The organism is Lysinibacillus sp. NPDC097214 (genome assembly GCF_050277945.1).
GTDB lineage: Bacteria > Bacillota > Bacilli > Bacillales_A > Planococcaceae > Lysinibacillus > Lysinibacillus xylanilyticus_B.
In genome coordinates this window covers 173,015-403,700 of the sequence record NZ_JBNNSS010000005.1, presented here as the reverse complement: position 1 = coordinate 403,700, position 230,686 = coordinate 173,015, and the positions used below count along the sequence as shown (strand labels likewise).

The following is a 230,686-nucleotide window of genomic DNA, read 5'->3' as shown; positions in this document are numbered from 1 at the left end:
CCTTACTGCACATTTTCTTTCAAATCTTCACTTACCTGCGTAAATGATTAATTCGTTCAAGTTCTTTTCGATTCTAACTACTATATGTTTGATCCCCTTTGCCCAAAGCTTTTTAATTAAAGAAAGATCTATACAAAACATTACAAGGTAAATAAAAAAAATGACCAGTATCTCTATTATGAAGAGAGTCCTGGTCATTTTGTATAGGGTCAATCCATTTTTCTATAATTCAATTACGTCTAAATAGTAGAGCGACATCACGTTTTAAAACTTCGAAGTAAAGTCTTAGATTACTTTCTTTTATTTTTTCCAAGTTTCTCGTTTCCACGTTTAAAATTCCCTGTAATTTTAGCTAACAATAACTGTACTGCTGTTTGATTGTCTTCAACTTCTTTGATTCTTGCGATAAGACGCTCTGCCTCCCTATCCTTTACAATTTTAATCTGTTTACCTTCATTATCTATTACTACCGTTCCTTTTTTCGTTATTTGATAAGCAAATGGTTCTTCGCTTAATCTGTTGCGTTTATCTATTTCGCTCACTACCCATCACCCTTATTTTTTAGTTTCAAATATTATATTCAAAAAAATCTGGTGGTTCACTTGTTTACTTTTTTTCTCAATATGTATATGGTGTATGAAATAATGTTTTAATTGCAAACCATTAAACTGATTTGTAGTGTAGATAAACAACGCGGTTTTTCGGCGGGTGTTTGGACACCCGCTGAAAAGCAACTTATACTCCATACTCCCATTCATCTCATTACCTATAAAGGTGGTAGCTGACGCTTTGCTTTCGCTACTAAAAGACAAAAATGAGAAGTTGTGCCGATGAATGCTGTATCTATCCCTGCTTTACTAAAAGCTTTTTCAATTCTTTCGGCAGTGGCATATTCAATAAATTTAAATTTTAAAAAAGTTAGTAGAACAAATTAAAAACGTAAATATACTAGAATTTAGAGCGATTATTAAATCGCTCTTTTTATAGATTAATCCTCGACATTTCCATTTCCCAAAATTTTGCACCAAAACACTTACCACTTATTTTAAAAAAGCTTTTATTTTTCCTTCAATTACTTTAATATCGATAAGGGCACCCCAAAAAAAGAGATAGAGGTGCTAAAATGTACGGTATTATTAATTATGAAATGTTTTTATTAACAGGGATATTATTAAATCTAATCCCTGGTGCGGACACCATGTATATTGTTGGTAGAAGTATTTCACAAGGTAGAAGAGCTGGTACTTATTCTGTGTTTGGTATTATAACTGGCTCCTTAGTTCATACGTTATTAGTTTCTTTTGGCTTATCGATCATACTTACAAAATCTATTGTATTATTTAATACTATTAAAATTATTGGGGTTATTTATCTCGTTTATCTCGGGATTAAAATGATACTTGATAAGTCAAATATAGGTTTCGAAGCGTCATCAAAAAAATTAAACTTAAGAAAAATTTATATACAGGGACTTTTAACAAGTCTTACGAATCCAAAAGTTTCTTTATTTTTCATTGCGTTTCTCCCGCAGTTTATAGATGTTAGGGCATCAGGTCCTATTCCTTTTTTAATTTTAGGACTTACTTTTACAGTAACTGGCTTACTGTGGTGTTTATTTGTTGCTTATTTCTCTTCGTACGTTACTAAAAAACTAAGAGGAAACCAAAAGGTAGGATTAGTCCTGAATAAGATAACAGGAACGATATTTATATTTATGGGGTTAAAGCTGCTTCAAACGAGAGCTCCCCATTAAACTTGTAAAATAGAACACTGCCCCCCTAATGAACAGTCCTTTCAAATGTGAAGGGACTGTTCATTTATTAATATCAGTTCTTTTCTTTTACTGTACATTTTCTTTCATAGGAGCACAAAGCCCCCACATCACGCGATCATCTGATTTACAATATTATGCTTAATACGTCCAATATTCATTCATTGCTAATAAAGCCATCAAAGGGCATAAACCAATTCTTAGCTGTAGCGTGTGACGCCGCTGCGGCTTTTTCTATTTGGTTCAGAAAATGTTTATATCTAAATGTTAGCCTACTATTAGAAAGGTAGGTGGTATCAATGTTAGAACCAATGGAATTTCTTATTAATCAAATACTAGAAAAACATAATGTAAAAAATGAAAATTTAGCCAAAGCACTTATAGAAATTTTTGATGCTAATCACAAACTTTCTCAACAAAAATCTGTTATAGACTTTGTGTTAAAAGATGGATTACATTAAAATGCGAACATTAATCATTTCTGCAAGAGTCACATCTAGAATGCTGATTTTTGCAGACCTTCTTTCTAAAAAATCACTACTCATTTTGTGCAAAATCCTCAAAGTGTCAGTAATTAAATTTATCCACCGTTCTAAAAATTTCCTAATTATGTTATTCTTTGATATACGATAATTCACATTTTAGGAGGAATCTATATATGAAAAAACATACTACAATTGGAAAATTCATTTATTGGATAGGCTTCTTTATGTGTATGAGTGGACTTGGAACGTCACTCGGTCCACTTAATTACAATTCATTTATTCCGAACAAATCTGCAGCACTAATATACATTTTTATAGGAACTGCTTTTTTGTTAACTTCAAACTTTTTTAAAAACAGAACTAATCGATAACCAAATCTTTTTTCTTTACTACACAATTTTTTTCGATCGAATCATCACTAAATAATCTCGTATTCATCAGGACTCAATCCACCACTTACATCGTAGTAAGGGCTGTATCCAGAAACATTGTATTCAACATTTTACGAACATACAACGTATCCCCCAATCCTCCCAATAAATATCTTTTAACGCTCGAAAACGAATCGGTTTATCAGTACGTTCATTATCAATTAGCGCTACATCTACACGATGTTATGCTGTGCTATTTCGATGGCTCATGAATTTTATTCTCTGAACATTTTCTTTCTGACGTATATACATTATGGAAATCTTAAAATGGTCTATTAACCATTTTCTTTTTTTGTAAAACAAAATCATTACTTAATAGACAAATTGCCATTCAAATTTCTTTGTTAAATCATATATTAATAAAGTAAGGTTATTGTTACCTTAATAAAATTGAAATGGCGGTATTGATAATGGGTGATATTATAAATATTAGAACTAGTTCTGATTCCTGTGGTAAACATGAAAAAGGATCCAGCCATCGCTGTAAAGGTTGTGTTTGTGATCAATTAAGACGTTTACAAACTCAAACTGAAGTTGATCTCTTTTTATTAGGAGGTCAGGTTATAGAAGACGTTGTTTTTATTACCTTTGATCCAAATAATTGTTGTGCTTTCTTCAATGATCCAACGACAGAACCTGGTTCAACAATTATTGTTGACTGTCAAGATATTCAAGCTATCCGAATTGAAGCAGACTAAGCTATAAGAGGTCACTCCTTTCCAGGGTCATTTTTTTCCGAATGACCTTATTTATAATTCCGATTCTCATATATTTGTAATCATTTTCTATAAATTAAGCAGCTCTTATTCATTATCAACTGCTCTAGACATTTTTATTGGAGACCTAGGCAAATTACTTGAGCTCTTTCCTCTTTACATTAGCTCCCCTTCCTGAACATTTTCCTTCGACTATTCATTTTTCCATTCCCTTAAACTAAGTTGTCCTTTAGCAGCAACTGGATTTAATACTTGTAAGCCGCCCACTTCCCATGAATACGACTTTATGTATTATCATCAAATGCCAAATGCTACCACTAAATCATCGACCGTTTTTCCTTTAGATAAAAATGTAGCTTCAACTTTGAAGCACAGAAATCATCACAAACATCTTTATCAATCAACTTATCTACATGTATGGGGTATTAGCCCATACCTAAAACTTCCGCACTACCGCTTATTCTTCACTTCCCCCTCTAAAAGCTCTCCGAAACCCCTCACTAGTAACAGCTCTACAAAGAATACAATAAAACGTAATACTGTATTCTTCAATCAAAATAGTGGAAATAGATATTGCTAAACGTATAAATGCTGATATTACTTAAAATACTAATCATCCATAGGAAACTATTACTAAAAATGATATATTATACTAGAAATATATTAATAGGAGCTGAGTTTTTGGAATTAAATGCCTCAAGAGATGATATAGCGCTGAGAGGAAAGCGAGGTTTACATTTTATCCTTGCTTCAATTTTTATTTGGAGTACAATTTTTATAATATGGTTACTTCCAATAAAGGATATATCAACTAGAAATTTTTTAACATTTTGTTTTACCGCAATACTTTTACCATTAGCTTTTTTAATTTCTAAATTAATTAAAGCAGAATTCTCAACTAAAGATAATCCGTTAAATAATTTGGGGATCATATTTTCCTGTAATCAAATTTTATATATTTTGATTGCAATATGGATTTTTCAAGCTGTTCCTGAAAAATTAATAATGATATTAGCTATAATATTTGGAGCTCATTTATTGCCTTTTGGATGGTTATTTAAATCTAATGCATATTTTGTAATGGCTATAATTGTTTCCTTAACTGCTTTCGTTATAGGAATTAATTTTGATCCAATAATATTGTCAGTTGTTATGATCTTTTTAGAAATAGTATTTTCTATATGGTTATCATTTGAAATAAAAATGTTAAACCGTAAATCAAGGTAGCCAAAGTGCCACAAAGATACCAAAAAAATATAAAATTTCATATAAAAAGAGATCTAAATTTGCTAAAGACGAATCCAATTTGAACAATCTTGTTTCAAATTGGATTCGTCTTATTTAGATTAGAGTATTTTTTAATCAAACTTTACTTCAAAGTTACACCTGGTACATTGCATTTTCTTTCTGATACGATCCTCAAATTGTTTATTAAGTTTCAGACTTTCGAGGAAAGAAAATACCTTCAATTATAAACCCTTGAAAGCTTCAGTTTGTTCCTTAATTCCTTTTTCTGCAGCAAATCTTTCAATACTAGAAGCACCAAAAAATCCAACAATTCCATCTACTTTTTCAATAATATAAGCAGCATCTTCTGGTTCTGCAATTGGACCTCCATGGCAAATTGCTAATATATCAGGATTTACAGATTTACCAGCATTAATAATTTTTTGGATTCGATCGACACAGTCATCTAAAGTTAATGCAGTTTGTGCACCAATCGTTCCTTTTGTTGTTAATCCCATATGGGCCACTAAAATATCTGCACCCGCTTCAGCCATTTTCTTTGCTTGCTCTTCATCGAAGACATATGGTGTTGTTAATAAATCTAGTTCATGTGCCTTTCTAATCATATCTACTTCTAAATCATAGCCCATTCCTGTCTCCTCTAGATTTTGACGGAAAACACCATCAATTAAACCAACTGTAGGAAAGTTTTGAACGCCACTAAACCCTTGATCTTTCAGCTGCTTTAAGAAAACTTCCATCACTTTAAAAGGATCTGTTCCATTAACACCCGCTAGTACTGGAGTATCCTTCACAACGGGTAATACCTCATTACCCATTTCAACAACAATTTGGTTAGCATCACCATATGATAGTAAACCAGCTAGGGAACCACGACCAGCCATTCTATAACGGCCTGAATTGTAGACAATCAACATGTCCGCTCCACCAGCTTCACTACTTTTAGCTGTAATACCTGTACCAGCACCAACACCTAGAAGAATATTTCCTTTATTGATTTCTTCTTTAAAACGTTTCAATATTTCTTTTTTCTGTAACATGGTTGTTTTCCCTCTCTTTATTTTCTATTAATTCAATTAATTTTCTCGCTGCAGCTAGTGCAAACTCTTCACTATTTATGTCCGTATTGATTTCAATCATTTCCACTTTACTTTGATCAACATTCTCTCTTAAAGTATCAAATAGCATTCGATCTTCCTCTAAACCGTAGAAAGGTTGCCCTTCAACATCAAGACCTGAGAGCCCTTTTAGCGGTATAAATAATGCTGTATATCCATTAGCTAAAGCTAATTTTTCTGCAATTATTTCACCTATTTGCTTGTTCTCTTCAACCGATGTCCGCATTAAAGTAACTGTTGGATTATGCTTATAAAATTTCCGTCCTTTAAATTTATCAGGGACCGAATCAAATGGACCAAAGTTAACCATATCTATTGCACCCACTGATACAACTTGTGGAATTTGTTTTTTGGAAGCTGCCTCTAAACGATGCGGTCCCGCTTTCAAGACACCTCCAATTAACTCATCAGCCCATTCAGTAGTCGTTATGTCAAGGACACCATCTATAAATCCATTAGCTATTAAATTCTCCATTGTACGACCACCAACACCTGTTGCATGGAAAATTAATACCTCATATCCCCTAGCTTCTAAGAAATCTTTAGCCTGATTAATACAAGGTGTTGTCAGACCAAACATAGTTGCAGCAATAAGTGGTTTCTTTTTCACGATCGTTTTATTGTCAAAGTTAAGCATACCTGCTATCGCAAATACTGCATTTGTAAATATTTTAGTCGAAATTACATTTAATCCAGCAACATCTACTACGGATGGAATCATAATAATGTCACTAGTTCCTACATATGGCTCCGTATTACCAGAAGCAACTGTTGAAACCATCACTTTAGGAACACCTATTGGTAATGCTCTCATACCAGTTGTTACGATAGATGATCCTCCAGTACCTCCAAAGGAAAGTACACCGTCAAATTTACCTTCTTCATATAGTTTTGGCAAAAGCAATTCCATCCCTTTTGCAAGAACTGCTGTTGCATTTGCTCGATCTCTTTTTGCAGCAATTTCATGTATATCCTCTTCAGCTGCAGCCGCTACTTCAGCATTTGATACGTCAGGCTCAAATGCTGGATTAAAAACACCTGTATGAATCGTAAAAGTATTGAAACCTAACGATTCAATCAACTCTTTTACATATAAATATTCTTTTCCTTTTGAATCAAATGTTCCAGCCAAAGCAATTGTTTTCATATCATCTCTCTCCCTTCTAGATCTTTAAAACGTCAAAATAATCATATAAGAAAGCGATTACATTTATTACTCCATTCCATAATAACGTTTTCTTTCGGGAGAGTTAATGTGTTTTTGTTCTATAAACTTGTCTCTTTGTTATTTTTTAAATAGTTTTTAGGTGACACCCCTTTATATTTTTTAAATATTTTACTAAATTGAGTATAATCGGGATATCCTACCATTTCGGCAATATTGTTCAGCGGTATTTTTTCCGATCTTAGTATTTCGATTGCGCGATTAAGCCGAAAGTTAATAAGATATTCAGTAAATGAAATACCCATCTCTTTTTTAAATAATGTGCTTAAATAAGAGCGAGACAAATTTAATATTTCCGCTACTTCATTCAATGAAATTTCGTCCATATAATGTAAGCTGATAAACTTCTTTGTAAAATTAATATAGTCATCTTGGTTTCCTAGACCATCAGTAATTTTACTAATTAATTCATCCAATTGAAAATCGTCCGTTTGTTTAAATGATTTCGTAATATGTATGAGCGTTTGTTCATTTGGAATCCTTTCAAAAACAGAACCTCCGATGTAACCCATAATAGAAGTATCATCGTACATATACTGAACATCGATTGGTTTATTAACCGGACCTCCATAAATCATGTTAATAATCTTTGGATTCAGTTCATTACATCTATTAAAAATAGTTACCGCCATCCTTTTGGCAGCCTGTAAAGATAAAATCTTTTTAGCGCCTAGTGACCCACCATTCGTTAAACCTAAGTGAACACAAATAATATCTGCGCCCGCTTCTACCATGCGTATCGCTTGCTCCTCGTTAAATACAAAAGCCACAGTAAACAACCCTTTTTCACTAGCGATACGAATAGCTTCTATCTCTTTTTCATATGTAATCCCTTGTTCCTCTAATGCTTCTCTAAAAAGCCCATCTACTAGACCAATACTTGGATAATTATTAATGCCTGCAAATCCCTTGTTCTGAATTAAATCGATATAGCTATCTAATTCAATTGTTGGATCTGTTGCACATAAACCAAAACAAACAGGAATTTTTTTCATCATAGGAATGATCTCTTTACATGCAAAATCCATAACAACTTCATTACTATTCGCATACGGTAAGAAACCAACTAATGAACTAACCCCCATTAATCTGTATCGTCCTGAATTTAGAGCTAAAATAAAATCAGCGCCACCTTGTTCTGCGTATTTAGCTGTCATTCCAGAACCTGCAGCAACGCCTAAAATATATCTATTTTTATTAATTTGTTTATGAATATTATTTATAATTTCATACTTCTTATTTAGTTTGTCCTCCATATCATTTACACCTCTACTATTCCATTGTTTAGTTTTCAGCTATTTAATCTTTCTACTCTTTTAGTGTAATGTACATTATCTCTTATACCAAAGCTATAAATGTCTACTAGACCCTTAGATTTCCAAACGTTAAAAGATGAATAACATCTTCAAAAACCACTCTTCCTAAATCCCCCATATTCTTTTTACATCGACCAATTCTTGCCCATTGAATTCCATTCGATATATGTCGGGCTTTGTTGTATGTAATAAAAAATCCAAATCGTATCTACTATCATAAAACCCCATCATTAACGTCATCACAGCCCCATGTGTGCCAATTACAACTTTCTGTCCTTGATATGTGTTTATTATCTCTTTTAAGACTTTTATAGCACGTTTCTGGCAGTCAGCATTTGACTCTCCTCTCTCTAGAGCATAGGTAGGGTCAGAAAATGACTTTTGTAATAAAGGGAATAATTCCTTGTCAGTGATTCGCTTATCTCCTGCAATAAATATTTGCTCTTTTAGATCTTCAAATATAATTACCTCTTTTTCTATTTGATTAGCTACTTCCTGAACTGTTAGGACTGCGCGACTATACGGACTAGAGATAACAGTATCAATCCCTTCTTTTTGTAGAATATCTGTTATTCGTTGAGCGTCTAATCTACCTTTTTCAGTCAATTCTCTCGTTCTCTCATTTCCGTCTTTTGGTGAATCTCCATGACGTACCATATATACGAATGTTTTCATACTACCTCCTAAAATTAGTTTTTGACCTAAACCATTTTTGTGACGAAGATAAAAATCGATATTGCTCTGAAGGACTTCTACTGTTTATCTTCTGATATCGGTAAGATTGTAGAATATTTAATTTCTCTTAAAGATAAGTTAGTTTGAATACGGGATATGCCCATCCTATTCAATTTTCTTATAAAGCTATCTAATTCTTTTCGATCTCTAATAATAACCTTTAAAAGATAATCATACTCTCCTGTTAAACAGTGGCATTCTAATATTTCGGTCATTGTTTTCAAGGTATTTTCCAAAGCTTCTAATTCTTTCGCTTGATGAATATTGGTACTCATGAAAACATAGCACAGTAAATCGAATCCCAGTTTCTCAGGATTTAAAATCGCAACTTGTTTGTCAATAAATCCTTCACTTTCTAAACGTTTTATCCTTGTGTGGGTTGCAGGCGGAGACAAATTTACACGTCTCGCTATTTCTGCATTACTTATTTGAACCTCTCTCTGTAAAATATCTAGTATATGAGTATCCACACTATCTAATAATTTTCTTTCCACATCTTTCATATAATTTTCTCCCCTTTTTTTATTCGAAATTTTAGCCACATTCGACAGCTATTATTAATTTTATTCTGCAAAACTTTATTTTTCTTTCCATTGTTTTGATTTTCATTAACTATACAAAATATTATACTGCCAAAATAGCAAAAGTGTTATGATTCTTTTATTAAATGTAACTTGTTGTACGTAAGACAATCAAAGGAGAGATAGTGATTTGATAATGAATGTTTATGTTTTATTAATGCTTTTAACTAGTTTACTTTGGGGGGGCAATTTTGTAGTGGCCAAATCTCTTGTGGATCATGCCTCGCCATTAACATTGACGAGCTTAAGGTGGCTCATTGCCATTGCGGCCCTTTTTCCAATGGTATGGTGGAAAGAAAAAAAACTGCTTCCCACTGGATCTGCCCTTCTTCCTTTATTTTTAATGGGCATTACAGGTGTAGTATTGTTCAATATCTTTCAATTTTTAGCATTGGAAAGAACTACATCGACGAATGTTGGTCTCATTTCAACATTAAATACAATTTCGATTGCGTTTTTTTCATTTGTTTTTCTAAAAGAAAAAATGAATAAACTTCAAGCACTTACAATGCTATTTTCGTTGTTTGGTGTTCTTCTCGTACTATCAAAGGGGAATATCACTTTCTTATTGTCTTTTCATCTTAATTTGGGTGATTTATGGATGATTGCAGCTGTATGTGTATGGGGAATTTATTCCGTTTGTAGTAAATGGGCATTAAAAACTACTTCGCCTCTAATGTCTACTTTATATTCAGGAATATTCGGACTTCTTGTACTATTGCCGTTTAACCTTAAGGATTTTACCATTTCCAATGTTAATCATTCATTTATTCTATCGCTTTTATATACTGGGCTTATCTCCACTGTTGTTTGTATGGTACTTTGGAGCATTGGTATTCAAAAATTAGGGGCAACAACATCCGGTGTTTTCCTTAATTTTAATCCGATTTTCACGGCACTTTTAGCGTTTTTATTTTTAGGAGAAAGCATCTCCTGGACTCAAGGGATTGGAGGAGTGATTGTTATTATTGGCTGTTATTTATTTTCACATTTTAAGACAAAAACAACATATATCAATTATGCCTCGGCAGAAAGTAGCTACAAAAAAATGTCAACAAAATTTGTTGACACTCGTAACTTACAGTGAATTATATTTTTTCACTTCTAAAGGAATAGATAGTACATATAAATCTACAGCATATGTAGTAATCGTAATCCCTTTACCTTCTTCAGTAAATTTTGCTTGAAGAAAACGTTCCGATACTTTTCTTTTCCCCCATCTTTTAGGGAACCATTCAAACCCTAACATAAAATTTATCACCTTTTAGTATTTTCTTTTATTAGACCAAAACGACAATTTGAACTGCATCCCGAACTAACAATTGGGATGTAGTTTTTATAAGCACCTAAAGAAGTTCTCGTTTTTTTGGAATTAATTTCATTTTAATATAATGTTTTATAATTTTCAAAAAGGCTTTTGGCCCTTATCATTTATGAAAGTTCACTGTCATGTTGATAATGTAGCAATTCCTTTCCCCTTTTGCCTTAGTACATAGTTTATACTTTATAGAAGATGTACTATGAGTCCAAACCAATGTTCTACTACTGAAACTTTGACGTTAGAAAATAAATGTACGAGGTGAATTAAAGATGGGAAATTGTTGTAGTAGCCCTAAAAAGAATAGCAATGCAAACGCTATTATTTGTCCGTCTTGCAACAATAAAGCTAAAAACATACAACTAATAACAATAAAGTCAATGGTTAAACCATCTGTATTAGAATCAATAAATGCTATGGAAAATCACTATTTTTGTTCTACTAAAGATTGTCATGTTGTTTATTTTGATACGAATAATAAGGAGTACTCATTATCTGATATAAAGGTAACTGTACATCAAAAGGATGACACATTAAGTACACCGGTTTGTTATTGTTTTGATTGGACTAAAGACAAAATTAAACACTATGTTGAAAATGAACTGACTCCTAAACCATTAGAACATATTCGTGCAAATATAAAAGAAAACCGTTGTGGCTGTGAAGTAAACAATCCTCAAGGTAGTTGTTGCTTAGGGAATGTTACGAAATATATGAAAAGTCTAGCCTAGATAGGAATAAAAAGAGGTCCTGAAATCCTGGTAAAACAGGGTTTCAGGACCTTTTTCTTGCGCGTAAAAATTGTTTACCGAAGTATTTTATTCTCCCTTATATATTGGCTAATCAATTAATTGATTAAACTTTTCTGTAGGGAAATCAACTCCTAGTTCTTCCATTTGTAATTTTGCTTTCTTAATTAATTTTGTAGCCTCTTTTTTTGTTTCATCATCTAAATTCTCGAATCTTCCGTCTTTTCCATTACGGGTTGGAAGGGGTACTCCTAAGTCTTTCAGTTGTTTATCCGCTTCCTCCTGAGTTAAGGCACCCTCTTTAACTTGTTTCATAATTTCTTGTACTTTTGTTTTTGTTTCGTCATCTAATTTCGCGAATTGTTCGCCTTTTCCTTTATGAGTTGGAAGGGTTACTCCTAGATCTTTTAGTTGTTTATTCGCTTCCTCTTGAGTTAAGGCGCCCTCTGTAACTTGTTTCATAATTTCTTGTACCTTTGTTTTTGTTTCATCATCTAAATTCGCGAATTGTTCGTCTTTTCCAATATGGGTTGGAAGGGTTACTCCAAGGTTTTTCAATTGTTTGTCCGCTTCCTCCTGAGTTAAAGAACCCTCTTTAACTTGTTTCATAATTTCTTGTACCTTTGTTTTGGTTTCATCATCTAAGTTCGCGAATTGTTCGCCTTTTCCAATATGAGTTGGCAGGGTTACTCCAAGATCTTTCAGTTTTGTATTCGCTTCCTCCTGAGTTAAGGCACCCTCTTTAACTTGTTTCATAATTTCTTGTACTTTTGTTTTTGTTTTATCATCTAAATTCGCGAATTGTTCGCCTTTTCCTTTATGTTTTGAAGATAATGACACCCCTAAGTTAGCTAGTTCAGTCCTTAGGTTGTTTAAAATTTCATCAACTTTTTGTTGTGTTTCAGCATCCAAATTTTTGTGTTTATCTACATTTTCTGTTTCCTTTTGATTTGTAGCTGCGAGAGTAGGAATCGTTGTACCGCCAAATATCCCTAATGTTAAGGCTCCTGTCATAGCATAAATCGAAAACTTACTTCTTATTTTCATTCTTATTCACTCCTTGAATTAGTGTAACGAGGTATCTACCCCTAAGCTTAGATTTAACTAAGCTATATCTACACTATATCGACGAAGTGTGTCAGCAGTATGTCAAAAGGACAGAATTTTTTAAAAAAATGATGAGTCAATTCCATAAAAGCCCTCTAAGCAAAAATACTATAAATTATTTTTCGTAAAAACCATTTTTATTGAAATCGCCAATTAGTATAGTTTGTAATTCATCAATAGAGAAAAACTTTTTATCAAGTTTGTAGTTGGCTAAAATTCCCAAACCTCCGCCTTGTCCAGGATAACTTACTATAGGAATTCCCGCTAAATTTAGTGCCTCAATATCCCGAAAAATAGTTCGTTTCGACACTTCAAGTTTTTCTGCCAGTTCTTGTGCTGTGAGTTTCTGATGATGAACTAATAAATTTAAAATACTAAACATTCGGGTCGATTTCATTTCCTCTTCCTCTTTCATATGTTTCTATAACGGTATTATTCTTTACCCTATTTGTTCAGTCTGCGTTTTTTTCCAATAAGTGTTTGGTCCATTACATGTTAAAGTTGCATGTTTCGGTACCTGTTTCATTATAAGAAGAAGATTTAGTAAATCAACTGACGATCCCATTGCGTTTAGTATGACCAAGAACTTTAATGTCGTCGTTAATAGTCCAAATACACTTAAAATTAGTGGCAAAATTATTGAAAGTATTATAAAAGGAGCAACCGTAATGAATATATATCTTGATTTTGAAATCTCTTCCTCCGTAATTACAAATGCACCGAACAGAGTAATCCCTACAGAAGTTTTTTCTGATTTCATAAAATTAGGAATGAATATCAAATGTAGTAATTCATGAATGATCATTAGTAAGACTAGCCACAAAATAATACTAAAGTTAATGGTTATAGTTATTGCACCATATGAAAATCCAAAATCACTCAAAAAAATACTGGAGAAAATATTTATTATCCCAATAGAAATCATTGAAGCGATCATCATTAAAGGGATCGATAACAATATAGCACTTATTAAATTCTTAGGTTCTTTCATCGGAATCCAGCCATTTTTAATTAATTCCACATGTAAATTTGGGTTACTTTTCGGCAATTTGTTTAGTAATTTCATTTAACCCCTCCATTACAATCTATTGATTTTTAATTATTTCACTTAATTGGAATATGCCTTCTTTAATTTCTTCGAGTGAAGCATACCCGTAGGAGATTCTTATAAATAATCCTGATTTTTCGGCATAAATACTACCAGGATTCAGAAGAATATTGTTGGATAATGCTTTCTCAAATAGTCTTTTCACTTTAAATTCAGGCTTTATTTTAACCCATATGAACAATCCACCTTTTGGGATGTCCCATGTAGCGTAAGGACTCAAATATTTATTCAGTGCATCTAAAGCAACTTCTCTACGAATGCTAAGTTGTTCTCTTACTTTATCAAGGTGATCATCATATAGATTACTTGATAGCCACTCTGCTGCCACGAGCTGGGAAAGAGTACTTGATCCATAATCGGATTGCATTTTTAAATCTGCTAATCGATTAATGACTGACTCCGAACCAACTATCCAGCCAATTCGTAATCCTGGACTAAGGGTTTTGGATAAACTCCCAACATATAATACATTTCCGAAATGGTCCATTGCTTTCAGTGGTTTAGGTGGTGGATTGTCAATCCATAAATCACGGTACACATCATCTTCTATAACTGGCAGTTGCTCTCTTTCACAGTATGCCATTAATTTCTGTCGTCTCTCTTCTTGCATTAAGGCGCCTGTTGGATTGTGGAAGGTTGGAATCGTATATAAAATATTCTTTCCTTTTTCATTTATCGGATAAATTGAATCTATGATAATCCCCTCATTGTCCATCGCTAATCCTTGCAACTCCATCCCCGCAGACTCAAAAACTGTCAATGAGTAAAGGTAGGACGGTATTTCTAACAATACCGTTGAGCCTCTTTTCAGGAGTCCAATTGAAATAAGATGTAAAGCTTGGAGCGCACCAGACACGACAAGAATGGATGACGGAGATGCTTCGATTCCCCTTACCTTTATATAATCACTAATGGCTTGGCGTAATTTTATATTTCCTTTTGGCTCTTCATAGCCAAAAGTGGTCAGTTGATTCGAAACCTTTTGAACAACGGATTTCATCTCTTCTAAAGGGAACATCTCTGGTGATAACTCCCCTTTACTCAATTGAATAAGATTCGCATTTGATTCCGCTTCGTTAATCTCCTGCACCATAGAAACGCTTGGTTTATGTGTTCCTAAAGTGACATTTTCATTCCAGTTCGTCGATGATTTTGCCCCCATCAAAGTCCAAGTATTATTGGTGACTAATGTTTCCTTCCCTGCTTTACCTTCAATGAGTCCTTCTGCCATTAGTTCCTCTAGAGCTGTTATAACTGTACTTCGATTAACCTCAAACTGGTTGGCAAGATTACGTTGACTTGGTATGGGACTGCCGATCGTCCACTCCCCTTTCGCAATTTTCTCTTTTATAAAATCAATAATTAATTGGTATTTTGGCTTTTTCATATGTACTCCCTTTAATGAACTGGTTGGTTTTTTTCATTTTAACCTGTTGGAGAAATTTTACCAAAATCCTATTAATATTGAAAACAAGAATTTGATTGGTTGGATTGAGAAAGTAAAACGAGGTGTATTCATGTTAAAAACATTAGATTTAAAGATTTTTTCTGCTCATTTCATAACTATCCTTTTATGGGCATCCGCTTTTCCAGGAATACGTGTGGCATTGACGGCATATTCACCTGAACATATATCACTTTTACGATTATTAGTCGGCTCATTCGTATTAATCATCATAGCAGTTATCACTAAAACGCCTTTACCTGCGCTAAAAGATATCCCTATTATTTTATTGCTTGGCTTTTTAGGATTCACTGTGTATCAAGTAGCACTAAATTATGGGGAGCAAACGATTAGTGCTGGCGTTGCAAGTTTACTTGTTTCAACAACCCCTATATTCACTGCCTTGTTGGCTGTATTCTTTTATCGTGAGAAACTTGGATTATGGGGATGGCTTGGTTCACTTGTTGGTTTTTGTGGTGTAGCATTCATTTCTGTAGGAGGTTCAACTAAAAGTTTTGTTTTTAATCCTGGGATTATCATCGTATTAGTAGCATCCCTTTCAGAAAGTATATACTTTGTTTTTCAACGTCGTTATCTAGAAAAATACGGAGCTCTTTCCTTCACGATGTACGCAATTTGGTCAGGTACTATTTTTATGTTGCTATTCTCGCCAGGTCTAGGTGAAGCCATTATGAATGCACCGTTAAATGCAACGTTCGTCACTTTGTATCTTGGCATTTTCCCAACAATCATCCCCTATTTTATGCTAGCCTATGTTACATCACGAACAGGGGCAGCTGAAGCAACGAGTACACTTTATTTAACTTCTGTTTTTGCATTTCTTATCGCATGGATCTGGCTTAGAGAGGTACCACATTTTTCTGCCATCACAGGTGGTTTGATTACTTTAGTAGGTGTATTTATTGCAAACATAAAGAAAGAAGATATTATGAAAGGAAATAACAATGCTCAGAGTTTAAACTAACAATATACTTTTACTTTATCTTCCTATCGCTTTGGCATAATAAAAAGTCAACTCTTAATAAAATGAGTTGACTTTTTTATAGATAAGTAGATTATTCAGTTTTTACTAAATTTCAAAACGACTAAATCATACATTCTAAATAAAAACTTTATTGACACAAATCCCACTGAAACTAAAATAATAAAATAAGTTGAAACATAAATTATGCTTTTAAAATCACTTATTACTGGCGGGTTGACAAACGCTATAGCAATAACAAAAGCCAAAATAAAAATAAAAAAATTACTATCTAATAATTTCATGAGGTGCACACCCCCCATAGTTTTTTTATTTTTTATTAAAGCCATCCATTTGTTTCACAAAAATCTGTAAAGAACCAGTATTCACCTTTTAAATTTTTGCATGCTTTAATAATACCATAAGTAATCACATGGTAAATAATAACTGCACCTGCCGTTCCTAATAAATATTTTGCGATAGGGATCAATATTCCAGGAATTACTGGCAAGAAATATGGTGCGGCCTCAATATTTTGATTTTCTAGACTTTCATCAAAACCAATTTCATTATTCATATTCTCAACTTCAGTCACTGATAAACTTTCAAAGAAGACTTTTGCATTACTTACTTCGTTTTTGTCAAGCCATTACTTAAGGCTGATTCACTATCAAATTCATATTTTTTTGTTATTGTATTGTAATAAACAGATTCTGCAATAATTTTCCCCTTTCGTTCAAAATCTTCATTAGCCAATGCTATTGAGCTAAACGGAAGAATAAATAAACTTATTATCATTGTTACTACAATTGTTAACTTAATATTTACTTTATTTACTAGTTGCAAGATAGTCGCCTCCATTTTATTCATACTATTTGCTATAGCAAGTAAGTATTTAACTCGAGTTATATATATCCTACCATTACCAATATTTCCGAAACAATGGTACTTTCACGCCAAAAAAAGTGGCGGAGCAACCATCATTTTTGGCGGTATTTAATTAATTGCCAGAAATACTGCCAAAACACGCCATTTATACCGCACTTATTTGACGGTATTACTTTTTTTGTAAAATGTCACACTAAAATATTTGAAATCCTATTTATTTTATTATTCATTTTCATATATCCACAACGTTTGCTTTTTGCACCAGCTTCACGGATTGAAAAAGCAAAATTTAAAGAGAGTAAGAATAAAAGGAAATAGAAACTTAGAAAATAAAATAACGCTGTCAGAAGCTTCGACAATCAGTAACATGTACAGTTGTCTAACTCGATTACTCTCAAAGCGCAAAATTAAAAATGAGTCCGGTACAATACCGAACTCATTTTACTCAAGCTGCCTAATGAAATAACCGTGTCTAATTTTTAGGGGTCACTTCAAATTAATGTGAAAGGCAATTAATTATTTTAATTATTTCATTAGAATGCATGTAAACAGTACTTCTACTCAAAAACTCACTTAAAATAAAAATTCATCGCGTTTTGACAAAGAATTTTTTCCACCGAACTCGGATCAAACAATTCTTGAATTAGTTCAATATCTGCATAAGCAAATGGTCTTTTTGCTCGTGTGGACGGCAAGTCTGTACCGAACATTAACGCTTCGGGATTGACAGCGTAAATAGATTTCAACGCATGTTCTACATCGAGCTCTACACGGCCAAAACCTGTCGCCTTTACTCGTACACCTTTTTCTACGAGTCGCAACAGATGCGGTAAGCCTTCCTCGGATAACCCTAAATGATCAATTGAAATCGCCGGTAAATTTCCAATCGTTGGTGCAATTTCAGGCAAATTTTTTGCGTCGATATATAATTCACTATGCCAGCCAGCTAAATCATAAACACGTCGCGCAAAGTAATCGAGTTTCGATAAATCTTCGGAGCCGCCACGCTTCACATTGAATCGTAGTGCACGTACACCTTTTTTATGTAAATCCATAATCTCATCATCTGTCACCGAAAATGGTAGCTGCGTCACACCACAAAATGCAGATCCCATTTTCTCTAAAGCATTCACTAAATATGCTTGATCAAAACCTTGAAAAGAACCGGATACAATTGCTCCACCTACAATATGATAAGTCGCAGTTTCTTTTTGGTAATCTTCTACAACATAACTAGGTGGTACATATCCTTGATTTTCAGTAATCGGAAAATCAAAATCAATAATGTGAAAGTGTGCATCAAAAATTCTCATCACTCCGCCTCCTTTCTTTTACATTAACAAATACACGACATAAAAGAAAGTTATGGTTTTTTATACAAAAACATAACTTTATCTTATCAACAAAATCTTGCAAAAATCCTTTCTAACAAATATCGCGATCCACAATGTCATTTAGTTATAAGAAATACTTTAAAGCATTTCCTCCAGATGTAATTAACGCTAGAAAACCTGCAACCATCATCCATATTGCATAGCGATTCTCTTCTTGTTTTCTCTTGCTTATCCAAATTAATATCAGGCTACAGAATAATAAAATTACACCTAAAACGGCACCTGCAATAATGCCTATAAACATTCCCATTTCTTATTTCTCTCTCTCATTTTTATTGTAAGCATAATTCATTGCATATTTCTGTAGTTACATCGCATCCTCATTCTCAATATTACGAATACCTAAATACGCAATTATTACTCCAACGGCCGCAAGCCCTAGTTGAAGTGGAATGAAGGTCACCAATGAGACTGCAGGATTATAAGCACAAGCAATAGCCACCACGAGTAGAGATGAACCAATCGTGGCCGGAACAGAATGATTACGCATCCCAAAATACAATGGAATTAAGCTTATTCCTGTTGAGGCAATAGCAAAAGGAACTATGTTTATGACTTCACCTATGTACTGATTTGCAGTTATTGTGAATGGAACGATAGGAAAATAAACATTAATGATAGAGAATAGACCAGCTACTACGATATTAGACAACATCATCGTTAATAATGTAATAAAAGCTATCAAGGTCAATTTACTAGCGATCAGTTTCTTGCGACTAACAGGATAAGTGAACATGATCAAAATAGTTCTGTTTTTATATTCTTCAATAACTAGTTTCGCAATTAATACAGAGGCGAACACAATAAATGTTGCCCTCACACTTGCACCAATCATTACATAAACATCTTGATACGTTGAAATGGGTATATCCCCTTCTCTCTGTGAAATAAAAATTACGCAACACACTATTGCTGTTATAACGATGTTTGCGATAATTGCACCTTTTAAATACCAACCTAAATTAAATTTCTTGAGTTCCAGTTTTAGTAGCTGTAGCATAACATCATCACTCCTCTTCAATTTGTTATTGCATGATAATATAAACAACACTAAGTATATTAGATATTGGTATACCATACCCATTCCTGTATTTATAAATTAATAAACGTAATAAAATAATAACTAAAATAATAGTCAATGTTGTTTTCATAAGAATATCCAATAATGGCATTAGTCCAGTTCCAATTTTCAATCCCCAAGACACGAGATCAACAGGAAAGGAAGTCGCCATAATACAAATGATAATTCTTATAAAATATTTAGATAATTGATATTTTTCCCATCCTAGTTCCATCAGTTTAAGCATGGATTCTCTCTCCGTTCTTCTATTTAAGACATATATTTCGTGAAGAGTAACTGTTGCCCGTTAGTGCGGAACAAATTCGAATTTCTCGTTCGTAAATGATACCCTTACTACACTCATAATCCAAAAAATGCAATAGAATTTCACCATTCTTCACATACGTGTTTACACCCGTAACCCCCTCACATGTACTTAATTTTACGAATCGATCATCTCTTTTTTCTTACTCATTCCTTACAAATTTATTAATTGTAAAAAATAAGCTAACAATTAGTATGCATTTCTGTTCTTGATTTGCTGGTTTAATTGTTATGAATACTTTGGAAAACAGCAGAAAAACAATATGGTTCGTTTTAAGCGAGATAAAATATCTAAATAAAAAATACCAGGCTCAAATTAATGAGTACCTGGTATTCTTTAAATCTTACCTTATGTCATTGAAAAATTTACATTAATTGAATACCTTATCTGGAGTCTAGTTTTTTGTTAATACAGAAGTTTTAAGTTTCTTTACTCCGTTCAAAATGAAATTATGTATTCTATGCTTTTACCTGACTTCGTACTGAATTACTCTAGTTTGGTTTGTAAGTTGCAATATAAACGCCTACCAGCACCATTACCATCCCAACGATTTGTATCAATGTAATTGTGCTGCCATATGCAATAACTGCAAGTAAAGTTGCGACAATAGGCGTCAAGTTTAAATACAAGCTCGCTTTACTACCTCCTAAGCTCTCTACCCCCTTGTTAAAAATAACATAGCCAATCAACGTCCCACATACAACCATATAAAACATTTCAATCCAACTTTGAACCGACATATTGACTACTTGACCCCAACCGCCTTCAAATACTGTACTGATTGCTAGGAAAACAGCACCAGATAACATCATAATCGTATTTGAAAACATCACTGGTATACCTTTAAGCATGGATTCACCCATTAATGCATAAATAACTCCGCATAAAAGAGCCCCGACAAAAAGCAAATCTCCTAAGTTAAAAGAAAGAGAAAACAAAGCAGAAAGTGACCCTTTTACAATAACTATAATTACCCCAATCATCGATAAAGTTAAACCTGCTCCAGCTTTATTGTTCCATTTTTCTTTACCTAACATGACGGCCCCTAGCATAGTGAATACAGGCATTGCAGCTATAATTAACGCACCGTTTGTCGCAGAAGTATACTTCAATGCCGTAAAAAAGAAAGCATTGTAACCGAAAATCCCGATAAACCCAATAAATAACAAACCTTTCCATCGATTTCTGATTACTTGCCAATGCCATTCTTTCTGAATTGTTATAATTGTAACGAGTATAATTCCTGTTATGCCAAAACGAAGCGTAGCTGCAACAAGTGATGGAACTTCTGTAATGACATGTTTCGCTGTCGCAAATGCTCCACCCCAAAACAAAGGAACGAGCAGCATTAATAAATAAATGTTTTTTGTTTGATTTTTGTTCTTACCCTTCATTATTTAATCCTCCTAATATTTTCAATAGGTTCATATGTTTAAAAGTTTAAACATATGAACTTTAATTGTAAAAAAGAACAAATCAATAGCTTTGTTCAATAGATTGAATTAACTCTTTGATTTGTTTTAGAAACTCATTAGAACTCAATGAATAATATTTTTCATTCCCATTTCGGTTAAAAGTAATTAAACCTGCTTGTCTTAAAATTTTCAAATGATGGGAAACAGCTGGTCTAGAAAGCTCTATTCTTTCTGTTAATTGATTTACATTTAAGCTATCATGTGTGAGTAAAAGCATGATGATTTGTTGACGATTAACATCACCAAGTGCTTGAAAAATCGGGGTTGATAATTTAAACTTCTCTAAAACTTGTTCTTTGTTATCGCAATTAAAATTTTCCATAATTACCATCCCTATGTTTAAATTTTTAAACATACTTATTTTTAATTAAAAATCATAATTTGTCAAGATAATCTTTATTTTCACTAAAACCCTTATAGAAAACTACTTCTAAATGGATATAGCGATAAAACTTTTATAAAGCTCCATTTATCTAAACAAAAAAACTAGGCTCATAAATAATTTGTGAATACCTAGCCTTCTTTATGCGTGTTCATTTGTAAACCATGACATGACTAGTTTACCCTATAATTCTTAAAAGATTCTGAAGTTCTCGATTTATGCTATGTAGCCAAAGTAATTCCAAATGACGACTTCTTAAACATCGCCACTTTCTTTCAGGTTGTTTGGTTTCGTACTTTTCGAGTCAATTCAAAAAATAATTGAATACCTAGTCTTTTTTGTTTTTATGCATTTTTGTAAATCCTAATATACGAATGCTTAATAAAGAGCTTTTATAAATTTTATTTACTCTTCATACGTTTAGCTTCTTCGATCATACTTGAAAGTTTCATGAGCGTTTTCCAATTGCGGACAGTTGCTGGAATCTCAAGCTTTTTTAGATTATTGCCTAGTTTGGAATTTCGAATGCTATCATAAAATAAAAGATACACATCTCTTCCATTTATGACACTGAGTTCTTTTTCATTTACAAAAGATAAAAACTTGTCACTATTAGCCTTTGAAGGAGCAGTCGGCAACAAGGCAACATGTAAACATTCCCCTTTACACGAGCTTTCCGCTTCTGAAATCTCCTGATCTGAAAAAGGAGATTGACTAACAATCTGCTGTATTTTCTCTGCTGTCCTAATGATAACAACGCTAGATACTCCAAAATCCTCTTTAATTTTTTCGTGTATTTTCGTTTGCAAAAGCTCCTCGGTTTCGTCTGATTCAAAAAGGATGTTTCCACTTTGGATATACGTCTTCACATTCTGTAATCCTAATTGCTCCAGTGAATTTCTTAATTCTGCCATGATGATTTTATTATGCCCGCCTACATTAATTCCTCTAAGTAATGCAATATATATGGTCATACTATCCCGCCTTTCTATTTACTCTTATTTACTAAAAATAGCTACATCCTTGTATTGCTGTAAAGTCTTATCCTCTAGAAAATCTATAATCAGTTCATTAAAAATATCTCGGCGCATCGTACTTAATGGATCGAATGCATTTTCGAATAATGCTAGTTTTGCATTTTGAATATGTTTAAAAATAGTTCGGGATCCTTTCCCTTCATCAACGCCTGTTATAACTTTCCCTTCGCCGCCCATTACAAGCGTAGGTGACTTTATTCGATACAATTGATCGGTATGAGTTGGAAATGGTGCTTTTTTCATTGCCAGCAACATCTTTTTATCAATCGAAAAAGACTTTCTTAAGATCCTTTGCGTATAAGGGTCCTCTTTATAAAATTTCATCATGATATTTATAATTGTGTGGTAAGGAAGTAGACTAAATATAAAATTTGATATCGACAGTACCCAGCTAGCCGCGATTGTGGGCATCTCACTATAACTATTAGAGACTACAAGCTTATCTATATAAGTTGGGTATTTTATTGCAAGTAGAGTAGCCAATTGACCACCTTGCGAGACACCGACGACATGAATTTTGCTAATTTCTAATACATCCAAAAAACATTTGATATCCTCCACAATGATATGATGATCATATTTATTATTCGGGAATTCCTTTGTTGTATCACCATGCCCTCTATAATCTGGCATAATCATTTGATAGTGTGTAGAAAATGCTTCAAATTGAGGCTCCCACATTTTCCACGATGCTCCGCTCCCATGCAAAAACAATATAGGCGTTCCTTGACCTCTAATTTCGTAATGGATAGTGATATTGTTCGCATTAACATTTGGCATAAAATATCCCTCTACTTTGTATTACTAGCATTTCGCTCTTTTCACTGTACTAAAATTTGCTCAGTCTGTTTGATAAACTTGATACTATCATCGATTGTTGATAGATCTTGTAACTTCTTTGCACGTTGGGGAATGCTCGTATGCAAAGTCCATGCCCATTCATCTGAATTTAGTTGATTGAAATTACGCTGCTTCAGGAAACCCAAAGCAAAATTTAAATACTTTGTAGAACGGACAATGATGCCGTACCTTTTTTGCACCTATTAATTAAATAAGGAATTTATTTCGTTAATTGATTGAACTATTATGTCGGGTCTATCTAAATGTATTGAATGACTTGCTTCTTGCGCGATATGAAATTTACTTTTTAAAGTCAGATTAACTTGGTTCATCATAAGTTCTTGCCATTTTTCTTCAAATAACCTTAACTCCCACTCTGGTAAACCTTCCATTGTGCCTAACCTAATGGTATATTCTTCATCTCGACTTATAACAATTAAAGGTATATCGGGGTATACTTTCAAATTCTTAATAATCTCTCCGTCCCTCTTCCAATTGCTAATTTCAGAATACATTGCTTTGTACAAAGAAGGATTTATCTGAAAATTTATTAAGCGTTTTTGAATATCATTTGGAAGTAACTTTTGTTTTTCTGTTAGAGTAGGGTTAATAATTCCACGTAATTCTTCCCTTTTCATTTGAGAGTAAGCACGACATTTTTCCATCCAAATTTCATCTGTCGATCCTTCATTTAAAACAGGTAAATTCAAGTCATCTAAAACCTTTAAATCAACAGAAGTTGAATCTACTAATACTATTCCAGCAACCTTTTCAGGATACTCTTTCACAAAATGTTGTACACATAACCCACCATAAGAATGACCAACTAATACTACAGGTTCAGATAATTTAAGCAAACGTATCATTTCACTTACTTCGTTTACGACTGTCTGTGTATTACGGACCTCATGACTAATTTCACTTGCGCCTAGCCCTGGTCTATGAAACATTATCACTCTATTTGATTTACTTAATGACTCTGTCACTTCATACCATTCATCGAATGAACAACCCATTCCTGTAAGGATTATTATTGGTGTCCCATTTTGCCCTTTTTGTAGTATCTCAATCTTATTTTGATTTATTGTTAAAAATTCACTAATTTTACCCACCTCTTTATTTAAAAATCACTTAAGTTTTCTCGTTCAAATAATCTGGTCCTTTATCTTCACAATCTTTATAGAGATATTAACATAAATTCCCAACAATAAAAATCACCTCACCTCTTAGAAATCTATAGAGGTAAGATGATTTTTATCAATCTTTATTATAAATGGTCAAACTTTTTTGCAAAGCCACATTATCGGAAATTGAAGCATACTAGGAAAATAATAAGTTGTAATTACTCAAAAAGGAACCCAACAATTATGAGTGCCCTAAATAAATTTCTTATCTATAAGAATCATGTGTAGGTTGAAACAAGTCTTCTTCTGAATCTCTAACAACAGAAAAGTGATCGACATTGTAATGACCATGAAGTGTATGATTATGATGCTTTATTATATGTTCGGCACTCAAAACATCACTGTCAACAGTTGAATGCCCATCACCAACTAACGTGACATCCAAACCACTAATAGTCGCAGTTCTTACTGCACTATCGATACAGTGCTGCGTCGAACAGCCCATCATAACAACATGTTTAATTTCTTGAGATCGTAAATGATTTAGCAGTTCAGTCCCATGGAAACAATTCGTTGCTTTTTTATCGAAAATCTTTACTTCCTGAGGAATACTAATGCCATGATGAATTTCGAACCCTTCCCCTTTACCTTCAGCAACATCAAGATCCCTTACAAAAACAATTGGTACATTGGATTTCCTTGCTTTGTTAATGACTAAATTGATATTTCTAATAAGCTGCTCCTTCTTAAAAACAGCTTTTTCTTTCTCATTGCCATCCATTAATTCTTGCTGAGCATCAATAATAAGTAATGCTTGATTCAAATAATTTTCCCCCTTCAATTTGAGGAAACTAGTAGTTAGATGGTTTCCCCTTTTTGTTTAAAACGCTAACATTATTTTTGTTCATAGTATCTACCCCCTAAATGAAATTGTCATTTAAGACTAATTAATTTTACCATTTATTCCAAAAAGGGAACAGCTGATACAATGGAACATTTCAGGCTCATCACCAAAACGTGTGGTTGTTCCATCTGTGCGCGTGCTTTCCTGAGGGCGTCAGTCTCCCCTCCAATCAACTTATATATATGACATATGTTTTAACAAATGTCATCCACCAACTTTGATCATGAGCTACATTTCACTAATTTTTGATACTGTTACAATGATGAAGTATATATTCCATACACTGAACAGTATCATCAATGCGTTGTCTTTTTGAATTACAATAGCGTATATTGGAACCTTCTCGAATACTGATAGCTTCGTTAATAATATCGTGGAATTCTTCCGGTAAATGATGTATTGCATATTGACAAGCATCTACTTTTGAAACAATATCTTTTTCTTTTAATGTGTAAAATTGCCTTAACATCCCAGTAATAGACCATTCTACTTCTACATCAACTAATTTATTCGGTATCAAAAATGCTTTATTTTTATATTTATTAAATGTTTTCAATCTATTCGCCCAATAACTGTTCATGTTTTGTAAAACATAATCAACAAGCACTCTTTCATCTACACTGAAGTTATATGTAGCTACATCCGGTCCTAAAACGGTAATCCCTCTATTTTTTAAAATCCACCAAGTGATTGGGTTAATATCATCAATACCCCAGTATGTTTTGCCTTCATTTACCTTTAGACATCCTTTTACCTCACTCTGTTTCTTGCCAACATCCTCAACTAGTATATAACTGCCATCCATCCCTATTTCCTTATATTTTCGATTTAATTCTTTGTGAAGATCGGCTATAACTTTCACATCTTCTTCTGTTAAGGTTCTGTTTACAACTGTAATAAAATCGATATCACTAGAACCGTTTATGTATGCGTTAAGAGCAGTTGAACCATGTAAATAGAACCCTTCAAATATATTAGGTATTTTATTTTGAAATAGAGTTAAATATTCATTTAAAACTGTTTGAGCCTGAATAGGAATTCTAGAATCCATAAACACTCTCCTTCTAATCTAATTAATATTTATAATACCAAAACGTCCACTATATTTTCCATTATTAACAAAAATGTGGTTATCATCATTATGTAAAGTTGATTTCCGTTTCGCTAACGCTGCAGGTCTCATCTGTCCCACGGAGTCGCTCATTCTCCGTTACATACAGGGCAAACGTATTAAACAAATGTCATCCGAGGAATAAAACCTAATAAGACCTTTTCTCATTCTCAATTTGAATCCAAATCTGTTGAATTAGTGGAGTATCTTTTAAAAATTCATTGGGTATTCTAGGAATTAGATAGGGAGTGGGGGAATTTGTACACAGGTTATATACAAGTAGTTGTTCAAACGGTTATTACTTTTTTTGTTCTTCTGACACTTACGAGGTTTTTAGGTAAAAAACAACTAAGTCACTTAACCTTCTTTAACTACGTAACTGGTATTACAATTGGTTCTATTGCAGCCAATATGGTGATATTAAAAACAATTGTATTCACAAAATTTTTAGTAAGCTTAATTGTTTGGTGTGCGCTTACAACTTTAATTAGTTATATCGCTCTAAAATCCGGAAAAGCAAGAACGTTACTTGATGGACAACCGACAATTGTTATTAAAAAAGGGAAAATAGATAGAGAAGCTTTATCCACCACTAAAATTAATATTGATGACCTTACGATGATGATTAGACAGTATCAAGTTTTTTCAATTACTGAAATTGACTATGCTATTCTAGAACCAAATGGCATGCTTAGTATTCTGAAAAAGCCTGAATTTCAAAGCCCACAAAAGCTGGATTTAAAAATCGCTACTTCCTCCCCGGCTTTTATCCCCATTGAAATCATTACAGATGGGAAGCTATTGCCAAGGAATTTACTAGAAGTTGGAAAAAGTAGAGAATGGCTAGATAACGAATTAAAAAAGGCAAATGTAAAAGCAATCGAAGAAGTTTTTTATGCAGAAATTCAACCAAACGGCAACATATTTATCCAAAAATTTGATTAAGAAGATTTTCTTATTCAGTTGCTTCCTAGCACCTAAAACTTGACAAAAAAAAATATTTATGCAATAATTTACTTTTATGATATTTATTTGTAAAATAGGATTCTCCTGGCCAGGGGAATCCTATTTTTTTTTGAAGGAGTGTATTTGCATGAATAAAGGTGAATCCAGTTTAACTTCATTAATCTCAGCATTTGGTAGAGCTTATCATAGTCAATTTGATACCCCTAAAATTTTCAATGACTATCTAGTAAAAGAGTTAATCACACAAAAAGAGTTCCATGACATTCAAACAAATATGGTTCAGGGCATCCAGTTTTTTAACAAAGAAATCGCCGAAAAATTAAAAGGACAAACTGAAGAGCAATTAAAATGGATTGTGCAAACTCAACTTTCCCCTACGCCCTTGGCACGTGCAGCATATTGCGAAAAGGTTTTACTCAATGAAATAATGCTAGGTTTACAGCAATATGTCATCCTTGGGGCAGGCTTAGATACATTTAGCTTAAGACACTCTGAACTTGAAAACACGTTGGAAATCTTTGAAATTGATCACCCTGCAACACAGGAATTTAAAAAGAAAAGATTGACTGAAGTTGATATAAAGCTTCCGAGTAATGTACATTACGTTTCAATGGATTTCACAAAAAAGTTTGCCTATCAAAATTTAATAGATAACGGCTTTGACAATAAAAAAACTTTCTTCAGTCTACTAGGTGTATCCTATTATTTAACGAAAGAGGAAACGTCAAGCTTACTTGATCATTTGTTTGCCACTGTACCATCAGGAAGTTCTATAGTGTTGGACTATGCAGATGAAAAACTATTTGAAGAAAAAGGTATTTCGAATCGAGTAGACAATATGGTGAAAATGGCTGCAGCTAGTGGTGAACCGATGAAATCATGCTTTACTTATGAAGAAATAGAAAAAATGTTAGAAAACTCTGGCCTGCTTATTTATGAACATCTAACGCCAGATACATTAAATGAGCTTTATTTTGACAATCGAAAAGATTATTTAACAGCCTTCGAAACAATTCACTACATTCATGCTGTGAAAAAATAATTGAAGTTTGGAGGAGTCTAATGGAAATTTATCAATTGTCTAAAGAAAACGGCAAAAATATAACACAATTTAAGTCAAATTTTATTATGTCTCGAATTATCAACACTGAAGCATCAGCTAGTATCGGGTGTATGTATGTAGAAGAAAACGGTGTTATTGGCTATCATCAAGCTGTAGTTCCCCAGCTTCTCTTAATTATTGAAGGAGAAGGATTTGTAAGAAATGAACAGGAGCAATATTTTCAAGTCCAGCCTGGTGACGCAATTTTTTGGGAGAAGGACGAATGGCATGAAACAAAATCAGATAAAGGATTAACAGCTATCGTGATAGAATCTGAACAATTAAATCCCGCAGCATTTCTGCCTTTAAAATAATGTACTAATATTTTTAAACTATTTCTCAGGCAATTAACTATGCAAGAATAACATCGTATCATATTTTAGTAATGTAAGATGGTTTAGTCTTACACCTCCGATGCTTTGTTACTAAGGGTCACTTATAATAATAAGTGGCCCTTTATAAATTTACTGTTCAGGAAATAGTGTTTCTAAATAGTTTATTGACAAACTCCTAGTGGATTTCCGTCTGGATCATAAAAGGTAAGAAATTTCGTCTCACCTTCTCTATCTATTTCATTCACTTTTACATTCTTTTCGATTAATGATCGATATGTTTCTTCAATGTCATGCGTTATAAAATTAAAGAACTTCCCGACGCCAAAATAATTCTCTGGGAAATTTAGTGGAATATGATTTTTTGCTTTTACTAAACAAACAACAGTTTGAGATTCTGCATCAATTTTCATTACTGCAGCGCCCTCTTCTAAGTATAGAAGTGAAAATCCTAGTTTCTCCTCATACCATTTAGCAGATAATTCGGGGTTCTTAATTGGAATAAATATTGCTTCTACTCCCTTTAATATAGGTTTACTCATATTTTCCCGCCTTGTATTCTTCTTTAAATATAGGGCTCAGCTCACTCCACACATCAAATTTATTTCCGTCTACATCAAAGAAAACAAAATTTCTTCCCGCATGACCCCTATTTTCAACTTCTCCAACTTTAATCCCTTTATCGATAAAAACTTTACGAATAGTCTCTAAAGCACTTAATCCATCCACCTCAAAGGTTATCGAAAAATGTTCTTCCCCATTGCAATCAATGAAATTTGAACTTTGATTGTTCATGGATCTAACAAGAAAAAAACTTTGATTGGCAAAATTAAGAATCGCCTTATCACTATCCTGGTAACAGCGTTCTGCGCCCAATTTATTTACATACCATTCACATGACAGTTCTACATTGCTAACTGGAATATAAGTCGTTCCAATTCTCATTAACGTTTCACTCATCCACTCACCCTCTCCAATGTCTCTAGTGAATTATTCTATTCTCAGCCTTTATATCCCTTTATTCCTATGCACAAGATGTAATTAGTGGCGATAAAATAAATAGTGCAACCAAACCACTAGTTGTAACATTACTCATAACTAAAATTGATTTAATTTAGACCTCTCCTTTCTCTTTGTAATTTATTCTATATATTATAGAGAGAGAGAATTGTAAAAGGCACTTTAATATCAAGTGTATTTGATTCATAAAATTTTTTGGAGAGCATGTGCTGTCGGAGAAAAAATAAATTCTTTAGTATGGAGGAATTTTAAAATATGGAACAAAAGCAATTAACCTCATGGTGCCCAAAAGGCTTTTTTCAGTGGCTATTAACAGGTCTTTCTGTAGTTCTAACACTTCTTACTGCCCTGATAACATATGCCATTTTTCATACAACTAATATTCTCAGTGTAGTTGGTTTCCTAGGATCGCTCGCATTGTACACTCCATGGTTTTTATTATTTCTAACATTTTTTATCATAATGCTATTAATACTTACTTTATGGAAGAAAGCTAAAATCGCTCAATTCATGTTGATTCCACTTTTGTTAATAAATGTATTTTTAAATGTGGAGCCAATTATAGAAATGAAGAACTATGCTAAAAAAGAAAATGTTCAAGTTTCACTTTACTCTCACTTTTTTAACAAAACAGAAATATCATCAAAGTTTACAAAAGATATCGTATACGGAAAAACTACAGATGGCGTTGAGTTAAAACTTGATATGTGGCTCGCCAATGAAAAATTGAAAAACACACTTACCCCTGCGGTGATAAAGGTACATGGAGGCGGATGGGTTGAGGGTAGTAAAGGGGGTGCCCCTTATTTGAATCAATGGTTCAGTGAATTAGGATTTACTGTTTTTGATATAGAATATCGCATGCCTCCCCAAGCAGGATGGAAAGATGAGGTAGCTGATGTGAAATCAGTAATAGGATGGGTAGTAGAACATGCGGATACTTACAAAATTGATCCTGAAAAAATAAATGTAATGGGTGATTCAGCAGGTGGAAATTTATCTATGCTTGCTGCTTATAGTATGGGAGACAAAACTTTACCACCGTCCACCAATGTACCATCAGTACCTATTAATACTGTGATTAACTTTTATGGACCGTCAGATATGACAAAATTTTATCAGAATAACCCGAGTCCAGGCTATGTGCAAAATGTGATGAATAAGTATGTAGGGGGCCCACCTTCACAATTTCCTGATCGTTATCAAAAGCTTTCTCCGATCAATTATATTGGAGAACACACACCACCTACTATTATGTTTTTAGGAACAAGCGATAGTCTTGTCCCAACAGAACAAGCGAAAATATTAGGCAAGGAACTCTCAAAGAATAATGTTCCTCATGAGATCTATTATCTGCCGAAAGCTGAACATGTTTATGATGGAGTACCAGGTAGTTTAAATACCCAAATTACTTTCGAGAAGCTCAAGGTATTCCTTCAGAAATATAACAAATAAATTGATACAGAAAGATAAAGTTGATTTTAAAAAGAGCCCTGAATAATTAAAGTGGCCCCTGTCAAGCAAAAAACGAAATGAAGTAACCTGAGCTTTAAAGCATGTAGTGGACTTTAACCACCGAGTTGTTGTGCATGATGGCACACATTACAAAATGACCAGACTCCATTTCGAGTTCTGGTCATTATTTTTCTTTTGCTTTGGCTCTTTTCGTATAGATCGTTGCTTTTGGTTTGGTTATCTTCTTCAGCTCAGCCCCCGTTAGTTTAAGAAGACAATTTTATGAAATCAATTATTTTTAATGATCAAGTTGTTTCCTATCTTAATTTGTTTAGTAGATTTTTCTTCATTCTCACAGTCCAATATTACTTCAACTGAATGTTTTTTAGATTCTACAAAAGAAATGATTTGTCTTCCTAGAGAAACAGTGATTGTACTATCGTTCATTTTATAATCTTGAAAAAGTGTTTTTATTATAATTTTGTCTTGTTCAGCCAATGTGCCATAAATCTTTACTTCTAATATTCCATTAATGTTCTTTTCCTTACTATTCGGTACCATATATTTTTGCATAAATGCTTTACTTTTTTCATCATTAAGTTGTTGTAAGAAAAATTGAAAAGGCATTCCTTCAAATTTAGGTAAATATGAATTTTTCCAAGGCATTTCCTTACTTAGTAGTTTAAAGAACCATTTGAATTTTAAAGGTTTCGGCGTTGATGCTAGAATGTTCTGACTAATAAGTTTCTGATATGTTCCTTCAATATCATCTACTTCTAATGCAAAACCAATAAGTCCCCTATGCCCACTATGATAGTCCTCAGTCCAACCTTCTATCCAGCCCCCACCATCTTTTGATTTGATTTTAATCAACTCAAAATATTCATTCCCAATCCATATGTTCGATACCTTAAACCCTTTCGTACCCTTTCCCCATTTCGGTTCATATGGAAGACCAATAGTGTGAACTTTCCTAATAAAATTTTCATCTTCTTGTACAAAACTATCAACATTTACAACTAAATGGTCAATCTTCAAATAATTCTCCCCCAATAAGTGATTTTCTTTCACTAATCTCCCTTTACTTTGATATGCTTCCCCTTATCAACTAGACATTCCTGTTAAGTTAGTTAAATTCTTCATTCTTCTTTGATAAACGATTTTCAATACTACTTCAACATTTCTTATAAATATCCCTTAATCCCTTCTCATTCGACTAGCCTGCACCGTTAGTTGAATAGCAACAATCTTTTCGAAAATAGCCTTTGCTTTACTTTGAACAATTATTTGTCACTATACTTGAATGTTTTTAAGGAAATAATAAGTGTCAATGCTAAGCATCCTATTAAAAGGAGTAAAGATTGTCCCCATGTACTAAAGTTATTTATAAATGCAGCTTTAATCCCATTTAAAAACCATTCAAATGGATTTACCAGACTAATATATCGTATAAAGTTTGGCGCCTTTTCCATTGTAAAAAATGCATTGCTACAAAGTAACATTGGGATCATCAGTACATTGGCAGACATACTTAAATGTCCCTCGTTTTTCACGAGGCTTGATATAAAAAAGCTTAAAAAAACAAAACTTAATGAGGCTATTAGAATAATCGGTGTCATATATAAGAAGGTATTAAAAGGAAAATCTAGATGATTGATAACGATAGAAAATAAAAGCACGATATAAGATAAGATAATGGCAACAATTGCCCACGAACTCGAAATACTAATGATATATTTCCATAAAGGCATAGGTGTAGCGTGAAGTAAATTATAAACACCTCTTTTTCTTTGCGATAACGCTATAAAAGCAGTGGTCATAAACGAATAAAAAAATACACTCATGGCAATGATTCCTTCTACATAATTTTCTGCATAGCTCGGTAAAAATAACCTTAGCGCAATAATCGCAGCAAATGGCATTAATATTGACCAAAATAGTAAATACATATCTTTTATACTGGATTTCAAATTTAATACGAAAACTGCCTTCATTTTCTCACTCCTCACTTCGTTAATTCAAAAAATAATTCTTCTAAATTTTGAGTTTGGTAGTGCTCCATTAAACTATCAGGTGAGCCATTGGCAACTATATTCCCATGATGCATGATCAAAACTCTGTCAGCTACATTCATTACCTCCAACATATCGTGGGAAGAAAATAAGACAGCAACCCCGCTATCTTTTAAACGCTTAATGATTTGTTGAATTTCTCTTTGTCCTCTAGGATCCAATCCTGCAGATGGTTCATCTAAAATTACTAGTTTAGGGTTATGCAAAGTTGTCACGATAATGGCCAGGCGCTTTTGCTGTCCTAATGACAGTTTAATAGCAGGCATTTTTTTCACCTGCAATAAATCAAAAGCTGCAAGTTTTTCATCTATCAGCATTTTTGTTAACGAAACTCCATAAAATGCAGCAAATAATTTCACATTATCCTCTACAGAATAGCCCTCGAAAAAAGGTGTTGTTTGAAGCTGCGTACCTATTTCCTTTTGGTAATCAGATGTCCAGTATTTAATTGTTCCACTGTCTTGAGGAATAATGCCAAGAAGCATGCCAATAGTTGTTGTTTTACCAGCACCATTTGTGCCCACTAAAGCTACTACCTCCCCCTCTTTAATATCAACATCTATATGATCAACGACACACCTAGTTTTATAACTCTTCATTAATTGACTAGCACTAATTAACTTTTTCATATTTCCCCCTCATATCACTTATGCCTCGGCATAAGTGTAGATATCCAAACGCCTGCCGAAAGAAGTTAACATTGTATATTCAACGTTGAATATACAGCTATTTTTTAACTCCCTCATTCGAGAGAGTTATTGTTTTTCATAATTTCAATAGCTTGATATACAAATTTTGATTGTACTTTTATAATTTCTAACATATTATCAAATGTTAGTTTTGTTAATGCTGGCAGTTCTCCTTGCAAAGCAATCAATTTGGCCTCATAGCCAGCATGAATAGCCTTTTCTTCTTGTTCCAAAATTTTCTTCTGCTTTTCTAATGCTTCCACAGCTTTAGCATTTGGCAGTTTAAATGCAAAGGATACACCAGAATACAAAGTTGTAGGATAAACTACAGAGGATTTTTCAAGAGCCTCGATAATTAATTCTTGCTCATGCTCCCTGCCCTTTTCAGTAATTTGGTAAATTGCTTTTTGTCTATGACCCGTGGATTCAATACTAGCCACCTCTATATAGCCATCTTTTTCAAGCTTTTTTAGAGCATTATAGATAGAGCCGATTAGCACACCACCCCATCGTTCAGCGTCACTTAATTCAAGCATTACTTTAATATCATAGCCAGTCATTGGTTTTAGCCCCAACATAGCAAGAACTAATAGCCTTGTCATAATAATCACCTTTTTATATTCAACGTTGAATAAGTTGAATATACCGTTTTTGAAATTTTTTGTCAATTGGTTTTATAATTATTTTTAAAATGTTGTAAAAATCTAAATTCACTATAATAAAGTATTTTATGATAAAATATATCATATTGCGCCATCAAAGGGGCATGTACCAATTCAGGCTGTAGCAAATTTATTTGCTACAGTTTTTTTCTTTTCAATTTTATTTCCTATTTTCTAATACTCGCTTTTTTGCAATTTAACCAAATGATTCACTAAGATTATTGCTCACTGGCCAAGCGTTTTGTAAAAATTCATGAAACGTTAGTATATTCGGTTCATTTGAGCGAACTTTTAAATTAATGGCTGATGTAATTATAGATTCTGAAACATGCTGGAGGATCGTAATCGAACCGTCCTGTATTTCTTTCTCAATAGCATTTTGACCTAAAATCGCATAGCCTGTTCCGTTCAACACCGCACGCTTTATCATCTCATCACTTCCACCAACCATAATAGTGGACTGAGGTTGAAATTCGGCTTTTTTGAAGTATTGTTCTATGATATTGCTGAAACTACAATGATAGTCATAGGAGATAAAGGTAGCTTCTCTTATAATTTCATGAAAACTTCTTTCTTTGCAAATTTCAGAAGAAGCAACTAAAAAAGCCTTTTCCTCTTCTAAAAAAGTTTTTCTGATATCGATATCATTACACTCATTCGCAATTATGGCGATATCCGCCACATGGTCTCGTACACTTTTGATAGCATGTACACTGTTTAATGGTAAAAGGCTTATTTTCACAGTCGGGTATATTTCCAAATAAGCATTTACAATCGGCGAAAGATGTTGAGTACAATAATATTCTGAGGCAGCAATCGTCAGAATGCCAGAAGGTCCATGTAATTCTTCCATGTCTTTTTCTAACTTATCTATAAAGATAAATAAGCTATCGACATGGTCTTTTAGCTTTTTACCAGCAGCTGTTAGTAGCGTCTTTTTACCAACTCTTGTTAATAGAGTGTGATTCAATTCTTTTTCTAAAGACTGTATTTGTAGCGTAATAGTTGGCTGTGTATACCCTAATCTTTTGGCAGCCCTTGTGATATTTAATTCTTCTGCAACTACTTGAAAGGTTTTTAAATTCCTTAGTTCCATCTAATCACCATCTACTTTCCCCTTATTCCCACAAAAATAAATTTTCCCCAAAGATGTATTTCCATTATAAAGTAATAATTACCCTACTTCCATTTAAGAAATTGAGATGTATTTAACTTCTATTAATTTTCATTGTAGCTGTTAACAATTATGGAATCCCATCTCAAATACCATTTATCAACAATTTTTTAACTATTAATTTTTCTTATAGTAGGCATTTGACGTATTATCTGAATTAAAGGAAAATTCTTTCAACACCAACGAAATGGGGATGAGTTTATGATCGATTGGAAAAACATTAATGAAGAAGGCTTATTAGCGCCTACAATGGCGAAGGATTTTCCAAACTTACAGGTAGTTAAATCGGAGGGATTATTTTATATAGGATTCGACGGTAGAAAGTATCTAGACTTTACTTCCGGTATTGCTACAGAAAATACAGGGCACAGACATCCCAAAGTCATTACTGCGATTAAAAATCAAGTTGATTATTTAGTTCATGGTCCTATCGGTATTATTAATTACGATTCCATTATTCTATTAGCTAAGAAATTGAGAAAGATTCTACCACAGTCATTAGATTGTTTTTTCTTTGGAAATAGCGGAGCAGAAGCAATTGAAGGTGCAGTAAAATTAGCAAGACATGTAACTAGGAGGCCTTACGTTGTTTCTTTCCTTGGAGGATTTCATGGAAGAACGATGGGAGCCTTAAGCCTCACTACATCAAAAAGTAAATACAGAAAGAATTTACCGGTTGGAGCAAACATGACATATCAATTACCATATGCTCAATTATCGGAAACACCAGCAGGTTTAAACCATGATGAATATTGGTCAGAACACGTTGAAAAAGATTTTGAACGTTTATTTAATCATCAAGTGTCTCCAGATGAAGTGGCAGCTGTTATTTTAGAACCTGTTCTAGGAGAAGGCGGTTATGTTATCCCTCCAAAAGCATGGTTACAAAAAATAAAAGAAATCTGTGATCGCTACGGAATTTTATTAATCTTCGATGAAGTTCAGACTGGTTTTGGTCGAACTGGTGACTGGTTTGCGGCAAATCGATTTGGTGTGATCCCTGATATTATGGCGATTGCAAAGGGAATCGCAAGTGGTCTGCCCCTTAGCGCAACAGTAGCTTCACGGGAATTAATGGAACAATGGACAATTGGCAGTCATAGCACTACATTTGGTGGAAATCCTATTGCATGTGCGGCAGCATGCGCTACAATAGACGTTCTAGAAGGTGAAGGTTTAGTAGAAAATGCTAGAATATTAGGTGACTATGCATTAAATAAATTAATACACTTAAAAGAAAAACATCACACGATTGGAGAAGTTCGTGGAATTGGTTTGATGCTAGGAATTGAAATTATTCATCCCGAAACTCGAGAACCAAATGGTAAGGGGTTAATGAATATTCTGGAGAAGTGTCTGCATAAAGGAGTTATTTACTATTTAAGCGGTAATAAGGGAGAAGTAATTCGAATGATGCCTCCATTAAATATAGATAAAGAACATTTAGACTTAGGAATTTCCTTGCTTGACGAAGCGATTACTGAATACGAATTAGAATTAAGTTCGGGGGGTGTATAAATGAATATACTGGATACTTTTATTCTTCTTCTCTATTTTGGTGCTTTAATAATTGTCGGAATAATCGGAATTAAAAAAGCGAAATCTGAAAAAGATTTTGTCCTCGCAGGAAGTCGTCTAGGGTATTACAGCCACGTAGGTTGTTTAGCAGCTGTTATTATCGGTGGTGCGGCTACTATGGGGTCAACGACATTAGGTTATAATTACGGGGTTTCTGGTCTTTGGTTTGTTTCGATGATGGGCTTTGGTATAGCTGCCTTGGGGCTTTTCGTCGTTAATAAAATTGGTGGATATGAGGTTTTTACTATTAGTCAGTTACTAGGAAAGCGCTTTGGTGAAGGAACTCAGCTTATTAGTGCGATTGTTACTGCCATCTATACCCTGATGGTCGTGGTAACACAAGTAATTGGTATGGGAAATGTTATTCACGTATTACTGGGCTGGTCCCTTATTCCTTCTATGATTATTGGCGGAGGAATCGTGCTCTTTTATACAATATTAGGGGGCATGTGGAGTATTACTTTAACAGATATTATACAATTTATTGTCATGACTATCGGTGTGTTTTTCATTATGTTCCCGTTTAGCGTAAACAGTGTCGGAGGATTAACAGCTCTATTTAGTAGTGTGCCAGAAGCGCATCTTAGCTTTACAAATATCGGTTGGGATCGTATCTTCCAATACTTTTTATTGTACTTCTTTGGTTTAATGGTTTCTCAAGACATCTGGCAGCGTGTATTTACAGCGAGAAATCAAAAAGTAGCGAAAAGCAGCGCTATTTCGGCCGGTGTATACAGTGTTTTCTATGGTTTAGTACTAAGTATTGTGGGGATGTGCGCACTTGTGCTACTTCCAAATCTAGGCGACTCTCAATCAGCGTTTACTAGTCTTGCATTAGAAATTCTTCCACCAGGCTTATTGGGGCTTGTTCTTGCTAGTGTTTGTTCTGCACTTATGTCAAATGCTTCAGGAGCTATCTTTGCTTCTGCGACCCTAATCACTAACGATATTATTAAGGTATACGTAAAAAAGGATATGACTGATAGAGATATCATCAATACATCGCGAATGGTCATACTTGGCTTAGGTGTATTAGCTATCATTTTCTCAGTATGGATTCAAAACATATTAGTGGCATTAGACATGGCCTACGCAATTTTATCAGGTGCTATCTTCGTACCTCTCATCATCGGTCTTTACTGGAAGCGTGTAACAAGTAAAGCTGCTTTCTATTCAATTATTGCTAGTTCACTAGTTATCTTTATTTCATTTATAATTTTTGGCATCACTTCTACACTACCGATTATTTATGGTTTAATTACTGGACTCGTCGTTATTGTTGGTTTCACGCTTATTATTCCCGAAAACAACATTGAGGTGGGTAAAAAAGATACGACAATTTACAAGTAAATATTTTCAAAGAGATCACAAACTCAATGTAAACTGCACTCCTAAAGTTAGAAACCTCTAACAAATGGAGATGCAGTTTTTTATGAGAAAATTTAATTCAGGATTAAAAAAAAAGCATTTTCATAGAATATTCTTCGGCATCATGACATCCTTAAGGTTTTCTTCCACCATTAAAAGTGACCTTTTGCTATATTAATTCAAATATTTGCTATGATTAGGTAAAGCAATCTGCTCGAATTCAGTTGCTAATTTATGCAAATTTCTAGAAAGCTCTTCCCCCTTCATTGGTAATCCATGTCCTGTAATAGCAACTGAAGGTTTTAGGGCCTCTAATTTTTTTACAGAATCCCAAGCAGCCTGCCAATCCGTCGTGAAATATCGTGGCGGCCCGCTAATTTCCTTTTTTTGTAGCAATACTTTGTAAAGCGACTCTTGTTTAACCGTAACAAATGCATCACCAACAATTAACGCTCGATCCTCTTCGCGAAATAATGATATATGCCCTGGCGTATGACCCGGTGTATGAATCCAACGAAAACCATTCATAAATGGAATACTGCCATCAGATGGGAGAGCCTCAACGTTGTTTCCTAAGTTAATAGCTTCATTCGGAAAAATGGATGACACTTTTGCTAGTAGACCACCATTTACACTAGGATCAGGTTCAGGATAATTTTTTATATCCATTAAATAAGGTAATTCTAAAGAATGTGCATAAACCGGCATACCCCAGTGTTCAATTAAATCGATTATCGCCCCAACATGATCAAAGTGACCGTGCGTCAAAATTAATGCTTTAGGTCGACTCTTGGATCCAAATCTCTCCTCGGTTATCGAAATAATTTCCTTTGCGCTTTTTGGCATGCCTGCATCAATTAATACAAACTCTCCCTTTTGAGGTTCACCATAGAGTACAATATTAACAATTTGAATCGTATGTTGGTATAAATCAGGCAATACTTCTACACCATCTCCACTCCAAATTGATGTTGCTGGAATATATTTAAAGTCGTTACCATAATGAATATCCTTATGCATGGAAAACCCTTCTTCCTTCATTGAATTGTAGATAATCCTATTTTTCCTTTATACAGTAAAAATATAGCAAGAAAAAAATGGGTTTTAATTAAATCCAATAAACTTAACAATCCAGTCGGTGTAGCCTTAGAATAATGATTGATTAAAAAATTTCCTTCAATCTTTTTTATCCGCAAATGCAAAAAACTCCATTTTGAAAAAAGATTGATCAAAATGGAGTTAATCTTTCTAACTAAGTATGAGATTTTTATAAATAAGTTTGATCAATAATACGAGCCTTCTACAACTAAAGTATAGTTAGTTGTAGAACAATCTTTTATTCCAAATAACCAAAAGCCTTTAGCTGCTTATATCTATTAACGGCAAGTATCCCTTTCCAAAATACCCTTGCTTTTTCGAAGCTTTCTGGATAACTTCCCCAACTCCAAGAAATATCCCAAAGTCCCTCATTAGTAATTTGTTCTAAGTAAAAATGTAAGTTTTTTTGAACTAATGTACCAAACCTTGAACAAAGCTGATGATCAGGTTTATCAATAAAATCCAAAGGAATAGCTTTATAGCCATGTATCCAAGTAGATGTATCCCTATCCACGCATTTTTCAGCAAGATCCATAATTTTTTCAGAAACTACTTCAAGAGAATATTTTGTTCTATCCTCAAAGTTAGATTCATGAGGTTTAATTATTTTAATAAGTTGCTGAAAGTTGTTTATTTCATGTCTATCCATTTCGCTCTTATTCATTAAATAATTTACTGCTTTCAAATCGAGCTCCAACCTATTTCTGAAGATTCACTTTTCTCGGTGGACCAATGCACAAGAAATGCAGCTAATTCCACCCCCGGATTAAACATCCAATTTTCTTGTATACCTTCGTGCCAATGCCACCAAGGCGCATGAGGATTCTCATTGTTCTCTGGTAACACAGTATCCCACATTCCCGTTTCCATATGATTAGTATTTATTAGATAGGAAATCACAGATTTTACCATTAGTTCCTCTTTATCAGCCCCAATGTCCATTAATATTTGCCCTGCTTTCCAGGTAGCCATAGGAGATGAATGCGGTAACCAAAAATCCGGCTCTATTCCATTCCCAAAGCCACCATCCTTGTTTTGGTATATTTTTAGCTGTCTGAGAACACTTTCCTTACTACCACTTTCAAACTCATATTCAAACAGAGAACGCTCTAATCCTCTAGCATTTGTTTTTATAACACTTTCGCTCTATCAAAATCACTATTAATAACTGTATTTTCCAATTAGAATCTCTCCTCATTTTCCAATCATGTGGTGATTTTTTAGTATTTTTAAAACTTCCATAGTCACTATACTTTTCCACTCGTTTTCTCCCAATCCAGCATCCCGTAACAGCAACCCGAATAAATGGACAAGGTTAATAAAAATATTTAGAAAAAAACCTGCTAGATGTTAGCTACTTTCTTAGCTAACATCTAGCAGGTTTACTTATTTGCGAACAGCTTCAAATGTAATTAATGAATGCTCTTTTGAAGGCTGTTTGTCATAAATATATTCAGCAGAACAAGTAATATCAGAAAAACCTAAGCTTGTTAATATGTGCTGGAATTCTTCTATTCCGTACCATCGCAACGGAAATCTTTGCAATTCTGAATCTATTAATTTACCATTTCTCCATTTTTCATATTTCAAAACGGTTAGCGTATATTGATCGATCCAGTTCATTTCAACGGCTCTTCTTTCTAATGCAATTCCTTCCTCTTTCGAAATTTCATAGTAAGATGAAGAAGTTTCCCCTGTTTGCCAGTCTGTAGGTAAAAGCAAGTCTACAATTAAACGTCCTCCAGGTATCAAATGATTATACATACATTTTAATGCACCCATTGCATCTTTTGAATTCTCTATTAAGCATAAAGAACCTGTAGGCATAACAATCGCTTCAAATTTTGAGTCTATTGAAAAATTGCTCAAGTTACCTTCATATAGATTTGCCATGAATCCTCTTTCTTCACAACGTTTTCTACATAAATCTAACATTTCAGGTGAGTAGTCAATTCCCTCAACATTATATCCCTTTTCAAGTAAAGGAATTAAGAAGCGCCCCGAACCTACTCCCGCTTCAAGCACTTTTCCCTTAGTTCCCTTTAATCGTTCAAGATAATATTCAATATCCCCACCAATAGAATATCCTACTGGTTTTGTCAAATCATAAAGTTCTGTACATAATGGACCGTAATAACTATACAATGTAATTCCTCCAATTTTTGCAGAAGAATCTATTATTCTTAGTTCTTCCACACCTTATTTATGTTTGATGGAAAAATAGAGCTGACTTTCATAATAAATCACTCACTTTCGTTATAATATAGTAAAATTATACATAATTACTCTAAATTTTACAAATAGTTTTTTAATTCCCAATAATCAAAAGAGCTGAAGAATGGTAAGAAGAACCTTACTGCTGGTCTTGTGCTCATTAAAAAATAAGGAGAGAATGCTATGAATAAAATAAAAGTGTTTGCAGAGTTCCCATTATTAAACTCCGAAAAGCTAGTACTAAAAAAAATTGAATATGCACACTTACAGGAACTATTTGCGATTTATGATAATGAAAAAGTTTTTGAATACTGCGGGATAATCCCTAAACATAATATCCAAACAGTGAGTAAAATGATTGGTCATTTTGATAGAGATTACAAAAAGGAAAGCATAGTTAAATGGGGCATTTTTCAAAAATCCCATAGCGATCAATTAGTAGGTATTATAGAAGCAATGGAATTTAATCAAAAAGTAAATATGGTGACGATTGGTTACTATTTAGCAGAGGACTATTGGGGTAAAGGCCTTGCATCTGATGCGGTAAACATACTTGTCAAATTTTTATTTGGGGAAGTTAATATCAATCGAATACAGGCCGAAGTAATGCCGTTAAATGAAGCATCTAAAAAGGTTCTCCAGAAAAATGGTTTTCTAAAAGAAGGACTTTTGAGACAAGCTAAAGTATGGTCTGGTAAAGGTGTTGTAGATTTAGAAATATACGGTTTGCTTAAAGAAGAATACATGGTGAACTAAATAATTAGGTACTCTTTCGTCAAAGGTGCATATACAGATAATTCTTCCGGACATCATTTATGAGATAATGGATTAATATTAACAACCGAAAGAGTGATTCTATTGACTAATGGGCATAAACCTATCAACTTGCAATACGGTAAAATGCGAGTAACTTATTTGATAGCTATTGCTATCACCATTTCACTCGGCTTAGCTTCAAGAAATTGGAGTACCCTACTCCCGTCATTTGTAGCGCAGAACGCAGGGGACATACTATGGGCTATGATGGTCTATTTCGGATTTCGATTATTGTTAGTGCGTAAGAGCAACCTCTCGGCTATTTGGCTCAGTTTTTTGTTTAGCTTCGGCATTGAATTTAGTCAGTTGTATCAGGAAGACTGGATTAATCAGATTCGCGGGACAACGCTCGGGGCTTTGATACTTGGCAAAGGTTTTCTTGTAGAGGATTTGGTTCGCTATACAGTAGGGATCATAATCGCTGCTGTTTTAGATACGGCGGCACTTAAGTTCACTTTTCGGAGTTAAATCAACAATTTAATTTTAGAAAAAAAGCTACTTGCAATTGTTTAATCTTAAACAATCGCCCCGCTAGTTAAAATTATAGTTGATTACCGAGAAATACTTTTAATATTAAGTCACGTTCTGGTACCTGTAATTTATGATACGATTCAAATAAAGAAGTTTTATCATAAGTTTATTCTTCCAGTTTAATTTCAACTATTTCTTTCAAGAATGCTATATTTGCATAAGGTGCAGTTGTTTTATTGTTACAACCAAGAGTACCAGGATTCAAGTATATCGTTTTAATCCTTATAACATAATACGAGGGGGATGATGGTGACCAAAACAAATCCATTCTTCGTTGTTACCTTCAAATAATTTTCTTGGTTTTCAATACTTGGGGTAACAATTGAACTAAATGGATCCTTACTAATATGTTCATTTATGTAACTATTTTTAATTTGGTAATGAGTAAATAAAAATGAATGTCCTTTTAACCAAAAAAGCCAACATACTTGGTGATATCAACAGCATGTTGGCTCTTACCTATTTCATAGCAACTTAAATAACTTCAAGGTAGTAATCTTTTAGTCGAGCCATTTCCACTTCATCGATGCCGAACTCCTCTTTGAAATATGCTTCATACGAAGAGTAGTTTTCTTTAATTCGATCAAATACGGTCTGCATATAAACTGCCTCTACACCAGCCATTTTCCCAAAAACGTCTTCATATTCAGTCATTTGTTCTTTCATTTTAGTAAACCATAGTGGTGGTTTTTTAGCCGTTGCCTCATTTGTTAAAAGATATTCTTCAATAATTGCTTCTTCTGATACGCCAAGCAATAAATAGATTAAAGCTGCACCGACACCTGTACGATCTTTCCCTGCTGCACAGTGGTGTACTAATGGAACTTGTTGCTCACGAATACACGCTAATAGTGCTTTATATGATTCATTTTCAAATAACATGTCCGCATAGAAATGACCAAGAGCATTTTCTCGTGTCCACATTGGATTTTTCAGCATATTTTCCAGCGATGTTGAGCTGTGGTCTAAATTTGTATTTGCAGGTACGCGAATGTTAGTAACACCTTCAATTGTTGGAGTTACGACTGTGCTTGCTTCGTGGTCATCACGATAATCAAAAATCACTTGAATGTTCATGTCTTTTAAACGGATAAGATCGGCATTTGTTGCATGACCTAGTTCACCACAACGAAATAGCAAACCCTTTTTTACACTGCGCCCATCTTTCGTTACTTGCCCACCCATATCACGAAAATTATAAATTTTTTCAAATGTCTCTAATAGTTGCATCATTTTTTTCCTCCTCCTCAGCTTGCTAGTAGCTCGTCTTCTTTTCCTTCATATAAACGCACGATTAACTCATCTGTTAAATCTTCTGGTTTGCCATCAAATAGTATTTGCCCTTTTTGAATAGCAATAATGCGCGTCGCATATTTTTTCGCCACGTCAACTTGGTGTAAGTTGACTAAACATGCAATGCCTTGTTCAAGACAATTTTCATAAATGCTCTCCATCACGATTGCAGACGATTTTGGGTCAAGTGACGCAATTGGTTCATCTGCTAAAATAAGTGCAGGGTTTTGTGCTAATGCACGACAAACGCCGACACGTTGGCGTTGACCACCACTTAGCTCATCAACGCGCTTGCGAATTTCATTTTCTAATCCGACTTTCTTCAATAAATGAATAGCCATTTCTTTTTGTGCTTCTGAATAGCGATTGAAAAGCCCTGACATAATACTCATACGCCCTAAATTTCCGTGTAGTACATTTTCTAGTACACTTAAGCGGTCGACGACATTATAATGTTGAAAAATCATGCCAATATTTGAGCGAAGTTTGCGTAAGCCCGTACCTTTCGCTGTCATTAGCGATTCACCTTCATAGACGATATCACCTGATGTTGGCGTGACAAGGCGATTAATAGAGCGAAGCAATGTTGATTTCCCCGCACCACTAGGGCCGATTACGGCGATAAATTCACCTTTATGCACATTAAATGAAATGCCTCGAAGTGCCTTTGTTCCATCTGCATATTCCATTTCTAATTGTTGAACTTGTAATAAAGGTTTCATCTAAATACTCCTAACGTAGTTTTTTTCGTAATAAGCCCGTGCATGTTTCAATCGTAAACATTGTCACAAAAACGATTAAAATACCCAGCGTCATGTCGCCAAAGTTGTAGTATGCAATGGAGTCTTGAATTAACATACCGACACCGCCTGCACCAACCACACCTAATACAACTGATTCAGATACATTCATCTCAAACTTAAAGGCAATTGTGGCGATAAAAATTGTTTTTAGCTTTGGTAGTAACCCTTTGAAAATAATTAAAATCCAACATGCACCAACCGAGCGAAGCGCTTCAATAGTATCATCACCAACTTCTTCAATTTGTGCCGCAAACGTTCTAATTAAATACGCAGCCGTCGGTAAAATAAGCCCTAAAATTCCCGCTGTATAACCGAAGCCAATACTTGCGACCGCAATTAATACCCAAACCGTCGTTGGCACTGCGCGAATGATCATGATGGAGAAGCGAATTATACGACTTAACATCATAGAAGGTGTAATGTTTCTTGCAACTAAAAAGGCGGTCATAATCGAAAGTACTAAACCGAAAATTAAGGCAAGTAACGCGACGGCTAGTGATGCTAGCATTTCACGTAAATAATCTGGCAACATCGCCGTTGAAATTTGCATCATATTTGACAGTGTTGCAGGCAGCTTTTCGACACCCACTACAAACTGTTTCCAATCAATATCCACAACGAGTAAACTAATGACGAACAAAAGCCCACTCACACCAAAAAATAGTTGTTGCTGCTGTTTCGTTTTAGCATGGGAAATCGGAATTTTCTTCTTCCTGCGAGTTGGCAACTGAATCGATTCTTGTTTCGCTGTCATTAAATAATTCGCTCCCTTAATTTTTGTGAAGTCGTTTCGACAATCATAATTAACACAATCATAATGACAATTGCCATCGCTGTTTTGTCATATTGGAATAGATCCATTGTTTGTTTAATCAGTGTACCGAGTCCTCCAGCGCCTACTAACCCTAGAATCGCACTCGCACGAATGCCAATCTCGACCATGAATAGCGACCAGTTTAAAAAGCTCGGCATAAATTGAGGTATCACCGCATGTTTTAATACATGGAAGTAGTTCCCCCCAACTGCCACAATCGCTTCTTCTGCATGCCCATCAAGTTCTTCAATCGCTTCTGAATACACACGTGCTAAAAAACTTGTACCGAAGACAACTAAGGCAAGCAATCCCGGTAAATTACCAATCCCAAAAATTACGACTAAAATCGCCGCCCAAACAAGCGCTGGGATATTTCGACAAAATGTTAAAGCTGCTTTTAATACCAATGCGATCGCTTTTGAAGGCGCTGTGTTTTGCGCCATTAAAATCGCTAAAACTAATCCTAAAACACAAGCGATTCCTGTCGCAATGAATGCTAAGAGAATCGTATCAATGACAGGCTCAATAAAGGTCTGCATCTCACTCATATCAGGTGGTAGGAAGTCCGTCAGTATAAACTGAACAAACGTCGGAATGGCATAGAAAAATCCCATTAAATCGAATTCAACATACCAAACCGAAAATAGAATGACTGAGATGAATAAGAATATATTAAGCGACTTTTTAATCTTCCTTGTTTTTGTATGTAAACTTGAATTCATCATAATCTCCTTAGTGCGCTAATAATTCTTCAGGGCTTAAGTTCAAGGATTCCGCAACTTTTCTAAACTCATCAAAATCGCTATCTTGTACTTCGACTAATTTTGTATCTTTACTGCCTGTTAATGCCTCTAAATATGTTGGGTCATCGTATGTTAATAAGAATTCTTTTACATCGTTTTTCGTTTCTTCTGAGTGATTGTCACGAATTGCATACGCACCGCCAGAACCTACTTCAATCGTTGGGACTTCTTCAATAATTTTGTAATCCTCTTTTTTGATGACACCGTTTTTTTCCATCATTTTAAGTACACCTGGTGATACAGTTGCCACATCATATTGTTTGTTCGTAACACCAATTACCGCTTTATCATGTCCACCAGCAAAGTTAATGCTCTTAAAGAATTTACCTTCTTTTTCAACTTCTTCAAGCGTTAAACCAAGGCTTTCAATTAAATATGATTTTGGCATTAAGTGACCTGACGTTGAAACAGGGTCCGCAAATCCAATCGTTTTACCTTTTAAGTCTTCTAATGACTCGATATCTGAATCACTTGCTGTAATGAATACGCTCATAGGCAGCGATGTATCTGTTTTAATACCTGCTAATGCCTCTGCGCCAGCACGCTCACTTGCGACAATATATGAAAATGCACCGAATAATGCTAAATCTGCTTTATCATTTTTCATTGCTTCGATTGCAGCATTGTAACTATTTGCTTGATAAGAAGTTACTTCCATTCCTAAGATTTTTTCTAAATCTTCTTCAAATGCTTTATCTACTTTTGCTTTTTGTTCTGAGTTTTCTTGTGGTAAATAGGCAATAATGAACTCATCTTGCTTATCTTCTTTAGCACCAGCTTCTTTCTCTCCACTACAACCAGCTAAAGCGAGCGCACCAACTAACATCGAACTTAATAAAAGTGACTTTTTGTACGTTTTCATGTTGACCTCCAAAAAATAATTTATTTATAAAACTTGTATACAAGATGAATATAACAGCTGAATGTTAATGATTTGTGAATTTGATGTAAGATAATTACTATAATGTTGTAAATGTGAATGACATCTTTTTCTAAATATACTACGCTAAGAATAGAAAGAGAGGCGCTAATATGACATCTTTAGCTGATCAGGCATATGAAATTTTATTAGAACGCTGCATTAAAGCAGACTATATGCCTGGAGAAAAACTATCCGAAAATAAATTAAGCGATGACTTAAACATGAGCCGCACGCCAATTCGTACTGCACTTATCCGGCTCATTCGTAAAAATTACATTCAGTCAATTGATAAAAAAGGCATCATCGTTAAAGGTTTTTCTCAAAAGACATTTTTGGATACATGCTTTTTTCTGGCAGATTTACAACAAATTGTCCTCACTGGTCTCATTCAAAAAAATAATGTGGAACTGCTGAAGATGCTTGATGGCATCATTGCAGAACAAATTAAAGCGCACGAGCAAAATGATTATTACCGTTATTTAATTTGCACATACGACTATATGGAAAAAACATTTGAAAGCTATAATAACGAAGTACTATTACAAGCGTTTAAAAATGTGCGTCAAAACACAACACGCATGTCGATGATTATTTATAACTTAACGAAGCAAGAACCGCACTATTCAACAATTAGCATGTTCCAAGCACTTAATGAAGGTTTAAAACAACAAAATCCGAAGAGTATTCATCATTATTTATTGCATAACAAAAAGCGAATGAACGAAATCCAACAACTTTTCAACGTGCACGGTGAACATTTGAAAATTGACTCCTAACAAAAATGGGTGATCTAAAATGGTGGGATAGTGGTGGAACTGCTACCATTATATTAGGAGGAGATTACCAAATGGCAAAAATAAAGAACGAACAAAATATAATGAAATAGCACCCCTCAAAGCTGATGACGTAGTCGATAGAAAGTCTTGGTAAGGAGCTACAAAGTATTTTACGAAACAGAGCTCTTAGACAAGAGTTACGATGGGGTTTGGGGGTGCTTGCTAAACGACGATGATATTTTTTAGGTTTAGGTGCATACCTTCAAGGAAGTTTGGTCGGATTTACCCACTTCCTAATTCTTCGCACAATATGGATGGAAGAAGCATGTTACTTACAAGACCTCTTCGTAGATGAAACTGCTCGAAGGCACGTTGTTGCTCGTGAACTCATTAAGCAGTTAGCTGATTATGCTTGCGAACATCAAGCTTCTAAGTTCTATTGGCAAACACGCGTGTAGCTTTTGAATAAAGTTCGATTAAAATTAAGTTGCAAACGCTAATTTTATACAGAAAGAAACCAACTGTTTTGAAACAAAGTTTGATCAAAACAGTTGGTTCTTTATTTATCTCGTTTGGTTTTTATAATAAAGACTGATTATTTCTGGATGCTCAATTAAAGCACCCGTTAGCTTAATAAGCCTTTTATAAATTAGATAGATTTTCACTTTCCAATTCAACTTCCTGATTGCAATACTCATCATAAAGTAATTTCATTGCATCAATAATTATTTCATCTGCTAATTTCTCTTTATATCGATTTGGTAACTCTTTTGCACCCAAAACAAATAATAACGGATTTTTAGAAAACTCACCTATTATCCCAATATCAACTACTACATTATCTAATCCACCAGCCATATGATTTAAGAAATGGCTTGGTATCCCTTCTATATCACCTCGTTGCCTAACTAAACCATTAATAACTGGAATCCATAAATTAGGATTAATTTTGTATCCTTGATGTATTAATCGTAAAAGTTCTAACATCTCACTCAATTCTCCATTGTTATCCAAGTCTCTTGGATTTTGAGTAATATTTATGCTTTTAAAATATGATTTTATTGTATTGTTAATCAATTCCCATCCACCACAAAATTGAACAATTCTCTCTGCGACAAAGCTATCGTGACAGGCTATCATAACTTCCACCGCATCCTGGAGTGTCAGGTTTTCTCTACTTTGAAAGTGAGGATACACTTCATCGCTATCCTCTTCTGGATTAAAAATTACATCTTCAACAATGTCAGTCCATTTATAGTGTCTTTCTTCAATCAATTTTGCGATACAAAAGGCAATCGCAACTTTTGCGGCTGAAGCAAGAGGTACTAATAGCCCCTTATTTAACGATAAAACTATATCCTGTTTTACCGGAGAATAAATAATAATCCCCACTTCACCTGACTCTAGTTCCTGTAATTTATCAAGAATTTTCTCCATATCCGAACCCCTCTTCACAGTATTTTCTATTCACTTGTTCTCTATGTAAACTTGTCCTACATTAACAATTAACCCCCCCTCAACAAGGTTACCACATATTACTAATTATTGTTAAACTATCCTGCGCCGTTAGTTCAATAAGAAAAAAAGAGCTGCCTATGCAACTCAATGATCTTCAAGTAAAGCACCCCGTTAGTTGAATAACATAACTTCCAATTTGAATCAATAATCAATTGAATTGGCTATATGCTCATTTTGTGTATTCTAATGTTTTTAAGGTATGATAAAGTAATATTAAATAAAGTATTATTGGTGTAAATTATAAATTTAGGGAATTTAAGGAGTGTGATTCAAATTTTAATCTCTTTATTCATAGTGTTTACAATTTTGTTTATAATGGCTTTCTTTCTAACTTATAAACGCTCTTGGAGCTTAAATTTAATTATTTGGGGAGTTTTCTCTGTACTAATTTTTTCACCTATAATCAGCTTTTTTCTTATAAAAATACCTCAGTATGTGACAGGAAACTCTTGGGCAGGGTTAATTGGTGTGTATGTTTTTCCACTTCTAGAAGTAATTTCACTTCTTATGTTTATAATTGGATGTATAGGTTATATAATAAAGAAAAAAGCAATTGAGAAATCGGAAGACAGCGTCGGTTAAAAAAAGATAGTAAAGCAGAAATGTTGTTTAAACTAACATTCCTGCTTTTTTTTGTATTAAAATATCGCAGAATTTAATTGATTTCGCTTGATACAATTTATCTTTATACATAAACGTAATTTGAATATCCCCTATACTCCAACTTTCTCACTTTTGTTTAGCTATTTACAAAATCCTTAACCATAAATATCCCTGTTAGCATTTTCCTTACGCAGTTTTAAATCAATACTGAAGGAAAACCAAAGTTCTTATTCAACTAATCTGCCCCGTTAGTTGGATAAAAGTTATTTCTTCTTTCTTGTTTGAATGTATTTTTCCGTCAATAATCCCGCATTAAACACCGATAAAATCATAATGAAAAAAAATATTACCCGAACGGTCGGATCCCTCTTGTCAGCAATAAACTCAATACTAGAAAAATTAACATAAACAAAGCCAAAAGCAACAAATATAGATAAGAAAAATTGCCCTTTTAAAGACTTAATCATAAAGTGCCCCCTATAAATAATTGAACTATCCTGCGTTAGTTTAAGAAAAAAGTGCTACCCCTAGACTTGAAGTAAAGCACCCCTTTTCGTTCAATATTTTACATATATTAACTTATTCAACGCATTCGCAAAAAAACCTCTTCTTCAACTAACCTGCCTCGTTAGTTGAATAAGAAAAAGATGGGGTCTCTGTGGAATCCCATCTTGAAGTAAAGCACCCTTAGTTCATTAAGACGAAATTAAAAATGTCCGTTTCTATGGTCCATTTTAAACGTCTTATCCATTCCTCCTGTACTTCTTGTGGTGCTTTTTTGACCTTATGTAATACTTTCCATACCTTATATACACAGTAAGACCTTAATACTTCAGGAGATAAGTGTATTGGATTATTAATTTTATATTCTTTAATAAATAAGAGATTTAATGAGTCCGCATATTCAGGGTAATGAAGTTTTGTAAACCAGCAGACCCATCCTATATCGGTTAAAGGATTTGCCCATTCAGACCATTCCCAATCTAAGACTGTAAGAGTATTAGTATCTGTGTATAAAACATTGTGAATCCCATAGTCACCGTGCGTTAAAACCCATTCCTCCTTAGTATCGTTTATGTTTTGTAATATCTCCATAGAATTTGCAATAAGAAATTCAGGTACAAAATCTAAACTTAAGTTAAATTCATTAAAAGTACATTCTTTAATTCCACTTGAAGTATAGTTATATTTTATTGAATGAATTCTTTTAGCAAGAGATGCTCCTAAGTTTTTATATAATTCCTTTGTTCTTTCTAATTCATTGTTATCTAAAATGGATTGTCCATTTATTCCTTTTCTGTACTCCATTACAATTATTTGAAGGGCATCTGTTTCTATTAACTCATAAATTTTTGGTGTTACTCCTGTTTCTTGAATTAAATTTAAACAATTTATTTCATTTTCAATGTCTTCGTTAAATTTATTTGCAACTTTAACAACTAACGGAGGAAGTGTACCATTTAACAAAAAAGTGTCATTTGTGTACCCTCCAGTTAATCGAACAAGTGAAAAATCACCGTATTTTTCTTTCAAATGTTTTTTTAATACTTTTTCAGTCAAAGTTATCCATCCAATCATTCTTTTGTATCTATTAATTTTACTATAAAGCAATAACAGATCCCCTTTAAACCATTCAATATATATTATTTCTTATTCAACTAACCTGCCCGTTAGTTTAAGTACATTTCTTCACAATCTCCAATCAAACTTTATTACAAATTATCAATCTTTATTATAAATGATCAAACTTTTTTATAAAGCTACAATGCGCGGATAATTCCACTGCTCGTTCTCTCTCTGGCAATTTCACATCACAAAGGTTTCATATGTTACGATTACCCGCTAAATTAGAACAAGAGTATTATCCGGCGCCAACATCAGTTGAAGAGCTATCACAAATCGTAGAAAAATTAAATAAAAAAGTGCAAGCGGTTGACCATAAAATCGAAGAGTCAAAAAATAGAAATATATGCAAAAAAGCTGTAGCAAATGGAATTATAAATACGTGAATTTGTTTGCGTTTGCTTCCTTCTTTGTTCCAGATATAAAATCGCTTCATTCTCAATAGGCTTTTCTTGTACAAGCTGACAACGAAATTGAAAATATTTATATGTTTAAATACAAAGCCCAGAAAATTCTACTGTCCGTAAAATTATCTGGGCTGCTTGTTATTTATTTAGGTTTTGTCCTAACCTCATTCGAAACCTCAAGTATATTGTTAGAAGTTTTCATTGTTGTGGCTAATTTCACTAAATGGTGAGTTGGTAAAAGGAAGCACTGGAATTATGAGAGATAGGAAAGTGTGCTCACCCTTTCCTATCTCCTTAAAGGTATTATTTCAATCGATTTGGAGAGAAAGTTAGTTAAAAACTACTTTTCAATATTTTGGTTTAATTGGTCCAGTAATTTCAACTTTATATTAGGATATATTTTATAATACATTTTCTTTTCTATTAATTTATGTGCAATTACGATAGAAGCAAATATAAAAGCGTACAGAATAAACGCCCATGGATAAGCTAAAAACCAATCAAGTACATTTTTAAAGATATCCTCTCGATCTATTACTTTTAACTTTCCTAATATCATATAAACAATAAAGACAACGATTGGTAATGCAATAACACCCGACATAATGTTTAAAGATCGTTTTTTATTCCGAGCTTCGATAAAAGTAGGTTCATTTAAATATTCGCTAACCCCCACCGCTTGTTTTTCAAAGGTATCTTCACTTTTAATAGGTAAGTTGTAATCACTAATTATTTTGTGAAGCTGTTTAAGTTCTTCCGCGCTAGAAAAAAATTCAACCATCGTTTTTCCGTAATTCAGTTTCCTCACTTCTTTCTCATTTTAAAATATTTAGTATATAGTACATAAATGTAAGGTTGTTTCTATTTGCATGTTGACTGAATTTTACCAAATGTTACCATTATCGTTTTTAATCAGTGTTTCATTCAGCCATAAATAAAGTTAAAAATGAAGAGGTCCGGCTGCAACCCGGAGGCTAACGCTTTTCCATGTTTATGTACCGAACGTCTGCCGGATTTCCTGCTCCGTGACCGGCAGCACGATCGTCAGCTTCGCAGGGTCCTGCGGGGAATAGATGACATTGATGATTTGACCTTGCTGCACCTGGGCAAGATTCACGACAAGCAGTTCTTTTTGTACCGTCACCTTGAATGTTTCCCCGTTTGGTTTGGTAACGGCGAGAGTAAGCTGCAGTTGAACTTTTCCGGATGCGGCCATACCCAGTGGTACCACATCCATTACTTTAGCTATACCTTTCTCCCCGGTTTGCTCAATATCCGCTAGTTCCGGACTCAAGCCTTGTTTAACAAGCTGTTCATTAAAAAGCGATTGAAGATCATTTTGATTCATATGACCTTTGGCATCAAAACCGATCTTGTTGGGATTTTTCACCGAGACCAGTAAGGGAATTACAGATCCAAGCTGAAATTGTGGTAAATTCGCGACAGAAACAATCATCCGCAGCTTGGCTGGGTATTTGTCGTGGCCCTGTCTTATTACCATCAGTTCCAGCTTGACTTCCGGTTTGTTGTTAATCATCGTTCCGGTTTGCCGGATATTCGTGATTAGTCCCACTGCTGACTGCCCCTTCTTGACGGTACCGACACCAAAGACGTTACCCAATATGGGTGGAAGAATCAACAGGACAATACCGGCAAAGATGGCTGGTACAAACCAAGAAGAACCTATAATGATAAAGGGATCGTCCCATATCCAATTAGCCAGCAGCGGGGAAAAGCTAACGCCAAGCACGATAAGCATGCCAAGTGATGTTAAGATTTTTTGCATCATCATCCCTCCCAGGTCAGATTCAAGTTATGGTGCCAACATAGATGAGTTCCGCCGGATTGGCCGGATGCTGTCCGAGTCCGATGTGGTCCCCGGCCCGTGGCATCTGTAATTTGGATACAAGCGTTTCGAGCGTTTTCGTATAACGGCTGCCACCGGTTTCCGTCACCTCCAGCTCCAAAATAACAACCGGGTCAAAATTAATCAGTTTTCCGGTATCGCGTACCGAAAGCACGATAGCGGTAGCAGTGATAGGAACGGAACCTCCCGCGACCACCTGCGCTTGCCTCGCCTGCTCAATGCTATGATTCATTGCTTCGCGATGCTGTTTGGGGATGAATCCCTTCATCATCATGCCGCTCAAGCCTTTATTTAATAATTGATCCGCTTTTTCCAAATTGTCCTGTGCATGTTTCTTTTTACCGAACCAGCCCATATGTTAAGCACCTCGCTACAATCGTATTTTTGAGTTCATCGATGACTCTATCACAATTGTAAACAGCGGACGGAAAGGTGACAACGGGTTTGAAAGGATACAATATAGTGGCGGTGATCAGCGGTTTTACTTCCGGTTTAAGGAGTGAATTTTGCGAAGATCCACCCTTTTACTGCAAAAAAAGCGGGAAATCCGCCTTTTAACGTTTGGAACAGCCCATTCGTATTGCGGTCTTCCGACTGAAATCCGGTTTATTATTTGCTCCGCAGAAGGTAAACTAGCTTCTTGTAATATGCAGCAGATTCCTTGTATTTTCTGGCATCCTCAGAGACGACGGCAAGCGACTCATATAGAGTCTCCAAGCGGTTGGTTTGCTGAATGGACTCAAAATAAGGCAAACAGGCCATGGCCTGCTCCATTGAACGTTCGAACTGCCCCTGCGCAAACGAGAGTTGGCTTTGGTAGAACTGCAGCGACATTTGTTGATCGGTTGTTTCGGCGCTGCTTTCAAGCTCCTTGATCATCTGCGGGAGCAATGCCCATTGCTTTTGGTTTAGTGCCAACTCGCAGCGGTAAATATCGAGCAGCGGTTGGAACTTCTGTCTAATTTCTTCTGGTTCGCGCAGAATCATTTCTTTAAAGCGGTCAATCTCCAATGCGGCTTTGTCATATTCGCCCAGCAGCGTTTGCATGATAATTCGGTTGTTCATTATGGATGTCATCATTTCGCCCTGACTGGAGGTGTAAACCAAATATGCTTCCGCCATGGATAAGGCTAGCAGCGCCTCCTGAACAAGTCCGACCGTAAACTGATAACCGCTGTAGGTGAGATAGAACCCGCTCAAACGGTGAAAGAGCCTTTGTTCATAGACATGCTTCATTATTTGCTCAAACGTCTGTTTCGCCTGATCATACTGTTTCAAATAGATAAAGGCCTCAAGCATGAAATTATGCGCCGTCAGCCATGGCTCGCTGCCCGGAGCGAGCAGTTCCGCAAGTTTCCGTGCTTGAAGCAGTGCCTCGTGGTAATGGTGTTTGGATCTGAAAAGTTGGATTTTATAATAAAACATCGCTTTTTTGGCTGGCAGGGGCAGATCATTGTCGTCAGGACGACCGTATTTATCCAAGTAATAATTCAAATAGTTCCGGTGCAAATAATCATGAGCTGCCGCGTCATTAAGCTGCTGGTAATATACGGCTTTCATTAGGGCTGTGGTCAACTCAACGGTTAAAGCATCGTCGCGGTCCGGCAGATCGTTAACCTGCTGTTCATCGATGGTTGCAGTGGATTGGGATAACATTTCGAAAATGCTCTCTGCCTTTGCCAACGTATCCGGCGATTGAGATGAAGCCTGCAGCAAATAAGCCGGAGAGACGCTGAGTCGGGAGGCTATATGTTCAGCCAAATCAACGGCAAGAGGGTAACGCTCTGCGAGGATATTGGCAAAATGGGTTTGCGTCACTAAACCTTCAACCAGCTCTTTGCGGGTGATGTTTTTCTTTTTGCACAAAAAATCGATTCGTTCTTTTAACATAGGGCGTGGAAATCTCCTTTCTGCAAAAGCTCCGTAAAAGTATACCATGAATTCACCATAGAAAATGAAAGATTATTACGTCCTTTCATGGGAGTTGAATAGTCGTAAGTCACATGTTTCTGCTGTTATATTTTTTACGACGGTTGCTAAAATTGCAACAATAAAAACGATGACACTATTTATTGAGCACAAGATACGATCGCTCTATTGAACAATCGCTCTCGTTTGTTTAAGTACATTTTTATTGACAATTTTACTATGTGTAATGTATGCTCATTCAATTTTTTCATTAAAATTGGAATCGAAGTATGAAGATAAAAATTGTAAAAATGATTTGTTCCCTTTTTCACTTCAGTTTAGCTTTAATTTGTTCCAGTTCATTCTTACTAAATATTTCTATGTTGTAGTTGTAATCAAGATTTATAAGAATATTGTTCGCTTGATGTAATTTTGTAATATCTTTATCCGCTAATCCTTGCTCAGTCAGTTAAAAGATTTTACTATGTATTTCATAATTTCTATCTATATTCAAAATAAAAATGAACTAAAATAATTTTTAGTTCATTTTTTATTTTATTCATTATCATGTTGCACATTCTATAGAAATATTGTTATCTATAGATTTTCACTTTGACTCTTAATAAAACAATAAGAGAGACTTTTTTTAAGTGACTATCTTATAGGGTACATTTTATTTAATACTGGATTTTGAGCAAACTTTATTACAAGCTATCAATCTTTTAAGCCACATAAGCAACTAGTCATCAGTCTCTTCTATTCATTAACCCAATTGATTAATTCTCTATCAAAAGTATTTGGTTCTTCAAACATTGGGTTATGGCCACTTTTTTCAAAAATGATCTTCTTCACATTTTTATAAGATTGCTCAATTGATTCCCAAAGCGAAACAGGAGCGACTAAATAATCATATCTACCTAACCCTACAAAAATAGGTTTATCTACGCGAGCCATTGATTGGATTAGATTTCGTTCAGCAAATGCTACTCCCCAAAGGTAATCAATAACTTCCATATTTGTATAGACGCCATCCCACATATAAGCAGCATCGAACGTATAATCATAAAAGCTATGCGCTCCCATGCGAATACACATATGCACAAATCTTCTTTCTGGGTCAATGTGAATATCATTCTCTAACAATGCAATATCATGCTCAAATTGCTTTGTTCGCTCAGCACTAGCCGTCTCATTAAAAAATGAAAAACTTTGCTGCTGTCTCTCTTGACTGTTTGTCGGTGCTGAATTTAATAAAATGACCTTCTGAACATATTGAGGATACTTTTCGGCATATGCCAAAGCCATAAATGCATGTCCAGAATGTCCTAAAATGATAAAATCCTCAAGCTTTAATAATTGTCTTGCTGCTTCAATATCCTCGACAATTTTATCTAGAGTATAATCTTCTTTCTTTAAAACACGTGGTGGCTTCACAAACCCTCTATGATCTAAAAAGATAAATTGAAAATGTTTATATAAATTTTCTGAGAACAAGCGTGGATAATACACACTGCTACCCACTACCAATATCGGCTGACCTTGTCCCTTCACACAATATTTTAAATCAAATCCTTCACTACAAATGCTTTGATAATTATTCATTATAATCGTCCTCTTTTCTTTTTTTAGAAGAGCTATCATATAATGCCCCTCTTTCTATCACTCCCTTTCTTTTTTACATTCCCGTGTTCTCTCCATAGAACGCTCCAGCATTCTCACTCACCTCTCATTATTATTTTATATGTTATTTAAAAAGCCTTTTATCGAATAGTAATAATTCTATATTTCCCCTACCAATATGCCTGATAATATTGAAAAGTAAAATTTTTAAATTGTGAACCAAGTATACAATAATAATTCAGTAGTTTAAAATTATTAAATATTAGAAAAATATAGAAAGTTAGAGGATACAAGAAAATGGATAAGCGATTACAACATATCATAGCCTTAAGAGAGAATGGTCAATTGGAAGAAGCAAATCAATTAATGGTAGCACTAGTTCAAGAAGAGCCTGAAAATGGATACTACCAATTTCAATGTGCATGGGCATATGATTCATTAGGAAGAGAAAAAGAGGCTGTCCCCCACTATGAAAAAGCAATTCAATTAGGGCTTAAACCCGAATTTTTAGTTGATGCTTATGTAGGATTAGGCAGCACTTATCGTACATTAGGGCAATATGAACAGTCCAAACATATTTTTGAACAAGCTATATGTGAGTTTCCAGAAGCCGAACATGTAAAGGTTTTCTATGCTATGACTCTCTATAATCTAAGTGAACATTCAAAGGCTATGGAAACTTTATTACATACAGTAATTCACACTACTAATCATGAAGGCATAAAAGATTATCGCAAAGCCATAACGTTTTACAGTGATAAGCTAGATCAAACTTGGGAATAGCATAAAAGATCAGGCTCCTATTTATGAACCTGATCTTTTCATATTACTTCACTATATTTGTCTTTTTAACGGTAGAAAAAATTGCAACAAATAATATTAAAATTATACCGCTAAAGAAAAATAAATAACTTAAAGGAATTAAAAAGAAGTTTCTTTCTACGAGTGTTCCATCTGGCAGTAATTCGTCCCCGATAATTCCCTTCATAAATAAACATAAAACTCCTATTAAAACCGGTAAAGTTGCAAGGATATATTTTTTCATCATTTCTCCCCCATTATTCATTATCTTCATTTTTTCTGTATTCCAAAATGTCACCTGGTTGGCAATCTAAAACTTCGCATATTTTTTCTAATGTAGAAAATTTAACGGCTTTTGCCTTTCCGTTTTTCAAGATAGAAACATTCGCCATTGTAATGCCTAGTTTTTCCGATAATTCTGTAACACTCATTTTTCTTTTAGCAAGCATGACATCCAGATTTATAATGATAACCATCTTTTACACACCTCAAATCGTTAGATCATTATCTTGCTTTATCACACTTGCTTTTCTAACTAAATAAGAAAGCATTGAAGTAAAGACAGAGATGACGATTGCAAAGAATAAAATAAGCAACATAATTACTAGGACATTCGTGTGATAGCCACCAGCCGAAAAAATATAAATTAACGCAGCTACATATAAAACACCTTCGATCATAGCTAACACGCTTATTATTTTTAATCTATCTGCGTTCACAACAGTAAAATCTTGATTAGAGCTAATATCCGTACATATTTTCCATCCTAAAGCTAATGCTAAAAAAAATGGAATTCCTGTTATCCAAATGAATGCAATAAATGGTTTATACACCGATAGTAATTCTTCTGAATCTAGTAAAACTTCCTTCCCTGTTTGTGGCCCTAGATAAATACAAAATAGTAAACCAAATAAAGCACAAAATACAATTATCAATTTTAACCATCTTGATAATTCTTTTTGTTTCATAAAGCACCTCTTTCATTAACTTGCTAATGACATATTATCTTGTCATGCATTTCAAGTCAATATTTTTTTATCGTAAAACAATAAATAATTATTGTATTGTTTATGAATATATATTATTCTCTTATTGGCTAAAATGCTTGATAAATAAGAGCAATATGATAAAATAAGAACATGCATTCGCTCTCTCTTAATTTTCTTCACGGGAATATTTTGTTATGAAAATAAATTGGGTGCGAGAACATATCCACAACTATAATATCTAATGTCGGATAATCTGTGGTTGTAACAATAAAAATAACGGTCGCTTTAACTAGCAAGCCGTTTCTCAATCTGTAGACAATTCCATTTCTAATTCCATAAATCTGTATGTTAATTGTAGAACCACGGTATTCTCATTTCGTGAGGAGAGTCGAAATTGTCACTTTTCCTCTATCGTGGGTTTCCATGATAATTTAGTTTTTCAAAAAGATGGTTGTGGTATTATATTAAAAATAACATTGTTTTCACTAAAGAAATTTTGATCTAGAAAATGGAGAATTTTAATGATGTAGCACTTTATATAACTTTATTCAATATTAATTAGGTCCTCCTACAAAAATACAAATACATATATTTTACATTTCAGGAGGAATGAAGAATGCGTTTAGAAAAAGAAATGATGCAATTAATATTAAAAGTGGCTAATGAAGATGATAGAGTAAGAGCTGTTGGAATGAATGGTTCTAGAGCAAACTCTAATGTGCCAAAAGATAATCTAAGAGATTACGATATTGTTTATCTTGTATCAGATTTACAGTCGTTTTTAAATAATCCTGATTGGGTAGACGTTTTTGGGAAAAGGATAATAATGCAAACACCAGAGGATATGGAGTTAATTCCACCTGAATTAGATGGAAGATTCACATACCTAATGTTGTTTGAAGATGGGAATAGAATTGATTTAATGCTTATTCCTATTGAGGAAAAAGGTGAATATTGTTCTGAAGATGGACTGACAATTATTCTGTTAGATAAAGATGGAAATATGCCTAAACTGGCTGAACCAACAGATAAAGAATATTGGGTTAAAAAACCATCCTCTGTCTTTTTTGCTGATTGTTGTAATGAATTTTGGTGGATTTCTACTAATGTAGCCAAAGGGTTATGGAGAGAAGAAATACTTTACGCATATGAACATTTAAATAATGCGAGAGAAATGTTACTTACAATGTTTGAATGGAAAGTTGGTATAGAAACCAAATTTTCATTGAGTGTAGGAAAAAACAGTAAGTATCTTGAGCGATATGTTACGAAGGACATATGGGAAAGGTTAATGAAGACGTACCCTAATGGAGATTATGAACACGTATGGAATTCTCTTTTTGAAATGATTTGTTTATTTGAACAAGTAGCTATTGAAGTAGCTGATATTTTGGAGTATCAATACCCTTATGAAGAAGCGAATAAGGTAAAGGATTACCTGAATAAAAAATAAACTCAATATTTTTAAAGAATTACACTTTCAAATGAATATCCTTAAAGAACTTTAATAGGAGATACTACTTAAAATGTAGCATCTCCTTCCTCGACAAGCTGAAATAGCAACCATCATTTTTTTATATTTATAGCACCTTGGAAGCTTGATGAATTAATGCAGCTACCATTTTATCCATTTGTGCAAAACGATCGTCTTTTGTTTGACCATTGACGTATCGATAATAGATTTGCTGACAAATTACAGCTAATTTAAAATAGGCAAATGTAATATAATAATCGATGGCCGAAACATCACGTCCGCTTTTCTCTGCATATCGTTTAATGAATTCCTGACGTGTATAAAACCCTGATAAAGTCGTGATTGGTGGTTCTCCAAATGCGTATAGCAGCATTTTTGGATCATCTGCATGCATCCAGTAGCTCATGGCCACACCTAAATCTGCTAATGGATCCCCTACAGTTGTCATCTCCAAATCAAAAAGACCAATCATTTCAGAGTAATCGCTGGAAAACATGGCGTTATTAAGCTTGTAATCATAATGGATGATCGTTGCTTCGCTATTAGAAGGCACATGGTCTTTTAACCACGTTGTCAACATCGCTACTTCAGCATGCTCTGCCGTTTTCGCTTTGTCATAGCGCTCTATCCATCCAAGTACTTGCCGTTCCATAAATCCTTCTGGCTTCACCATATCCTTTAGTTGCGTTTCCTTATATGGGATTGCATGAAGGGCTACAAGTGAATCAACCATCTTTTCCGAAATGAGACGTCCTAATTCCTCCGTATTTTCAGTGCCAGATGGGAAATGAGTATCAAGTACAATACCCTTTTTACGTTCCATTAGGAAGAAATCACTGCCGATAATATCTCGATCTTCAACGTACACATACGGTTTAGGTATTGCAGATAAAAATGGATGTAATGCAGATATAATCGTAAACTCACGTTTCATGTCATGCGCTTTTTTGGCGACTGGTCCGTGTGGCGGTCGACGCAGAACCACTTCAAATTCGCCTACTTTTAGGCAATAAGTCAAATTTGAATGTCCAGCACTAAACTGTGAAATTTCTAGCTTCCCCTCTGGTAATTCTGGAAATTGGCTCTTTAAAAATGAGTGTAATTTCACTTCATCTATACGTTCACTTGCCCTTACTTGTATCGTATCCATTTTACCCCTCCCTTAAATGATAGAGCTCATACCGCCATCTACAACTATGACATCGCCCGTAATATAATCTGAGGCAGCCGCGGCTAAAAATAATGCAACGCCTTTTAGGTCATTTTCTGTTCCTAAACGTTTTAACGGCGTCGCGCCCATTAAATAATCTTGTCCGCGCTCAATTAAGACTTTTGACATTTTTGTTGGGAAAAATCCTGGGGCAATCGCATTCACATTGACGCCATATGGCCCCCATTTTACGGCCAAATCTTTTGTTAGCGTAATGACCGCTCCTTTACTTGCGTTATAGCCAATTGTATCCATGAATTCAGGTAATGTACCACCAAGCCCTGCAACCGAAGCGATATTGATAATTTTTCCGCTCTTTTGTTCTAGCATTATTTTACCAACAGCTTGTGTCATTAAAAATGTACCATTGACGTTAACATCGAAGACTTTTTGCCAAGCCTCATATGGCATTTCAACAGCAGGAGTACCCCAAGACGCTCCACTGTTATTGACTAAAATATCAATTTGGCCGAATGTTTCAAGCGTTTTTGACACTACATTCGCGATATCCTCTGGCTTTGTCACATCACAAGCAAGAGCTAATGTTAGTACCCCTAATTCAGCTAATTCTGCCGCAACCTCTTCGCATGCCTCAACCTTTCTTGAACAAAGTACAACGTTGGCACCTGCTTCGGCAAAGCCTTGTGCGATTTGAGCGCCAAGACCACGTCCTCCCCCTGTTACGATAGCCGTTTTCCCCTTTAAGCTAAATAAATCTAGTACCGTCATTTCACCAGCTCCTCATGTTTATTGGCATGCTTCTTAAGCTCCAGCTTGGCAACTGTGTTACGATGCACTTCATCCGGTCCATCTGCTAATCGTAATGTGCGGGAATTTGCCCATTGTGCAGCAAGCGTCGTATCAGGTCCTACCCCAGCAGCACCGAATGCTTGAATCGCTCGGTCAATCACTCTTAATGCCATATTCGGCGCCACTACTTTAATCATGGCAATTTCTGCTTTCGCCTCTTTATTCCCTACTGTGTCCATCATATACGCTGCCTTTAACGTTAAGAGCCTTGCCTGCTCAATATCAATACGGGACTCCGCAATACGCTCGCGTATCACACCTTGGTCCGCGAGTGCTCGATGGAAAGCGCGTCGCTCACTTACACGCACACACATTTCCTCTAATGCACGTTCAGCGGCTCCAATCAGACGCATACAGTGATGGATACGCCCCGGGCCTAAACGACCTTGTGCAATCGCAAAGCCTTTGCCTTCTCCCCACAATATATTTTCAACAGGTACTCGAACGTTCGTAAACGTCACCTCGCCATGTCCTTCTGGTGCGTGATCATAGCCAAATGCAGTAAGCATACGCTCAATTTTTACTCCAGGAGTATCCATCGGCACTAAAATCATCGACTGTTGCTCATGAATAGGTGCTGTAGTATCTTTATGTTTCCCCATAAAAATAGCGATTTTACAGCGAGGATCTCCAGCTCCTGTTGTCCACCACTTATGTCCATTTAAAATATAATAATCACCATCACGTTCAATACTTGCCTCAATATTTGTTGCATCACTAGACGCGACTGCAGGCTCAGTCATCGCAAAGCAAGAACGTATTTCTCCACGTAATAACGGCTCTAGCCATTGTTTTTTCTGCTGTTCTGAGCCGTATCGCACAAGCACTTCCATATTTCCTGTATCTGGCGCATTGCAATTAAACACTTCAGGAGCAAGTAAAGAGCGTCCCATTATTTCACATAAAGGTGCATATTCTAAATTCGTCAAACCTGCACCATATTCACTATCTGGTAAAAATAAATTCCATAAGCCCGCTTCTTTTGCCTTGTGCTTTAATTCCTCCATAATTGGTGGAATCGCTCCCCAACGATCCTCCATTGCCTCTACCTGTGCAGCATATACTTTCTCGTTAGGATAAATGTATTCCTCCATAAAATTTGTCAGCTTCTCTTGCAGTTCTACTACTTTTTCGCTATAAGAAAAGTTCATAAAAAAGCCCCCTTTGTTTGAACATCAAAATGCTAAATGAATGAATATTCATTTTTATTCTTACATTAAATGTTACCGCTATATTTCCTGTAAATCAATGTCTATTAAACGAAAATTTGAATTATAGGGAAAATTCATACTTAAGACAGTGTGTCGAGCAGATAAAAAATATCATTACGATAATAAAACTTCAGTCAAAAAACTATTTTGCCATAATATGTAACTTCGGATCAGAATAGCTTCTTTTGATTAAAAATTTTATGACTTGATATATTCATAGTTACCTGTTTTTCTTCTTTAGCTCATCATCCATAGCGTGGGGTTGATTTCCGTTCTGACTGGGCTTTCCCTAGGGGCATTAGATGAGCCACTTCTTACGAAAAGTAGGATAAAAAAAGAGTAACTTCTCATTCAAGGAAGTTACTCTTCTCAATTAATCAATTTTTAACATTCTAAAGCGTTTTGCCTATATTTATAATATCAGTAAGCAAATGACGAATAGCCAAAGGTAAATGACGATTTTTTAAAGACACTACATACACATTTCGTCGTAAATTGGGACAATCTATTTCTTTTTGTACAATCGTTTTAGCCGTTGGACCTTTTAAATAATTTTCAGGTAAAATGGTAATCCCTAAATTTTCACGAACAAGAGACACCGCAGTCTCAAAACGTTCAATTTCAAATTGAATATTAATGTTTTTGTCAGCCCTTTCGAATGCATCTAAAATGTCTTGTCTCGTTTGAAAGCCCTCTGTACTAATAATAAATGGCTCTTCACTTAAATCGGCGATCGTCAGCTTCTCCTTCTCAGCTAATGGATGATTTAATGGTAAAACGGCTACAAGTCTCTCTTCATATAAGCAGGTAACTTCGAGATCCTCATCATCCATGATTTGATTTGTAATAATTAAATGTGTTTTATAGCTTTTGAGCGATTTTTCGACACGCTTACTCCCTAAAATATCTACTAGATGAATCATCATTTGTGGATACTCTTTTTTATACTCTGTAATGACTTTTGGGAGCCAATGCTTAATCGATTCCATAATGCCGATCGTTATTTCGCTTGTGCCACGTACAATGACCTCATCCATTTCTATTTTTAAAACTTCCATGTTTTTCAATATAATTTTTGCTCGTTCATATAAAAGCTCGCCTGCTTCTGTTAATTGCAGATTTCTCGTATTCCTTTCAAGTAACGGTGAACCAACTTCTTGCTCTAATTTTTTAATAGCATTACTTAGAGAAGGCTGAGAAATATGCATTTTTTCAGCAGCCTTCGAGAAATTCATCTGCCCCACAACTGCTATAAAATATTGTAATTGTTTAAAATCCACAACAACTTCCTCCTCATTTATAGTTTTAAGCTATAGATTAATAATAATTATATATTAGAAATTATAATTATGCGAATATATAATCTATTCATAAACAATATTTTCACCGCAATAATATTGGAAACGGAGTTGACACTGATATGTATACAATGACAGATCAAAAACAATGGAAAGGCCGTATAGATTCAACTACTAATTCAAGTAGTTTTCGTTTACATCAAAAAGTGAAAAGAATTCCTATTAATGATGTAAGCGTTTCAGATAATCAGCATGCCGGAATTGTTGGCTTTATTTGTGATGAAGGTGTACGTCGTAATCAGGGACGTGTAGGCGCAGCAAGTGCTCCTAATGCTCTGCGTGAAGCATTATCTAGCCTACCTTGGACATTTAATGATGAACAGCAAATTATAGATGTTGGTAACGTTCTTTGTCTAAACCATGCTTTAGAAGAAGCACAGCGTGAGCTCGGTGAAATTGTCAAAACATTGCTAAATAAAAAATTACAATGTGTCGTGCTGGGCGGTGGACACGAAACACTATACGGACATTACTTAGGCGTTCGCACAGCGTTATCTAAAGATGCGAAAATCGGGATCGTCAATATCGATGCTCACTTCGACTTACGATCATATGATGAGCAACCATCGTCTGGTACAATGTTCCGTCAGATTTTAGAGCAGGATTCACATGCCGACTACTTTGTTTTAGGCATACAACGTTATGGCAATACAAAAGAGCTATTTGATAAAGCTAATGAGTTGAATGTAAATTATGTGTTAGAAGATAATCTGACGCCAGAAAATATGGCGCAAATCTTGCATGATCTTCAGCGATTTATGGATAATCATGATTATATTCTTTTAACGCTATGTATGGATGTGCTAAACGCTGCATTTGCACCGGGAGTTAGTGCTCCATCACCGTTTGGACTAGATCCAAAAACTGTACGCACAATACTTCAAAAAGTAACTTCGCACCCAAATACACATTCTTTTGATATTTGTGAGGTAAATCCTTCACTGGATGAGAACGGACACACAGTTAAATTAGGTGCTTATTTTGTTTATGAAGCACTTAATAACTTACTTAGGGGGCAAGGTTAATGATTGAATTCAATCAAATTACAACAGTATTTCTAGCGGTTGCGCTATTCGCATTGGGCAGCTGGCTCATCAATAAAATCGGTTTTTTAAAAAGGTTTTGTATTCCGGCGCCTGTTGTTGGTGGCTTACTATTCGCCGCATTAGCAACTATCCTAAAGACAACTGACGTCTTAGAAATTTCGCTTGATACGTCATTACAAAGCTTATTTATGATTACTTTCTTCACAACAATTGGTCTAGGGGCAAGTTTTAAACTTGTGAAGCTTGGTGGAAAATTATTAGTTATTTATTGGTTGGCTTGTGGTTTCCTAGCTTTAATGCAAAATGTTATTGGAGTGTCACTTGCATCACTAATGGGGATTCATCCGTTAATCGGTATGATGGCTGGTGCTGTTTCTATGGAAGGCGGTCATGGTGCCGCTGCAGCATTTGGACAAACATTAGAAGACTTAGGTATTTCATCAGCCATGACAATTGGTGCGGCGGCAGCTACATGTGGGTTAGTTGCTGGTGGCTTAATCGGTGGTCCTATTGTAAAATACTTAGTTGGTAAATACAATTTAACGCCAGATGAACAAGAAACTGAAGAAGTTGATTTTGAAAATAAAAATGAACAAATTACATCCGATTCATTCTTTACACAAGTATTATTCATCACGTTCTGTATGGCAGTAGGTACATATGTTGGAACATTATTCTCAGAAGCTACTGGCTTCGTACTACCTAGCTATGTTGGTGCAATGTTTGTAGCTGTACTAGTGCGCAATATTATGGATAAAGTAAAACCTGAAGCGATAAACATGAAAAGTATTTCTTTAATCGGCGATGTAACATTAGGGATCTTCCTTTCTATGGCGCTAATGAGTGTTAAATTATGGGAAATCGCTGATTTAGCACTTCCACTATTCATCATTGTTTTCGCACAAGTATTCTTCATTGTCGTATTTAGTATTTTTGTATTGTTTAAGTTACTTGGAAAAAATTACGATGCTGCGGTTATGGTTGCCGGTTTTGCCGGACACGGTTTAGGGGCAACGCCAAATGCAATGGCTAATATGTCAGCAGTTGTCCAACGCTTCGGTCCATCGCAGAAAGCATTTCTTGTCGTACCAATTGTAGGAGCATTTTTAATCGACGTATTTGGTATTCCAATTATTATTACGACTATTAATTTATTTAAATAAAGCAAGAAAATATGGGGGAACCTTTAAACTAAGGTTTCCCCGTTATAAATTTAGTTTGTATTGTATTAGTTGGCTGTTCATCCCTAAGAATTCACCACTACCTAATCTACTAATTTCTTTAAATCCTATCTTTTCAAGCATTTTTCGAGAGCGAACATTAGCTTCGTGTGTTTCTGCATTAAAAGTTGTCATTCCTAATTTCTTCGAGGCAAACTCCATCATACATATGGCAGAAGTAAATCCAATCCCTTTTCCCCACAGCCCACTTTCACCAATTGCAATACCTAACTCAGCAGTTTTATTTTTAATACAGGCTAAATCTGCATATCCAACTAATTTATCGTTAAACGATATACCCATTCGGATAAAATCTTCAGCTACATTGTTAACACAATTGAGCCACCATCTATATAGTTCTTCGGGACTTCTATTTAATTCCCATCCATTGGCCGAACAAAAAGAGTCATCCTTACTCCATTTTAAGACAGTTTCATAATCATTTATCGTTAATGGTCTTATCTTTATGCACTGTGAAAGGTTCTGATTTGCATTCATTCCTATTCCTCCAAATCTTTATAAATTAAAAATATAATGATAACGAGAATAAAGCCATTTTCATAGTTTAGAGCCAATCCTATTATCGACCTTAGTTTTCACAACTCGCCGCATACAAACGATTTTGGAGACGGTTGCTTTTGTTCAGTCTCCCTGCTTCCCTTTTCAGGTATAGGAAATAGATCACATCAACTTTATAAAATAAGAGGCCGTGCAATTGTCTTTATTAGACAGTTGCACGGCCTACTTTTATGGCTCTTGACTATTGTAATATTTCACTAACAGTTACAAATTCATAGCCTTGCTTTTGCAAGTATAGAATTACATTTTCCAAACCATTTGCTGTCGTTTGATGAATATCATGCATTAAAATAATGCTACCATCTTTCACTGACGCTTTCACTGACGCTAATATTTTTTCAGCATTGTGATGCTTCCAATCTAATGTATCGATTGACCATAGAATAGAAGGCATTGTAATGACAGAACGAACTTTATCATTCGTTGCACCATATGGTGGACGGAAAACCGTTGGATATTGACCGATTGTTGCATAAATACCATTGCTAGTTCGATCAACCTCTTGTTTAACATTGGCTGTCGATAAGCCTGTTAACTTTGAATGGTTCCATGTATGATTGCCTATTTCATGTCCAGCCTCATAAACTTTCTTTACGATTGCTGAATTTTTAGAGGCATTTGGTCCAACCATAAAAAATGTTGCCTTTGCATCATATTTCTTTAAAGTCGCTAAAATTTGTGGGGTAACTTTTGCATCTGGCCCATCATCGAATGTTAAAGCCACACGCTTCTTTTCCCCTTTCGCTACTGGTACACCTTTATTGTATATTCCATTACCAGGTATTTGAAAATTCGCCAACTCTGAAGCTTTCACATAGCCCTTTTGTTCACCTGCTTCTACATAGGCCCAGCCAACTAGCGTTGTATATTGCTGAACGACTGTTTTATTGGCAATCGTACCAAGAACCTCGCCAGTTGGGCTAGCAGTTAAACGAAGCACAGCGCCATTAGCAGCATTTACTCGTTTTTTTGTTGCCACAGGTGTCTTTAAAGAATTTGTTGCAACATAGCCTGTTTGATGACCGTATTGGACAAATGACCAACCTCCAGGTGCTGATCCATATACAAAGATAATACTGTTTTCATTAAGCAGTCCCGCTTTTTGTGCATTTGGACTAGGATATGTAAATAAAGTTGTGCCACCTTTTTGCGTCACTAAATATTTTTCAGATGTAGTGCTTGCTAATGCTGCCGTTTCTACATATCCCTCTAGCTGTTGTACTTTAATTTGAGTCCATTTCTTATTTACAGGTGTAGCTGTTACATAACTACCTTTCGTTATTTGACCGATTTCGGTGCTTTCTACGGAAGGTTCTGCATAAACTGCTGTGTCTTTAGCTACTGATTGAATAACGGATGTACCTTCAGCATTTGCAGATTTATTATCTACAAACACAAAACTAATTAAAAATGTCAAAATAATTGCAAAGGATAACAGTTTTTTCATTGTTCTACACCGACCTTTTCATCACACATGTCTTTTCTCATGTGCTTGTTCTATTAAAGTATAGAATTCGACTCTAATTATAGATTAATAGATTGTGCCTGGAAATAGTAGGAATCAACTAGTTTTTGTGAATAAAAATGGAACACGCCATAACGTAGGATTGATTTCCGTTTCGGCTGGGCTATTTCCTAGAGTCGCCCAACCGAAACGGAAATCAGGTAATAAATACAGCATATTGTTGAATTGTTTGCTTATTCTTTTCTAAAAAACTTTCAATGATCACATAACACCTCCCCTCTTAAATCAAACGGATCGATTGTATTCCCAAGCTTAATACCGTGATAGCTATCCCATATGTTTCGAAAAAAGGCTCCCAAGACGCTTTTTTTCAAGTGTTTATGCGTGTTCCCTATAAGAAGACGGTTGAAACGATTAAAAAGTTGTTATTTTTTCATATTTTTCCCTACAGCGAATCATACGCCGTTAGAGCATCTTCAATATGGAATGGTGGTGTCCAGGCCTGCCCATCTGCTTTCGTCGTCACGAATATATATCGTTTTCCATCTTTTTCGATTATTGACGCTAAGCAAAGACCCGCTTCAGGTGTATAGCCCGTTTTCCCTCCCAATATTGCACCTTCTCCCCCTGGTATTTTCGTCAAAAGTGAGCTTGTTATCGTTAATTCATTAGGCACATGAGTACTATAGCTTTTTGAAGTCAAAATTTGATAAAAGATAGGATTTTCAATAGCATAACGAAACAGCTTGCTAATATCTCGTACACTGGAGACATGAGCAGGATCATGTAATCCGCTGGCATTCACAAAATGAGTATCATTCAACCCTAATTCATGTGCTTTATTATTCATTAATGTCACAAATGATTCTTCACTACCTGCAATCGCATCCGCAAGTGTTCCTGTAGCATCCGCCCCAGAAGCAAGCAATGTACCATATAATAAATCCTCTATCGTCACAAAATCTCCTGCCTTAAAGCCAGCCATGGAAGCATTTTGAGCAGTAAATTTAGAAATCGTTTGTGGTTCAACAATTGTTTGCTTCTGCAGATCATTAGTCATTTCAATGGCAACAATCGCTGTCATAATTTTCGTTAATGATGCAGGATAAATAATGTCATCTGCATTTTTTTCGAATAATACCTCTCCTTTTTCATTCAGCAACAACGCATTTTTACTATGCAACGAAGGTAGCTCTATTTCCGTTTGTTCCGTTGAGTTATTTGTATAATAAAAATAGAATGCTGCCGCACATACAATACAAAATACGACAAATTTCTTCATAAAAAAACGCCCCCCACACATTATAATAGGAGGCATTTATGAATATTCCTGTAGGAAATTTATGAAGAATTTCTTAAGTTTTTTTAATTAATTTCGCCTTGGCGTAATTGGGTCAGGAGACTTTATCTTCATTCATCTCCACTTTCAAAGGTAGGAGTCTTCTGTACCTGTCGCTACACTTTCGTGAAAAAACATTATAAATGAAGATAAACATCATCAAAATCCGAACATATTCTTGTGATTGTTTTATCCGTTAATTTAAAAAATATATCTTGAGACACTTCTAGCTTCAGTGCATCTTCCTTTTTTAAATCCGCATAAATTCCTCGTATAATACGACCTGTTAGACCATGGGAAATAGCAATCACATTTGGTACATGTTGAATGTCTTTTAACCAAGCACTTAGTCTGCTCACTACCGTGTCATAAGCTTCTCCATTAGGCGCATTAAAATACCAGTTATACACATCTGAATTTTGAAAAAGATTTGGCCAAGAACTTTCAATTTCTTTCGTTGTTAACCCAGCCCATTGTCCCACAGCAACCTCAGTTAATCGTTCATCTTTTTCAACCTTTTTCACATCATATCCTATTGTTTCGCAAATGATTTCAGTACTTTGCATCGCTCTTCCTAATGGACTCGACACAATTTTCCATTCATTAGGATTTCCAATTAAACTTTTCAGCATTTGTGCGTTTTGTTGTACTTGTTGTACTCCCACTTCTGTTAATGGAGAATCGAGCTCTCCTTGGTATCGTCCTTGTGTATTAAATTCCGTTTCCCCATGACGGAGTAAGTAAATCGTTTGATTCATTATTGTTTCCCCCTATAAATTCTCCCTAGTTATTACTAATGTTTTTATATATTTTCATTTCTAATTTTCAATCCCTATTTCCGTTGTTAAAAGCTTCAATCGTACAGGTGTTCCTGGTGAATTATATTTTAATGCATTTGAGAGAATGTTAGATACATCTCGGTATAACCATGTATAGTTGAATGGAAAGATGATTTCACCTTTAGGAATCTCAAATTGAAACATAAATTTTATCGTTAAAGCTCCTTTCGTTCGTTTTATAGGAATACTTTGAAGATTTATCGAAACAAAATCGCTCTTTATCGAAACTATTTGAGCTTTTATCGAAACAAAACCTCATTTTACCGAAACTTTTTGAGCTTTCATCGAAATTTGTTAAAACAACAAAATAATATAGACAATTCCCAAAAATAAACATAATGGACTGTAAAACCAAGTATCGTATCTAGCAAACTGTGAGTGCTTTATTTTTTTAAAAAATCCAACATACTTAAATTCACCAATTGCCCTAATAATGAAAACGAAAGCACAAACAATACTTCCGATTATAGATAAACCATTTGCTTGGAACCCGTGCAAATAACCTCCTTGAACAACAATAATGACACTAGCCAGTAGAATAAGAATAGCTACGAATAATGTTCCCCATTTTTTAGGAGTAAAAGCAGGTTTTTGCTCTCCTTCTTTTACAGGGATAGCAGCTGCAGAACCCCAACGACCTCCAAAAGCCCAATAAATATGTAACAAACTGATAAACCACAGAAGCCCTACAGCTACTAATAATAAAATTAATTTCATTTACTCGCCCCCTATGTATTAATTCAACCAAAACATACACAAGCGTATGTTTATAGTAAAAATTTTGTCCCTTCAGGTTTTATAACCTTATGGGAAATTTATTATCGAATAATCAATTATACCTCTGCATGATGTTTTTTGTGAAAAGGCGAAGCGACAGTCGTGTGTTGTTGCTATCGCTTCGCTTTCGTACAGATAAATTGCCAAAGGACGTGGTGTTCTTAAACTGAATTCCTCTATTTCAGCTGATATTTGGCTAACCGCTGAAAGAAGTTAAAAGATCAACCATTTTATCAATATCAAAATTAGGATTTTCTTCAAACCTTGTCATCCATCCTACATACGTTAAATAAGCAAGTCTCGCTCTATCAATCGATTCAGCATTGTCTATGCCCTTTTTTTGATACAATTTCGCAACACAAGAAATTCTTTGTTCTTCAATATCCACTAAGCGTTCTGCAACAACAGGATCATATTTTGCCCAAGTATAAATACCAATCTCCATTTTTTTATCTCGATTAAAACTAATTTGTAATAGCTGCTCTAAAGAGGCATCCTGTTGCTCCATACTTTGAACAATGAGCTTTGTTGCATGTACTTCCCAATAGTTGAGCATAGAATCTAACAGCTCTTGATGGTCACGAAAATAGTGATAAAAGCTCCCTTTACTTATTTTTAACAATCGAGCAAGTGCTTCGATGCGAACTTTATGTATTCCTTCATCAGCTAATTGTTGTAATCCTGCTTTTATCCAATCTTCCCTCGTTAATTGCATGTTATCTCTCCAATAAGATACGGTTGCGTATGTTTTTTTGTTAGATTACTACTACTTTCATTTTTTGTCAATTATTCATTCTGTTTATTTACTCTAATGTTATTGTTGATCGTAATATTTATGTTCATAACCCTTGGTAAAATACAAGCGCATATTAATATACAAGCTAAAAGTTTTTTCATCTTTCTCTCCTTTTTTCATTTTATATGGAAAAAGCCAAGTTCAATCCCCTTTCGTTCATAACGCTGTTAGGTAATTTTATTGCCAAACCCCCGCATTTATACTATTTTGGTTTCAGCTTGGCAACGCTTCCTTAACGAAGAACCGTTGATATTCACGGAGAGTGATGACTAAGAGTGAATATTACCTTGTTTTATTAATCATATTTATTCTTTCGTCCACAGCTGAGGCCAAGTTTTATAATCCCTCGCTTGACCTCAAGGACATCTTATCAATTATACCTCGGCATAATTGCGTCCGGAATCGGTTTTGTGTTTAGGCCTGCAGTGCCACCGAACGTGGCGTTCTTAGACTGAGTTCCTCTATTTCAGCGGCGTTTGGACACCCGCTGAAAGAAGTTAAAATGTATTATCAAATAGACTTTCTGCTATACCAAGTAAAATATCTTCCTCTGTAAACTCCATTAATTCTTCTCTCGTAATATCTTCCTGTTGAATTAGACGGTTTGACTGGATAGTCACGAGCTTTTCAAATAAGTTTCGTATATAACGACCGTTCGAAAAGTTTGGAATGGATTCGACTGGAATTTGATGCAATTGCTCCTTCATATGATATCCAAATACGTCCCCATACAAGTAATCATTATTTTTACATAGCATGGCAAAAATATCATAAAGCTCATCCGTGCTAAAATTATCAATCTGCACAAAATGATTGAAGCGCGATTTAAAACCTGGATTGGCAAGCAAAAATTCTTCCATAAGCTCTGTATAACCAGCAACGATCACAACTAGATCATCGCGTAAATCCTCCATCACTTTTAATAGGCTATCAATCGCTTCTTTACCAAACGCGTCCTGTTTATCATTGATTAGTGAGTAGGCTTCATCTATAAAAAGCACGCCACCCTTTGCTTTATTCACAACTTCCTGAACCTTCAAAGCCGTCTGACCAACATAGCCTGCTACTAAACCAGCACGATCTGTTTCCACAAAATGCCCGCTTGAGAGGACACCAAGATGCTTGTATATTTGGCCTATGATACGCGCCACTGTTGTTTTTCCTGTACCTGGATTTCCGGAGAACACAAGATGATATGTGATTGGGAAGCTTGTTAAGCCATGGTCGACACGCAAGCTTTGAATTTTTATGAAATTGATTAGATTATGTAACTCCTTCTTGGCATTTGGAAGTCCTACAAGTCCATCAAGCTGCTTCTGTAACTTTTCGATCTCCCGTTCTATTTCTGGTGTAATTCGTAAACGTTCCCCGTTAATAAATTCACCACTATAAATAATTTTTCCTTCTTCATTAAAATAATCTCCTCGACCGTGCTTTTCTCCATTTACAAGTTCCCCAATATAGGAAGCCTGTCCATTGGCATAATAAAGAGTACCCTGTCCTGTCATCGCATCCTCTTTAAATTGCCCCTCCGATTCAAGTACACCTTGTCTGGAATAATTCTTACCTTTTCCATGCTTCATATCCTCAAAGAAATAGCCATCGTACTGAAGGGATGTTACACCATTTGCTAGCTCCACAGCATTGGGCGATTCTGGTGCATAATACAGCTTTCCTGCCCCTTGCATATGATTCCATATGAAATCACCTTCATATTGTGGCTGATTTAAATGCGGATACTGTGCACGAAGCTCTTTAAATGGGGCAATAGCATCTTCCTCATAATACAAAACCCCGTAACCTTCCATTAAATCATTACGAAAATGCCCCTCGTAATATACCTGACCGTCCTTATATAAAATACCATTACCTTGTTTTTTATTTTGAATAAATTCGCCCTGATATATTATTTGGCCCTTTAAATACATGATGCCGTTACCTTGCTTCATATGATTGACGAATTCTCCCTCGAATAAAATCTCGCCTTCTTGGTCAAATAGCGTCCCCTTTCCATCATAAATGTCATGACCAAAGTCATTTTTCTTCACACCGCCACAATACATTAATGTACCATCTGGATACAACATCTCTTTTTCTTCATAATTAAGTGTCATTTGATTGCCATCCTTTATCCATTCAGTATATGCTCAATTATAGCGTGGAAAAGAATACCTATGTGCGAATTTTTAGAATTTAAGGAGATTAACATGAAAAAACGATATAAACTATTAATCGGCATCCTATTACCTCTTCTCATTTTATTTGCTTCAACTATATTTTTAACTCGCGATTCAACTTTTAATAAGGAGGTAATTGAACGATTTGATATTGAACAAATTAATGAAATTGAATTGATTCGTTCTTCTGATAACAAAACAATCACTATTACAGATGGAGCTACAATCAATCAAATAATGCAGAAATTTGAAGATCAACCGCTTCGAAAAGTCTATTTTTCCAATTCAGATTATGACGAGGCTTATTGGTTAACAGTACGTAATCATGATAAACGAGAAATTGGCATACGATTAGATGACTCAAAGCATTTATTCGTTTATTTGTATGAGGAAAACTATATGAAAGATTACAAGCTTTTAGATCATTTTAATATGGCGTTTTTTGAGGATCTTTTTTAGAAAATAGTCATTCTTAAACGGTAAAAATCCGCTTCGATTAAATTCTAAGCGGATTTTTTACCTTTTATTTGTGGATAGCTTTTGTCTTTTATATATAGCTATAGTTTTGCTGCATTAATTGAATCGTTTCAATGATCTCTTCTCTAAGCTCAATTGGCTCTAGCACTTCAATGTTTGCCCCTTGGCTTAGCAGCCACATTTTAATACCATGTCCAAAAACTTCTGCTTCAAATAAATATTGCTCATCATTTTTGGATACTATGTTCGCTGTTGGTAAGCGATCTAATACCGCTTGCGGGGAAGTTCCTTTAAAGATAAATTTCATACGCAACAGCTCGCCAGCATGCATAAACTGAATACGCTTACGAAACTCTCCTTCTTGAAAACGTTCAGTATAGGGTATTTGAAATTTTTGTTCGAGCTCTTGAAAATGTTGTATACGGTCGACTCTATAGACAATGGGCAAATCCTTTTCGACCTTATTATCATAAGCAATTAAATAAAAATAGTATTCTGAGAAAATGACGGCAAGTGGTTTTAAAATCTTTTCTGTCGGAATTGCTTCACCTTCACGTAAATAATCAATTTTAATGATTTTCTTTTTTTGTATCGCCTCTGACAGAGCCCAAATTAAACGCAATAAAGACTTTTTATGATGTAAATCTACATATAAATGCTTTTCATTTAAAATAATATTGCGAATAAACTCCTGCTTATCGGCTGCAACAATCGAAATAAGCTTATCTATAATATCGCTCATTTCTGATTTTAGCAGTGCTCTTGATTCGATTAGAATTTTAACAATTGCTAAAACTTGCTCCTTCGATAAAATACTTTCCCCTGTTTTTGTCAGCCTGTACACATTTTCTGCCCGAACATATTCTAAATGGCAATCCAATTTAGCTTTTTCCAGATACGCCCGAATTTCATTCAAATCCCGTTGTACGGTTTTTTCACCAACATTATGTGTAAATGCTTCTTGTTTTTTGTTAATTCCCTGACCATCTATCAGTCTGTCGAACATCGAAATGACACGATAGCCTTTATTTTGTTGTGAATCCACCATATATCCCACTTTCTCTTCATAGTTACTTCTCTATTATACAAAATAAGATGGACACTATTAGTCCTTTTAACTATAAATTTTCTACAATATTGGTATAATTGGTATATACTAATTAACAACAAAAACCATTAAACAGACTAAACATACTATACTTTTGTTATAATTAACTTTATTTTTACCAATGAATTACGGTTTGACGTAATTTAACAGAGAAAAAGCTCTCATTTAGATTTTCAAAATGAGAGCTTTTTAGAAACATTGGGTATTTTATTGTATTAAAGTTGATTTTTTCGGAGGTCGAACTGCCCACTTATATTCATACTAATTTGCTGAAGTAATGGTTTTCAGGGATTCTCAAATCTAATTCTCACTTAGTTTTATACGACTTTCAAGTTCTCGAATGAAACCTTCTAGGTAAACTGGTAAAGTTTTCACTTCTCCTAACATAACTTTATCAGATAGAATCGCAATTCCCTTTGCAGGTGACAATAAATTAAAACTTGAAAGTATATCCATCAAACCATCTAGTTGTGTATGTCTCAGGAGATGCGAGGAGCGGAAAGAGAAGAGTTGGTTGTATATGGTGGTATACACAACAAACCCATCCGAAGAATAGGACCTCTCTGTTTAGAACAATGCACTTATTCATTTGTTTGCACCCAACGATACGTTGTCTCAATTGGACCGATATTGTTGTATCTGAAGTGGTTCGATGGGGAATTCCAACCATTTCAGAGAACAGCATCTCTCCCACCGCGCAAAGCGGTACAGACTTCTCAATTGGACAAGTATAGGTGTATATAAAGAATGCGCTCGATGGAGAATCCCTCGCAACAAACCAGTTCTTTATTCGCGGAAGCGGCACCGCACTCTTCAAGGGAACAAGTTTAGGTATATACAATGATAAGGTTCAATGGGGCATCCCGCTTTCACCAAAGAAAAACCATCAAGAAAACAGAACACTCGCCAATGAGACCGCTACTCTCCTTCAAAGTGGACTTGGTCTCACAGATATGAAAACTAATATAAATATGCCCGCAACCACTGCGAATATGGAAATTTTCTGCAATAATGAAAAGTCTCGAAACTTTTTATTCTGAAAAGCAAGATCAGAAACTATGGTAAATAAAAAAGCTACTAAAAGAACCTGCAAGGCTCTATTGAGAAGTGAAGCATTGTATATAGCAATCGCTATAATTGCTATGAACGAAAAGAAAAGCTGCCTAAGATATTTATTTTTTAATAACATTTCATCACCATTTATCTCCCTCCGTATTACGAAATTTGCATTCAAAGGATGGATAATCATATACATTTAATATATATGTAAACAGAACTTTAAAATGCAACCATCACTCACTACGAAAGACCACTACTCTCCTTCAAAGTGGACTTGTTCTCACGAAGACTGAATGGGGCGCAAACAACACCAGCCAAGAAAAACCGCTACTCTCCCCCGCTGCTCTCACAACAAAACCAGCTGCAGCGAAATAAATGTGAGGCACCGAAACGGCCGGAACTGAAAAAGTCTGTTCTCTCGCTCGGAAACCGCAACAAAAAAGACACCACACAAAATGATGTCTCGAAAATACGCTTTATTTTATTGCTGCCTTCCTAGTTCCCAGAATTATATTTATCTTCTACATCTATAATTACACCGTCCGCCAAGGTAACAATGAGGCTTCCTTCACACAATGCACGATCGAATTTGTACGTTGTTACGATAACGGCTTCAGTTTTCGTTTTCAATAGGTTATGTAATTCTGCATTAACTTCTGACTATTCGACCGCCATTGGAGCATTCATACCTTCTGGGATTTTAATTAAGTGTCTGTTACGATTAACAATTTTTATTGCTTTGACTTCTCCGACTACTTCTACTCGTTTGTAGTCTTCGATTAATTGGCTAACAGTTTCAATGTTATCTGCCCCTGTTACGATAATGAATAGTTTTTGATCTTCTTTCTTTAATGCCTTTACGTCATCGATAGTGAAATGTCCCATCTTGTACTCCCTCTACTTTCTTTTAATTAGCATTCTCTTGTATAAAAAAACGCAAAACGATATGTTCTGCGTTCATAAATTATTTTTTCTAACTAATTTAATTATTTTTTTCTAATTAGCCTTTTAATTTTGAAGTTCTTTCTGATCACCTTGATATTCTTAACGTTTTTGCTTCTCTTTGGTTTAAAGAAGTAAGCATCAACTAACGCTATCAAACAAAGCGCAATGATTACATAAAGCATATTCGGCTTGTTATGGATATAACTCATCACACCTAAGTATAGTATGTATCCCATAAATGGCACCATAAATATCGTTCGCTTCTTTGGCATTGCAACCTTTTTAAAACTCGGTATCTTAACTTTGCTTACCATTAGATATGCTAATCCCCAGTAGATGATATTAAACACGACAATATTTAATGAATCCGAAAAGAACACCATTAGTGCAACAATACCGCCAGCAAGTGTAATTGGAACACCTGTAAAGTGTTTTAGGGTTTCAGAAGTTGGCGTGACATTAAATCTTGCTAATCTATAACACCCAAACAGCGGGAATATACCACTTAACATCAAGCCATAGATACCTAAGCCCTCATAAAAAGTAAATGCCACTAGAATAGCTGGCGCGACACCGAATGATACAATGTCTGCTAACGAATCTAATTCTTTACCGATATTGTTTGTGACACCCAAAACCCTAGCTGCCCTGCCGTCCAATGCATCAAAAAGCAAAGCAATGAATATGAATGTTACGGCATTTTTTGTGTCTCCGTTTACAACCAATCCTATTGCTAAAAATCCACTGAATAAATTACCGAATGTAAGTGCATTAGGTATAAATTTCTTCAATTACTTCCACCACTTTCATCCAATTTATAATAAATGTTTAAGCTCCGACCAATATAATATCGCATTCATCGCAATAATAATAGTTACCCTAACGGCCGTTATGTGACACTTCGCTTATATCGAATTTTTCGCCACAACCCTCGCGCGTTTTCAGAAAATTAGTTTTATCATATCCCCACCGTTCCATACCCACCTACCGCTTCTAAGAAAAGATAACTGCTCCATTGTATTTCTAATCTTTTTTTCCAATCCCTCAAAATAATTTTGTAGAATGATTTATATCTAATTTAAGGTGTTTTTTATTATGAAATTCAATGAACAAATTTTAAAAGCAATCGAAGGTACGGAGAAAATTTTAATCCTTCGCCACGTAAGACCAGATCCAGACGCTTTAGGCTCTCAGCGTGGTTTACTTTGGATACGGCTAACGTAGCACGTATTAGTGGTTCTATTCCGGAAGGTGGTTATCAAGATAATCGCTATACGCTTTTTTCCGCTCCTCATTAGTCATTAAAGGAGATTAAATTCGTCAGCATAAATGGGTAGGTATTTTTTTGATTCTTTTTCTTTGACGTTTCTTCATTTTAATACTCCGTTTTATTGCAATTACCTCGGATTGTTCAGCAACTTTAACGAATACTTAGGTAATTCCAAACTCTCGCCAAGCATCCTTATTGATGGATGGCAATTCCATTTTCATCATTGAGTCTCCTTGCACTTCATAGCAACTGTCGCATTTTAAACACTTATAGCGCTCAATTCCTTTGCTAACATAATGAAAAAAGCGGTGCATTTCTGTTGAACCACATTCACATTTCATTCACTTTACCTTACCTTCCTTCGCAAAATCTTTCTTCTACCGAACAATATCTTTCGTTATTCTTGATACTCAACTTCTACTTCCGCGAATTCAAGGTGTTTCATCATATGTGTGTATCCAACGTTGCAAATTAGGGGAAAAGGTGTTCTTCAAGATAGCAGCTTGTTTTAGTTTAAATTCTATTTTATGTTAACCCGGAATGATTTATTTAGCATCAACATTTGAGGCAACAGCCAAAATTATGAAAAAGGAGAACAAAGATGAATTTGCAAACACAACGGCTCAAAATTATCCCTTGTACAGAACAATCATTATCAAATTTTCCAAGGGAAGAATACGAAATTGGGCCTCATATCATTCAGTATTTAGAGGAATTAAAAGAAGATTCTCCCCTTTCTGGTTGGGGTGTAAGGCTGGTTATTAATAAAGAAACAAACACAATTATTGGTGATATTGGATTTAAAGGTAAACCTAATTCAGAAAACACAGTTGAAGTAGGATATGGAGTTATACCTTCAGCACAAAATAAAGGATATGCAACAGAGGCAGTAAAAGAAATTATAGAATGGGCTTTTTCATTTAAGAATGTTAATAAAGTAATTGCTGAATGCTTGGTTGACAATTTCTCATCAACTAGACTGTTAGAAAAATTAAATATGAATAACATTGGAGTAGTAGATGATATGTTAAAATGGCAATTAGAAAGGGACATTATTGTGTAAGTGACCAAAGACGTACTAATTATAGCGCGTCTTTTCAATTTATTAGCTTACGTTTGCTTTAAACTAACCTGCAAAAGTTCTACAAATAGGCGTTCCATCCTTTTTTGGTCAAGATAGCAATAATCTTTGAGAAAAGAGCCTTGATTTAAAAACCAATCTCTATCACCATCACTTATCATGTTGTTCAATTTTATGTATATGGTAGGAAATATCGAAAAAAGGACTCCAACTTTATTGAAGCCCTTACCCATTATTCCTTTACTTTAACTGCTGTTCCGTATGCTAATACCTCTGATGTGCCATCCATAACAGATGATGTGGAAAATCTTACCCCAACAACGGCATTTGCCCCTAGTCGTCTTGCCTCTTCCACCATATCTTGCGTAGCAACTTCTCGGGAACGAACGAGCATTTCTGCATACTCCTTCATCTCTCCTCCAACAATATTACGAAGTCCAGCCATCATATCGCGACCAATATTTCTTGATTGTACAGAGTTACCTTTTACTAAGCCGAGTGTTTCTACAATTTCTTTTCCAGCCACAATATCTGTTGTTGATAGTAACATACAAAACGCCTCCTATTTTTTATATTTTTGAACGGCTTGGACAGCTTCAGCGATGGAAGTCGTAATCACTCCCGTGCGCTTAATCAAACCAATAACAAATAAATTACGATAAACAAACTGATTTTCAATTCCGTCCCGCACAAGTGCTTCTATTTTCATCATATTGTCTCGACCTTGTTGACGAACATCTGTAAAGACGCCTACGATTGGTCGATTCAGCATCGCAAATGCACCTATTTCTGCTGCTACACCTGAATCAATCTCAACACCATCTAAAACAGCTACTAATACATCGCTATTTTGCAACATTTCTAAATCTGCTTGTGCAATCGCCAAACTATCTGCATAGGCCGTTTTATCATTAATCGCATCATTCTCCTGTGGGACATATAATTCAATACCAGGTACTGCCTCTCTAATTGCCGCAGCGAGCTGCTCGTTGACTAAACGATCTCCTAAAGAAAATAATCCATTTGCTAAGTATGCCTTCATGTTAAAACTCCTATTCCAATATTTTTTCAAACACTATTTTATGTTGATCTTTGTTATCCACAAAAGTTGAGACAATATCAAATCCGTGTTTAAGATTTGTGATGAGCATTGCTTTTCGCTCATTCCTACCGTATGTACGAACTTTTTTAAAACCAAGTGCCTGCAGATGTTCATGCTGCCGCTTCATTAAATGACTGGCAATTCCTTGACCACGTTTCTTCTCATGCACACCACCTAACCAGCTATAAAAAACTCCATCCGGATGTGTGTAGCCTAGTTTAAATCCTATGATATTCTCATTTTCTACTGCTAATAAACAAATGAGTCCTTCTTTACTTTCAAGTTTTTCTAGTGGTAAATTTGCTCCATTAAAAACATGTGCATGAATTTCCTGTAATCGCTTCAACCAATCATATGGAACGCCTTCAATTGTAACGATCTGCATCTTCATCACCCCTATCTCAACTGTCATTAATTATAGCAGAAAAGGTTTAACGATAAGATTGAACATTGCAGTATAGTTAGTTTTCTAGAAAAAGTTTTAATTAAAGTTGAAGAAAACTCATGGCGGACCTTCATACAAGGCTAATGGTCTATGCTTACCTTCTTTCCCCATGCGATCAGCGCAAGCAGGCACTTGCGGAATTTGGCTTACCAGAAGATATTACATAAGATGAATTCCACCGTCAAACAGGTGGACTCACTAGGTTAGAGTATTTGGATTACTTATCTTCCCATAAATAAAGAAATGTTTGAGATAACAGGACAGTTATCTCAAACTTCAACCTTGAAGCTCTTTCGCCTTTTTCAAATAACCATATGCTTCTTTCAATGGCAGCTTTAACTTGCCAGCAATTTCTTTAATAGTCATTCCACACTTGCTTATTTCCGACACTTGTTTGATTAAATCAGTCTCCATGCCTAGAGCCGCTTGAAAGGCAGGGTCCAATTGAGACTCCCATAAATCTTTATCGGCGTATTCATCTGCTGATACTATCCCCGCAATAAATTGTTCAAGCTCCATACAAGTTATTTTCCAAGTCGATTGATTATCATTTTTCTGATCAATAAGCTCTATAAATTGCTGTATAGCTATTTGAAAATGTAAAACTGAACCAGCCAGATAACGTCCTACATTCCAGTCCCCCATGTCATGCATGAGAACAGCTACTGGTTGCCCAGGCTCGGCTGTCTCTATAATAATCGGATCGCCTGTCAGTTTTATATGCCCAATAACAAGCCAATCAGCTTGCCATGAACCCTCTTCATCATTAAGAAGAGAGTTACCCTCAAGATCCATGCTAAATCCTAACTGCTCACGCTCCAAAAGTTCTGGATTAGACATTTCTATATCCATCCATTCTTCAATCTGCTCACTTACAATCTTCAATTGCTTTAACTGCTCACAAAGCTCAGCGTCTACTCTCATACTCACAAATCTCCTACATTTATAAATTCTCTTTTTCTAATCCATTCAAACCTATCTTTTTGAGCATTAGATTCACTATTAACAAAAAAATCTCCCACTACGAACCCAAAGCACACCATTTGGATTACTGTTCGTTTTAGCGGGAGACTATATTTTATCATCCGATTGTTTCCACAACGTTTCCTTGCTGATCTTTAATATACGTTTTTGCAATTTGAATGGAAAGCCCAGGTATAGAGGATACTTCAAACTCTTGTTCTTGCGGCTTCAAGCTATGATGGAGTTCCATAACTGCCTTGTCATTTAAAGTGATGGTAACGTCCGCTTCCTCCACACTATACCCACATGTTTCACCTGGCTCAAATACAACTCGGATTTCTTGACTAACTAAGGTCAAGCTTTTCCCTTTTAAAATCCGTCCGCGTAATAGCTTGCCGATTATTCCTGCTTGCTTTGCCCCTAGCGTAAATTTATTAGATTGTTTGCTGAACAATCCTTTTTTGCCCTGCTCCCAAGCCAGTTGGTCTACGAATAAAAAGCCAGTACTAGAGCCCTCTTCATCCATTCCTTTTTCTACTGCTCCTGCGATCGATGGAATCTGTAAAAGAGATGCCCGAGACAAATCAGTAACATAGCTCGGGATATACTCAAGACCTGCATTTAGTACCCCCATTGTATTCCACGTTTGCATCGCCTCAAGCTCATCGCCTGTAATACCTACCATTTGAATAAACTCCACCTGTCCATTTGGTGTATCAATAGCAGGCAACTCGGAATCTAACGTAAATGCAAGTGCCGTTAAAAGCGTGTCCGCGTCTTGGCAAATTGGACCATTTGCATCCAAGTAGTCACCTGATCTGAAAACATTGCCACTGTTAAACACATATCTTCCCATGTTTTGTAGCAAGTTTAATGCCCACGCTGGTGGCTCCTCCTCATCTTCATTTCGGGCAAGACGAAATGTTAACTCAAACCCATATCCGCTGTATTCAGCATTTTCTGATTCTTTTTCATATAACTCGGAAAATCCATAAGTGACAAAATGCCAGTGTGGAACTGGTGTCTCACTCTTATACGCACTAATTCCTTCAAGCGGATCTTCGCCTCCTAATAAGTAGGGAATTACGGTTCCATAATGCTTCGGCTCTTGCTCTCCATAAACTTTTAATAATTCCTGATCAATCGCATCCCAGCCAGATGTATTTAATTCTTCACCCATCAATTACGCCCCCTTATGTATTTTTCAACTTCCTTTTAGCAGATGTTTGGACACCTGCTGAAAAGTAACTTAAACCCGCATTCATTTCACCAACTATAGAAGTGGAAGACTTCTATAACTGACGTTTCACTTTCGTTTCAAAATATTCACTGAAGGGAGTTAATTTATATTCACTTCAGATTCTACTTTAAAGTATATAATATACTCCAAAGAGAATAATACCCAACTTGACTACCTTAAATTTTATAACAAAATAGTTTTATGTTCATTGATTGGTGATGGACATCGAGTAAATTCTCGAGACTTAAGGACCATATCCATTGTTAATCTTTATCGACATCTGCCTAGAACGACCTTAAAGTATAAAGCCTCATCTAGATACGCCGAGGCTTCATGATAGAAAGGGTAAAAAATAATTAGAATAATTCGAGGTTTCTCCTTAACCGTATAACATTGCTGGTGAACGTACACTTTGTAAATAGTCTGCAAGCTTCCCTGCATATACTTTTTCCAAATAAGGTAATTGTGCGATACAATGAGGTGTCATTAATGCTGGGTTTTGATAAACTTTCAGCCCTCCAACCTTTAAAAGCATCGCCACAAATTGCGAGCAAAAATAGGCACGCTCTCTTCGTACCTCCTTTTGCATCATCACGCCAAAGAGCCCAATAAAATTATATTTATAGCGATCACGATTCCAATGCATATATTCTACGATTTTCATCATCTCTAAGTATTGATAATGAGATATTTTACAACGATAAATGACACAATCGGCTGTTTCAAATAGCCCTCTTTCTGCGTCTTCTCGCAAAAAACCCCCACTTAAGGGATTGTTTAGTTGTCTACGCCCAAAGCTATACATATCAAAGAGCTCCTCATCAAAAGCAATGGACGCATGATTCATCTCTTTCCCCGTATACATACCTATAGCTTTTGATAATAATGTACCTGTTTTTGTTAATACTATGTAAATGGTGTATGCCATTTCCTCACCTACTTCAATATTCTTTCCTACTACCAATACGTTTTAAATATTCAAACGGTTTCATTTATTTCCTTTTTTATAAGTATATATAACGAAGGTAATTTTTCTCTTAGCAAAAAGTGAAGATTTTCTTAATTTTTTTACAAATGCTTTTAGAGTTTATTAAACCACCTTTATTTATATGTCTTAAATCGTATTCTTATGTATGTCACTGAGTACTTGGGTATATGTATGTATGAGAGGATATGATGTTAAATGCGATTGTAGAAGGGTATGATGAAAGTTTGAGAGCTAAATTTTTACTAGATAACAGAAGGAAGAGTAAAGTAGATAACTAATAATGGTCTGCACCCCAATTGATAGTCACAATTGAGGTGCAATTCCCATACTATCCATTTTTTAACCTAAGTTTTCCTGCTTGTTATACTTTAATTCTTCACCATTTTCTGACAATTGTTTTGATATATACTTATTGCTTCTTTTAAAAATATTTGCTCCTGTTCTGTAAAAGGATTTGGAAATTTGAATGTTTCTGTAGATGGTAGCTTTTTTTCAACTAAATCTAAATTTCCTTTCAAGGTTTCATTCATAAGTTGTAGTAATGTTCTAACAGTTTCTTGAGCTTCTTTTGAAGAAGGTATAGCGTTTGTAAACGTTAAATGTTTAATTTCCGATAAAACTTTAGTCCATTTTCTATCTAAATCGATTTCATCAGATTTATTTATACTAAATAATTCATCAGTTATATCTTTTGAAAAGTGTTCTTTAAACCATGTTTCGGTGTTTTCAGCAAACATTAATTTTTGTAGCATAGCACAAAATATCTCGATATTAATGATTTCCTCATCTTTCACTGTTTCAATAAGATGGTTTAAATCAGATAATATATTTATGATTTCAAGTTTTTTTGCTTCAAATAACTGTTTTTGATCGTTTAAAGATTTTAAGATAATTTCACCTTTAATCTTGTTTTTTTGCAGCATGTCTTTAATTTCCTTTAGCGACAAGCCTAGAAACTGTAATGACTTAATGTTTTGCAAAGTAGATAGGTCCTCTGTAGAATATAGTCTATGTCCACCCTCTGTATAATCACTTGGTTTCAGTAGGTCTATACTGTCATAATAGCGTAGTGTTCTAATACTAACACCAGACTTTTGCACAAGCTCACCTATCGTAAATATACCTTTCCCCACAAATTATTCTCTCCTTAATGATTGACTTTAAAGTAACGTATTACGGGATAAGAAAACTTTTTTCCATATAAAGTATAAATTGCAGCAATTAAAATTAGTATTGTTTCAAGAATAATAAGTGCAAAAGAAATCATTGAAACTACGCTCCATTTTTTAGAAATAAAAGTTAATAACAAAAAAACCGGGAAGAAAGTAAAGTGAAGGTTCATCCCTTCTTTTGCCTGGTCAGTAAAATATTTATTCTTATTCCTCGATACTAAGTATACCAATATTGGTAAAATAAAGGTTAATAATAGTGAGAACAGATGCATTAAACTTGCCAATCCTCTATTTAATAAACACTCTTTTTTCATTGTGCTGTTCCTCCAATATCTTATTTAATTGTTACCTTTTGAATTGAGTAACTAAATTCATCATAAAAGGTGACGCTACTAGAGATTCAAGGACAAATTTATTAAATAATTTCATATATAATTACCGTTGCACTTTTGTTACAAAAATCATTAGTGGAATGAAGTTCGAGTGATCTCTTCCTCCTAAGCCTATTAAGATATACTCAATAAAAAAGAGCAGCTTTCGCCACTCTCTTCCTTGTATATAAAAAACCTACAATTAAAACAACTACCTCTACTACAAGTTCAGCAGCATTCTTTAAACCTAATCACATTATTATTTATCCCTTATTATTTTACATCTTTAAAATAATGGTTTTTGAAATCCATTAAGATGAGCTATAAGTGCAATTTGTCCGATATGATAAGTTTCATGCATATATACATGATTAAATACCCAGTTCAGCGTTGGTTCTGAAGGAGGTTTCCAGCCATCATTAAAGTTTGGTACCTCAATTAACGTATTTAGCTCAGATAAGTTTACCGAGTGTAAAATTTCATCAGTATAATGCCTTATCTGAATATAACCATCCAATATTTCCTTCGCTGAACTTTTTTCGTTTAGGTTTAAAATACATGCATTTTTCATGGCAATTTCATTAATCCAGTAATCCTCACTACTTGCAATATGAGCAATAATCCAAGCAAGCGTATTTGGATAATTATCGGATTGTAAAAACCACAAATTTTCGTCTAGCGACTCTAAATAAGGAATTAGCGTTTTTCTAGCGTCATTTCTATATGGATAAATCATTGTAAACTCCCCTTCTTCCATCCTTGTCCAAATTTTGATATATGACATCCCCACAGTCATTTTTGAATATCTTTAAGCTTTTTTGGTTCTATTGTAGCAATATAGCTGCTGTTATTTTTAGTTTTCTCTACACTATGATATAATCTTGTTACTGACTAACCTATTGAGCTGTAGCGATGCCGTACGCTACAGCTTTTTTTAATAAATAAGGACTAACTAACACTATTTATATGCCTTTTTCCAAATGTGGAAGGCGAAAATGAGACTTGATATTTCCCTGCAAGTTCTCGTCTTACTTTTCCTGTTAATTTCAGCCCTTGTTTATTATACTCCTCTTCAAGTTCAACCCCATTTGGAACTATTCCAACTTGATCCCAATCAATCCATTTCTCGTAACTCTGTACCCAATTAATTAATCAATTATTGTTAATTTTAAACCTGTTGAAATTGGAATAACTCCTAGTTGCAACTACATTTTTCACACCATAAAGGATCGGCTCCTATATCTCCTTCATCTTTTAACTCATATGTTTCTTTTTGCATACATAAACAATTCATATATTTTTAACTCCTTAAAATAAGTTCCCAAATTAAAAAAACGTTGTTCTAATGATTATTACTTTCCAAGTACTCCTCGGCTAGTTGAGGATTTTTGTACATAGCCATACCAGTTTTCAACTTTTTAAAGCCAATCTTTTCGTAAAAACGTTCATTTCCTGTTGTTGAAATTAACTGAATACAAGAAACATCCCCTAATTGGCAAATGATGTCCTCTAAAAGAGTTCTGGCAATCCCTCTTCCTTGATAAACTTTATGTACTACAACATCATAAATAGCAGCAGCTAATCAATTATGCCCCGGCATAATTGTAACTGTCGCTTTGCTTTCGCTACAGAAAACAAGATATTGGTCACTCAGTTGTTGCCACAGGACGTGGCGTTCTTAGACTGAGTTCCTCCATTTCAGCGGTGTTTGGACACCGCTGAAAGAAGTTAAATATATACATGTCGATTCATATATTTCACCATCAAATTAAACGTGATTACATATCATTTACAAACCAAGTCGCTTGACGAACGTTTGTTCCGGTATTAGAATAATAAAAAAAGGAGGCAATTTTATGCAAAAAACGAACACCATCGAATTAGTACATTTCTCTGAAGAGTATGTGGATAGTTTGAATGACTTTGACCTTCCAGAAGAACAAAGTCAATTTACTTCCCTTCCAAAAGAGATTTCTATAGAAATGGTTGGACAATATCCGATTGTTATTTTGAGTGACCATGTTCCTGTAGGATTTTTTGTCCTGCACGCAACTGATAGAGTAAACGAGTACTCTAATAATCCAAAAGCTATGCTGCTTACTGCATTATCTATTGATCATAAACAACAAGGACATGGGTATGCCAAAAAAGGGATGCTTGCACTGCCTGAATTTATTAAAAGAAAATTTAAAGATTGTAATGAAGTCGTTTTAGTCGTTAATCATAAAAATATTCCTGCTCAAAATTTGTATTTAAAAGTTGGCTTTGTCGATAACGGGGAAAGAAGAATGGGACGTATTGGCGAGCAAATTGTTATGAATCTAAACCTTTAATAGATTTCGAAAATCACTCTTCATGACATGGGTGATTTTTTTGTTCTCCCCTTACTGACGGGCATTAGGTTATAAGGAATTTGAACCTACACATATGATTGTCATTGCGGAAATGCTGTTTTGAAGAAGAAAATGTCAATGACAAGTGTAAGGATTACATACTCTTTTGGATGTTCCGATTGAATTATTCCACTTCATATAAAATCTTCAAATTCCTTCTAATAGTTTCATAATATTTTTATTCAATAAAGTGTTCCTCTATTTGGTAAGTTCTCGTTCTCATGGTGCTCTCTGCTACCATACGTAAGAAGTTTAAACTGATTGGGCATCATTGCTGTCCCCCACCGTTTCCAGCAACGTCACCGCTTCACAGTGTGCGGAGTGTATGTGGCAACATATGGGTGCTGGTGGGTTAAATTAAATTAAAAAATGACTCTGCTCTACTTTAGCGAAATACCAACTTACTGTATTTTCTACTTTCACTTACAAAAATAGCATCAATCCCTTTTTGATCAGCGACTCTATTAAGTTGAAGAATTATTTTTCATTATGTATCTAAGTTTGATTACCTCAAGGCTTTCTTTTTTCTTCTTTTCTTCTTTTTGATTCTTTTACATAATTAATATAGTTCCCTGTTCCTTCTATTGCTGAAACTGCAATGATGGCCCATTCTAGTAGATTAACATCTCTTAGCGATTCTTTTCCATAGAATAATGTAACGCTAGCAATAAACCCATAGAGAATTGCTTTAGAAAAATACTCCCAAATAGGAGAATAATTTTCTATATTAATTTTTCCGTATATTTTGTCTATTAAGATTACTATTCCTAAAATTATAACTACGGTTATAATCATTTCCGTCTTCATAGTCCGCCTCCATAAAAAATTTTAACAAATGCTTCATTATATAATTTCTTCGAAAATATCTTTAATCCTTTATGTAACATAACCCTTTTCTTTTTGTCTCATGTATTTTTTTATTAACCCCATGTCTTAGTCTTAAGAAGTTCACTGTTTAATATTTCAAGCCAAATAAAATGCTTTTGAATCTTTATGGCACTTTTTTGACCAATTAATATAATCTTCATCTGATTATAAATCTTTCACAGGATTCTTTTGCATTTTTAAATATGCAAGAGTATGCAAAAGCTTTACCGCTTTCAGTCATTGAATCCCTTCCTTTCGTAATCTTTACTTCACTCCTAATTAATTATTTTCACACGATCAACTTTACATTATAAATACTAGTTCTGTAAATATTTTCTACAAAAACTAAATCCCTTTTATTAGGATTTGGCCTTTCAACTTTTTATTATACTAACTCCATTCAAGCAACAGCCTCGCAATGTACGGAGTGTATGAACAACACATGAGATGTTTATGTTTATTGCTATATCTACTTCTCAAATGCCTATGTATGCATAATATTAGACAACCCGAAAATTCTCGTAGAATTTTCGGGTTAACTATCCACTTGTTACAATTATATAATCTAACCACAGAACACCTTCATTGTTATGATGGATAGTGGTTTTAACTTTTAATTATGTTATGAATTAATCTACTACCAAAGCCGCGGCACAATAAATATCTACTGGTATCCATAAGATTATAGTTTACATAATATTTTTATCCAATCATCCCTCTATTTGACAAGTTCTCGTGGTAGCTCTCTTGCTTCCATTCCGTATGAAGTTTAAATTGATCCGCTCAATTTAAACTCGTGGTTAGTGTTGTGGAGGTGAAAATGTTACTTTATCCATACCTTTTGTTTCATTACATATATTTCATTAATTAATTGTAAGTTATGCGGATAAAAAATCATCTTTCTCTCACACTAATGGTGGAGGTGAGATGATCATGGGTAATAATAAACATAAAAATAATAAAACTCAAGACAACAAAAAACAGCAGAATCAAAATCAAAATGCTAACAGAGAACGTAAAAATGAAAACAGAGAAGAGTTCGCTGAAGAAGTAGATTTCAGTAATATTCAAAATGAAAATAAACGTTAATAGTGATAAACTAACTCCCAATATTCACCTTAGAAAAAGGTGTGTATTGGGGCTTTTCTTATTGTGTAAACATCACCTAGTTCCATCTCTTTCGATTTCTTAAAGTACAAAAAAACCGGAAATAATTCCGGGCTGATTATTACTTACTTTTTTCCTTCATGACACACTGTCTCGCTTTCGCATTCGATCTTAAGAATAACCTACGACAACGGTGTTTTAGCTTACAGTTGTTGGTTATTCAGAGTAAACGATCTATCGTACTCATCGGGTTAACCCTTATAATGGTGGTTTTAACTTTTTATTTTGATAAGAATTCAGATACCACCAAAGCCGTAATACAATAAATATCTATTGGTATCAATAAGAGCAATCCAATTATCCCGTTTAATTTTATATATACATTAGGTGGTATTATTTTCGATGCTATTTTTGTATTTCCTACGAGTTCATTATTTTCCCGTACCCCTTCAGAAATATTCTCAACCTTCAGTTCTGCTAGAGTTAAATTAGGATTATGAAAATCAACCTCTAAAAATGCGTATTGAGGATTTGAAATCGACAATTTTACACTCCTTCGTTTCATCCTAATTCCTTAATAAATTAATTAAAAGCTTAAATTGCATGTGGCTATTATATTCACAAGGTAGTAACAATATGCGCTATTAATTTACAAAGTTTTGCAATGAGTACATCAACATGTCGATTATTGACGTAAAATTTTAAAGAGTGTTTTTTCTTCTTTTATAATTCAATATTCAACCTTTATAATCAAAATACTTTTAAGCTTTCAACAAAAAAATTAATATCCCTTCTTTAGAAGAAACCCCAGAATAGTTACTTCAATGATCCTCAAAATATTCTGTTTACCGTATTTAATGCCCCGTTAGTACAAAAAGCGAGTGTACTAATAAAGGGTGAATTCCCATATTCAAGCATGTGTTAATAATGCAATGGAAGAGGATATCATTCCCCACGACTTCACTAAAATACGGTGTTAAATTTCACAGTAAAAATTCTCTTTTTTTTCGTCTTCACGGCAATTCAGGAGCGAGCGGTATAGGATACTTCACCTCTGAAAAATTTTTGATTAGCAATTCCTCTTTTAGCATTTGTCCCGTTACTTTATCGATCGTCTTTCGCCAAATTTCATTTTGACGATAGTTTTTCCCGTCTCTTTTTAAAATCCAATACAGTAGATTAGCGAGCTGACAAATTCCACCGCCAATGCCCGTCCTTACTTCTCCCATTGCTAGCTGCATGCCTTCAATATAGCCTTTTGCCCCAGTCGTTTTCCCTACTAGTTGCCAAAAAGAAAAAGTTTCACCAGGCTTAATGATTACGTCATCGATTTCACTCGTAGCAATTTTTAAATTGATTATTTTATTTTCTTGTAATTTAGGATCACTGTTTCCTAATTTTCTTTTCAGCAATGATTGATGTTTTTTACAAGTATAAGGAAATGTCGTTGATAACTCATTATGCGTGGCAAACCGTTTTCTTTCTTTTAAATCTGCTAAAAACCGAAAAAGTCTTTTTTGTTCGATTCGTGTGTGATAGAAGAGTGGATGAAGTTCAGATAGTCTCAATACTATTTTTCTCCCTGTTTTTAAACTAGAAAATAATAATCTTTCTATCTTATTAATATGCTTTTTTAGTTGAATTCGTTCCAAATGGATTTTTAATACATTCCATCGTACTCCTTCTTTCTGGTTGAACTTTTTTTATTTAGATTTAATCTATCAGTAGCCAGGGTAGAACGTACGGGGGCGTGGGACATTGATCCCGTCAAGTAAACTGTTCATCCCCTACTTGTAGAAATAGTTTGAGGCTGATTGGGACTTAGATCTCGTATAACAAGCGAAGCTATAATACTACTTGGAGGTAATAGGGGTTACTGGTGAATACGTTCTAGGAGGAGAAAGAATGAACCCAGTAGTGGGTATTGATGTAGCTAAAGATGAAAGTGAAGTACAAGCTTTTTTAGATAAAGGAAAGCCATATGGGGAAATTTTTTCAATTAAGCATAATCGTGAAGAGTTAGACAAGTTTATAGGATTTTTAGGAGAGATTAGATTGATAACAAGGAGTAAGCCTGCTGTTATTTTGGAATCAACAGGTCATTATCATACACCGATTATTCAATGCTTAGAAGAAAATGAAATACTTTATATTTTGTTAAATCCAATCATCTCTTATCAAGCAAAGAAGTCAAGTTTAAGAAAGGTAAAAACAGATGCCTTCGATGACAATAATTCCATCCTGCTGATAAGTAGCCGGTCCCAGTTCGGCGACTTATATGTATTGGCAAAAGCGATTTGCTAGAGATAATCTTTGTGGAAAAACTGACATGCGAAATAATGAGAAGAGTTCTGTTATGGGAAGTATATTTATTACATAATAAAAGCAATAAATACACTTCCCATAATTTGAATTATTTGGTTTCTTGCATAAATCCTCAAGCCAATCCAATAACTTAGCATCTGCCTTCCGAGACTAGACAAAGTGAAAAATGCAGACTACGTGTTAATGGATTCTTGGTTTATACATGCCCCATTAAATGAAATGAAGAAACGGTACCATCTCAACGAAAAACTCTTAAAAATTGTACAATAGTTGAGTTCATTAAATTAAGGACCTTATTAAATTAAAGCGCAGCAAAATTCACTTCCACACCTAAACCTGGTTTATCCACAATTGTTATAAGACCACCATCTTGAACAAAACCTCCCTTGATATGAGGAGATTCTGCAATTAGATAATGACTATCCAAATCAGATGCCGGTATATTAGATTTGGCACCGACAAGTGCAGCACCAGCGGCAATACCTAATCGGGATTCGCTCATGCAACCAACCATGCATGGTATTCCTGCAGCTTCGGAAATAGCATTAATTTTTATTCCTTGATAAATACCACCACATTTCATGAGTTTAATATTTATCATATCCGCTGCTTCAGTCTGTATTGCCCGTAAAGCATCTTGAGGTGAGTGGACAGATTCATCTAACATAAGATGCTGGGAAATACTCTCTCTAATTTGACTGCAAGCTGCTAGATTCCAATAGGGCACCGGTTGTTCTACTTCTAATACATTATACTTTTCCAAAGCTTTCATAGTTCTGATAGTCTCTTTTGCATCCCAACCTTGATTGGCATCCAATCTCAACTCTATATCTGGTCCCACAGCTTCACGAATCAACTTAATGGCATGAATATCTTCGATAGAATTAATTCCGGTTTTTACCTTTAGAATACGAAAACCCATCTCCGTATATTCTACTGCTTTTTTAGCCATATTCTCGGGAGTGTCAATACTCAGTGTCATATCAGTTTCTATTTGGTTACTGTTCCCCCCCAATAATTTGTAAAGGGGTTGACCTGAGCTTTTTCCGATAATATCATACAATGCCATATCAATGCCCGCTTTGGCAGCATTTTGACCTACCACTACCTGATTCATTAGATTATGGATATTTTCTAAATAGAATGGGTCTTTTCCTATGAGAAAAGTAGCGATTTTCTGAATAAAGTGTTGCGTTTCTTGTGCGTCACTTCCCGTCACAGGCAGAAATGGAGCTGCTTCGCCGTACCCAATAATACCTTCATCTGTAGTTATCTTAATAATTACATTCTGAGGGATTACTCTTTCTATGAGAGCTACTTTAAAATTCACAATACTTTCAGGTTCATAAATCTTACTTTGAATATTGGTTATTTGCATACTTACTCTCCTTTACTTTAAATACTATAAAGATTCCTTGACCCTCTTCAAACCTAGGGATTCATACCTCTCTGTAAGATCATTTTGAATTTGATCCCGAATATGGTCTATACGATATAAACTTATAGCTATAAGAGCGAGCGCTTCACATACAAGAGGGACAAAAATATAAGACAATGAAATAGCATTGATGGCTGAATCTGGTTGAACTGCGAGTGTTGCGTCATAACCGAATTTAGATAAAATGGCAAGCTGGACTGAAACAGCTAGCCCCATCCCCATCTTTGAGCCCAAACTAATTGCTGAGTAAAGTATCCCAGGCGTTGATGCATGGTGTTTCCATTCCCCATAATCTACTATATCCGGCATTAATGCAGTCAATAAGGGAATGGCTATTCCCAAGCCAAAGCCAGTCATGCCTAAACCAATAAATATAAAGATTGAACTCCCCAACAACATGATAAGCTTTCCACAAATACTTATTCCGACCCCTATCATAATTGCCCGCTTCTTTCCCATTTTACCCCCAATTATAGGTGAAATAGCACTACCTGGAACCATGAAAGCAAAGATAACAACGAGAGCAAGCCCTGCGAAAGTTTGATTTGGAATAACATGAGTAAAATAGTAAATAGCCATAGCAGAACTAAATGTATATGAAAACATAATTGACAATGTAATGATTAGCCCTAAAAGCCAAGGGAAATTTTTTAGATATCTCAATTGTCCAAAAAGTGGAATCTTTTCTTTTTTTGGTAATATAGCAATATATCTATCCCTTGTTCCAAAATAAGCCCAAATTGCGCTGGCTGCACCCAATACCCCTACTATTATTCCAACAGGAAAGAATCCTTTATTAATATCTCCACCTCCAAACCCTTCTAGGAGTGGAATGACAGCCAATCCTGCTATCACAGAAACAATAGAAGCGGTAATAAAACGCATACTACTAAGTTTTGAGATTACTTTACTATCTTTTGTGATTAAGCTAATTTGCGTTGCATAAGGTAGCTGCAAAAATGAAAGCATAAATAACGCTCCTATATACGTAACAGCTGCATATATGACTTTGCCTGTTTCGCCAAAGGGAGGATTTAAAAAAAGCAATGCACTAAAAATAAAAAATGGGATGGCAAACCACTTAAAAAACGGTCTAGCTTGCCCATCTGGTCTTCTTATCCGATCTAATGTGGCTCCTATACCTATATCTTGAATTCCATCAAGTATCCTCGCAACAAGCATGATTCCCACAAGTGATGATGCAGGAATCAGCATGACATCTGTAAAGAAATAGGACATATATCCATTCATTAAAAATGGTAGGAGACCTGTACCCATTCCTATCGCACAACTTGCCCACATCTCCGAAGTACTCAGTTCTCCCATGTACTTTTTTGTTTTCGCCATAATACCGTCCCCTTTCGAATAAATCTAACAGTCTGCTACGGGAATCAATCACCTACATACGTATTTATATACTCTTCTCTATTCTTATCTGGTACCAAACTTCCTCCAGTTGCCCACACAATATGAGTTGCGTTTCCTATTTTGTCCACCAATTTACAATTCACTAAATATTCCGACATCTCTTCGTAAAAAGATAATCTCATTACCCCTTCAAAAGCTGCACAGGCACTGGGCTCCAAAAAAATTTGTTCTTTATTTAAGAGGTGTCTCATATATTCAAAAAGCTTACAATCTTCAACTGTGAAAATCCCACTAAGAATTGGTTCCATAACTTTCCCAATAAATCCAGATGCTCTTCCTACTGCCAGCCCATCCGCAAGGGTTTGACCATCTAAACCAATATCATTAACGGAAATTTCATCGTGTTTTCCACTTGCCATTCCGAGTAACATACAAGGTGCTTTTGTCGGTTCCACAAAAAAACAATGTACATTTTCTCCAAATATATCCTTAAGTCCAAAGGTAATGCCTCCAGGTGCACCACCAACTCCACATGGGATATAGACAAATAATGGGTGTTCCTCATTCACAATAAGACCCTGTTCTTTAAGCTGTAACTCCAATCGTTTTGCAGCTACTGCGTATCCCAAAAATAAGTCTATGGAATTTTCATCATCAATAAAATAACTCTTAGGATCTTTGTCTGACTGGACACGCCCATTTTTCACAGCCACACTGTAATCCGACTGATACTCCACAACGACAACACCATGTTCTCGTAACAAATCCTTTTTCCACTGTTTGGCATCTGAAGACATATGGATGATCACCTTATAGCCAATTGCTACACTAACCATACCTATGCTAAGTCCAAGATTTCCTGTAGAACCAACTTGAATTGTATATTGCTGAAAAAAGTGGCGACATTCCTTTGAAGCAAGTTTTGCATAATTATCTTCTTTTCTAAGAAGACCATGAAAGAGCGCCAAATCTTCTGTATGTTTCAATACCTCATAAATACCACCCCTAGCCTTAACGGAACCTGCAATCGCCAATTCATTATCTTGTTTTAACAATAATGTCCCCGTGAGATTACAATGATCGCTTTCATTTATAAATTTTTGCATCATTGGAATAGCTGTTAAAGGGGATTCAATAATTCCTTGTGTTGCTTTTGTTTCTGGGAAGCAACATTCAATAAAAGGTGCAAATCGTTCCAGCCTTATCCTTGCATCATCAATTTCTTTTGTAGATATTCCCATTTCCTCTAATGGTTTATTAGGGCTTTCCTTTTTAGGATTTATCCAAACCAATTCTTCCATATTTTCTAATCTTTTTATAATCGGTGATTTCCAATTATCTGTCTGCAAAATATCCCCCCTCTTAATTTGTCATGATATTTAACATGATTCTATATGCCATCTGCGTCTCTTCTATATCCACATACTCTGAAGTTGTGTGAACGTTGTGGATTCCAATTCCTAACCCACTACATATAAAGCCCCGCTCTCCAAAAATATTAGCGTCACTACTGCCTCCAGTCTTTATCTCTACTGGATCTAGCCCTTCGTCTTTAATTGCCTCCTTTGTTCTCTTATAAAGGTACTCATCTGTTTGAGCATGATAGGGTGGACAGAGAATAGTTATTTCCTTCGACACTCGTCCTTCAAACAGTTCCGCTGCTTCCTTTGCCGCTTTATGCATAACTGCTGCCTGATCATCTATTTTATCCTGATAATAGGACCTGATTTCTGCAGTTACGACTGCATAATCTGGCACTGTCGGAGCTTCTTTTCCTCCATGAATTGAAGATATATTCACAGTCGTATCTTCATCTACTAAGCCCGTTGGCATTGATGTAATAGCATGTGCGGCCATGCAAACTGCATTACGTCCAGCAGTAATATCTACACCAGAGTGAGCAGTCGTTCCCCAAAACTCATACTTGAGTAAGGTCTTTCCTTTACTGGCACTACATAGATATTTAGGGTGCCCAGCTCCATCTAACACAAACATATACTTCACTTTTATATCTGAGGTGTCATAGTGAGCAGCACCTTGCATGATTTCTTCACTTAAAGTAAACAAAAAATACATTTCTCTATGAGGGATATTATTCTCGCGTAGGTATTCATAGCCCTCCAATAACATAGCTATTCCTGCCTTATCATCCCCACCGAGGATAGTACTTCCGTCACTTATTATTCTTCCATTCTTTTTAATTGGTTTAATATTGCGTCCAGGTTCTACTGTATCCATATGAACATTAAAGCAAATTGGCTCTAAGTTCAGGCTTCCTGGAATATGAACCAATACATTTCTACCATTACTCCCAAACTTTTTGCCTGTATCATCGGCAATGACTTTTTCTCCACGCTCCTTAAAAAAGGCGATTAGGTAATCAGACATTTCTTTTTCTTCCAATGAAGGGCTATCTATTTGTATAATTTCAATTAGCCGATTTAAAAAGCGTTGCTCATTCATTTGTTTATCCATTATAAAACCTTCCTTCTAAATGTCGTTTCTTAATCTTCGGCATAAAACGGAATGGCTTCCTTCAGTGATTCTTCCAGTGGGATTAATAGTTTTGTAACTTTTCCAGTTTCATCACGTTTAAAGGTCACTGGAAAACAAATGCCATAGCTCTCTACTGCTAGATGAAATTTATCTTTACCAGTTGGAATAATAGGAAGGGTCAAGCCAATCATCTGCAAATAGATTTGTCCATCATTTTCCAAAACGATTGCCTTACCATAGGCTCTATTTGAGTATGTACCTATATATGAATCTCTATTTTCACATTTACTTTTCATATTATTGGCATTCTTCAAAGCATCCCGTGTTTCTTCTATTTTTTCAGCACTAAGTTTTGCCGATGCGTCTATATATCTATTTATCCAATCTAAAGGTTCAAAGCCCATAAGTTCATCTAGTATTGCATATCCAATGGAAGTTACCGCTGTTGTCTGATTCAGGTTACAGAGTATAGATATAGCTATGTCCTTTTCAGGAACAAAAATTTGTTGTGATTTGAAGCCATCCAATGTACCCCCATGATGAACGATTTTTTGCCCACGATAACTTTCAATAAACCATGCCAAGCCATAACTAGTAAATTGAATCTCAGGAAACATAATATTGAATATGTCACCATCACGAATAATTATCTGTGGAGAATGCATTTCTTGTAGCATTTCTTTTCCTAACACTTGCCCATTACCATTCAACTGAAATTTCAGCCACTTAAGCATGTCCACGGTAGAAGAATACATAGTTCCAGCGCCACCAGATGTTTTTGCATAGTTGTAAGGAATCCTATATATTTGTCCTCCACTATTTATATATGGCCTAGCCTTTCTGCTATTGTCATCTCTAATCAAATCTCCATAGATATAAGTGCTATTCATACCTAATGGCAATAAAATATTTTCCTTAACGAAATCTCCCCATGGTATACCACCTACCTTTTCCACTAACAAGGTAGCAACCATAAACATATGATTTTGATAATGAAATCTGTACCTTAATGGCCAAGCAGGCGGAAGAAAAGCAAGAGTTTCAACCTGCTCCTTTGTGGTTCTTTCTGGTGTATTTAGCCAACTAGTATCATGTCGTGGCAACCCGCTTCTATGTGAAAGAGCATCTCTTATCGTCAAATGTTCTGTACTGTACTCATCGTACATCTCAAAATTAGGCAAATAAGTTTTGACTGGCATATCCAAGTCTATTTTTCCTTTCTCCGACAGGATACGCAAAGACAATGCTATAAATGCTTTCGTAGATGAACCAATGCAATACACTGTATTAACGGTAGCTTTATTTTCCCCTTCCAAATCAGCATCACCTATGGAATAGTGAAATTCGTCACTACCTTTAGATACTGAAACCGAAAGGGACGGTAGTCCATACTGCTCTTTGGTATCGTGAACTAATTTTTCTAAACGCTTTTGCAGCACTTTATCCATATAATATTCATTCCTTCCTAGCATTTTTTCTCTCTAAACTTAAGTATTGCTACAGATTCATCTGGCATTTCCAAGTATAGATCTTCTTTCAATAAATACTTTCTAAAGAAATCTGCATGGTATTGGGCCAAAATAGCAGCAAGCTTATTCCCTTTCATTGACCCCAGGGGGATTCCCATCATTTCAGCAATGTCTGGAAAAAATACTAGATCTGTAAAGCCCATATGTTCTACGTCTTTTATCACCAATTGATAGGTATTCTCTGTATTACTAAGATAAATTCCTGAAAGCAGCTTACTTGTAATTTCAGTTCCAATACATAGAAATGGCTTTCTAATATCCTGACCATAATCTTCTTCTAGGTTTGCCCCATCCACATCAATTCCGCATACGAAACGACTGTCCTCCCTGCATACAGAAATGGCTGCACCGCCACCAAAGGAATGCCCAGTAATGCCGAAACCAGGAATTAAGTCTAAATGTCCTGCCAGTAAATAGTTGCTCTTATTTACTTCTTCCATGTAATCCGCAGCAGCTCGAATCCTTTTAGTCCAAAGTTCCATTCTCTTATTCTTCGCATGACTATCACAAAACTGACGACCTGCCTCAATAAAAGTCCCATAATTCTCTTCTTTAAAATCTTTTGCAGCTACTTCCATCATAATTTTTTGTAATATTTCCTCTTTTTCCGGAACATTCATTTCGTCACTATGTGTTTCATCCATTGGAATAATCGTTCCATCTTTTAAACGGACTGCTGTAGCTTCTCCTGTATGTCCAATAGCTATCACCACAAATCCCATACTAGCTAAATCTCCACATAGGACACTGTTGGACATTTCATAACTCCCATATCCATGACTATAAAATATAACCGGATACTTTTCTTTGTGTTGGGAAATTGGGGCTTCGCTAAAAAAATTGGTTTTCGCCTCGCTTATTGGATGACCAAAAAGTGCTTCTGCGAAAGAGTATTTAGCATTCTTTCCATCGCTTTCATCTGCCGGATAAAAAAATGTTAAAGGAATCGTTTCTCCCTCACAATTAAACTGACTACGCAAAATACCTACAGTTAACTCCCCACAAGGATTTGGAAAATAAAACATCTATATCAAACCTTTCTATTATTTTTTCAGTATTCCATCCATTAATCCGACTAATTTCAATACTGTAGCCTCTTGATCTTTCTTATCTGAAATCTCGTACTTATCAAAATAATGTAAAACGAAAGTTGATAACATCGCCAACATATAAGAGGACAACTGAAAGTCGATATCTTCTCTATAAACACCTTCCTCAATTTTTTTCTTGATACCTACATTAATATGGGGAATCATCATCTCTAAAAGATACTCATCAAACAGCCTGGCAAAGAAACCAACCCCACAGTTAAGTATTTTTTCATAGGAAATATCATTAATTGAGCCGCCATCTTCAGAAGGGATAGAAAATCCTTCTTTCTCATATGTAAAGAGAACAATATTGTCCGCACCTAGCGAATCAAATTTTCTCTGAAAAGCAATGCTAGCTAAATATACACACAGGTCCTCCTTGCTTTCAAAATACTCATAAAAAGTACCTGTAGGCAAACCCATCCCCTCACTTAAATCGGATACCTTAAGTGAATGGTAGTCTTTACTATTAAAAACCTTTGTTGCCTGTTCGATTAGTGCTTTACTATAATGTTTATTCAATCTAAAAAAACTAGGTTTTGGCATATACAGTCTCCTTTTATAATGAACTTAAATTTTTGATTGTTAAATTTCCGATTAATATCGGAATCCGAGTTTCCTCAGTAGAATTGTATATTCTATTCAATTAAGAGTCAACAAAAAATTCCAAATTATTCGATATTACAGAAAACTATAAATGGCTATGGGGTCTCCCCCATGTCACAACGTCTAAGAGATACTTTTTATCAAAAAAAATCACCACTTAACATTTGGTATACCGGAAGAACTAACGGGGCAGGCCTCTGCCTTATGAATAGACCGAACGAAGGAATGTAAGCGCACTGACGCTAAGAGGCATGGGAGGGTACGTCGTCATAAGCATCGCAGAGATCCATTGTGCATCAAATAGTGGACTAAAAAAGCTAATGATTTTCATTAGCTTTAGCGAAGCGTATGCTCAATTTGGTAATAAAAACTATAAATTCAATTATTCGTTTAAAAAGTGATGGAAAAATATTTTCACTACATCACAAAGTGATGAAAACCGTTGATACTTCAATGTTTATAGAGGGAGGTATGTTAAAGGTAGCTGCCGTTAAAAAGTTTCCTCCAATAAAATTTACAACATCTATTTTTCCATATGACAATAAAGTTTTAATAAATTAGTATATTTTAAAAGACCAAATCCCTTCAATTCAGGATTTGGTCTTACAAGCTTTATAAATTAACTCCAAGCAACCGCTTCACAATGTCAAGCCTAAACCTTTACCTCTTTTAACCATACTTTCATTATTGCCTAACCAAATTAGTCCTGATTTTGGTGTATTCGTATCATCTACAATTACATGTCCAGGATTAAGCTCCTTATAAAACAAGTCCTCCCCCTGTATTAGTAGTTTGTTCGATAAAATTAAGCTTTAACGTTGATTCAGATTAGAATTCTACACAAATTTCATCCTTTAATAAATTGCATTATATAGTACTCTTACTATATAATAAACTCGAAAATTCCGAATTTTCTAGTATGTATGGGATATTAAAAGTTAGAAAGGAGTTTATAAGATGAGAGATATTAGAGTTTATCATGTAGATGCGTTTACAACGGAAAGATTTGGCGGTAATACTGCTGGCGTCGTGCTAGATGGTGATAAATTATCCGAAGTTGAGATGCAAAGTATCGCAAAAGAATTAAATTTACCGGAAACCGTATTTTTACTACCTTCCAATAACGAAGATATAGATTATAAAGTAAAATATTTCACTCCCACTGAAGAAGTCAATTTTTGCGGACATGCAACTGTTGGATTAACGTGGCTTTTGGCTACTGAGCTTAGTCTTGCTGAGAAAAAGGAAGGTATAACGCTAGAAACGAATATCGGTAGAGTACCGGTTGTATGGCATAAGGAAAACGGAAAAGTTATTGATGTGGAAATGACGCAAGTAACGCCGAAAACACAAGATATCAATATTGACATGGAAGAGCTTAGTCGACTGATCGGCGTTAATTCCAAAAGCATTGATTTAACTTATCCAATCAAACTGGCGAATACTGGTGTATGGCATTTACTCGTTCCAATAAAAAATCAAATCGATATCGACAATGCAGTACCTGACTTAACGGCGTTAGGGAAGCATAATAAAGAACATAATATTAGCACTACACATCTTTATACTTTTACTAACTTGCAAGAATATAAATTATATACAAGAGATTTTGCACCAGGGATTGGCATACCAGAGGATCCTGTAACTGGTGCAGCAAATGGTGCATTAGCAGGCTTCCTCTATTTAGAAGATGTTATTCCTCAAAGTGAAATAACATATCTTACAATCGCTCAAGGAAATGCGATAGGAAGACCTGGAACTCTTTATGTGACTGTTATTCCAAAAGAATCAGAACCAGTCATCAAAGTTGCAGGAGCCGCTATCATCACCATTCGAGGTATCTTAACTATCTAAACATATCAACTTGAATTTGAGACTTATTTATAGATATGATTGTCAAAAATCACTCGTCATTTTATGAGTGATTTTTTCTGTTCGCCCCTTATATAAATCTAAGATTAGGCGCTTTATATAAATTTTATTTAATCTTAATTTCTATTCCTGAGTGATCGGTAAAACCGTTTTCATCCAATATCATATTCAACTCAGGTAAATGGTTGACCGCTAATATTTCTATATCGTTTGTTACAAAAGCATAATCTAATCTTCTTCCATCATTTTTATCCATCGAATTAAACCATGTATATTCATTTATATCTTTCCCATTAACTTCCCTCCAAGAATCAACAAAATTATTATTTAATATATTGTTTAATAGATTTGTATTTTCATTTAACCTACTTTTATCTAACAGTTCTATGGCTCTATCATCATTTGTAGCAGCGTTGAAATCTCCAATCAAAACAGTAGGTAGATCAAATTTTTCTTGAACTTTCTTCTGGAATTGAATTCTCTTTTCAGACTCTAATGGAACATGAACTCCTATCACATTAAACTTTTTGAACTGATTCAATTCAATATTTATCTCTATCCACTTAGCATATGCTTTTAAATTGCTTTTTTGAGAAATAAACTTCACTTTTAGTTCTATTTTATGTATAACAACTACAATTGATCCCCTTATATTTTCTTTTACAATTGCATAGCCTTTCTCATTAATAAAATTTAGAAATTCTATTTGTTTTGTTGAACTATCAAATTCTAATAATACGATTATTTCCGGATTTTTATTGGATAAATAATTAATTAATTTGATAATCCTGTTCTTCCTATTTTCCTTTTCAACTTCACTGTTCCAATCAATCAGATTAGACTTTTTGGGATATAAACCTCCAAAATCATTCACATTTATAGCTAATATTTCTAAAGTATCCTTATTCATCAAACTCTCTTCCTTCCATGTAAATAAATTCCAAAACATAACCTTACTTGTATATTAATACTATAAAAAAAGATCAAATCCCTTTCGTAAGATTTGGTCTTTTACTCTCTATTAAACTAACTCCACCCAAGTAATCCCTTAACATTGCCTCGTATGTTGGACAAAATTGATGTATTAAACTACAAACGTTGGTATATCAACGTTTGTAGGCCTTTGGAAATTTCTTAACTTAACTAAAAACCAAATATCTCCGTGAGCAAAGAACATCCCATACCATCCGGATTGTTGTCGTCTTTCCAATAAATCATCACATTTTTAGGAGGGTTAGAAAGGTCTAACTTTCTAATTACTTTTTTATTGTTTTCATCTGGATAATAAAATAAATTTTTATATTCTTTATGTGCACTATTCACACCGTAGTGCTTTCTATTTCGATCGTTTATAATGTACGAACGGTCAAAGTTTGCATTTTTTAATGTTTTGCCTGATGCTACTTTCACTATATTACTTACCCATTTTTTTAAATCTTCATGATTTATGTCTTTTTCAAACGGTGAGCTTTCATAAAAGTCTTTTATGTATTGAATGACTGGTTTTCCATAGTCTGATTTCTCGAATAAAAGATTTTTTTCTTCTTTATATGATTTAAAACCTGAGTAAATGAAAGAGATAAATGACTTAATTGTATGCTTCGTGTAATCAAAAATCGGTTCAATCTTTCCTATGGCTTCTTCTTTAAGAATCTTACTGAGCAAATCAACTATAGTAATCTCCAAGTCATCTAGTTCTTCTCCACCCCAAGACAGATGATAACAAGGTACTGATAACCTTTCTACTTCTATAGTAGATAATAATTCATTAAACTCATTTAAAGCTCTCTTACTTCCAGTATGTGTTAAGAATATAAAGGAAACTAAAGGTTGTTCTTTCTCTAATGATGAAATTTTATAAAAATTAACTAATCCGATAATTTCCTCAAAAAGTTGATTATCACCTTTTTGAATAGCTCCATCGTTAATTTTATTTTCCACACAAAACGAAAATTTTGGAAGACTATCAGAAAATGTTTGGTAAAAAAGTTCAATTACAATATCTATATCCCTTGTTTTTTTAGCAATTTCACTCGCTGAGCATATGACCTTTACTTCAGCTTGAACTCTTACTTCATACTTCGAATTTCGAGATAAATCTCGAATCCGATTATTGTATATAAGCTCGTTATACTGCTCTTTATTTGCTAATACAATTGGTGTTAAAAAACTCTCAACAAACCTTGATCCTAAACCATGATTTTCATTAGGGTCTAACAAATAAGCAAGAAACGAAGTTACATTAGGCTCATTGATAGAACCATCATTAGAAGATAAAACCTTAAAAATATTCATCCTTAAACCCCTCTAATTATAAAATTATTTACTTTTTCAATTCGAAATTATATTTCTTGTTTATTTTAGTAGCTATTTTGTCTAAAAACTCACTTACTGTCATCTTCTCAACTTCACTTGTATACCATGCCAACTTAGCCCCTTTAGAAACACCATTATGATAAACCTCTAAAGGCATATATCTCTTCGTAGCATACGTATAATCAAATCTAATGAGTAGTACACTACCATCTTCACATTCTAATTTCACTTTATAATTTGGATTCTTGTATTCCGTTAGAAGCTTAACTCCTTTTATCTTCGCTAACATGTCAAAGCCCTCCAATATTTTCTAATATATTAATAGTTATGTATAAATTTAATGACATCAGCGTTCAAGAAAATATCAACCTATCCATAGCAAGGTCTTCAAGTAATTTCGAAGAACGTTCTGCTTCAACGATGAATTCTGTTGAAACTTTTTTTAATATTTCACCAAGCACTATAATCCTCCGTTCAGAAATTACGCTTTCTCTAAAGAAACACAAATCCGAACAAATCCTCACTTTAATAGAACTATGTTCAAACTAATTAAAGGTGTGATCAGAGTACCCGTATAATTCTTTGAGTTCTTATAAAATTGAATTACCAATACTTTGCGCATTACTTTTTAATTTTTGTAAATAATAATCTAATTGATTCTCTTTAAAATTCGTTTCTGCCATAAATACACTTAATACCGCTACTGTAGCATCATTGGACGCATTAATTATCGGAACCGATATACCAACAGCTCCTTGCACATGCTCACTATTCGTATAGCAGTAGCCTTTTTCACAAATTTCTTCTAACGACTTTTCAAGTGCTTCTATCGTTGTAATGCTATTTTTTGTATGTGCATCCAGCTCTAGTTCTGCTAAAACTTTTGCTCGCTCTTGTAGATTAATCTGTTTTATAAAATACGCAAGATGGGTTTTACCAGCTGTTCCTGTAGGTAGTTTATATACATAGCCTAACTTTTCAGCCCACTTCAAAGTAATCGGGCTTTCTTCCTTCTCAACAAATGAATAAGTCATTTGGTCACTATACATCACACTTAAATACACTGATTCTTGAAATTCCTTAGCTAAGTTTTGCATATAGGGCTTTGCAATTTTACGAAGATCTTGCTCTACCATATTATACAATTTAAGAATATTCGGTGGATTCAATATATATTTTTTCGATTCTTCTCGTTTAATAAAACCTGTATTATTTAGCGCTTCAACTAATCTATACGCCGAAGTCAAGCTAATATCTAACCCTTTTGCCACATCCGACACAGCTAAAGATCTTTCACTCGCAAATAGCATCAGAGCATTCAACGTACGTTCAGCCACTAACGAGCTTTTACTTGTATTATTCATCCAAACACCTTCTTTTAATATTCCATTAACCTCTATGTAAATTACCTTTAAAGCCTACTTGAAGATTATAGCATGGCTTATTATAGTAAGATTATGTGTAGAAACATCCACATTTTGCTAATCCTTATATGTTACCATAAAAATAAAGAATCAAGCCACCGTTGAAATTGGCGAACTTGATCCTTTATTATAAACACTCCTATTTATTCAATTATAACCAAACTGATTGATTAAATTCCAATAAACCAATTTTGAACATTTTCATGCATCATCGTATGAATTTGTTGATCTGTTACCCCTTCTTTTTGCAACTGTGGAAGGATCTCATCTATTAGGAAACGAATAGACCAACCTGGAATTATTTCATCGATTGATTCTTGCGTATACCAATCAATATTACAGCAATAGTCTTGTGATAAGAATATGCGCTTCTCTAAGCCTTCTTTCAATAATTGCAATAACACTTCATTTCTTTTTGCAGCTGGAAGAGGTCCTTGTCCAAAACGGTCCATTCCTATATAAGCACCTTTATCTAAAATCTTATTAATATAATTCAAGTCTGTGCTATCACCTGTGTGACCAATCATAACAGATTTTAAATTCACACCCTCTTCTTCAAATATTGCTAGTTGATTCAAGCCATTTTTCGTTTCAGGATGAGAATGTGTCATAATAGGCACACCAGTGCTTCTATGAGCACGTGCAACAGCACGAAATACTTTTTCAAGATCTTGTGTAAGACCAGGTGCATCTGCAGAACATTTAAGGAACCCCGCTTTAATATTTGTATTTTGAATGCCCTTTTCAATATCATGAATGAATGCTTCTGCCATATGATCTACTTCTCTATTTTGGAAATAGTAAGGAATATCTGTAAATGAATAAATACCCGTGGCTGTTACTATTTGCATATCTGTTTCATTTGCGACACGCTCTAAAAATCGCACATCTCTTCCCATCCCTACAACAGTTGGATCACAAATTGTTTTTACTCCTTGTGATTTTACAGCATTTGCACCTTCTACAGCTTTTTTATAAATTACATCTTCATCATATAAATGTGGAAATTGAAACGTCACTACTTCAGATCGTAATAATAAATGTTCATGTACAAGTGTACAACCCAAATCTTTAATATTTAGCTTTCCTGTAACTGTATTTATAGATACCATATACCATTACCCCTTTTCATGATACGTAATCTACTTTATTTTTTACATCTCTATCATAGATTTAAGCACTCTTTGTTTTCTAGCATCATCAAATGCTAGAGCACCATTCAATAAAGGATACACAGCGACGATTGCTGCAAATTGATCCTTGTAAGAAGCTAATAAATTAAATGCTTTTTCAAAGTCATTACTATAATAGCCATAGCTTGGTAATAGGTTGATTTCACCTCGCACCATCACATTTAACGGCAATGTAACGTCCTGTTCATATAAAGCAACTACAACAAATGAGCCACCTTTTTTAAGTCTTGAAATACCTTGTTGCGTAGCCAAAGAAGAACCTGAACATTCGAAAACAATATCCGCATCATTTCTTTTTTCCAAAGAATCCTCTACGCTTTCAACTGCAATATCAAACTTTTCAATGGCACTTAAACGAACAGAACGATCTCTTCTTAAGCCTAAAACCGTAACAAAAGCTCCTGCATTTTTAGCAGCTATCGCTACAAAGAAACCAATGATGCCACAACCCTGGACTAACACTTTTTTTCCTGTAATATCATTTGATACTTTTTCAACAGCGTGTAACGCAACGGAAAGAGGCTCAGCAAGTGCAGCAATTTTAAAGGGCAAATTTTCAGGTATGAGATGGACTGAAGCAGCGTTTACCTTCACATATTCAGCCATTCCGCCATCAAAATGTAAACCAAGGCATTGAATATTTGAACAAATATTTTGCCTCCCTTGTCTGCACTGTTCACATTGAGAGCAAGTCACACCTGGTTCAACAACAACCTGTGCATTTAGCAAGTGTTCATTACTTGATGCAGGGTGAACCTCTACTACAGTTCCAGATAATTCATGGCCTAATATAATTTCCTTCGGTACAAATTCATAGCCTTTAGCATGGTGAGCTGCATGCAAGTCACTTCCACACACACCACAATGACTGACTTTTATGAGTATTTCATTTTCTTCAAGTATAGGTCTTTGTCTATCTTGGACGTTTAATTGCCCTTTGCCAACTTTCACTAATGCTTTCAAAATGATTTCCCCTTTTGTCAGCTATTCTCAGCTGCTATTTTATTATACCGCCTGTAACATCAATAACACTTCCTGTTACATAGTCGGATAAATCCGTTGTTAAAAATTCAATGACATTAGCGCAATCTTCAGGTGTCCCGAAACGTTTTAAGGCGGTTTGGTTTGTATATGTTTCAGCGCCTGCTCTTTCAAATTGCTCAATTAAGCGACCAGTAGCAATATAACCTGGTGCAATTGCATTAACCGTAATATTATATGGTCCTAAATCTTGTGCCAGATATTTTGTATAAGAAACGATTGCGGCCTTTGTAGAACCGTAGTGTGAGTATGTGCCTCCTTCTGTTGCTTGTAATCCAGTAACAGAGCTTACTGTAACGATTTTCCCGTAGTTCTTTTTCTTCATACCTCCTGCAACTGCTTTGACACAATTCACTGTTCCGACAAAGTTGCGCTCGTACACTATTTTCAACTGCTCCAAGTCAATTTCGGACGCTTTATTTTCAAGTATAGCCCCTGTCCCTCCACCAGCATTGGCAACTAAAATATCTACTTCACCTAGGTGAGCAACAATTTTATTAAAAGCCGCTTGAACAGCATCTTCATTCGATACATCTGCCTCTACACCTATTGCTTTTACATCATACTCTAACAATTCATTGACAACTGTTTCATACTGCTCACCGATATGCTCTTTTTCAAAATACTGATACGACTTCAAGTCCACATCTATTATTCCTACATGTGCTCCTAATTGCGCTAACCTTAATGCGTAGGAACGTCCTATTCCTCGTGCTGCACCTGTGACAACTGCTACTTTGCCTTCTAATTTTTTCATTTCCAATGCTCCTTTTCTTTATTCATTTGTTTGTAATGAATCCATAACTCCAACAGGAGGAATGTTATGTTCATCCGAAATCAAATCAATGATAACGCTTTCATTTGAGCTAAAAGCTTTTTCAATAGCTGGTGCAATTTCTTCAATCTTCTCTACTCGAATACCAGGAATACCGCAAGCCTCCGCTACTTTAGTATGATCAACAAATGAAAAATCACATATATTTGTGTATCTACCAAACATCGCGTTTTCCGCATATTTTTGATAACCTAAAATACCGTTATTAATTACGGCTACTACTATTTGAATACCAAGACGTTTACATGTTTCAAGCTCACTCCAAACGTGTCCAAAACCTCCATCACCAACAAGACAAAATACTTTCTTATGTTGATTTGCTAGTTTTGCCCCCATTGCCATTGGCAAGCCCCAGCCTAAACCAGCTAAGCCACGCGGGAAAATAAATTTACGCATTTTTGTTGCCGTTAAGTAGTTGGCATTCCAAACAGAAGAAATACTTGCATCTGCTACAACAATATGGTCATCTGTTAAACTCTTTTCTACTTCATATAAAAATCTTTCTACTTTTATTTTGCCTGTCGTTTGTGTAACAATTGATTGCATATCTTGCTGATGCTTTTTGCGAGACTGTTGTATCTGTTGTTCAATCGCAGCTCGTTTACTCGCTCTTTTCTCTACAGATCTGTTTTGTAATCGTATTTTCAAGCTTTGTAAAGTTAATTTAGCATCCCCAGCTAGTCTTAATGACTCATAGTTTCTACCTATTTCTATTGGATCAATATCAATATGAATGTATTTTGCATTTTCAGGGAGCAATGTCCAACTATCTGTACCATTTTGATTTGTGCGGTTGCCGACTAGTAAAATGACATCTGCTTGCTGTACCATTGGCTTTAAATGTGTGCTAACTCCTCGTTTACCCATATAATAACCAATGGGTCCAATCGATAATGGATGCCTTTCATCAACTGCACCTTTTCCCATTGTTGTAGTTGCAACTGGAATCGAAAACTCCTCTTGAATAGCACGTAATTCATCCATGGCGTTGGAAGAAATGACGCCACCACCCGCATAAATAAATGGATTTTCTGCTCTGCTTAACCATTCAGCAGCTAGCTCGACTTTAGATGTTTCTGCAATTGTACGATCTAATGGGAACGTACCATAACTTAGCGTTCTTCTTTCATTAATTGGATACTCATTCGGATCTGTAATAATATCCTTTGGTAATAATAATACCGTTGGCCCAGGGCGCCCAGATCCTGCTGTTTTAAATGCCATGTCAATATAATCTTCTATTCTAGCCTCAGTTGGAATACGCTTAATCCATTTTGATACTCCTTTAAAAAGCTCTAAGTGATCTATTTCTTGGAAAGCATTTTTCTCTTCATCGTTTCTTGAAACTTCCTCTACTAAAGCAACGATTGGATAAGATGCTTTTAGTGCTTCTGCTAAGCCTGCCACTAATAATGTTGCAGCTGGTCCATGCTGTGCAGTAACGACTGGGATCGAATTTGTACACATTGCATATGCTTGCGCCATATATGTTCCTGCATTTTCTTGACGGTAGCCGATTTGCTCAATGCCAATATCTTCGCATGCCAAAGTTACAGTAGGTGGGTTACTTTGACCGAAAAGATATTTGACCCCGTGTCTTTCTAATGCCAATGCAATACGCATAGCATTTGTTGTTTTGCTATTGTTGTTTCTCTCATATTTAAGTACCATCATAATTCCTCCATTAATTTTGATTCCATACGATTAATTTTGTTTCGGTCATTTCTTGCATTGCGTATTTAATACCTTCTTTAGTGTTACCGCTTTCTTTTACACCACCATACGGCATTTGGTCTACACGGTATGTTGGAATATCGTTAATCATCACCCCACCAACTTGTAGCTTTTTAGAAGCTTCAAATGCAGTATGAATGTTTTGTGTGAAAATACCTGCTTGTAATCCATATTTAGAATTATTTACTTGAGCAATTCCTTCTTGAATAGACTCGATCGGTGTTATAGTTATAATCGGTGCAAATACTTCCTGACAACTTACTTTTGACGTTGTGGCAACATTTGTTAAAATAGTTGGAACTAATACATTATTTTCAATTTCTCCCCCTGCTAACACGATAGCCCCTTGCTGCTTAGCTTCTTCAATCCAACTCACGCTTCTTGTTAAATCTTTAGCTGAAATAAGCGAAGAAATATCAGTATTTTCCTTTAGCGGATCACCACAAACAAGTTTGGCTGCTTCACTACGGAAATGTTCCAAAAATTCATCATATAAGTGCTCCATCACATAAATTCGCTGCAAGGAGATACAAACTTGTCCCTGATTTGAATAAGCCCCTATTACACACTTTTGGGCAACCTCCTGTAAATTTGATGCATCTTCTATAATGACTCCTGCATTGGATCCTAATTCTAAGCTCACTTTTTTTAGACCTGCTTTAACAATAATTTCTTTCCCTACTTCTGGGCTACCCGTAAATGTAATCATATTTACGTTGTCACTCATTACAATGCGGTCTCCTACAAGGGAACCTCTGCCCGTAACAACATTGAGAACTCCTTTTGGTAAGCCTGCCTCTTCTAAAAGTCTTGCTATAAAGAAAGCAGATAACGGTATTTGAGTAGCTGGCTTTAAAATAACGCTATTACCTACTGCAATCGCGGGGCCTAGTTTATGTGCAACTAAATTCATTGGGAAGTTAAATGGCGTAATAGCCCCAACAACTCCTATAGGCTCTTTTTGTGTATAACCAAATCTGCCCACGCCCGTTTTCGCAGCATCCATCGGAATGATTTCCCCAACATTTCTTTTTGCTTCCTCTGCCGAAAACTTATATGTTTCGATCGTACGATCAACCTCACCGTATGCTGTTTTCAAAGGCTTAGCTGATTCAAGAGCTATTAATGTAGCTGCCTCATCCCTTTTTTCAGTAAGCAATAATGTTAATCTCTCTAAAATTCTCGCTCGTTCATAGGTTGTCATCTCAGCAATCTCATGGTGATTTTTCACTGCACTTCGGATAGCATCATCAACCTGCTCTAAAGAAGCCTGTGGAATCTCTGCAATTTTCTCGTTTGAAAAAGGTGAATACAAATCTGCATAAACTTCAGCCTCTACCCAACATCCATCAATGTAAAGCCTTTCTTTCAAAATCCACACCCCTTTTATTCCGATTATCGTAATCTATTCCTATTATCGGAATTACACCAAATTCTAAATGACATTCATTTTTAAGTCAATACTTTTTATTGAATATTCTGAATAAGTCGAAAAATAGAATTCTCTCGACTTTCATAGAAAAACTACAGAAGTCGTAGCAGCTAATTTGATTAAGTAATTATATATAAAAAAGGTAGGGACAAATTTGGTCAAAACTTTAAAAAGCGCGAGAAATCAATTTTAGAAACATTGATTTCTCGCGCTTTGCTATTTGTAAATATTTATCATTAAACTGAAATTTCTAGTTTTCAGTAAATTTCAAAGTTATACTTCTTTTTTCTTTAAAGTGACATGCCTCAAGCATAAGTTTTTTCGCTAATTACATCATGCCCCCGTAAGGTGAAAGTGTGTTATTTCTTTAACGGTATATGGAGAGAGTGCGGTATATCAAGATTTTTTGAAATTTTTTCTGTAATCTTTAACAAAAATTTATCGTTTTTCATTGGATTGCGTTAGCATAGACCGAACGAAGGAATGTAAGCACAAATGACGCTAAGAGACATGGGAGGGTACGTCGTCATAAGTATCGCAGAGATCCATTGTGCATCACATAGTGGATTAAAAAGCTAATGATTTCCATTAGTTTTAGCGAAGCGTACACTCAGATTGTAAATTATAACTATAAATTCAAAAATACTGTTTATAAATCAAGTGGAAAAATAATTTTTCTTCATCACGAAATGGTGGAAACCGTTGATACATCAATGTTTATAGAGGGAGATTAGTTCTATAAGGTGAGAATATTATATATATGAAATAGAATTTTTTTCGCTTATGCTGAAAATAAAAAAGAAGGTTAAGGCGTATGAATATCACAGATTTACCTGTTTTGACTGTGGTTTTAAGCTTAATTAATGGTTTTAAGGATAAGAAATTTAAAACGAAAAGTTTTTTTTACAACACTTTTCGTCTTAAATTCCTCCTGATTCTTTTTAATTTTTATCCTACAATCAACAGTGAGAAAGTTCCTTTAACAATTGCGATACAAGTTTTGTACATATACCTGATTATCGAGCAGATTATTTTGATTACATTTATTGTTTAACTACCAAACCTATTAACTTTGAAAATCCAATTGCTTGTTGAGCAGAAACTACACAACCGTCCAAACTTTCCAAAGCAACATTGAGTCGATCATATTTACATGTACTAATATCTATTCCTTTAAGGGATGTTTCAGAAAAATCAACTTCGTTAATATCACATTGATCAAACTTTACCTTGTTAAATTTACAATCGTAATAGTTAGCACCTTGCAAAGACGAATGATTAAATATCACCTGTTTTAAACGAGCATCTACAAAATCACTCAAATTTACCATGCAATTTTCAAACGAAACATTACCAAGAGTGGCTTCAGAAAAATCTATACCCATTAATTTGCAACCTTTAAAAGTAACTCTGTGTATGATACCATCGCTAAAACAAGAGTTAGACAGGTCACAGTTTTCAAAAATAATATCTGTCATATCAATTCTTTTAAAATGAGCATGTACGAATGTAACATTTCTAAAAATGACTTTGGACAGAACTACTTTATCAATTTCCTCATTATCAATTATTACGTTAGTAATAATACAGTTCGATAAATATGGTTCTTCTTCATAATAAATATCTTGAAAATTTGCTTTTTCTAAATCTGATGGGATTCTTGGAATTTCAACTTTAAAGCTTTTTGTCATAATATCACCTTTTCATATTTTAATTGCATAATTAGTAAAATCAATTGTATATTAGTTAAGTGGTTTTAACAATTAATATCTTTTAACAATAATTTCTTAATGATTATTTATAAGGAGTGAAGAACAATGTACCATGATGAAGATTTAAATTTTAAAAAACTTGAGGAATTATCCTTGCTAGTGCTGCGAAAATTCACAATGGCTTATACTACACCACCAGAAGCCAAAGAAGCTAGGGTATCTAATTCCCAATATTTAATTCTAGAGATTCTGAGAAATGAAGGCAAAAAGAGTAGTACTGAGTTGGCTCAATTCTTTAAAATTACATTGCCCGCTGTTACAAATTTATCAAAAAAGCTAGTGGACGGTGGCTATATAGAGCGTATTCACTCTGAATCAGACCGACGCCTCATATTATTACAAATTACTCAAAAGGGACTACATTTCTTAAATGTGATAGATAAGACGGGGGAAGACATCATCAAAAAACTTTGGGGAAATTTATCTTCGGAAGAAGTAAAGCAGTTAAATTCCATATTTCAAAAAGCATTAGAAGAGAAATAAAAATGACAAACAAAAAAGTACACCGATTCATTTATGATTATACTAGCCATAGATAAAATGTACCCATTAGCCATCCATGTAGCGCAAAACCCGCGCTACACCACAGAAAATGAAAGATGATCACGTTCTTTCATGGGCGTACAATAAAAAATGAAATCACTCCTGCATTAAGTTGGCTTTTTATGGTGATTGTTTGGATATGTCTTATTGAACTAACGGGTGCTTTAGGTGAATAAGGCTCATTTAATTAATCAAATAAAAATCTCATACTGAGTTAGAAAGATTAACTCCATTTTGATCAATCTTTTTTCAAAATGGAGTGTTTTTGCATTTGCTAATAAATAAAGGTTGAAGGAAATTTTTTAATCAATCTTTATTCTAAAGCTACACTTATATGATTAATCAACAACTTTTCCACCTGTGATTTAAGAGCTTGATTTGCATAACGCAGTACTACATCATTACCTGCAGTGGCAACTTGCACGTCACTAAAGTATTCATCTACTGGTTGCCAACCTACTACTCGTATACGTTTTTGTGCAAGTTCTCGTTTGAGGTTAAAATATTCTTGTCTTAGATTCTTTAGCAATGAATCCATCATTGGAAGAAATACCGTTTTCATTTTAAATTGCTCTAATTTACAATAGTCAACTTGCAATGATTTAACTGCTAGCTCTAACAAAAGATACTTATGAAGTAACTGTCTTTCGTCGGCTTTAATCATAATAATCAGTATCCAGTTGGGCCGATTGAATACTTTGGATTGGAATACTTTTCGTGTTAAGTAGTGTTTCAAGTATGAGTTCATTAGTATTAATCGATTTAATTATTCCAGTCCACTGTGTGATTTTGTAGTCCTTCCACACTTCTAATTTTATGTCCAATTGCTGATTATAAGCTTGATCAATTGTTTTTTGTAGTTCTTCTAGTTCCCACTCAGTCAATTCTCTTGCCTGTTCTGTACGCTCTTGTTTATACTCTCTAAGAAGCTCTAAATGCTCCGGCAACATCATCGATGCCCATTTAATATTACCTCTGTCTTGTATCATTAATAAATCACTCCTATGCCAAATGACCACCAACTAGGCGATCTCGATTAATAGCTGTACCAGCTCTTGTGAAAGAAACTGCTCTTAATATTGATGTTGCTCCAAACCGATTGCGTATGGCATCCATAGTAGGTCCTATAATTTGACGCTGTGGTTTGCGTTCGTCAAATAAATCTAATTGGATACTATGCTCTCTTTCGAGGTTCGTTATTCGGACAGATAATTGACGAGCTGGCTCCCCTACAAAATGTTCATCCAGTAATTCAAGACAAGTTTTATACATCACAAGAGTTTCACTTGTAGGCACTGCAATTGTTTTAGACCGATGGAACCCTTTGGTCATAGCACTTCGACTATAAGAAAGACCCATACTAATTGTACGGCCAACGTAACCTGCATCCCGCGTGCGCTTCATTACGTCCTCACACATTTCAAGGAGTACTACAGAGATTTCTTTTCGTGTATGGTAATCCCTCATCAGCATTTGTCCCTTCCCAAAACTTAAAGCTCCGTTTGTTATTAACGGCTCCCCTAATTTGGATAGATCGATTCCCCATGCATGGTAATAGAGTTGATTGCCCATTACACCAAAGCGCTTTTCTAATTCTTTTAGATCTGTATTAGCCAAACCACCGACTGTTTGTATCCCCATAGCATTTAGATTTGCTTCCATCTGTTTACCGATTCCCCACATTTCAGAAAGGGGTCGAACTGGCCATAATTTCTTTGGAATATCTTCATACGTCCATTTAGCAAAGCCCGTTTTCTTTGCTTCAAGGTCTAAAGCTAATTTGGCTATTAACATATTTGGTCCCATACCTACTGCACTAGGTATATTAAATTGATCAAGAATAGCCTTTTGTATTTCCTTAGCCGCTTCTTCAGGTGAACCCCAAAGCTTTTCAGTGCCGGTTAAATCAACAAAACTTTCGTCTACACTATACACATGTATAGCATCAACTGGGACGTAATTAGAGATCAATTTTGTAATCGTCATCGACATTTGAATAAAGAAACTCATTTTAGGCTCAAACAATCTAATGTCAGGATGTTTAGGTATTTCATAACGACGACTACCTGTTTTGATACTAAATTTTTCTTTCATTAAGGGGGATGCAGCAAGCACTACGCTACCTGGTTGGTCAAAATTTGCTACTACTGCAACTGGCGTTTTTAAAACATCTAGCCCATGTAGCATCGCTACGATACTGGCGTAAAAGCATTTCATATCGATACACATAATAGGTCTATTGGGCATACTCTCATAATTCATACAACTTCACGTCCCTTACTAACAAAAGGAATAACGGCTAGAACGTTACTGATCAAAAAAGTACGCTTTGCATGTCTTGTAAAACAAAATGCTTGAAACGAATCACCAACAATTTTAATAACTTTTACACGCCTTTTTGTTATGGAACCATCTTTTGCTACATACATCATGTTCACTAATTGTTTGCGCTGCATAGCTTTAATCAGTTGTTCTCTCATCGAAGTTTCCTCCCAATACCTCTCGCAATTTTTAAAATCGGCTATTCACTATATCTAGACTTTCAATTTCTACCTATGTCCCTACTGATAAAGGATTAACTTCCACAAATTGAATCGCATCTACCTTTTTTATTAAGCAAATTATTCTCTTCTAATGCACTAATTCAGCTCTGTATCACCCCTCGTTCTTTGTAGACATGGAACAATAACAAGAACATTATCGAGAATAAAAGTACGCTATTGATTATCTTAATTATTTTGATACACGTGATAATTTCAGACTTTGTACTGTACGTCATATTTACTAACTGATTGTGTTGCACCCCTTTTATTAACTGGTCTTTCATTGTTTTTAATCTCCCTACACAAAAAAGGAACGTTCGTTCGTATATATTATACGCACAAACGTTCTATTTTAGAAGTGGTAATTTTTAGATCAGTCTTTTTTATTGATCTAAAATTGATTTATAGTCCTGTAATTCCCCAATATCTCAGGAGTTTCTCAATGGATTCCTACAGCTCTAATTGTTTCTAATACAAACGGTATTGTAAATTTTTCAGGACTTAAGAGGGCGCGAAGTTTGAATGATTAAATGATCCATATTCTCTGAATCAAAATGAAAAAACGCCTGTCACATCATTTCATCACTCATTGATTTCGAACCATAGAAAAGAGATACGATTATTGTCACACTGAACAGAATACATAATACGACAATTAGAACAAACTTACGGCTTAATAACGATTTCATTCCTCATTGATTTGATCCATTCCATTACTTGTTCAGATGCTTTTGCACACTTTCTAAAAACTTGATTCGACTATAAACAGGACCTCCTTCCATAAGCGGATCAACCACGTTGACATATACTTGATCGTGTTTAAAGGCATTAATATTTTGGATAATTGGATTCTTCTTCAAGTCTTCGAATGCATTTTCCGCATCTTTGTTATCATTCGTAGCGAATTGCACAAACAAATAGTCTGGGTTCATTTCTGCTAATTGCTCGGCAGAGATTGCATCTTGCAATTTAGCCATGCCTATCTGATCTGGCATTTCTAAACCAATGTCATTGTATAAAAAGGGGTTAAAGTCTACATTTTTCGCAAAAATGTAAGTTTGCCCCCCGCGAATACGAACAGAGGCTACTTTTTTACCTTGAAGCTTTTCTTTTAACGATGCTTTTACTGCTTGTGTATCTGTTTTATATTGGGATAGAATTTTTTCTGCATCTGCTTGCTTTCCAGTTAATTCAGCCATTAATTTCAAGTTGTCTTCCCAGTTTGTAGAAACGTGCGACACCAAAATAGTGGGAGCAATTTTTTGCAATTTCTCCACCACTCCTTTTGGGAACTTGGTTGAACCTAAAATAACGTCTGGCTCCAATTGCAATATCTTCTCCAAGTTAGGTTGTCTTTTTTCACCAATTGATTCCGCCTTGCCCGTTACTGAAGCAAACATTTCTGGAAACTTTCCGCCTGCCGATATTGCCCCTACTGGATGAACGTCAAGCATTACCGCATCTTCCATTGCTTCCATAGCCCCAATCACAATTTTTTCTGCTTTTTGTGGAACGGTATACTTTTCACCGAGATACTCAATCGTTCTTGTTTCGTCTGTTCCTGCATTGTCCACTTGAGATTGCGCTGATTCTCCGTTGCTGCCGGAGGTTGAGTTTGATTTGCTCTGTTTGTCTCCTCCTCCACATGCAGCCAAAACAATCATGAATGATGCTATCAAACCAACTAGTATAAACTTTTTATTCATTCTTCACCTGAACCCCTTCCAAAACCGTATCCCTATCATAATAATCAGTAATATTAATCCCTAAATGCTCACGCAAGGTGACACCCGTATATTCACTTCTGAACAAACCTCTTTCAACCAACTGCGGCATCAGCTTTTCAAAAAATATTGTCAAAGATTTTTCTGAACCACCCGGAATAGCTATAAATCCGTCAATAGCTCCAGCTTCAAATCGCTCAATTATATCGTTCAATACGTCTTCAACCGTTCCAACGGAAACCCAGTGAGCAGACCCGACAACCTCCGGCCTTGCTAATACCTCTTCCACTGTAGGCTGATGATTTGTAATATACCGGCGCAACAGCTCAGCATGTGTTCGGCTGCGGACTGGCTGATTCAGATCAGGTAGCATATCCGAAGTTACGTGACAATCCAAAGCAAAGCTACTCAAATCAAGACCCAGTACTGATTTAAGCGATGCATGTCTGCGCTCAATAGTCAAATGTGCGTGTGCGGCCTTATGTAATTCATGGGCTTCCTCGCGAGTTTCGGCCAAGAAAAAATATAAACCGGGCAAAACTTTTATGGTGTCGGGATCGCGCCCATGCTCGATAGCTCTTCTTCTCAGATCATTTCGCAATTCCACTCCCGATTCAAGGTCTGGCATCGCTGCAAAAATAGCATCTGCTATTGAAGAGGCAAAATTTCGTCCTGTATCCGACGCACCTGCTTGAAATAAAGGAATTGGTCCCGATTTATGGGCAGGCAAAGTAAGCGGTCCCTTCACACTAAAAAACTCACCTGAATGATTAATTGGGGAAATCTTATCCAAATCAGAAAACATACCTGACTCACGATCAATAACGATGGCTTCATTCGGAAAACTTCCCCATAGTTTGCGTACGACCTCAGTGAATTCAATTGCTTTTGCATATCTTTCTTGTGATGAAGGCATAGGTGACTCACCGAAATTTTCAGCACCTTCAATAGAAGTGACAATATTCCAGCCAGCACGTCCATTGCTTAGCCAATGCAAAGACTGAAGCTGTCTAGCAACAACATACGGTGGATTAAAAGTCGTAGAAATAGTCGTAACTAACCCGATCCGCTCAGTTTCACGAGCAATCGCTGCAAATATCATAGTAGGATCAGGACTACCGAAATTAGCGGAATCGCCAAGCATCTGTGGACTAACAAAAAGATAATCCGCCCTGAAAAGAAAATCGAGCTTTGACCTCTCCGCCATCTTTGCCAAATCAATGTAAGGGTCAATTGAACCCATTTTTTCCACACCGCTGTCTGGGCGCCGCCAGTCGCCTCCTTTCAACCAAGCAGATAAGACTAATCCAATACATAATTGTCTATTTACAGTCAATATTACCAATCCTTCCTATATAGAAAAAATAGTTTTGCGCCCATGAAATACTCTGATCAGATGTTACCTCTAAAAGGCTATTAATTAATAATGATTCTCATTATCAATTATAGTGTAGCAAGGTCTGCAACAAATGCAAATACACAAATCACAAATACTATATGCATTATTATCTAATCCAGGGTTGCTGAATGATGATTTAGCCGACATGTAGGATAGGGCTGGCAGGAAAGAATGAGAACAAAAGGGAAAAAGCCTGCACTCTAGGTTCATCACCAGTTGCAGGCGTAATATATAAATCAGTAACTCAATTTATATGATTATCTAATTTATGTATGTATGCGGAGGGAGACACACCAAATTTCTTTTTAAACACTCTACTGAAATATAACGGATTGGCATAACCGACACTAAAAGCAATATCGTGAATGGGAAAATTACTTACTTTAAGTAAGTCACTCGCTCTTTCCATACGATAATTGATAAGATAGTCGATGGGACGAAATCCAGTATGTTTGTGAAAGAAGTAGGAAAAACGCTTGGGACTCATTGCATGTAGCTCCGCCAATTCGTCGAGTGTCAGCGGATTCATATAATACCGATGTATGTATGCAATAGCCTCCTCTATCACCCTTTCACTTGGTGAACTGCCACTCTCTCGATGCTTACACCCCACCAAAACTTGATGCATGACACTTAAAAATAACTCCTTGACACGAAGCTTTCCAATGCCTCTATGTGTATTGGCATTTTGATGAAGCATGATAAGTAATTCTAGCACTCTCGGATTTGCTCCCGCTTCCAATTTGAAATGAGCGTCGCATTCATGACCTCCGTATACTTCGTCTAACTTGTCAAATCTATAAAACAGTAAATAGTACTCGTACTCTGATTGACTTAAAACTTGCGCGTCCAGTTGCATACCTGGGGCCACGTGAATTACTGAGCCTGGTTGTAATTCATAGACAGTTCCATTCACACTCATTCTAGCCTCTCCACGAATTACAAAAAGAAATCCATGCCGGACAGCCTTAAATTCACTTAGTATACTTTTCGGCTGGATGACTAAACGGTGAACACCTTCTATATCATAGCAACCTCTAGCAAATATCTCGGCTAATTTATCCAAATCTATCATGATAATGCACCTGCTCCCTATCCAAACATTGTACATGAAGACTATAGTTAATAATGATTCTCATTATTAACTATAGTCTAGCAAGGTTTGCAACAAATGCAAATACACAAATCACAAATGCTATATGCATTATTATCTAAATCTGGTTTACTGAATGATGATTTAGCCGATATTGTAAGAGCCTTGTTCATTTCCACATACAATTTCATTTCTTCATCACATTGTATCTCGATTTAGTCAAAATCGTTAGTCCTTATATAACACCTATTCATTTTGTTCTTTACTTAAAATTAATTCATTACATATCATCTCTATTTCTTGTGAAAAGGATTTTACTTGGAAGGCTTCTGAATATACTTTATTCTCAAGTAAAGCTTCTACTTGTTGCAATTTATCTTCATAGGTTTGTACAAAATAATCCAGTGTTGGACTTTTCAATTTCAGGGCATTAGCAATCCCTTGAATGATTTTCACACGATAGTAATCCTCTTTTGGCATTCTAGGAATATCCCATTCCCCGTCATGATTTTTAAAAATCCTTCTAAGAGGAACTGCTGAAAAATCAAAGTATCGTCCTTCTTGATTTGGTATAGAAAATGGATCAATTAATAAGGAAGCATAGCGAATATAGAGCAGATATTCTTGATGTATGGACTTAAGTTTGTTAAAATTCTCTATTTCTTGTCTAGCTATACTTTCTGGCTGTAATGGATAATTATCATCTACCATAAATTCCAATAGATTTAGAGGTTGAATATTGAAGTGTTTTACAATCGCCATCATTTCTTTCCAATAATTTAATAAATGACGAATCATTGTATAAGTAATGGGACCCTCAGGATAAAGCTTATACACATACTTTGTTATTTTCTTTTCGTCAAATATTACTTTTAATGAGAAATCATTCATAAATAAGGGAGGGTGCACGTATAAAGAAATATTTCTTGTTTCTGCCTCAAGGGGAGATGCTACTTTTTTTAAATGAATCCCTAAATAACGAAACAATTCAGATAATTCATCCAATCTATCCGATTTTGAGTAAGTTGAACCAATATAAACTGTTTTCTTTACTCCTGTCGTCAATACTTCATTTGATGGAATCTCCCCTAACAACCATCTAGTATCTCCATAATATGTTGAAAAACTAATTACCTCAGCCTGGGGAGATACATTCTTTAGGAAATTAGTTATTAAATGACTAGAGCCAAATGTAGGTGAAATTAATATAAAGCAGCTAGCCTCCTTCAATACTTTAGTATCGATTTGTGCTAATACTGATATATAAGAATCTGTAGTGACACTAAGTACAATGGTATCCCAGTTGCCAGATATTGTATGATAACCTTTAAAAAAAGCATCAATAGTACATGTTCCTGCAACAGACTGGTGTTGTGTATTTTGTATATATACCTTAAGCGCAAGTTGATGCTGAACGAGAGTTTCAAAGAACATGTTGGAACGTAAAGATTCTCGACCAGCAATAGCGACTTTACCATTATAATAATTCTTGAAATTCATAGCTAATTGAATGGCTGTGGGCCCTGTTCCTAACAGTAAAACCTTATTAAAATAGGTCATAATCTTCTCCTCATCTATTTATCATTGTACTTTGCGATATAAAATAACATCAAATACACTTTGAGGGTGAATAATTTTCTCTATTATATGCCATTTGGTTTCGTCTACTTTCTGCATTGGATAATTAAAAAGCGACTTTAAACCATTTCCATAACGCATAGCAATAAGCACATCTTTATTTGTTAAATCATATAATCGGTCTAGTATGTCATATTTATTGCTAACAGTTGAACTAAATATAATATGACTAATCTGTTTAATAACTGCGAGTTCCTGTACTGACTTATTGTCAATTTGAATGGATAAATGACTTCCTATTTTATTTACTACATGTTTTCCCAACTGAATCGCTTCATCATCAATATCAATTCCAAAAACTTCTGCGCCTGTTCGTTCCGCAATCATTAATAATGTTATAGGAAAAGGCCCGGATCCTACCAAGAGTACCTTTGACTGGCTGGTGATTTGAAAACCTCCATATTCTTTTTCAATGCAGTTTTCTATGTTAAGAAAATAATTAGTAAGCTCCTCTTTTTCATGGCTTAATAATAAAGCTCTATATTTTTCCATGATTTGGACACAAATAGAAGCGTTATTTCTTAAATTCTCGACTAATGATATTATTTCGCTTGATTGCTCTAAATGATTCCATTGTTTTTGATTGTCATGATTAATAATAAAGGAAGAATATTCATCAATTATTCCACACAACTCTGAATACTCAACTATTAAATGATTGTTGTTTTGATTGATAAATAACTTAATTTTTTTATCAAAGTAATGTAATTTCTTTAAAAACACATCTATATCCATGACTTGCCTCACTCCTATGTTTGAGGATTAAAGTTCAATATATGCGGTACCCTTTAATACTATTTCAACGCTTCCCTCTATATGAAGTTAACTATTTAAACAAAAACAGCCTCCAATTTGGAGGCTATTTTTGTTTAAACGCATATAGTATTAGATTTTTTATCATTTTTGTAAATCATAGGAGTGGACTGGAAAATCAATTTTCTAGAGATACATTAAGATAAGTATTGATAGTAAAGGCCTGTTTGATTTAAAATTTTCCCTTCAATTATCGGCGAGGCTGTCGGTAATACTACCAGGTTGCTCAAAGTTGCCAATAACTGCAATGGGATCTTTCAAGACATCTAAACCTTATAACATTGCAATACAAAAAATGTCCTTGTGCGGCAGATTGTCGTAATTCATATCACCTCACGCTTCCGATGCGTAACGGGCATTATTGCTAGAACATTGTTAATAATAAACGTACGCTTTGCCTGCCTCGTAAAGCAAAATGCTGTAAACGAATCACCAATAATCTTTATGATTTTTACACGCCTTTTCGTAATGGCACCAGACTTGGCTACATACATCATGCTAACTACTTGTTGACGCTGCATTGCTTTTATTAACTGTTCTTTCATCTTAGTTGCTCCTTTTCACTCTGTTATATGCACTGAGCACAGCAGGGCTGTTCTTTAAAGCAGAACAAAAGTTTGTATACTTATCATACGCACATACGTTCCTGATTAGAAGAAGGAATTTTAGTTAATTTTTAAGAAGTCTTTAGAGGATAAATAAATCAATTTCACCTTGGCCGTAATTGTTGCTGTCGCTTCGCTTTCGCACAGAAAACATGTTGAATGAAGGCAATGGGCGTTCGCGTAAGCCTAAAATAGCTTTGTACATATTCTGTGCTTAAGACATGGATTGAAAATTAATTAGAGAAAGGATGTAAGTATTAGCTCAAATATTGACTATACTTCACCGTCAACACAGTTCACCTCTGATGTAAATGACAACACTCTTTTTAAAAAAGATGATCGGAATTTTATTAATGTTCTAGGTGTAGAACAATTGAATACGTTAGAAAATATATCTTTGCTTGATATTTTTCTAAGTAGGAATAAGGTGATAGAGCCTCACTATCATCAAAATGCAGCAGAACTTGTTTATTGCATTTCGGGTGCTGCTATTGTTTCTATATTTAATCCCTTTACAAAAGAAATTAAAAACTATCCTATCGAGCCTGGCCAAGTCGCTAATGTACCGCAAGGATGGTGGCATTATGAAATAGCTACTGAGAATGACACGCATTTACTAGCTATTTTTGATGCGCCAACTCCCGAAGTTATTTTAGGCTCGGATATATTGAAATTTACACCTTCCAATATTATGGCTCACACGTATTGTTTAGATGAAGATCAGTGGAAGAAAACAATTGCGCCTATTGTACCAACAACGTATATCGGTCCACCGAAAGACTGTAACCGTGTAAAATCAACTTCGGAAAATCAAAAAGATCAAAAGGAGAAAAAAGATCCTCATCATAAACATAAAAATAAATATAGACCTTCACAATTTATGAACCCATATCCGCAATATCACAATCCGTATATGAATCCATATATGAATCCTTATGGCTCATATTATTAAGCAATAGTCAAAAAACGAAAAATACGATCGCTCATACGCGTGTATGACTCGGCATCATAAGCTCTACGCCTTTCATCGCATAAAAATAAATAAAAAGGAAAATATATATATTAAAATCATAGCTTCGTTATTACTAAAAGAGGTGTAGAACATGGAATTATTTCCAGTAATCCATACAAATTTTTGGGATGCTGTAATAGCCGTTCCAGCTGTGTTACTTATTACACAGCTAATTAAGGTATTTATGCATGTTCAGCCTAAATATGTTCCCGCAATCGCCCTTGCTATTGGCTTGGTTATTTCTATCTTCATTAGCCATAGACATAATCTTATTGCTGGAATATTTATGGGCTTTTTTTATGGTTATGCAGCTATCGGAAACTTTGCTGCATTAAAGACAACTATTAATAGCTATAAAAGCAAGAAATTAAAAGAATAACACTTTCAGCTTGACTACAAATAATGTGTAACAATAAACAAAGGTTGATTTTCACTCCGAGTTGGCGCTTTCCGCGGGCTTGGCTGTAACTTCTATCCGCAGGTGTTTGGACACCTACGGATAGAAGTTACAGCCTCCGGCGGATGTCACGGAATCGGAAATGAGTTCTTTGTGCAAGCACAAAGCCCATTCCGGACGCAATTATGCCAAGGCATAATTGATTCTCCTCGTCACTGCGTTCTTGCGGGGCTTTCAGCGCAAGCTCATCCCGCAGGAGTCGCCATTCTCCGTGAATAATCAACAGCTCCTCATCTTTATTATGAATAGATAAGCTAGAGCCAAAACAGTATTATAATTTTGATTAAAACACCAAAAATCCCATATCATCAAATTACTATACAGCTTTATGCAATCAGGAGTAGCGTTTGTCTACAATCTAATAGGAATAAACTTATTAATTTAGGATGACATTTGTTTAAACACATGCCGTATATAAGTTGATCTTCGTTACGACTGGGCGACTCCTTGGGGATTAGCAATAGAGGAACGAAGGCTAAGAGCATCACATCCTGTGATAACGCCTTCGTGACCAACATCGGTGCTGTTGCTGTCGCTGCGCTTTCGCACAAACAAAACCCTCTGCTGCCGCTACGTTTGCACTACGCTTTCGCGCAGAAAACATCTGTTGGCCCGAGACCCTGCAGCGAAGCGAAGCGGGAGAGGAACGGGAGAGGAACGAAGGCTAAAAGCATCACGTCCTGTGATAACGCCTTCGTGACCAACATCCTGTCGCTGCCGCTACGTTGCACTGCGCTTTCGCACAAAAAACACCTGTTGCCCCGACGCCCCCAGGAAGCTCTGCTCTGCGCGAAAGCGAAGCGGCAGCAATTGTTTTATCTGTGCGAAAGCGTAGCGACAGCAACAACAAAGCGCCCAGTCGGAACGGAAATCAACCTCACGTTATGATCGCTAACCCCTTTTATTGTAAAAAATTGATTAGAATTTCATTTATTAACACATCCTAATCTCAAACAAATGCACGAGAACATGAGTTAGGATGTGTAATTATGGAATTGGCAAATGAAAATCTAACATCATTACGCTATAAGGAGATTTTTAAGATTTGGAAACAGATTGGCGTTAATAATGGCTATATAGCTTCAAATCATGCATTTTTTAAGCACGCTGTTGATAAAAAGTTGAAGGCTATTATTGTGGATTTTGCTCAATGTTTAAAAGAAGAAAATAAACAACTAACAGCGTTATTAAAGGAGAATGGGGTACTTGCCCCTACTACATCAATTGACTACGGAAATTTGACAATGAAAAATAGACGAGGAACAAAAGCTATTAATGATACAGAGATCAGCACCATTTTATCGATGAATATAGCTTCTTCAGTTATTTCAGTCAGTCAGGCTTTAGAAATGTCTGTGAAGAAGAAGCATACTGCGAAATATGGAGAACTTCATATGAGATATGCCATACTGGGAGCAAAGCTAATACGGCTCAGTAATAACAAAGGCTGGCTACTGACTCCTACAACCATCTAATGTTAAAAAGCTCTTGTGTCAATGAAATTAAGATATCAAAATATGTTCTTCGGCAAAACGAGGGTTAATTTCCGTTCCGACTGGGCGTTATCACAAGATGTGATGGTTTTAGCCTTCTTTCCTCTATTGCTAATCCCCAGGAGTCGCACAGTCGTAACGAAGATCAACCACTTTGTATAGTACGTATCTTCTAAAATGTCGCTCTAATTTATAGTGATCGAAACCTCGTTTTTGTGTGAAAATGAAGCATTAGCAACTTCAGATGTACAATAACGTCACTGTTATGAATTTCTTCTGTACAATTATGGTCTTTGAAATACATAGATTAATAAAAGGGCTATGCTATCGTTGATTTTCGTTCCAGGCTACTCGACTCCCGTGGGAAAGCGAGACAGGCGAGACCCTGAGGCCAACAGGATGTTGGTCACGAAGGCATTGTCACAGGACGTGACGCATTTAGCCTTCGTTCCTTTAGCGGAGGAAGCGGCTCGACGCTCGCCCACAGGAAAGCGAGTAGCCTGGAACGGAAATCACACTTATTTAAAGACTACAACATTCGCAAAAATTTTCTTAATCATTTTATTTTCAACACTAAAAAGCTCTCGTTTCAACAAAACGAGAGCTTCCATATGTTTTCCTCATTATCGACTCCTCACGAACAACAGCTTGTACCACTGATTCACGATGAACGGTAGCACAGACAAGCTATAAATAAAGCCTAATTGTGCGGTACTTAATGTGGCAACTTCAAACACACCTGTAAGCATTGGAATAAACAATACTGCGTGTAAACTTAAAAAACCGATTAAGAATGCAAGCCAAGTGTATTTATTCGAAAATAGTCCAATGGCGAAGATGGATTCTTTAGCTCTGGAGTTGAAACCATGCACTAATCGAGACAAACATAATGTTGTAAATGCCATAGTGCTCGCCGTTAAAGTATCTCCTGTTGACAATCCGATTTCAAAGGCAACCGTTGTAGAAATGGCAATTAGTAACCCTTCGAGCACCACTTGAGTAGTAAATGCTTTATTTAATAATGGTGAATGAATATTTCGGGGCTTGTCTTTCATTGTTTTTTTATTATTCGGCTCTAGACCAATCGCGATCGCCGGTAAACTATCCGTTAGTAAGTTAATAAATAATAAATGCACAGGTGCAAAAGGAACTGGCAAACCTAATATTGTTGCATATAAAACAACAAAAATGGCACCCGCATTCCCAGATAATAAGAACAAAATAGCATTTTTTATATTCGTATAAATACTTCTACCATTTGCAATAGCCTTCACAATCGTTGAAAAATTATCATCCGTTAGTATCATAGAGGAGGCATCCTTCGCGACTTCTGTGCCGGTAACTCCCATTGCCACACCAATGTCGGACTGTTTTAGCGCAGGGCCATCATTAACACCATCTCCTGTCATGGCGACGACATGCCCTTTTTCTTGCCACGCTTTCACGATACGAATTTTTTGAACTGGTGTTACTCGGGCATAAACAGAAAAATCGTTAACCTTTTCTTGAAGCTGCTGATCTGTTAAGCTTTCTATTTCATGCCCTTCAATCGCTTCAGAGGGATCATTTAAAATCCCGATTTGATTGGCAATAGCCGTTGCCGTAATTTTATGATCTCCTGTAATCATCACCGGCTTGATACCAGCTTTTATACATTTTTCAACCGCACCTTTAGATTCTCTCCTTGGAGGATCCATCATCGCGACTAAACCAACAAAGATTAAATCTTTTTCAGCTCTTACATCGATTGCTTGATGTCCCTTTACCTCTTTGTAGGCAACTGCTAATACCCTTAACCCATTCATAGAAAAATCACGATTTACTGCTTCGATTTTTTGGCGTTGTTGTTTTGTAATATTAAATATGCCTTTTGAAGTTTCAATCTTTACAATTTTAGGAAGAAGGACATCTAGCGCTCCCTTTGTAATCATGATAGATTGCTGATTGATAGTATTCACAGTACTCATGAGCTTTCTATCTGAATCAAAAGGGATTTCGGCTACTCTTGGGTAATAATCTCTTACCAGTAATTCGTCAAAATCATATTGCTTTCCTAATTTTACGAGTGCAACCTCAGTGGGATCACCGATTTCCTTACCGTCCCTTTCCACTGCATCACTACATAATATTGCCTTTAACATAAGGTCTTTCTCCACTGCATTTTCAGTGTATAGCTGATCATGTGGAATCACTTTTTCATCCACATAGACCTCTTGAACAACCATTTTATTTTCAGTTAATGTTCCTGTTTTATCTGAACAAATGACAGATACACTTCCAAGACTCTCAACAGCATAAAGCTTTCGAATAATGGCATTTTCCTTTGCCATTTTCTGTGTTCCAAAAGCTAACACAATCGTAACAATCGAGCTTAATGCTTCTGGAATTGCTGCCACGGCAAGTGAAACAGCAAACATGAACGATTCTACAAGTGCACGTCCTCTAACAAGGTCAATCACGAAAATAGCTAAACAGATTAACGTAATCCCTAAAGCTAATTTTTCTCCGAAATGATCTAAACTTACTTGTAACGGTGTTTTCTTCTCTTTCGCAGTATCTAGTAAATTTGCAATTTTGCCGATTTCCGTCTGCATTCCGATAGCTGTAACCATGACAATACCACGACCAGTTGTCACATAGCTTCCAGAGTATACCATGTTCTTTTTATCAGCAACAGTTACATTGCTTTCCTTAATAGCATCAATACTTTTCGCTACAGCGATTGATTCACCTGTCAACGAACTTTCATTAATATGCAAATTATGACTTTCTAATAATCTCCCATCTGCATTAATATAATCGCCAGCCTCCAAATAAAGAAGATCTCCAACGACTAGATCTTCTGAAGAAATCTCTATTAGCTGATTATTTCGCATTACTTTGGCAATTGGGGAGGTTAACGCTTTTAAATTATCCAAAGACTGTTCTGCCTTGACATGCTGTACAGTACCTAGGATAGCGTTTAATATAACAACAATCATAATCACAACGGTGCTTCCTACTTCTCCTAATAGAAATGAAACGAAAGCAGCAATGATTAAAATAATGACTAATAAATCTTTAAACTGTCCAAAGAAAACGGCGAATGCACTAGTTTTTTTTCCTTCCTCTAATACATTATAGCCGTATACTTCTTGCCTCTTTTGAACGTCATAATCACTCAATCCTTGATCTGTCACGTTCAAAGTTTTCATCACTTCAGCTGATGATTGTTGATGATATTCTGACATTCGATTCCCCCTCCATTTGAAATTATTAGACAATCATGCCGATTAAGTAACTCACAGCATTTTCTCCTGAATTCCTTCTCACTGACTAAATTCAGAAGAAAATGCTGCTATTAGTTAATAAGTTAGATTCCCATTAGTAGACCCTTTTGAATTATCTATCTTAGGCAGAGAGAACATTATATATCCTAAAAATAGTATTGAATCATCAGACTCCCTATCTACTGAGCCCCTAAAATACTTTAACTACAACAATCTATTCCTTGTCCTATTCCAGTATGATAATAATCGATATAGAAATTAAATATTTGTTAAATATTGAACATATAAAATAAAGTGAAACTTGCATCAGTAGGGTTTTACGGGTAGTTCATGCAAGGTAAATCGCGATGACAATGAAGCCATATCGAACACAATAATTTCCGCTCACTAGCTATGTAAGCAAAAAAAGACATTTGGAATATGGCTACTCCAAATGCCCTTCGTCACATGCTAGACCCCTATAGGCCAGTCTTGCAGTTAATTTATTATTTTAGTTGTCTCTCTTTATTTGCAGATAATAAATAGTCGAGTGCACTCATTCTAGTGAGCTTATGAGTAAATTTTATAGCATCTGCTTGAGAGTCAAACATAAAGTTTTCGAGTTCGTCTGTTGGTATATATTGATCAGCGATTTTTCGTTTTAGTTTTCGTACAGATAAAGTGTGTGAATCCTCTTCATATAAAATAATAGCACCCACATGACGGTAAAGCGTCTGGTCAATCGTTGCGACAATTTTCACATTTGATCCTATAAAATCTGATCAATTATGCCTCGACATAATAGCTCATCACCATAACATGTGGTTGATTTCCGTTACGACTGGGCGCTTTCCTGAGGGGACGTCCGATAAGCCACTCTAAACTATGAGTTGTTATGAGCCGATTTCATCCCTAGCTCAGCCTCATGTGAAACTGGCGCTCTTTTTAGAGAAAAAATTGCACAGCCTAGAGCACATAAAACTAAAATGGCACCGAAGCCAGCTAAATGCTTAGCAGATCCTGTAACAGCAAACATAGCTCCACCAACAGCTGAACCGATGGATATACCGATTTGTAATGCAGCAGTATTTAAGCTTTGTTGAATATCAGACGTTTTCGGATCAGTTTGTATTAAATAATTTTGTAATGGAGGTGTAAGCGCCCAGCTAAGTGCACCCCATAAAACTGTCACGACTAAAAAGAGTGGAAAAGCAACAATTGTGTAAGGAATACTAAATAATACAACGGCAAATGTAGAGACAATAATTAGAATGGCTTTACCAGTACCAATTTTGTCACTTAGCCAACCACCAAGAGCATTCCCACTGACGGACGCTATTCCGAAGATTAGATAACAGATACTAATCCAAGAGGCACTCATATCAAATGCTTCTACTAAAAATGGAGTTAAATATGCATAAAGCATATAATGACCCGCCAGCATAAACAGTGTTGTTAATTGTGCACTTAAGATTTTTAAATTCGCTAATGATTTAATTTGAGCCTTTAATGGGACAACTTCTACAACTGGCATTTTTTCAAGCAATAACGCAATAAGAATCATAGATACAGTTGAAAGTAGTGCTATTCCTAAGAACATTGCTCGCCATCCAAATGCTTCTGACACAAAAATCCCAATTGGCACACCGATAACAAGTGCCGAACTTACACCTATGAAAACAAGCCCTAACGCTTTTGCGCGATGTCTTGGTTCAACAATTTTTGTTGCAATCGTTAAGGATAAGACGATGACCAATGCAGTACTCATCGCTGTGAAAATTCTAGCAATCATGACGATCAAGAATGTCGTACTAAAAAACGTCATAAGGTTACCTAAAGTAAAAATAAATAAAGAAATAAGATAAAGGCGCTTCCTTTCCACTTTTGCAGTTAATGATAAAAGGACAGGCGCAGATATCGCATAGACGAGAGCAAATATTGTAATTAATTGTCCTGCTGTTGCTAAGGACACATTTAAATCTTTTGCAATTGTTGGTAATATACCACCTACAATTAATTCCACCAATCCTACCGCAAAAGTAGTAACGGCCAGAATGTAAACTCTCCAATTCATAATTATCACCCTTCTGTTACACTTTCATTTTTGTAGGGAGATATCAATTATGCCTCGGCATAATTGCGTCCGGAATCGGCTTTGTGCAAGCATAAAGAACTCCTTTCCGATTCCGTGACATCCGCCGGAGGCTTTAACTTCTTTCAGCGAATGTTTGGATACTGCTGAAAGAAGTTAAAAAAAATCCTGACTACAAAAATGAAGCACGATTTTTGTAGTCAGGATTTTATGGTTCCTGGTAGAGACCCTCAATCCATATCATTGAGGTTATACAGATCAAATATTTACGTTAGCTATATTAGCATATTGAATTTTGCATGACAACAATTTTTTATTATATCTTCCTTGCCATCCATAAAATTAGTTCACTATAGCACTTTCAATCATTGATGTACCTACGCTTACCTAATAAAAAACCCTTCCAAAAGAAAGAAATTTCAGATTTTACTTATATTTTTTTAAGTTTGACCATACATACTAATATACAGAACATTGCGAGGTGATTGTTTGCGTATAATAGGTTTAGTATGCTATTTTTTATTGTTGTTTTATGGTGTAGAACCAGTAACAGAAGAGCTCACAATCAATCAACAAGCAATCAATTCTCCTAGTCTGAGCGAACAGCAAATCCCTATAAAAGAAACAGTTGAACATTCAACAGTTTGTGTCTATTACCCCACTTATAAAGTTTGCAAGGCATTATCAGCCGACTAAAAAGATCAATTATGCCTCGGCATATATATCCCAGCGGGTGCTTGGACACCCGCTGAAAGAAGTTAAAAAAGAGGCTACTCAACGTAGCCTCTTTTTCACTGCAAGTCCTAATTTATTTTACTTTGGACCAATATGGAAACGATTAAACGGATATATTGTTAATTTAGCTTCACCATAGATGGCATCTTTAGAAATTAAGCCATAATGGCGGCTATCAGAACTTCTTAAACGGTTGTCCCCGAGTACAAGATACTCACCCTCAGGTACCTTTTTTTCATTTACTAATTGCTCTAACGTGAAATTTTCTGTAATACGTAATTGCTTAGGATCATCTGTTTGACGATTCACATAATCCTCTTTATAAGCTTTGCCATTTACATACAAAACATCGTCCTTCATTTCAACTGTATCACCTGGTAGGCCAATCACTCGTTTAATATATAGCTCATCTTCTGTTGGTGATTGAAAGACAATTTGATCAAAGCGTTCAATTTTACTCATTTTACTTACAATAATAATATCCTTATCATGATAAGTTGGGTACATAGAAGCCCCTTGTACTTTAATCGGTGCAAATAAAAATTGCTTACAGCCTAAAACAACTATAGCGGTAATTACAATAATTTTAAGATAGGATATTAACTCCTTTTTGAAACTACTTGTTTTCTCTTCTTGCATGCTCATTCCCCGATACTGTTTTTTTATAGTATAACATTTTCTACAGTATATGGACGAATTTTCACATAAATTGTTGCAAGTTCAAAAAAAATAGACAAAGCTACTTTATAACTTTGCCTAGTTGCAGTTTATTCTTTTGTTTTTCGATTATGAATGGTTACTTTGCGTAGTAGTAGAGGGTTGCTGATTAGTAAATAAGTCTACTGTTAAAACAATACCTACATGTAATGCAACTGCTAAAAAAAATGTGCCTATAATCATCACAATCACTCCCTCAACCATTTATAACACAATTATACATCAATTTTCTGATATTTCAAACAAATTATAAATAAAATAATACAAAATAAAAAAACCATTCAACTAGGCATGCACCCTACCTGAATGATTTTTTTATGTTTCACATGAAAATTTTTAAGCACAATAGTTGTAAATGACGCATAGCTGAACTGAATGAATTTTTTTGAACTTTACGCTTAGGCACATAGCTTTGCATGCAATTATTTATAGATGTATACCTAAGCACCTGGGTCCTTCCATTCATTTATCTCCCTCCCCTCATTATCAAAAGATTTACAACTATCGTACTCAAATTGTCACTCTTTTATTGCAAATGAGCTTTTAATTCCGATTTTATTTTTTCTAGTTCGGTCTCTTTAGGGATAAAATACCATATGTTGTCAATTCTTTTGCCATCTCCCTCTTTAAATGACAACTGCTCAATATTACCATCCATATTTTTATAAATACTTTGTAGTTGAATTAAATCCTTCATCGTAAAATTCATACGAACATTATCCCCTACTACATCAAGCATATCTGTAGCCTTTAATAATATAGAAGATGTCGACGAGGCTTTTTTCAGAACCGCTTCAATAATTTGTCGTTGGCGAATTTGACGACCGAAATCACCGCGAGGATCTTCATAACGAATACGTGAGAAGATCAGTGCATTATCACCATCTAAAGTGATCTCACCCTTCGGATAATGATAGGAATCAAAGGTTAAATCCATGTCATTATCAATGGTTACTCCACCAATCGTGTCGATAATTTGCAGGAAGCCATCCATATTAACAAACACATAATAATCAATGGGTATATTTAAAAAATGCTCCACCGTATTCACCGCCATTGGAACGCCTCCAAATGCATAGGCATGGTTGATCTTATCGACGGAATTATGTCCAATAATTTCTGTACGAGTGTCTCGAGGTATACTGAGCATCTTCATCGTGTGTTTTTCAGGGTTCACCGTAATGACAATCATCGTGTCAGAACGCCCACTATCATTTTTACGTTCATCCACTCCAAGCATTAATACGGAAAACGGGTCTTTTTTCGTAACTATTTTTTGTTCTTTATTTTCATCGCCTGTCGTTTCAATTAGTGGTGTATTTATTTTATTCATTGTTTTATGGATAGTGTAATAAGCAGTACCTATAAAAATTAAAAAAATCGTTAATAAGCCACCTACTATCCAAAGCCATATTTTCTTCTTGCTCTTTTTTTCATTAGTGCGTTTCATATTTTTTTCCATACATAAGTCCTCTCATGCAAAATTTACCCTACTTTTTGACGTATTAAGTTGGAAAAAAGTTAATATAGTCTAATTATATGCATATAGGACGAAAAAAAGACGTACACTAGTATTTACTAAAAAACACACACTATACCTTTATTTGTAAATTAACCTTCGATTATTTAATATCACCATGAAAAGGGACTTATATGATGCCACTATGTTTTATACGAAACTAGCACTCTTTATCCGCAATCATCTCATGACCTATTGAGGTTGCAGATTAGCTGGGCCTTTAGCTTTCATTACAAAAAAGCTAAAGGATCCTATATACAATGTACAGTATTATAATATGCTATTTTTAAGCTGAACTAATTTTGATATTAGTTTCAGCTTTTATTTATGTTTTAAGATATAGTTTGAGTATATTTAATAGAGGAAACTCACTAGGTGACAGGTCAGTCAAGCCCTTGGGTTAGTAACTTTCGTTAAGGAGTAATTACAAAGCCTTGCAACGAAGAAAAACTGGATATGTAGCAGTTTTGTGTATTTGTTAAGCTAAAATTGAGCCACCTATACGCCTTAAAAAAGTTGTCCAATTCTGTTGCAGTTCAAAAAATAGTAGTACAATCCATGGCTTTGGTTTGTACTACTAATGTTAGTATGTTTCTCTGACTAATGAGAGTAGAGAAAGTTAGAGGTGAATAAAAAGTTTGATGGAGATCATAATCTCAATCTTTATCTATCAATTTAGTTAATCCAGCAAACTATTTATTTGTAGTGACCGGCTCGCTTTCGACTTTGGCACTTTTCTTTTTAAGGAAAAGCGCTAAAACAAAGGCAATCCCCGAAACCACTAATGTTGCTAAAAAGGCATCATTTACCCCGTTTATTGAAGATTGAAGCATTAAATGCTGCTGTGATGCTTGATCCGTTACCTGATTCACTGCATCTGCCATATGCGTTTTTGTACGGCTAACCATGACTGAAACAAGTAAACTTGTGCCAATTGCTCCTGCAACCTGGTTTAACGTACTATTTATCGCCGTACCATGTGGTGTTTGGGTATGTGTTAATGAGTTTAAACCATGTGTTTGGATAGGCATACTAACAAACGACATACTTAACATACGGAAAGCATAAATTGTAGCGATATATAGGCTTGATGTGTTCTCATCTAATCTCGCAAACGCAATCGTTGTGAAAATCGTAATACAAACACCAATTAAGACTAAATTTTTCGCCCCAAATTTGTCAAATAATCGACCGGCAATAGGGCTCATAATCCCGTTTAAAATAGCACCAGGTAATAAAATTAACCCGGTTTCTATAGGAGTTAATCCTTGCGTATTTTGCAAGAACAGTGGAATTAAAATCATCGCAGAATACATAGCGATAACATTTGTCGCCGTAATTGCCGATGCAAGTGCATATTGTGATGACTTATAAATACCAAAGTCAAGCATTGGATCATCTAAGCGGAACTGCCTAATAATCAATAGGGCTAAGAACACACAGCCCAGCACAATCGGTAACCATACGAATGTGTCTCCCCATCCTTTGTCTCCAGCAGAACTGAAGCCATATAAAATACCACTAAAGGCAAATGCAGAGAAAATAACAGAAGGTACGTCAATTTTTCCTGTATAGCTCGGCTTCGTTTTATCTAAGCTGAAATAACCGATTAACCAAACAACCCCCATAATTGGCACCATCATTAAGAATAAAACATTCCAATTAAAATGCTCAATTAAGAAGCCAGATAGCGTTGGACCAATTGCTGGAGCGAACATAATAACGAGACCAAAAAGCCCCATCATTGAACCTCGTTTTTCAGGAGGGAATGAAGTCATTAAATAATACATACCCATTGGCATTAGCAGTGCCGAACCGACTCCTTGGATTAAGCGCCCAGTTAGAAGTAAGCCAAATGACCCTGCGATACCAGCCAGCAATGAACCGAGGAAGAAGCTCCCAATCGAAATTAAAAATAATTTACGTAGAGAGTATTTTTTCATTAAAAATGCTGTGGTCGGCACTAAAATCGCATTGACTAACATATAGCCTGTAGTTAGCCATTGGACAGTCGATTCAGTGATCGATAAATCCTTCATAATTTCGGCTAATGCTACATTTAAAAATGAATTGTTCAGTAAAGCAAAAAAAGCGCCGGTAATTAAAACAATTAATGTTGTTTTGGTAGATTGTTTCATATTATTAAATTCCCTTTCTTGATTAGTATTCTTTAAATAGTGATCCTCAACACCGAATTATACTCAGTGTACAAAAATGTACTTTAAGTATAAAATGTATTCTAAACCTTTTATTTTAAAAAAACAAGCATTAATATACTTGAGTTATAAAAACGGAATCGTAGTATAATGAATGTATTACTTTGAGGGAAGTGTTAAGATGAAGGACAAAAAATTAGCCATTATACAATCATCATTTGATTTATTTTTGAGTCAAGGTTATCACGCAACCTCGATTCAGGACATATTAAATAAATCAAATGTTTCGAAGGGGACGTTTTACAATTATTTTGAATCGAAAAGCTCTTTGTTACAGCAAACATTGTTATATAGAGAAGAACGTATTCAGTATCAAAGAGATTTACTTCTAGATGGGGATAACGTGGGAGATCGTCATATTTTTATTCAGCAAATAGAAGTGACCTTTTTGAATAAAGGGACAATCAATATGTCGGAATTGATGGATGATGCTGCGGTTTCAGATGATTCAAATTTGATAAAATTTATGAAGGAGTTACGAAATTCATTTATTGAATGGCTGTATAAACGGCTACATCAAATATATGGGGTGAAATATGAGTCATACATCGCTGAAATGACACTAGTATTTGCAGGGATTCTACAAAATCTGTTTCATTTCTCGCCCTTGATAAATAATAAGAGTAACGATTATAGCAGACTGATTGAATACAGTCTTACGAGTGCAGAAACGATTATCGCAAATAAAACACAAGGGGAAAAGGCGATGGTTACCAATGAAGCGTTTGAACAAAACTTTGAAATCGCACTGCAAACTGATTCCTTGTTTAGTGAATTCGCTATGCATACGAATAGTTTAAAGAAAGCGATTGAGCGACTATACGGGGACGAACCGCAAATTAGTAATTTACAGTATGATTTAGTGGCGTTTGTGCAACAAGAAATCGTGGCTGAACAACCAAATAGAGCTTTAATTTTAAGCACGATTACGACTTTTAATTCATTTGATAAGCTACATTCATCAAATGAATTAGACGATTTCTTGCAAACAATGCAAAATTTAGGATATGAAATATTTTAGTGAAATTTGTTGGTTCTAGTGCAAAAAAATTCACCTCTAAAGTCTCGGGATAGTGGATAAGCTACATTAAGTTAGATAGATAAAATAAGGGGTTGTGTAAACTTAGACTACTTACGAGCGTACTACTATCACATGTAAACGTTGAACATTTAAACCTGGATTTAAACTACAAATGGTGAAGCTTTATAAAACAAGAAGTTAGCAATTATTATCAGCGATTTAACATACGTCCGTGTCAGAAAAAAATGGCACTATGTATGCTTATTTGTCGACCTTTTTAACCGAGAAATCATTGGTCATAGTTAAACTGGACAAAAATTATGAGGGCTGCATCTTGAATTCTTTCGAGAACTTTAGTTGAACAAGATAGTTAAAAATTTGCCTTGTTAAAAGTACTTTAACAAGGCTAGTTTTATATCTCATTATTTATCTATTTGAGCTGCTCAAATTGATTAGTTACCCTTCGTTCTTTATTTTCTGCAAAGTTTTTAACCGCTATTAATCTATTCACCAATTCCTCTTTTGAAAGCTGCAAATACCTCTTTTTTGCGATGTTTACATCTCGTTCAGACGAAATCCTTCTTATAGATGCTTCGTCAATTGTAGTAGGCATTACAGGCTTTTTACGCGAGTTTTTTACTTTATACGTTTTGCTATACATAATAAGAATGTAGTTCTTCATTGCGTTTAATCGTATTAAGATGGATGCCTTTTCCTTTCTCATCAAAGGCTTTTGAATGCTCACTAATGTTGTGATAAGTTACGGGAAATTCTTGATCTACGAGAAAATCAATCGTTTGAATACCACTAGTAAGTGACTGTGCAACATTATAGACAAGTTATGATAGAATCAAACACCATGTACAATTACTTGTTTTTAATCTTACAGAGTAGTGCCTGACCATTTTTAGCAGACGTCATTATAAAATTTATCAATATAAGCAAACTAACGAAATTTTAACTTCTTCATAATACTTAAGTTGCACGTTTACCCATGCTTTTTGTTCAACATTCTTACATTTCATTTGCGATCTGTTTGACAATTTCATCAATAGTTGGGATAGCTGAAGTTTTATTGGCCTCTGTCAATATACTAAAGATGTACCACTTGCCACTCTTTCCCTTTACATAGCCACACAAAGCATATGTTCCAGAAATATAGCCTGTTTTAGCAGATACACTATAGCCCTTCATACGATTTTCTAAAGTCGCACCAACAAGGCTGCCCTTTTTTCCTGCATGCGGTAATGCATCTAAATAGGAGGAATACCAGGATTTACTGCGAACGTTATATAATAATAGACTTACTTGCATACTGCTTACTCGATTTTGGTGACTTAAACCTGAACCATCTTCAAAATACCACTGCTCCATATTAAGCCCCATATCATTACCATAAGTACGAATCGCTTTAATACCAGCCGACCAACTTCCTTCCCCAAGTAGCTCTCGCCCGAGTTGTTTAGTAAACATATCACCCATACCATTAATACTTAGCTTTAAATACTTAAAGTTAATATCCTGTAATGGTTTTGAATATAAAATACTTACTCGTTGTGCATTCTCAGGTACCTTTCCAGTTGCAAGAGGCATTGTTTGGATACCTTTCGCTATTAATTTTTCCCGAAATACGTCCAGTGTATATAGCGTTGGATGATAGACAGCTACATATGTACTTTCCTGTGAACCTGCTGGTAAGTTACCTGTTACAATGATTTGATCTGTACCGTATTCTCTTGTAATTGTCACCGTACTTTTCTCGTCCTTGTTCACAACTTTTGTTTTGTTGACAACCGGAATAGTACTTGCAAAAGGAACAAGCTGAACATTACCCGTAGTGCCCACCTTTGAGCCTGTCACTTCCACTTGCACAGTTGCGATATCATATTGATCATTTGGCGAAATCGTTAATGCTGAAATGCGCGAAGCATAAGATTGATCCTCTTCTTCAGGTACAATTCCCTTCGGTAAACGATCTGCATCAAACCAAGTATCATCCCCGATTAAGGAACCCGTAATTTTCGAGATACCCATTTTTTTCAATTCATTGGAAAACGATTCTAAATGAACAGGTAAAAGCTTTGGATCTCCCCCGCCCTGTAAATAAATATTACCGTGAAGAACACCATCTTCAATTGTGCCATCGACATATGTCTTCGTAGCAAAGCGATAGTCAGGCCCTAATAAATCCAAAGCAGCGGCGCTAACTAAAAGCTTAAGCGAAGAAGCGGGGCGTATCATTTTATCGCCATTTCTATTGTAAAGCACATCTCCTGTTTCTATATCTCGTACAGTAATGCTATACACGTTGTTCTTCCAATTTTTCTCAATGACGCTATTCACTTTTGTTGTCATCGTTTGCTTACGAGCTCTTTCCTTCACAACAAAGGTGATTGGCAAACAACAAACCATTAAAATAATCATTAAAAAAATAATTTTCTTTTTCATAGACCCTCCAATTGGCAAGTTTCTACTTTCCATGCTTTTATTCCACAGGAAAAATCGGCATTTTACAATAAAATACTTTTTTAGTTTACAAAGAATAATATGTCATCTTTTTTATTCGACAAGAATACACTGTAATAGCTAGCTAAATCGTTTCGGGAAAGGAGTTGTTTATAAATGGGTGCTAAATGGATAAAGATTTCAGTCTTATATTTAGTGATTGTTTTGGCCTTTGGACTGTTTATGCATTATACAATTCAACTCGAATGGACGGCGACACATGCACACATCGGTGTGGTAGGTTGGCTAACAACTGGTTTAATCGGCTTAATTTATTCCGTATATAAAGAAGCAGCCGAGACAGGACTGGCCAAAGCGCAATATTGGTTTTATAATCTCGGATTACCGTTCCTCTTAGTCGGTATGATGATGGTCCATATAGATGTACCGCACTGGTTATTTGAGCTCTTTGTATCTGGCGGCGGTATTGCAGTAGCAATTTCAGCACTGTTCTTTGTTGTCAATGTCTTTAAAAATGTAAAATCTTAAATAGAAAGCCTCACTTTTTCATAAAGTGAGGCTTTCAGCTTGTCGGAGCATCCTGTAAATGATTATTGCAATGAATTCGCCTGCATTTGATACATTTTTTCATAAATGCCACCCTGTGCTAATAGCTCATCATGTGTGCCACGCTCCACAATCTCGCCTCGATCTAACACAAGAATACGATCTGCATTTTTAATAGTAGACAGTCGGTGAGCGATAATAAATGTTGTACGTCCCTTTTTCAGTACATCCATCGCATGCTGAATAATCTCCTCTGTTTCCGTATCTATATTAGAAGTAGCCTCATCTAAAATTAAAATAGCTGGGTCAAAGGCAAGGGCACGCGCAAAAGAAATTAGCTGGCGTTGCCCAGATGACAGTGTACTCCCCTTCTCAATAACAGGCTCATCATAGCCATCTGGCAAGTTCGCTAAAACACGTTCCCCACCAACAGCCTTTAATGAGGTTTCTATTTTTTCTCGTGAAATTTTAGGATTGTTTAGGCTAACGTTCGAAGCAATAGTACCTGTAAATAAGTATGGGTCCTGTAGAACAATACCCATATGTTCACGCATTGTTTGACGAGGAACCGAAGTGATGTCGATTCCATCAATCGTAATTTTCCCTATAGATGGGTCATAGAAACGGAACAATAAGTTCATAATAGAACTTTTCCCAGATCCTGTATGACCTACTAAGGCAATTGTTTCACCTTGGTGTGCTTCAAATGATAAATTTTTCAATACATATTCATCATTTTTATATGCAAAGGAAACTTCTTCGAACACCACATTTCCTTTATATCTAGGTAAACTTTTTTCAGATACTGGCTCCCCGTTCGTATCTAACACTTCAAAGACACGCTTTCCTGCGACTAATGAACGCTCAAGCTGAGAAAATTGATTGACGATATTTGTGATCGGATTAAATAATCTCGTTAAATAATCGACAAAGGCATATAATGTCCCCGCAGAAATAACTTCCGTAGCCGTAAATGACTGTGTACTAAAGTAGAAAATAAAGATCGTAAACATAATTAGTCTTAATGTATTAACAAGGTTGAAGGACGTTGCAGAATCAAGGAAAAGAAGCTTGCGTTCATATGCATAATGCTCATTATTCATATCATCAAATTCCTTCGTCATTTGCTGCTCACGACGGAATGCTTGAATAATCGTCATTCCTTGAATCGATTCATTAATCATTGCGTTAATATCGGCTATTTTCGTTCTGATGACATCATTATATTTCGAAGCCACTTTACGGTACAAAATCATCCATAAATAAACGATTGGTAACATAGTCAATGCTAACAATGCCATTTTCCAATTTAAAATGAAGAGTGCGATATAAACACCCACAATAGAAATTAAACTCGTAACGAAGTTTGACAGTACTTGAACATATAAATTACGAACAGCCTCGGTGTCATTCGTTACACGGGCTACAATTTTCCCTGCTGGTAAATTATCGAAGTATTGAATTGGCAATGTTTGAATATGCTCAAATACATCCTTACGTAATTTTTGTACAACACGGTTGGCACCCATTTGTAAATAGATATACATAAAATAGCGTAAAACAGCTGTAGCTATTGCTAAAAGTAAATAGACAAGTAATAGCCAAGTGATTGGTTTTAATTCAATATGACCAATTGTCATGTAATTATCAATAATATGCTTTGCAATAAACGGCCCAACAAGCTCCGTAAAGACGGCGATTGTTAAGAAAAATAATCCTAGTAGAATCGTCTTTTTAAAATACATTGCATAGCGTGTTAAACGTTGACTCGTACTCATGAGGCACCTCCTTCTAGCTGCTGACGGTCAAATTGCTCTTTATACCATCCTTGTTGTGAAAGAAGCTGCTCATGCGTTCCCTGCTCTACAATTTGGCCTTCATCTAGCACGATAATTAAATCAGCGTGCTGAATTCCTGATAAACGATGCGTGGTAATAATCGTCGTTTTATCTTGTCGTTCTCGCTGTATATTCTCAATAATTCTTGCCTCCGTCTTGGCGTCTACAGCAGAAAGCGAGTCATCGAGCATTAAAATTTCAGGGTCTTTAATAAGAGCACGCGCAATGGAAACGCGTTGCTTTTGACCACCAGAAAGAGATACACCCTTTTCACCAACAAGTGTCTCAAGACCCATTGGTAAATTTTTTAAATCTTTTTCAAAGTATGCCGAACGAATTGCCTGGTGCAATTCAGACTGTGTAGCATCTTCTTTCCCAAATAAAATATTTTCACGAATAGTACGTGAGAATAGAACATGATCCTGTGGAACATAACCAATCCAATCAAGTAACTGCTCCTTCGTTTGTGCAGCAATATCTACTCCATCAATCGATAGCTGTCCCTCGCCGATTGGATACTCACGTAATAACTGTCGCAGGAAGGTCGTTTTTCCCGCTCCCGTTTTACCAACAATCCCAAGTGTTTGCCCCTTTTTCAACGACAAAGAAATTCGCTGAAGGTTTTTCACCTGACTGAGCGGATATTGGAATGTTAAATCATCAAAACCAATCGCATTTGGTGTCGCAATCATTTGCGGGTTCGCAATATTCCGAACATCCGCCTCGTAGTTTAGCGTTTCCTGTACGCGATCAAGAGAAGCGTTACCTTGCTGCATCACGTTTATAAGTTCTCCAATTGCAAATATTGGCCAAACTGCTAGCCCCAAGTAAACATTGAACGTTACAAGTTGCCCAACTGTCATAGCCTCAGTTGCTACTAAATGAGCACCGTAACCAAGCGCTACTACATAACTAATCCCAGTACCAACCTTTGTAATTGGTCCAAATAAGGCATTTATTTTTGCGGTATGCATATTTTTTTCATAGACAATCTCGCTCATCTCTGCAAAATTTGTTTCGTCCTTTTTTTCCTGGACGTATGCCCGTACAACTCGCACACCTGCAACCGACTCTAGAACACTATCATTCAGTTCTCCAAACGCATCCTGCGCCTTCATATACCGTTCATGCACTATTTTCCCCAAATATTGAATAAGAATGGCCATGATCGGCACTGGCAGCATTGCAAAAAAAGTAAGCTTCCACGAAATCATATAACCCATGGCAAAAATAATAAAACCCATATAGATGGTGGAATCAATCAGTGTCATAATCCCGAACCCAGCAGTCAACGACACTGCGTTTAAATCATTCGTCGCACGGGCCATTAAATCTCCGGTACGATTTTTTTCATAAAACGTTGGTGTCATGCGCAAAAAATGCTGCATAAGGTTTCGACGCAAAATTTTCTCTAGGTTAATAGCCCCTTCGAATAGTCTGAATTGCCACACAAAATTAAGGGTATAACCCCCAATAATGATACACACGAAAATCAAAATATACTTCGTTAAAAGAGCTTGTGTCATTTCTCCAGCAGTCAATAAATCGATAATTGACCCTAGCAAATACGGTGGAACTACCTCTAAGCCACTCGCAATCATTAATAGCACGACAGCTATTGTATATTGCTTCCAGTATTTCTTGAAAAACCAGCTTAGTTTACTTAAAACATCAAACATACGTTATACCCTTCTTTCTCCAATGCTGTTAAAGCTTCGCTACCCACAATCCAGAAATTTCTCGATGAAAATCGTTCTTTGTACTTTGTTTCGCATACACATGCACTCCTTTTTCATGTTCACTACAACCCTTTTTTGCAACAAAAAAGACACATACCCAAAAAAGAGCATGTGTCTCTTAATAAAAGGCAAGGAATATCCCATGTCTTTTATCGCAATGTAAAATAAAATGTTAGAAGACATGGACAATGTATGCAGTTGTGATTTGAAATGATACAGGTAAAATTAACATCGTCATGCCCTCCTTTACTTAAGATAGTTATAGTGTTCTTGAAGATTATCACATCTTAGAAATATTTGTCAACTATCTAATTATTATTTTTCGCTCTTTTCAGAAAATAATTAACGCTTTAAAGCAATGAATTGCTACAATTACAATCACGGACCAAAGTAAACTCGGCATCTTAAATTTAGAATTTCAATACTAATCGAACAAAGCTAGTTCGATAGGGTCCAAATCAATTTATCGGAACAAATTTTTGATTTATCGCCCTAATTTCTAAATTTATCGCTTCAAGAAGTCAAAATAAACTATAGAAAGAAGCATTTGATCCAAAGCTGGTAAAACGGTATACGATATAATAAAAAAAATCATGTCATTTTAAATTTGAGCTCTCTTTGATATATTTGAATCCATATAACTATAGAAATATATCTAAGACGGTTATCTCATGATACACTTTTCAATATAGACATTTAACTAAGGAGTCTTTACTTTGAAATCATTTTTTGCTGTTGGAATCGGCGGATTTTTTGGTGCCATCTGTCGATATAACCTTGGTCAAGCACTTCAAAATATAGGTGGTTTTCCAATTGCAACACTTTGTATGAACTTAATTGGCTGCTTTTGTTTAGCCTGGCTATTTACTATGTTTACAAAGCGTACGCCTATAGTTTTAGGAATTGGTACTGGCTTTTTAGGTGCCTTTACGACATTTTCGACATTTTCTTTAGAAACGCTATTACTTTTGCAGGATAGTAAGTGGCTACAAGCTATTCTTTATATTTTAATGAGTGTTTTTGGTGGTTTAGCCTGTGCATGGCTAGGATTTAAACTTGCGAAGGGGCGCAGCGTATGATAGTTATTGGTATCGGTGGATTTTTGGGTGCACTAACAAGATTTTATCTCGGAAAATTGATTGCTCACCCTTACCCATGGGCAACATTTTTTATGAATATAACAGGTTCTTTTGCACTTGGCCTTCTATTTGCATTACAGCCAAATGATTGGATCTGGCATTTTATAGGGCTTGGTTTTTTAGGGGCCTATACGACATTTTCAACATTTGGGTTTGAATGTTTGCAGCTTTTGGAGCAGAAAAAATGGAAACAAGCGATTATTTATGTATGCACTACGGTTTTATTCGGTTTACTTTTCGCTACTCTCGGCTTTTTCCTTATGTAGCAGCATTTATGAGATACTAGAGGTGATTTTTTGACACAGCCATCCATTGAACAATTACAAGCGCTCGAAGCTGAAATTGAACAAACATTATATACTTTAATCGACTTAGAACTAGAAGAAAACTTTCCAGAAATGAATACCCGCTTTGCACAATTACTTGCAAAGGTTCAAGCTGCTCAGTTAATTGATTATAAACTTGACGTCCTCGTTGATCCTCAAGCATTGTCAACAGAAACATGCACTCTACTACAAAGTTTAATAGAAGCAAAAGCTAGACCACAAAAAAGACAACGACTTTTAACACACCGTATGATTTTAAAAATATGGCTACGTAAAAATCAACGCTTTATGACGGAATTTTTACCACAAATGTTTTAGGCGCCTCTCGATGTCTCAAGGGCGCCTCCTTTTAAAGTGGCAATTGCTGCAGCACTTCTTTTATTTTCCCTTCAATTGTTAAATCAAATTGTACTGCATGCTGCGCAATATCTAAATTAATATAAGCAGTTTTTCCTTTTGTCATCAACGGGAGTTGATTGACAGGATACACTTCAAGGCTCGTACCGATGACAAGGACAAGCTCCGCTGCTCTAATCGCTTCCATTGCATTGTTCCAGCTTACTTGTGGTAAGTTTTCTCCAAAAAGCACTACATTCGGGCGTAGTTTACCACCACAATGTACACAACTCTCTTTGTGTAAGAAACTTTCCATTGATGCAGCTTTCTCGCAGCGATGACAACGAATGGAGCGTATCGAGCCATGTAACTCCTCTACCCTTTGACTTCCTGCTAGCTGATGAAAACCATCAACATTTTGCGTAGCAACTAACGATACAATTCCTCGCTTTTCCCAAGCAGCTAAAATTTGATGCCCTTCATGTGGTGCTACCTTTTCCAAATTTTCTATGCGCATTTTATAAAACTCATGAAACAATGAATAATTTTGTACCAATGCTTCTGTAGTAGCTACTGTTCGAGGATCAATATTATTCCACCAGCCTGATGCCGATCGAAAATCTGGAATCCCACTTTCGGTTGACATACCTGCACCTGTTAAAATGACCGTGCTGTTTGAGGATTGTAACCAGTCACTTAAAAGTTCAATTGTCATGTTTTCCTCCACCATCCACGGCATCATCATATGGTGTATAGGTCATAGTAGGGGTTTTCTTTTTCACAAAAACGCGATATATTGCACGAACCAAAATGCTTGAAAAAATCAGACTTACAATGAGCGCTACGCTATTTCCAATATTCATTTCACCCAATCCTTTCTCTTCGTTAGTTTTTAATAAACTCTACTATTTATATTGTCAGCCAGCATTGGTCATGCTCAAATTGTTAACATAATTATCCCAATATACTCTACATACAAGCGTAAATGTTTTTTAATAATAAAATTTTGCATTTATTTTGGAAGACCTATTTAGAAAACTACTTACTAATACTTAATACTTCTTCAACAAATCAGTTTTTCCTGTAGTTCGGTGCATCTATTTCTCCCCTGCTTTCCGTCGGTGTCTGAGTTCTTTCCGTCGCTCCGAGACTTTTATCCGTCGATAAGGACTTGCTTTCTGTCGATGCTAATTCTAACCGTCACTTTGAGTTTTCTTTCCGGCGGTGTCTGAGTTCTCTCCGTCGCTCTGAGACTTCTATCCGGAAGTCATAAAAAAACAGCTGATAAACATCAGCTGTTCTTACTTTATATATGCTTTGATTTTAATCGTAGGTTTTTCCACATATGATAGTAAACTCCACCAGAGGTCATGAGCGCTGGGAAAGTAAATATAATGGAATATGAAAATCCTTGCTCTGCAATGTGTTGAATTGTCCCAGAGGCAAATATCATAAATATCCACAAGACCATAGTGATAGCAAGAGCAATTGATGCTACTAAATTTACAGACTTTGCAAGACGAGCTAATTTATCAATAGAAGACTCTGCATCACTATAAATAGGTGTCGTTTCTGGAACTGCTTTAAAAATATGCATGTTAGCGCTTGAGCATACATGTGTCCAGCCACCGTAAGCAAATAGTTCAAAATACTCTTCTTCTTCATCCTTCCGTAATTTACGATAATCAATACTAAAAACGGCTTCTTCTGGTTCACCCTTTTCTAGCCCGTAGCCAGCAAGTCGAAACCTTTTTAATTGCCAGCCCTTTGCCGCTTTTTCGCTTAATTTTTTCATATCACGTGCCTCAGAAAAAGCTAAACCAATTGATGGCATATATCTCTTATTTCGCACTATTATTCCCCCTTTGTAATCCCCGCTCTGCCAAATGAATCATGACCTTTCTTCTTTCAATATCTTCAAACAAAATTTCTCGACCTTTATCTGTTAAGACATAGACCTTTCTGCGTGAGTCCGAATCATCGTGTAGCTGAATTAGCTGTTCAGCTACTAGTTTTTTTATAATTGTATAAAGGGATGCTGGACCAACTACGAAAGTACCCTTTGTCGTCTCCTCAATTAAACTCATGACCGCATAGCCATGTCTCGGCTCAGTTAAGGCAGCCATAATATAAAAAACAGAATCTGTTAACTGCTCTAATGATTTCATTGTTACACCTCCAATATATCATTTTATGATATATCATTAATTAATATATCACTTTACGATATATCTAACAACTCTTTTAATATTTAGCTCCAAAATATAAAATCCCCGCCAAGCCATTACTTGGAGGGGATAGATTTTACATGCATATTAATTTTCTCGAACTGGGCGATTCCAACGTAGCTGATATCTGAACATTTCTTTTTTCGTATCCTTATCTAACAACAGAAACTCATCTCCTGCTTGAATCGCATAATAGTTCTCTAATGTACGAACACCCGGATTTCTTTGCTCAGCATTCACAACACCTATATTTTCTTCCCACATCATTCGATGATTTTTCATATCATATGATAATACGATACTATCTGCACTTTCCCGCTTCGTTTGACGATAGGATACAATGGCTGTTTGTTGTTGCAGATCCACATCTAATACAGCAAGCTCTAGATTTTTGTATGCTTGAATAGCAGGTTCAGCTAATACATGACTACTAAATTCTCGAACCTCATCATAATCCTCCAACGGTTTATTATGCGAAGCAAAATAACCAGGAATATTGGATTCTATGAAAAATTTTGTAGAAAGATATTTTTCCGCTTTATTATCTTCGCTTAATTTTTTGCCATCAAAGTGATAAAATTTCCCATCGACACCCTCTAAATAAAGATTATTTTGCAACAAGACTATGTTATGGGAACCATTATTTAAAACATCTATTAACTGTTTGTGTTTTTTCGCAAATTCCTTTTCAGATAGCTTTTCTTTTCCCGTTTGTATATCTAATAATGAAAGTTTCCCGTACTCACCGTCACGATGATGAACAAGAAGCCCCCCCATAAAATTGCCAATCAGTGTATCTTTACTTGAAGAATATTTGGTCCACTGTTTTTCACCTGTTTGCAAATTAATTGCTACAATTTGATGATGTGAAATAATTTGCGTAATCCCATTAGTTGTACCGTTATTTTCAGATCCCTCAACCATTTGGACAGCAATTTTCTGTGCATCATCTGTATAAATAGGAGACTCGGAATTGATTGGGAAGCTTCGACCCGCTAAGCCAAAAGCAATCATCAAAAGATTACCCAAAAAAGCATAAAGGATAAAAGTTATGACAAAAGCAGCTTTAAGTTGGCGTTTAAACAAAGCATACACTAATAATAATAGTCCAACGCCAATGACAATACCTAAAAAGATATCGTGAACAAGCCAACCATTAAAGCGCCACGAATCAATATATCGTTGAAAAAAATTGTCCAATTCTCCTCCTCCTCAGATATTTTGCCTTGGCGTAATTGCGTTCGGATTTTGAATTGTGCCCGCACAATTCATTCCTTTAAAAAATCCGTAACATCCGCCGGAGGCTTTATCTTCATTCAGTAGATGTTTGGACACCCTGAAAAGAAACCACACCCTCATTCATCTCACCCTTTTAAGAGGTAGGAGTCTTCTACTGAATGAAGATATACCGGTTTTCACGGTTAACTAAAATCAGAATTATATTAACTCTTCCTATAAATTTAGTTTTGACGTTTCACGATTTAATTACATTGTAAAAGAATAATCTTTTATGACTTTACAAATCTCCACGTTATATTGCTTATACCATTTTTCTTTTCCGAATTTCTGTGCAACTAGATGTTTTGAATTTTCTTTCCATGCCTGAATAGCGTCTAGTGATTCCCAATAGGATACAGTTATTCCCTTACCTTCGGAATTTCTAGCACTTTCTATACGGATAAAACCCGGCTGCTTTTGTGCTAGTTCATCCATTACTTCTGCCATCTTAGCATAGCCTTCTCCATCCTCTTCTGTTCTTTGTGAAGTGAAAATTACAGTATAATATGTTTTCATAGCTATTTACTCCCACCTTTTTATGTATTATTGTAAACGATAGATACTTAGATGAAAATCGAAATATGGAATGCAGAAAGGATAGTGACAAATGGGTATTAATCCAAACATGGCTGAAATCGCTTCTCTCCTTGGAGAAACTTCAAGAGCTACGATGCTTGCTAGCATGATGGATGATCGTTTTCATACTGCCAGTGAATTAGCTTATATGGCGGCTATTAAACCTCAGACTGCTAGTTTTCATCTCGCTAAGTTAGTAGAAGGTAACCTTGTTAGAGTAGAGAAACAAGGTCGTCATCGATATTTTCAGTTAGCAGGTGAAGAAATTGCTCAATTACTAGAATCCTTCCTAGCGATTTCTCCACCACCGGAAGTACGTTCTTTAAAACAATCTAGCCAAATGAAATTATTACAGGATGCAAGAACTTGCTATGACCATTTAGCTGGTAAACTAGGCGTTCAATTAACAGAATCATTGCTTAACGCGGGTTTTCTAAAACTAGAAGATAAACAGTTTCTCATAACAGCTGAAGGCGCACAATTTTTTACGGATTTCGGTCTTGATTTAGATGATTTAAAAAGAAAGCGTCGATCATTTTCCCATGCATGTTTGGATTGGAGCGAGCGACGTTATCATCTAGCGGGCGCACTCGGTCAAGGAATGCTGACACATTTTTTAAGCTTGGGATGGGTGACTCGTGTCCCATCTATTCGTGCCATTAAAGTGACTGAAAAAGGACGAGCAGGCTTTAAAGAAGTTTTTAAATTTGAAGTTTAAATGATTTATCTTCTTTTGTGGGTAGACTTTGCTCAAATACGATCATTCAAAGTCTCTCCACGGATATTTTTATTAGATTTAGCTATAAAGTTACGGTTCACTAAGTAGATACCAACAATAATAAACAGCCCACCGAAAACTAATGATAGTTTTAATGGTTCATCTAATAGTACCCATCCTGTTAACACGCCGAAAAAAGGAGCTAAAAACAAAAAGGCACTCGTTTTTCCAGGGTCACTATTTTGTAAAAGATAATACCAGCCTGCAAATTGAACAATTGACGAGAAAATACTGAGCCATAATAAAATGAATACAGAATGAACATTAACAATAAAAAATGGTTGTTCTAACTCAAAACTAGCCAGTAAAAGTAATATACCACCAAAAAGCATTTGATAGGCTGATAGTACCCATGTATCAAATAATACGCCCCATTTTTTTGCTAGCAGTGTCGCAATGGCCCAGAAAACGGCTGACAGAATGCCAAAAATAATTCCAATTTCAATTTTAACTTGTGCACCCATTGTAATCATAACACCAATTACCCCCAACAAAACACCACACCATTGATACAATCTGTAACGTACCTTCGTAAATATTGTAGCAAATACAACTACAAGCAAAGGATTCGTAAATGTTAAAATAGAAGATTCACTTGCCGTAATTGTACGTAAGCTTAAAAAAATACAGCCCATTACACCAGCAGTTTGAAACGCCCCTATCGTTACTATTTTTATCCAGCCTTCTTTCGAGGTCGGATGAGGTCTTTTTATAGCAATCACGATGACAGCCATCATCATCCCTGCTAGTATAAATCGGAGTGCAGCCAATAACAGTGGAGATGAATACGGCAACCCCAATTTGACAACGGCAAATGAAGATCCCATTAAAAATGTTGTCAAAACTAATAATGCTATAAATTTATAAATATTCATTATTTGTCCCCCCCAATTTCTATGTCTAAGGACATTATAAACAGGAAAAACTTCAACGCTTATCGAAGTATGAAATACATAATTTTAAATTTAGAGATGGTGAAACGAAACTTTTTCAGTTTCATTTCATTTTTCAAGCGTATACTTAGCTGAATATAGTCAATAGGAGGAAGCTACCTTGAAAATATTACTAGCAGAAGATGATGCACGATTAAGAAGAAATATCGTTCATATGTTAAAGAAAGAATTTCACAATGTGACTGAAGCAGAAAATGGACAGGAAGCGCTAGACCATACGCTTACGGAGAAATATGATCTTGTTATTTTAGATTGGATGATGCCGTACGTTAGTGGCATTCAAGTATGCCAACAGTTACGAAACACTGGATTCAATGGTAGTATTTTAATGCTTACAGCGAAGGACGACACAGAAGACATTATTAAAGGACTTGATAGTGGCGCAGATGATTACATAGTAAAACCATTTAAAATAGAGGAACTGTTGGCAAGAGTTCGCGCATTACTACGAAGAAAGGATAAAGTGATAGAACAGGTCATCCAGATCGATCAATTACAGCTGAATGTAGATTCCCGAGTGTTTCTGTACAATAATGAAGTAGTGGATCTTACTAAAAATGAATTTTTACTGTTAGAATATTTATTTATCAATAAAGGACGTGTACTAACTAGAGAACAAATTTGTATTTATATATGGGGCTACGATTATGATGTTTCGAATAATTCCTTAGATGCTTTAGTCAAGCTTGTGCGAAAAAAAATTGATGATAGTCAATCCAAATCACGTATTCAAAATGTCAGAGGTATTGGCTATAAACTGAGGGAAGACTAATGTTTCATAAAACGAAAAAAAAGTTATCCTATTTGTATGCAACGCTTTACTTTTTATTATTTTCACTATTCGTTATTGTTCTATACTTTTCACTTGTAAAATTAATGGAAAATCAACAAATAAACGAATTGGAAGACTTTTATGGTAGGCAAGAGCACGATTTTTTTGAACATGTTCATGCAAACACTAAAACTTTAAATTATGACCCTAATCGTAATTTTTTTTACTATATTTACACAAAGGATCATAAGTTTGTCCATGGTGACGAATCTTACAAAGGACTGAAGAATCAGATCGAGAAATCATTTGGCAATAGGAACCCAAGTGAGGAACTCGTGCAGCATTATGAATGGCAGGAAGAGCATTTTCTACTTCTAAAGAAGCCCATTTTCAACGAAGATACAGTAGCAGGCTATATTATCGTTGGTAAATCTGTGACGTCACAGCATCACTTTTTCCAAATGACAAAGTATTTACTAATAGTTTTAACTTGTATTTCAACGGTCTTAATCGGTCTACTGGCTTATTATTTGGCTGGTAAAGCGATGGTCCCTATTCAATGGTCGTTCGATAAACAAAAAAAGTTCGTATCCGATGCCTCTCATGAATTACGAACACCACTAAGTATTTTTTATAGTTCCCTAGAAATTTTAGAACTTGAGGAAGCACAGCAATTAAGCCCTTTTGGCAAAGAATTAATTGCAGATTTAAAAGATGAGGCTGAAATAATGAAAGAGCTCATAGAAAAACTGCTGTTCTTAGCAAGACACGATCAGCAGCAGGTTTCCATTCAAAAAGAAATCATCCCATTATCTGCTTTACTCAAAAAAGTGAGCTCGAAATTTCAAAGGATTATGCCTCCTGAAATACAGTTTGCTACTGAGATCCAAGAAAACATCAAGCTGCTCGGCGATGCTTCAAAAATTCAAGAGCTGCTTTATATTCTATTAGACAATGCGATTAGATATACAAATAGCGGAACCATAACACTAACTCTTTTAAAAAATAAAGACACTGTAAAAATTACTGTTGCAGATAGTGGAGTTGGTATGACTGAACAGGAATTACCTTTAGTGTTCGAGCGATTCTACCGAAGTGATGCTGCCCGCCAACGAAATGGCACTGGTTTAGGTCTTGCTATAGCCAAATCAATAGTGGAGCAACATGATGGTAAAATTTTCGCGACAAGCACAGTAAATAAAGGCACTACAATTCATATTGAATTCCCTATTTAATAAGGAATCGGGGCTTTTTAAACAGCCCCGATTTTAGTTAATTATCGTGTGACGTTGAAACATTTACTTTTTTCATGAACTGGCTAATTGTTCTTGCTACTAGTACGAACATGGTCATCCCTCCGGAAACTACATAAAACAGCATAATCAACGTATTTTCTGTATCCGTTCCTATAAGCACTCCGTGAACAAGTGATAATGCCCATGCTGGTAGCACAAGTAAGTGAAGTTTTTTCCATAAGGAGCGATTCATTGTTCGAATCCATAAATCCGATGTCATAATGACCATTAAAAATAAATAAAATCCGATGGTTCCAAGGGCCGATGGTAGAGACTGATAGTTAGCTGAGAAAGGAATTAAAATTCCTACTATTCTATACGGCTCATACTGATCGATTAAAAGCACTACCATATGCGCGATTACGGTGATTAACCCTAGCCATCCCGCATTTTGATGGATATGATAAATTAAATTTTTATGTGATTTGATAAATGAGGATTTTCTCAACAAACCAAATATAATGGAAATTGTGAAGTAAAAATACGCTAATAACCCTAATAACCGAATCCATTCCCACGTACTTATAATCATTTATTTCACCCCTGTCATCCTCCAATTTGCTGCTTGTCCTTCTTTAACAATGAAACGGGCACTTTGTTGACAATTATTTTCGAACCATTTCTGCAATTTGCTCTCATCCATAAGAAAGCAAAGTTTTGCCCCAACCTCTGCATCACATAAAGAAGACGTTACAACTGAAGCTTGTATTACTTCTGTATTGGCGATTTCGCCTGTTTGTCCGTTTAATACATGATGTTTCTTCACTGTTCCTTGCATCCAGCTTCGATAAACCCGATTGGATGTAGCAATGGCACCTGTTTTCAGTTTAATCGAGCTTATTTCCTTGTCGATATCCCAGGCATCCGCAACACCGATTGTCCAGGACTTTTCCCCAGAAGACCACACTTTCATATCCCCTCCCCCGTCTATTAGTCCGAAATCAGGAGATACCTCTTGCTCAAGCCAATTCGCCAATTTTTCAATCACATATCCTTTGGCAAATCCACCTAAATCAATTTCCTGCTGTGCTACTCTCATTACTTGCTCACCGCCAAGAAATTCATATGGTCGCTCTGCCATTAGCGGTTTGTTTTGAAATGCCTTGCTTTTAGCTGTATCAAATGGGAAAGATTGATTGTAGCCATGCTGTTCTAATTGACGTTTAAGATATGGAGAAAATAAACCATTAGAAAGTTGATAATACCGATCCGCTTGTATTAAACAATCATATAAGAGCGAACTAATACGGAGCGTTTTTCCAATTTCTAAACTATTAAGTTGTGATAATTCATTATTTGATTGAAATCTTGACCATTCTTTTGCTACATATTGAAGCCATTTCTCTACTTTTTCTTTCCATACGACATGAATACCTTTTGGCATAGCAATATAAAATTCAGTATTCATTATTTGTAAAGTTAGTGTATCCACATGACCACTCCATTACGTTCTTTTTGTTTTGCGCTCGCTTTTGACAGTAGGTTGACTTGTCATTTCAAAGTTTGTCCAATCTAGCTGTACTAGTTCTTTTTCTTTTTTTGTCATATTTTCCTGGCCTACTTCCTGAATATTATTTGTACGTGTAGAGTCAGTTTCTGCTGGGCTGTTAATTTGGGATAGTATCGCTGCAGATAAAAGTATCCCCGATGCCCCTAATACCCATTTAGCTTTTTTCAGATCTTTCATAGTGCTTCCCCCCTAATTCGTAATTGGCTGGCATACAAACGTTTGATTACTTTCTTGCCATTCAGCTATATACCCCAAGCCATTCGTTATAGTACTAATAGGTACATATAATTCTTCATTTACATAAAACGCTTGTGCAGATGATGGTGTTTTCACATTGTTATCATAAACAACGTTAGTTCCAGCACGGTAAATTATTTCATTCGCTTGATGTTGGATCATTAAAATATTACTTGCTTTGTAAAAGGTTGCTTTTGCTCCTAAAACTTGAGCTACTGCTTTTCCCGGCACAAAAAATTCTCCGTCTTTTGGTATCACAAAAAAGCTCAGCTTCTTATTAGTACCTTCTACCTTAAACGTAACTTTTTGAGAGCTTGTAAAAGGTAATACTTCTTTATCTGCTGCAACTGTTCGTGTCCAAATATTCCAAGTCCCTTTTGTACTTACAGCATCTTGAAAATAGTAAGTTTCACCTTCTTTTTCATCATCATAGTAAAAGTTGTCATCGTCATCGTCATCGTCTTTATCGTCCTTATATTCTTTATACTTTTCATATTTTTTATCTTCATGTTTATGATCATCTGCATGTACGACTACGTCATTTGTTATAAAACCCGCTAATATAAGAACTACAACAAGACTAATTTTTTTCATCCTCATCAATATCACTCCTTTCATTTGTCTTCATTCTAAGTTTTAAAAATGATACGAGACTGAATTTTTCAAACAAATTTTTACAGACAAAAAGCCATTTCTATGGACAGATTCCTCTGCACTTAGAAATGGCTTTGTTCATAAGGTAATTATTTTTAATATTTCAATCAAAGTACTTAAAATCTTTTAGTCAATGAAGATGGAAATACATTCGCCCTTTGACAATCTTGAACTAGGTTTGATGACTTGCTCATTTAATTGAATCGTTCCTTTTTCAATTTTTTTGATGATTTGTGATCGGCTCCAATCCTCAATTTGGTTTGCAAGCACTTTATCAATTCGATGTATTCCTGTCACATCATCTAGTTCAATGTGTATTACCTTTATTCCTTGTTCTGCTAAGCTAGATATCGCAATCGTAGACAAAATTGAAAATTCCTCTTTCTGGTCTTCCATTTCAGCAACATGCTCTGAGAACGTTTTATAATTAACTAACTTTTTATTCCAAGTATGATTTTTTTCGCATTTATAAATTGCATATTGATAAATATTTTTTCCATTTGCGTTATGCCTTCGTACATTTGTATCCGTAAAAACAGATAGTGTTCCACACATTTTACAGTGCTTCTTGACCGTTCGTTCTGGTAGTTGAGAAAGCTTCCAGCGGACTGTAATAGTTAACATTAATCCTTCACCTCTTAAGATAAAGGTACGCAAGCATCTATTTGGATATTTCGCAGTTCAATGTAAAATTTATTGAATAAATAGAAAAGGAGATCCTGCACAAGGACCTCCTGACACATTGAGACTACAGGGTTGCTCGGTTCCTTTGTAATGAGAAAAATGGGCATACTCCCCCCTTGAAAAAAACAATGTTTTTTTGAGGGATATGCTATCCAATTTATTGATCATTACAAAGTAAAGTTTGGCATACGTGTTCTCCTGTATCCTTTCCATCCAAATAGAATTACCCTTACTTCACCACATAATTACATTTAAATACAATTGGAAGAGTATTCAATTATTTGACCTGCACAGAATACCTTATCACTTTGAAAAAAACGTTATCTTTCTTGAAATAAAGAAAGATAACGTTTTTTAAAAATTTCATTCTAGGGTCACTTTTACCGAGTAATGCTTTTCATTTTAACCTGCGGGATACTGTGGATATTCATATAAAATCGATCCCTTTGCTCTTCTTTGAGTTCATCATGTTATAGTATTTAATTCATTTAGATTTACTATATTTTTAAAATGGACTTATTACCAATCACTTTTTAATTTTTTAGTGTCATTGCTCTCTTTTTTTAAATATTTAAGCACCGTATAGATACTTATCAATATCCCTTTTGATTACGATACATAGTATAAATTAAGAAAGGAGGGGAGTTTTTTATGTCTCAAAATTGTGGTAGCGGCAGTGGTTATGGTACTGGTTCAGCATTCGCGCTAATTGTTGTTCTATTCATTCTTTTAATTATTGTCGGCACTAGTTTCATGAGAGTTTATTAATATCCTATACCGCCTATAATGCTCATAACTATTGTAAGGTAATACTAAAACCTTACTACATCTAATCTGTGCTAAGGGTCACAATCCTCCGGTGACCCTTTTATACTTCCTCTTCCAATGTTCAGCGCCTAAAATTATGTTCTTAATCATCTAAAGCTATTTTTTTCAACATTTTCCTAAGGCATCCTAAGATAAATATCGCAACTCATTTTGACAACTATACATATTATAAAATATAGAAAGGAGGGATTTACAATGTCTGAATATTATGGTAGTGGCAATGGCTCAACATTTGCTCTAATTGTTGTTCTTTTCATTCTTTTAATTATTGTCGGTACTAGTTTCATGAGAGTTTATTAATACCTAATACCGCCTCCAATGCTCATAACTAATAGGATAATCCAAATTTAGACTTAAAATTATCCTTCCCTTCAAATCTCAACAAGGGTCACAATCCTCCGGTGACCCTTTTAATATTTCCTCTATCTTTGCATACTCAACTTTCAAAGGCATCCTAAAAAGCCACATCATTGATATGCTAGATTAGCTACAGTAAAAAGCCATTTTTCTAATAATGAAATGATTTTCCTTAATAAAATAATTATTAGCAAGGATCACTCCTTTTGAATTCACAATGTGCTAAATAATTGTTGATTTAATGGCATACCCTTTTTTATTATTTATTAACCTAAGGCTTTAACAGAATTCTTCCAACCGAGTTTCTATCTTCCATTCTAGAATGCGCCTCGGCTACATCTATTAAGGGATACACATGATCTATTTTTATTGAAATACTATTATTTGCTACCCACTTCTGGAAATTCTCCATATATTCAGGCCAATATTTCATATACGGAAGTCCATTTGTTCTTGTTAAAAATAGAGATCCTTTTTCTTGGAGTTTCATTAAATCAAATGGCGGAACATATCCACTTGACTGACCATACATCACTAGATACCCCCCTAAACCAAGACTATTCAAATTTGATTCAAAGGTATCCTTTCCAACCCCATCATAAACCACACGGATTCCCTCTGGCCCATCAATGGTATTACGATTTCTAAAGAAATGGAAATTCCCAAAGGAACTGTTTCAAAAATTACGCGCAAGTTAGAGAGTTTGAACCTCATAAGTAAAGAGCAGTTACCCGATAATAAAAAGGAAATTCTCTTTTCTATTACACCACTGGGATATGAATTGTTTGAAGTTCACAAGGAACTTCATGAGCATATAGAAAAGAATGTAATTCATTTTTTAAATCAATACCACTCTAATGAATTGGATTTTTTAACTAGAGTACTAGAAGACCTCTTAAAACAATCATTATTTCAATTAGAGGAATAAACTCCCCCGCCTTCCTTATGGCTACCAGAAATAGATTAAACGGCTTGAGTCCTTTAGAATTCAGAGCTCAAGCCGCTTAATACATTTTTATCTTATTACCGTTGTCTACTTGGCAGGGACAAAGACTGAAACCAATATTGGATTCAGTCTTTGTTTACTTAATTAATATATCAGCCACCGTTTGTTAAACTACCTGCTCCGTTAGTGATCTTTCTTATACTTTATCTGTAACAAGCCCTTTCTCCTACACTTGACTTAGCCGATCCTGGCTACTATCATAATATAAAATCCATACAGTAATCTGATAAAATGCAAAAAATTGTATACGGAGGTGTTATCATTAGGAAAACAAGCCTATTTAGATATGCTTCATTTGAGTTAATAAAACAGAACAGAATTAAATAATTTGAATTTTCGTGGGTGATAATATGAAAATTTCAATAGAAGAAATAAGCCAAGAATTCGAAGAAGAGATTCTTATTAAATGTCATGAGGTTGATGACGAAATATATGACATCATCAACAACCTGAAAACCGAGAACCTCATTTTACTCGGACATCAAAATGATAGTATTCACCGCATTAAGCTTAGTAATATCTATTATTTCGAGGCAGTCGAGGGAAAAGTTTTTATTTACTGCAGGGACAATGTTTTTGAAGTAAAACAAAAACTATACGAGCTAGAGGAATTATGTACGGGAAAAAACTGTTTTCGCGCATCGAAATCAACTATTTTGAACATCGCGAAAATTTCATCTATTTATCCGACGATTAGTGGTCGATTCGAAGCGGTGCTGGATAACGGAGAACGCACTGTTATATCAAGGCAATATGTGCCTGTCCTAAAAAAAATGCTTGGTTTGTAAAGAGGGATATATATGAACTTTTTTGAATTTGTGCAAAAGATAATTAAGAATTTTTTTATCATCTTCGCATCCATAATCATGGTTATTACTTTGTTACGACAAATGTTTAATCATGACATGGCATTTGATTTAAAGTCAATTTATATCATTATGGCATTTTCATTTTTAAGTGCATTAACGGGATTTATTTTATTTTCTCCTCACGATTTAAGCGAGAAGGAAATGCGAATAAGGATTATTATTCATTTCTTCACTTTGGAGATTCTATTGATTGTCCTTGGCAGTGCTATTAATCTTGTAAATGGCACATCAGAAATAATCATTCTTGCACTGCAAATTGCCGTAATCTATATCATTGTTCGTTTACTGTCATGGCAAAATGATAAAAAAGATGCAAAAGAAATCAATGAAAAACTAAAAGCATTGAAGAAAGACTTTGGTGAGTAGTCAAGAAAATCAATAAGCAGTAGGTGTCTGCAACAAACTTTCTTACGGTAAGCATTAGAGCTTGCCGTTTTTTTGCATCTTATTGGCCTGTGAATACAGCTTACCGTTTTTCCATATACAACCTTCCATCCGTTTAATATGATGATTTCATAAAAAAATTTTACAAATGAGGTGGAGTAACGACTATGGGAATTTTACTTTTATTAATGGCTTTGATTTTAGAGACTGCTTTTGCCATCTACTGCATAGTAACTAAGCAAAACCATAAAAAAATGAAGAATTGGATTAGAATTGCTGTATTTATGGTATTTGTAATACTTACTGTTTCATCGGTGATTGTCTGGAGTTTCCGCTGGGTAATGCTTGCTATACTACTTTTCTTATTAGCCATAAATGGGATAGTATCTCTTATCCTTAACAAAACAACTATCAAACCATACAAAACTTCTAGCATTGTGTGGAGGTCCATTATGATGATATTGACATTTTTATTTGTACCTTCACCTGTCATTATTTTTCCACAGCACCCATCACCAAAAGTGACAGGAGAATATGAAGTCGCAACCGCTACTGACACATATCTGGACAAGAATCGTATTGAGGAATTTACTGACACGGGGGACAACAGATTTGTTAATGTAGAATTTTGGTATCCCAAAAACGCAGACGGAACATACCCACTATTGGTGTTCTCACATGGGGCATATGGTATCAAGACAAGCAACAGATCTACCTATACTGAGCTGGCAAGCCACGGTTATGTAGTCGTTTCAATCGATCATCCCTATCACTCTTTCTATACTCGTTCAGAGGATGGAACAGTCGCTATGATCAATTCAGATTTTAGCCATGAATTCGAAAACAATATGAATAAAGGCGTTTACTCGAATGAAGAACGGTACAATATCATTCAAAAATGGATGAAACTGCGAACAGACGATATGAATTTTGTCATTGATACGATCCTTAAAAAGTCGAAAAATGATAATAACTCCCTTTATCAACATATCGATACAAAGAAAATTGGTGTATTTGGGCACTCAATGGGCGGTGCTGCAAGTGTGTGGCTAGGCAGAGAGCGTAATGATATAAGTGCAGTTGTAAATATTGATGCGCCATTCTTTAGTGAGCTTGTTTATAAGAAAGAAATGGATGATTTTGTAGCTAGCAGCAAAGACTTTACGCCCCCGCTTCTTAACATTTATTCTGACGATGTATGGGGACAGCTTGAAAACAACTCCATTTATATAGCGAACAAACCTACTAATGAACACTTCAAAGATGCATATACTACTCATTTTAAAGGGGCAAAACATTTAAGCTTAACCGATTTACCGCTTTTCTCTCCAATACTGGCAAATATGCTACAAGGAGGAAAAGCTGATATTGATCAATCTTACTGTATTGAAACTGAAAATGAACTAATTCTTAAATTTTTTGACTTTGAATTAAAAGGAGTCGGCCATTTCGCTCCCGAAGAGACGTATTGAGCAAAGTTTCTGCCGTATCTTGCACTTGTCATCGTTATTTAGTATACGGCGATCACACCCTATCAACCCCGGTTTATTGCTGGGGTTTTTTAACTGTTCTACTAATCCAATGTTGAAATATTTTAATGGTTATCAAATGAAACAAGTTGTTTTATTTTTTCCTTTTATGATTTTATTATTAGTTGTTAGTATGTGTGAGAACCTTTTAATAATCGTAAAGACACCTAAATTTGGTGCCTGTTGTCCTTTTAGGATTCATTATCTAGGCTATTCCAATGAACATAAGGTTTAATGAGGTTTCAAATTGTTTATTAGTTTGTTGTAGCGTGTGACGATGCTGCGGCTTTTTCTTTTACTCAATAAATGACTTTCTTAATACAGTTAATGTCAGCTGGTATTAACTCTGCCTTAGGATTATTTTTTTCGAATAATAAAGCATCTTCTGTACAGACTACTTTCAGGAGGTGAAATCCATGAATAACAACAACCAAAACTTTAACCAAAAAACCCCTAATGCAAACGAAGAATTCGGGACTGAGACTGATGTTCAACAAATTAGACAACAAATCCAACAAGCAGAAGCTAACAAAATACAAGCTTCTGGTGCAATGCACTCGATGAACGAAGAATTCGCAAATGAGCTTGATATTCATCAAATTAAACAACAAATCCAGCAAGCAGAAGCTAACAAAAACCTAGCTTCTGGTCGATTTGCAAACAAAAACAGTACAAAATAAGTTGATGATCATCATCCCAAACCGGCAATCTTTTTTCTGCCGGTTTTTTCTATTTTACTCATCAGTCCCTATATCTACCCGAAGAATAATAATTTTCCCACTAACTTTAATATGGTTATAATAATTCTTATCATGAGTAGTATCATCAATACCTAATCGTAATGATCTCGCCGAAATTAGGGTTGAAGAAAGCTTGTCAAAACCTAAAAAAGCGCGAGAAATCAATTTTAGAAACATTAATCTCTCTCGCTCTTCTGATGTGAAATTTCCCAATTTCGCTTTAAAAATATACTTGTCCCATCATTTAAATAACATATAAAAAGGCAATTCAAGATAACGCGTAAGATATCATAAAGCAATCTAAACTCTTTGATATCAAACACATCTTCTTGAACTGCCCAGCAAATTGCAACAATTAATTAGATTCTACATCCGCATCTTTGGAGTAATTATACTTAGAACGATCAACTGGCGTATAACCTGTTGGCGTATAGAATCTCAATAAGTCACCATTCACGACTTTATCAGATAATTGCAATTTAAGATCTACTTTATCTTTGATAGTTTTCGCAAACTCTACTTGACTATCATCTAGTAGTAAACCTGTTTTATTATCGTAAAATTTCCCGTTAATTGAATAAATCGTAGGACTGACAAAATCACTATTTCTAAATGGTACAATCTCATCATGCTCTTTTGATAATAAGTCTGATCCAAATTGAACAAATTTTTGCGTATCAATCCCTAGTAAATGTAATAGCGTTGGAAGAAGGTCTGTTTGGCCACCATAAGTATGGTTAGTTCCACCTTGCATTCCAGGAACATGTATAAATAATGGTACACGTTGCAAATTAGCACTTTCATATGGTGTAATTTCTTTTCCAATGACTTGTTCCATCGCATCATTATGATTATCTGAAATACCGTAATGGTCACCATAAAGAACAATCATCGTATTATCATATAAGCCTGATTCTTTTAATTGGTCGAATACTTGTTTGATTGCTTCATCTGCATAACGTGCTGTTTGGAAATAATTGTCTACACTTGCATCTCCAGTATCAGCTTTATTAATTGTTACTAAGCTTTGATCCATTTTATATGGGAAGTGGTTCCCTACCGTAATTAATTTCGTATAAAAAGGTTGTGGTAACGAACTTAGCATACTTTCAGATTGTTTAAAGAATGGTTTATCTAACAAACCATATTCAGCCATGTTTTCTGAAGAACCCGCGTCATAATAACTAGCATCAAAGAAGTGCTCAAATCCAAATGATTTATAAATCTCATTTCGATTCCAGAAGCTTCCGTTGTTACCATGGAATACAGCAGATGTATAACCATAATCTTTTAAAATGCTAGGAGCTGCTTGGTACGTATTTTGTGCTTTTGTAATATAAGCAGATCCTTGTGGTAACCCAAACAATGAATTTTCGAGCATAAATTCTGCATCGGAAGTTTTACCTTGACCTGTTTGATGGAAGAAATTATCAAAATACATTGTATTCTTATCTTTTGCTAATGAATTTAAAAATGGTGTAACTTCTTCACCGTTTAATTTATAGTTGATCAAAAAGTTTTGGAATGATTCTAAATGTAAATAGACGACGTTCATTCCTTTTGCTGCACCAAAATATTCTGCATTAGGTTTGGCGTAGTTAGATTTTGTATAGTTCATCACTTCTGTAATATCACTACTATCCGCCAAAGCTCTCTGTGAAGATGCTTTCATCGTTTCTACTGAATCATAAATCGTATAGTTATACATTCCTAGATATTTCACAATATAGTTTCTATCAAAACCTCGAGATAATAGTTGCGGACGATCAGCTTCAGCTAGTCCTAAATTTAGGATTGATATTGCTAATGCAAAAGTAATGATTGCCGTTGCTTTTTTATATCCAAAACGATTGGTATCTTTTTGTATTTTGCTAGAGAATCGTAGATAAAACATTACAAATACATCCACAAAGAACAAGAGATCATAAGGCTTTAGTAAAGAAAGAACACTGCCACCTAAATCCCCGAAGTTCTGCGTTTGGGTAACTGTAGGTAATGTAATGAAATCACTAAAAAATCGGTAATAAACAATATTTGCATATAAAAGAATAGACATCAGCGTGTAAACTACAACTAGTGATGTATATTTTCTCTTTCCTCTAAATAAAAATGAAACTCCTAGGAATAGCATTGCGGAACCTAGTGGATTTATTAGTAAAAGGAAGTGTTGAAGGATTCCTTCTACGCCTAGTTTAAATTGTGCTGTTTGAGCGATGTATGTTTTCATCCATAACATTAAAACAGCTAATAAATATATCCCTAAAAAATTGTTTAATAGGTTATCTTTTTTACTTATTAAATTTTTCATTTTTGCACCTCTTTTACTTACTTAAATTAAAATCTAGATGTATATTAACTTATAACTTAGATTATCAATAGTTCATTTTAAAAAATGTTACTTCACAATAGTTTTTTTCACAGCTAATGTAGCTTACTCCCCATTTAGACTTCTGTCAAGTTATAAAATAGTTAGTACATTTCTTCCTATTATCGGAAACATCTTTTATAAAAATCCCCCGCATATGTTCGTTTTTCAACTAACATTTACGGGGTATTTTAAACCATAGTAATACCTCATTGTTTATTGAATTGGTTTTCCTACTTATATATATAGCATTCATGTATTTTTCGTTTTACTTTTCTTTTACCTGTGTTAAGTTACGGGTCACTTTAGGCCGAGTGACCTTTTATAGATTTTCTCAACAATAGCAATTCTAAAACACAATTTTAGTTTTAACAATTAATTTTGGTGACATGTACCTTATAATTTTGTAAGTTTTAATGCAATAAATTTAACAAGTGCTACTGAACATTAAAGGTTAAATAAATCCAGGCGTAAATCCTTAGATAATAAATCCATTAATGGTAAAAACACCATTCTCTCGATTCTGTCGTCAATCCCAACGTATTTTTACAGGCAGATGTAGAAAAGCGTTCCTGTTATTACAGGAACGCTTTTCTAATCTCCCCTTATAAAATTCCCACTTTAAAATTATCTCCCACCACTAACATTAATAATTTCTCCGAGAATATAAAGCATCGAAAGAAAGGAATGCAATTATCTCTGCTATTTCTATAGGTGTTGTAGCGGCTGCACCTTCAATCATTTTTGCAATTTCTAATGAATCAGGACGCAACATAATAAAAAGGATCTGACCTGCTAAGATAAATGCAGTTGCTGATAAGAAAAATGGCCTCGAAAGCGCAGGCACACCCTAAACGATTACCTGTTTTCCGTGTTGTTTGAAACTGCAAATTTTAAGTCCATTCTTTACCGATGTCCCTTTTTTGAATCAAGAATAAACATAGACGCATCTTGTCCCATGAATATTTTATTCCCTGTATAAAAAGTTTTGAATTGAATATCCCTATATCCTATTTTAGTCATAGTGGCGGCTAGCTCTTCTGGATTAAAACCGTTATGAACAATATCTGAAACTATTTTTTCATTTTTAATAAAATCTACGATTAGTAAATGTCCTCCTTCATTTAGAACATCAAATAATCTTGATAAAACTAATTCAACATCATAAATGTGGAGTAGAACCTGAGCCATAAAAATATAGTCGGCTTGTACATGTATATCCGATAAACTTTCCTTTTCAATATCAAAGCATAATGTATCTACATTTTGAATATTAAAATCAGTTATCTTCTGATTCATTTGATTAACCATGTTTTGTGATGTATCCAGAAAAAGTATAGAATTAAACTCGTTTAACATGTTCATACCGACCAGACCTGTTCCACACCCAAAATCAATAGCATTCTTACTTTTAGTGTCCATTAAATAATTACTGATAGCATCTGATGATACCTTTGCAATTTGGATTCTTTCAGGAGTGTCATATTTATTTGCTATCATTTCAAACTTTTCGGTATTTCCCATTATTATCTCTCCAATCAACCTCAATACTAAAAAAATTTGACCTTAATTAAGTTTAGTTAATTTTTCATTAAAATTACCAAGTTAAATCATTTAAAAATGTAAGAATATCTTTGTTCACATCGTTTATGTCCGTGCCTATTGTCATTAAATGTTTAGAGTTCGGATACCCCTTTATTGTTTTTTGATTCGTTGCAACGCTTTGAAAAATTACCTCTGCACTCTCTTTATACAATGGTTCATCTAATTTACCATATAATATACGAATTGGTGAGGTTAAAAGTGCTAATTTATTCATCGTTGTATTAATTAGCTGTTGGAACTCAACTAATGAATCGATAGGCATAGTTTGAAGACGTTTCATTTCTATATTTATTTGTTCTTCATTTTTCCCTTCAAGTTGTTTGTAACCTTTTGCATAATGAAAGACACGTTTTTGTAGAAAAGTAGCTTCCCTATTTATTGGCACTGACATTGTCACAACACCATTTATCTCCAACTCTTGACTAACTTTTAATGCAAACACACCACCAAGCGAAATGCCAATCACAGCTATTTTTTCAAAACCTTCATCCTTCAACAACTGGTAACCGTTTAGAACATCTTGCCACCAATCTGATGGTCTAAATGTGAGAAGTTCTTCTGCTGTTAAACCATGTCCACTGTATAATGGTGCATAGCAAGAATAATTGTTCTTTTGCAAATACTTCCCTAACTTTTTCATATCAATAGTATTGCTTGTAAAAGAATGTAATAGTAAAACGGCCTTCTCTCCACCTTTATAGAAAAAAGGCTTGGGGGGTACTATTTTCATCATTATTTTAAATACCTCACTTACATCGAATTTTTACAATTCCTTTAAAGTATAACATCCATTCGTTATTGGACTAAACTGCTGCTCCGTTCGTATTATAAGGTCAGCCAGATATTTCTGGTTGACCATTTTTGGAAATGTATAAAATCATTTTTTAAAAATACTAATAAATTTATCTTTTCAAACAATCATTTTGCACACACTTTTCCAAAAAAATATAGTCTTATATAATTAATGCTTTTTATTTAAACTTATTTATTAATAGTAAATAACTGCATTTGAAAGGCTGTGCTATTGTGGCAAAAGGTTTCAAAATTGAATGTCCAAAATTACCATCACATTTAGAAAAAGCGAATTTTCAAGATATTTTTTATGAAGAAGAACCATATTTATCAAACTGCATGATCTCTAACACCGTAATTGATGAAGAGTTTGTCGAAAGACTCGTTTTATCAAAAGTTATTTTTAAAAATGTGAGATTCATAAATGTTACTTTTAGAAAAATTGATTTGACTGATGTGATTTTTGAAAACTGTGATTTATCTAATTCCAGCTTCAGTGAAGGCTTAATACATCGAGTTAAATTTGAAAACTGTAAATTATTAGGATTAGATTTTTTAGGAGCTAATTTCGGAAATGTTTCTTTTGAAAATTGTATTGCAAATTTATGCGACTTTTCAGAAACTCGTTTAAAACAAGTAATATTCGATCATTCCACTTTACAAGGTGCGAACTATTTTGAATGCTCATTTAATAAGGTGATATTTTCTCAAAGTGATATTAATGATGTTGATTTTTCTCAAACGTCACTAAAAGGAATTGATATAAGCACATGTAAATTTGAAAGACTTAATGTTACCTTGGAAAGCTTGAAAGGCTGTGAAGTATCCTCGGAACAAGCGGTTGGATTTGCTTCATTGTTAGGATTAATCGTTAAAACTTAAAACTGATGTAAATCGAATTTTTATCAGTTTTATTTAAAAAATATTTTTTGTCTTAACGAACAAGTCATTCGAAGGGCATAAACCAATTCTTAGCTGTAGCGTAAAACGATGCTACGGCTTTTTTATTTTTAAATCTATTTTCTCAGGCTATGAACTATACAAACAACGTTATCACGACATATTAATAGTAATGTAAAGCTAATTTAGCCTTACACCTCCGAATTTTGTTACTGAGGGTCACTCCTATCCCAAGTGACCCTTTTTATAGTTTCTTTCCTCAAAGTGTTCAGGAACACTTGTTTTTATTTGTTGAAACTAAAACTTACAAAATATAAGTTTCATGTCACCAAAATTTAATTGTTAAAACTAAATTGTGTTTTAGAATTACTATTGTTGGAGAACAATAAGAAAACATGATTTGAGGAAGAATTTTTATGAATGACAAACTAATTAAATATTTATCTATTTTTGGGCACTACAATTATTGCTTTAGCTCTAGCCGCTTTTTTCCTTATCGACCAAGGTATGCCTAAGGAATTTAGTGAAGAAGCCTGGTCTAATACGAAAGAAAAAGCCATACAAGCTACCGTTGAGCATTTAAAAAACGAAAACAATATCGATGTTACAATAAACGAAGTTAGTTCTTTAGGTGAATATGCAATACATGAAGTATATTTGGAAGGTCATGTTATTGGTAATGAGAATAAGAAAATCTCTGCTATTGTAGATACTTCGGAGGAAAATTATCAAGTAAAATTTGTTGATATGAACGCCTAATAATAATTCACTTTTATAGAACCATTTGAACAGTTAACTTAATTGTTAGCTGTTCTTTTATTGCACTATTCGACTGATCCTCACAATGGTCAGTAACAATCAATAGCCATTTTATAAAATGAAATAAAAATCTTCTGCTCTGGGACTTTTAGGCAGTTCTTACGTGTATATGATAATCGAAATACACAAAAGGCTTAGGAATCCCCCCAAGCCTTTCGATTTTTCTATTATTGTGTAACGATTAATTTGAAATCGTCTCAAGATTGTAAAATCAATCCTTATTTCAATCTATCGAATTAGCTATCTCTAACAATATATCCGCTGCCTTATCAGATACTCTTTTATCAAGACTTTCTTACCATAAGGGAAGAAATATAGCAGTAAAGCTAAATTCACCAAATGAAAGACCTTGTTATTCGACTTACTGAAATAAAGTTAAACAGATCAACAATTATTCATCAAAGCGTCGCCTTGTCTTTATGCTACGGCTCTCGAGTCGATTTTCTGTTTCCGTTTATTCTTGTTCTTTCTCTTATACCACCACATATAGACACCAGTGAACATTAGTATAGATGGAGTAAGACCACCGATAGCATACAAAATTTTAGTAAATAAACCACCAAAACTACCGGTATGTAATGGAAGGTGCCATGTTTGATACATAAGCCCACTATTAATGCGTGGATCTAGCTTGCCCACTACTTTTCCGCTATACTGATCTAACCATACTTTTACATTTCCATTCCCTGGATCGAATGAACCGCTGAGACGAAATTCCACTGCGCCTTCTGGAGCCTTTTCGGGTATTCTAACTTGCATAAGTGTCCCCTGCGGTACTGCTTTTTCAGCCCTATTTATCAATTCATCCAGTGGAAGCTTACCACTGGAAAGTGGTTTTGAGATAAGCTGCTCTTCTGGAGGCATCACCTTTGCTTTTGCACCAAACCAACCAAAAATCATGTCATCATATGCAAAAAGTGCTCCTGTTAACGAGACAACCAATAAAAATGGAATGGAAACCCCACCAATGACTTTATGAAGATCAAATTGTCGTACATAAGGATTGGCATTACGTCTTAAAATAAACCCACGTGTCCATTTTTTAATCCCCGGCCACCATAAATATAATCCTGATAATGTAATAAAAAAGAACATAAATCCAATCGTACCGATGATTTTCTCACCATTGAAATCTTTTAACAGTAGCTTTTCGTGAAACTCTGTTATTAGATTTAAAAATGCTTTATCCCCTAATGTTCCATTTATGTATCCTGTTCCTGGATCGACAAATATGTTTTGTTGCTCTTCTCCTTCTTTAAGGCGGAATAGATAAACGCCTCGAGCGTTAGGTTCACTTGGAGTGTATACACGGTCGATTTGACCTTTTGGATATGATTCTGATACAACCTGCAAGGCTTCTTGGTACGTAACTTTTTTTCCTTCTGTTACTTTATACAAATTAGGATGCAGCATGCTGTTTAGTTCAGGTTCAAAGACAAGCAAACTTCCTGTTAAGCCAATCAGTACTATAAAAACCCCTGCTAGCATACTAAGCCATAAATGAATTTTTGAGATGATTCTACGTGTTTTAATATAAATGCCTTCTTTCCAAAAGTAGTATGAATTTGTGAACGTAATCAATAATATAAAGAGAATGATTATCATTGTCAATTAAAATTATTATAACTATTAAAAACATGCTATTATATTTATCATCCTTCACATTTAATAGTTATAAATGTTCAAACAATTAATTATCGAATTATTAAATTAGTAAAATTGTATCATTATATGCATTTCATTAGGTTGGATATGCTTAGTAACAAAAATCGTTCTCCAACTAGCACACACGTAATGATGTTTTAATCGTACTGTTCAAAATGCTGTCCCACATTATATAATAAAAAGCCATACCCGATTGGATATGCCCTTTAATTATTAACGGCGAACTCATTCACTTACTATTTGATCTGCCACTCCGATATCTTTCGCGATTTCAATCATAGATTCATTTCCATTTAAGTATCGCTGGACTGCTTGACGTTGTTCAGCATTTACTTTTGTCATAGGCTCTGTTAAATTTAACTGTTGTTATTTAAACATAAATAGAGTATCTATTTTGTTGAGGCTCCTCATTTCGAATTATCATAAACAGATATGCTTTTACAATAGTAAGGAATATACACTATTTCAGATAGTGAACACGCTAAGGAAGCATAAATACTGCTTCATCAACGGTTTATGAGATTTGTATAAAATATTACATAACGAATGTTCAGAAGAAAAACCGTGAAATGCTATAAAATCAGCGTTTCACGGTTTTTAATGTGTGTCCAAACTTTCATTTGGGAAAGTTTATTGAATTTATAATGTATATAGTATTTATTATTCAAGAATAGACATTACAGTAATACTATCAGTTTTTTTAAGTACATTTGAAGCCAACAGTTATCCGAAGTAATTCTGAAAACACCTACCCACAAGAAACATACTCACTATCCCCCAAGCAGCGGCACTCAATATCCACCAAATTACTGATTTAGATTTTGATGAATTCCCCTCGTCTTCCGGATTTGTTTTTATAAAAACAACCTTACTTTCCATACCTTTTTTCATAGAAATGAGAACGACAAATCCAATTATTATGAAACCAATAGTTATCCAAAGTAATAGGTCCACTCTTACACCCCCTTTGCCTAAATGAATTTTACCGCAATTTATTATAGTAATTAGATTCAACATAGATAACAAAAAACCTTCGATTCTAGTATGTTTTAGTATATAAAATACCCTGTGAAAATAATAATTAATCCGGATTAAAATGCTGAAAATTAAAGTTACCAAAGCGTCGTTTGGAAACTTTATTGTTTAACGTTGTAAATCCGCAAAAATTTGACAGAACTCTATTTTGATGTAGTTACCCTAATAGTCAAATAAAATTGAATTTCGATAACCGTAAACTTCGATAAGTTTCGGTCATTTCAAAAACAAAGGATGTCAAAAGAAATTCTTTGATATTGTGTTTTGTGCTTTCGTTGCTATGGCTATCTACAAATAAGAACCAAGCTAGGTAATTATCAAGGTATTTAGACGCGACACCATTAAACCGATTTATCCAATGTTTTAAACGCGAATGGAGTCCATTTACATTTTGGATATGATATAAACCTTTGATAACGTGTTTTCCATCGTCTGATTTAATGCGATAGTGTTCTATTCCTTTTTCACTTGCATACGTTTTATAGGCTCTCCAAGCGGCTGTTACAAGTACATTATTAGGTGTTAGTTTAGACCCAATCATACCGTCAACTTTGGTTTTCACAACACGACCCATACAGGCTACTTTTGAAACAGTTGCTTTTGTTCGGTCTCTAGCGACTAGAACACAGACTTGTTCCTTGCTAATCCCTCTTAGTGTTGATTTACCGCCTCGCTTACGTGGTTTACGTTCGCTAATGCCACGTTGTCCTTTTTGAGAATACAAAAAATAAGTCTCGTCAACTTCAACGATTCCATCAAATTGCTCAAAATCCATTTGTTTAAGAGCTGATAATAACTTGCGTCTCCAATAAAATAACGTAACCCAAGTAACGCCCACAATTTCTGCTGATTTACTAAGGAATACCCTTTAAACATACATTCAACAAAAGTAATCCATTCATTACCTTTTCGAGTGCGGTAAAGAATTGTATTTGTAGTATCCATAAACGTTTTACGACAAGCCTTGCAGCGATATCGTTGACGACCATTAACTTTACCGAATCGATTAATGTGTTCTGAAGTGCAATGAGGGCATTCAAAACCTTCTTTATAACGTACTTCCCGCATTTCATCGATTAAGCGACCATCAACAGTTGAGGAAGGTTCAACATAGCGTTTCACCCATTGAAAAACTCGTTCTTTATCTGTATGCGATAATTTATCGATATGTTTTAATAAATTGCTAAACGCTTTACTCATCTTCGAACCCTCCAAATAAGAACATTCGTTCTTATTATAACCACTTTTTTTGAAGGTAATCAATTTTCAACATTCACCTTTAACAGAGCCTTGTCATAAAAAAACCCCCGTAAAAGTTAGATTGATGTCTAACTTTTACGGGGCAGTTCATATTTGCCTAACCAGTTTTTTAGATTTATTTAATTTATGAACTTCTCAAAAATTGTTTAGTAACCAATGTTACGTAACTTATACCATTCTCAAGCTCTTCTTGACCAAATAACAACTGGAATAAGAATTAAGGATAATAGACCTCCAGCTAAAGATAATACCGCATAACTTGCATTAGCTACTACCATGCCTGAGAGTGCACCACCAGAAGCACCTGCTAGTGCAACTAAAACATCTATTTTCCCTTGCGTTTTTGCACGTGTAGAAGGCTCTGTCGAATCTACTATTTGAGCAGTTCCACTTATTAAGCCAAAGTTCCACCCTAATCCAAGTAAAGAAAGTGCAATAACTAATAGAACCATGGAATCGCTCGGTGCGAATGCCGCTAATAAACCAGCAAATAACAAAGTCACTCCGGAAGCAATACTCATGGCAGTCCGTCCGATTTTATCTACAAGAATACCTGTTATGAGCGACGGAAGATACATAGAAGCTACATGGAATCCTATAACAAGTCCAACCTCCGATAAACCATGGCCATGATGTTTCATATGTATGGGTGTCATTGTCATAATAGCAACCATTACAATTTGCGTAAGTACCATCACCGTTGCACCGACTGTAAGACCTCTTTTATTTAGAGCTTTTTTATTGAAGGATTCTGTCTTATTTCCATGCTCATTTTCTTGTTTGTGCGCTTCTAGCATGGTTGCAATTTCTAATGGATCAGGACGCAACATAATAAAAAGGACCAGACCTGCTAAAGTATATGCTGTTGCTGATAAGATAAAAGGACCCGCAAGCGCCGGTACACCAATAGAAACAGCAAATTCACCCATAAAATCTACTAAATTTGGCCCTGCCACAGCCCCGAATGTTGTCATCATCATTGTTGTACTGATAGCCGTTGCACGTTGTTTATTATTGGCTAAATCTGTCCCTGCATAGCGGGCTTGTAAATTTGTTGCAGTTCCTGCGCCATAGATTACTAGAGACGCAAATAATAAAATGACACTATTTATCATGGCAGCAATCACTACACCAATTGCACCGAGTCCTCCGACAATAAAACCTGTCGATAAACCTGTACGACGCCCATAACGTTGTGATAGTTTTCCTACAATTAAAGCTGCACCCGCCGACCCTAAAGTTAATAAAGCGGACGGTATCCCTGCATAAGCATCCGTTCCTAGCATTTGTTGAGCTAAGAGAGCCCCTACCGTAATACCTGCTGCAAGCCCTGCCCCCCCAAAAACTTGTGAGAGACTAACAACGATTAGCACTCGCTTATATAAGCTTTTTAGCTTTTCGGGTGAGTCTATATAAGTCTCTATGGGATCTTGTGTTTTTCCAAACATCTTTCAAAACCTTCTTTCTACTTATCATAATGTTTAACCAGTTTATCATCCCATTATTAGACAATCACTTTTTATTTATCATATAAAAAGTAGATTTACACCAATATTTATGGCGTAAATCTACTTTTTCATGCCCTCGTACTAAAGTGAGATGGATTTTTAACTTAATTTGCTTTTCTTCCTACAGCTATAATATAGGCGGGATCACGAATACCTATCTTTTTAGTAACCCAAAAGGATTGACCTATTTTAATTTCAGGTATCTCCTTATTTCCAGGTCTTGTATATGAGTCTACTGAAAAACCGCCTGTATTGAATTGAACTAATGGCTGAATATCTGTTTTACCTTGTGGCACAGTTTTGCCTGTCATATTTTGTGCCTTGATGCTAATACTAGAATTCTGGACTTTAAACGCACTCAGGTGGAAAGCATCAGCAAGATAACCAGACGTAAAGTCATTACCAGCAAAACTTTCAAATGGTTCTCCTACTACAACGCGCTTATCTGTTATATGGAGCAAATTCACATCATTCCTCCATTTGTACTCGATATCTGTATAATCTAAAAATAAACGAAGTGGTAAAAACATTGCTCCATTTTTTAACACAGGAACCGTATCCATCGTTATTTCCTTTTGATTAACATAGGCTGCTTTGGCATTACTTGTTAACTTAAAGGTCTGGTTTAAAAGTTTAACAGTAGCGGTTTTTGTTTGATGGGTATAAGAAACCTCACCACCCATTAAATCCTGTATAGAACGCAGAGGTACTAACAGGCGTCCTTGCTGATCAAGAAACGGCTCACTTGGTCGTGTATAGAGAATAAAATATTTATCCATTTTTAAATAAATCGGTGTTTCTTTAGCTGACAAAGATGAAGCATCAGCCTTAAAACCTAATGGAGCAACTATTAACAAAATCAATGCTATTAAAGATGATAGTATTAATTTAAATTTAGTATGCACTTTACACCTCTTCTATTTATAAATTGACGTATAACCTGAAGATCTCTTTATTTAAGTATTTATTGTACCATGATATGGTTCATTTTTCCATTCACTATAATCAGGATAAATGGACTAAGGATAATAGTTATCCGAATCATACTTTGATATATGGACCCATTACCCAATCTTGACTTAAAGATTGAGAATACAGATTTGACAGTTCCTTATTATTTAATGCGCATGCATCACAACATTCTTCTTCTTCGAATATAGTAAAAAAGTGATGGTTAAGCTCAGGCTAATTATACCAAAAACCAGTCCCAATCCACTTAAACCAACTAAATCTAGCATCATGCCTGTTGACAATAAGACGATTTGGAAGATGACAGAGTCAATCATATTTCGGAATGAGAAAAATCGGCCATGAAATTCTTTTGGCACTTGTTTTTGAAAAATCACCATTGTCGTTGGGAAAAAACAGCCTACTGAAAAACCGAAAACGCCAAAAGCCACTAATGCAAAAAATTTAATATCTGATAATAGTAGCATGAGCTCCATCGAACCGATGATAAATGCTAAAGTAAAGAGGAGTGTCCCAATTTTCACCCGTTCCGTAATCAATTTCAAACCAGCTGCACCAAGCATGAAACCAATGCCCTCAACTGTATACAATAATCCTGATATTGTCGTTGAATGATGAATCTCAGAAATTTTCATAATAACTAAATTAAAGGAACCTAAAAATAATGTTGGAATTAACATTAAGACAAGTGTCATTAAAACAACTGGGTGCTCTTTCACCATCGGTAACACTTCTTTAAAGTCGCCCTTTTCCTTAGATGTTAACGAGTGATTAGCCATTTCATCTAATTGTAGGAAGCTCGTAATAACAAACATCATGATATAGACAATAAATGAAATGATGTACAACCATTTCAACTCAAAGAAACTAAGCATGAATCCTGCTGCGGCCGTACCAATAATCCTTGAAATCGTACGGGCATTCATTTGCCAAGCATTTAGTGTGATTAAATCATGATCCTTAACAATCATTGGAATAATAGATTGTAGAGCAGGCATATAAAAGGCGGCCGCTATTTGCAACGTTATTAAAAAAAGAATCATCCAAACAACAGAATTTGTATAAAGTGCCATAAACATAAATAAAACACTTATAATTCTCCCTACACTAGCCCACTGTATAACTGTTTTTTTCTGCGAGTTGTCAATAATACGTCCTGCTAACGGACCAACTATTAAACCCGCCAATATACCGCAAGAAATAATTAATGATTTGTGAAAGTCAGAGGGAACGACCTCTTGCATAAAAGCTAGATTCCCGATAATCCCAGCCCATAAGCCAAGACCTACAACAAATTCACCCAATAAAATAATCCATACGTTTCGATTATGCCACATGCTGTATCTCCTTGTAGTTTCAATTACTAATTATTACATGGTAACAAAATTACAAATATTCGTACATAGTCGTTTTTCAAAAGTAAGAACCATGAAAAAAAACATCGTTTGATTCCAGTATCAAACGATGTTCAGCTTTGTTTGAATAAAGCTGGTGGTATTATTAATCGAAAGACCTGCCTAACAATATTCTATAATCATTTTATATTAATTTTCTAAGAAGGCGCCGCCAGCCTATCCAGAAAATAATAATCAACATACCCGCTCCAACAGACTCGGTCAGTTTCCACAAAAGTATAAGAATCAGCAGAATAATTAACGGAAGAATCGTTAGCTTCAAATCATCTAATTCTTTCATTCGCGCACTCTTCTTTCTTATGAGACATAATTAGCATTCATAATACTTTCGCAAGCACAACTGATATTTACTTTCAAATTTATATTTTTGTAAAATTGTAAAATAAAATATCTCCCCCATCCTACATACTAAATAACGATGGATACTGCTTATCTTCATCATATTCTGAAGGCAGCATAATGGAAACATATTTTGCTATTTTCATTTGATGATATTACATCACATTTTTTGTGCCTCTCCTTCTTTTGATAAAAGCTTCACCACAATTGATGTGGCGTTTTAATAACAATCGATAGCATCAACCTAAAAAGATTATTCACTTCCACCAAAGAATGCGAGCATATTTAACCTTTCGCAACTTTCAGCTGATACTGCTCCACTATTCGGCTAAAGAACGAGGCTAGAACTTGCTGAAATAGCATACCAAACACTACTGGCATGACCGTTTTTGAAGGAAAGTATGTAGTCGCTATCACTACACCTACAGCAATATTGCGCATCCCTCCTGTAAAAACGAACATTGTAATAATACTTATATCTTTCCATAGAATATGACCGAGTACTAAACATAGCGCATACCCTGATACAGCTAGAACAAATACGACTATAATAACACCGACAAGCTCCAAGCTAAAATGTTTAATATAAGGGGCGATTGCACTACTATTAATCATCACAATACTAAACAAGCTTAGTTTCGAAAAAGGGGCTAATTTCTTTCCTAGTGTCATCACAATATTACCTTTAGTCAACTCGTTTAACGATACACCTACAAGTGAAGGTACAACAATCATCCAAAGTAAATCTAGCATTAGACTTGCAGTATCAATTTCGATTGTTTGCCCCACAACAATATGTAGTAAAGCAGGAATAACCACGGGTGATATAAGTGTGTCGATTAAAATAATCGCAAGACACAATGGAAGATGTCCCCTACAAATACTTACCCAAATAAAACTCGTTACTCCAGTTGGCACAGCGACTGCTAAAACAAAGCCAATCGTTAGTAAATGATCGTGAAAGATAACGGTTGATACAAAATAAGCCCACATTGGCATCATCAGATGTAAAAATACGAGGGCTATTACTATAACCTTTGAATATTTTCGAAGATTTTTTATCCCTTCAAAATTCATATTTAAACTACCTGCAAATGTCATAAAAGCAAAAAGCCACGGTATTAAAAATAGAAGCTGATGCCCTACATTCCCTAACAATACTCCAATCACTAAACTTAGGGGTGTTAAAATAGGCATCCATTTTTGAAGATATTTATTGAAACTATTCAACATCTCTGTTTATTCCTTCTTTCCTAAAAGAATCCCCTATAGGATTTCTCTATCTTCCTTTCTACTAAAATCAATTATGCCGACGCATAATTGCGTTTGGACACCCGCTGAAAGACGTTAAACTAGAAAAATTTGCAGTTTTTATCCATATCCTTCAAACTATTAACAGTACTAGAAAGAAAGGATGACAGAGACAAATGAAAAAATTAGTGTACGCTTTATTGCTTCCCATTCTTGTTGTGGCAAGTGGATACACTGTGCAAGCTGCTGGTTTTAAAGATGTGCCAGAAGATCACTATGCGTATGAAGCCATCATGTGGGCAGAGGAATATGATATCGTTAATGGCTATGCAGATGGTACATTTAAGCCCAATGCAACAATTACGGAGCAACAATTCGCAAAACTGCTTGCTAATTTTTACGAGCTCGAATCACCTTATGATGAGCTAAAAAAACAAACCCCTCCAGCAAACTGGTCTGATGAATTTTACAATCGTCTTGCAAGCTATGGTGTTCCATTAAACGGCTATTTCGATAACACTATTCGAGCAGCTAATGTGAAGCGCGGGGTTGTGGCACAGGCTATTACACATTTAGCTAATGGTAAAAGTGGATTAGATCAATCCATACAGTTTCTACTCGATTATTACATTTCCACTGGTCAAAACTTACAGTATGAAAACCGTAATTTACAGAAATTTTTTGGCGTGTCAAACAATATGACACGAGCTCAAGTCGTTACAATGCTCTACCGTATGGATGAAAGAAATTTTTATGAAATTTCAGAGGACGCACAAAAAATTCACGAAAATACGAGTAATGCTTCATTAAATACACGAGCGAAAAATGGCCAAAATCAGCTAGATAAAACAATGCAGCTGACAATACCTTCTACTAGTGCTTGGAATGGCACCTATTCGTATTACTATAAATGGGGTACAGGCTCAACTGATTTTAATCGCCGTGATGCCTATATTTCAAACGCAACAAGCAAAAGCTTTACTATTTTCATTACTGCCAATGATGGGACAGCTGCAGGGAGTGTAGACGGGACAGCGACGATTACGTCTAACGCAAAGGCCGTGATGAATAAATCCTCAAACGGCAATCGTTGTGTATTAGAATTTGAACGCCTTAATAATGCGCTTAAAATTACCGAGGTAGATTGTCGTAAAGAGCATGATGAAGGAACGAATTTTTCTGGGACTTTAAAGAAACAATAAATCCCCCCTAGGTCCAACCGGAAACTTGAAACTTAAATAGGTACACCCCTAAGGATCTTTATAAATCACCATAATACTCTTCAATAGTGAAAAGAACTAAAAAGTGCGAAATGGATTAAAAATTCATTCGCACTTTTTTGAACTTACGTCTTTGCCTTTCACCACTATGATTCTCTTCTTCCTTTCGGATTAACGAATGTTAGCTTTATGGAAGCCATCAAATACACTGTATGCCGCAGCTATCATAAAGATGGAAATTCCACCACCAACTATCCACGTTTTAAATTCAGTAGCAGTAGTAGCAAATAAATCCGACATATATATAATAAAATCTTGGCTTAGTAAATTAGGATTAAATAGGATTACAATAAATACAATAGTGCCAATTAACTGTAGGGCAGTATTGCATATTGCCATTCTTTTCGTCCATTGCTGCTTTATTAATTTATAAAGGGATAATGCTATTTCTAAGGCTATTACAATAACAACGATAGGCCAATATCGAAGCAAAACTTCTTGATTGAAAGTTGGGGTCACAAATACAAGTCCATCTCTCCCTCCTTCATATACACCTACAAGATGATTCGCATAAAAGTAAAACGTTGCCCAAATCGCAGTCCACATTAAACTTAAAAATACTTCGTACTTTGAAATTGCCTTTTTCTTAGGAATATCAGGTTTATTTTTTAAATCATCAGGCGTCCATTCTTTAAGGCGTGCTGTTAACGGCTGCCCACCTCTTCCTTTATCTGTTCTTTCTAATACAGCAAACATAAGTGTTAGCCAAAAGAATACTTGTATCCCTACTTCAATGATTCTCTGAATTCCTTCAGTCATAAGGTTCAAACCAATATTTAAAACCGCTTGTTCCCCACTATATCCAATAAGATATTCGGTAGTCATCGCGATGAACGAAATGACAGCTGCAATCGGTAAAATCATTTTAAGTAAAGTCACATATACATCAAAATAGCGTGGACCAATTAAGTACATTGGCCAATCTCGATAATTACTTGCCAATGCCACTGGACTCCCTAATTTTTCTAGAACCACTTTTACATCTTCTGCACTATAATTATCAGGCAGCATATCCTCTATGTTTGACCGTAACTCTAGTATAATATCCTCACGGTTTTTTTCAGGAAGCCTTTGAGCAACTTCTCGAATATAAACCTCAATTAAATTCATCGTCTTCCTCCCCTTTCAATAAGTTATACAGCTCTTTCGAATTCTCTATCCAATCTTTTTTTAACTGCAGAAATATTTCCAGTCCATATTCACTTAAAACATAATACTTACGGGGTCTACTCTCAGATGTATCCCAACTACTCGACACCAACTCCTGTTTCTCTAATCTACGAAGTAATGGATATAAGGTACTTTGATCTATAGAAACACCTAACCCTTCCAATAATGATACAAGTGAATATCCATACTGGGGCGTTCGTAATTGACTTAAAACCGCCAATGTCAACGTTCCTCTCCTAAGCTCTGTAGTTAACGAATTCAATAAATTACTCATTCACCCACCTCATTTTTTTACTATATGTCATACAGTATTTACTCTATACTATGCGCCACACACTATTGTTGTGACGAAATCAAATGAAATTCTGAATTATTATTAAAAAAGAAAATTAATAATCTACACAAAAAGTTGAAATAAAAAGAAACCACAAATTTGATATGTCAAAAATGTGGTTCCCTCTTTATAAATTCAAATGGTGCTGTTTATTTCAGTGGCAAGCACCTTTTTATCATTAGTCCGTGTATAACAATGCTCTTAAAACTTCTTATACATCTTCATGGCAATCTCAATAAAATCAGCGAGATACGGAGATATATGTTTGTCCTTATGCCAAGCGATATCCGTAAAAATATCTGCTAAATTCGTTGATGTAGTCAGTTCTTGTAAACTTTGGTTTTTTAGCTCCTTCTCCACCACCATTTTGGGTAAAAATGTAATACCTAAGCCTGCCATCACACATTGCTTAATGGCTTCAATACTTGCAAATTCAATCATTTGTATTGGTAGTGCACCTTCTTGCTGAAGCTGTACTTCCAATTGATTACGGTAGGAGCAACCGCTTTCCGTCAAAAGCATCGTTTCATTTGAAAGTTGCTGTAAAGAAAATACAGCTCTCTCCTCGTTGCTATCAGTAGGTGCACTGACAAAAACTAATTGCTCTTGAATAAGCCGCTCACGATGTAACATAGGTGTTTCCTTATAGGCATCTGTAATAAATGCTATATCGAGATTGCCCGACTGTAATAAATCTTTCGCTATTTCTGTTGTATGTACCGGTTTAAAAATGATTTTGACTTGTGGATGGGATTTCTGAAATTGTTGTAAAACACTTGGCAGACGGTACACACATTGACTTTCCTGTGCACCTATTTTTAACACCGCTTGTGTTTGTTCATTTAATACAGCTTTTTTCATCTCCACATTTAGATCTAGCATTTTTTGGGCATACTGTTGTAATTGCTGCCCCCCTTCCGTAAGGCTAATGCGTTTTCCAAGCCGCTCAAAAAGGACTACGCCAAGCTCTTCTTCAAGCGATTTAATTTGTGCTGTAATACTCGACTGAGCATAATCTAGTAGCTGTGCTGTCTGCGTAAAACTTAACGTTTCTGAAGCTGTTAAAAACGTTTGCAACTGTTTAATATCCATCTTTTTCACCCCTAAATCGTTTTTTTCGATACATTCCATCGAAACATTCAGCTTTATCGATAATAATGATAAGTTTACACTAGTTATAACCTGAGGGACAGAGGAGGATTTTCATGAACATTACCACATTTATTGGTAGCTCTAGAGCCGATAGTAATAGTGAACAATTGGCTGATTATGTATTAGAAGGCTTACATCATAAAAAAATAGATCTAAAAAATTTAACAATTGAACCCATTCATGATTTGCGTCATGATGACAATGGCTTTCAGTATGTAGATGATGATTATGATCAAATTATCGATGCATTTTTAACAAGTGATATCGTTATTTTTGCTACACCGATCTATTGGTACAGCATGTCAGGAATAATGAAGAACATGGTAGATCGACTAAGTCAAGCTATTCGAGACGAGCGTTTTCCACAGCTACAAGAAAAACTACAAACTACCGAGGCCATTGTTCTTGCTGTCGGTGGTGATGCCCCATTTATAAAGGGTCTACCAATGATTCAGCAATTCCAGTATATCTTTGATTTCTTAAAGATGCCTTTCTCGTCGTACATTATTGGAGAAGCAAACAAACCTGGTGAAATTAGTCACGATGAACAAGCACTGATGCAGGCATCTATACTAAATAAGCAGTTAAAAGCACGTATCTATCCCATATAAAAAAGCGACCTGAAAGCAGCTGTGCTTTTAGGTCGTTTCATTATGTTGAAACAAAATAATCGAAGAAATCTTGGTGAGAATTGTGACACCTTAAATAAGGGAGTTTCCGTTCGGCTACCCGCCATAATCAATCAGAACAACTAATATTGTGTCGGTGATTGTACATCTGTTGTCGCTGAAGCTACGTTACCACGTTGCTTCCGCACAAAAAACATTTACTGGCCCTACGCCCCCAGGAAAGCGTTCAGCCGGAACGGAAAACACCCCCTCGTTTTGCAGAAGGGTCATACTTTTATTTAATTGGACACCTTAATTTCATCACATAAAGTTTTTCATTGTTAGACTTCAGCTTCCACCGGTATATGTTGAAAAGTTGTAACATCAAATAGCCCTGTATCTGTTAGCTTTAATGCAGGAATAACAGGTAATGCGACAAATGAAAACGTCAATAAAAAATGGAAATTTAATGTTGGATTGAGCTCGTGTAAGGCGTGATGCAGACTTGCTAATTGCTTCTTAGCCTCATCAGCTGGCGCGTCAGTCATTAAGCCTCCAATTGTTAATGGCAATTCCGCTAAAATTTCACCATCAGCTACGATGACAAAACCACCTTGAATTTCTTGAATGCGTGACAATGCAAGTAACATATCTTCATCATTCGTACCTACTACTAATGCATTATGTGAATCGTGAGCTACAGTAGTGGCCACTGCACCTTTTCGTAACCCAAAGCCCTTCACAATACCAAGACCAGTCGTATGCAAATTGTGATGACGCTCAATAACAGCTAGCTTTAGTAAATCCTGTTCAACTGACGGTACAAATACACCATCCTTCACAGGCACATCTATTACTAGATGGTTCGTAATAAGTTGATTTGGTATAATTTCCATTACATTCGCCTTCGTACTTTTTTGGAACGGAATGCTGAGCATGTCCTTCGTTACTTGCGGTAAATGTACAGAGCGATGGATATGTGCAGGCACATTAGATTCGGTACGATTCGTTAACATCGCACCGTTTTCTGCAACTTTTTCACCATTTTTCCAAACTGCTTTTGCACGCATATTGTCTATGTTTTCGATTAGTACAAAATCAGCCTTATAGCCGGGTGCTAAAACGCCTCGATCATATAAACGATAACACTCAGCTGTATTTACAGTTGCAAGCTGAATGGCCAGTAGTGGCTCCATCCCTTCCTCAATGGCCATAGCCACATCAAAGTTAATGCTCCCCTCATCCATAAGCTCGTCAACGTATTTATCATCGGTACAAAAGCCAAAACGGCGAGCGTTTGTCGCATTGACAGCAGGCAATAAATCACGTAAATTTTTTGCGGCAGAGCCTTCCCGAATTAGCACATACATCCCATGCTCTACTCGATCAGTAGCCTCCTGTGCGGTTACACATTCATGATCTGTATGGATACCAGCAGCACGATAGCCCGTAATTTGATGACTATTTAAGCCCGCACAATGCCCGTCTACAACTAAATTAGCCTGTTGTGAAAGGATAATCTTCTCAAGCATGCCCGCTTCTCCATTTAAAACAGCAGGAAAATCCATGACCTCCGCTAAGCCTCGTACATCTTCGTGCTTTAAAAACGGCTCTAAATCAGCAGCTGTCAACGTTGCTCCTGCATTTTCAAAATGAGTGCCCGGAACACTAGATGGTAGCATAACAAAAATATCCATATCTGCTTCTTTCGCATCGTCTAGCATAAACTGAATGCCCTCTGCGCCTGCAACATTTGCAATTTCATGAGGATCTGTAATAACTGTTGTGATGCCATGTGGAATCAGTATACGGCTAAATTCTGCAGGTGTTAGCATCGATGACTCAATATGTATATGTCCATCAATGAGACCAGGTACAACATATTTCCCTGCCGCATCCTCCTCTTTTTTAGCTTTAAATCTATTCATTGTATCAAGCGCCACAATTTGCCCATTGTTAACGACTATATCTGCTTTTTTCCACGTCAGTGTAAATACATCTGCAATTTGTGCATTACGTAAAATAAAATCCGCCTCAATTTTTCCTTGCGATGTTAAAATATTTTGTGCGAGCTGCTGTAGTTTGTTTATCATTCTTTGCACCCCTTTTTTTCTTTAAGAATTATCATGCATGAACACTCGACTATATTCAAGTAACGATATTTTTTAGAAAAAATTATTTTCGCTATATACCACATAACAATTCAAAAAAACGACCACATCTTAATGGTCGTTTGTAAATTCAAGCTCTTTAGGTGGATCGCCTTTTTTATTCATCAAGCGCATACGAATCGGTTCGATTTTTAGTGTAATCATTTCATCTTGATTACCAACAAAAATGCTTGTAAAAAACTCGGCTAACTTATTTTTTATTCCTTCCTCTAGAATTTCTGTTAGCTTTCCTTCAATTTCAACATACGTGTCACCAAAGCCTCCATTTTCGTATCCATATAATATATGTGTATATGGGTTTTTGCGAAGCTCCTCCATTTTTTCAGAATGTTTATTCGTTACTGTGTATAATATAAAGTCTTCATGTTGGAAGGTCATATAGCGTGAGTACGGTTTGCCATTCTCCACAGTTGCCATCGTCCCTATTTTTTCACGATTTAAAACTTCTAGTATTTCATCTCGCACAGAGGTCATATCATCCCATCCTTTCTTATCCCTACTATTTTGTCCTTATTAAGCTAACCTAATCATATTTTTTGAAAAATATGAATTGACAATCTTCTATTTATTTTAAAATCTATTGCTATAATAATTTGTTGAACAACATGAATTTTTTAGAATGAGGGTTATAATGATGAAGCAAGCATTTTTCACACGGTGTCTGTTCTTCTTAACGGGTATTTTGCTTTTATCCTTAGGTATAACATTGACAATTAAAGGTCAGATTTTTGGTGTTGGTTCGTGGGATGTGTTACATATTGGACTAGTAAAAACATTGGGATTAACTATTGGTACTTGGTCCATTCTCATCGGACTAGCCATAATAGCAGTTGATATAGTAATAACAAAGAAGTTTCCACTTCCGGGTACGTTCATAGATATGTTCTTAGCAGGAATTTTTATTGATATTTTTAACTATTTGCTTCCTGATATAGATGGTTTTTGGATGCAGCTACTTTCATATGTATGTGGCTTACTATTACTTGGCTGGGGTTGCGGTATGTATATGGTGGCCAATTTAGGGATTGGTCCTCGTGATTCATTAATGCTTCTAATGGTCCATAAGCTTGGCTGGAGTGTTACCCGCGCTCGAACAACTATGGAAGTAACTGTCGCTTTAATCGGCTTTTTACTAGGTGGTCCTATCGGCGTTGGTACTGTGCTAATGGCTTTCGGACTCGGACCGATTGTACAATTCGCTTTAACGTTTAATGAAAAATTATTTCTGAGATGGACTGGCGTGAAAAGCGCTGTAGTATAGGCTTACAAGACAATGCAAAAGTGCATTGTCTTTTTTTATTCGGTTGCAATATACAGTTCAACTATATATAATCAAACTATATAGTTGAACTGTATATGAGGTGAACTTTTGAAAAAACATAAATTACTACCTTTATCTGAAACCATGCATTATATTCTACTTGCCTTACGCGAACCATTACATGGCTATGCAATGATGCAAAAAATAGAGGAAATGAGCGCTGGTAGTGTAAGGATTGCGGCCGGCACTATGTATGGCGCAATTGAAAATTTGTTGAAATACCATTGGATTTCGCCTGTAGAGACAGAGGATTCGAGGCGTAAGGTTTATCAAACAACAGCTGAGGGACTAGCTATATTAGCGGCTGAGCAAGAAAGATTGCAGCGAATTTTATCTTTATACGAGGGAGCAGATGGGCATGATAAAGTTTAAAATCTTTTTTGATATCGAAAAAGAAGAGCAATGGTTAAATCATATGTTGTCCAAAGGATGGGTTTGTACAAACATAAATTCTGCCGGTTTTTATACATTTAAAAATACGACTGATCTTGAACAAGTTATCCGTATTGATTATCAGCAGGATCTTCGGAGAGAGGATCGAACTAACTATAAACAGTTATATGAGGATTTTGGATGGCAAGCTTTAAAAGAAAAATCGTATGATGGTACCTATTATTGGCTAAAAAGAAAAGATGGCAACGACGAATTATTTTCTGATAATGATTCGCAAATTGCTAAATATAAACGATTAATGATTCATTCCAGCAATTGGGCCATACTCTCTTTTATATGGTTAATGATTTTTTATACTAATGACAAATTTGTTTACCTTTTTAATATAAAAGATGCTTATTTTACGCCAGGTTTATGGGATGAAGAAGGTTTTGCCTTCCTTTTTTCTTTTTTATTTGAAACACCTTTTGCCATCATGCGTATTATCCCACCCTGGCTATTTTCAGCAACTTTCAGTATGTACGTAGTGATGTATTTCCGTTATCGCAAATCTATACAGCAGTTTATACAATAAACAGCAAGGAACCACTTACCGCGCGTGTAAGATGGCTCCTTTTTTTGTTTCTATTCTTCTGAATCAGATGGATTTTTCCCAGTACCCCCGATTACTTCAGGGGTCCCATCCACTGTGTCCTCCTGTACATTTTCAGCAGCAGGTGGTGTGATCGTCACTAATGTATAGTCATCTTCCTGTAAAATTTCAAAGGAAAACTTTTCGCGAATATCTCCTACATAAAGTGATGTCCCGATCGCTACATCAGTCACATCCACCTCTATTGTTTCAGGGATTTCTGACGGATTTACTTTTATGCGAACTTCACGATTAGGCTGTAATAGGAATCCACCGTCTGCAACTCCTATAGCTTTACCTTGAACTGTTACTGGAATATCAACTTCTAGTTCCTCGGACATATTGATGGACTTGAAATCTACATGCTTCACATTGCCCTTTAACGCACAGCGTTGTACTTCTGTTAATACTGCGTTGACCCGTTTACCATCTACATCTAATTGGAAGACATTTTTATTGCCGAATTGCGCTAACATTTTTGCAAATTGTCTGGCATCCAGTGATACGGCTGTGGATTCCATTTGATAGCCATAAACAACGCCTGGAATAGCACCGTTCTGTCTAAGCTGATTTAATGATGACTGACGCCCTTTACCGCGTGTTTTTACAGGTAAAACAGTATTCATCGTCTTTTCCCCTTTCATGGAAACTAGTCTCATAAAAGGTTTTGCCCGTTCTATAGATTTTTATACATTTTAGTGCACTACCACTAATATTGCCTGCTGGCGTGTGATCTTCCATTTGGATCAAATGTAGCTGGCGATGTTCCGTTTATGATTCCTAAAGAATGCAAAGCACCAACATAACCGTCATACCTAGATTTTTTAGCATAAATGTCTTTGATTTGTTAGCTGGATACACGAACTACTACCGCTCAAAAGTATGTACTTTGCAAAAATTGTTCTATCAAAAAACTACACCTCAACTGTTCATGCTTACGAACAGTTGAAGCGTAGTTCAGACATTACTTATCAAATTGTTACTTTATTATCTAGCAATACGTGTAAATCATGAAGCTTTTTAATTTCAAAATGTGGTTGAATATCGCTTGTATTTTCAATATCACGTATATTAAACCAGCATGTATCAATTCCGGCTTGTAGTCCGCCTTTAACATCGGATGTTAAGGAATCACCAATAATCAAGGTTTTATCCTTATTTATATGTGCGATACGATCAAAAACATAATCGAAAAAAGCTGGCATTGGTTTTTGATAGCCTGTTTGCTCCGAGATAAAAATGTCTTTAAAATATTGTGCTAAATTTGCATCCTCTAGTCGCTTATTTTGAGTAATTGTTTTACCATTTGAAACGACATATAAATCATAGTTATCGGCAAGCTGTTCGATTACTTCGTAGGCACCATCAACATAATGATGTGCTTCCTTCAAATATTTTTGAAAGACCGCTTCAAAGTACTCACCATCTACATCTAAGCCGAATTCCTTTAACGCAACCGAAAATCGAGTGTTATGTAATGTATTTTTAGACACCTCACCACGTTCAAAAGCACGCCACATAGATTCATTAATCTCTTTATAACGCGCAATCATCGTCGGAGTTGTTGCAATATTTTCCTGTTTAAATAAACGGTCAAGTGCTGCATTTTCAGCTAAGTCAAAATCTAATAATGTGTCATCCACATCAAACAATAATGTTTCATAGTTAGCCATGTCATTCCCTACTTTCTTTGGTGCTGTATTACCATATCATTCCTTCTATCATAACGTTTTTTTAGAAAAATAAAAGTAAATTTACCCGCCTGTCCATTTTGCGGAATTTTAGGAATAATCGCACAAAAAGAACCAAAAAAATATTCCCTTCATTGCGTAACAAAAATGATCATCTTGCCTAAAAATAGCCCTTTCGATAATTTCATATTTGAAAATAACAGCGAATATGAGACAATAGAGTGCTAGAAAGGAAGATGTACGAATTATGACGACTCTACAAAAAATTACGCCTGCCTTTGATCCATGGGAAGCGTATTTAGATGTTGAACAACATGGGGAAATGACCCTATCTAATATTGAATTTACAACAACAACTCTTTGTAATATGCGCTGTGCACACTGTGCCGTTGGCTATACATTACAAACTAAAGACCCAGATGCACTGCCAATTGAGCTAATTATAAAGCGTCTTGATGAAATCCCACACCTTAAAACTATCTCGATTACTGGTGGAGAACCGATGATGTCTAAGAAATCCGTTCAAAACTATGTATTACCTTTATTGAAATATGCGCATGAACGAGGCGTACGAACACAAATCAACTCCAACCTAACATTGGAGCCTGAACGTTATTTACTGATTGCACCGTATTTAGATGTACTACATATCTCACATAACTGGGGTACGATTGATGAATTCGTCGAAACAGGCTTTGCCATGATGGAGCGAAAACCGACTTATGAACAGCGTGCAGCTTTGTTCCAACGCATGATTGATAACTCAAAAATGCTTGCAGAGCACGGTGTAATGGTATCAGCGGAAACAATGTTAAACAAGAAAACTTTACCGTACTTAGAGCATATCCATAACCAGATCATCAATGAAATGAAATGTGCACGCCATGAAGTGCATCCGATGTACCCTTCAGATTTTGCAAGTGCACTAACTTCTCTATCTCTTGAGGAAACTCGTGATGCGATTCATCATCTACTTGATGTTCGAGATGAAAATACTTGGATGTTGTTTGGTACGCTACCTTTCTATCCATGTAGCATAAATGCAGAAGATCAAAAACTTCTAAATCGACTACGAGAAGAAAAGAACGTTACGATGCGTAATGATCCAGATGGTCGCTCTCGCTTAAATGTCAATATCTTTACAGGTGATGTCATTGTGACAGACTTTGGCGATACACCTGCACTCGGCAATATTGAAAACGACGAATTACCAGCAATTTTTGATAAATGGATGGCAACAGATTTAGCAAAATTACTAAACTGCCACTGTCCAGCCGTAAAATGCTTAGGTCCAAACGTTCTTGTTAAAAATATGTACTATAAAGATACACAGTTTGTTAGTGGCTCAGCTAAAATGTAAAAGGAAAAATGTCCAATGCATATATTTGCATTGGACATTTTTTATAGTATTTATGATATTGAAGCCCCGAATAGATCCACTTTTTTTTAAGTGTCTACTATTCAGGGTTCAGTTAACATTACCATAAACAACCGATAAGAAATCTATAGAGGAGAGCTGATTTTAGCTTAAACTTCCCATAAGCTATTATTCTTTAATGATATATTCAATTTTAAATTTTAACCAATCTTCTCTAAAATCAGCCTTAATTGTTCCGCCATGGAGCTCTATAATTCTTTGAGAGATGGCAAGTCCAATACCAGACCCTCCTTCTTCCTTTCTTGCCTTATCCCCTCGATAAAAGCGTTCAAATAATTTAGTAACGTCTTGTACTGGTAATTTCTCTACTTGATTGGATATAGACAAAATAGCTTTTATGCCATCTACATAAAGATCTACTTTTATAATAGAAGGTTTCATGCTGTATTTGATTACATTCATTAGAAGATTATCATAAACACGCACCATTTTTTCAATATCCATCGATACGTGTATGTCTTCTTCAGGTATTGATTTTTGAATAACCAGACCTTCCTTTTCTAAAATAGGTGTATATTCTCCAATTATTTGTTCGAGTAATCTGCCTAATTCAACTTCAGTATAATTTAATTTTAGATCAGGACTTGTAAGTTTTGTGTATTCAAATAGTTCATTAATAAGTTTCTTAAAATTTTGTGATTTAGAATAAACAGTTTCCAGATACTCATTTAATTGTTCATCATCTCTATATTCTTTTTTTCTCAATAAATCTATATATCCAATGATGGACGTTAGAGGTGTACGCAAATCGTGAGAAATATTTGTAATAAGTTCGTTTTTTGCACTCTCTATTTGCCTCTCATGATTGAATTTATTTTCCAATTCTTTTGACATATAGTTAATATTCGTGGCAAGTTGACTTAACTCATCATTCCCCTTAATTTCAATAGTATTACCCAGTTTTCCATTTGCAATGGCTTGATAAATAATGTTTTTGGTTTGCGATTAATAAATGGAATTAAAAGTAAAGTCATGATTCCATAGATTAATAAAAAATCGCCTTTCCATAATTGTGAATGGAGTAAACCTAAAGCAATTAGCCCCGTTGCACGACGAAAGATGAACCATAGACTCTTCTCCTTTTTCTTACGTATAGATTCGATAAGTTTAATAAAAGAGTAACCGAATAAAATAGTGAAGATCGGCATAAATGATCCATCTATAAAAATTTCTAATAAACGGAAATATACATTATCGATGGCGGATAGATCTTTTACTGCATCTGAGCGAGACATGCCATACTGGAAAATCAACAAATTCGCCATTAAGATGCCAAATAAACTAAATCCACGCATTGTATCGATGAAGGTAACACGGTTTGTTGCCATTGTTTTTTACCACTCCCTTAGTTTGAATTTTTCTACGGCTTTAGAATACATTTCAAACCTAAAGAAACAGTAGGAAAAATACTTAATAATCCTTAATATTTATAAGATACATAGTGATAAGTTTTTTATTTTTCACTTATGATTTTCACTTTCTCAATTACTGTGGAATCACATATACTTCTAATTATGGTTGGAAATATAATAGTGGGCTTTACATTATTCTTTCTGTTACCAAAAGAAAACCTTTTTGAAAACGAAAAAAGTCAATTAACACCTTTTCCTGCTTTCTCAGCTGAAAGTTTTCTAAATAAAAGTTATGCCAAACAAATAGACATATATGCGAATGACGCATTTCCGTTTCGGGAGCAGCTCATTGAGTTGAGTGCCTTCTATAGGGATGTTAAAGGAATACGATCAGAAAGAGATGAGATACAAATATACAATATACAGAAATAATACAGAAAAAATTGTGAAGACACATGAAGGGTTACAGTAAAAAACGAAGCCTAATCGAAATGATTAGGCTTCGTTTTTATTCTCCTAGATTAAATGGAAAGGAGATCTTGCGAGTATCTTCAATTTTTTAATAAAAAAACAGAAAGTTCTGGCTTACTCCAGAAGCGTATAGGCATTCTTGTTGTACCAATACCTCGATTTACATACAACTGTAATGGTTTTGATTTCCCCTTTAATGAATACATGCCTTCTACATATTGTTTTGCTAATGAAGTAGTGATTATAGGGCCAATGAATGGAAGTTGTACTTGTCCTCCATGACTGTGACCAGATACTTGAAAATCAACTGGATACTCAAGGACTTCATCTACTGCATCGGGTTCATGCACTAACAATATGTTAAAGTCCTTCTCTTGTAAGTGTTGAAGGGTATGCTGCACTTTTGGCTTGCCAAGTAAAAAATCATCAAGACCAGAAATCGTAATATAGTCATCATTGCTTGCCTTAATTTTTATAGTTTCATTAACTAAAACTGTAAAACCCGCCTCCTCCATATACTGTTCGTACAAATACCCCCCGCCGCCTCCACGGTCATGATTACCGAACACTGCATATTTTCCAAGAGGTGCGTGAATTTGTGACAAAATAGTTTGTGAGTATTTTCTTTCGGTAGTATACTCACGAAACTTGTCAATTAAATCACCTGTAAAGACTACAATATCGGGATTAATTTCGTTTATTTGATCGATTAGCATTTTCTGCTGCTTATGAGAAAAATTCGGTCCAAAGTGTGTATCAGAGAATTGCACAATCTTTACATTTTGAAAACTTTCAGGAATATTAGGATTTTTGATATCAGTCCATGTAATAGACAATGATTTTGTTTCAAAGTGGGACGCGTATAAATAAGTAGCGATTGGAAAAATGAAGATTATAAGGGAAATAACACATTTCCACTTAATTTTCTGTTGAAACATCCTTCTTATTAACAGTTTCAAGGGAGTGATTAATTTTACCATTGATAACCTATTTTTTTGTGTGTTTTTCGTATTACCTTTCATATGTCACCTCTATATTTATCATAAAAAACTACAATTTATTAAATGTTGTAGCATCTTATTGTTACAGGAAGTTGTCATTTTGGAGATTTATATAAAAAAGATTCAAAGAATCATTTTTCGATTAGCAATTTAATAACAAACTAAAATTGCTATCTCTCCCCTATCGAATACCCATCATTAAACTTTTAAATGATCCTCAGATTGATTTCAGATAAACATACACACATCTGCTTATTTGTCACTTTCACGTAACATTGGTTCAGTAGTATATATAACGAGGTGATAATATGAGAGTAATAAATCAAAGGAAATGGCTGAGCGGAAAATTCAAAATGATAGCCTCCCTTGGTTGTTTTTTAACAGTAGCACTTGCTGCTGGTTGTAGTTCCTTAGAGCAAGAAAAGAAACATGAAATACAGGAAGTAAAGGAAGTTAAGGAGGTAAAGAATGATTTTTGGAATGAACAACGAAAAGGAACAAACTTTATGAATTCTTCTTCTTTACCGAAAAATTATGAAGAGGCGAATGGATTCAATATTGAATTTATCCGTTTAGCACCTGATAAATGGGCAAAAGATAGAGGCTTCTTATTTAATGACGAACCTGACCCTAGTCCTAATAAGGATTTCTTAATCGGTAATGCAGATCAATATGAGGGAATTGTTGAAGAAGATTTTATAAAGTTAAAAGAGGATTTGGATGCAGCATATGCAAGAGGGTCAAAAGTTGTACTGACTGTTCTAAGTCTTCCAGGAAATCGTTGGAGGCAGTTTAATAACTATGAAAATGACGACCGTATTTGGCAAGACTTTAAATATCATGAGCAAGCAGCACTTTTTTGGAAAGATCTTGCCTTCCGTTTGAAAGATCATCCTGCAGTGGTTGGATATAACGTAGTGAATGAGCCACACCCTGAAACAGCTACGGGATTTAATGATTTTTGGACTGAAGATTATAACAAATGGTACAACAAATTGGAAAATACTCCTGCAGATTTAAACCTGCTTTATGGAACAATTGTAGATTCTATACGAATTGTAGATTCTGACACACCAATTATTTTAGATTCAGGTTTATTTGCCACTCCATGGGCGATTAAATATTTAAAACCAATAGATGACGATAATGTGTTATATGCTTTCCATATGTATGAACCTTATGAAATGACAAGCCAAAATCGAAAAAAAGGATTCACATACACTTATCCTGGCAAGGTGAAGGTTGGTGAAGATCAAGCAGAAAAAATGTTCGATAAAGCTGCATTGAAAGATTTTTTAGAACCAGTTGTACAATGGACTGAGCAACACAATATACCAAACAACCGAATTATGGCTGAAGAGTTTGGAATTAACCGAATGGTTGGCGGTGCCGATCAATATATAAAGGATTTAATTGATATTTTCGATGATTATGGCTGGCACTGGGCATTTTATGCATTTCGTGAAGATACGTGGGAAGGTATGGATTTTGAATTAGGAAGTCAGCCAGTCAAGGAGGCCTATTGGAAAGCTAAGGATAATGGCAAACTACCGGATAGAAAAGATATAGAAGTTGATAATTCGATTTGGGATGCATTGAAAAAAGGACTGAACAAATAACCTTGTTCTTTTACACATAGGTTTAGAAAAAATTATTTATCAGTAGTACAAACCATAGTTTGTACTACTTTTTTTTAGAAAGAAGCGAACAAAGTATTCATTAATCGTATTAAAGGTTTTTCATCTAATCTTATTCTTTTGTAAAATGACTGTAACATTCCTCTTTTAAAATACATGTAATAAATTCATTTAAAAAGAGGTTATATAATGAAAAGAATCTGCAAATATAAAAAATACAAAGTGTTTATAATTATACTAGTAGTTAGTTTAGCTTTACTCTCTGTTTTTTTTATAAGACTATTTCAGAAAGAAAATAGAGAATTTCATTTTATAGATGAAATCGCTCCTATAGCTGTAGAATTAAACCAACAAACAGGAGGAGTATTACCGAGCATAATAATAGCTCAGGCTATATTAGAATCGAATTATGGTGAAAGTGAATTGGCTGTAAAAGCAAATAATTTATTTGGGATAAAAGGTAGCTACAATGGCATGTCAGTAAAAATGGCAACTATTGAATATAAAAATAATAAAAGTTATACAATAGAAGCTGAATTTAGAGCTTATCCAGATTTGAAAAGTGCCTTAATTGACCATACTAAATTATTTTTAGAAGGAACGAGTTGGAATAAGCATCAATATTATGATGTTCTTGCTGCAGCGAATTATCAGGAAGCAGCACATGCTTTGAAGAAAAATCATTATGCCACAGACCCTATTTATCCTGAAAAATTAATTGCTATTATAGAACAGTATAATTTAGAGAAATATGACAATTAGGAGATAAATATATGAATGTACTTATCGCTGATGATGAACTAGATATGTTAAGGATTTTACAAAGTTATTTCAAAAAGGAAGGATTTACAGTATTTACGGCTACAAATGGTTCAGAGGCACTTGATATTTTCTATAATGAAAAAATTGATTTGGCCATTTTGGATTGGATGATGCCAGAAAAAGATGGGATTACAGTTTGCCGCGAAATGAAGAAGAATCAAAAAATTAAAGTATTAATACTAACAGCTAGAGATACAGGAGAAGATGAATTTATTGCCCTATCTGATGGCGCTGATGATTATGTAAATAAACCATTTTATCCAAAAGTTTTATTAATGAGGGCAAAAAAATTGTTGCAGATGGAATCCATTCAACGAATAAACGATGTTTCATTTGATATTTCAAGCAAACGTGTATGGAAATCTGGAGAAGAATTGATTTTAACAAAGACTGAGTTCGAGCTTTTACGTATATTTAGCCAAAATAGAAGGCAAATATTAACGAGAGATCAACTACTTGATTTAATATGGGGTATAGACTATGAGGGTGATCCACGGACAGTAGATACACATATTCGACGTCTACGTGAAAAGATTGGAGAGGATATTATCCAAACGCATCGAGGCGTTGGATATAGTACAAGGGAATGAAAAGAAAAATTGGAACAAAATTAACTATTTATATAACTCTTGTTGTTATCATCACATTTAGCATCTCACTTGCGGTAAGTCATTTTTTTCTACCAAGATATTATCTTCATCAATTGAACAAAAACGTAACTAATGCTTTTTCAGTGTACCAGGAATTTGAGGATAAGAGTTTGGTGGAGCATCGATTTGATGTAACTATTCTTTCAGTATCGCTAGAAGATAATATTAATGTCCTGAATGAAAATTTAAAACAGCAACTTGCAAGAGAACATATTGCACTTAATAAATTTTGGGTTTCTGAAGAAGTATTACAAAAAGTTAATGAGGATAAAATTGTGGGCAAGGTTTACAATCAGGGAAAACAAAAGTCCAGTTTTATCGCACATTATTCAAAAGAGGGTAATCAGCTAATTATGATTGGAGCCTCTATGGCTAATTTTATTGATATAGCCTATTTTATTAATCGTTTTAACATATTCTTTTTGATAGTCAGTATCTTAGTGATTATTATAATTACTGCCTTTCTGTCCCGAAAACTAACAAGACCGTTAAATGAACTTAAAAAGGTTGCAAAAGAAATTGGCGAGTTGGATTTTAAACAGGCTGAAGTTCGGTCAGGAGATGAAATTGAGGACCTTGCAAAAAGTATTAATAAAATGAGTAAGGCACTCGAAAAAGCGCAACAGGATTTATCTAAACGGAACATTGACTTAAAGCAATTTATGATTGGTTTAACCCATGAGCTTAAAACTCCTTTAGCATTAGTTAGAGTATATTCCAGTGGAATTGAAGATGGTATGGATGATGGAACTTATCTTACAACCATTAACAAGCAAGTTGATAGAATGGAAAAAATAATAACAGATATGCTTTATTTCGCCAAAACAGAAGAAAACGATTCTAATAAAACTAACTTTGATTTAATTATGTTGATTAATGAGATATTGGATAATTATCGACATATACAAGGGGAAAAACAAATTTATTTTAAAACTGAAGTTACTGAATTTACGCTGACGACTGAGCAAGATAAAGTACGTTTCATTTTTGAAAATATGATTAGTAATGCTGTCAAATACGCTTCTGAGGATCAAATTCAAATTATCTTTCACCAAGACGGTGTGTTTGAAATTAGTAATGATACTACGCTTACAGATATTTCTAGAATATGGCAACCTTTTTATGTTGGAGAAAGTTCTCGTGACAAGAACTTTTCAGGTACTGGGCTCGGACTTGCAACAGTTAAAAGCTTTGCTGAACAATTAGGATATAAAACGCAGGCAACGCTTTCTAATGGTACTATCAAATTTAAAGTCGATTTTGGTAAATCATAATACCTTAGTACCATCAGGATTATACTTTTTAGCATTAGTTATTATATTGTCTAAAATGCACTTTAATAAAAGTTCGTCTGCTTCGAGCATGACATCCCCTGCATATTGAGTAATCGCCAAAACTTCGGAAGCAAAAAAGTCATGTTCACGTACTGAACATGACTTCTATTTCTGTTATTTTTCCGCAAAACTTCTAATGACAAACATCCATGTTCCTTTGCTGTACTTCCTTTTACATGAATCATAGAGTTTTTTCACTAGCAAATTCGACGTTACTTTTATTGATTAGTAGATTCAATATAAGACTTTTGCAACACTTCTTTCACTAAAGCTATGGTGTTCGTATTAATTCCTTTGCCATTAACTTAAAAGTATTCAAGCGACTTTCTAGTGCGTATTGATTGCAGTTTAGCATCACTTCGTCAAATCCATATTGCTCTTGCTCTGCTACTAAAAATTCAGCGATTTCCTTCGGTGTTCCGACAAGATTGGCTTTTCGATTATTAGCAATTGTCATTTTATCCAACTCCGTAAGTGGATAATCCTTCGCTTCCTCAGGTGACATCGCTTGAATGATTTGTCCCTTCATAAGATGAAGACGAGTAATATCAATCGGTTTTGCCAAATATTCCGCTTCCTCTAACGTATCTGCAACTGTCGCCGCATAAGTAACGATAATTTGTGGCTTCTCCATATAATAGGAAGGTATAAAGTAATCCCTATACGTATCAAATATATCCTTTGACATATTGCCAGTGAAAAATTGTGCATATGAATAACCTACACCTAATCGACCTGCCTGCATAGCGCTTTGACCACTTGACCCAAGTAACCAAGCTTCAGGTAATTGGATATTTACAGGTGCCGCAATCACTTGATCATAGACTTCTTCCCCTGTTTTTTGATTATTCATCAGTTTTAAAATGATCTCGAGCTTATCGTATTGCTCTGTAAAACGTTGTCTTCGTCCCTCTGCTAGTGCATAAATAGAGGCATGGTCACCTCCTGGGGCTCTACCCACACCAAAATCAATACGATTCGGTGCTAAGCCACTTAATGTTTTAAAGACCTCTGCCAGCTTATATGGAGAATAGTGCATCATCATCACGCCTCCAGTACCGATACGAAGACGTGATGTTTTCGCTGCTAGGAAAGCAGCTGTAACCTCGGGAGCCGAACTTGCCAGTGAATGGCTATTATGGTGCTCCGCTAACCACATACGATGATACCCAAGCTCTTCACCTAAGAGCGCTATTTGTTCTGTACGTCGAAAAGCCTCTTCAGCAGTATGATCTTTTGGTATAGGCATTTGATCTAAAATACTTAATCTCATTGACAACACCCTCTCTGTCTAAGCATTCCTCCTTACTGTAATATAGGAAGTTCTTTTTACAAAGCAAAAGACCTTACTCATAGGCAAGCCGCTTTGCATGCCATGTGTCATAAACCATGCCAATAAGCAACCGGTTTTGTTTGGGACTCAATACGACATCATTAAATTTCATTGCATAAATAGAAAATTCCTTTGTTTGTTCATCCACTACGAACTGTAAAATGGCATGTCCTTTTTCATCTTCAAATGTAATATCACCTGATAATTCGACAACATGCTCGCCTGTTTTTGCCTGGTAATATCGCCAATACGGTTCAAAAAATGCGTAATTAAATGCATTACGAACAGATACATCTGAAAAGTTCCCCAAATACCCTCCTTTTACAGTATCGATATACTCATTATCAGTTATATCTTTTTTGGCATTATACACACATCCGACAAGTAGCCCCATACATACAACACAAACAAATACTCTTACATGATTTCCTAAACTCAAATGTCATCACGTCCCCTTTACGCAAGAAACATCATCACCTACATAATACATTAAAATATACACATAAAGTAGAATATTCTTGATTTTTGCAGAATTTAAAAATATCAAAAGAGCTGAAATTCCCAAAATTAACAGAAAAATATCATTAAAGCTATTTACAGTTACTTTTCATTTCGCTACTATCAAATTATTATTATAGAAAAGAGATGACCTGCTGTGCCTTTTGATTTAGATGTAAACATTTTACTCATTCTTATTTTTTTTGGCTTTCTAGCTGCATTTATCGATTCTGTTGTAGGAGGAGGCGGGCTTATTTCATTACCTGCTCTTATGTTTGTTGGTCTTCCACCATCTGCAGCCGTCGCTACCAATAAGTTAGCAGGCACTATGGGGTCATTAACGAGCACTATTACATTTTATCGCTCTGGTAAATTGGATATTAAATCCGTTTATAAATTGTTCCCTTTTGTTTTTATAGGCTCTATGATCGGTGCATGGATTGTCCATCTTATGGATCCTAGTGTTCTAAAACCACTTATGCTTGTCATGCTAGCAGCTGTGGCTATTTATACTATTTTCAAGAAAGACTGGGGTAGCATTTCTACCTATAAAAAATTGACACCTAAGCGTTATGCACTTTTTGTGGCGATTATTACCTTAATTGGCTTCTATGATGGCTTTTTAGGGCCAGGGACAGGCTCATTTCTACTGTTTGCCTTTTTAATAGTTGGCTTCGACTTTTTAAAATCGGCAGGTAATGCCAAATTTTTAAATTTCGGAAGTAATATCGCAGCCCTTCTTATGTTTATATACTTAGGGCAAATAAATTATGCCTATGGTTTACCGATGGGACTTGCACAAATTGCCGGGGCAATTGTTGGTTCTAAATTTGCCATTAAACGTGGCAGCGGGTATGTACGTAATTTATTTATCGTTGTGACAATTCTATTACTTTTGAAAAATACATATGATTATTTTTCATGATTGATTCGGCATATCTATCAATTTTTCAATGCCGTTATGATGAAGATCAAACTAGCTGGGGCAATCTCCATTGAAGATGTTATATCCGTAGCTATCAATATATCAAACAACTAGAAGCATGGTAAAAATACAGCATGCTTCTAATAAAGTTCTGTGTTATTCATACTTCTCAGTCTATAATTATTCTTTCTTACTATAAATTCCATAGGCAATCACTCCAAATAAATAGCCTATTCCAGCCCCTAAACTCATTGTAAACACTAGAAAGTTTGGTTTGAAAAACATGCCAAAAATCTCACCGAGAGCACTACCAAAAATCATTCCCAATGGTATAAAACTATCCTTTAAATCTTTAGCGTCTTTAGACTTTTTCATACCTAATGTTCCTTTCTGTTATTATAATTGAGAATAAAAGATACCCTGCCAAAAAAAGCAGCTAAAAACTCTTTAAATTCATCACTGATTACTACGTAAAAAAATGCCTTTTAATGCAAGATGGTGCTGGTCTATATCCAAGAACGGTGCCATTTAATTGTGATTAAGACTCTCCTATTCAATAAGAATTCCTTTTCTTCAAATCTTATTTTAAGAAGTAATTACTTGTATTTTCACTCTACTATATGTACGAGATGGTTCATGTAGAAAAAGGTCCGTAGATGCTTTCTTATTTCGATACTATTCTAGGGTATTTTCTTCGATTGCACTTGCAGCTGTTCAAATGCTCTTCCTCCCCTGGGCAATATTATTTGTAATTGTGACCAATTTCCTTTTTCCCCTTTCTAAGCAATTGTAAAAGGTTTATAATTTGCTATGATTTTTCACCACAATAAAATGTACCTCAAAGTGCAACTTCACCAGTGGAGGATTGCTTCATCCCCACTAATGATTATCACAAATCGATTTTTTACTGACAGTTTTGCGGGATTAATTACCAAGTACTAATGACTTATCTTTGAAGTTATTAGAATGAGATAAGTTTTTTTGCTATCAACTTTTTTTCCCCTTTCATACGTCTAGTAGTTGTATACAATTTGAAAATGTTAAAAAGGAGCTTCTTTGGACATGAAAACAAGAAATGCATTTCAACATGAAGAGGTGTTTGTCCAGTTAATTCGTGAACAGAAAGAGCGTTTTTATTTGCTCGCGTATAGCTATACAAAAAATGAACAGGACGCACTTGATGTTGTACAAGACAGTATTCAAAAAGCAATGCTTTCGCTCGATCGACTAGAAAATGTCGAGTATATGAAAAGTTGGTTTTATAAAATCGTCGTACGTACATCTATAGATTTTTTACGTAAGCATAAACGTTTACAAGTGACAGATGATGATACATTGCAATATTTAACTCCTGCACAAGAGGATGTTTACGAAAACGTTGATTTAGAGCATGCGTTAGATGAATTACCAATTATGTATCGTGAAGTTGTCATTTTACACTATTTTGAAGACTTAAAGCTCGCTGATGTCGCAAATATACTTAACATTAAGCTGAGTACCGCTAAATCACGTCTTTATAAAGCGTTAAAACTATTGAAAATAGAATTACAAGATGTGAAGGGAGAAACAGCACATGGATGAAAAATTAAAAGAACTAGAAAAACAATATAATGAGGTACCTATTCCAAAGGAGCTTGATCTTGTGGTTGAAAACGCACTAAAACAAGGTAAAAAGAAAAGAAAAAAACGAGCACCACAATGGTTACTAGGATCTGCGGCAGCTGCAATGCTTTTTACAGCTGGTTTAAATGTCAGTCCTGCAATGGCACGAACACTTTCAGACATTCCTGTTGTTGGTAGTGTCGTTAAAGTCTTAACATGGACTGAATATAAAGTAGCAGATGACTCATATGATGCTGACATAAAAGTACCTTCTATTGAAAACCTAGACAATAAAGATCTTGCTACTACTTTAAACGAAAAATACCGTTCAGAAGGTAAAGCTCTTTATAATGACTTTATTGCCGAAGTTGGTGATATCAAGGCTCAAGGTGGCGGTCATTTAGGCGTAGATAGTGGCTATGAGGTGAAAACTGATAATGACCAAATCTTGTCGATTGGTCGTTATACTGTCAATACTGTTGCATCTTCTTCTACAGTAATGCAATACGACACAATTGATAAACAAAATGAAATTTTAATCACACTACCGATGCTATTTAAAGACGATCGTTATATTAAAACTATCAGTGAAAACATTAAGGAACAAATGCGTGAACAAGCTGCCGCATCTAACCAAGAAAAAGTATACTGGTTAAAAGGAGCAGGCCTTCCTGATGAAGAGGTTTTAGATGAATTTACAGCTGTTAAAGCTGATCAACAATTCTATATTTCTGATAAAGGTAAGCTTGTTATCTCTTTCGATAAATACGAAGTAGCACCTGGTTATATGGGCGTTGTGGAATTTGAAATCCCAACAGACGTCTTAAAAAATAATCTTGTAAGCTCTAATTATATTCATTAATCATTTACTAATAATGTAAAACTACAATCCGTCGGGGTTTTCTTTCTCCCCCACGGTTATTTAATCCCCTCTTTGTGAAGCGAAAAAAATATAATTCCCAAAAGCGAGGTATTTGACATTACAATGGTCAAATACTTCGCTTTTTTCGGTGATAAACTTTTCATGAACGTGGTGGGTTTACGAATTTAAATTCTTCTCTTCAGAGTAGTTTGTCACGCTTATAATCCTCTCACTTTTTGTCTAAGCTAAAGTGTATCAATTAACGTTAGAGGGTTTTCATATGAAAGGCGTAGGATCAATTAGTATTTTACATGTTGTCTTCTTATCTATGACTGTTATTGGCTTAAAAAATCACGTAACCATTATTCCCCCGATACTAGACGTTGCAGGGAGAGATGGTTGGGCATCTGTATTATTGGCCTTCGTTATTATATTCTTCTGGCTATTTCTTTTAGTTTATATTCAAAAAAAGACGAATCAGGAACCTATTCGAGACTGGTTAGAGGGCAAAATCGGAAAAATCGGCTCTACAATTGTCATTTATCTTATCGTCATTTATTTACTCATTCTAGCTGCTTTTACGATGGTTGAAACGTTACAATGGATAAACTCAACGTTTTTACCTCAAACACCAGCCTTTATATTATTACTCATTTATACAATTCTTTGTATTTTCCTCGTTACAACAAGTTTACAAACCATGGTTATTTTAAATGTCTTTGTCTTATTCGGTGTAATTGTCTTTGGTTTTTTTGTAGCATTTACAAATATACAGGTAAAAGATTACGAGCTACTACGTCCATTTTTTGAGCATGGTTTCCAACCCGCTATAAAAGGGATGATTTACCCTGCATCAGGGTTTATTGAATTATTTATACTTTTATTTTTACAGCACCAGTTTAAAGATCGCATTCGTTGGTATCATTTTGGCATCATGCTTTTCATTTTAATGGGGCTTACTTTAGGACCACTCATGGGCGCAATTGCAGAATTTGGACCAACCGAAGCTGCAAAGCAAAGATATCCCGCCTACGAGGAGTGGGGATTAGTTTCGATTGGTCGCTATATTGAGCATCTTGACTTTTTCTCTATATATCAATGGCTTACTGGAACATTTATACGAGTTAGCTTCCTGTTGTATGTTATAGCAGATTTATTGAAAATGACTGGGGACCCGAAGCAAATATGGAGAATGATAGCTCCTCCCTTCTTTCTAATTTGTTTGCCGCTAATTATTTTAAATGAAAACATATTTTTGAAGGTGAAAGGGAACTATATATTATCAGTTACTCTTATTTTCTTTTTACTTTTGTCATTATTTTTCGTACTCGTAGCTTTCTTTTCAAAGAAGAAGTCTTCTAAAAAAGGAAAACCTGAAAAACAAGAAATGGAAAGTGGTGAATCATAATGCCTCAGCAGGAGAAGGCTATAGACCTAAACACCTTAAAAAAACTATTTCAAAAATCTGCAGATATTCAATTTCAGGAATATACATTTAATCAAAAAAAGGTTCATTTCGTTACCTGTGATGCGATGATCGACCAGCAAATGCTCAATGAAGTCATTATTCGGCGAATCCAATATCTTTACGATCATTTAGATAATACAACCTTAGAAGAAAATATTACACAGCAGCTTCATGTCCCCACCCTTCAAAAAGTCAAAGATAAAGAAGAAGCCATTACCTATGTCTATACCGGTTTCCTATTGCTTTATTTTGAAGAGGAAGAACTTTTATATGCTAGTAATATCGCTAAAAAGCCTAATCGAAATCCTGAAGAAACTAGGATGGAAGTACTTGTTAAAGGGCCAAGGGATAACTTTATCGAAGATATTCGCGTTAACATTGCACTATTACGTAAACGTTTACCTACAAATTCATTTTGTGTTGAAAAAGTGGAGTTAGGAAAACGTTCAAAAACAACCGTGGCTATACTTTATTTTGACGATATTGTCGATATGGATATTTTACACGGAATAAAAAAACAACTTGCTTCAGTAGATACAGATATTGTCTTTAGCGGGGATGTATTAATGGAGAGAATAAATAAAAACTCCAAACTTTTCCCAAAATTCGATTACACTGGACGACCCGATTACGCTATTCAAGCACTAATTAGGGGACGTTTTCTCATTTTCGTCGATGGTGTAGCTTATGCCGTTATCACACCTGTCAATTTATTTTTATTATTAAAATCTGCTGAAGATAATGAATACCCCATCATTTTCAGTTCCATAGAACGAGTTTTGAGGATTCTTGGCATTTTAATTGGTTTGCTGTTGCCTGCTTTTTGGCTTTCGCTGACGACTTATCACCAAAACCAATTGCCATTCCAGCTTTTAGCAACCGTCGTCCAAGCAAAAACAGGTTTACCTCTCCCCTCCTCTCTCGAAATGCTAATAATGCTACTAATGTTTGAATTGTTTCGAGAAGCTGGCTTACGCCTGCCTTCTGTTATTGGAGGTACGATAAGCGTTGTTGGCGGTTTAATTATTGGTGATGCGGCCATTCGTGCAGGTGTGACAAGCCCAGAAATGATTGTGGTTATTGCAATCTCTACAATTGCATCATTTACGCTTGTGAACCAATCGCTTGTCACAACGATCAGTTTATTACGTATTACATTCATTCTTGCCAGTGCTTTCTTTGGTTTATTTGGATTTTTTATCTCATTATATTTCACACTTCTTTATTTGTGTAATATCCGGATCTATGGTTATTCTTACATGAATCTTGCAACAGATTTAAATTGGATGACTATAAAAAAATCGATATTCCGTTTATCGCCAAAGGGTTACACTGAGCGAAATAAAGCACTTGCACCCCAAGATAACACTCGTACTTCTATGAGCAAGAAGAAGCAATGAAGAAAAAGATAATTTTACTATCGGGCTTAGCTACTTCACTACTTCTTTCAGGTTGTTGGGATGTAACCGAACCGCAAAGAATGTATTATGTTGATGGCCTTGGTATTGATTATAAAGAGGGTCAATATGAAATCTACTTGCAATTAATTAACTTCACCAATGTAGCAACATCCGAAAGTTCTAACCCTAACCCTCACCCTCAAGCAGCACAGGCAGAGGTTGGCCAATCTAAGGGAAAAACGTTGGAAGAAGCACTTTTTAAATTATTTCGATCTATAGACCAAAAAGTGTTTTGGGGGCATTTGACTTACATTATTTTCTCCAAGGAAGCAATGCAAGATAAAAATGCCCTTTCCATTTTAGATAGTGTATTGCGCTATAGGGAAACAAGGTATCAAATTTGGACCTATTGTACAGAAGACCCTATAAAAGACATCCTTCTAATAATGCCTATTTTGAATAAATCCCTAACATCATCAAAGCTTGGTAATCCCTTAAATACAGCAGATCAAGAAACATTTATCGAGCCAGTTAATTTTCGAAATTTAGTGATTGGTTTAAATGAACCAAATCATGAAATTGGCATCCCTTATGTAACCATCAATAAAAACTGGGAAATGGCAAAGCAGCAAGGTCAGGATACTGCCTTTATGGGGGTCGGTGTGCTTTCTAAGGATGGGTTTAAAGGCTTCCTTAAGAATGATACAGCAAGAGGCATGCAATGGATGCATAATAGAACGCATAGAGGTGAAGTAACTTTTAAATTAGATGATAACGAAACAGATTATTTAACGACAACATTAGAAAAAATAAAGGTAGCGATCAAACCAGTTGTTAAAAATAATCAAGTAACCTTTGAGGTAGATGTAAAATTAAATGCAACTGTAAATGGTTTCAAAAGGAATGTTTCAGAAAAAGAAATCAGAAAAAAGATTATCAAAGAAGTGAAAAAAGAAATCATAACAACGTATGAAGAAGCATTAGCGCAAGATATTGATATTTATCGCCTTTCTGAACAGCTATATCGAAAAAATGTGAAAGTGTGGAAAAAACTAGAGAAGGATGGGAAAATCCCACTTACATCTAGTTCTATTAGTAAATTAAAAATAGACGTTAACCAAGTAAATTCCGGTCGTAAAATATTTACGGGGACCATTAATGAATAATCTAAAAATATCCCCTCAAATGTACAGAACAATTTGTCAGGATATTTAAATTTATTGCATCAATTATGCCTTGGCATTGGGCCAACGTGATGGGTCACACAGTCGAATGTTGCTGTCGCTTCGCTTTCGCACAGATAAAACCATGTTGCTGTCGCTTTTCTTTCGGTACAAAAATATATGCTGAAAGAAGTTAATTAGCTTCACATTTTTTATTTGCAATTAACGATGAGCATGCTATAATTTATGTAAAGAATTGAATATCTTTTGACAATTATGTCAAAGGGGAGTAGCTAGCAGATGCGAACGAAGCATCTGATTTCACATTCGTCATTACATGGTTATTTACCATCGGGTGTGAAGGCATATATTGACGTACAGAAATTTTTCTGTTCAACAAACAGTTTATTGCTTAGCAAGACCTTTGCCTATTTTTTAGGCAGAGGTCTTTTTATTTTGCCTAAAAAAGCAAAGACTACGTTAAAAGAAGTTTATTCATTTCTGTTCTAACTAAAGGAGGAAATTAATTTGGAGGCAATCTTACTTGAATACGCATGGGTACTCGTCGTATTAATTGTACTAGAAGGTTTATTAGCTGCCGATAATGCAGTTGTTATGGCCGTTATGGTTAAGCATTTACCAAAAGCACAACAGCAGAAAGCACTGTTATATGGGTTGGTGGGAGCATTTGTTTTCCGCTTTGCTGCATTATTTCTTATTACTACGCTCGTTAATTTCTGGCAAATCCAAGCTCTTGGTGCTGCGTACTTATTAATCATGTCTGGTAAGCATATTTACGATTCACGGAAAGCCGTGCAAAACCCCGAAGAAATTCATGAGTCTAAAAAGCAAGCTGGCTTCTGGATGACTGTCATGAAAGTAGAATTAGCCGATATTGCCTTTGCGGTAGATTCAATTTTAGCAGCTGTTGCCATTGCGGTGACACTACCTCATATCGGAAATTTTGATGTTGGTGGCATTAATGCGGGACAATTCTCAGTAATGTTTTTAGGTGGTATTATCGGTGTCATCATGATGCGTTTTGCTGCTCGTTGGTTCGTGAAAGTTCTTGATAAATTCCCATCACTTGAAACAGCTGCCTTCTTAATCGTTGGTTGGGTTGGTGTAAAGCTGGCTGTTCTAACATTAGCACACGAAAAACTAGGTATTATTCCACATGAATTTCCACACTCAACTATATGGAAGGCTATTTTCTGGATTGTCTTAATTGGAATTGCCCTTGGTGGTTATTTAGTTGGTGTGAAAAACCAAAGAAAGAATGCAAAATAATACGTAAAAATATTACTTGGTCCTTGCGAAGACCAGGTTAGTGTTTGTATCACCAAACCGAGGTAATTCCCGAACGGAAACCACCCCCTCGATATGGTGATACAATTTTTTTTGGTTGGAATCTTTTTCGAAATGGGTTCGTATGTTACTATAAAAGTTTTTTTACAAAAGAAAGGATTCTTCTATATGGCGTATGCTAAAAATCAAAACTTAAACAAAATTTTAAAACACTTTGCTTTCATGTGGGGACTGACGGTTGTCGGAATGTACATAGCAACATTATTACCTCCAGCAGTTGTCATGCCGTTATCTATTATTACTCTTGTACTTCTTATCATCGCCTGCTTTGTGCGTAGTCTGAAGCTTGCTAATTCCATTATGTATGCAATCCCCTTTTTAATGGGAATTTTATTATTCTGGACAACACAATTTTACATTACGGAGCTAGGGCAACAGCTTGTTTTACTTGTCTTCGTAGCAACAGTAGCTATTTTCATTGTGCTAGCACTGATTGGTATGATGATGAATAAAGACATTTCCAATTGGGGAAGCTATTTATTCACCGTATTAATCGTCATAATTGTATTTTCACTAATCTTTATGTTTATTCCTGTTAACAACATAGTTGGACTGATTATTGCTGGAATTACTGTACTACTTTTTAGTCTCTATACGGTCTATGACTTCAACCAAATCCGACATAATCACGTTTCAGATGCCGAAGTCGTTGGTATGGCTTTAAATCTATACTTAGATTTCATTAATTTATTTGTCAATCTTTTAGAAGTAATTTGGCGTTTAAAGAATCAATTTGATTAAATTTTCTAATTGAGAATAAAAATCAATTAAACTTTGCCAACCTACCATTATTCGCTGTATACTATAAGAGAAGCAGAAGATATATATTGTAAAGGGAGGAAAATATTTATGTTATCTGAAAAACTACACACAGCACTAAACGAACAAATGAATTTCGAATTTTACTCTGCGCATGCTTATATGGCGATGGCAGCATATTGCACAGATCAAGATTATGATGGCTTTGCCAACTTCTTTTTAGTACAGGCTGAAGAAGAACGCTTCCATGCGATGAAATTTTATAATTTCCTAAGTGATATGGGTTACCGTGCAACAATTCAGGGCTTTGATAGTCCAGATAATCATTTCGAGTCTATTTTACATGCCTTCAAAACTGGCCTTTCACACGAGAAAGAAGTAACGCGCCGTATTTATCATTTATCGGATATCGCTTTAGATGAACGCGAGCACGCGACTATGGCTTTCTTAAAATGGTTCATTGACGAGCAAGTGGAAGAAGAATCTACGTTCGACACATTAATCCGTAAAATTGAACGCATAGAAAATGACTCCAACGCAATCTTTATGCTTGACGCAGAATTAGCGACACGCTCATTTACTCCTGATTCTGAAGCTTAAAATTTATTAATGAAGATTTAGCTTGGATCATGCAAAAAGCGACTAAGTCTCCGTTCTTGGAAACTTAGTCGCTTTTTTCTAATTCATGAAAATTATCATCTGCATATAAAAGAAATCCAAATTCTTCGTTCGGATTTAGTAGCATTCAATACCTTTTAAGTAGAAGAGATGTGCTTCATCATTAACAAATAGTTTTCCTAAATTTTTATACCCAATCACAAGATAGAGAACCAGAATATCTAGAAAATATTCATAAATTTTAATTCCGCATGATACTCTAGACATTTTAATTCGTGTACTTTTTTGATCCGTTTATCACTATTTAAAAATAAATAAACGCCGGCGATCAACGTTTCTCTTTTCTTGTTATAATGACTGAGGTTCTCGAACCTCTCCATCAAATGCAGCACGATAAATAGTATAGATGTCTTCTCGCTTAAGCGGCATCGGACTACGTGCTAAGATTCTTGTTTGCTTTGTCGCATCATCAGTTAGTTGTTCCAGTGCTAATTCTGGTATATTAAATCCTTTTAATGTTGACGGAATATTAACATCCTGCACAAGTTGCTTCAATGTATCTACACATTTATAAGAAGCCTCTTCTTGCGATAAATACGCTGATGATATACCCATTACATCTAAAATATCTTTCATTCGTTTTTCGCAACTTTGACGAATATAGCCCATTACATAAGGTAATAATACCGCGTTGGAATCACCATGAGCAATATGGAATTGGCCACCAAGAGGATAGGCTAATGCATGTACTCCTGCAACACCGGCGTTGAAAAAGGCTAAGCCTGCCAAATAACTGCCATAGCTCATATCCGAACGTGCCTGCATATTTTGACCGTCATGCACAGCAGTTCGGATAGAGCCACTAATTAATTTTATAGCTTGTAGTGCAAGTGCATCAGTTACTTCGTTTGCATTTACGGAAACATAGGCCTCAATTGCATGTGTTAAAGCATCTACACCTGTAGCAGCAGTCACTTTTGGTGGTAAGGAAATTGTCAACGCCGGATCTACAATGGCGACATCTGCTAATAAGTAATCATGTGTCACAACATCCTTCGTCGTTTCAAGTGACAGTACTGAAATATTTGTCACTTCTGAGCCTGTTCCAGATGTAGTTGGAATTAAAATCTTAGGCAATCCTTTATTTTCAAAGGTTTTTGTTCCCGTTAAATTTAAGAAATCTGCCACTTTCCCATCATGTGTTGCTAAAACCGCGGCAAGTTTCGCTAAGTCTAATGCGCTTCCTCCCCCTAAACCAATCACTAAATCAAAATGATGTTTTCTTGTAAATCCAACTAGTTTTTCACCAATTGCGAGCGGTGGCTCTGGGGCAATATCGGTGTAAATAGTTGTAGAGTACCCATTTTCTAGTAAAGGCTTTTCAAGATGATCTGTTAAACCTAACTCTTTTAAAAATGGATCCGTGATTATTAAAATATTACTTACTTTGAATTTTTCTACTTCCGGTAGTAGCTGATTCAAACAACCCCAGCCTGTATAACTCGCAGGAGTAAAGGTTAATTTATGCATAATTGTTATACTCCCATCTATTCATAATAGCCTTCTGTCGATTTTCTAAATGACTCATGATTAACTGTTATTCCAAATCACTAGCTTCATTTCTGTCATTTCTTCAACGGCATATTTGATTCCTTCACGACCAGTTCCGCTTTCTTTAACGCCACCATATGGCATTTGATCCACACGGTATGTTGGAACGTCATTTATGATGACACCTCCGACTTGTAGTTTCTTTGAAGCTTTAAAGGCCGTCTCAATTGAGGGTGTAAATATTCCTGCCTGTAAGCCATAATTTGAATCATTAACCGCATCAATGGCTTCTTCTACTGATGAGACAGTATTGACAATAACTACAGGTGCAAATATTTCCTCACAAGATACTCGGCTATTAGAGGATACGTTTAGTAACACTGTTGGAAGTAAAATATTGTTTTCAATACGACCACCTGTCAGTACCTCCGCACCTTCTGCTACCGCTTCTTCTATCCATGTGACAGCACGTTGTTGCTCAGTTTCTGAAATCATCATCGCTAAATCTGTTGTTGCATCAAGTGGGTCCCCTATTGTTAACCGTTCTACTTTTGCTTTTAGCTGCTCTAAAAATTCATCCATTATTTTTTCTTTTACATATATACGCTGTAGGGAGATGCAAACTTGACCTTGATTTGAAAAAGCCCCCATAACAATTCGGTCCATGATTTTATCGAGTTGAACCCCTTCATCAACAATAACACCAGCATTCGAACCAAGTTCTAATGTGACTTTCTTTAATCCAGCGCGATTGCGAAGAGAAATACCTACAGCTGGGCTCCCAGTAAATGTAATCATTTTCACTTTTGGATGTGCTAAAAATGCATCCCCTACTAGTTTTCCTTGCCCTGTTACTAAGTTAAATGCACCTGCTGGTAAATTTGTTTGTGCCAATAGGTTTGCTAGAAAATGAGCAGATAAAGCTGTTTGTGTTGCAGGTTTCAAAACTATCGTATTTCCAGCTGCTAATGCCGGTCCAACTTTATGGGCCACTAAATTTTGCGGAAAATTAAAAGGTGTAATGGCCGCAATAACCCCTAACGGTTCGCGAATTGTATAACCAAATCTACCCTCTCCACTTTTAGAAGCATCCATCGGAATCATTTCACCAGATAGTCGCTTCGCTTCTTCTGCTGCAAATTTGTAAGTTTCAATCGTTCGATCAATTTCAGCATAGGCATATTTTAACGGCTTAGCTGATTCTAGTGAAATAATTCGAGCTGCCTCATCTCGATTTTCTGTAAATAGATCAGATAATTGTTCTAAAATCTCTGCTCTTTGAAATGCTGTTAAGGCTGCCATTTCGGATTCTGCTGCATGAGCACTTTCAATTGCATGCTGTACATCATCTTCATTTGCCATAGCAAATTGTGCTACGACCTCATTTGAGTAGGGGGCATGAACCTCCATATATTCATCTGTCATTTGCCATTGTCCACTAATAAATAAGTCTCTTTTCAAGACCTCACTCACTCCTCTCATTAAATGGTTACGTATTCATTTCAAAAAATAAAAAAATGAATACGTAACCATTATGGTGTAAAAAACAAACTGATGTTCATCAGTTCATTTTTCACACGTTGTATTTCTTGGAAAAAGTCTAACAGATTCTGTTTGTTGGATGCAAGCACTTTTTTTCTCCATTACCTCAAATAATTTTTCAATAGCAATAAATCCGAGGCTTTTTTCGGATTCTAAGCCTACTGTTGTTAAGGCAATCGAATGGTGTTTACTAAGCTCCACATTATCAATGCCAATCACATTAAAATCTTTAGGAACTTGAAAGCCCCGTTCTAAACAAAGATTTAATATTTCAATGGCAATTGCATCTGTTGCTGCACAAATAGCGGTAGGCCTCTTGGGAAGCTTTAGTATTTCTTCAAACACCCGTTCAATATCATCTTTGTTAGTATTTGTAAAAAACGATGACACTGTTTTTATATCTATAGAGCTGTCCTTTAATGCATTTTTAAAGCCTTTGTACCTTCCATAAAAAGTACTTATTTCATGTGGGCCGCCAATCCAGCATATATCTTGATGACCTAAAGATAAAATATGATTCGCCGCTATATAGCCAGCTTCCACATTATCAATCTCTACAAAATGCCTATTTTCTTGATGCTTGCGGTTATACATGATAAATGGGATGCCTCGTTTTTCAAGCTTAAAAAATAAGTCATCTTCATAGAACATAGACGATAAAATAATCGCGTCAGCCTTCGTTTCCAAAACAGAATTATAAATAGACTCTAAATTATCTTCAGCCCCAAAATAGACATTTACTTTATAGCCCCTAGCGTTAACATAATTAACGATTGCAGTTGTTGTATCAACAAAAAAAGGATTATGTAACGGACCTGAAATCAGTGTAATAATGCCTGTTTTTTTCTGAACAAGCGATCTTGCTATATCATTTGGAACATAGTTTAATTCTTCAATCGCCTTCATCACTTTTTCAATAGTTTTCGGCTTTACGAGTTCAGGAGTATTTAACACTCTTGAAACCGTTGTTTGAGAAACACCCGCATACTTAGCTACATCTTTTGAAGATACCAAAAAACCACCCATTTCATCTTTGTAAGCCTATTTTATATCATTACAGAAATAATGTTAATAGATAATGGTTAGTGCAAGTATTACTAATTTCTATTATTTTTCCGCTCATAAGGCTTAGCTGCTTCACTAGCTTTAAAATTATAAACGGGTGTAATCACTTTTAATATATCCGCAGTTTCCTCGAGAACAGATGTAATTTCTGACATCGGCTTATATGCCATTGGGGCTTCATCCAATGTTTCTTCGTTTACGGATGTTGTCCAAATTCCTTGCATCGTTTCTTTAAAATCTTCCATGTTTAATGCTTCTTTTGCAGCACGTCGAGAATACATTCGACCTGCCCCATGTGGTGCAGAGTAATTCCAATCTGCATTCCCTTTTCCCATACAAATGAGCGAACCATCTCGCATATTCATAGGAATAACGAGCTTCTCCCCTTTATTTGCTCGAACGGCGCCTTTTCTTAACGTCATTGTTTCCGTATCAATATAGTTATGGATCGTATCAAACGTTTCGTTAAAATGCCAGTTCATATGCTTGGCGATTGTTTCGGCAATTGTCCAGCGATTCATCCGAGCATATTGCTGAGCGATTTTCATATCGTGAATATAATCATGGAAATACTCACCCTCTAAATAGGCTAAATCTTTTGGTACAATTGGATTTTGCTCTTTATAAGCTTTAATCATCGCTTGAATTTCTTTTTCGCGCCCCTGATCTTTCAGTTCGTCTATTTTTACTTTTAAATCTTCCCGTTGCAATGTTTCAAAGGCTCTTTTTTGATGCCAATTCGCTACCTTAGCTCCGACGTAGCGCGAGCCAGTATGGATAAGTAAGTAATGTGTACCAGCTTCATCTTTTGCAAGCTCTATAAAATGGTTGCCTCCCCCAAGTGTACCCAGCGATAAATTCGTATAGTCATCCTTTAAGCCACTCGCTACAAACTGTCTCCCCTCGAATTCAATAAAATAGCGTGCAGAAGATACTTCCTGATGGATATCCTTTCCGCTTGGTATATGTGTTCGAATTGTAGCATCGAGTTTAGAAAAATCTATATCCGTCTCATTTAACTCAGCTACAAATACCCCGCACCCAACATCAATGCCGACAAGGTTAGGCACTACACGATTTTGAAGATGTATCGTTGTGCCAATAACACAGCCCTTCCCTGCATGATAATCTGGCATAATCCGTACTTTTGTTCCTTCCATAAAGGCTTGATTTACCAATTCTTTAATTTGATCGATAGCTGACTGTAATGCTGTATTTGAATAAATTTTCGCTTCCGTAAAACGTCCGTTAATTCGTATCATTTTAATCCCTCCTACTATCTCTACGAAAAAACACTTCATTTTGTTTCAAATTAATCCCAATTCACGGACAATCAGGGGCATCACCATAACGTGTGGTGATGAGCAAAAAATCACGAGTACTAAAAAAATGCTCTAAAAGTTTACATTACTTTTAGAACATTTATTTTAATGTTTAATCTTCATACTGAATATCTAATTTTTTCGGAATTTCTGGTATATCGTTTGATTTTACATCTACTTCTGCTAAAGCTAACGTATGTAATGGATATTTCTTCTGAACATCGAAAGGAATCTCAGCATTCTCCATTTTATTGTTCATCTGACTACGTGCAAGTAGGCCATTATTGGACAGGTCAATGCTCATAATACTGTTAATCGTTTCTTTTAGCATGTCAATATCCTTTGCTTTGAGCGGCATTTGTTCGTCCATTAAAAATGGTTGAATATTATCTTTAATGTAGCCCTGCGCCTCCATCAAACAAGAAAATTCATTCAATTTATTTGCGTATAATTGTAATTGGCACTTTTCTTTTGAACGTTGTTGATTTAGCTCTTGAACTTTTTGCTCAATACGTACCAAACGTTTTTTCGTTAACTCCATAAGATAACTTTGTATTGAATGAATGGACTGAAGCATTAATGCCTCCGCTTCGTGCACTTTTTCATATTGCGCAATACAAACCAATTGCTGCTCATTTAACTTGTTAACACGTTCCTCGAAAAATCCATTTTGTGTATGCTGACCAAAGATAGCCTTCATAAGACCTTTTCCGTGAATTTTTTTATGCTGTGCGTCCAATCGATCATATTCACGTATATATTCACTATGCATATTTCGATATTCTCGTAACATTTGTTGATAAGATACAGCCTTTTCTGTAAAGCTTTCCACAATTTCATCCTGCAAATAATCATTTTGTGAAATGATTTGTAAAAGTTGGTATAATGTTTGAACATTTTTAAATACATTGGCAACCTGTTCGTATTCTTGCTCATATTCGGTCACAATCGCTAAATCACGTTGATAGCGTGAAAATTCGTATTGTGTATCGCCTGTATACTTTTCAATGTTCTTAACAGCAGATTGGAATGGATCTCTTTGTGGAATAACAGTTAATTCGAAGCGGAATCGTTCAAGCCATTGCAAGAAGCGAATTAAAATGCCATACGTTTTCTTATCACTATTTTCTGCAACTCGATGAATTTCTGAAATTAATTGCTCGTACTGACTTTTTTGCCAAAGCTCATCACTATTAATCTGTTTAGCTTCAATTGCTTCTCTTGCAGAGATAGCAACAAAATCACTTATTAAATGACCAAATCGTTCTCTCTCAGCATTGATAAATGCCATCGTATTTTCATTTGAATCTATGGCATTGATGACACAAAGAGGCTCAACACCTTTGTTTTTTAACGTTTCCATCAATAATAGTTCTGGATAAACAGCCATCGAACCTGAACGTAATACCCAAAAGATTTCGTCCACACGGTTCATCAATGCTTCTGGGAAGTAGGCCATTTCTCCTCCTCCAGATTCCAATGAAACCGAATCAATAATGGTCACTGATTTTAATAAATCATTTTTTAAATATACTTCTAGGTAATCTAAATGTTCTCGTAGTATTTGAGATGCAAAAGTATCTCCAGTCGTCAATAATTCTAGCTTGCTCATATCGAATATGGCCACAACACCATCTAAAAAGTACGCCTTTATTTCTTCATGTTCACCGTATCTCAAAAATGTATTTACCCCTGTTGGATGCTGTTCACTAACAGGCAAAACTTGGCGCCCTAGTAATCCATTCACTAGTGTTGTTTTTCCGACACGCTCTTTCCCAACAATAAGAATCATTGTTTCGTTATTAGCATCTTGAATGATACGGTTTAAGTGTTTAGCTGTATCTTTTACATATGTATTTTGTAAAATAATGCCATGTAATTGTCGCAAATGATCAACAAGCTGTGGCAAAATATTATTCGCTGAGGCTGTATATTCGATCGGTACATTATCAATATCTGTCATCCTCAAAACCTCTTTTCGTATGTATCTAAAGTTATTATAAATGAAAATATTCCTTTATTAATACATAGTACTAAGAAATAACGACAAAAAAGGACAATATACTTATATTTAGTTGTCACAAATAGGCAATAACTCTTATACTACAAAACCTTATATCATAGACATTCTTCCTCATGAATTTGTAAGTGAGCTAGGCATCTTCTCTTTTTTCTTCAACTCCAGCCATACGTGCATAAACTGCTCCAAGTGTTGGCATACCGCCTTGTGCACCGAATTTCTCCACTGATAATGAAGCAGCAATATTTGCAAAATACACCGCCTGATCTAATGATTGCCCTTCAACTAAAGCATAAGCGAGGGCACCGTTAAACGTATCACCTGCACCTGTTGTATCTACTGCTCTCGTCAAATAGCCCGGAACATGAATAGGATATTCACCATCAAAATAGCGTGCACCATCACTACCTAACGTCATAATCATTTTATTAGGATATTTTTCTAATACTTGCTCAATAGCATCTCCGAAAATTTCAGCACACTCCGTTTCATTTGGTGTGATATAAGTAATATCCTCCATCCATTGCACATCAAAATTAGCTGCTGGTGCTGGATTTAATAAAACAGGTACATTCGCTTCTTTACAAAGTTTTATTGCATAAGCGGTCGTTTCCATTGGGATTTCTAGCTGCATAATGACCATCTGACTTTTTTGAATGATTTCTTTCGCTGCCTCTATATGCGAAGGCTTTAATTCATAATTTGCCCCAGGCACTACTATGATGCGGTTATCATTATTGTAGAGCAAAATATTAGCAATCCCCGTAGGTACTGATACACTTGTAATAGCTTCTGTTTGAACATGCTCTTGCTGTAAAACAGTGCGCAATGTTTCACCAAAACTATCGGAGCCCACACACCCTATCATTGTGACATCACTTCCAAGACGTGCCGCAGCTATTGCCTGATTAGACCCTTTCCCTCCTGGAATCGTTTGAAAATCTTTACCAAGGATCGTTTCCCCCTGCTTTGGAAACACCCCCATTTGTACAACTAAATCCATATTTATGCTACCTATAACTGTAATCATCTTTATACCCTGCCTTCCATCTTATTTTTTCATTTTAACTGAGAAATCCGTAGAAAGACAGGGCATTTACATTAGAAAATTGTGGAGTACTAATCTTCTTATTAGATGTTCTACAATGCAGCTTTACATCACCCTATATCAATTATGCCTCGGCGTAATAGCGTACGGAGGCTTTAGGCCAACAGATGTTTTTTGCGCGAAAGCGTAGTGCTAACGTAGCGGCGGCGGCACCGATGTTGGTCAGTGTTTGGACACCCGCTGAAAGAAGTTAAAGTTTTCCTAATAAACCCTTCCTTGACTCCAATTCAATTTTTCTATCACAATCTTCACAAGAAAATTTCCCTTCCATATTCTGTTTATACAGTCTATATTTCTTTGAGCCTTCTACAACTTCAAATGTTTTCTTACAAAAAATACAATGAAGCGAATAGCTAATCATAATATTTCCTCCTTTAACCAGATGTGATTTTTTGGGGAATATAGTACAAAATATAATGAAATTGAAAATAAAATACTAATAATACCGAAAATAATAGCAGTCATTTGAAGCGTAAATAATTCTGCAAATAGGCCTAATAGTAAGGTTAAGGAGATTTGTAAAATATTTTGAAAAATACTAGAAATACTACCGAATCTCCCCATCATCTCAGGCGGTACACTTTGCTGATAAAATGTTTCATAACCAGTATTACTAAATGCCATAAAAAAACCTAGAAAAACTAAACTTACAAATGCCAAAATACTTGATGTCGATGCATAAAAGGCGGTGTAAAACAACATTGTCAGGAACAAACCAAAAGCTATATATGATCGAGTGGACCATTTTTTGGCGAAGCTTGCGGCAACCATTCCACCAAAAATTGCTCCGGCTCCTGCACTACTCACAAAGGCTCCATATAAGCTATCGGATAAAGCTAAATCTTGTTTTATAAATGTTGCTTCTTGAGAATCCAGCGCAAATGCAATCATTAACGCACTTTGAAACAGTAAATAAATCGTGATAAATAATGAATTTTGTCGAATGAAAGCTAGTACAGCTAGATAATCACTTTTTAATAGTTGCCAAGTAATTCGTTGCCGTGAAGTTCCCTCCACTTCATCTACATCTGGTAAAAAGTAAATAATCATAGCACAAACAAAAAATGTAAAGCTATTGAACCAAATCGTAACTGTTGTATTAAAAAGCGTGATGAGGAGACCCGCTAGTGCTGGTCCTACTAAAAACGAGCCTGAATTGAACGTGCCAAGTATTGCGTTAAAACGTTGTCTATCCTTTGTGGGAACATACTTTGTAATATAATATGTACTACTAGGTCCAAAGAAACTACTCGCTATATTTGCTAAAAATAACAGCATATAAATGAGCCAAATAGATTCCATAAACGGCATACAAAAAACAATAAACCCTCGTATAATATCCGTTGAAATCATCAACTTACGTTTATTCATACGATCAATGAAAGAGCCAGCAACCAAACCTGTTAAAACTCTTGCAATTGGTCCGACAATAAAAATTCCAGCCATCGCTGCCGGCGATTGTGTTAAATGCCATATAAATAAATTTAGCGCTACAAGGTAAATCCAGTCCCCTAATTTAGAAAAGCCTAAGCCTCCAATTAACAAACTGTATTTTCGAAGGATTTTCATGTTATCCCCCCTTATTTTTCACTTTTGAGTTTTCCCAGTAAATATTTCATTAAACTAGCTCATTATCAAAACATGTAGTTGTTTTAGTTCTGGACTGGGCGCTTTAGCGATAAAACAATAAACTGGATATCATTCCATTTATTTACCATAATTCTATTTATATATTATCAAAATATTGCATCAATTCGTTAAAATTTTTTGACAAATATATGACGAAATAAAATAACGTATTTTTATTATGTAAAGTGATAAGGACTAGTCATTTACCAATCAAAGAACTTTTTCTCTACCTATGCATTTCTCACTTCTACCCGAACAATTCCTTCTTTATGCAATAAAAAAAACTGAAGACAACAAGTCTGTCTTCAGTCAAAAGGAAATCCCATCATCTATTAAAATGCAATACGATTTGCTTCATAAGCAGCGATTTGCTCTTCGTATTTAATGGTAAGTGCAATTTCATCCCAACCATTTAGCAATGTTTCTTTATAGTAGGGGTCGATGCTAAACTTATAAACTGCACCATCTTCACCCGTTACTGTTTGTGCTTCAAGACTAACTTCCAACGAGTATGGTTTTACTAAGCCTTTAGCTAAAATTTCATCACACTCTGCTTCAGTAAGTTTGATTGGTAAAATCCCATTTTTGAAACAGTTATTATGGAAAATATCTGCGAATGATGGTGCAATCACTACATTGAAGCCGTAATCTAAGATTGCCCATGGTGCATGTTCACGAGAAGAACCACAGCCGAAGTTATCTTGTGCTACTAAAATTTTGGAGTCTTTAAATTCAGGTTTGTTTAACACAAAATCTTTTATTTCATTACCCTCTGCATCGAAGCGCCAATGGTAAAATAAATACTGCCCAAATCCTGTACGCTCAATACGCTTTAAAAACTCTTTCGAAATAATTTGGTCTGTATCGACATTTTTACGATCAAGTGGTGTTATCACACTTTTTACGATATTAATTGGTTCCATTTGCAATCATCCCTTCCGTGTAAATGGAAATTAAACAGTTTCCTTTACGAATTCACGAACATCCACAAAATGACCAGCAATTGCTGCCGCTGCTGCCATTTGCGGTGATACTAAGTGTGTACGAGAACCCGCCCCCTGGCGTCCTTCAAAGTTGCGGTTTGATGTAGATGCACAGCGTTCACCAGCCGGTACTACATCATCATTCATCGCCAGACACATTGAGCAACCTGTCTCACGCCATTCAAAGCCAGCATCTGTAAATACTTTATCTAATCCTTCTGCTTCTGCTTGTTGTTTCGTCGAATAGGAGCCTGGTACAACAATCGCTGTTACACTTTCATGCACCTTACGTCCTTTGATGACATCCGCTGCTGCACGTAAATCACTGATACGTGAATTTGTGCAGGAACCGATAAATACGTGTTGAATATCGATTGAGGTTAGTGGTTGACCTTCCTCTAAGCCCATGTAGGAAAGTGCTTTACGAAGTGCCGCTTTATCTGATTCATCCTCATAATCTGCTTGTGTTGGAACATGGCTTGACACACCTGAACCCATGGACGGATTCGTTCCCCAAGTGATGATTGGCTCAATGTCTTCTGCTTGAATGATTCGAACTGTATCATATGTCGCATCTTCATCGGATGCTAAGCTTAGCCAATAATCTGCCGCTTCCTCAAACTTTTCTCCTTGAGGTGCATGTTTACGTCCACGGATATAATCAACAGTCGTTTCATCAGGAGAAATTAGCCCTGCCTTTGCACCCGCCTCAATTGACATGTTACAAATTGTCATTCGTTCTTCCATAGAAAGTTTGTGGATAGCCTCTCCAGTGAATTCCACAATATGTCCTGTGCCGACACCGATACCGAATTTAGCAATAATCGCTAGAATAATATCTTTTGCAGCTACACCGACAGATAACTCACCTTCTACACGAATTTCCATTGTTTTCGGCTTGTTTTGCCATAGGGTTTGTGTTGACAATACATGTTCTACCTCAGATGTACCAATGCCGAAGGCAATCGCTCCGAACGCACCATGTGTAGATGTATGGGAGTCACCACAGACAATCGTTTTACCAGGCTGAGTTAAACCTAGCTCAGGGCCAATTACGTGGACAATTCCTTGGTCAGGGTGCCCCATCCCTGCAAGCTCGACACCAAATTCTTCAGCATTTTTAGCTAATGTCTCAATTTGGTTACGTGCAATTGGATCATGAATCGTTGGTAAATTTTTTGTAGGCACGTTATGATCCATTGTCGCAAAACTTAAATCTGGGCGACGAACTTGACGTCCGTTCAAACGTAGACCTTCAAAAGCTTGCGGAGAAGTGACTTCATGAATTAAATGGAGATCAATATATAACAGGTCCGGTTTGCCCTCTTCCTGATAAACAACATGCTTATCCCAAATCTTTTCAATTATATTTTTGCCCATTATCTTCACTCATTTCTTAAATGTATGTTGTCATAATGCTTTCTGAAACAAAGCTTGTATCTATTTCGTTAATTACTTTATCTGTCCATTCATTCGTCGACAGTATACGAGCGCCATCACGTGCAAGATCTGCGGTAAAGTAACCATCATCAAATACTGCACTGACAGCACGTTCGATTTCTGCTGCTTCTTCTTTTAAGCCAAATGAATATTGTAGCATCATGGCAACTGAAAGAATTGTTGCTGCTGGATTAGCTACACCTTGACCTGCAATTTCTGGTGCTGAGCCATGTACTGGTTCATATAGCCCAAAATTATCTCCGCGAATAGACGCAGAAGGTAGTACGCCTAAAGAGCCTGTAATAACAGATGCTTCATCACTTAAAATATCTCCAAACATATTTTCAGTAACTACCACATCATATTGACTAGGATTTGTAATTAATTTCATAGCAACTGAGTCAACTAAATTATGCTCTACATGCACATCTGGATATTCCTTTTTCTTCGCTTCTACTACTTCGCGCCATAAACGACTTGTTTCAAGTACATTTGCTTTATCAACAGAGCATAATTTGCCTCCACGTAAACGTGCTAATTCAAAGGCATTTTCAACGATACGTTCAACTTCTGCAGTTGAGTAAACCGTTGTATCAATCGCGCCATTCTCAGTACGCATACGTGGTTCCCCGAAGTATACGCCGCCTGTTAATTCACGTACAATCACTAAATCGACATTTTCGGCTACTTCACGCTTTAATGGTGAAGCATCTAGTAAACTCGGGAACGCCTTTACTGGACGAAGATTTGCGAATAAGTCAAAATGTTTGCGAATACGTAATAATCCTTTTTCTGGACGTAATTCAGGTGGGTTATTATCCCATTTCGGACCACCAACCGCTCCAAGTAAAACTGCGTCACTATTTTCGCACATCTCAATTGTTTCATCTGGTAGTGGATTATTGTGTTGGTCGATGGCAGCGCCTCCGATTGTTGCATAACCTAAATGGAATGTATGGTTGAATCGCTTACCAATCACCTGTAATACACGTACAGCAGAAGCAACAACCTCTGGCCCAATTCCGTCACCAGGAAGTACTGTAATTTTTTTCTCCATCGTCAAAACACCTTTCTTTGTATAGCGTTGACTACGCTATTTTAGTAAGACTCTCACCTATTTTTAATAGGTGAGGTCATCAATATTACGACTACACGTAATTGGCATAATTGCGTTTGGAATGCGCATTATGCTGATTCCATTCACTACCATCAAAACCTGCGACATTTACAGAAGCTTGAAGATCGATTAACTTACAGGCTGTGCACGAAGGCTTGCTTGTATCAAATGACGGTTAATGGCATTTAAATAAGCTTTTGCAGATGCTTCTAAAACATCCTGTGATGAGTTTCGTCCAGTTGTCGATACATCATCGTATCGGATATTAATCACGGCTTCACCTAGTGCATCTCGTCCCTTACCGACAGACTTAACACGGTAATCAATCACATGAATATCCCCTTGTACAAGTTGCTCAAGTGTATTGAAAATAGCTTCCACTGAACCTGAACCTGTTGCAACAACTGTTTTCTCTAGACCTTCTGGTGTTAAAACAATCGCTGTTGCTGTTGGAATATTTTCTGTGCCATATTGCACCTGTACCATCTTTAGTTCAAAGAGTGGAACATCTTCTATTTGAACTTGCTGTTCTGTAAGAAGCGTTAGTAAATCTTCTTCCGTAATTTCTTTTTTACGGTCAGCCAATTTTTTAAATTCAGTAAATGCTTTATTTAGTTTTTCATCCGAAAGATGGAAGCCCATTGTTTCTGCTCGGTCACGGAATGCTGCGCGACCTGAGTGTTTACCAAGAACGAGCGGTACCTCCCCTTCACCAATAAGAGCAGGTGAAATAATCTCGTACGTTTCAGGATTTTTTAACACACCATCTTGGTGAATACCCGACTCGTGTGCAAATGCGTTTTTACCAACAATAGCTTTATTCGGCTGAATAACCACATTTGTGAGCTTACTGACTAATTGAGATGTACGCTTAATTTCTTGTAAATGAATACCTGTTTCTACAGGATAAATATCTTTACGGATATGAAGGGCAACTGCGATTTCTTCAAGCGCAACATTTCCAGCGCGCTCCCCAATACCGTTAATCGTACCCTCTACTTGTGAGGCACCATTTTCAATGGCTGCAATCGTGTTAGCGGTTGCCATCCCTAAATCATCATGGCAATGGGCAGAGAATTTTACCTTGTCAGCACCTTTAACGTTTTCAAGTAGGAATTTAAATAATGCACCATATTCTTGAGGTGATGCATATCCTACTGTGTCAGGTACATTTATGGTTGTCGCACCTGCCGCAACAACTTCATTCATAATACGTACTAAAAAGTCACGATCTGAGCGGAATGCATCTTCTGCAGACCATTGTACAAGCGAAAAGAATTTTTTCGCATATTTGACGGCTTCCACCGCTTGTTCTACCACTTGATCAGGTGATTTTTTTAGCTTGTATTCCATATGAATTGGAGAAGTGGCTAGGAAAATATGAATGTGTGGCTGTTCGGCCACTTTAATCGCATCCCACGTTGTGTCGATATCTTTTTGTATACAGCGGGCTAATCCTGTTACGATAGAGTTTTTTACCGTTCCTGCAATACGATGTACCGCATCAAAGTCACCGGGTGACGAAGCAGGAAAACCTGC

Annotated in this window: 237 protein-coding genes, 5 pseudogenes and 1 riboswitch (1 of these 243 only partly in view); of the genes and pseudogenes, 73 read left to right on the top strand and 169 right to left on the bottom strand. The window is 35.3% G+C overall.

Annotated elements, in window-relative coordinates; translation table 11 throughout:
- Positions 1-290: 290 nt before the first annotated feature.
- Entirely contained in the window at positions 291-542 is a 252-nt protein-coding gene (locus ACQKMI_RS14595) for a hypothetical protein (RefSeq protein WP_427490038.1), read from the bottom strand.
- A 581-nt stretch (positions 543-1,123) separates the two neighbouring features.
- Between ACQKMI_RS14595 and ACQKMI_RS14590 the strand changes: the two genes are divergently transcribed.
- From ACQKMI_RS14590 to ACQKMI_RS14570, 5 genes are all read left to right on the top strand, one after another.
- Positions 1,124-1,753 carry a LysE family translocator gene (locus ACQKMI_RS14590; RefSeq protein ID WP_427490036.1) on the top strand — a complete coding sequence of 210 codons (630 nt, stop codon included), beginning with the start codon at positions 1,124-1,126 and terminating at the stop codon, positions 1,751-1,753.
- A 317-nt stretch (positions 1,754-2,070) separates the two neighbouring features.
- Complete coding sequence (locus tag ACQKMI_RS14585) at positions 2,071-2,232, top strand: hypothetical protein (protein ID WP_427490034.1); 162 nt, start codon at positions 2,071-2,073, stop codon at positions 2,230-2,232.
- Positions 2,233-2,429: 197 nt separating this feature from the next.
- Positions 2,430-2,627 carry a hypothetical protein gene (locus ACQKMI_RS14580; protein ID WP_427490032.1) on the top strand — a complete coding sequence of 66 codons (198 nt, stop codon included), beginning with the start codon at positions 2,430-2,432 and terminating at the stop codon, positions 2,625-2,627.
- Positions 2,628-3,097: 470 nt separating this feature from the next.
- Positions 3,098-3,385 carry a hydrolase gene (locus ACQKMI_RS14575; RefSeq protein ID WP_427490030.1) on the top strand — a complete coding sequence of 96 codons (288 nt, stop codon included), beginning with the start codon at positions 3,098-3,100 and terminating at the stop codon, positions 3,383-3,385.
- A 699-nt stretch (positions 3,386-4,084) separates the two neighbouring features.
- Positions 4,085-4,630: a DUF7010 family protein gene (locus ACQKMI_RS14570; protein ID WP_427490028.1), complete on the top strand. Its 546-nt coding sequence runs from the start codon at positions 4,085-4,087 to the stop codon at positions 4,628-4,630.
- 242 nt (positions 4,631-4,872) lie between these two features.
- Here ACQKMI_RS14570 and ACQKMI_RS14565 read toward each other — a convergent pair whose 3' ends face one another.
- The 5 genes from ACQKMI_RS14565 to ACQKMI_RS14545 form a co-directional block, all read right to left on the bottom strand.
- Positions 4,873-5,691 carry a phosphoenolpyruvate hydrolase family protein gene (locus tag ACQKMI_RS14565; protein ID WP_427490026.1) on the bottom strand — a complete coding sequence of 273 codons (819 nt, stop codon included), beginning with the start codon at positions 5,689-5,691 and terminating at the stop codon, positions 4,873-4,875.
- The gene (locus ACQKMI_RS14560; RefSeq protein WP_427490024.1) at positions 5,657-6,916 is read right to left on the bottom strand and encodes a Tm-1-like ATP-binding domain-containing protein; all 1,260 of its coding nucleotides are present in this window, start codon (positions 6,914-6,916) and stop codon (positions 5,657-5,659) included. Before ACQKMI_RS14560 ends, ACQKMI_RS14565 begins: the two co-directional genes overlap by 35 nt.
- A 119-nt stretch (positions 6,917-7,035) precedes the next feature.
- Positions 7,036-8,250, bottom strand: a complete 1,215-nt coding sequence (locus tag ACQKMI_RS14555) for a phosphoenolpyruvate hydrolase family protein (protein WP_427490022.1) — start codon at positions 8,248-8,250, stop codon at positions 7,036-7,038.
- Between the two features lie 165 nt (positions 8,251-8,415).
- The gene (locus ACQKMI_RS14550; RefSeq protein WP_427490020.1) at positions 8,416-8,985 is read right to left on the bottom strand and encodes a histidine phosphatase family protein; all 570 of its coding nucleotides are present in this window, start codon (positions 8,983-8,985) and stop codon (positions 8,416-8,418) included.
- Between the two features lie 77 nt (positions 8,986-9,062).
- Positions 9,063-9,548 (bottom strand): Lrp/AsnC family transcriptional regulator, encoded by a 486-nt coding sequence (locus ACQKMI_RS14545; protein ID WP_427490018.1) that lies wholly within the window; start codon positions 9,546-9,548, stop codon positions 9,063-9,065.
- A 214-nt stretch (positions 9,549-9,762) separates the two neighbouring features.
- Here ACQKMI_RS14545 and ACQKMI_RS14540 point away from each other — a divergent pair, with 214 nt between their 5' ends.
- Positions 9,763-10,713 (top strand): DMT family transporter, encoded by a 951-nt coding sequence (locus ACQKMI_RS14540; RefSeq protein WP_427490131.1) that lies wholly within the window; start codon positions 9,763-9,765, stop codon positions 10,711-10,713.
- On the opposite strand, the gene ACQKMI_RS14535 is transcribed toward ACQKMI_RS14540, so the two are convergent.
- Positions 10,705-10,875: a hypothetical protein gene (locus ACQKMI_RS14535; protein ID WP_427415489.1), complete on the bottom strand. Its 171-nt coding sequence runs from the start codon at positions 10,873-10,875 to the stop codon at positions 10,705-10,707. The two genes, ACQKMI_RS14540 and ACQKMI_RS14535, sit on opposite strands and share 9 nt — an antisense overlap.
- A 341-nt stretch (positions 10,876-11,216) precedes the next feature.
- Between ACQKMI_RS14535 and ACQKMI_RS14530 the strand changes: the two genes are divergently transcribed.
- Positions 11,217-11,675, top strand: a complete 459-nt coding sequence (locus ACQKMI_RS14530) for a putative iron-sulfur cluster-binding metallochaperone (protein ID WP_427490016.1) — start codon at positions 11,217-11,219, stop codon at positions 11,673-11,675.
- A 108-nt stretch (positions 11,676-11,783) separates the two neighbouring features.
- Here the strand turns inward: ACQKMI_RS14530 and ACQKMI_RS14525 are convergent, their stop codons facing one another.
- From ACQKMI_RS14525 to ACQKMI_RS14510, 4 genes are all read right to left on the bottom strand, one after another.
- Positions 11,784-12,740: a hypothetical protein gene (locus ACQKMI_RS14525; RefSeq protein ID WP_427490014.1), complete on the bottom strand. Its 957-nt coding sequence runs from the start codon at positions 12,738-12,740 to the stop codon at positions 11,784-11,786.
- A 175-nt stretch (positions 12,741-12,915) separates the two neighbouring features.
- A complete protein-coding gene (locus tag ACQKMI_RS14520; RefSeq protein WP_427490012.1) occupies positions 12,916-13,215 on the bottom strand; it encodes a helix-turn-helix transcriptional regulator in 300 nt (99 codons plus the stop codon).
- Between the two features lie 24 nt (positions 13,216-13,239).
- On the bottom strand, positions 13,240-13,866 hold the full coding sequence (locus ACQKMI_RS14515; RefSeq protein ID WP_427490010.1) for a DUF3267 domain-containing protein: 627 nt from the start codon (positions 13,864-13,866) through the stop codon (positions 13,240-13,242).
- A 19-nt stretch (positions 13,867-13,885) separates the two neighbouring features.
- Positions 13,886-15,295: a PLP-dependent aminotransferase family protein gene (locus tag ACQKMI_RS14510; protein WP_427490008.1), complete on the bottom strand. Its 1,410-nt coding sequence runs from the start codon at positions 15,293-15,295 to the stop codon at positions 13,886-13,888.
- A gap of 130 nt (positions 15,296-15,425) precedes the next feature.
- Here ACQKMI_RS14510 and ACQKMI_RS14505 point away from each other — a divergent pair, with 130 nt between their 5' ends.
- Entirely contained in the window at positions 15,426-16,337 is a 912-nt protein-coding gene (locus ACQKMI_RS14505) for a DMT family transporter (protein WP_427490129.1), read from the top strand.
- Positions 16,338-16,432: 95 nt separating this feature from the next.
- On the opposite strand, the gene ACQKMI_RS14500 is transcribed toward ACQKMI_RS14505, so the two are convergent.
- The 14 genes from ACQKMI_RS14500 to ACQKMI_RS14435 form a co-directional block, all read right to left on the bottom strand.
- A complete protein-coding gene (locus ACQKMI_RS14500; RefSeq protein ID WP_427490006.1) occupies positions 16,433-16,639 on the bottom strand; it encodes a hypothetical protein in 207 nt (68 codons plus the stop codon).
- 35 nt (positions 16,640-16,674) lie between these two features.
- Positions 16,675-16,929, bottom strand: a complete 255-nt coding sequence (locus ACQKMI_RS14495) for a hypothetical protein (protein WP_427490005.1) — start codon at positions 16,927-16,929, stop codon at positions 16,675-16,677.
- Between the two features lie 32 nt (positions 16,930-16,961).
- Entirely contained in the window at positions 16,962-17,195 is a 234-nt protein-coding gene (locus ACQKMI_RS14490; protein ID WP_427490003.1) for a hypothetical protein, read from the bottom strand.
- A 596-nt stretch (positions 17,196-17,791) separates the two neighbouring features.
- Entirely contained in the window at positions 17,792-18,535 is a 744-nt protein-coding gene (locus ACQKMI_RS14485) for an amidohydrolase family protein (protein ID WP_427490001.1), read from the bottom strand.
- Between the two features lie 145 nt (positions 18,536-18,680).
- Positions 18,681-18,866, bottom strand: coding sequence for a hypothetical protein (locus ACQKMI_RS14480; protein WP_427489999.1), 186 nt, complete (start codon positions 18,864-18,866; stop codon positions 18,681-18,683).
- A gap of 57 nt (positions 18,867-18,923) precedes the next feature.
- A complete protein-coding gene (locus tag ACQKMI_RS14475; RefSeq protein ID WP_427489998.1) occupies positions 18,924-19,616 on the bottom strand; it encodes an ABC transporter permease in 693 nt (230 codons plus the stop codon).
- A gap of 25 nt (positions 19,617-19,641) precedes the next feature.
- On the bottom strand, positions 19,642-19,923 hold the full coding sequence (locus ACQKMI_RS14470; RefSeq protein ID WP_427489996.1) for a hypothetical protein: 282 nt from the start codon (positions 19,921-19,923) through the stop codon (positions 19,642-19,644).
- Positions 19,924-20,492: 569 nt separating this feature from the next.
- Positions 20,493-21,395 (bottom strand): DMT family transporter, encoded by a 903-nt coding sequence (locus tag ACQKMI_RS14465; RefSeq protein WP_427489993.1) that lies wholly within the window; start codon positions 21,393-21,395, stop codon positions 20,493-20,495.
- Between the two features lie 82 nt (positions 21,396-21,477).
- Positions 21,478-21,798: an ArsR/SmtB family transcription factor gene (locus ACQKMI_RS14460; protein WP_370048659.1), complete on the bottom strand. Its 321-nt coding sequence runs from the start codon at positions 21,796-21,798 to the stop codon at positions 21,478-21,480.
- A gap of 461 nt (positions 21,799-22,259) precedes the next feature.
- A complete protein-coding gene (locus ACQKMI_RS14455; protein WP_427489991.1) occupies positions 22,260-22,832 on the bottom strand; it encodes a DUF1697 domain-containing protein in 573 nt (190 codons plus the stop codon).
- Positions 22,833-22,856: 24 nt separating this feature from the next.
- A complete protein-coding gene (locus tag ACQKMI_RS14450; RefSeq protein ID WP_427489989.1) occupies positions 22,857-23,675 on the bottom strand; it encodes an alpha/beta fold hydrolase in 819 nt (272 codons plus the stop codon).
- Positions 23,676-23,938: 263 nt separating this feature from the next.
- Positions 23,939-24,847 carry an alpha/beta fold hydrolase gene (locus ACQKMI_RS14445; RefSeq protein ID WP_427489987.1) on the bottom strand — a complete coding sequence of 303 codons (909 nt, stop codon included), beginning with the start codon at positions 24,845-24,847 and terminating at the stop codon, positions 23,939-23,941.
- A gap of 277 nt (positions 24,848-25,124) precedes the next feature.
- Positions 25,125-25,682 (bottom strand): cysteine hydrolase family protein, encoded by a 558-nt coding sequence (locus ACQKMI_RS14440; protein ID WP_427489985.1) that lies wholly within the window; start codon positions 25,680-25,682, stop codon positions 25,125-25,127.
- 319 nt (positions 25,683-26,001) lie between these two features.
- On the bottom strand, positions 26,002-26,814 hold the full coding sequence (locus ACQKMI_RS14435) for an aminoglycoside adenylyltransferase domain-containing protein (RefSeq protein ID WP_427489983.1): 813 nt from the start codon (positions 26,812-26,814) through the stop codon (positions 26,002-26,004).
- A gap of 318 nt (positions 26,815-27,132) precedes the next feature.
- On the opposite strand from ACQKMI_RS14435, the gene ACQKMI_RS14430 reads away from it, so the two are divergent.
- The 3 genes from ACQKMI_RS14430 to ACQKMI_RS14420 all read left to right on the top strand — a co-directional run bounded on the left by ACQKMI_RS14430 (position 27,133) and on the right by ACQKMI_RS14420 (position 29,256).
- Positions 27,133-27,819 (top strand): DUF421 domain-containing protein, encoded by a 687-nt coding sequence (locus ACQKMI_RS14430; RefSeq protein ID WP_427415510.1) that lies wholly within the window; start codon positions 27,133-27,135, stop codon positions 27,817-27,819.
- 148 nt (positions 27,820-27,967) lie between these two features.
- Entirely contained in the window at positions 27,968-28,882 is a 915-nt protein-coding gene (locus ACQKMI_RS14425; RefSeq protein ID WP_427489981.1) for a class I SAM-dependent methyltransferase, read from the top strand.
- 20 nt (positions 28,883-28,902) lie between these two features.
- Complete coding sequence (locus ACQKMI_RS14420; protein ID WP_427489979.1) at positions 28,903-29,256, top strand: cupin domain-containing protein; 354 nt, start codon at positions 28,903-28,905, stop codon at positions 29,254-29,256.
- Between the two features lie 182 nt (positions 29,257-29,438).
- Here ACQKMI_RS14420 and ACQKMI_RS14415 read toward each other — a convergent pair whose 3' ends face one another.
- Both ACQKMI_RS14415 and ACQKMI_RS14410 read right to left on the bottom strand, forming a co-directional pair.
- Positions 29,439-29,816 (bottom strand): VOC family protein, encoded by a 378-nt coding sequence (locus tag ACQKMI_RS14415; protein WP_427489977.1) that lies wholly within the window; start codon positions 29,814-29,816, stop codon positions 29,439-29,441.
- On the bottom strand, positions 29,809-30,234 hold the full coding sequence (locus ACQKMI_RS14410; RefSeq protein ID WP_427489975.1) for a VOC family protein: 426 nt from the start codon (positions 30,232-30,234) through the stop codon (positions 29,809-29,811). The genes ACQKMI_RS14415 and ACQKMI_RS14410 overlap by 8 nt, the downstream gene beginning before the upstream one ends.
- A gap of 315 nt (positions 30,235-30,549) precedes the next feature.
- Between ACQKMI_RS14410 and ACQKMI_RS14405 the strand changes: the two genes are divergently transcribed.
- Positions 30,550-31,749 carry an alpha/beta hydrolase fold domain-containing protein gene (locus ACQKMI_RS14405; protein ID WP_427489973.1) on the top strand — a complete coding sequence of 400 codons (1,200 nt, stop codon included), beginning with the start codon at positions 30,550-30,552 and terminating at the stop codon, positions 31,747-31,749.
- A 288-nt stretch (positions 31,750-32,037) separates the two neighbouring features.
- Here ACQKMI_RS14405 and ACQKMI_RS14400 read toward each other — a convergent pair whose 3' ends face one another.
- From ACQKMI_RS14400 to ACQKMI_RS14380, 5 genes are all read right to left on the bottom strand, one after another.
- Positions 32,038-32,787, bottom strand: coding sequence for a VOC family protein (locus tag ACQKMI_RS14400; RefSeq protein WP_427489971.1), 750 nt, complete (start codon positions 32,785-32,787; stop codon positions 32,038-32,040).
- A gap of 245 nt (positions 32,788-33,032) precedes the next feature.
- Complete coding sequence (locus ACQKMI_RS14395; protein WP_427489969.1) at positions 33,033-33,743, bottom strand: ABC transporter permease; 711 nt, start codon at positions 33,741-33,743, stop codon at positions 33,033-33,035.
- Between the two features lie 11 nt (positions 33,744-33,754).
- Positions 33,755-34,450, bottom strand: a complete 696-nt coding sequence (locus ACQKMI_RS14390) for an ABC transporter ATP-binding protein (protein WP_427489967.1) — start codon at positions 34,448-34,450, stop codon at positions 33,755-33,757.
- 113 nt (positions 34,451-34,563) lie between these two features.
- Positions 34,564-35,112, bottom strand: a complete 549-nt coding sequence (locus tag ACQKMI_RS14385; RefSeq protein ID WP_427489965.1) for a PadR family transcriptional regulator — start codon at positions 35,110-35,112, stop codon at positions 34,564-34,566.
- 256 nt (positions 35,113-35,368) lie between these two features.
- Positions 35,369-36,268, bottom strand: coding sequence for a LysR family transcriptional regulator (locus ACQKMI_RS14380; RefSeq protein ID WP_427489963.1), 900 nt, complete (start codon positions 36,266-36,268; stop codon positions 35,369-35,371).
- 279 nt (positions 36,269-36,547) lie between these two features.
- On the opposite strand from ACQKMI_RS14380, the gene ACQKMI_RS14375 reads away from it, so the two are divergent.
- Together ACQKMI_RS14375 and ACQKMI_RS14370 are read left to right on the top strand one after the other, a co-directional pair.
- Positions 36,548-37,864 carry an aspartate aminotransferase family protein gene (locus tag ACQKMI_RS14375; RefSeq protein ID WP_427489961.1) on the top strand — a complete coding sequence of 439 codons (1,317 nt, stop codon included), beginning with the start codon at positions 36,548-36,550 and terminating at the stop codon, positions 37,862-37,864.
- Positions 37,865-39,274, top strand: a complete 1,410-nt coding sequence (locus ACQKMI_RS14370) for a sodium:solute symporter (protein ID WP_427489959.1) — start codon at positions 37,865-37,867, stop codon at positions 39,272-39,274.
- 192 nt (positions 39,275-39,466) lie between these two features.
- Here the strand turns inward: ACQKMI_RS14370 and ACQKMI_RS14365 are convergent, their stop codons facing one another.
- From ACQKMI_RS14365 to ACQKMI_RS14350, 4 genes are all read right to left on the bottom strand, one after another.
- The gene (locus tag ACQKMI_RS14365) at positions 39,467-40,312 is read right to left on the bottom strand and encodes an MBL fold metallo-hydrolase (protein ID WP_427489957.1); all 846 of its coding nucleotides are present in this window, start codon (positions 40,310-40,312) and stop codon (positions 39,467-39,469) included.
- 316 nt (positions 40,313-40,628) lie between these two features.
- Positions 40,629-41,075 (bottom strand): hypothetical protein, encoded by a 447-nt coding sequence (locus ACQKMI_RS14360; RefSeq protein ID WP_427489955.1) that lies wholly within the window; start codon positions 41,073-41,075, stop codon positions 40,629-40,631.
- On the bottom strand, positions 41,072-41,362 hold the full coding sequence (locus tag ACQKMI_RS14355; RefSeq protein ID WP_427489953.1) for a hypothetical protein: 291 nt from the start codon (positions 41,360-41,362) through the stop codon (positions 41,072-41,074). Before ACQKMI_RS14355 ends, ACQKMI_RS14360 begins: the two co-directional genes overlap by 4 nt.
- A 414-nt stretch (positions 41,363-41,776) precedes the next feature.
- Positions 41,777-42,535 (bottom strand): class I SAM-dependent methyltransferase, encoded by a 759-nt coding sequence (locus tag ACQKMI_RS14350; RefSeq protein ID WP_427490127.1) that lies wholly within the window; start codon positions 42,533-42,535, stop codon positions 41,777-41,779.
- Positions 42,536-42,787: 252 nt separating this feature from the next.
- Here ACQKMI_RS14350 and ACQKMI_RS14345 point away from each other — a divergent pair, with 252 nt between their 5' ends.
- On the top strand, positions 42,788-43,360 hold the full coding sequence (locus tag ACQKMI_RS14345) for a GNAT family N-acetyltransferase (protein WP_427489951.1): 573 nt from the start codon (positions 42,788-42,790) through the stop codon (positions 43,358-43,360).
- 144 nt (positions 43,361-43,504) lie between these two features.
- A complete protein-coding gene (locus ACQKMI_RS14340; protein WP_427490125.1) occupies positions 43,505-43,888 on the top strand; it encodes a DUF2809 domain-containing protein in 384 nt (127 codons plus the stop codon).
- A 537-nt stretch (positions 43,889-44,425) separates the two neighbouring features.
- Here the strand turns inward: ACQKMI_RS14340 and ACQKMI_RS14335 are convergent.
- Genes ACQKMI_RS14335 through ACQKMI_RS14315 form a run of 5 tightly spaced genes read right to left on the bottom strand, consistent with a single transcriptional unit; the run spans position 44,426 to position 48,526 of the window.
- Entirely contained in the window at positions 44,426-45,184 is a 759-nt protein-coding gene (locus ACQKMI_RS14335) for a tyrosine-protein phosphatase (RefSeq protein WP_427489949.1), read from the bottom strand.
- Positions 45,185-45,198: 14 nt separating this feature from the next.
- Positions 45,199-45,966 carry a phosphonate ABC transporter ATP-binding protein gene (gene phnC, locus ACQKMI_RS14330; protein ID WP_427489947.1) on the bottom strand — a complete coding sequence of 256 codons (768 nt, stop codon included), beginning with the start codon at positions 45,964-45,966 and terminating at the stop codon, positions 45,199-45,201.
- A 10-nt stretch (positions 45,967-45,976) separates the two neighbouring features.
- Positions 45,977-46,801: a PhnE/PtxC family ABC transporter permease gene (locus ACQKMI_RS14325; RefSeq protein ID WP_427489945.1), complete on the bottom strand. Its 825-nt coding sequence runs from the start codon at positions 46,799-46,801 to the stop codon at positions 45,977-45,979.
- Entirely contained in the window at positions 46,801-47,583 is a 783-nt protein-coding gene (gene phnE, locus ACQKMI_RS14320) for a phosphonate ABC transporter, permease protein PhnE (RefSeq protein WP_427489943.1), read from the bottom strand. Before phnE ends, ACQKMI_RS14325 begins: the two co-directional genes overlap by 1 nt.
- A 10-nt stretch (positions 47,584-47,593) precedes the next feature.
- The gene (locus tag ACQKMI_RS14315; RefSeq protein ID WP_427489941.1) at positions 47,594-48,526 is read right to left on the bottom strand and encodes a phosphate/phosphite/phosphonate ABC transporter substrate-binding protein; all 933 of its coding nucleotides are present in this window, start codon (positions 48,524-48,526) and stop codon (positions 47,594-47,596) included.
- Between the two features lie 170 nt (positions 48,527-48,696).
- Between ACQKMI_RS14315 and ACQKMI_RS14310 the strand changes: the two genes are divergently transcribed.
- Both ACQKMI_RS14310 and ACQKMI_RS14305 read left to right on the top strand, forming a co-directional pair.
- Positions 48,697-49,362: a GntR family transcriptional regulator gene (locus ACQKMI_RS14310; RefSeq protein WP_427489939.1), complete on the top strand. Its 666-nt coding sequence runs from the start codon at positions 48,697-48,699 to the stop codon at positions 49,360-49,362.
- A 260-nt stretch (positions 49,363-49,622) separates the two neighbouring features.
- A pseudogene (locus ACQKMI_RS14305) lies at positions 49,623-49,820 on the top strand (GNAT family N-acetyltransferase); the annotation flags it as partial.
- Between the two features lie 184 nt (positions 49,821-50,004).
- On the opposite strand, the gene ACQKMI_RS14300 reads toward ACQKMI_RS14305, so the two are convergent.
- A complete protein-coding gene (locus ACQKMI_RS14300) occupies positions 50,005-50,799 on the bottom strand; it encodes a serine hydrolase (protein WP_427489937.1) in 795 nt (264 codons plus the stop codon).
- A 396-nt stretch (positions 50,800-51,195) separates the two neighbouring features.
- Between ACQKMI_RS14300 and ACQKMI_RS14295 the strand changes: the two genes are divergently transcribed.
- Entirely contained in the window at positions 51,196-51,462 is a 267-nt protein-coding gene (locus ACQKMI_RS14295; RefSeq protein ID WP_427489935.1) for a hypothetical protein, read from the top strand.
- Positions 51,463-51,746: 284 nt separating this feature from the next.
- Here the strand turns inward: ACQKMI_RS14295 and ACQKMI_RS14290 are convergent, their stop codons facing one another.
- Positions 51,747-51,950: a hypothetical protein gene (locus ACQKMI_RS14290; RefSeq protein WP_376074249.1), complete on the bottom strand. Its 204-nt coding sequence runs from the start codon at positions 51,948-51,950 to the stop codon at positions 51,747-51,749.
- A gap of 220 nt (positions 51,951-52,170) precedes the next feature.
- Positions 52,171-53,043: a phosphotransferase family protein gene (locus tag ACQKMI_RS14285; RefSeq protein ID WP_427489933.1), complete on the bottom strand. Its 873-nt coding sequence runs from the start codon at positions 53,041-53,043 to the stop codon at positions 52,171-52,173.
- A gap of 266 nt (positions 53,044-53,309) precedes the next feature.
- Here ACQKMI_RS14285 and ACQKMI_RS14280 point away from each other — a divergent pair, with 266 nt between their 5' ends.
- Entirely contained in the window at positions 53,310-53,492 is a 183-nt protein-coding gene (locus ACQKMI_RS14280; RefSeq protein ID WP_427489932.1) for a hypothetical protein, read from the top strand.
- A gap of 361 nt (positions 53,493-53,853) precedes the next feature.
- Here ACQKMI_RS14280 and ACQKMI_RS14275 read toward each other — a convergent pair whose 3' ends face one another.
- The 5 genes from ACQKMI_RS14275 to ACQKMI_RS14255 all read right to left on the bottom strand — a co-directional run bounded on the left by ACQKMI_RS14275 (position 53,854) and on the right by ACQKMI_RS14255 (position 58,890).
- Positions 53,854-54,321, bottom strand: coding sequence for a DUF6097 family protein (locus tag ACQKMI_RS14275; RefSeq protein WP_427489930.1), 468 nt, complete (start codon positions 54,319-54,321; stop codon positions 53,854-53,856).
- A gap of 183 nt (positions 54,322-54,504) precedes the next feature.
- Positions 54,505-55,299 (bottom strand): hypothetical protein, encoded by a 795-nt coding sequence (locus ACQKMI_RS14270; protein ID WP_427489928.1) that lies wholly within the window; start codon positions 55,297-55,299, stop codon positions 54,505-54,507.
- 22 nt (positions 55,300-55,321) lie between these two features.
- Positions 55,322-55,735 (bottom strand): hypothetical protein, encoded by a 414-nt coding sequence (locus tag ACQKMI_RS14265; protein WP_427489926.1) that lies wholly within the window; start codon positions 55,733-55,735, stop codon positions 55,322-55,324.
- A 254-nt stretch (positions 55,736-55,989) separates the two neighbouring features.
- A complete protein-coding gene (locus tag ACQKMI_RS14260) occupies positions 55,990-57,270 on the bottom strand; it encodes a helix-turn-helix domain-containing protein (protein ID WP_427489924.1) in 1,281 nt (426 codons plus the stop codon).
- Between the two features lie 774 nt (positions 57,271-58,044).
- Entirely contained in the window at positions 58,045-58,890 is an 846-nt protein-coding gene (locus tag ACQKMI_RS14255; RefSeq protein ID WP_427489922.1) for an alpha/beta hydrolase, read from the bottom strand.
- A 315-nt stretch (positions 58,891-59,205) separates the two neighbouring features.
- Between ACQKMI_RS14255 and ACQKMI_RS14250 the strand changes: the two genes are divergently transcribed.
- Positions 59,206-59,691 carry a tetratricopeptide repeat protein gene (locus tag ACQKMI_RS14250; RefSeq protein ID WP_427489920.1) on the top strand — a complete coding sequence of 162 codons (486 nt, stop codon included), beginning with the start codon at positions 59,206-59,208 and terminating at the stop codon, positions 59,689-59,691.
- A 43-nt stretch (positions 59,692-59,734) separates the two neighbouring features.
- Here the strand turns inward: ACQKMI_RS14250 and ACQKMI_RS14245 are convergent, their stop codons facing one another.
- From ACQKMI_RS14245 to ACQKMI_RS14235, 3 genes are read right to left on the bottom strand one after another with little or no spacing between them, the layout of a single operon-like run.
- A complete protein-coding gene (locus ACQKMI_RS14245) occupies positions 59,735-59,956 on the bottom strand; it encodes a DUF3955 domain-containing protein (RefSeq protein WP_427490123.1) in 222 nt (73 codons plus the stop codon).
- A gap of 10 nt (positions 59,957-59,966) precedes the next feature.
- Positions 59,967-60,185 carry a helix-turn-helix domain-containing protein gene (locus ACQKMI_RS14240; protein ID WP_427489918.1) on the bottom strand — a complete coding sequence of 73 codons (219 nt, stop codon included), beginning with the start codon at positions 60,183-60,185 and terminating at the stop codon, positions 59,967-59,969.
- 12 nt (positions 60,186-60,197) lie between these two features.
- Positions 60,198-60,677 carry a DUF2975 domain-containing protein gene (locus ACQKMI_RS14235; protein WP_427489916.1) on the bottom strand — a complete coding sequence of 160 codons (480 nt, stop codon included), beginning with the start codon at positions 60,675-60,677 and terminating at the stop codon, positions 60,198-60,200.
- Between the two features lie 637 nt (positions 60,678-61,314).
- Here ACQKMI_RS14235 and ACQKMI_RS14230 point away from each other — a divergent pair.
- A complete protein-coding gene (locus ACQKMI_RS14230; RefSeq protein ID WP_427489914.1) occupies positions 61,315-62,151 on the top strand; it encodes an aminoglycoside 6-adenylyltransferase in 837 nt (278 codons plus the stop codon).
- Between the two features lie 127 nt (positions 62,152-62,278).
- Here the strand turns inward: ACQKMI_RS14230 and ACQKMI_RS14225 are convergent, their stop codons facing one another.
- From ACQKMI_RS14225 to ACQKMI_RS14210, 4 genes are all read right to left on the bottom strand, one after another.
- Entirely contained in the window at positions 62,279-63,322 is a 1,044-nt protein-coding gene (locus tag ACQKMI_RS14225; RefSeq protein ID WP_427489912.1) for a phosphotransferase family protein, read from the bottom strand.
- Between the two features lie 12 nt (positions 63,323-63,334).
- Positions 63,335-64,111 carry an SDR family oxidoreductase gene (locus ACQKMI_RS14220; RefSeq protein ID WP_427489910.1) on the bottom strand — a complete coding sequence of 259 codons (777 nt, stop codon included), beginning with the start codon at positions 64,109-64,111 and terminating at the stop codon, positions 63,335-63,337.
- Positions 64,108-65,343, bottom strand: a complete 1,236-nt coding sequence (locus tag ACQKMI_RS14215) for an acyl-CoA dehydrogenase family protein (RefSeq protein WP_427489908.1) — start codon at positions 65,341-65,343, stop codon at positions 64,108-64,110. The genes ACQKMI_RS14220 and ACQKMI_RS14215 overlap by 4 nt, the downstream gene beginning before the upstream one ends.
- Positions 65,344-65,795: 452 nt before the next feature.
- Positions 65,796-66,683, bottom strand: a complete 888-nt coding sequence (locus ACQKMI_RS14210) for a LysR family transcriptional regulator (RefSeq protein WP_427417090.1) — start codon at positions 66,681-66,683, stop codon at positions 65,796-65,798.
- Positions 66,684-66,823: 140 nt separating this feature from the next.
- Between ACQKMI_RS14210 and hutG the strand changes: the two genes are divergently transcribed.
- Together hutG and gltS are read left to right on the top strand one after the other, a co-directional pair.
- On the top strand, positions 66,824-67,786 hold the full coding sequence (hutG, locus tag ACQKMI_RS14205; protein WP_427489906.1) for a formimidoylglutamase: 963 nt from the start codon (positions 66,824-66,826) through the stop codon (positions 67,784-67,786).
- Positions 67,786-68,970: a sodium/glutamate symporter gene (gene gltS, locus ACQKMI_RS14200; RefSeq protein WP_427489904.1), complete on the top strand. Its 1,185-nt coding sequence runs from the start codon at positions 67,786-67,788 to the stop codon at positions 68,968-68,970. The genes hutG and gltS overlap by 1 nt, the downstream gene beginning before the upstream one ends.
- A 42-nt stretch (positions 68,971-69,012) precedes the next feature.
- Here gltS and ACQKMI_RS14195 read toward each other — a convergent pair whose 3' ends face one another.
- From ACQKMI_RS14195 to ACQKMI_RS14160, 8 genes are all read right to left on the bottom strand, one after another.
- Positions 69,013-69,525: a GNAT family N-acetyltransferase gene (locus tag ACQKMI_RS14195; protein WP_427489902.1), complete on the bottom strand. Its 513-nt coding sequence runs from the start codon at positions 69,523-69,525 to the stop codon at positions 69,013-69,015.
- Between the two features lie 262 nt (positions 69,526-69,787).
- A complete protein-coding gene (locus tag ACQKMI_RS14190) occupies positions 69,788-71,053 on the bottom strand; it encodes a polysaccharide deacetylase family protein (protein WP_427489900.1) in 1,266 nt (421 codons plus the stop codon).
- 463 nt (positions 71,054-71,516) lie between these two features.
- Complete coding sequence (locus tag ACQKMI_RS14185; RefSeq protein WP_427489898.1) at positions 71,517-72,353, bottom strand: D-alanyl-D-alanine carboxypeptidase family protein; 837 nt, start codon at positions 72,351-72,353, stop codon at positions 71,517-71,519.
- A 194-nt stretch (positions 72,354-72,547) separates the two neighbouring features.
- Positions 72,548-73,168 (bottom strand): histidine phosphatase family protein, encoded by a 621-nt coding sequence (locus ACQKMI_RS14180; protein ID WP_427489896.1) that lies wholly within the window; start codon positions 73,166-73,168, stop codon positions 72,548-72,550.
- A 60-nt stretch (positions 73,169-73,228) separates the two neighbouring features.
- A complete protein-coding gene (locus ACQKMI_RS14175) occupies positions 73,229-73,393 on the bottom strand; it encodes a hypothetical protein (protein WP_427417083.1) in 165 nt (54 codons plus the stop codon).
- Between the two features lie 150 nt (positions 73,394-73,543).
- Complete coding sequence (locus tag ACQKMI_RS14170; RefSeq protein ID WP_427489894.1) at positions 73,544-73,966, bottom strand: DUF3995 domain-containing protein; 423 nt, start codon at positions 73,964-73,966, stop codon at positions 73,544-73,546.
- Positions 73,967-74,222: 256 nt separating this feature from the next.
- Positions 74,223-74,741, bottom strand: coding sequence for a TetR/AcrR family transcriptional regulator (locus ACQKMI_RS14165; RefSeq protein WP_427489892.1), 519 nt, complete (start codon positions 74,739-74,741; stop codon positions 74,223-74,225).
- Positions 74,742-75,319: 578 nt separating this feature from the next.
- Complete coding sequence (locus ACQKMI_RS14160; protein WP_427489890.1) at positions 75,320-76,936, bottom strand: AAA family ATPase; 1,617 nt, start codon at positions 76,934-76,936, stop codon at positions 75,320-75,322.
- Between the two features lie 93 nt (positions 76,937-77,029).
- Here ACQKMI_RS14160 and ACQKMI_RS14155 point away from each other — a divergent pair, with 93 nt between their 5' ends.
- The gene (locus ACQKMI_RS14155; RefSeq protein WP_427489888.1) at positions 77,030-77,458 is read left to right on the top strand and encodes a hypothetical protein; all 429 of its coding nucleotides are present in this window, start codon (positions 77,030-77,032) and stop codon (positions 77,456-77,458) included.
- Positions 77,459-77,546: 88 nt separating this feature from the next.
- Here the strand turns inward: ACQKMI_RS14155 and ACQKMI_RS14150 are convergent, their stop codons facing one another.
- The 4 genes from ACQKMI_RS14150 to pssA form a co-directional block, all read right to left on the bottom strand.
- Entirely contained in the window at positions 77,547-78,524 is a 978-nt protein-coding gene (locus tag ACQKMI_RS14150) for a helix-turn-helix transcriptional regulator (RefSeq protein ID WP_427489886.1), read from the bottom strand.
- A 1,614-nt stretch (positions 78,525-80,138) separates the two neighbouring features.
- On the bottom strand, positions 80,139-80,273 hold the full coding sequence (locus ACQKMI_RS14145; RefSeq protein ID WP_427489884.1) for a hypothetical protein: 135 nt from the start codon (positions 80,271-80,273) through the stop codon (positions 80,139-80,141).
- 30 nt (positions 80,274-80,303) lie between these two features.
- Positions 80,304-80,528 (bottom strand): hypothetical protein, encoded by a 225-nt coding sequence (locus ACQKMI_RS14140; protein ID WP_427489882.1) that lies wholly within the window; start codon positions 80,526-80,528, stop codon positions 80,304-80,306.
- Between the two features lie 101 nt (positions 80,529-80,629).
- On the bottom strand, positions 80,630-81,379 hold the full coding sequence (pssA, locus tag ACQKMI_RS14135) for a CDP-diacylglycerol--serine O-phosphatidyltransferase (protein WP_427489880.1): 750 nt from the start codon (positions 81,377-81,379) through the stop codon (positions 80,630-80,632).
- Between the two features lie 304 nt (positions 81,380-81,683).
- Here pssA and ACQKMI_RS14130 point away from each other — a divergent pair.
- Positions 81,684-81,791 (top strand): annotated as a pseudogene (locus tag ACQKMI_RS14130) (bifunctional oligoribonuclease/PAP phosphatase NrnA); the annotation flags it as partial.
- 668 nt (positions 81,792-82,459) lie between these two features.
- Complete coding sequence (locus tag ACQKMI_RS14125) at positions 82,460-82,921, top strand: GNAT family N-acetyltransferase (RefSeq protein ID WP_427489878.1); 462 nt, start codon at positions 82,460-82,462, stop codon at positions 82,919-82,921.
- A gap of 250 nt (positions 82,922-83,171) precedes the next feature.
- On the opposite strand, the gene ACQKMI_RS14120 is transcribed toward ACQKMI_RS14125, so the two are convergent.
- The 10 genes from ACQKMI_RS14120 to ACQKMI_RS14075 form a co-directional block, all read right to left on the bottom strand.
- A complete protein-coding gene (locus ACQKMI_RS14120) occupies positions 83,172-83,489 on the bottom strand; it encodes a YbjQ family protein (protein WP_427489876.1) in 318 nt (105 codons plus the stop codon).
- 12 nt (positions 83,490-83,501) lie between these two features.
- Positions 83,502-83,981, bottom strand: a complete 480-nt coding sequence (locus ACQKMI_RS14115) for a nucleoside 2-deoxyribosyltransferase (protein ID WP_386846877.1) — start codon at positions 83,979-83,981, stop codon at positions 83,502-83,504.
- Between the two features lie 10 nt (positions 83,982-83,991).
- A complete protein-coding gene (locus ACQKMI_RS14110; protein ID WP_427489874.1) occupies positions 83,992-84,426 on the bottom strand; it encodes a GNAT family N-acetyltransferase in 435 nt (144 codons plus the stop codon).
- Positions 84,427-84,762: 336 nt separating this feature from the next.
- Positions 84,763-85,410 (bottom strand): hypothetical protein, encoded by a 648-nt coding sequence (locus tag ACQKMI_RS14105; RefSeq protein ID WP_427489872.1) that lies wholly within the window; start codon positions 85,408-85,410, stop codon positions 84,763-84,765.
- 157 nt (positions 85,411-85,567) lie between these two features.
- The gene (locus tag ACQKMI_RS14100) at positions 85,568-86,629 is read right to left on the bottom strand and encodes a suppressor of fused domain protein (RefSeq protein ID WP_427489870.1); all 1,062 of its coding nucleotides are present in this window, start codon (positions 86,627-86,629) and stop codon (positions 85,568-85,570) included.
- 439 nt (positions 86,630-87,068) lie between these two features.
- A complete protein-coding gene (locus ACQKMI_RS14095; RefSeq protein ID WP_427489868.1) occupies positions 87,069-87,653 on the bottom strand; it encodes a hypothetical protein in 585 nt (194 codons plus the stop codon).
- A 392-nt stretch (positions 87,654-88,045) separates the two neighbouring features.
- Entirely contained in the window at positions 88,046-88,810 is a 765-nt protein-coding gene (locus tag ACQKMI_RS14090) for a MerR family transcriptional regulator (protein ID WP_427489866.1), read from the bottom strand.
- Between the two features lie 14 nt (positions 88,811-88,824).
- Positions 88,825-89,163 (bottom strand): DUF4870 domain-containing protein, encoded by a 339-nt coding sequence (locus ACQKMI_RS14085; RefSeq protein WP_427489864.1) that lies wholly within the window; start codon positions 89,161-89,163, stop codon positions 88,825-88,827.
- Between the two features lie 343 nt (positions 89,164-89,506).
- Positions 89,507-89,956 (bottom strand): DinB family protein, encoded by a 450-nt coding sequence (locus tag ACQKMI_RS14080; protein ID WP_427489862.1) that lies wholly within the window; start codon positions 89,954-89,956, stop codon positions 89,507-89,509.
- Positions 89,957-90,562: 606 nt separating this feature from the next.
- Positions 90,563-90,790, bottom strand: a complete 228-nt coding sequence (locus ACQKMI_RS14075) for a GNAT family N-acetyltransferase (RefSeq protein WP_427490121.1) — start codon at positions 90,788-90,790, stop codon at positions 90,563-90,565.
- Between the two features lie 286 nt (positions 90,791-91,076).
- Between ACQKMI_RS14075 and ACQKMI_RS14070 the strand changes: the two genes are divergently transcribed.
- A complete protein-coding gene (locus tag ACQKMI_RS14070; RefSeq protein ID WP_427489860.1) occupies positions 91,077-91,553 on the top strand; it encodes a GNAT family N-acetyltransferase in 477 nt (158 codons plus the stop codon).
- Positions 91,554-92,123: 570 nt separating this feature from the next.
- Here the strand turns inward: ACQKMI_RS14070 and ACQKMI_RS14065 are convergent.
- Positions 92,124-92,420: a hypothetical protein gene (locus tag ACQKMI_RS14065; RefSeq protein ID WP_427489859.1), complete on the bottom strand. Its 297-nt coding sequence runs from the start codon at positions 92,418-92,420 to the stop codon at positions 92,124-92,126.
- Positions 92,421-93,413: 993 nt separating this feature from the next.
- On the opposite strand from ACQKMI_RS14065, the gene ACQKMI_RS14060 reads away from it, so the two are divergent.
- Entirely contained in the window at positions 93,414-93,569 is a 156-nt protein-coding gene (locus ACQKMI_RS14060) for a hypothetical protein (RefSeq protein WP_427482350.1), read from the top strand.
- 298 nt (positions 93,570-93,867) lie between these two features.
- Here ACQKMI_RS14060 and ACQKMI_RS14055 read toward each other — a convergent pair whose 3' ends face one another.
- Both ACQKMI_RS14055 and ACQKMI_RS14050 read right to left on the bottom strand, forming a co-directional pair.
- Complete coding sequence (locus ACQKMI_RS14055; protein ID WP_427489857.1) at positions 93,868-94,131, bottom strand: hypothetical protein; 264 nt, start codon at positions 94,129-94,131, stop codon at positions 93,868-93,870.
- Between the two features lie 469 nt (positions 94,132-94,600).
- The gene (locus ACQKMI_RS14050) at positions 94,601-95,155 is read right to left on the bottom strand and encodes a VanW family protein (RefSeq protein ID WP_427489855.1); all 555 of its coding nucleotides are present in this window, start codon (positions 95,153-95,155) and stop codon (positions 94,601-94,603) included.
- A 337-nt stretch (positions 95,156-95,492) separates the two neighbouring features.
- Between ACQKMI_RS14050 and ACQKMI_RS14045 the strand changes: the two are divergent.
- Positions 95,493-95,813, top strand: a pseudogene (locus tag ACQKMI_RS14045) (IS110 family transposase); the annotation flags it as partial.
- A 400-nt stretch (positions 95,814-96,213) separates the two neighbouring features.
- Here ACQKMI_RS14045 and ACQKMI_RS14040 read toward each other — a convergent pair.
- From ACQKMI_RS14040 to ACQKMI_RS14010, 7 genes are read right to left on the bottom strand one after another with little or no spacing between them, the layout of a single operon-like run.
- Positions 96,214-97,290, bottom strand: coding sequence for a mandelate racemase/muconate lactonizing enzyme family protein (locus tag ACQKMI_RS14040; protein ID WP_427489853.1), 1,077 nt, complete (start codon positions 97,288-97,290; stop codon positions 96,214-96,216).
- 24 nt (positions 97,291-97,314) lie between these two features.
- Positions 97,315-98,697 carry an MFS transporter gene (locus tag ACQKMI_RS14035; RefSeq protein WP_427489851.1) on the bottom strand — a complete coding sequence of 461 codons (1,383 nt, stop codon included), beginning with the start codon at positions 98,695-98,697 and terminating at the stop codon, positions 97,315-97,317.
- A gap of 44 nt (positions 98,698-98,741) precedes the next feature.
- Positions 98,742-100,067, bottom strand: coding sequence for a D-serine ammonia-lyase (locus tag ACQKMI_RS14030; RefSeq protein ID WP_427489849.1), 1,326 nt, complete (start codon positions 100,065-100,067; stop codon positions 98,742-98,744).
- Between the two features lie 13 nt (positions 100,068-100,080).
- A complete protein-coding gene (locus ACQKMI_RS14025) occupies positions 100,081-101,193 on the bottom strand; it encodes a M20/M25/M40 family metallo-hydrolase (protein ID WP_427489847.1) in 1,113 nt (370 codons plus the stop codon).
- 29 nt (positions 101,194-101,222) lie between these two features.
- Positions 101,223-102,662 (bottom strand): serine hydrolase, encoded by a 1,440-nt coding sequence (locus ACQKMI_RS14020; protein ID WP_427489845.1) that lies wholly within the window; start codon positions 102,660-102,662, stop codon positions 101,223-101,225.
- 17 nt (positions 102,663-102,679) lie between these two features.
- Positions 102,680-103,768 (bottom strand): hypothetical protein, encoded by a 1,089-nt coding sequence (locus ACQKMI_RS14015; RefSeq protein ID WP_427489843.1) that lies wholly within the window; start codon positions 103,766-103,768, stop codon positions 102,680-102,682.
- Between the two features lie 18 nt (positions 103,769-103,786).
- Positions 103,787-104,380 (bottom strand): TetR/AcrR family transcriptional regulator, encoded by a 594-nt coding sequence (locus ACQKMI_RS14010; RefSeq protein WP_427489841.1) that lies wholly within the window; start codon positions 104,378-104,380, stop codon positions 103,787-103,789.
- Positions 104,381-105,397: 1,017 nt separating this feature from the next.
- Between ACQKMI_RS14010 and ACQKMI_RS14005 the strand changes: the two genes are divergently transcribed.
- The gene (locus ACQKMI_RS14005) at positions 105,398-106,294 is read left to right on the top strand and encodes a PhzF family phenazine biosynthesis protein (protein WP_427489839.1); all 897 of its coding nucleotides are present in this window, start codon (positions 105,398-105,400) and stop codon (positions 106,292-106,294) included.
- A gap of 124 nt (positions 106,295-106,418) precedes the next feature.
- On the opposite strand, the gene ACQKMI_RS14000 is transcribed toward ACQKMI_RS14005, so the two are convergent.
- The 10 genes from ACQKMI_RS14000 to ACQKMI_RS13955 form a co-directional block, all read right to left on the bottom strand.
- Positions 106,419-107,222 (bottom strand): endonuclease/exonuclease/phosphatase family protein, encoded by an 804-nt coding sequence (locus ACQKMI_RS14000; protein WP_427489837.1) that lies wholly within the window; start codon positions 107,220-107,222, stop codon positions 106,419-106,421.
- A gap of 233 nt (positions 107,223-107,455) precedes the next feature.
- Positions 107,456-108,607, bottom strand: coding sequence for a PD-(D/E)XK nuclease family protein (locus tag ACQKMI_RS13995; protein WP_427489835.1), 1,152 nt, complete (start codon positions 108,605-108,607; stop codon positions 107,456-107,458).
- Positions 108,608-108,635: 28 nt separating this feature from the next.
- Positions 108,636-108,917: a hypothetical protein gene (locus tag ACQKMI_RS13990; RefSeq protein WP_427489834.1), complete on the bottom strand. Its 282-nt coding sequence runs from the start codon at positions 108,915-108,917 to the stop codon at positions 108,636-108,638.
- Positions 108,918-109,218: 301 nt separating this feature from the next.
- The gene (locus ACQKMI_RS13985; protein ID WP_427489833.1) at positions 109,219-109,992 is read right to left on the bottom strand and encodes an IclR family transcriptional regulator; all 774 of its coding nucleotides are present in this window, start codon (positions 109,990-109,992) and stop codon (positions 109,219-109,221) included.
- Between the two features lie 230 nt (positions 109,993-110,222).
- The gene (locus ACQKMI_RS13980) at positions 110,223-111,164 is read right to left on the bottom strand and encodes a phosphotriesterase family protein (protein WP_427489831.1); all 942 of its coding nucleotides are present in this window, start codon (positions 111,162-111,164) and stop codon (positions 110,223-110,225) included.
- Positions 111,165-111,206: 42 nt separating this feature from the next.
- Positions 111,207-112,208, bottom strand: coding sequence for a zinc-dependent alcohol dehydrogenase (locus ACQKMI_RS13975; protein ID WP_427489829.1), 1,002 nt, complete (start codon positions 112,206-112,208; stop codon positions 111,207-111,209).
- 34 nt (positions 112,209-112,242) lie between these two features.
- The gene (locus ACQKMI_RS13970; protein ID WP_427489827.1) at positions 112,243-113,043 is read right to left on the bottom strand and encodes an SDR family NAD(P)-dependent oxidoreductase; all 801 of its coding nucleotides are present in this window, start codon (positions 113,041-113,043) and stop codon (positions 112,243-112,245) included.
- A gap of 18 nt (positions 113,044-113,061) precedes the next feature.
- Positions 113,062-114,792, bottom strand: a complete 1,731-nt coding sequence (locus ACQKMI_RS13965) for an acetolactate synthase catalytic subunit (RefSeq protein WP_427489825.1) — start codon at positions 114,790-114,792, stop codon at positions 113,062-113,064.
- 13 nt (positions 114,793-114,805) lie between these two features.
- A complete protein-coding gene (locus ACQKMI_RS13960) occupies positions 114,806-116,227 on the bottom strand; it encodes an aldehyde dehydrogenase family protein (RefSeq protein ID WP_427489823.1) in 1,422 nt (473 codons plus the stop codon).
- Positions 116,228-117,330: 1,103 nt separating this feature from the next.
- Positions 117,331-117,978: a pentapeptide repeat-containing protein gene (locus tag ACQKMI_RS13955; RefSeq protein WP_427489821.1), complete on the bottom strand. Its 648-nt coding sequence runs from the start codon at positions 117,976-117,978 to the stop codon at positions 117,331-117,333.
- Positions 117,979-118,104: 126 nt separating this feature from the next.
- Between ACQKMI_RS13955 and ACQKMI_RS13950 the strand changes: the two genes are divergently transcribed.
- Entirely contained in the window at positions 118,105-118,542 is a 438-nt protein-coding gene (locus ACQKMI_RS13950; RefSeq protein WP_241368705.1) for a MarR family winged helix-turn-helix transcriptional regulator, read from the top strand.
- A 373-nt stretch (positions 118,543-118,915) separates the two neighbouring features.
- On the opposite strand, the gene ACQKMI_RS13945 is transcribed toward ACQKMI_RS13950, so the two are convergent.
- From ACQKMI_RS13945 to ACQKMI_RS13900, 10 genes are all read right to left on the bottom strand, one after another.
- Positions 118,916-119,266 carry an aconitate hydratase gene (locus tag ACQKMI_RS13945; RefSeq protein WP_427489819.1) on the bottom strand — a complete coding sequence of 117 codons (351 nt, stop codon included), beginning with the start codon at positions 119,264-119,266 and terminating at the stop codon, positions 118,916-118,918.
- On the bottom strand, positions 119,259-119,591 hold the full coding sequence (locus tag ACQKMI_RS13940; RefSeq protein ID WP_427489817.1) for a YolD-like family protein: 333 nt from the start codon (positions 119,589-119,591) through the stop codon (positions 119,259-119,261). Before ACQKMI_RS13940 ends, ACQKMI_RS13945 begins: the two co-directional genes overlap by 8 nt.
- 13 nt (positions 119,592-119,604) lie before the next feature.
- A complete protein-coding gene (locus ACQKMI_RS13935; RefSeq protein ID WP_427489815.1) occupies positions 119,605-120,864 on the bottom strand; it encodes a DNA polymerase thumb domain-containing protein in 1,260 nt (419 codons plus the stop codon).
- The gene (locus ACQKMI_RS13930) at positions 120,861-121,082 is read right to left on the bottom strand and encodes a transcriptional regulator (RefSeq protein ID WP_053597262.1); all 222 of its coding nucleotides are present in this window, start codon (positions 121,080-121,082) and stop codon (positions 120,861-120,863) included. Before ACQKMI_RS13930 ends, ACQKMI_RS13935 begins: the two co-directional genes overlap by 4 nt.
- A gap of 776 nt (positions 121,083-121,858) precedes the next feature.
- Entirely contained in the window at positions 121,859-122,851 is a 993-nt protein-coding gene (locus tag ACQKMI_RS13925; RefSeq protein WP_427489812.1) for an ABC transporter substrate-binding protein, read from the bottom strand.
- Entirely contained in the window at positions 122,844-124,205 is a 1,362-nt protein-coding gene (locus ACQKMI_RS13920) for an NtaA/DmoA family FMN-dependent monooxygenase (protein ID WP_427489810.1), read from the bottom strand. Before ACQKMI_RS13920 ends, ACQKMI_RS13925 begins: the two co-directional genes overlap by 8 nt.
- A 307-nt stretch (positions 124,206-124,512) precedes the next feature.
- Positions 124,513-125,343, bottom strand: a complete 831-nt coding sequence (locus ACQKMI_RS13915; RefSeq protein ID WP_427489808.1) for a helix-turn-helix domain-containing protein — start codon at positions 125,341-125,343, stop codon at positions 124,513-124,515.
- 264 nt (positions 125,344-125,607) lie between these two features.
- Positions 125,608-126,921 (bottom strand): opine metallophore biosynthesis dehydrogenase, encoded by a 1,314-nt coding sequence (locus ACQKMI_RS13910; protein ID WP_427489806.1) that lies wholly within the window; start codon positions 126,919-126,921, stop codon positions 125,608-125,610.
- Positions 126,922-126,942: 21 nt separating this feature from the next.
- Positions 126,943-127,734, bottom strand: coding sequence for a nicotianamine synthase family protein (locus ACQKMI_RS13905; protein WP_427489804.1), 792 nt, complete (start codon positions 127,732-127,734; stop codon positions 126,943-126,945).
- Between the two features lie 401 nt (positions 127,735-128,135).
- Positions 128,136-128,357: a transcriptional regulator gene (locus ACQKMI_RS13900; RefSeq protein ID WP_427416819.1), complete on the bottom strand. Its 222-nt coding sequence runs from the start codon at positions 128,355-128,357 to the stop codon at positions 128,136-128,138.
- 316 nt (positions 128,358-128,673) lie between these two features.
- Between ACQKMI_RS13900 and ACQKMI_RS13895 the strand changes: the two genes are divergently transcribed.
- The 3 genes from ACQKMI_RS13895 (at position 128,674) to ACQKMI_RS13885 (ending at position 131,361) form a co-directional block, all read left to right on the top strand.
- The gene (locus ACQKMI_RS13895; RefSeq protein WP_427490119.1) at positions 128,674-129,369 is read left to right on the top strand and encodes a cupin domain-containing protein; all 696 of its coding nucleotides are present in this window, start codon (positions 128,674-128,676) and stop codon (positions 129,367-129,369) included.
- A 151-nt stretch (positions 129,370-129,520) separates the two neighbouring features.
- Complete coding sequence (locus ACQKMI_RS13890; RefSeq protein WP_427489802.1) at positions 129,521-129,808, top strand: hypothetical protein; 288 nt, start codon at positions 129,521-129,523, stop codon at positions 129,806-129,808.
- A gap of 1,067 nt (positions 129,809-130,875) precedes the next feature.
- Positions 130,876-131,361, top strand: coding sequence for a DUF3231 family protein (locus tag ACQKMI_RS13885; protein WP_427489800.1), 486 nt, complete (start codon positions 130,876-130,878; stop codon positions 131,359-131,361).
- A 641-nt stretch (positions 131,362-132,002) separates the two neighbouring features.
- Here the strand turns inward: ACQKMI_RS13885 and ACQKMI_RS13880 are convergent.
- The 3 genes from ACQKMI_RS13880 to ACQKMI_RS13870 all read right to left on the bottom strand — a co-directional run bounded on the left by ACQKMI_RS13880 (position 132,003) and on the right by ACQKMI_RS13870 (position 136,701).
- Positions 132,003-134,609, bottom strand: coding sequence for a cation-translocating P-type ATPase (locus ACQKMI_RS13880; RefSeq protein ID WP_427489798.1), 2,607 nt, complete (start codon positions 134,607-134,609; stop codon positions 132,003-132,005).
- Between the two features lie 524 nt (positions 134,610-135,133).
- The gene (locus ACQKMI_RS13875; RefSeq protein ID WP_427489796.1) at positions 135,134-135,388 is read right to left on the bottom strand and encodes a hypothetical protein; all 255 of its coding nucleotides are present in this window, start codon (positions 135,386-135,388) and stop codon (positions 135,134-135,136) included.
- Positions 135,389-135,510: 122 nt separating this feature from the next.
- Positions 135,511-136,701 carry an MFS transporter gene (locus tag ACQKMI_RS13870; protein ID WP_427417303.1) on the bottom strand — a complete coding sequence of 397 codons (1,191 nt, stop codon included), beginning with the start codon at positions 136,699-136,701 and terminating at the stop codon, positions 135,511-135,513.
- Positions 136,702-136,896: 195 nt separating this feature from the next.
- A riboswitch (purine riboswitch) is annotated at positions 136,897-136,996 on the bottom strand.
- A gap of 212 nt (positions 136,997-137,208) precedes the next feature.
- On the opposite strand from ACQKMI_RS13870, the gene ACQKMI_RS13865 reads away from it, so the two are divergent.
- Entirely contained in the window at positions 137,209-137,415 is a 207-nt protein-coding gene (locus ACQKMI_RS13865) for a hypothetical protein (RefSeq protein WP_323645611.1), read from the top strand.
- A 117-nt stretch (positions 137,416-137,532) separates the two neighbouring features.
- Here the strand turns inward: ACQKMI_RS13865 and lepB are convergent, their stop codons facing one another.
- The 4 genes from lepB to ACQKMI_RS13845 form a co-directional block, all read right to left on the bottom strand.
- Positions 137,533-138,093: a signal peptidase I gene (gene lepB, locus ACQKMI_RS13860; RefSeq protein WP_323645610.1), complete on the bottom strand. Its 561-nt coding sequence runs from the start codon at positions 138,091-138,093 to the stop codon at positions 137,533-137,535.
- A gap of 147 nt (positions 138,094-138,240) precedes the next feature.
- Positions 138,241-138,354 (bottom strand): transcriptional regulator, encoded by a 114-nt coding sequence (locus tag ACQKMI_RS13855; RefSeq protein WP_427489793.1) that lies wholly within the window; start codon positions 138,352-138,354, stop codon positions 138,241-138,243.
- Positions 138,355-138,697: 343 nt separating this feature from the next.
- Positions 138,698-139,633, bottom strand: coding sequence for an LCP family protein (locus tag ACQKMI_RS13850; RefSeq protein WP_427489791.1), 936 nt, complete (start codon positions 139,631-139,633; stop codon positions 138,698-138,700).
- A 749-nt stretch (positions 139,634-140,382) separates the two neighbouring features.
- Positions 140,383-141,828 carry an MDR family MFS transporter gene (locus ACQKMI_RS13845; protein WP_427489789.1) on the bottom strand — a complete coding sequence of 482 codons (1,446 nt, stop codon included), beginning with the start codon at positions 141,826-141,828 and terminating at the stop codon, positions 140,383-140,385.
- A 199-nt stretch (positions 141,829-142,027) separates the two neighbouring features.
- On the opposite strand from ACQKMI_RS13845, the gene ACQKMI_RS13840 reads away from it, so the two are divergent.
- On the top strand, positions 142,028-142,927 hold the full coding sequence (locus tag ACQKMI_RS13840; protein WP_427489787.1) for a TetR/AcrR family transcriptional regulator: 900 nt from the start codon (positions 142,028-142,030) through the stop codon (positions 142,925-142,927).
- A 430-nt stretch (positions 142,928-143,357) separates the two neighbouring features.
- Here the strand turns inward: ACQKMI_RS13840 and ACQKMI_RS13835 are convergent, their stop codons facing one another.
- Entirely contained in the window at positions 143,358-143,609 is a 252-nt protein-coding gene (locus ACQKMI_RS13835; protein ID WP_427489785.1) for a hypothetical protein, read from the bottom strand.
- 332 nt (positions 143,610-143,941) lie between these two features.
- Complete coding sequence (gene dacB, locus ACQKMI_RS13830; protein ID WP_427489783.1) at positions 143,942-145,375, bottom strand: D-alanyl-D-alanine carboxypeptidase/D-alanyl-D-alanine endopeptidase; 1,434 nt, start codon at positions 145,373-145,375, stop codon at positions 143,942-143,944.
- Positions 145,376-145,549: 174 nt separating this feature from the next.
- Between dacB and ACQKMI_RS13825 the strand changes: the two genes are divergently transcribed.
- Positions 145,550-145,921: a hypothetical protein gene (locus tag ACQKMI_RS13825; RefSeq protein ID WP_427489781.1), complete on the top strand. Its 372-nt coding sequence runs from the start codon at positions 145,550-145,552 to the stop codon at positions 145,919-145,921.
- Positions 145,922-145,983: 62 nt separating this feature from the next.
- Here the strand turns inward: ACQKMI_RS13825 and ACQKMI_RS13820 are convergent, their stop codons facing one another.
- Together ACQKMI_RS13820 and ACQKMI_RS13815 are read right to left on the bottom strand one after the other, a co-directional pair.
- The gene (locus ACQKMI_RS13820; protein ID WP_427489779.1) at positions 145,984-147,717 is read right to left on the bottom strand and encodes an ABC transporter ATP-binding protein; all 1,734 of its coding nucleotides are present in this window, start codon (positions 147,715-147,717) and stop codon (positions 145,984-145,986) included.
- On the bottom strand, positions 147,714-149,456 hold the full coding sequence (locus tag ACQKMI_RS13815) for an ABC transporter ATP-binding protein (protein WP_427489777.1): 1,743 nt from the start codon (positions 149,454-149,456) through the stop codon (positions 147,714-147,716). The genes ACQKMI_RS13820 and ACQKMI_RS13815 overlap by 4 nt, the downstream gene beginning before the upstream one ends.
- Before the next feature lie 776 nt (positions 149,457-150,232).
- Between ACQKMI_RS13815 and crcB (ACQKMI_RS13810) the strand changes: the two genes are divergently transcribed.
- The 3 genes from crcB (ACQKMI_RS13810) to ACQKMI_RS13800 are packed head-to-tail and all read left to right on the top strand — an operon-like array spanning position 150,233 to position 151,299.
- The gene (gene crcB, locus ACQKMI_RS13810; protein ID WP_427489775.1) at positions 150,233-150,595 is read left to right on the top strand and encodes a fluoride efflux transporter CrcB; all 363 of its coding nucleotides are present in this window, start codon (positions 150,233-150,235) and stop codon (positions 150,593-150,595) included.
- A complete protein-coding gene (crcB, locus tag ACQKMI_RS13805) occupies positions 150,592-150,921 on the top strand; it encodes a fluoride efflux transporter CrcB (RefSeq protein WP_427489773.1) in 330 nt (109 codons plus the stop codon). Before crcB (ACQKMI_RS13810) ends, crcB (ACQKMI_RS13805) begins: the two co-directional genes overlap by 4 nt.
- A 30-nt stretch (positions 150,922-150,951) precedes the next feature.
- Positions 150,952-151,299 carry a hypothetical protein gene (locus ACQKMI_RS13800; protein WP_427489771.1) on the top strand — a complete coding sequence of 116 codons (348 nt, stop codon included), beginning with the start codon at positions 150,952-150,954 and terminating at the stop codon, positions 151,297-151,299.
- A gap of 31 nt (positions 151,300-151,330) precedes the next feature.
- Here ACQKMI_RS13800 and ACQKMI_RS13795 read toward each other — a convergent pair whose 3' ends face one another.
- The 6 genes from ACQKMI_RS13795 to ACQKMI_RS13770 form a co-directional block, all read right to left on the bottom strand.
- On the bottom strand, positions 151,331-152,032 hold the full coding sequence (locus tag ACQKMI_RS13795; RefSeq protein WP_427489769.1) for an SIR2 family NAD-dependent protein deacylase: 702 nt from the start codon (positions 152,030-152,032) through the stop codon (positions 151,331-151,333).
- Positions 152,022-152,180, bottom strand: coding sequence for a DUF3951 domain-containing protein (locus ACQKMI_RS13790; protein ID WP_427489767.1), 159 nt, complete (start codon positions 152,178-152,180; stop codon positions 152,022-152,024). The genes ACQKMI_RS13795 and ACQKMI_RS13790 overlap by 11 nt, the downstream gene beginning before the upstream one ends.
- Before the next feature lie 443 nt (positions 152,181-152,623).
- Positions 152,624-153,169: a DUF2812 domain-containing protein gene (locus ACQKMI_RS13785; protein ID WP_427489765.1), complete on the bottom strand. Its 546-nt coding sequence runs from the start codon at positions 153,167-153,169 to the stop codon at positions 152,624-152,626.
- Positions 153,159-153,485, bottom strand: coding sequence for a PadR family transcriptional regulator (locus ACQKMI_RS13780; RefSeq protein WP_427489763.1), 327 nt, complete (start codon positions 153,483-153,485; stop codon positions 153,159-153,161). The genes ACQKMI_RS13785 and ACQKMI_RS13780 overlap by 11 nt, the downstream gene beginning before the upstream one ends.
- A gap of 147 nt (positions 153,486-153,632) precedes the next feature.
- The gene (locus tag ACQKMI_RS13775; RefSeq protein ID WP_427489761.1) at positions 153,633-154,745 is read right to left on the bottom strand and encodes a PA2928 family protein; all 1,113 of its coding nucleotides are present in this window, start codon (positions 154,743-154,745) and stop codon (positions 153,633-153,635) included.
- A 285-nt stretch (positions 154,746-155,030) separates the two neighbouring features.
- On the bottom strand, positions 155,031-155,339 hold the full coding sequence (locus tag ACQKMI_RS13770) for an antibiotic biosynthesis monooxygenase family protein (RefSeq protein WP_427489759.1): 309 nt from the start codon (positions 155,337-155,339) through the stop codon (positions 155,031-155,033).
- Between the two features lie 91 nt (positions 155,340-155,430).
- Here ACQKMI_RS13770 and ACQKMI_RS13765 point away from each other — a divergent pair, with 91 nt between their 5' ends.
- Positions 155,431-156,117, top strand: a complete 687-nt coding sequence (locus ACQKMI_RS13765; RefSeq protein ID WP_427489757.1) for an ArsR/SmtB family transcription factor — start codon at positions 155,431-155,433, stop codon at positions 156,115-156,117.
- A gap of 32 nt (positions 156,118-156,149) precedes the next feature.
- Here the strand turns inward: ACQKMI_RS13765 and ACQKMI_RS13760 are convergent, their stop codons facing one another.
- Positions 156,150-157,052 (bottom strand): DMT family transporter, encoded by a 903-nt coding sequence (locus ACQKMI_RS13760; protein ID WP_427489755.1) that lies wholly within the window; start codon positions 157,050-157,052, stop codon positions 156,150-156,152.
- Positions 157,053-157,230: 178 nt separating this feature from the next.
- Between ACQKMI_RS13760 and ACQKMI_RS13755 the strand changes: the two genes are divergently transcribed.
- Both ACQKMI_RS13755 and ACQKMI_RS13750 read left to right on the top strand, forming a co-directional pair.
- Positions 157,231-157,902, top strand: coding sequence for a response regulator transcription factor (locus tag ACQKMI_RS13755; RefSeq protein ID WP_427489753.1), 672 nt, complete (start codon positions 157,231-157,233; stop codon positions 157,900-157,902).
- A complete protein-coding gene (locus ACQKMI_RS13750; RefSeq protein WP_427489751.1) occupies positions 157,902-159,137 on the top strand; it encodes a sensor histidine kinase in 1,236 nt (411 codons plus the stop codon). The genes ACQKMI_RS13755 and ACQKMI_RS13750 overlap by 1 nt, the downstream gene beginning before the upstream one ends.
- Before the next feature lie 37 nt (positions 159,138-159,174).
- On the opposite strand, the gene ACQKMI_RS13745 is transcribed toward ACQKMI_RS13750, so the two are convergent.
- From ACQKMI_RS13745 to ACQKMI_RS13725, 5 genes are all read right to left on the bottom strand, one after another.
- Positions 159,175-159,729, bottom strand: coding sequence for a ferric reductase-like transmembrane domain-containing protein (locus ACQKMI_RS13745; protein ID WP_427489749.1), 555 nt, complete (start codon positions 159,727-159,729; stop codon positions 159,175-159,177).
- Complete coding sequence (locus ACQKMI_RS13740; protein WP_427489747.1) at positions 159,730-160,629, bottom strand: FAD:protein FMN transferase; 900 nt, start codon at positions 160,627-160,629, stop codon at positions 159,730-159,732.
- Between the two features lie 12 nt (positions 160,630-160,641).
- Entirely contained in the window at positions 160,642-160,884 is a 243-nt protein-coding gene (locus tag ACQKMI_RS13735; protein WP_427489745.1) for a hypothetical protein, read from the bottom strand.
- A 12-nt stretch (positions 160,885-160,896) separates the two neighbouring features.
- Positions 160,897-161,544 (bottom strand): stalk domain-containing protein, encoded by a 648-nt coding sequence (locus ACQKMI_RS13730; protein WP_427489743.1) that lies wholly within the window; start codon positions 161,542-161,544, stop codon positions 160,897-160,899.
- A gap of 180 nt (positions 161,545-161,724) precedes the next feature.
- Positions 161,725-162,222 (bottom strand): S4 domain-containing protein, encoded by a 498-nt coding sequence (locus ACQKMI_RS13725; protein ID WP_427489741.1) that lies wholly within the window; start codon positions 162,220-162,222, stop codon positions 161,725-161,727.
- A gap of 711 nt (positions 162,223-162,933) precedes the next feature.
- Here ACQKMI_RS13725 and ACQKMI_RS13720 point away from each other — a divergent pair.
- The gene (locus ACQKMI_RS13720; RefSeq protein WP_323651680.1) at positions 162,934-163,050 is read left to right on the top strand and encodes a YjcZ family sporulation protein; all 117 of its coding nucleotides are present in this window, start codon (positions 162,934-162,936) and stop codon (positions 163,048-163,050) included.
- A gap of 255 nt (positions 163,051-163,305) precedes the next feature.
- Positions 163,306-163,410 (top strand): YjcZ family sporulation protein, encoded by a 105-nt coding sequence (locus ACQKMI_RS13715; protein WP_427489739.1) that lies wholly within the window; start codon positions 163,306-163,308, stop codon positions 163,408-163,410.
- 328 nt (positions 163,411-163,738) lie between these two features.
- Here the strand turns inward: ACQKMI_RS13715 and ACQKMI_RS13710 are convergent, their stop codons facing one another.
- On the bottom strand, positions 163,739-164,098 hold the full coding sequence (locus tag ACQKMI_RS13710; protein WP_427490117.1) for a zinc-binding dehydrogenase: 360 nt from the start codon (positions 164,096-164,098) through the stop codon (positions 163,739-163,741).
- A 21-nt stretch (positions 164,099-164,119) separates the two neighbouring features.
- On the opposite strand from ACQKMI_RS13710, the gene ACQKMI_RS13705 reads away from it, so the two are divergent.
- The 5 genes from ACQKMI_RS13705 to ACQKMI_RS13685 all read left to right on the top strand — a co-directional run bounded on the left by ACQKMI_RS13705 (position 164,120) and on the right by ACQKMI_RS13685 (position 167,935).
- Positions 164,120-164,395: a winged helix DNA-binding protein gene (locus tag ACQKMI_RS13705; protein ID WP_427489737.1), complete on the top strand. Its 276-nt coding sequence runs from the start codon at positions 164,120-164,122 to the stop codon at positions 164,393-164,395.
- Positions 164,396-164,811: 416 nt separating this feature from the next.
- Positions 164,812-165,261, top strand: a complete 450-nt coding sequence (locus ACQKMI_RS13700) for a LytTR family DNA-binding domain-containing protein (protein WP_427489735.1) — start codon at positions 164,812-164,814, stop codon at positions 165,259-165,261.
- Between the two features lie 12 nt (positions 165,262-165,273).
- Positions 165,274-165,708, top strand: coding sequence for a DUF3021 family protein (locus ACQKMI_RS13695; protein ID WP_427489733.1), 435 nt, complete (start codon positions 165,274-165,276; stop codon positions 165,706-165,708).
- A gap of 185 nt (positions 165,709-165,893) precedes the next feature.
- A complete protein-coding gene (locus ACQKMI_RS13690; RefSeq protein ID WP_427489731.1) occupies positions 165,894-167,198 on the top strand; it encodes an alpha/beta hydrolase family protein in 1,305 nt (434 codons plus the stop codon).
- 473 nt (positions 167,199-167,671) lie between these two features.
- The gene (locus tag ACQKMI_RS13685; protein WP_427489729.1) at positions 167,672-167,935 is read left to right on the top strand and encodes a gamma-type small acid-soluble spore protein; all 264 of its coding nucleotides are present in this window, start codon (positions 167,672-167,674) and stop codon (positions 167,933-167,935) included.
- Between the two features lie 415 nt (positions 167,936-168,350).
- Here the strand turns inward: ACQKMI_RS13685 and ACQKMI_RS13680 are convergent, their stop codons facing one another.
- The 4 genes from ACQKMI_RS13680 to ACQKMI_RS13665 all read right to left on the bottom strand — a co-directional run bounded on the left by ACQKMI_RS13680 (position 168,351) and on the right by ACQKMI_RS13665 (position 172,698).
- Entirely contained in the window at positions 168,351-170,303 is a 1,953-nt protein-coding gene (locus ACQKMI_RS13680) for an LTA synthase family protein (protein WP_427489727.1), read from the bottom strand.
- Between the two features lie 703 nt (positions 170,304-171,006).
- Positions 171,007-171,135: a hypothetical protein gene (locus ACQKMI_RS13675; protein WP_427489725.1), complete on the bottom strand. Its 129-nt coding sequence runs from the start codon at positions 171,133-171,135 to the stop codon at positions 171,007-171,009.
- Between the two features lie 131 nt (positions 171,136-171,266).
- Positions 171,267-171,884, bottom strand: coding sequence for a class I SAM-dependent methyltransferase (locus tag ACQKMI_RS13670; RefSeq protein ID WP_427489723.1), 618 nt, complete (start codon positions 171,882-171,884; stop codon positions 171,267-171,269).
- A 73-nt stretch (positions 171,885-171,957) separates the two neighbouring features.
- A complete protein-coding gene (locus tag ACQKMI_RS13665; RefSeq protein WP_427489721.1) occupies positions 171,958-172,698 on the bottom strand; it encodes an alpha/beta hydrolase in 741 nt (246 codons plus the stop codon).
- Between the two features lie 293 nt (positions 172,699-172,991).
- Here ACQKMI_RS13665 and ACQKMI_RS13660 point away from each other — a divergent pair, with 293 nt between their 5' ends.
- Both ACQKMI_RS13660 and ACQKMI_RS13655 read left to right on the top strand, forming a co-directional pair.
- The gene (locus ACQKMI_RS13660; RefSeq protein WP_427489719.1) at positions 172,992-173,639 is read left to right on the top strand and encodes a pentapeptide repeat-containing protein; all 648 of its coding nucleotides are present in this window, start codon (positions 172,992-172,994) and stop codon (positions 173,637-173,639) included.
- A 468-nt stretch (positions 173,640-174,107) separates the two neighbouring features.
- Positions 174,108-174,416, top strand: coding sequence for a phosphoglycolate phosphatase (locus tag ACQKMI_RS13655; RefSeq protein ID WP_427489717.1), 309 nt, complete (start codon positions 174,108-174,110; stop codon positions 174,414-174,416).
- 477 nt (positions 174,417-174,893) lie between these two features.
- On the opposite strand, the gene ACQKMI_RS13650 is transcribed toward ACQKMI_RS13655, so the two are convergent.
- The 8 genes and pseudogenes from ACQKMI_RS13650 to ACQKMI_RS13615 form a co-directional block, all read right to left on the bottom strand.
- Entirely contained in the window at positions 174,894-176,081 is a 1,188-nt protein-coding gene (locus ACQKMI_RS13650) for a PepSY-associated TM helix domain-containing protein (protein ID WP_427490115.1), read from the bottom strand.
- Positions 176,082-176,864: 783 nt separating this feature from the next.
- Positions 176,865-177,095 carry a hypothetical protein gene (locus tag ACQKMI_RS13645; RefSeq protein WP_427489715.1) on the bottom strand — a complete coding sequence of 77 codons (231 nt, stop codon included), beginning with the start codon at positions 177,093-177,095 and terminating at the stop codon, positions 176,865-176,867.
- 250 nt (positions 177,096-177,345) lie between these two features.
- Positions 177,346-178,376: pseudogene (locus ACQKMI_RS13640) on the bottom strand (IS1595 family transposase).
- 239 nt (positions 178,377-178,615) lie between these two features.
- Positions 178,616-179,884 carry an MFS transporter gene (locus tag ACQKMI_RS13635; protein WP_427489713.1) on the bottom strand — a complete coding sequence of 423 codons (1,269 nt, stop codon included), beginning with the start codon at positions 179,882-179,884 and terminating at the stop codon, positions 178,616-178,618.
- Positions 179,885-180,048: 164 nt separating this feature from the next.
- Positions 180,049-180,849 (bottom strand): copper amine oxidase N-terminal domain-containing protein, encoded by an 801-nt coding sequence (locus ACQKMI_RS13630; protein WP_427489712.1) that lies wholly within the window; start codon positions 180,847-180,849, stop codon positions 180,049-180,051.
- 213 nt (positions 180,850-181,062) lie between these two features.
- On the bottom strand, positions 181,063-182,250 hold the full coding sequence (locus ACQKMI_RS13625; RefSeq protein WP_427489710.1) for an MFS transporter: 1,188 nt from the start codon (positions 182,248-182,250) through the stop codon (positions 181,063-181,065).
- 202 nt (positions 182,251-182,452) lie between these two features.
- Entirely contained in the window at positions 182,453-182,608 is a 156-nt protein-coding gene (locus ACQKMI_RS13620) for a hypothetical protein (protein WP_427489708.1), read from the bottom strand.
- Between the two features lie 344 nt (positions 182,609-182,952).
- Positions 182,953-183,900 (bottom strand): bile acid:sodium symporter family protein, encoded by a 948-nt coding sequence (locus ACQKMI_RS13615; RefSeq protein ID WP_427489706.1) that lies wholly within the window; start codon positions 183,898-183,900, stop codon positions 182,953-182,955.
- Positions 183,901-184,094: 194 nt separating this feature from the next.
- Between ACQKMI_RS13615 and ACQKMI_RS13610 the strand changes: the two genes are divergently transcribed.
- Positions 184,095-185,120 (top strand): S-layer homology domain-containing protein, encoded by a 1,026-nt coding sequence (locus ACQKMI_RS13610; RefSeq protein ID WP_427489704.1) that lies wholly within the window; start codon positions 184,095-184,097, stop codon positions 185,118-185,120.
- Between the two features lie 189 nt (positions 185,121-185,309).
- On the opposite strand, the gene ACQKMI_RS13605 is transcribed toward ACQKMI_RS13610, so the two are convergent.
- The 3 genes from ACQKMI_RS13605 to ACQKMI_RS13595 form a co-directional block, all read right to left on the bottom strand.
- The gene (locus ACQKMI_RS13605) at positions 185,310-186,308 is read right to left on the bottom strand and encodes an HAAS signaling domain-containing protein (protein ID WP_427489702.1); all 999 of its coding nucleotides are present in this window, start codon (positions 186,306-186,308) and stop codon (positions 185,310-185,312) included.
- Entirely contained in the window at positions 186,295-186,642 is a 348-nt protein-coding gene (locus ACQKMI_RS13600) for a PadR family transcriptional regulator (protein ID WP_323646698.1), read from the bottom strand. The genes ACQKMI_RS13605 and ACQKMI_RS13600 overlap by 14 nt, the downstream gene beginning before the upstream one ends.
- A 261-nt stretch (positions 186,643-186,903) precedes the next feature.
- Positions 186,904-187,794 carry a LysR family transcriptional regulator gene (locus ACQKMI_RS13595; protein WP_427489700.1) on the bottom strand — a complete coding sequence of 297 codons (891 nt, stop codon included), beginning with the start codon at positions 187,792-187,794 and terminating at the stop codon, positions 186,904-186,906.
- 113 nt (positions 187,795-187,907) lie between these two features.
- Between ACQKMI_RS13595 and ACQKMI_RS13590 the strand changes: the two genes are divergently transcribed.
- Complete coding sequence (locus ACQKMI_RS13590; RefSeq protein ID WP_427489698.1) at positions 187,908-188,465, top strand: flavodoxin family protein; 558 nt, start codon at positions 187,908-187,910, stop codon at positions 188,463-188,465.
- Positions 188,466-188,803: 338 nt separating this feature from the next.
- On the opposite strand, the gene ade is transcribed toward ACQKMI_RS13590, so the two are convergent.
- Positions 188,804-190,555, bottom strand: a complete 1,752-nt coding sequence (gene ade / locus ACQKMI_RS13585) for an adenine deaminase (RefSeq protein WP_427489696.1) — start codon at positions 190,553-190,555, stop codon at positions 188,804-188,806.
- Between the two features lie 129 nt (positions 190,556-190,684).
- Entirely contained in the window at positions 190,685-191,107 is a 423-nt protein-coding gene (locus ACQKMI_RS13580) for a pyridoxamine 5'-phosphate oxidase family protein (RefSeq protein WP_427489694.1), read from the bottom strand.
- A 160-nt stretch (positions 191,108-191,267) separates the two neighbouring features.
- Between ACQKMI_RS13580 and ACQKMI_RS13575 the strand changes: the two genes are divergently transcribed.
- The 3 genes from ACQKMI_RS13575 to ACQKMI_RS13565 all read left to right on the top strand — a co-directional run bounded on the left by ACQKMI_RS13575 (position 191,268) and on the right by ACQKMI_RS13565 (position 192,921).
- On the top strand, positions 191,268-191,894 hold the full coding sequence (locus ACQKMI_RS13575; RefSeq protein WP_427489692.1) for a YczE/YyaS/YitT family protein: 627 nt from the start codon (positions 191,268-191,270) through the stop codon (positions 191,892-191,894).
- Between the two features lie 144 nt (positions 191,895-192,038).
- The gene (locus tag ACQKMI_RS13570) at positions 192,039-192,326 is read left to right on the top strand and encodes a PadR family transcriptional regulator (protein ID WP_427490113.1); all 288 of its coding nucleotides are present in this window, start codon (positions 192,039-192,041) and stop codon (positions 192,324-192,326) included.
- A complete protein-coding gene (locus ACQKMI_RS13565; RefSeq protein WP_427489690.1) occupies positions 192,313-192,921 on the top strand; it encodes a DUF2812 domain-containing protein in 609 nt (202 codons plus the stop codon). The genes ACQKMI_RS13570 and ACQKMI_RS13565 overlap by 14 nt, the downstream gene beginning before the upstream one ends.
- A gap of 50 nt (positions 192,922-192,971) precedes the next feature.
- Here the strand turns inward: ACQKMI_RS13565 and ACQKMI_RS13560 are convergent, their stop codons facing one another.
- The 3 genes from ACQKMI_RS13560 to ACQKMI_RS13550 all read right to left on the bottom strand — a co-directional run bounded on the left by ACQKMI_RS13560 (position 192,972) and on the right by ACQKMI_RS13550 (position 194,651).
- Positions 192,972-193,604 (bottom strand): 50S ribosomal protein L25/general stress protein Ctc, encoded by a 633-nt coding sequence (locus ACQKMI_RS13560; RefSeq protein ID WP_427489688.1) that lies wholly within the window; start codon positions 193,602-193,604, stop codon positions 192,972-192,974.
- 83 nt (positions 193,605-193,687) lie between these two features.
- Complete coding sequence (locus ACQKMI_RS13555) at positions 193,688-193,813, bottom strand: S-layer homology domain-containing protein (protein WP_427490111.1); 126 nt, start codon at positions 193,811-193,813, stop codon at positions 193,688-193,690.
- 136 nt (positions 193,814-193,949) lie between these two features.
- A complete protein-coding gene (locus tag ACQKMI_RS13550) occupies positions 193,950-194,651 on the bottom strand; it encodes a YjjG family noncanonical pyrimidine nucleotidase (protein WP_427489686.1) in 702 nt (233 codons plus the stop codon).
- A gap of 265 nt (positions 194,652-194,916) precedes the next feature.
- On the opposite strand from ACQKMI_RS13550, the gene yfkAB reads away from it, so the two are divergent.
- The gene (gene yfkAB / locus ACQKMI_RS13545) at positions 194,917-196,029 is read left to right on the top strand and encodes a radical SAM/CxCxxxxC motif protein YfkAB (protein WP_427489685.1); all 1,113 of its coding nucleotides are present in this window, start codon (positions 194,917-194,919) and stop codon (positions 196,027-196,029) included.
- Between the two features lie 186 nt (positions 196,030-196,215).
- Here yfkAB and ACQKMI_RS13540 read toward each other — a convergent pair whose 3' ends face one another.
- Positions 196,216-197,037: a HAMP domain-containing sensor histidine kinase gene (locus tag ACQKMI_RS13540; protein ID WP_427490109.1), complete on the bottom strand. Its 822-nt coding sequence runs from the start codon at positions 197,035-197,037 to the stop codon at positions 196,216-196,218.
- The gene (locus tag ACQKMI_RS13535; protein WP_427489683.1) at positions 196,968-197,435 is read right to left on the bottom strand and encodes a DUF418 domain-containing protein; all 468 of its coding nucleotides are present in this window, start codon (positions 197,433-197,435) and stop codon (positions 196,968-196,970) included. The genes ACQKMI_RS13540 and ACQKMI_RS13535 overlap by 70 nt, the downstream gene beginning before the upstream one ends.
- Positions 197,436-197,573: 138 nt before the next feature.
- Between ACQKMI_RS13535 and ACQKMI_RS13530 the strand changes: the two genes are divergently transcribed.
- Positions 197,574-197,891, top strand: coding sequence for a DHHW family protein (locus ACQKMI_RS13530; protein WP_427489681.1), 318 nt, complete (start codon positions 197,574-197,576; stop codon positions 197,889-197,891).
- Between the two features lie 119 nt (positions 197,892-198,010).
- Here the strand turns inward: ACQKMI_RS13530 and ACQKMI_RS13525 are convergent, their stop codons facing one another.
- Positions 198,011-198,868, bottom strand: a complete 858-nt coding sequence (locus tag ACQKMI_RS13525; protein ID WP_427489679.1) for a metallophosphoesterase — start codon at positions 198,866-198,868, stop codon at positions 198,011-198,013.
- Between the two features lie 416 nt (positions 198,869-199,284).
- Here ACQKMI_RS13525 and ACQKMI_RS13520 point away from each other — a divergent pair, with 416 nt between their 5' ends.
- The 4 genes from ACQKMI_RS13520 to ACQKMI_RS13505 all read left to right on the top strand — a co-directional run bounded on the left by ACQKMI_RS13520 (position 199,285) and on the right by ACQKMI_RS13505 (position 203,314).
- Entirely contained in the window at positions 199,285-200,550 is a 1,266-nt protein-coding gene (locus ACQKMI_RS13520; RefSeq protein ID WP_427490107.1) for a glycoside hydrolase family 5 protein, read from the top strand.
- Positions 200,551-200,757: 207 nt separating this feature from the next.
- Complete coding sequence (locus ACQKMI_RS13515) at positions 200,758-201,330, top strand: glycoside hydrolase family 73 protein (protein WP_427489677.1); 573 nt, start codon at positions 200,758-200,760, stop codon at positions 201,328-201,330.
- Positions 201,331-201,341: 11 nt separating this feature from the next.
- On the top strand, positions 201,342-201,980 hold the full coding sequence (locus ACQKMI_RS13510) for a response regulator transcription factor (protein WP_079563409.1): 639 nt from the start codon (positions 201,342-201,344) through the stop codon (positions 201,978-201,980).
- Complete coding sequence (locus ACQKMI_RS13505; RefSeq protein ID WP_427489674.1) at positions 201,977-203,314, top strand: histidine kinase dimerization/phospho-acceptor domain-containing protein; 1,338 nt, start codon at positions 201,977-201,979, stop codon at positions 203,312-203,314. Before ACQKMI_RS13510 ends, ACQKMI_RS13505 begins: the two co-directional genes overlap by 4 nt.
- A 331-nt stretch (positions 203,315-203,645) precedes the next feature.
- On the opposite strand, the gene ACQKMI_RS13500 is transcribed toward ACQKMI_RS13505, so the two are convergent.
- Both ACQKMI_RS13500 and ACQKMI_RS13495 read right to left on the bottom strand, forming a co-directional pair.
- The gene (locus ACQKMI_RS13500; protein ID WP_427489672.1) at positions 203,646-204,647 is read right to left on the bottom strand and encodes an LLM class flavin-dependent oxidoreductase; all 1,002 of its coding nucleotides are present in this window, start codon (positions 204,645-204,647) and stop codon (positions 203,646-203,648) included.
- Positions 204,648-204,720: 73 nt separating this feature from the next.
- Positions 204,721-205,146 (bottom strand): hypothetical protein, encoded by a 426-nt coding sequence (locus tag ACQKMI_RS13495; protein WP_427489670.1) that lies wholly within the window; start codon positions 205,144-205,146, stop codon positions 204,721-204,723.
- Between the two features lie 216 nt (positions 205,147-205,362).
- On the opposite strand from ACQKMI_RS13495, the gene ACQKMI_RS13490 reads away from it, so the two are divergent.
- A complete protein-coding gene (locus ACQKMI_RS13490) occupies positions 205,363-206,130 on the top strand; it encodes a TSUP family transporter (RefSeq protein ID WP_427489668.1) in 768 nt (255 codons plus the stop codon).
- A gap of 180 nt (positions 206,131-206,310) precedes the next feature.
- On the opposite strand, the pseudogene ACQKMI_RS13485 reads toward ACQKMI_RS13490, so the two are convergent.
- Positions 206,311-206,520: pseudogene (locus ACQKMI_RS13485) on the bottom strand (hypothetical protein); the annotation flags it as partial.
- A 672-nt stretch (positions 206,521-207,192) separates the two neighbouring features.
- On the opposite strand from ACQKMI_RS13485, the gene ACQKMI_RS13480 reads away from it, so the two are divergent.
- The 8 genes from ACQKMI_RS13480 (at position 207,193) to ACQKMI_RS13445 (ending at position 215,352) form a co-directional block, all read left to right on the top strand.
- The gene (locus ACQKMI_RS13480; RefSeq protein ID WP_427489666.1) at positions 207,193-207,711 is read left to right on the top strand and encodes a sigma-70 family RNA polymerase sigma factor; all 519 of its coding nucleotides are present in this window, start codon (positions 207,193-207,195) and stop codon (positions 207,709-207,711) included.
- Complete coding sequence (locus ACQKMI_RS13475) at positions 207,704-208,594, top strand: DUF3298 domain-containing protein (RefSeq protein WP_427489664.1); 891 nt, start codon at positions 207,704-207,706, stop codon at positions 208,592-208,594. The genes ACQKMI_RS13480 and ACQKMI_RS13475 overlap by 8 nt, the downstream gene beginning before the upstream one ends.
- Positions 208,595-208,874: 280 nt before the next feature.
- Positions 208,875-210,002, top strand: coding sequence for a GerAB/ArcD/ProY family transporter (locus ACQKMI_RS13470; RefSeq protein ID WP_427489662.1), 1,128 nt, complete (start codon positions 208,875-208,877; stop codon positions 210,000-210,002).
- Complete coding sequence (locus ACQKMI_RS13465) at positions 210,002-211,462, top strand: spore germination protein (RefSeq protein ID WP_427489660.1); 1,461 nt, start codon at positions 210,002-210,004, stop codon at positions 211,460-211,462. The genes ACQKMI_RS13470 and ACQKMI_RS13465 overlap by 1 nt, the downstream gene beginning before the upstream one ends.
- Positions 211,459-212,628 carry a Ger(x)C family spore germination protein gene (locus ACQKMI_RS13460; RefSeq protein WP_427489658.1) on the top strand — a complete coding sequence of 390 codons (1,170 nt, stop codon included), beginning with the start codon at positions 211,459-211,461 and terminating at the stop codon, positions 212,626-212,628. The genes ACQKMI_RS13465 and ACQKMI_RS13460 overlap by 4 nt, the downstream gene beginning before the upstream one ends.
- 525 nt (positions 212,629-213,153) lie before the next feature.
- Positions 213,154-213,915: a TerC family protein gene (locus ACQKMI_RS13455; protein WP_427489656.1), complete on the top strand. Its 762-nt coding sequence runs from the start codon at positions 213,154-213,156 to the stop codon at positions 213,913-213,915.
- Positions 213,916-214,101: 186 nt separating this feature from the next.
- Positions 214,102-214,734 (top strand): Bax inhibitor-1/YccA family protein, encoded by a 633-nt coding sequence (locus ACQKMI_RS13450; protein ID WP_427489654.1) that lies wholly within the window; start codon positions 214,102-214,104, stop codon positions 214,732-214,734.
- 108 nt (positions 214,735-214,842) lie between these two features.
- Positions 214,843-215,352 (top strand): ferritin, encoded by a 510-nt coding sequence (locus tag ACQKMI_RS13445; protein ID WP_427489652.1) that lies wholly within the window; start codon positions 214,843-214,845, stop codon positions 215,350-215,352.
- Between the two features lie 366 nt (positions 215,353-215,718).
- On the opposite strand, the gene ACQKMI_RS13440 is transcribed toward ACQKMI_RS13445, so the two are convergent.
- From ACQKMI_RS13440 to ACQKMI_RS13390, 11 genes are all read right to left on the bottom strand, one after another.
- The gene (locus ACQKMI_RS13440) at positions 215,719-216,900 is read right to left on the bottom strand and encodes an iron-containing alcohol dehydrogenase (protein WP_427489650.1); all 1,182 of its coding nucleotides are present in this window, start codon (positions 216,898-216,900) and stop codon (positions 215,719-215,721) included.
- A gap of 60 nt (positions 216,901-216,960) precedes the next feature.
- Positions 216,961-218,382, bottom strand: coding sequence for an aldehyde dehydrogenase family protein (locus tag ACQKMI_RS13435; RefSeq protein ID WP_427489649.1), 1,422 nt, complete (start codon positions 218,380-218,382; stop codon positions 216,961-216,963).
- Positions 218,383-218,487: 105 nt separating this feature from the next.
- On the bottom strand, positions 218,488-219,477 hold the full coding sequence (locus ACQKMI_RS13430) for a LacI family DNA-binding transcriptional regulator (protein ID WP_427489647.1): 990 nt from the start codon (positions 219,475-219,477) through the stop codon (positions 218,488-218,490).
- An 83-nt stretch (positions 219,478-219,560) separates the two neighbouring features.
- Positions 219,561-220,790 (bottom strand): RtcB family protein, encoded by a 1,230-nt coding sequence (locus tag ACQKMI_RS13425; protein ID WP_427489645.1) that lies wholly within the window; start codon positions 220,788-220,790, stop codon positions 219,561-219,563.
- Positions 220,791-220,962: 172 nt separating this feature from the next.
- The gene (locus ACQKMI_RS13420) at positions 220,963-222,813 is read right to left on the bottom strand and encodes a dynamin family protein (RefSeq protein ID WP_427489644.1); all 1,851 of its coding nucleotides are present in this window, start codon (positions 222,811-222,813) and stop codon (positions 220,963-220,965) included.
- Between the two features lie 190 nt (positions 222,814-223,003).
- Positions 223,004-223,900, bottom strand: a complete 897-nt coding sequence (gene rbsK, locus ACQKMI_RS13415) for a ribokinase (protein WP_427489643.1) — start codon at positions 223,898-223,900, stop codon at positions 223,004-223,006.
- A gap of 435 nt (positions 223,901-224,335) precedes the next feature.
- Entirely contained in the window at positions 224,336-225,547 is a 1,212-nt protein-coding gene (locus ACQKMI_RS13410) for an MFS transporter (RefSeq protein ID WP_427489641.1), read from the bottom strand.
- 392 nt (positions 225,548-225,939) lie between these two features.
- Entirely contained in the window at positions 225,940-226,530 is a 591-nt protein-coding gene (gene leuD / locus ACQKMI_RS13405) for a 3-isopropylmalate dehydratase small subunit (RefSeq protein WP_427489639.1), read from the bottom strand.
- A 30-nt stretch (positions 226,531-226,560) separates the two neighbouring features.
- Positions 226,561-227,970 (bottom strand): 3-isopropylmalate dehydratase large subunit, encoded by a 1,410-nt coding sequence (leuC, locus tag ACQKMI_RS13400; RefSeq protein WP_427489637.1) that lies wholly within the window; start codon positions 227,968-227,970, stop codon positions 226,561-226,563.
- A 16-nt stretch (positions 227,971-227,986) separates the two neighbouring features.
- The gene (gene leuB / locus ACQKMI_RS13395) at positions 227,987-229,087 is read right to left on the bottom strand and encodes a 3-isopropylmalate dehydrogenase (RefSeq protein WP_427489635.1); all 1,101 of its coding nucleotides are present in this window, start codon (positions 229,085-229,087) and stop codon (positions 227,987-227,989) included.
- Positions 229,088-229,276: 189 nt separating this feature from the next.
- Positions 229,277-230,686, bottom strand: the 3' portion of a protein-coding gene (locus ACQKMI_RS13390) for a 2-isopropylmalate synthase (protein WP_427489634.1). 129 nt of this gene lie beyond the right edge of the window; the window shows 1,410 of its 1,539 coding nt (coding positions 130-1,539); the start codon falls outside the window, past its right edge — the gene reads right to left on this strand; its stop codon occupies positions 229,277-229,279.

Excerpts from the sequence above, each read along its gene's own strand:
- ACQKMI_RS14590 (WP_427490036.1), top strand. The coding sequence starts at position 1,124 with ATGTACGGTATTATTAATTATGAAATGTTTTTATTAACAGGGATATTA.
- ACQKMI_RS14585 (WP_427490034.1), top strand. The coding sequence starts at position 2,071 with ATGTTAGAACCAATGGAATTTCTTATTAATCAAATACTAGAAAAACAT.
- ACQKMI_RS14580 (WP_427490032.1), top strand. The coding sequence starts at position 2,430 with ATGAAAAAACATACTACAATTGGAAAATTCATTTATTGGATAGGCTTC.
- ACQKMI_RS14575 (WP_427490030.1), top strand. The coding sequence starts at position 3,098 with ATGGGTGATATTATAAATATTAGAACTAGTTCTGATTCCTGTGGTAAA.
- ACQKMI_RS14565 (WP_427490026.1), bottom strand. The coding sequence starts at position 5,691 with ATGTTACAGAAAAAAGAAATATTGAAACGTTTTAAAGAAGAAATCAAT.
- ACQKMI_RS14560 (WP_427490024.1), bottom strand. The coding sequence starts at position 6,916 with ATGAAAACAATTGCTTTGGCTGGAACATTTGATTCAAAAGGAAAAGAA.
- ACQKMI_RS14555 (WP_427490022.1), bottom strand. The coding sequence starts at position 8,250 with ATGGAGGACAAACTAAATAAGAAGTATGAAATTATAAATAATATTCAT.
- ACQKMI_RS14550 (WP_427490020.1), bottom strand. The coding sequence starts at position 8,985 with ATGAAAACATTCGTATATATGGTACGTCATGGAGATTCACCAAAAGAC.
- ACQKMI_RS14545 (WP_427490018.1), bottom strand. The coding sequence starts at position 9,548 with ATGAAAGATGTGGAAAGAAAATTATTAGATAGTGTGGATACTCATATA.
- ACQKMI_RS14540 (WP_427490131.1), top strand. The coding sequence starts at position 9,763 with ATGAATGTTTATGTTTTATTAATGCTTTTAACTAGTTTACTTTGGGGG.
- ACQKMI_RS14535 (WP_427415489.1), bottom strand. The coding sequence starts at position 10,875 with ATGTTAGGGTTTGAATGGTTCCCTAAAAGATGGGGGAAAAGAAAAGTA.
- ACQKMI_RS14530 (WP_427490016.1), top strand. The coding sequence starts at position 11,217 with ATGGGAAATTGTTGTAGTAGCCCTAAAAAGAATAGCAATGCAAACGCT.
- ACQKMI_RS14525 (WP_427490014.1), bottom strand. The coding sequence starts at position 12,740 with ATGAAAATAAGAAGTAAGTTTTCGATTTATGCTATGACAGGAGCCTTA.
- ACQKMI_RS14520 (WP_427490012.1), bottom strand. The coding sequence starts at position 13,215 with ATGAAAGAGGAAGAGGAAATGAAATCGACCCGAATGTTTAGTATTTTA.
- ACQKMI_RS14515 (WP_427490010.1), bottom strand. The coding sequence starts at position 13,866 with ATGAAATTACTAAACAAATTGCCGAAAAGTAACCCAAATTTACATGTG.
- ACQKMI_RS14510 (WP_427490008.1), bottom strand. The coding sequence starts at position 15,295 with ATGAAAAAGCCAAAATACCAATTAATTATTGATTTTATAAAAGAGAAA.
- ACQKMI_RS14505 (WP_427490129.1), top strand. The coding sequence starts at position 15,426 with ATGTTAAAAACATTAGATTTAAAGATTTTTTCTGCTCATTTCATAACT.
- ACQKMI_RS14500 (WP_427490006.1), bottom strand. The coding sequence starts at position 16,639 with ATGAAATTATTAGATAGTAATTTTTTTATTTTTATTTTGGCTTTTGTT.
- ACQKMI_RS14490 (WP_427490003.1), bottom strand. The coding sequence starts at position 17,195 with ATGGAGGCGACTATCTTGCAACTAGTAAATAAAGTAAATATTAAGTTA.
- ACQKMI_RS14485 (WP_427490001.1), bottom strand. The coding sequence starts at position 18,535 with ATGAGAATTTTTGATGCACACTTTCACATTATTGATTTTGATTTTCCG.
- ACQKMI_RS14480 (WP_427489999.1), bottom strand. The coding sequence starts at position 18,866 with ATGGGAATGTTTATAGGCATTATTGCAGGTGCCGTTTTAGGTGTAATT.
- ACQKMI_RS14475 (WP_427489998.1), bottom strand. The coding sequence starts at position 19,616 with ATGCTACAGCTACTAAAACTGGAACTCAAGAAATTTAATTTAGGTTGG.
- ACQKMI_RS14470 (WP_427489996.1), bottom strand. The coding sequence starts at position 19,923 with ATGCTTAAACTGATGGAACTAGGATGGGAAAAATATCAATTATCTAAA.
- ACQKMI_RS14465 (WP_427489993.1), bottom strand. The coding sequence starts at position 21,395 with ATGAAGGGTAAGAACAAAAATCAAACAAAAAACATTTATTTATTAATG.
- ACQKMI_RS14460 (WP_370048659.1), bottom strand. The coding sequence starts at position 21,798 with ATGGAAAATTTTAATTGCGATAACAAAGAACAAGTTTTAGAGAAGTTT.
- ACQKMI_RS14455 (WP_427489991.1), bottom strand. The coding sequence starts at position 22,832 with ATGACCATATATATTGCATTACTTAGAGGAATTAATGTAGGCGGGCAT.
- ACQKMI_RS14450 (WP_427489989.1), bottom strand. The coding sequence starts at position 23,675 with ATGCCAAATGTTAATGCGAACAATATCACTATCCATTACGAAATTAGA.
- ACQKMI_RS14435 (WP_427489983.1), bottom strand. The coding sequence starts at position 26,814 with ATGGATTCTAGAATTCCTATTCAGGCTCAAACAGTTTTAAATGAATAT.
- ACQKMI_RS14425 (WP_427489981.1), top strand. The coding sequence starts at position 27,968 with ATGAATAAAGGTGAATCCAGTTTAACTTCATTAATCTCAGCATTTGGT.
- ACQKMI_RS14420 (WP_427489979.1), top strand. The coding sequence starts at position 28,903 with ATGGAAATTTATCAATTGTCTAAAGAAAACGGCAAAAATATAACACAA.
- ACQKMI_RS14415 (WP_427489977.1), bottom strand. The coding sequence starts at position 29,816 with ATGAGTAAACCTATATTAAAGGGAGTAGAAGCAATATTTATTCCAATT.
- ACQKMI_RS14410 (WP_427489975.1), bottom strand. The coding sequence starts at position 30,234 with ATGAGTGAAACGTTAATGAGAATTGGAACGACTTATATTCCAGTTAGC.
- ACQKMI_RS14405 (WP_427489973.1), top strand. The coding sequence starts at position 30,550 with ATGGAACAAAAGCAATTAACCTCATGGTGCCCAAAAGGCTTTTTTCAG.
- ACQKMI_RS14395 (WP_427489969.1), bottom strand. The coding sequence starts at position 33,743 with ATGAAGGCAGTTTTCGTATTAAATTTGAAATCCAGTATAAAAGATATG.
- ACQKMI_RS14390 (WP_427489967.1), bottom strand. The coding sequence starts at position 34,450 with ATGAAAAAGTTAATTAGTGCTAGTCAATTAATGAAGAGTTATAAAACT.
- ACQKMI_RS14385 (WP_427489965.1), bottom strand. The coding sequence starts at position 35,112 with ATGACAAGGCTATTAGTTCTTGCTATGTTGGGGCTAAAACCAATGACT.
- ACQKMI_RS14380 (WP_427489963.1), bottom strand. The coding sequence starts at position 36,268 with ATGGAACTAAGGAATTTAAAAACCTTTCAAGTAGTTGCAGAAGAATTA.
- ACQKMI_RS14375 (WP_427489961.1), top strand. The coding sequence starts at position 36,548 with ATGATCGATTGGAAAAACATTAATGAAGAAGGCTTATTAGCGCCTACA.
- ACQKMI_RS14370 (WP_427489959.1), top strand. The coding sequence starts at position 37,865 with ATGAATATACTGGATACTTTTATTCTTCTTCTCTATTTTGGTGCTTTA.
- ACQKMI_RS14365 (WP_427489957.1), bottom strand. The coding sequence starts at position 40,312 with ATGCATAAGGATATTCATTATGGTAACGACTTTAAATATATTCCAGCA.
- ACQKMI_RS14355 (WP_427489953.1), bottom strand. The coding sequence starts at position 41,362 with ATGGCTACCTGGAAAGCAGGGCAAATATTAATGGACATTGGGGCTGAT.
- ACQKMI_RS14345 (WP_427489951.1), top strand. The coding sequence starts at position 42,788 with ATGAATAAAATAAAAGTGTTTGCAGAGTTCCCATTATTAAACTCCGAA.
- ACQKMI_RS14340 (WP_427490125.1), top strand. The coding sequence starts at position 43,505 with ATGCGAGTAACTTATTTGATAGCTATTGCTATCACCATTTCACTCGGC.
- ACQKMI_RS14335 (WP_427489949.1), bottom strand. The coding sequence starts at position 45,184 with ATGATGCAACTATTAGAGACATTTGAAAAAATTTATAATTTTCGTGAT.
- phnC (WP_427489947.1), bottom strand. The coding sequence starts at position 45,966 with ATGAAACCTTTATTACAAGTTCAACAATTAGAAATGGAATATGCAGAT.
- ACQKMI_RS14325 (WP_427489945.1), bottom strand. The coding sequence starts at position 46,801 with ATGACAGCGAAACAAGAATCGATTCAGTTGCCAACTCGCAGGAAGAAG.
- phnE (WP_427489943.1), bottom strand. The coding sequence starts at position 47,583 with ATGAATTCAAGTTTACATACAAAAACAAGGAAGATTAAAAAGTCGCTT.
- ACQKMI_RS14315 (WP_427489941.1), bottom strand. The coding sequence starts at position 48,526 with ATGAAAACGTACAAAAAGTCACTTTTATTAAGTTCGATGTTAGTTGGT.
- ACQKMI_RS14310 (WP_427489939.1), top strand. The coding sequence starts at position 48,697 with ATGACATCTTTAGCTGATCAGGCATATGAAATTTTATTAGAACGCTGC.
- ACQKMI_RS14300 (WP_427489937.1), bottom strand. The coding sequence starts at position 50,799 with ATGGAGAAAATTCTTGATAAATTACAGGAACTAGAGTCAGGTGAAGTG.
- ACQKMI_RS14295 (WP_427489935.1), top strand. The coding sequence starts at position 51,196 with ATGGCTTTCTTTCTAACTTATAAACGCTCTTGGAGCTTAAATTTAATT.
- ACQKMI_RS14290 (WP_376074249.1), bottom strand. The coding sequence starts at position 51,950 with ATGATTAAGTCTTTAAAAGGGCAATTTTTCTTATCTATATTTGTTGCT.
- ACQKMI_RS14280 (WP_427489932.1), top strand. The coding sequence starts at position 53,310 with ATGTTACGATTACCCGCTAAATTAGAACAAGAGTATTATCCGGCGCCA.
- ACQKMI_RS14270 (WP_427489928.1), bottom strand. The coding sequence starts at position 55,299 with ATGCAAAAAATCTTAACATCACTTGGCATGCTTATCGTGCTTGGCGTT.
- ACQKMI_RS14265 (WP_427489926.1), bottom strand. The coding sequence starts at position 55,735 with ATGGGCTGGTTCGGTAAAAAGAAACATGCACAGGACAATTTGGAAAAA.
- ACQKMI_RS14260 (WP_427489924.1), bottom strand. The coding sequence starts at position 57,270 with ATGTTAAAAGAACGAATCGATTTTTTGTGCAAAAAGAAAAACATCACC.
- ACQKMI_RS14255 (WP_427489922.1), bottom strand. The coding sequence starts at position 58,890 with ATGAATAATTATCAAAGCATTTGTAGTGAAGGATTTGATTTAAAATAT.
- ACQKMI_RS14250 (WP_427489920.1), top strand. The coding sequence starts at position 59,206 with ATGGATAAGCGATTACAACATATCATAGCCTTAAGAGAGAATGGTCAA.
- ACQKMI_RS14245 (WP_427490123.1), bottom strand. The coding sequence starts at position 59,956 with ATGATGAAAAAATATATCCTTGCAACTTTACCGGTTTTAATAGGAGTT.
- ACQKMI_RS14240 (WP_427489918.1), bottom strand. The coding sequence starts at position 60,185 with ATGGTTATCATTATAAATCTGGATGTCATGCTTGCTAAAAGAAAAATG.
- ACQKMI_RS14235 (WP_427489916.1), bottom strand. The coding sequence starts at position 60,677 with ATGAAACAAAAAGAATTATCAAGATGGTTAAAATTGATAATTGTATTT.
- ACQKMI_RS14230 (WP_427489914.1), top strand. The coding sequence starts at position 61,315 with ATGCGTTTAGAAAAAGAAATGATGCAATTAATATTAAAAGTGGCTAAT.
- ACQKMI_RS14225 (WP_427489912.1), bottom strand. The coding sequence starts at position 63,322 with ATGGATACGATACAAGTAAGGGCAAGTGAACGTATAGATGAAGTGAAA.
- ACQKMI_RS14220 (WP_427489910.1), bottom strand. The coding sequence starts at position 64,111 with ATGACGGTACTAGATTTATTTAGCTTAAAGGGGAAAACGGCTATCGTA.
- ACQKMI_RS14215 (WP_427489908.1), bottom strand. The coding sequence starts at position 65,343 with ATGAACTTTTCTTATAGCGAAAAAGTAGTAGAACTGCAAGAGAAGCTG.
- hutG (WP_427489906.1), top strand. The coding sequence starts at position 66,824 with ATGTATACAATGACAGATCAAAAACAATGGAAAGGCCGTATAGATTCA.
- gltS (WP_427489904.1), top strand. The coding sequence starts at position 67,786 with ATGATTGAATTCAATCAAATTACAACAGTATTTCTAGCGGTTGCGCTA.
- ACQKMI_RS14195 (WP_427489902.1), bottom strand. The coding sequence starts at position 69,525 with ATGAATGCAAATCAGAACCTTTCACAGTGCATAAAGATAAGACCATTA.
- ACQKMI_RS14190 (WP_427489900.1), bottom strand. The coding sequence starts at position 71,053 with ATGAAAAAACTGTTATCCTTTGCAATTATTTTGACATTTTTAATTAGT.
- ACQKMI_RS14185 (WP_427489898.1), bottom strand. The coding sequence starts at position 72,353 with ATGAAGAAATTTGTCGTATTTTGTATTGTATGTGCGGCAGCATTCTAT.
- ACQKMI_RS14180 (WP_427489896.1), bottom strand. The coding sequence starts at position 73,168 with ATGAATCAAACGATTTACTTACTCCGTCATGGGGAAACGGAATTTAAT.
- ACQKMI_RS14175 (WP_427417083.1), bottom strand. The coding sequence starts at position 73,393 with ATGTTTCAATTTGAGATTCCTAAAGGTGAAATCATCTTTCCATTCAAC.
- ACQKMI_RS14170 (WP_427489894.1), bottom strand. The coding sequence starts at position 73,966 with ATGAAATTAATTTTATTATTAGTAGCTGTAGGGCTTCTGTGGTTTATC.
- ACQKMI_RS14165 (WP_427489892.1), bottom strand. The coding sequence starts at position 74,741 with ATGCAATTAACGAGGGAAGATTGGATAAAAGCAGGATTACAACAATTA.
- ACQKMI_RS14160 (WP_427489890.1), bottom strand. The coding sequence starts at position 76,936 with ATGACACTTAATTATGAAGAAAAAGAGATGTTGTATCCAGATGGTACA.
- ACQKMI_RS14155 (WP_427489888.1), top strand. The coding sequence starts at position 77,030 with ATGAAAAAACGATATAAACTATTAATCGGCATCCTATTACCTCTTCTC.
- ACQKMI_RS14150 (WP_427489886.1), bottom strand. The coding sequence starts at position 78,524 with ATGGTGGATTCACAACAAAATAAAGGCTATCGTGTCATTTCGATGTTC.
- ACQKMI_RS14140 (WP_427489882.1), bottom strand. The coding sequence starts at position 80,528 with ATGGGACATTTCACTATCGATGACGTAAAGGCATTAAAGAAAGAAGAT.
- ACQKMI_RS14125 (WP_427489878.1), top strand. The coding sequence starts at position 82,460 with ATGAATTTGCAAACACAACGGCTCAAAATTATCCCTTGTACAGAACAA.
- ACQKMI_RS14120 (WP_427489876.1), bottom strand. The coding sequence starts at position 83,489 with ATGTTACTATCAACAACAGATATTGTGGCTGGAAAAGAAATTGTAGAA.
- ACQKMI_RS14115 (WP_386846877.1), bottom strand. The coding sequence starts at position 83,981 with ATGAAGGCATACTTAGCAAATGGATTATTTTCTTTAGGAGATCGTTTA.
- ACQKMI_RS14110 (WP_427489874.1), bottom strand. The coding sequence starts at position 84,426 with ATGCAGATCGTTACAATTGAAGGCGTTCCATATGATTGGTTGAAGCGA.
- ACQKMI_RS14105 (WP_427489872.1), bottom strand. The coding sequence starts at position 85,410 with ATGAGAGTAGACGCTGAGCTTTGTGAGCAGTTAAAGCAATTGAAGATT.
- ACQKMI_RS14100 (WP_427489870.1), bottom strand. The coding sequence starts at position 86,629 with ATGGGTGAAGAATTAAATACATCTGGCTGGGATGCGATTGATCAGGAA.
- ACQKMI_RS14085 (WP_427489864.1), bottom strand. The coding sequence starts at position 89,163 with ATGAAAAAAGAGTGTTTATTAAATAGAGGATTGGCAAGTTTAATGCAT.
- ACQKMI_RS14080 (WP_427489862.1), bottom strand. The coding sequence starts at position 89,956 with ATGATTTATCCATATAGAAATGACGCTAGAAAAACGCTAATTCCTTAT.
- ACQKMI_RS14070 (WP_427489860.1), top strand. The coding sequence starts at position 91,077 with ATGCAAAAAACGAACACCATCGAATTAGTACATTTCTCTGAAGAGTAT.
- ACQKMI_RS14065 (WP_427489859.1), bottom strand. The coding sequence starts at position 92,420 with ATGAAGACGGAAATGATTATAACCGTAGTTATAATTTTAGGAATAGTA.
- ACQKMI_RS14060 (WP_427482350.1), top strand. The coding sequence starts at position 93,414 with ATGGGTAATAATAAACATAAAAATAATAAAACTCAAGACAACAAAAAA.
- ACQKMI_RS14040 (WP_427489853.1), bottom strand. The coding sequence starts at position 97,290 with ATGCAAATAACCAATATTCAAAGTAAGATTTATGAACCTGAAAGTATT.
- ACQKMI_RS14035 (WP_427489851.1), bottom strand. The coding sequence starts at position 98,697 with ATGGCGAAAACAAAAAAGTACATGGGAGAACTGAGTACTTCGGAGATG.
- ACQKMI_RS14025 (WP_427489847.1), bottom strand. The coding sequence starts at position 101,193 with ATGGATAAACAAATGAATGAGCAACGCTTTTTAAATCGGCTAATTGAA.
- ACQKMI_RS14020 (WP_427489845.1), bottom strand. The coding sequence starts at position 102,662 with ATGGATAAAGTGCTGCAAAAGCGTTTAGAAAAATTAGTTCACGATACC.
- ACQKMI_RS14015 (WP_427489843.1), bottom strand. The coding sequence starts at position 103,768 with ATGTTTTATTTTCCAAATCCTTGTGGGGAGTTAACTGTAGGTATTTTG.
- ACQKMI_RS14010 (WP_427489841.1), bottom strand. The coding sequence starts at position 104,380 with ATGCCAAAACCTAGTTTTTTTAGATTGAATAAACATTATAGTAAAGCA.
- ACQKMI_RS14005 (WP_427489839.1), top strand. The coding sequence starts at position 105,398 with ATGAGAGATATTAGAGTTTATCATGTAGATGCGTTTACAACGGAAAGA.
- ACQKMI_RS14000 (WP_427489837.1), bottom strand. The coding sequence starts at position 107,222 with ATGAATAAGGATACTTTAGAAATATTAGCTATAAATGTGAATGATTTT.
- ACQKMI_RS13995 (WP_427489835.1), bottom strand. The coding sequence starts at position 108,607 with ATGAATATTTTTAAGGTTTTATCTTCTAATGATGGTTCTATCAATGAG.
- ACQKMI_RS13990 (WP_427489834.1), bottom strand. The coding sequence starts at position 108,917 with ATGTTAGCGAAGATAAAAGGAGTTAAGCTTCTAACGGAATACAAGAAT.
- ACQKMI_RS13985 (WP_427489833.1), bottom strand. The coding sequence starts at position 109,992 with ATGAATAATACAAGTAAAAGCTCGTTAGTGGCTGAACGTACGTTGAAT.
- ACQKMI_RS13980 (WP_427489831.1), bottom strand. The coding sequence starts at position 111,164 with ATGGTATCTATAAATACAGTTACAGGAAAGCTAAATATTAAAGATTTG.
- ACQKMI_RS13970 (WP_427489827.1), bottom strand. The coding sequence starts at position 113,043 with ATGAAAAAATTAGAAGGCAAAGTAGCAGTTGTCACAGGTGCAGCACGA.
- ACQKMI_RS13965 (WP_427489825.1), bottom strand. The coding sequence starts at position 114,792 with ATGGTACTTAAATATGAGAGAAACAACAATAGCAAAACAACAAATGCT.
- ACQKMI_RS13955 (WP_427489821.1), bottom strand. The coding sequence starts at position 117,978 with ATGACAAAAAGCTTTAAAGTTGAAATTCCAAGAATCCCATCAGATTTA.
- ACQKMI_RS13950 (WP_241368705.1), top strand. The coding sequence starts at position 118,105 with ATGTACCATGATGAAGATTTAAATTTTAAAAAACTTGAGGAATTATCC.
- ACQKMI_RS13945 (WP_427489819.1), bottom strand. The coding sequence starts at position 119,266 with ATGATTAAAGCCGACGAAAGACAGTTACTTCATAAGTATCTTTTGTTA.
- ACQKMI_RS13940 (WP_427489817.1), bottom strand. The coding sequence starts at position 119,591 with ATGATACAAGACAGAGGTAATATTAAATGGGCATCGATGATGTTGCCG.
- ACQKMI_RS13935 (WP_427489815.1), bottom strand. The coding sequence starts at position 120,864 with ATGAATTATGAGAGTATGCCCAATAGACCTATTATGTGTATCGATATG.
- ACQKMI_RS13930 (WP_053597262.1), bottom strand. The coding sequence starts at position 121,082 with ATGAGAGAACAACTGATTAAAGCTATGCAGCGCAAACAATTAGTGAAC.
- ACQKMI_RS13925 (WP_427489812.1), bottom strand. The coding sequence starts at position 122,851 with ATGAATAAAAAGTTTATACTAGTTGGTTTGATAGCATCATTCATGATT.
- ACQKMI_RS13915 (WP_427489808.1), bottom strand. The coding sequence starts at position 125,343 with ATGATAGATTTGGATAAATTAGCCGAGATATTTGCTAGAGGTTGCTAT.
- ACQKMI_RS13910 (WP_427489806.1), bottom strand. The coding sequence starts at position 126,921 with ATGACCTATTTTAATAAGGTTTTACTGTTAGGAACAGGGCCCACAGCC.
- ACQKMI_RS13905 (WP_427489804.1), bottom strand. The coding sequence starts at position 127,734 with ATGGATATAGATGTGTTTTTAAAGAAATTACATTACTTTGATAAAAAA.
- ACQKMI_RS13900 (WP_427416819.1), bottom strand. The coding sequence starts at position 128,357 with ATGAAAGAACAGTTAATAAAAGCAATGCAGCGTCAACAAGTAGTTAGC.
- ACQKMI_RS13890 (WP_427489802.1), top strand. The coding sequence starts at position 129,521 with ATGGAATTATTTCCAGTAATCCATACAAATTTTTGGGATGCTGTAATA.
- ACQKMI_RS13885 (WP_427489800.1), top strand. The coding sequence starts at position 130,876 with ATGGAATTGGCAAATGAAAATCTAACATCATTACGCTATAAGGAGATT.
- ACQKMI_RS13880 (WP_427489798.1), bottom strand. The coding sequence starts at position 134,609 with ATGTCAGAATATCATCAACAATCATCAGCTGAAGTGATGAAAACTTTG.
- ACQKMI_RS13870 (WP_427417303.1), bottom strand. The coding sequence starts at position 136,701 with ATGAATTGGAGAGTTTACATTCTGGCCGTTACTACTTTTGCGGTAGGA.
- lepB (WP_323645610.1), bottom strand. The coding sequence starts at position 138,093 with ATGCAAGAAGAGAAAACAAGTAGTTTCAAAAAGGAGTTAATATCCTAT.
- ACQKMI_RS13855 (WP_427489793.1), bottom strand. The coding sequence starts at position 138,354 with ATGATTATAGGCACATTTTTTTTAGCAGTTGCATTACATGTAGGTATT.
- ACQKMI_RS13850 (WP_427489791.1), bottom strand. The coding sequence starts at position 139,633 with ATGGAAAAAAATATGAAACGCACTAATGAAAAAAAGAGCAAGAAGAAA.
- ACQKMI_RS13845 (WP_427489789.1), bottom strand. The coding sequence starts at position 141,828 with ATGAAACAATCTACCAAAACAACATTAATTGTTTTAATTACCGGCGCT.
- ACQKMI_RS13840 (WP_427489787.1), top strand. The coding sequence starts at position 142,028 with ATGAAGGACAAAAAATTAGCCATTATACAATCATCATTTGATTTATTT.
- ACQKMI_RS13835 (WP_427489785.1), bottom strand. The coding sequence starts at position 143,609 with ATGAAGAACTACATTCTTATTATGTATAGCAAAACGTATAAAGTAAAA.
- dacB (WP_427489783.1), bottom strand. The coding sequence starts at position 145,375 with ATGAAAAAGAAAATTATTTTTTTAATGATTATTTTAATGGTTTGTTGT.
- ACQKMI_RS13825 (WP_427489781.1), top strand. The coding sequence starts at position 145,550 with ATGGGTGCTAAATGGATAAAGATTTCAGTCTTATATTTAGTGATTGTT.
- ACQKMI_RS13820 (WP_427489779.1), bottom strand. The coding sequence starts at position 147,717 with ATGAGTACGAGTCAACGTTTAACACGCTATGCAATGTATTTTAAAAAG.
- ACQKMI_RS13815 (WP_427489777.1), bottom strand. The coding sequence starts at position 149,456 with ATGTTTGATGTTTTAAGTAAACTAAGCTGGTTTTTCAAGAAATACTGG.
- crcB (WP_427489773.1), top strand. The coding sequence starts at position 150,592 with ATGATAGTTATTGGTATCGGTGGATTTTTGGGTGCACTAACAAGATTT.
- ACQKMI_RS13795 (WP_427489769.1), bottom strand. The coding sequence starts at position 152,032 with ATGACAATTGAACTTTTAAGTGACTGGTTACAATCCTCAAACAGCACG.
- ACQKMI_RS13790 (WP_427489767.1), bottom strand. The coding sequence starts at position 152,180 with ATGAATATTGGAAATAGCGTAGCGCTCATTGTAAGTCTGATTTTTTCA.
- ACQKMI_RS13780 (WP_427489763.1), bottom strand. The coding sequence starts at position 153,485 with ATGAAATCATTAGAGCAGTTAACAGATTCTGTTTTTTATATTATGGCT.
- ACQKMI_RS13770 (WP_427489759.1), bottom strand. The coding sequence starts at position 155,339 with ATGAAAACATATTATACTGTAATTTTCACTTCACAAAGAACAGAAGAG.
- ACQKMI_RS13765 (WP_427489757.1), top strand. The coding sequence starts at position 155,431 with ATGGGTATTAATCCAAACATGGCTGAAATCGCTTCTCTCCTTGGAGAA.
- ACQKMI_RS13760 (WP_427489755.1), bottom strand. The coding sequence starts at position 157,052 with ATGAATATTTATAAATTTATAGCATTATTAGTTTTGACAACATTTTTA.
- ACQKMI_RS13750 (WP_427489751.1), top strand. The coding sequence starts at position 157,902 with ATGTTTCATAAAACGAAAAAAAAGTTATCCTATTTGTATGCAACGCTT.
- ACQKMI_RS13745 (WP_427489749.1), bottom strand. The coding sequence starts at position 159,729 with ATGATTATAAGTACGTGGGAATGGATTCGGTTATTAGGGTTATTAGCG.
- ACQKMI_RS13735 (WP_427489745.1), bottom strand. The coding sequence starts at position 160,884 with ATGAAAGATCTGAAAAAAGCTAAATGGGTATTAGGGGCATCGGGGATA.
- ACQKMI_RS13730 (WP_427489743.1), bottom strand. The coding sequence starts at position 161,544 with ATGAGGATGAAAAAAATTAGTCTTGTTGTAGTTCTTATATTAGCGGGT.
- ACQKMI_RS13725 (WP_427489741.1), bottom strand. The coding sequence starts at position 162,222 with ATGTTAACTATTACAGTCCGCTGGAAGCTTTCTCAACTACCAGAACGA.
- ACQKMI_RS13720 (WP_323651680.1), top strand. The coding sequence starts at position 162,934 with ATGTCTCAAAATTGTGGTAGCGGCAGTGGTTATGGTACTGGTTCAGCA.
- ACQKMI_RS13715 (WP_427489739.1), top strand. The coding sequence starts at position 163,306 with ATGTCTGAATATTATGGTAGTGGCAATGGCTCAACATTTGCTCTAATT.
- ACQKMI_RS13705 (WP_427489737.1), top strand. The coding sequence starts at position 164,120 with ATGGAAATTCCCAAAGGAACTGTTTCAAAAATTACGCGCAAGTTAGAG.
- ACQKMI_RS13695 (WP_427489733.1), top strand. The coding sequence starts at position 165,274 with ATGAACTTTTTTGAATTTGTGCAAAAGATAATTAAGAATTTTTTTATC.
- ACQKMI_RS13690 (WP_427489731.1), top strand. The coding sequence starts at position 165,894 with ATGGGAATTTTACTTTTATTAATGGCTTTGATTTTAGAGACTGCTTTT.
- ACQKMI_RS13685 (WP_427489729.1), top strand. The coding sequence starts at position 167,672 with ATGAATAACAACAACCAAAACTTTAACCAAAAAACCCCTAATGCAAAC.
- ACQKMI_RS13680 (WP_427489727.1), bottom strand. The coding sequence starts at position 170,303 with ATGAAAAATTTAATAAGTAAAAAAGATAACCTATTAAACAATTTTTTA.
- ACQKMI_RS13675 (WP_427489725.1), bottom strand. The coding sequence starts at position 171,135 with ATGTTGCGTCCTGATTCATTAGAAATTGCAAAAATGATTGAAGGTGCA.
- ACQKMI_RS13670 (WP_427489723.1), bottom strand. The coding sequence starts at position 171,884 with ATGGGAAATACCGAAAAGTTTGAAATGATAGCAAATAAATATGACACT.
- ACQKMI_RS13665 (WP_427489721.1), bottom strand. The coding sequence starts at position 172,698 with ATGATGAAAATAGTACCCCCCAAGCCTTTTTTCTATAAAGGTGGAGAG.
- ACQKMI_RS13650 (WP_427490115.1), bottom strand. The coding sequence starts at position 176,081 with ATGATAATCATTCTCTTTATATTATTGATTACGTTCACAAATTCATAC.
- ACQKMI_RS13635 (WP_427489713.1), bottom strand. The coding sequence starts at position 179,884 with ATGTTTGGAAAAACACAAGATCCCATAGAGACTTATATAGACTCACCC.
- ACQKMI_RS13625 (WP_427489710.1), bottom strand. The coding sequence starts at position 182,250 with ATGTGGCATAATCGAAACGTATGGATTATTTTATTGGGTGAATTTGTT.
- ACQKMI_RS13620 (WP_427489708.1), bottom strand. The coding sequence starts at position 182,608 with ATGAAAGAATTAGATGATTTGAAGCTAACGATTCTTCCGTTAATTATT.
- ACQKMI_RS13615 (WP_427489706.1), bottom strand. The coding sequence starts at position 183,900 with ATGTTGAATAGTTTCAATAAATATCTTCAAAAATGGATGCCTATTTTA.
- ACQKMI_RS13610 (WP_427489704.1), top strand. The coding sequence starts at position 184,095 with ATGAAAAAATTAGTGTACGCTTTATTGCTTCCCATTCTTGTTGTGGCA.
- ACQKMI_RS13605 (WP_427489702.1), bottom strand. The coding sequence starts at position 186,308 with ATGAATTTAATTGAGGTTTATATTCGAGAAGTTGCTCAAAGGCTTCCT.
- ACQKMI_RS13600 (WP_323646698.1), bottom strand. The coding sequence starts at position 186,642 with ATGAGTAATTTATTGAATTCGTTAACTACAGAGCTTAGGAGAGGAACG.
- ACQKMI_RS13595 (WP_427489700.1), bottom strand. The coding sequence starts at position 187,794 with ATGGATATTAAACAGTTGCAAACGTTTTTAACAGCTTCAGAAACGTTA.
- ACQKMI_RS13590 (WP_427489698.1), top strand. The coding sequence starts at position 187,908 with ATGAACATTACCACATTTATTGGTAGCTCTAGAGCCGATAGTAATAGT.
- ade (WP_427489696.1), bottom strand. The coding sequence starts at position 190,555 with ATGATAAACAAACTACAGCAGCTCGCACAAAATATTTTAACATCGCAA.
- ACQKMI_RS13580 (WP_427489694.1), bottom strand. The coding sequence starts at position 191,107 with ATGACCTCTGTGCGAGATGAAATACTAGAAGTTTTAAATCGTGAAAAA.
- ACQKMI_RS13575 (WP_427489692.1), top strand. The coding sequence starts at position 191,268 with ATGAAGCAAGCATTTTTCACACGGTGTCTGTTCTTCTTAACGGGTATT.
- ACQKMI_RS13570 (WP_427490113.1), top strand. The coding sequence starts at position 192,039 with ATGCATTATATTCTACTTGCCTTACGCGAACCATTACATGGCTATGCA.
- ACQKMI_RS13565 (WP_427489690.1), top strand. The coding sequence starts at position 192,313 with ATGATAAAGTTTAAAATCTTTTTTGATATCGAAAAAGAAGAGCAATGG.
- ACQKMI_RS13560 (WP_427489688.1), bottom strand. The coding sequence starts at position 193,604 with ATGAATACTGTTTTACCTGTAAAAACACGCGGTAAAGGGCGTCAGTCA.
- ACQKMI_RS13550 (WP_427489686.1), bottom strand. The coding sequence starts at position 194,651 with ATGGCTAACTATGAAACATTATTGTTTGATGTGGATGACACATTATTA.
- yfkAB (WP_427489685.1), top strand. The coding sequence starts at position 194,917 with ATGACGACTCTACAAAAAATTACGCCTGCCTTTGATCCATGGGAAGCG.
- ACQKMI_RS13535 (WP_427489683.1), bottom strand. The coding sequence starts at position 197,435 with ATGGCAACAAACCGTGTTACCTTCATCGATACAATGCGTGGATTTAGT.
- ACQKMI_RS13530 (WP_427489681.1), top strand. The coding sequence starts at position 197,574 with ATGATTTTCACTTTCTCAATTACTGTGGAATCACATATACTTCTAATT.
- ACQKMI_RS13525 (WP_427489679.1), bottom strand. The coding sequence starts at position 198,868 with ATGTTTCAACAGAAAATTAAGTGGAAATGTGTTATTTCCCTTATAATC.
- ACQKMI_RS13520 (WP_427490107.1), top strand. The coding sequence starts at position 199,285 with ATGATAGCCTCCCTTGGTTGTTTTTTAACAGTAGCACTTGCTGCTGGT.
- ACQKMI_RS13515 (WP_427489677.1), top strand. The coding sequence starts at position 200,758 with ATGAAAAGAATCTGCAAATATAAAAAATACAAAGTGTTTATAATTATA.
- ACQKMI_RS13510 (WP_079563409.1), top strand. The coding sequence starts at position 201,342 with ATGAATGTACTTATCGCTGATGATGAACTAGATATGTTAAGGATTTTA.
- ACQKMI_RS13505 (WP_427489674.1), top strand. The coding sequence starts at position 201,977 with ATGAAAAGAAAAATTGGAACAAAATTAACTATTTATATAACTCTTGTT.
- ACQKMI_RS13500 (WP_427489672.1), bottom strand. The coding sequence starts at position 204,647 with ATGAGATTAAGTATTTTAGATCAAATGCCTATACCAAAAGATCATACT.
- ACQKMI_RS13480 (WP_427489666.1), top strand. The coding sequence starts at position 207,193 with ATGAAAACAAGAAATGCATTTCAACATGAAGAGGTGTTTGTCCAGTTA.
- ACQKMI_RS13475 (WP_427489664.1), top strand. The coding sequence starts at position 207,704 with ATGGATGAAAAATTAAAAGAACTAGAAAAACAATATAATGAGGTACCT.
- ACQKMI_RS13470 (WP_427489662.1), top strand. The coding sequence starts at position 208,875 with ATGAAAGGCGTAGGATCAATTAGTATTTTACATGTTGTCTTCTTATCT.
- ACQKMI_RS13465 (WP_427489660.1), top strand. The coding sequence starts at position 210,002 with ATGCCTCAGCAGGAGAAGGCTATAGACCTAAACACCTTAAAAAAACTA.
- ACQKMI_RS13460 (WP_427489658.1), top strand. The coding sequence starts at position 211,459 with ATGAAGAAAAAGATAATTTTACTATCGGGCTTAGCTACTTCACTACTT.
- ACQKMI_RS13450 (WP_427489654.1), top strand. The coding sequence starts at position 214,102 with ATGGCGTATGCTAAAAATCAAAACTTAAACAAAATTTTAAAACACTTT.
- ACQKMI_RS13445 (WP_427489652.1), top strand. The coding sequence starts at position 214,843 with ATGTTATCTGAAAAACTACACACAGCACTAAACGAACAAATGAATTTC.
- ACQKMI_RS13440 (WP_427489650.1), bottom strand. The coding sequence starts at position 216,900 with ATGCATAAATTAACCTTTACTCCTGCGAGTTATACAGGCTGGGGTTGT.
- ACQKMI_RS13425 (WP_427489645.1), bottom strand. The coding sequence starts at position 220,790 with ATGATACGAATTAACGGACGTTTTACGGAAGCGAAAATTTATTCAAAT.
- ACQKMI_RS13420 (WP_427489644.1), bottom strand. The coding sequence starts at position 222,813 with ATGACAGATATTGATAATGTACCGATCGAATATACAGCCTCAGCGAAT.
- rbsK (WP_427489643.1), bottom strand. The coding sequence starts at position 223,900 with ATGATTACAGTTATAGGTAGCATAAATATGGATTTAGTTGTACAAATG.
- ACQKMI_RS13410 (WP_427489641.1), bottom strand. The coding sequence starts at position 225,547 with ATGAAAATCCTTCGAAAATACAGTTTGTTAATTGGAGGCTTAGGCTTT.
- leuD (WP_427489639.1), bottom strand. The coding sequence starts at position 226,530 with ATGGAACCAATTAATATCGTAAAAAGTGTGATAACACCACTTGATCGT.
- leuC (WP_427489637.1), bottom strand. The coding sequence starts at position 227,970 with ATGGGCAAAAATATAATTGAAAAGATTTGGGATAAGCATGTTGTTTAT.
- leuB (WP_427489635.1), bottom strand. The coding sequence starts at position 229,087 with ATGGAGAAAAAAATTACAGTACTTCCTGGTGACGGAATTGGGCCAGAG.